This is a genomic window from Citrobacter sp. Ce006 (assembly GCF_030336535.1).
Lineage (GTDB): Bacteria > Pseudomonadota > Gammaproteobacteria > Enterobacterales > Enterobacteriaceae > Citrobacter > Citrobacter europaeus.
Genome location: NZ_JAOWDO010000074.1, coordinates 57672 through 240324 on the forward strand (window position 1 = coordinate 57672; position 182653 = coordinate 240324).

General features: G+C 52.3%; 166 protein-coding genes, 2 tRNA genes and 1 other RNA gene (1 of these 169 running past the window's edge). 75 read left to right on the top strand and 94 right to left on the bottom strand.

From position 1 onward, the window contains the following. The 4 genes from OGV94_RS23820 to OGV94_RS23835 all read right to left on the bottom strand — a co-directional run. Nucleotides 1–836, bottom strand: partial view of a bifunctional metallophosphatase/5'-nucleotidase gene (locus OGV94_RS23820; RefSeq protein WP_199994834.1) — the 5' portion only. Its footprint begins 778 nt before the window's first position; 836 of the gene's 1614 nt are visible here — the first part of the coding sequence; its start codon is at nucleotides 834–836; its stop codon lies off the left edge, out of view. Between the two features lie 21 nt (nucleotides 837–857). Next, complete coding sequence (locus OGV94_RS23825) at nucleotides 858–1739, bottom strand: nucleoside-specific channel-forming protein Tsx (RefSeq protein WP_043015938.1); 882 nt, start codon at nucleotides 1737–1739, stop codon at nucleotides 858–860. 70 nt (nucleotides 1740–1809) lie between these two features. Next, complete coding sequence (locus OGV94_RS23830; RefSeq protein WP_286524572.1) at nucleotides 1810–3372, bottom strand: bifunctional metallophosphatase/5'-nucleotidase; 1563 nt, start codon at nucleotides 3370–3372, stop codon at nucleotides 1810–1812. A gap of 184 nt (nucleotides 3373–3556) precedes the next feature. Continuing rightward, a complete protein-coding gene (locus OGV94_RS23835) occupies nucleotides 3557–5113 on the bottom strand; it encodes a bifunctional metallophosphatase/5'-nucleotidase (protein WP_047412049.1) in 1557 nt (518 codons plus the stop codon). Nucleotides 5114–5244: 131 nt separating this feature from the next. Here OGV94_RS23835 and OGV94_RS23840 point away from each other — a divergent pair, with 131 nt between their 5' ends. Further along, complete coding sequence (locus OGV94_RS23840) at nucleotides 5245–6360, top strand: cytoplasmic protein (RefSeq protein ID WP_199994833.1); 1116 nt, start codon at nucleotides 5245–5247, stop codon at nucleotides 6358–6360. 160 nt (nucleotides 6361–6520) lie between these two features. Here OGV94_RS23840 and OGV94_RS23845 read toward each other — a convergent pair whose 3' ends face one another. The 3 genes from OGV94_RS23845 to OGV94_RS23855 all read right to left on the bottom strand — a co-directional run bounded on the left by OGV94_RS23845 (nucleotide 6521) and on the right by OGV94_RS23855 (nucleotide 8807). Next, on the bottom strand, nucleotides 6521–6718 hold the full coding sequence (locus tag OGV94_RS23845; RefSeq protein ID WP_100194214.1) for a hypothetical protein: 198 nt from the start codon (nucleotides 6716–6718) through the stop codon (nucleotides 6521–6523). Nucleotides 6719–7144: 426 nt separating this feature from the next. Beyond that, nucleotides 7145–7220: transfer RNA gene (locus OGV94_RS23850), tRNA-Asn, on the bottom strand. 99 nt (nucleotides 7221–7319) lie between these two features. After that, on the bottom strand, nucleotides 7320–8807 hold the full coding sequence (locus tag OGV94_RS23855) for an EmmdR/YeeO family multidrug/toxin efflux MATE transporter (protein WP_226791866.1): 1488 nt from the start codon (nucleotides 8805–8807) through the stop codon (nucleotides 7320–7322). Nucleotides 8808–8967: 160 nt separating this feature from the next. Between OGV94_RS23855 and OGV94_RS23860 the strand changes: the two genes are divergently transcribed. Then, nucleotides 8968–9043: transfer RNA gene (locus OGV94_RS23860), tRNA-Asn, on the top strand. 97 nt (nucleotides 9044–9140) lie between these two features. Here the strand turns inward: OGV94_RS23860 and fhuE are convergent. Further along, on the bottom strand, nucleotides 9141–11327 hold the full coding sequence (gene fhuE, locus OGV94_RS23865; RefSeq protein ID WP_286524579.1) for a ferric-rhodotorulic acid/ferric-coprogen receptor FhuE: 2187 nt from the start codon (nucleotides 11325–11327) through the stop codon (nucleotides 9141–9143). Nucleotides 11328–11675: 348 nt separating this feature from the next. Between fhuE and hinT the strand changes: the two genes are divergently transcribed. The 8 genes from hinT (at nucleotide 11676) to OGV94_RS23905 (ending at nucleotide 18460) form a co-directional block, all read left to right on the top strand. Next, the gene (gene hinT / locus OGV94_RS23870) at nucleotides 11676–12035 is read left to right on the top strand and encodes a purine nucleoside phosphoramidase (RefSeq protein ID WP_016156204.1); all 360 of its coding nucleotides are present in this window, start codon (nucleotides 11676–11678) and stop codon (nucleotides 12033–12035) included. 2 nt (nucleotides 12036–12037) lie between these two features. After that, nucleotides 12038–12412: a YcfL family putative periplasmic lipoprotein gene (locus OGV94_RS23875; protein WP_043015973.1), complete on the top strand. Its 375-nt coding sequence runs from the start codon at nucleotides 12038–12040 to the stop codon at nucleotides 12410–12412. A 13-nt stretch (nucleotides 12413–12425) separates the two neighbouring features. Next, a complete protein-coding gene (gene lpoB / locus OGV94_RS23880; RefSeq protein WP_047412030.1) occupies nucleotides 12426–13067 on the top strand; it encodes a penicillin-binding protein activator LpoB in 642 nt (213 codons plus the stop codon). Continuing rightward, a complete protein-coding gene (thiK, locus tag OGV94_RS23885; RefSeq protein WP_100194257.1) occupies nucleotides 13048–13872 on the top strand; it encodes a thiamine kinase in 825 nt (274 codons plus the stop codon). Before lpoB ends, thiK begins: the two co-directional genes overlap by 20 nt. A 10-nt stretch (nucleotides 13873–13882) precedes the next feature. Beyond that, nucleotides 13883–14908, top strand: a complete 1026-nt coding sequence (gene nagZ / locus OGV94_RS23890; RefSeq protein WP_043015976.1) for a beta-N-acetylhexosaminidase — start codon at nucleotides 13883–13885, stop codon at nucleotides 14906–14908. A gap of 21 nt (nucleotides 14909–14929) precedes the next feature. Further along, the gene (gene ycfP / locus OGV94_RS23895; RefSeq protein ID WP_047412021.1) at nucleotides 14930–15472 is read left to right on the top strand and encodes an alpha/beta hydrolase YcfP; all 543 of its coding nucleotides are present in this window, start codon (nucleotides 14930–14932) and stop codon (nucleotides 15470–15472) included. Between the two features lie 976 nt (nucleotides 15473–16448). Further along, a complete protein-coding gene (gene ndh, locus OGV94_RS23900; protein ID WP_047412019.1) occupies nucleotides 16449–17753 on the top strand; it encodes an NADH-quinone dehydrogenase in 1305 nt (434 codons plus the stop codon). Between the two features lie 167 nt (nucleotides 17754–17920). Then, nucleotides 17921–18460 carry a glycine zipper 2TM domain-containing protein gene (locus OGV94_RS23905; RefSeq protein WP_003030814.1) on the top strand — a complete coding sequence of 180 codons (540 nt, stop codon included), beginning with the start codon at nucleotides 17921–17923 and terminating at the stop codon, nucleotides 18458–18460. Nucleotides 18461–18517: 57 nt separating this feature from the next. Here the strand turns inward: OGV94_RS23905 and OGV94_RS23910 are convergent, their stop codons facing one another. Beyond that, complete coding sequence (locus tag OGV94_RS23910) at nucleotides 18518–20698, bottom strand: TonB-dependent siderophore receptor (protein WP_047412016.1); 2181 nt, start codon at nucleotides 20696–20698, stop codon at nucleotides 18518–18520. Between the two features lie 254 nt (nucleotides 20699–20952). Further along, nucleotides 20953–21588, bottom strand: a complete 636-nt coding sequence (gene comR / locus OGV94_RS23915; RefSeq protein ID WP_087051051.1) for a TetR family copper-responsive transcriptional repressor ComR — start codon at nucleotides 21586–21588, stop codon at nucleotides 20953–20955. 244 nt (nucleotides 21589–21832) lie between these two features. Here comR and bhsA point away from each other — a divergent pair, with 244 nt between their 5' ends. Next, the gene (gene bhsA / locus OGV94_RS23920) at nucleotides 21833–22090 is read left to right on the top strand and encodes a multiple stress resistance protein BhsA (RefSeq protein WP_043017889.1); all 258 of its coding nucleotides are present in this window, start codon (nucleotides 21833–21835) and stop codon (nucleotides 22088–22090) included. A gap of 86 nt (nucleotides 22091–22176) precedes the next feature. On the opposite strand, the gene ldtC is transcribed toward bhsA, so the two are convergent. The 3 genes from ldtC to OGV94_RS23935 form a co-directional block, all read right to left on the bottom strand. Continuing rightward, nucleotides 22177–23142 carry a L,D-transpeptidase LdtC gene (ldtC, locus tag OGV94_RS23925; protein ID WP_043015981.1) on the bottom strand — a complete coding sequence of 322 codons (966 nt, stop codon included), beginning with the start codon at nucleotides 23140–23142 and terminating at the stop codon, nucleotides 22177–22179. Between the two features lie 146 nt (nucleotides 23143–23288). Further along, entirely contained in the window at nucleotides 23289–26735 is a 3447-nt protein-coding gene (gene mfd / locus OGV94_RS23930; protein WP_047412009.1) for a transcription-repair coupling factor, read from the bottom strand. A gap of 118 nt (nucleotides 26736–26853) precedes the next feature. After that, nucleotides 26854–27918, bottom strand: coding sequence for an acyltransferase family protein (locus OGV94_RS23935; RefSeq protein WP_047412006.1), 1065 nt, complete (start codon nucleotides 27916–27918; stop codon nucleotides 26854–26856). Between the two features lie 261 nt (nucleotides 27919–28179). Here OGV94_RS23935 and lolC point away from each other — a divergent pair, with 261 nt between their 5' ends. From lolC to cobB, 5 genes are all read left to right on the top strand, one after another. Then, nucleotides 28180–29379: a lipoprotein-releasing ABC transporter permease subunit LolC gene (lolC, locus tag OGV94_RS23940; protein ID WP_003030806.1), complete on the top strand. Its 1200-nt coding sequence runs from the start codon at nucleotides 28180–28182 to the stop codon at nucleotides 29377–29379. Then, on the top strand, nucleotides 29372–30073 hold the full coding sequence (lolD, locus tag OGV94_RS23945) for a lipoprotein-releasing ABC transporter ATP-binding protein LolD (protein ID WP_003832278.1): 702 nt from the start codon (nucleotides 29372–29374) through the stop codon (nucleotides 30071–30073). Before lolC ends, lolD begins: the two co-directional genes overlap by 8 nt. Then, entirely contained in the window at nucleotides 30073–31317 is a 1245-nt protein-coding gene (gene lolE / locus OGV94_RS23950) for a lipoprotein-releasing ABC transporter permease subunit LolE (RefSeq protein WP_199994831.1), read from the top strand. The genes lolD and lolE overlap by 1 nt, the downstream gene beginning before the upstream one ends. Nucleotides 31318–31406: 89 nt before the next feature. Continuing rightward, nucleotides 31407–32318, top strand: coding sequence for an N-acetylglucosamine kinase (nagK, locus tag OGV94_RS23955; protein ID WP_043015985.1), 912 nt, complete (start codon nucleotides 31407–31409; stop codon nucleotides 32316–32318). A gap of 15 nt (nucleotides 32319–32333) precedes the next feature. After that, nucleotides 32334–33155: a Sir2 family NAD+-dependent deacetylase gene (gene cobB / locus OGV94_RS23960; protein WP_003832281.1), complete on the top strand. Its 822-nt coding sequence runs from the start codon at nucleotides 32334–32336 to the stop codon at nucleotides 33153–33155. 21 nt (nucleotides 33156–33176) lie between these two features. Here the strand turns inward: cobB and OGV94_RS23965 are convergent, their stop codons facing one another. The 5 genes from OGV94_RS23965 to potA form a co-directional block, all read right to left on the bottom strand. Beyond that, a complete protein-coding gene (locus tag OGV94_RS23965; protein ID WP_047412000.1) occupies nucleotides 33177–33683 on the bottom strand; it encodes a methyltransferase family protein in 507 nt (168 codons plus the stop codon). A gap of 135 nt (nucleotides 33684–33818) precedes the next feature. Beyond that, on the bottom strand, nucleotides 33819–34865 hold the full coding sequence (potD, locus tag OGV94_RS23970; protein WP_250672238.1) for a spermidine/putrescine ABC transporter substrate-binding protein PotD: 1047 nt from the start codon (nucleotides 34863–34865) through the stop codon (nucleotides 33819–33821). 27 nt (nucleotides 34866–34892) lie between these two features. Further along, nucleotides 34893–35672, bottom strand: coding sequence for a spermidine/putrescine ABC transporter permease PotC (gene potC, locus OGV94_RS23975; protein WP_003030794.1), 780 nt, complete (start codon nucleotides 35670–35672; stop codon nucleotides 34893–34895). Beyond that, nucleotides 35669–36526 (bottom strand): spermidine/putrescine ABC transporter permease PotB, encoded by an 858-nt coding sequence (potB, locus tag OGV94_RS23980; RefSeq protein WP_043015988.1) that lies wholly within the window; start codon nucleotides 36524–36526, stop codon nucleotides 35669–35671. The genes potC and potB overlap by 4 nt, the downstream gene beginning before the upstream one ends. Then, a complete protein-coding gene (gene potA, locus OGV94_RS23985; RefSeq protein ID WP_043015989.1) occupies nucleotides 36510–37646 on the bottom strand; it encodes a spermidine/putrescine ABC transporter ATP-binding protein PotA in 1137 nt (378 codons plus the stop codon). The genes potB and potA overlap by 17 nt, the downstream gene beginning before the upstream one ends. Nucleotides 37647–37896: 250 nt before the next feature. Here potA and pepT point away from each other — a divergent pair, with 250 nt between their 5' ends. Beyond that, nucleotides 37897–39123, top strand: coding sequence for a peptidase T (gene pepT / locus OGV94_RS23990; RefSeq protein WP_043015990.1), 1227 nt, complete (start codon nucleotides 37897–37899; stop codon nucleotides 39121–39123). A 102-nt stretch (nucleotides 39124–39225) separates the two neighbouring features. On the opposite strand, the gene roxA is transcribed toward pepT, so the two are convergent. The 8 genes from roxA to rluE all read right to left on the bottom strand — a co-directional run bounded on the left by roxA (nucleotide 39226) and on the right by rluE (nucleotide 47079). Further along, nucleotides 39226–40347 carry a [50S ribosomal protein L16]-arginine 3-hydroxylase gene (roxA, locus tag OGV94_RS23995; RefSeq protein ID WP_003030786.1) on the bottom strand — a complete coding sequence of 374 codons (1122 nt, stop codon included), beginning with the start codon at nucleotides 40345–40347 and terminating at the stop codon, nucleotides 39226–39228. 92 nt (nucleotides 40348–40439) lie between these two features. Next, the gene (phoQ, locus tag OGV94_RS24000; RefSeq protein ID WP_043015991.1) at nucleotides 40440–41903 is read right to left on the bottom strand and encodes a two-component system sensor histidine kinase PhoQ; all 1464 of its coding nucleotides are present in this window, start codon (nucleotides 41901–41903) and stop codon (nucleotides 40440–40442) included. Further along, nucleotides 41903–42574, bottom strand: a complete 672-nt coding sequence (gene phoP / locus OGV94_RS24005; RefSeq protein ID WP_003846709.1) for a two-component system response regulator PhoP — start codon at nucleotides 42572–42574, stop codon at nucleotides 41903–41905. Before phoP ends, phoQ begins: the two co-directional genes overlap by 1 nt. Nucleotides 42575–42770: 196 nt before the next feature. Next, on the bottom strand, nucleotides 42771–44141 hold the full coding sequence (purB, locus tag OGV94_RS24010) for an adenylosuccinate lyase (RefSeq protein WP_016153410.1): 1371 nt from the start codon (nucleotides 44139–44141) through the stop codon (nucleotides 42771–42773). Nucleotides 44142–44144: 3 nt separating this feature from the next. After that, on the bottom strand, nucleotides 44145–44786 hold the full coding sequence (gene hflD / locus OGV94_RS24015; protein WP_286524582.1) for a high frequency lysogenization protein HflD: 642 nt from the start codon (nucleotides 44784–44786) through the stop codon (nucleotides 44145–44147). 34 nt (nucleotides 44787–44820) lie between these two features. Further along, on the bottom strand, nucleotides 44821–45927 hold the full coding sequence (gene mnmA, locus OGV94_RS24020; RefSeq protein WP_003832402.1) for a tRNA 2-thiouridine(34) synthase MnmA: 1107 nt from the start codon (nucleotides 45925–45927) through the stop codon (nucleotides 44821–44823). A 53-nt stretch (nucleotides 45928–45980) separates the two neighbouring features. After that, entirely contained in the window at nucleotides 45981–46442 is a 462-nt protein-coding gene (locus tag OGV94_RS24025; RefSeq protein ID WP_043015993.1) for an NUDIX hydrolase, read from the bottom strand. A gap of 13 nt (nucleotides 46443–46455) precedes the next feature. Then, complete coding sequence (rluE, locus tag OGV94_RS24030; protein ID WP_043015994.1) at nucleotides 46456–47079, bottom strand: 23S rRNA pseudouridine(2457) synthase RluE; 624 nt, start codon at nucleotides 47077–47079, stop codon at nucleotides 46456–46458. Nucleotides 47080–47281: 202 nt separating this feature from the next. On the opposite strand from rluE, the gene icd reads away from it, so the two are divergent. After that, nucleotides 47282–48532 carry an NADP-dependent isocitrate dehydrogenase gene (gene icd / locus OGV94_RS24035; protein ID WP_003030769.1) on the top strand — a complete coding sequence of 417 codons (1251 nt, stop codon included), beginning with the start codon at nucleotides 47282–47284 and terminating at the stop codon, nucleotides 48530–48532. Between the two features lie 50 nt (nucleotides 48533–48582). On the opposite strand, the gene OGV94_RS24040 is transcribed toward icd, so the two are convergent. Continuing rightward, nucleotides 48583–49956 (bottom strand): MFS transporter, encoded by a 1374-nt coding sequence (locus tag OGV94_RS24040; protein WP_213732962.1) that lies wholly within the window; start codon nucleotides 49954–49956, stop codon nucleotides 48583–48585. Nucleotides 49957–50130: 174 nt separating this feature from the next. Between OGV94_RS24040 and kdgR the strand changes: the two genes are divergently transcribed. Further along, nucleotides 50131–50922: a DNA-binding transcriptional regulator KdgR gene (gene kdgR, locus OGV94_RS24045; protein ID WP_003833778.1), complete on the top strand. Its 792-nt coding sequence runs from the start codon at nucleotides 50131–50133 to the stop codon at nucleotides 50920–50922. Nucleotides 50923–51034: 112 nt separating this feature from the next. Here the strand turns inward: kdgR and OGV94_RS24050 are convergent, their stop codons facing one another. Continuing rightward, the gene (locus tag OGV94_RS24050; protein WP_003034975.1) at nucleotides 51035–51274 is read right to left on the bottom strand and encodes a YobH family protein; all 240 of its coding nucleotides are present in this window, start codon (nucleotides 51272–51274) and stop codon (nucleotides 51035–51037) included. A gap of 164 nt (nucleotides 51275–51438) precedes the next feature. Between OGV94_RS24050 and mgrB the strand changes: the two genes are divergently transcribed. The 6 genes from mgrB to rlmA all read left to right on the top strand — a co-directional run bounded on the left by mgrB (nucleotide 51439) and on the right by rlmA (nucleotide 55780). After that, entirely contained in the window at nucleotides 51439–51582 is a 144-nt protein-coding gene (gene mgrB, locus OGV94_RS24055; RefSeq protein ID WP_003034977.1) for a PhoP/PhoQ regulatory lipoprotein MgrB, read from the top strand. A gap of 74 nt (nucleotides 51583–51656) precedes the next feature. Continuing rightward, entirely contained in the window at nucleotides 51657–51941 is a 285-nt protein-coding gene (locus tag OGV94_RS24060; protein WP_043016039.1) for a YebO family protein, read from the top strand. A gap of 635 nt (nucleotides 51942–52576) precedes the next feature. Next, the gene (locus OGV94_RS24065; RefSeq protein WP_075146299.1) at nucleotides 52577–52720 is read left to right on the top strand and encodes a DUF2627 domain-containing protein; all 144 of its coding nucleotides are present in this window, start codon (nucleotides 52577–52579) and stop codon (nucleotides 52718–52720) included. Between the two features lie 12 nt (nucleotides 52721–52732). Further along, the gene (gene cspE, locus OGV94_RS24070; RefSeq protein ID WP_001062678.1) at nucleotides 52733–52942 is read left to right on the top strand and encodes a transcription antiterminator/RNA stability regulator CspE; all 210 of its coding nucleotides are present in this window, start codon (nucleotides 52733–52735) and stop codon (nucleotides 52940–52942) included. Nucleotides 52943–53161: 219 nt separating this feature from the next. Further along, nucleotides 53162–54907, top strand: coding sequence for a peptidoglycan DD-transpeptidase FtsI2/PBP3(PARA) (gene ftsI2 / locus OGV94_RS24075; RefSeq protein ID WP_213732963.1), 1746 nt, complete (start codon nucleotides 53162–53164; stop codon nucleotides 54905–54907). A gap of 63 nt (nucleotides 54908–54970) precedes the next feature. Further along, nucleotides 54971–55780 carry a 23S rRNA (guanine(745)-N(1))-methyltransferase gene (gene rlmA / locus OGV94_RS24080; protein ID WP_047410564.1) on the top strand — a complete coding sequence of 270 codons (810 nt, stop codon included), beginning with the start codon at nucleotides 54971–54973 and terminating at the stop codon, nucleotides 55778–55780. Here rlmA and mntP read toward each other — a convergent pair. The 5 genes from mntP to manX form a co-directional block, all read right to left on the bottom strand. Continuing rightward, nucleotides 55777–56343: a manganese efflux pump MntP gene (mntP, locus tag OGV94_RS24085; protein WP_043016042.1), complete on the bottom strand. Its 567-nt coding sequence runs from the start codon at nucleotides 56341–56343 to the stop codon at nucleotides 55777–55779. The two genes, rlmA and mntP, sit on opposite strands and share 4 nt — an antisense overlap. 432 nt (nucleotides 56344–56775) lie before the next feature. Next, the gene (locus tag OGV94_RS24090) at nucleotides 56776–57234 is read right to left on the bottom strand and encodes a DUF986 family protein (protein WP_047410567.1); all 459 of its coding nucleotides are present in this window, start codon (nucleotides 57232–57234) and stop codon (nucleotides 56776–56778) included. A gap of 60 nt (nucleotides 57235–57294) precedes the next feature. Then, a complete protein-coding gene (locus OGV94_RS24095; protein WP_003833769.1) occupies nucleotides 57295–58146 on the bottom strand; it encodes a PTS mannose transporter subunit IID in 852 nt (283 codons plus the stop codon). Between the two features lie 12 nt (nucleotides 58147–58158). Next, nucleotides 58159–58959 (bottom strand): PTS mannose/fructose/sorbose transporter subunit IIC, encoded by an 801-nt coding sequence (locus OGV94_RS24100; protein ID WP_003021004.1) that lies wholly within the window; start codon nucleotides 58957–58959, stop codon nucleotides 58159–58161. 58 nt (nucleotides 58960–59017) lie between these two features. Next, nucleotides 59018–59980: a PTS mannose transporter subunit IIAB gene (manX, locus tag OGV94_RS24105; protein WP_172862940.1), complete on the bottom strand. Its 963-nt coding sequence runs from the start codon at nucleotides 59978–59980 to the stop codon at nucleotides 59018–59020. Nucleotides 59981–60293: 313 nt separating this feature from the next. On the opposite strand from manX, the gene OGV94_RS25255 reads away from it, so the two are divergent. Further along, nucleotides 60294–60452: a protein YoaL gene (locus OGV94_RS25255; protein WP_370766360.1), complete on the top strand. Its 159-nt coding sequence runs from the start codon at nucleotides 60294–60296 to the stop codon at nucleotides 60450–60452. Continuing rightward, nucleotides 60440–61999 carry a CNNM family cation transport protein YoaE gene (gene yoaE, locus OGV94_RS24110; RefSeq protein ID WP_043016044.1) on the top strand — a complete coding sequence of 520 codons (1560 nt, stop codon included), beginning with the start codon at nucleotides 60440–60442 and terminating at the stop codon, nucleotides 61997–61999. Before OGV94_RS25255 ends, yoaE begins: the two co-directional genes overlap by 13 nt. 6 nt (nucleotides 62000–62005) lie before the next feature. On the opposite strand, the gene pdeD is transcribed toward yoaE, so the two are convergent. The 4 genes from pdeD to pabB form a co-directional block, all read right to left on the bottom strand. Then, on the bottom strand, nucleotides 62006–63607 hold the full coding sequence (gene pdeD, locus OGV94_RS24115; protein WP_043016045.1) for a cyclic di-3',5'-guanosine monophosphate phosphodiesterase PdeD: 1602 nt from the start codon (nucleotides 63605–63607) through the stop codon (nucleotides 62006–62008). A 130-nt stretch (nucleotides 63608–63737) separates the two neighbouring features. Next, nucleotides 63738–65102 carry an L-serine ammonia-lyase gene (gene sdaA, locus OGV94_RS24120; protein ID WP_043016046.1) on the bottom strand — a complete coding sequence of 455 codons (1365 nt, stop codon included), beginning with the start codon at nucleotides 65100–65102 and terminating at the stop codon, nucleotides 63738–63740. A 183-nt stretch (nucleotides 65103–65285) separates the two neighbouring features. Continuing rightward, nucleotides 65286–65864 (bottom strand): CoA pyrophosphatase, encoded by a 579-nt coding sequence (locus OGV94_RS24125; RefSeq protein ID WP_005122183.1) that lies wholly within the window; start codon nucleotides 65862–65864, stop codon nucleotides 65286–65288. A 3-nt stretch (nucleotides 65865–65867) separates the two neighbouring features. Next, nucleotides 65868–67229, bottom strand: a complete 1362-nt coding sequence (pabB, locus tag OGV94_RS24130) for an aminodeoxychorismate synthase component 1 (protein WP_075146296.1) — start codon at nucleotides 67227–67229, stop codon at nucleotides 65868–65870. Between the two features lie 83 nt (nucleotides 67230–67312). On the opposite strand from pabB, the gene OGV94_RS24135 reads away from it, so the two are divergent. Continuing rightward, nucleotides 67313–67492 (top strand): YoaH family protein, encoded by a 180-nt coding sequence (locus tag OGV94_RS24135; protein ID WP_003020986.1) that lies wholly within the window; start codon nucleotides 67313–67315, stop codon nucleotides 67490–67492. A gap of 6 nt (nucleotides 67493–67498) precedes the next feature. Here the strand turns inward: OGV94_RS24135 and OGV94_RS24140 are convergent, their stop codons facing one another. After that, nucleotides 67499–67843 (bottom strand): RidA family protein, encoded by a 345-nt coding sequence (locus OGV94_RS24140; RefSeq protein WP_267449348.1) that lies wholly within the window; start codon nucleotides 67841–67843, stop codon nucleotides 67499–67501. 140 nt (nucleotides 67844–67983) lie between these two features. Between OGV94_RS24140 and yoaA the strand changes: the two genes are divergently transcribed. From yoaA to rnd, 5 genes are all read left to right on the top strand, one after another. After that, complete coding sequence (gene yoaA, locus OGV94_RS24145; RefSeq protein ID WP_181633884.1) at nucleotides 67984–69894, top strand: DNA repair helicase YoaA; 1911 nt, start codon at nucleotides 67984–67986, stop codon at nucleotides 69892–69894. Nucleotides 69895–69953: 59 nt separating this feature from the next. Then, nucleotides 69954–70649 (top strand): tRNA (adenosine(37)-N6)-threonylcarbamoyltransferase complex dimerization subunit type 1 TsaB, encoded by a 696-nt coding sequence (gene tsaB / locus OGV94_RS24150; protein WP_100194265.1) that lies wholly within the window; start codon nucleotides 69954–69956, stop codon nucleotides 70647–70649. A gap of 94 nt (nucleotides 70650–70743) precedes the next feature. Continuing rightward, complete coding sequence (locus tag OGV94_RS24155; protein WP_043016050.1) at nucleotides 70744–71328, top strand: Slp family lipoprotein; 585 nt, start codon at nucleotides 70744–70746, stop codon at nucleotides 71326–71328. 204 nt (nucleotides 71329–71532) lie between these two features. Further along, nucleotides 71533–73218 carry a long-chain-fatty-acid--CoA ligase FadD gene (fadD, locus tag OGV94_RS24160; RefSeq protein WP_123915245.1) on the top strand — a complete coding sequence of 562 codons (1686 nt, stop codon included), beginning with the start codon at nucleotides 71533–71535 and terminating at the stop codon, nucleotides 73216–73218. An 84-nt stretch (nucleotides 73219–73302) separates the two neighbouring features. Beyond that, nucleotides 73303–74418 (top strand): ribonuclease D, encoded by a 1116-nt coding sequence (gene rnd / locus OGV94_RS24165; protein ID WP_047410574.1) that lies wholly within the window; start codon nucleotides 73303–73305, stop codon nucleotides 74416–74418. Nucleotides 74419–74466: 48 nt separating this feature from the next. On the opposite strand, the gene OGV94_RS24170 is transcribed toward rnd, so the two are convergent. From OGV94_RS24170 to OGV94_RS24185, 4 genes are all read right to left on the bottom strand, one after another. After that, a complete protein-coding gene (locus OGV94_RS24170; protein ID WP_100194267.1) occupies nucleotides 74467–75432 on the bottom strand; it encodes a PDR/VanB family oxidoreductase in 966 nt (321 codons plus the stop codon). Nucleotides 75433–75503: 71 nt separating this feature from the next. After that, nucleotides 75504–76628 (bottom strand): carnitine monooxygenase, oxygenase subunit YeaW, encoded by a 1125-nt coding sequence (gene yeaW / locus OGV94_RS24175; protein WP_043016054.1) that lies wholly within the window; start codon nucleotides 76626–76628, stop codon nucleotides 75504–75506. 45 nt (nucleotides 76629–76673) lie between these two features. Further along, on the bottom strand, nucleotides 76674–78275 hold the full coding sequence (locus tag OGV94_RS24180; protein ID WP_043016055.1) for a BCCT family transporter: 1602 nt from the start codon (nucleotides 78273–78275) through the stop codon (nucleotides 76674–76676). 251 nt (nucleotides 78276–78526) lie between these two features. Continuing rightward, nucleotides 78527–79609, bottom strand: coding sequence for a tartrate dehydrogenase (locus OGV94_RS24185; protein WP_043016056.1), 1083 nt, complete (start codon nucleotides 79607–79609; stop codon nucleotides 78527–78529). Between the two features lie 103 nt (nucleotides 79610–79712). Here OGV94_RS24185 and OGV94_RS24190 point away from each other — a divergent pair, with 103 nt between their 5' ends. Continuing rightward, a complete protein-coding gene (locus OGV94_RS24190) occupies nucleotides 79713–80630 on the top strand; it encodes a LysR family transcriptional regulator (RefSeq protein ID WP_043016057.1) in 918 nt (305 codons plus the stop codon). A gap of 86 nt (nucleotides 80631–80716) precedes the next feature. Here the strand turns inward: OGV94_RS24190 and minE are convergent, their stop codons facing one another. From minE to minC, 3 genes are read right to left on the bottom strand one after another with little or no spacing between them, the layout of a single operon-like run. Next, nucleotides 80717–80983: a cell division topological specificity factor MinE gene (gene minE / locus OGV94_RS24195; protein WP_001185666.1), complete on the bottom strand. Its 267-nt coding sequence runs from the start codon at nucleotides 80981–80983 to the stop codon at nucleotides 80717–80719. Nucleotides 80984–80986: 3 nt separating this feature from the next. Continuing rightward, nucleotides 80987–81799 carry a septum site-determining protein MinD gene (gene minD / locus OGV94_RS24200; protein ID WP_003020956.1) on the bottom strand — a complete coding sequence of 271 codons (813 nt, stop codon included), beginning with the start codon at nucleotides 81797–81799 and terminating at the stop codon, nucleotides 80987–80989. A 23-nt stretch (nucleotides 81800–81822) separates the two neighbouring features. After that, a complete protein-coding gene (gene minC / locus OGV94_RS24205) occupies nucleotides 81823–82530 on the bottom strand; it encodes a septum site-determining protein MinC (protein ID WP_043016058.1) in 708 nt (235 codons plus the stop codon). Between the two features lie 126 nt (nucleotides 82531–82656). Here minC and OGV94_RS24210 point away from each other — a divergent pair, with 126 nt between their 5' ends. The 3 genes from OGV94_RS24210 (at nucleotide 82657) to ycgN (ending at nucleotide 84218) form a co-directional block, all read left to right on the top strand. Further along, on the top strand, nucleotides 82657–82950 hold the full coding sequence (locus OGV94_RS24210) for a YcgL domain-containing protein (RefSeq protein ID WP_043016059.1): 294 nt from the start codon (nucleotides 82657–82659) through the stop codon (nucleotides 82948–82950). Nucleotides 82951–83019: 69 nt separating this feature from the next. Then, nucleotides 83020–83679, top strand: a complete 660-nt coding sequence (locus tag OGV94_RS24215) for a fumarylacetoacetate hydrolase family protein (RefSeq protein ID WP_043016060.1) — start codon at nucleotides 83020–83022, stop codon at nucleotides 83677–83679. Nucleotides 83680–83771: 92 nt separating this feature from the next. Next, on the top strand, nucleotides 83772–84218 hold the full coding sequence (gene ycgN / locus OGV94_RS24220) for a cysteine cluster protein YcgN (RefSeq protein WP_003020944.1): 447 nt from the start codon (nucleotides 83772–83774) through the stop codon (nucleotides 84216–84218). A gap of 29 nt (nucleotides 84219–84247) precedes the next feature. Here the strand turns inward: ycgN and OGV94_RS24225 are convergent, their stop codons facing one another. The 3 genes from OGV94_RS24225 to nhaB form a co-directional block, all read right to left on the bottom strand. Further along, on the bottom strand, nucleotides 84248–84589 hold the full coding sequence (locus OGV94_RS24225) for a TehB family protein (protein ID WP_016153372.1): 342 nt from the start codon (nucleotides 84587–84589) through the stop codon (nucleotides 84248–84250). A 110-nt stretch (nucleotides 84590–84699) separates the two neighbouring features. Next, nucleotides 84700–85230 (bottom strand): disulfide bond formation protein DsbB, encoded by a 531-nt coding sequence (gene dsbB, locus OGV94_RS24230; protein ID WP_043016061.1) that lies wholly within the window; start codon nucleotides 85228–85230, stop codon nucleotides 84700–84702. A gap of 141 nt (nucleotides 85231–85371) precedes the next feature. Next, the gene (gene nhaB, locus OGV94_RS24235; RefSeq protein WP_043016062.1) at nucleotides 85372–86916 is read right to left on the bottom strand and encodes a Na(+)/H(+) antiporter NhaB; all 1545 of its coding nucleotides are present in this window, start codon (nucleotides 86914–86916) and stop codon (nucleotides 85372–85374) included. Nucleotides 86917–87152: 236 nt separating this feature from the next. On the opposite strand from nhaB, the gene fadR reads away from it, so the two are divergent. Next, nucleotides 87153–87872 (top strand): fatty acid metabolism transcriptional regulator FadR, encoded by a 720-nt coding sequence (gene fadR, locus OGV94_RS24240; protein WP_043016063.1) that lies wholly within the window; start codon nucleotides 87153–87155, stop codon nucleotides 87870–87872. Nucleotides 87873–87903: 31 nt separating this feature from the next. Here the strand turns inward: fadR and OGV94_RS24245 are convergent, their stop codons facing one another. Then, the gene (locus tag OGV94_RS24245; protein WP_043016064.1) at nucleotides 87904–89436 is read right to left on the bottom strand and encodes a SpoVR family protein; all 1533 of its coding nucleotides are present in this window, start codon (nucleotides 89434–89436) and stop codon (nucleotides 87904–87906) included. A 322-nt stretch (nucleotides 89437–89758) separates the two neighbouring features. Between OGV94_RS24245 and OGV94_RS24250 the strand changes: the two genes are divergently transcribed. Further along, entirely contained in the window at nucleotides 89759–91057 is a 1299-nt protein-coding gene (locus OGV94_RS24250) for a D-amino acid dehydrogenase (RefSeq protein ID WP_043016065.1), read from the top strand. A 12-nt stretch (nucleotides 91058–91069) separates the two neighbouring features. After that, nucleotides 91070–92140, top strand: a complete 1071-nt coding sequence (gene dadX / locus OGV94_RS24255; RefSeq protein ID WP_199994781.1) for a catabolic alanine racemase DadX — start codon at nucleotides 91070–91072, stop codon at nucleotides 92138–92140. A gap of 93 nt (nucleotides 92141–92233) precedes the next feature. Here dadX and OGV94_RS24260 read toward each other — a convergent pair whose 3' ends face one another. Together OGV94_RS24260 and ldcA are read right to left on the bottom strand one after the other, a co-directional pair. After that, complete coding sequence (locus tag OGV94_RS24260) at nucleotides 92234–93967, bottom strand: potassium/proton antiporter (RefSeq protein WP_047410620.1); 1734 nt, start codon at nucleotides 93965–93967, stop codon at nucleotides 92234–92236. Nucleotides 93968–94064: 97 nt separating this feature from the next. Beyond that, entirely contained in the window at nucleotides 94065–94979 is a 915-nt protein-coding gene (gene ldcA, locus OGV94_RS24265) for a muramoyltetrapeptide carboxypeptidase (protein ID WP_087050933.1), read from the bottom strand. Nucleotides 94980–95077: 98 nt separating this feature from the next. Here ldcA and emtA point away from each other — a divergent pair, with 98 nt between their 5' ends. Beyond that, nucleotides 95078–95689 carry a membrane-bound lytic murein transglycosylase EmtA gene (gene emtA, locus OGV94_RS24270; protein WP_016153365.1) on the top strand — a complete coding sequence of 204 codons (612 nt, stop codon included), beginning with the start codon at nucleotides 95078–95080 and terminating at the stop codon, nucleotides 95687–95689. Between the two features lie 11 nt (nucleotides 95690–95700). Here emtA and ycgR read toward each other — a convergent pair whose 3' ends face one another. Then, nucleotides 95701–96435 carry a flagellar brake protein YcgR gene (gene ycgR, locus OGV94_RS24275; protein WP_286524600.1) on the bottom strand — a complete coding sequence of 245 codons (735 nt, stop codon included), beginning with the start codon at nucleotides 96433–96435 and terminating at the stop codon, nucleotides 95701–95703. A 201-nt stretch (nucleotides 96436–96636) separates the two neighbouring features. On the opposite strand from ycgR, the gene OGV94_RS24280 reads away from it, so the two are divergent. Beyond that, nucleotides 96637–96891 (top strand): GlsB/YeaQ/YmgE family stress response membrane protein, encoded by a 255-nt coding sequence (locus OGV94_RS24280; protein WP_003020908.1) that lies wholly within the window; start codon nucleotides 96637–96639, stop codon nucleotides 96889–96891. Nucleotides 96892–97453: 562 nt separating this feature from the next. On the opposite strand, the gene OGV94_RS24285 is transcribed toward OGV94_RS24280, so the two are convergent. The 17 genes from OGV94_RS24285 to OGV94_RS24365 form a co-directional block, all read right to left on the bottom strand. Further along, complete coding sequence (locus OGV94_RS24285; protein ID WP_047410626.1) at nucleotides 97454–99424, bottom strand: TonB-dependent receptor plug domain-containing protein; 1971 nt, start codon at nucleotides 99422–99424, stop codon at nucleotides 97454–97456. A 22-nt stretch (nucleotides 99425–99446) separates the two neighbouring features. Continuing rightward, nucleotides 99447–100304, bottom strand: coding sequence for a ModD protein (gene modD, locus OGV94_RS24290; protein WP_286518105.1), 858 nt, complete (start codon nucleotides 100302–100304; stop codon nucleotides 99447–99449). Next, nucleotides 100301–101113: a class I SAM-dependent methyltransferase gene (locus OGV94_RS24295; protein WP_286524602.1), complete on the bottom strand. Its 813-nt coding sequence runs from the start codon at nucleotides 101111–101113 to the stop codon at nucleotides 100301–100303. The genes modD and OGV94_RS24295 overlap by 4 nt, the downstream gene beginning before the upstream one ends. Before the next feature lie 9 nt (nucleotides 101114–101122). Further along, complete coding sequence (locus tag OGV94_RS24300; RefSeq protein WP_087052774.1) at nucleotides 101123–101884, bottom strand: ABC transporter ATP-binding protein; 762 nt, start codon at nucleotides 101882–101884, stop codon at nucleotides 101123–101125. Next, nucleotides 101881–102840, bottom strand: a complete 960-nt coding sequence (locus tag OGV94_RS24305) for a FecCD family ABC transporter permease (protein ID WP_370867277.1) — start codon at nucleotides 102838–102840, stop codon at nucleotides 101881–101883. The genes OGV94_RS24300 and OGV94_RS24305 overlap by 4 nt, the downstream gene beginning before the upstream one ends. A 26-nt stretch (nucleotides 102841–102866) precedes the next feature. Next, nucleotides 102867–103889, bottom strand: a complete 1023-nt coding sequence (locus OGV94_RS24310) for an ABC transporter substrate-binding protein (RefSeq protein WP_286524609.1) — start codon at nucleotides 103887–103889, stop codon at nucleotides 102867–102869. A 208-nt stretch (nucleotides 103890–104097) separates the two neighbouring features. Continuing rightward, nucleotides 104098–105816: an alpha,alpha-trehalase gene (locus OGV94_RS24315; protein WP_286524612.1), complete on the bottom strand. Its 1719-nt coding sequence runs from the start codon at nucleotides 105814–105816 to the stop codon at nucleotides 104098–104100. A 172-nt stretch (nucleotides 105817–105988) separates the two neighbouring features. Further along, entirely contained in the window at nucleotides 105989–107419 is a 1431-nt protein-coding gene (gene dhaM / locus OGV94_RS24320) for a dihydroxyacetone kinase phosphoryl donor subunit DhaM (RefSeq protein WP_200007157.1), read from the bottom strand. A gap of 10 nt (nucleotides 107420–107429) precedes the next feature. Next, entirely contained in the window at nucleotides 107430–108062 is a 633-nt protein-coding gene (dhaL, locus tag OGV94_RS24325; RefSeq protein WP_043016078.1) for a dihydroxyacetone kinase subunit DhaL, read from the bottom strand. Nucleotides 108063–108073: 11 nt separating this feature from the next. Then, the gene (gene dhaK, locus OGV94_RS24330) at nucleotides 108074–109144 is read right to left on the bottom strand and encodes a dihydroxyacetone kinase subunit DhaK (protein ID WP_047410647.1); all 1071 of its coding nucleotides are present in this window, start codon (nucleotides 109142–109144) and stop codon (nucleotides 108074–108076) included. Between the two features lie 327 nt (nucleotides 109145–109471). After that, entirely contained in the window at nucleotides 109472–110746 is a 1275-nt protein-coding gene (locus tag OGV94_RS24335) for a Glu/Leu/Phe/Val family dehydrogenase (RefSeq protein ID WP_043016080.1), read from the bottom strand. Between the two features lie 322 nt (nucleotides 110747–111068). Further along, on the bottom strand, nucleotides 111069–112037 hold the full coding sequence (locus tag OGV94_RS24340; protein WP_047410671.1) for a Csu type fimbrial protein: 969 nt from the start codon (nucleotides 112035–112037) through the stop codon (nucleotides 111069–111071). 13 nt (nucleotides 112038–112050) lie between these two features. Then, nucleotides 112051–114336, bottom strand: a complete 2286-nt coding sequence (locus tag OGV94_RS24345; protein ID WP_047410675.1) for a fimbria/pilus outer membrane usher protein — start codon at nucleotides 114334–114336, stop codon at nucleotides 112051–112053. Between the two features lie 55 nt (nucleotides 114337–114391). Then, on the bottom strand, nucleotides 114392–115114 hold the full coding sequence (locus OGV94_RS24350) for a fimbrial biogenesis chaperone (protein ID WP_087052781.1): 723 nt from the start codon (nucleotides 115112–115114) through the stop codon (nucleotides 114392–114394). A 14-nt stretch (nucleotides 115115–115128) separates the two neighbouring features. Further along, nucleotides 115129–115659, bottom strand: a complete 531-nt coding sequence (locus OGV94_RS24355; RefSeq protein WP_003833507.1) for a Csu type fimbrial protein — start codon at nucleotides 115657–115659, stop codon at nucleotides 115129–115131. 319 nt (nucleotides 115660–115978) lie between these two features. Beyond that, nucleotides 115979–116710 carry a MerR family transcriptional regulator gene (locus OGV94_RS24360; protein WP_286524617.1) on the bottom strand — a complete coding sequence of 244 codons (732 nt, stop codon included), beginning with the start codon at nucleotides 116708–116710 and terminating at the stop codon, nucleotides 115979–115981. Between the two features lie 221 nt (nucleotides 116711–116931). Next, nucleotides 116932–118143: a diguanylate phosphodiesterase gene (locus tag OGV94_RS24365; RefSeq protein WP_286524620.1), complete on the bottom strand. Its 1212-nt coding sequence runs from the start codon at nucleotides 118141–118143 to the stop codon at nucleotides 116932–116934. Nucleotides 118144–118458: 315 nt separating this feature from the next. Between OGV94_RS24365 and ycgZ the strand changes: the two genes are divergently transcribed. The 5 genes from ycgZ (at nucleotide 118459) to OGV94_RS24390 (ending at nucleotide 120240) form a co-directional block, all read left to right on the top strand. Beyond that, a complete protein-coding gene (gene ycgZ, locus OGV94_RS24370; RefSeq protein WP_043016086.1) occupies nucleotides 118459–118695 on the top strand; it encodes a regulatory protein YcgZ in 237 nt (78 codons plus the stop codon). 44 nt (nucleotides 118696–118739) lie between these two features. Beyond that, entirely contained in the window at nucleotides 118740–119012 is a 273-nt protein-coding gene (locus tag OGV94_RS24375; RefSeq protein WP_043016087.1) for a hypothetical protein, read from the top strand. A gap of 34 nt (nucleotides 119013–119046) precedes the next feature. After that, nucleotides 119047–119313, top strand: coding sequence for a biofilm development regulator YmgB/AriR family protein (locus OGV94_RS24380; RefSeq protein ID WP_043016088.1), 267 nt, complete (start codon nucleotides 119047–119049; stop codon nucleotides 119311–119313). A 130-nt stretch (nucleotides 119314–119443) separates the two neighbouring features. Further along, nucleotides 119444–119659: a hypothetical protein gene (locus tag OGV94_RS24385; RefSeq protein WP_043016089.1), complete on the top strand. Its 216-nt coding sequence runs from the start codon at nucleotides 119444–119446 to the stop codon at nucleotides 119657–119659. A 29-nt stretch (nucleotides 119660–119688) separates the two neighbouring features. Continuing rightward, the gene (locus OGV94_RS24390) at nucleotides 119689–120240 is read left to right on the top strand and encodes a helix-turn-helix domain-containing protein (protein WP_100194279.1); all 552 of its coding nucleotides are present in this window, start codon (nucleotides 119689–119691) and stop codon (nucleotides 120238–120240) included. 37 nt (nucleotides 120241–120277) lie between these two features. Here OGV94_RS24390 and OGV94_RS24395 read toward each other — a convergent pair whose 3' ends face one another. Continuing rightward, nucleotides 120278–121045 carry an SDR family oxidoreductase gene (locus OGV94_RS24395; RefSeq protein ID WP_286524624.1) on the bottom strand — a complete coding sequence of 256 codons (768 nt, stop codon included), beginning with the start codon at nucleotides 121043–121045 and terminating at the stop codon, nucleotides 120278–120280. Nucleotides 121046–121192: 147 nt separating this feature from the next. Here OGV94_RS24395 and OGV94_RS24400 point away from each other — a divergent pair, with 147 nt between their 5' ends. Then, entirely contained in the window at nucleotides 121193–122086 is an 894-nt protein-coding gene (locus OGV94_RS24400) for a LysR family transcriptional regulator (protein WP_286524626.1), read from the top strand. A gap of 34 nt (nucleotides 122087–122120) precedes the next feature. On the opposite strand, the gene OGV94_RS24405 is transcribed toward OGV94_RS24400, so the two are convergent. From OGV94_RS24405 to OGV94_RS24425, 5 genes are all read right to left on the bottom strand, one after another. Then, nucleotides 122121–123110, bottom strand: a complete 990-nt coding sequence (locus tag OGV94_RS24405; RefSeq protein WP_286524628.1) for an aldo/keto reductase — start codon at nucleotides 123108–123110, stop codon at nucleotides 122121–122123. Nucleotides 123111–123136: 26 nt separating this feature from the next. Continuing rightward, nucleotides 123137–123988 carry an aldo/keto reductase gene (locus OGV94_RS24410; protein WP_100194282.1) on the bottom strand — a complete coding sequence of 284 codons (852 nt, stop codon included), beginning with the start codon at nucleotides 123986–123988 and terminating at the stop codon, nucleotides 123137–123139. A gap of 278 nt (nucleotides 123989–124266) precedes the next feature. After that, nucleotides 124267–124773 carry an SRPBCC family protein gene (locus OGV94_RS24415; protein ID WP_043016095.1) on the bottom strand — a complete coding sequence of 169 codons (507 nt, stop codon included), beginning with the start codon at nucleotides 124771–124773 and terminating at the stop codon, nucleotides 124267–124269. Nucleotides 124774–124906: 133 nt separating this feature from the next. After that, a complete protein-coding gene (locus tag OGV94_RS24420; protein WP_043016096.1) occupies nucleotides 124907–125815 on the bottom strand; it encodes a LysR family transcriptional regulator in 909 nt (302 codons plus the stop codon). 226 nt (nucleotides 125816–126041) lie between these two features. Beyond that, a complete protein-coding gene (locus OGV94_RS24425; protein WP_286524632.1) occupies nucleotides 126042–126926 on the bottom strand; it encodes a LysR family transcriptional regulator in 885 nt (294 codons plus the stop codon). A gap of 264 nt (nucleotides 126927–127190) precedes the next feature. Between OGV94_RS24425 and OGV94_RS24430 the strand changes: the two genes are divergently transcribed. Together OGV94_RS24430 and OGV94_RS24435 are read left to right on the top strand one after the other, a co-directional pair. Then, the gene (locus OGV94_RS24430; protein ID WP_155762300.1) at nucleotides 127191–128249 is read left to right on the top strand and encodes an alpha/beta hydrolase; all 1059 of its coding nucleotides are present in this window, start codon (nucleotides 127191–127193) and stop codon (nucleotides 128247–128249) included. Between the two features lie 141 nt (nucleotides 128250–128390). Beyond that, nucleotides 128391–129518, top strand: a complete 1128-nt coding sequence (locus OGV94_RS24435) for an MFS transporter (protein WP_043017892.1) — start codon at nucleotides 128391–128393, stop codon at nucleotides 129516–129518. On the opposite strand, the gene OGV94_RS24440 is transcribed toward OGV94_RS24435, so the two are convergent. Next, nucleotides 129515–130015, bottom strand: a complete 501-nt coding sequence (locus tag OGV94_RS24440) for an Lrp/AsnC family transcriptional regulator (RefSeq protein ID WP_087050470.1) — start codon at nucleotides 130013–130015, stop codon at nucleotides 129515–129517. The genes OGV94_RS24435 and OGV94_RS24440 overlap by 4 nt on opposite strands. Nucleotides 130016–130099: 84 nt before the next feature. Here OGV94_RS24440 and OGV94_RS24445 point away from each other — a divergent pair, with 84 nt between their 5' ends. After that, nucleotides 130100–131272 (top strand): MFS transporter, encoded by a 1173-nt coding sequence (locus tag OGV94_RS24445; protein WP_043016100.1) that lies wholly within the window; start codon nucleotides 130100–130102, stop codon nucleotides 131270–131272. Nucleotides 131273–131345: 73 nt separating this feature from the next. Here the strand turns inward: OGV94_RS24445 and OGV94_RS24450 are convergent, their stop codons facing one another. The 5 genes from OGV94_RS24450 to OGV94_RS24470 form a co-directional block, all read right to left on the bottom strand. Continuing rightward, nucleotides 131346–132410, bottom strand: a complete 1065-nt coding sequence (locus OGV94_RS24450; protein WP_199994772.1) for an alpha/beta hydrolase — start codon at nucleotides 132408–132410, stop codon at nucleotides 131346–131348. A gap of 78 nt (nucleotides 132411–132488) precedes the next feature. Next, nucleotides 132489–133250, bottom strand: coding sequence for a carboxymuconolactone decarboxylase family protein (locus OGV94_RS24455; RefSeq protein WP_286524636.1), 762 nt, complete (start codon nucleotides 133248–133250; stop codon nucleotides 132489–132491). Continuing rightward, nucleotides 133228–133704, bottom strand: coding sequence for a (R)-mandelonitrile lyase (locus OGV94_RS24460; protein WP_286524638.1), 477 nt, complete (start codon nucleotides 133702–133704; stop codon nucleotides 133228–133230). Before OGV94_RS24460 ends, OGV94_RS24455 begins: the two co-directional genes overlap by 23 nt. 64 nt (nucleotides 133705–133768) lie before the next feature. Next, on the bottom strand, nucleotides 133769–135226 hold the full coding sequence (locus OGV94_RS24465) for a heavy metal sensor histidine kinase (protein ID WP_286524640.1): 1458 nt from the start codon (nucleotides 135224–135226) through the stop codon (nucleotides 133769–133771). Between the two features lie 15 nt (nucleotides 135227–135241). Continuing rightward, the gene (locus OGV94_RS24470) at nucleotides 135242–135922 is read right to left on the bottom strand and encodes a heavy metal response regulator transcription factor (RefSeq protein ID WP_286524643.1); all 681 of its coding nucleotides are present in this window, start codon (nucleotides 135920–135922) and stop codon (nucleotides 135242–135244) included. Between the two features lie 218 nt (nucleotides 135923–136140). Here OGV94_RS24470 and OGV94_RS24475 point away from each other — a divergent pair, with 218 nt between their 5' ends. Further along, a complete protein-coding gene (locus tag OGV94_RS24475; RefSeq protein WP_087053408.1) occupies nucleotides 136141–137190 on the top strand; it encodes an alpha/beta hydrolase in 1050 nt (349 codons plus the stop codon). Nucleotides 137191–137445: 255 nt separating this feature from the next. Here the strand turns inward: OGV94_RS24475 and ychF are convergent, their stop codons facing one another. Together ychF and pth are read right to left on the bottom strand one after the other, a co-directional pair. Beyond that, nucleotides 137446–138540: a redox-regulated ATPase YchF gene (gene ychF, locus OGV94_RS24480; RefSeq protein WP_043016108.1), complete on the bottom strand. Its 1095-nt coding sequence runs from the start codon at nucleotides 138538–138540 to the stop codon at nucleotides 137446–137448. Nucleotides 138541–138655: 115 nt separating this feature from the next. Further along, entirely contained in the window at nucleotides 138656–139240 is a 585-nt protein-coding gene (gene pth / locus OGV94_RS24485; protein WP_003020814.1) for an aminoacyl-tRNA hydrolase, read from the bottom strand. A 274-nt stretch (nucleotides 139241–139514) separates the two neighbouring features. Between pth and ychH the strand changes: the two genes are divergently transcribed. Continuing rightward, a complete protein-coding gene (ychH, locus tag OGV94_RS24490; RefSeq protein WP_003833480.1) occupies nucleotides 139515–139796 on the top strand; it encodes a stress-induced protein YchH in 282 nt (93 codons plus the stop codon). A 108-nt stretch (nucleotides 139797–139904) separates the two neighbouring features. Here ychH and lysC read toward each other — a convergent pair whose 3' ends face one another. Beyond that, entirely contained in the window at nucleotides 139905–141266 is a 1362-nt protein-coding gene (lysC, locus tag OGV94_RS24495) for a lysine-sensitive aspartokinase 3 (protein WP_087053407.1), read from the bottom strand. Nucleotides 141267–141872: 606 nt separating this feature from the next. Between lysC and OGV94_RS24500 the strand changes: the two genes are divergently transcribed. Together OGV94_RS24500 and OGV94_RS24505 are read left to right on the top strand one after the other, a co-directional pair. Then, nucleotides 141873–143258, top strand: a complete 1386-nt coding sequence (locus OGV94_RS24500) for a diaminobutyrate--2-oxoglutarate transaminase (protein WP_286524646.1) — start codon at nucleotides 141873–141875, stop codon at nucleotides 143256–143258. Between the two features lie 15 nt (nucleotides 143259–143273). Further along, entirely contained in the window at nucleotides 143274–144737 is a 1464-nt protein-coding gene (locus OGV94_RS24505) for a pyridoxal phosphate-dependent decarboxylase family protein (RefSeq protein ID WP_286524648.1), read from the top strand. A 97-nt stretch (nucleotides 144738–144834) separates the two neighbouring features. Here OGV94_RS24505 and dauA read toward each other — a convergent pair whose 3' ends face one another. The 4 genes from dauA to lolB all read right to left on the bottom strand — a co-directional run bounded on the left by dauA (nucleotide 144835) and on the right by lolB (nucleotide 149327). After that, a complete protein-coding gene (gene dauA / locus OGV94_RS24510; protein WP_072033928.1) occupies nucleotides 144835–146517 on the bottom strand; it encodes a C4-dicarboxylic acid transporter DauA in 1683 nt (560 codons plus the stop codon). A 124-nt stretch (nucleotides 146518–146641) separates the two neighbouring features. After that, nucleotides 146642–147589: a ribose-phosphate diphosphokinase gene (gene prs, locus OGV94_RS24515; protein ID WP_001518537.1), complete on the bottom strand. Its 948-nt coding sequence runs from the start codon at nucleotides 147587–147589 to the stop codon at nucleotides 146642–146644. A gap of 266 nt (nucleotides 147590–147855) precedes the next feature. Then, the gene (ispE, locus tag OGV94_RS24520) at nucleotides 147856–148707 is read right to left on the bottom strand and encodes a 4-(cytidine 5'-diphospho)-2-C-methyl-D-erythritol kinase (protein ID WP_286524650.1); all 852 of its coding nucleotides are present in this window, start codon (nucleotides 148705–148707) and stop codon (nucleotides 147856–147858) included. Beyond that, the gene (gene lolB, locus OGV94_RS24525; RefSeq protein ID WP_286524652.1) at nucleotides 148704–149327 is read right to left on the bottom strand and encodes a lipoprotein insertase outer membrane protein LolB; all 624 of its coding nucleotides are present in this window, start codon (nucleotides 149325–149327) and stop codon (nucleotides 148704–148706) included. Before lolB ends, ispE begins: the two co-directional genes overlap by 4 nt. A gap of 211 nt (nucleotides 149328–149538) precedes the next feature. Between lolB and hemA the strand changes: the two genes are divergently transcribed. The 6 genes from hemA to kdsA are packed head-to-tail and all read left to right on the top strand — an operon-like array spanning nucleotide 149539 to nucleotide 154843. Then, entirely contained in the window at nucleotides 149539–150795 is a 1257-nt protein-coding gene (gene hemA / locus OGV94_RS24530) for a glutamyl-tRNA reductase (RefSeq protein ID WP_003833420.1), read from the top strand. Nucleotides 150796–150836: 41 nt separating this feature from the next. Then, complete coding sequence (gene prfA, locus OGV94_RS24535) at nucleotides 150837–151919, top strand: peptide chain release factor 1 (RefSeq protein ID WP_003020786.1); 1083 nt, start codon at nucleotides 150837–150839, stop codon at nucleotides 151917–151919. Further along, nucleotides 151919–152752: a peptide chain release factor N(5)-glutamine methyltransferase gene (prmC, locus tag OGV94_RS24540; protein ID WP_087050477.1), complete on the top strand. Its 834-nt coding sequence runs from the start codon at nucleotides 151919–151921 to the stop codon at nucleotides 152750–152752. Before prfA ends, prmC begins: the two co-directional genes overlap by 1 nt. Then, a complete protein-coding gene (gene sirB2, locus OGV94_RS24545) occupies nucleotides 152749–153141 on the top strand; it encodes an invasion regulator SirB2 (RefSeq protein ID WP_043016117.1) in 393 nt (130 codons plus the stop codon). The genes prmC and sirB2 overlap by 4 nt, the downstream gene beginning before the upstream one ends. 2 nt (nucleotides 153142–153143) lie before the next feature. Beyond that, on the top strand, nucleotides 153144–153953 hold the full coding sequence (sirB1, locus tag OGV94_RS24550) for an invasion regulator SirB1 (RefSeq protein ID WP_003020775.1): 810 nt from the start codon (nucleotides 153144–153146) through the stop codon (nucleotides 153951–153953). A gap of 35 nt (nucleotides 153954–153988) precedes the next feature. Further along, the gene (kdsA, locus tag OGV94_RS24555) at nucleotides 153989–154843 is read left to right on the top strand and encodes a 3-deoxy-8-phosphooctulonate synthase (protein ID WP_003020772.1); all 855 of its coding nucleotides are present in this window, start codon (nucleotides 153989–153991) and stop codon (nucleotides 154841–154843) included. A gap of 115 nt (nucleotides 154844–154958) precedes the next feature. Here the strand turns inward: kdsA and chaA are convergent, their stop codons facing one another. Beyond that, nucleotides 154959–156059: a sodium-potassium/proton antiporter ChaA gene (gene chaA / locus OGV94_RS24560; protein WP_003020769.1), complete on the bottom strand. Its 1101-nt coding sequence runs from the start codon at nucleotides 156057–156059 to the stop codon at nucleotides 154959–154961. Nucleotides 156060–156335: 276 nt separating this feature from the next. Between chaA and chaB the strand changes: the two genes are divergently transcribed. Both chaB and OGV94_RS24570 read left to right on the top strand, forming a co-directional pair. Further along, the gene (gene chaB / locus OGV94_RS24565; protein WP_043016118.1) at nucleotides 156336–156566 is read left to right on the top strand and encodes a putative cation transport regulator ChaB; all 231 of its coding nucleotides are present in this window, start codon (nucleotides 156336–156338) and stop codon (nucleotides 156564–156566) included. Between the two features lie 196 nt (nucleotides 156567–156762). After that, nucleotides 156763–157458, top strand: a complete 696-nt coding sequence (locus tag OGV94_RS24570) for a gamma-glutamylcyclotransferase (RefSeq protein WP_016156738.1) — start codon at nucleotides 156763–156765, stop codon at nucleotides 157456–157458. A gap of 54 nt (nucleotides 157459–157512) precedes the next feature. Here the strand turns inward: OGV94_RS24570 and OGV94_RS24575 are convergent, their stop codons facing one another. Then, nucleotides 157513–157758, bottom strand: a complete 246-nt coding sequence (locus tag OGV94_RS24575) for a DUF1883 domain-containing protein (RefSeq protein ID WP_003020763.1) — start codon at nucleotides 157756–157758, stop codon at nucleotides 157513–157515. Nucleotides 157759–158020: 262 nt separating this feature from the next. Then, complete coding sequence (locus OGV94_RS24580; protein WP_043016119.1) at nucleotides 158021–158374, bottom strand: DsrE/DsrF/TusD sulfur relay family protein; 354 nt, start codon at nucleotides 158372–158374, stop codon at nucleotides 158021–158023. Between the two features lie 73 nt (nucleotides 158375–158447). Between OGV94_RS24580 and nasR the strand changes: the two genes are divergently transcribed. From nasR to OGV94_RS24615, 7 genes are all read left to right on the top strand, one after another. After that, a complete protein-coding gene (gene nasR / locus OGV94_RS24585) occupies nucleotides 158448–159629 on the top strand; it encodes a nitrate regulatory protein NasR (RefSeq protein WP_080625297.1) in 1182 nt (393 codons plus the stop codon). 222 nt (nucleotides 159630–159851) lie between these two features. Further along, nucleotides 159852–161135 carry a CmpA/NrtA family ABC transporter substrate-binding protein gene (locus tag OGV94_RS24590; protein ID WP_080625296.1) on the top strand — a complete coding sequence of 428 codons (1284 nt, stop codon included), beginning with the start codon at nucleotides 159852–159854 and terminating at the stop codon, nucleotides 161133–161135. After that, a complete protein-coding gene (gene ntrB / locus OGV94_RS24595) occupies nucleotides 161113–161988 on the top strand; it encodes a nitrate ABC transporter permease (protein WP_286524658.1) in 876 nt (291 codons plus the stop codon). The genes OGV94_RS24590 and ntrB overlap by 23 nt, the downstream gene beginning before the upstream one ends. A gap of 9 nt (nucleotides 161989–161997) precedes the next feature. Further along, nucleotides 161998–162786, top strand: a complete 789-nt coding sequence (locus tag OGV94_RS24600) for an ABC transporter ATP-binding protein (RefSeq protein ID WP_286524661.1) — start codon at nucleotides 161998–162000, stop codon at nucleotides 162784–162786. 10 nt (nucleotides 162787–162796) lie between these two features. Continuing rightward, nucleotides 162797–166861 carry a nitrite reductase large subunit NirB gene (gene nirB, locus OGV94_RS24605; protein ID WP_286524663.1) on the top strand — a complete coding sequence of 1355 codons (4065 nt, stop codon included), beginning with the start codon at nucleotides 162797–162799 and terminating at the stop codon, nucleotides 166859–166861. Next, nucleotides 166858–169458 (top strand): nitrate reductase, encoded by a 2601-nt coding sequence (locus OGV94_RS24610; protein WP_286524664.1) that lies wholly within the window; start codon nucleotides 166858–166860, stop codon nucleotides 169456–169458. Before nirB ends, OGV94_RS24610 begins: the two co-directional genes overlap by 4 nt. An 84-nt stretch (nucleotides 169459–169542) precedes the next feature. Continuing rightward, nucleotides 169543–170946 carry a YchO/YchP family invasin gene (locus OGV94_RS24615; protein ID WP_087050676.1) on the top strand — a complete coding sequence of 468 codons (1404 nt, stop codon included), beginning with the start codon at nucleotides 169543–169545 and terminating at the stop codon, nucleotides 170944–170946. Nucleotides 170947–170967: 21 nt separating this feature from the next. On the opposite strand, the gene narL is transcribed toward OGV94_RS24615, so the two are convergent. Together narL and narX are read right to left on the bottom strand one after the other, a co-directional pair. After that, entirely contained in the window at nucleotides 170968–171618 is a 651-nt protein-coding gene (narL, locus tag OGV94_RS24620; protein ID WP_003020756.1) for a two-component system response regulator NarL, read from the bottom strand. Continuing rightward, on the bottom strand, nucleotides 171611–173407 hold the full coding sequence (narX, locus tag OGV94_RS24625; RefSeq protein ID WP_043016124.1) for a nitrate/nitrite two-component system sensor histidine kinase NarX: 1797 nt from the start codon (nucleotides 173405–173407) through the stop codon (nucleotides 171611–171613). Before narX ends, narL begins: the two co-directional genes overlap by 8 nt. A 340-nt stretch (nucleotides 173408–173747) precedes the next feature. Between narX and OGV94_RS24630 the strand changes: the two genes are divergently transcribed. From OGV94_RS24630 to narI, 5 genes are all read left to right on the top strand, one after another. Further along, nucleotides 173748–175139, top strand: coding sequence for a NarK family nitrate/nitrite MFS transporter (locus OGV94_RS24630; protein ID WP_003833390.1), 1392 nt, complete (start codon nucleotides 173748–173750; stop codon nucleotides 175137–175139). 515 nt (nucleotides 175140–175654) lie between these two features. Next, nucleotides 175655–179398 carry a nitrate reductase subunit alpha gene (locus OGV94_RS24635; RefSeq protein ID WP_047410758.1) on the top strand — a complete coding sequence of 1248 codons (3744 nt, stop codon included), beginning with the start codon at nucleotides 175655–175657 and terminating at the stop codon, nucleotides 179396–179398. Continuing rightward, the gene (gene narH / locus OGV94_RS24640; RefSeq protein ID WP_003833388.1) at nucleotides 179395–180933 is read left to right on the top strand and encodes a nitrate reductase subunit beta; all 1539 of its coding nucleotides are present in this window, start codon (nucleotides 179395–179397) and stop codon (nucleotides 180931–180933) included. Before OGV94_RS24635 ends, narH begins: the two co-directional genes overlap by 4 nt. Then, nucleotides 180930–181640: a nitrate reductase molybdenum cofactor assembly chaperone gene (gene narJ, locus OGV94_RS24645; protein WP_286518680.1), complete on the top strand. Its 711-nt coding sequence runs from the start codon at nucleotides 180930–180932 to the stop codon at nucleotides 181638–181640. Before narH ends, narJ begins: the two co-directional genes overlap by 4 nt. After that, complete coding sequence (gene narI, locus OGV94_RS24650) at nucleotides 181640–182317, top strand: respiratory nitrate reductase subunit gamma (RefSeq protein WP_003833386.1); 678 nt, start codon at nucleotides 181640–181642, stop codon at nucleotides 182315–182317. The genes narJ and narI overlap by 1 nt, the downstream gene beginning before the upstream one ends. A 186-nt stretch (nucleotides 182318–182503) precedes the next feature. On the opposite strand, the gene OGV94_RS24655 is transcribed toward narI, so the two are convergent. Then, a non-coding RNA gene (locus tag OGV94_RS24655) (RtT sRNA) lies at nucleotides 182504–182634 on the bottom strand. Between the last annotated feature and the right edge of the window lie 19 nt (nucleotides 182635–182653).

Below are 182653 nucleotides of genomic sequence, written 5' to 3' on the forward strand. Positions count from 1 at the left end.
TTGATAGGTTCCGGTGTTCCAACATGAGCGTGTCCGGTGATGAGAATATCAAGCCCTTTAACCTGACTAGCGGTCTGAATATCTTTATCCAGTGCACGTCTAACGTCCGTACTACCGATACTGGACTGACGAGCCGGAACGCCTTCGTGAACGAGCGCAACGGTGACGTCAACTTTACCCCGCAACTCATCCAGATAATGCTGCAGATATTTCACCTCATCGCGAGCTTCGATTCCCTGGTTCTTGAGGGCAGCTGCTGATTTATCAAAGCGGTTTCTTTTATCATTATCGAGCCCCTGGATCGAGAGTTCTGAAATGGTGTCATTGAATGCATACACACCGTGCAACCCAATAACGCCAATTTTCACGCCATCCTTTTCCAGGATGGTATACGGTTTGTTCCAGAATGGTATCTCGCTGTCCTTGTGGAATACATTCCCCAACAGAACAGGGAATTTTGCTTTGCTCAACTGCCGCAAGAGATTATCCCAACCATGGTCGAATTCATGATTACCTATTGATACTGCATCAAAGGGCATAGTATTCATGATGTCAATGATGGCCTGACCCTTAGTCAGACTGCTGATATACGGCCCGGTAAAATAGTCACCGGCGTCAAAATAAAATGTGGCTTTATTTTTGGATTTTTCCTGCTTGACTAAGGTGCTTATATTAGCGAATCCACCAATTTCACGTTTACCGTCTGCTACATAGGGGACTTTATAAGTATCAACATGAGCATGGAGATCATTGGTATAAATAATGGTGACATCTTTGGCGCAGGCCCAAAATGGCAATGTCAACAGAATACCTGCTGTAATCGTTTTTACCTTCATAGCTAATTCCTTGCAGATTGTTTAAAAAGCGTAACCAACAGTTAAATAGTATGCCCACCCCGTTGAGTCTATAGAGGTGATGTCTCCGTCGCTGTTAAATGCTTTACTACCTTCTTCAAATTGTCCACCATGATAGAAATAACGCAGAGTGGCGCCAAAGTTCCAGTGAGGATAAACCAGGCTGAGTACATTTGTGGAAACTATCGAGCTATTTGTTCGGGAGTAAAATTGCTGCTCGCCACCTGATTTTTCTTTTAGGTCTGAACCAAAGTCAAAGTTGGTAAAGCCGACGTAATTTAGGTTTCCACCAAATAATGTGGTGATAGGAATGACATATTTTACTTTAAAGCGATAACCATCCCATTCGTTTTCGTTGGCTGCATTGTAATTGTTTCCTTGATATTTGGCATAGATATTTGCAGATAACGTCATCGGTAGTCCCGTTTCAATATCTGTCCCTATCCCCATATACCATGTGCTCTGACGTTGTCCCTCATTGGTTCCTGCATCATAGATATAGTTGTGGGCAAAATACCATTCTTTAAATGGACCAAAACTTAGGTCGACCCCTGTTAGTTTGTCGATGCTAAAGCGCGGTTCTATCTCCATAAAAAATGGAGAACCGTTGTCCCAAATGCCGATATCATTATCATTGCCTATACCAAAAAACTTAGGTAAGTCAGCATAGCCATAGAAATCAAACCAATCCACATGTGCCCATGCACGATACTCGGGATATAAGTCGGCTCTTTTTAGTGGCCCAAAACGAGTGGAGTTGCTCCCAACTATATTAATACTTTGATGCCACCAGTCTGATACGTATTCATTATTCGCTGAGGCTGCCATTGTTAGCGTAGGGAAAAGCATAAATGCGCCGGATAATATTTGTGTTATTTTTTGCATACGTAGGGGTACCTTCCGCAGAGATTTGTTAATAAAGATGGTTCATGTAATGGAAAATATATTCGTGAACCTATTTTGCCGTGCTTACATCGACTACTCTCATTTCAAGTTCGGGTTTCAAAGGATTATGAGTCTTGACATAATCAATGATTGACTCAGCAGAGGTAGTACTATTGATAGTTTTGATATTGGTTCCTTTTAAGAACGCTTCAAATCCATCTCCACCCGTCGCGCAAAATGAGTGTGTAACAACCCGATATGTTTTGGTTGGATCCACAGGTTCATTATTAATAGTGAAACTTATGATTCGCTCACCCAAAGGTTTTTTACTGTCATACTCAACATGAATGCTTTTTGACACTTGCAAAACCCCATTAGTAAGATTAGTTGCGTGGATCATTAAATTGATGAGATCCTTTCCGGTGAGATCCATTTCAACAAGTTCGTTATTAAATGGGAAGGTAGTAATTACATCACCATATCGTAAATTTCCTTGTGGTAAATCAGCACGCAATCCTCCACTATTCTGTAATCCCACGACGGCGTCCGGCGCCTTGGCCATCATGGCGTCAATAACTAAATTACCCACCGGTGATGATTCACCATAAGAGCGGGTGAAGGGGGCGGTTGTTGACCCAATGATTTGATCGGTGATATTTTTCAGCTTAGCATTCCATTCATCAATCTTGGCTTGAACTATAGGGTCTGGTTTATATTCGTCTGCAAATACAGTGATTAATTTACCGTCATAGCCGTCAATTTTTTTAGTCTGCGGGTTAAAATCCAATACTAATTTACCGATATCAGTACCATACGCATCTGTGGAAACAATGAGCGTGTCATTGACTTTAATTGGCTCAGGTGTGCCCACATGAGCATGTCCTGTAATTAACACATCAATACCCTCAAATTTCTTTGCGGTATCGATATCGGCTTGCAACATTCTGGCCACGTCTTTATTGCCATAACTTGATTGACGCGCTGGCGTACCTTCATGGATAAGTAGCACAGTGATATCTACTTTACCTTTTAATGCATCAAGCCCTTTTTGAATATAAGGTGCTTCATCACGGGCCTCTGAACCCGCATAAGCCTTAGCGGCAACGGTGTCATAAAACGCAAATTTTTGATTTATACCAATTACGCCAATTTTTATGCCATCTTTTTCGATAATCGTCCAGGGTTTGTTCCAGACGGGTTTGTCACTGTTAGTATAAAAAACGTTACCCAGCAAAACCGGAAATTTTGCTTTTGATAACTGCTTAACCATATTATCAACGCCATGGTCAAATTCGTGGTTCCCCACGGATACAGCATCAAACGGCATGGTATTCATGATGTCGATAATTGCTTCACCTTTTGTTAAGGTGCTTATATAGGGGCCGGTGAAATAATCTCCGGCGTCGAAGAAAAATACATCTTTATTTTTTTTCTTCGCATCATTAACGATGGTGGCTATATTCGCAAAACCTCCTACCAGACGTTCTTTATCGACGGCCGGAATTTTCCCTGGAGATACATGAGCATGTAAATCGTTAGTGTAATAGATCGTCAAATCCTTTGCGTTAACTGATGCGGCTAACGTTGCGGACAGGCACAATGTAATAAAATTAAGCTTTGTTCTTATCTTCATAGCCAAACCCTTTCAGCTTTATGAGTAATTATTATATTTCAATTAAGATCTCATGCAGATGTTTGCATGTTTTTATTACTTTACAGTAATGCTTCCATATTCGGCTTTAAAGATAAGAAATAGCCAATAAAGCCGAATATTTTCAACTAATGACACCGATTAGAACTTATTAAGGCAATAATACTTATTTTTTCACGTCAGCAACGCGCATACCGTTAAGTTGTTCATCGGTGATGGTGTTACCTGTTTTAAAGTAATCGATCACTGCGTTGTAAACGTAATACCCACCTGTTGTGTTACGCGCTTTACCCTCGGTAAATGTGGTGAAGCCGTCACCACCATCAGCAAGGAAGTTTTGGGTAGCAATGTGATAAACCGTCGCATCTTCAATTGCCTTACCATTAAGTGTAAGTTCCAGGACCCGTTGTCCTACGGGTTTACTGCTGTCGTATTTCATTTCCAGGCCTTTTGATACCTGCAACACGCCATTACTTAAACTTGCGCCATGTTCCATCAGACTACGTAATTGTTTACCGGTAAGATCCATCGTGACCAGTTCGTTAGGGAATGGGAATGTACTAATGACACCGCCCATCGTAATCGCGCCAGACGGGATCTCACTGCGGATACCGCCAGAGTTGGTTAAGGCCAACTGTGCGTTTTTACCCGCAGCGGCCAGCAAAGCATCCGCAGCCAGGTTGCCCAGCGAAGCTGATTCACCATATGCACGTGTTAATTCAACCGGCGACTGCGCCACCGTCTGTCCTACCACTTCGTCAAGTTTCTTATTCCAGCGGTCAATCACCTGCTTTGTTTGCGGATCGGGCTTCCACTCATCTGCGTAAATGGTTTTAAGTTCGAAATTTTTCATCGTAAAACTATGTGGCTTATCTTTGTAGTCCAGTACCAGTTTCCCTACATCGATACCACCGCTGTCTGTCGAGAGGATCAGCGTATTGCCTACTTTAATGGGTTCCGGCGTACCGACATGCGCATGTCCGGTAATCAGAATATCCAGACCTTTCACCTGGCTTGCCGTCTGAATATCCTTATCCAGCGCACGGCGTACATCGGTACTTCCTATACTGGACTGACGGGCAGGCGTGCCTTCATGAACCAGTAATACGGTCAAATCCACTTTATCCTTAAGTTCATCAATATAACGCTGTAACCATTTAATCTCATCCCGTGCTTCAATACCTTCGCGCATTGCAGCAGAAACGGTATCATTGAAGGCAAATACGCCGTGCAAACCTATAACGCCAATTTTCACGCCATCTTTTTCAATAATGGTGTATGGCTTATCCCAAAACGCTTTATCACTGTTCTGATAAAAAATATTGCCCTGCACAATAGGGAAGTTCGCCTGGCTTAGCTGGAGTAACGTATTATCCCAGCCATCATCAAATTCATGATTGCCCATGGTGACAGCATCAAACGGCATGGTATTCATAATATCAATGATCGCCTTGCCCTTCGTTAAGCTGCTGATATAAGGACCGGTAAAATAGTCACCTGCATCAAAAAACCATGTGGCTTTGTTTTTGCTTTTCTCTTTTTTTACCAAAGTGGTGATATTCGCCCAGCCGCCGATATCACGCTTACCATCAGCAATCCACGGCACTTTATAAGGTTCCACATGTGCATGGAGATCGTTGGTATAAATAATGGTGACATCTTTGGCACAGGCCCAGAATGGTAATGTCAACAAAATACCCGCAGCAATCACTTTTAATTTCATAAACTGTTCCTCTATTCACATTTATTCGGGGTATTTTACATTCCGAAAGACATTGATATGTGCGTCTGTTCACACAATTAAATCGAGGTTATAGTTCAAAATCAGCGACCTTTGGAAATCGTTGGTGGCTCATGTCGACTTTATTTACAATTAATACCTGCAAGACGTTTGGGTGTCGCAATTTAGGGTTAGCTACATCTGAAGATTACAGCTGGCCGAACTATAGGTTGGGTTATCCGGCATTGCACTGTCGGGCATGTGGGAGTTATCCCCCACTATTTGAAGCACAACAATTTAATGAATGGGTGACTGTTTACTTAAGCGCATACGCCTCTGAAAGTGGCCATTTTTGTCCCGTATGTTATGGCAAGAAAACTATTTGTTATGGTTATAATCCGCAAAGAACACAGCGCGTTCAGTGCTGCGCCTGCAAAAAAGTCTGGACACCTAAGCGGCAATTACGAAGAGAAGTAATATCACCAGAACGGATTGAAACGGTTCCTTTAATTGTACCGTTTCAGGGGGCGGAAGCAGATCAGAAACTCTATGTCCTGCTCAGTTTCGATGCTATCCGAGGTAATATTCTTCATCTATCTACTAATTTTACTCAGCACCCGGTCGGGGAAACCTTACGTTATCTCTGGAGAGGCAATATCGAACCTGATTTGGATCGCAGTGATATCGTAAAACACGTTGATATGCGTGAGATGCAGTTTTTACAACGCAGTCAGTTCGATGAGATTCAGTATGGAAGTGCGGTACTCAAATGTAACGCCAATGGTTCTATTCTGCGTCCGGTTATATCAGCTCATGGACATTTTCGGCTGTTGAAGACCCTCTTTCCTGAGATAAAGACACATGTTATTTCTCACGAATGTTTTCTTCGCGGAGCGGTTATTACTGTTTGGGCAGAACTGTTTCGCCAACAACAAGCTGAGCTTTGGTTTATAGAGGAGGATATAAGTGACAGTGATACAAATACTCCCTGGTATTTTCAGGGCAAAACGCGGCATGGCTGGTGGCAAAGTCAGTGGTCGCTTTGGATACAGGAAAAAAACCGTAAGATGGTTTGCCCATTAACCGGCGGGGATGGCAAAAATGCCAGGACAATTTCTTTAACGGCCAGTCGGCGCTATATTCGCTGGCTATACAAACAAACTAATTTTACTCGCAGTACCCAATTATCCGCAGGAAGCGTAACGCAAATACTAATTTCCCTCGCGCATGAATATAACGGTAAACTATAATAGTGGCTCCTGATGATGAGTCTCGGGTAAATCTTCCCGGTCATGATGTTATGACCTCCTTTTTTGATTGATATCATAAAGGGTTCATGTAGGTACATGAACCCTTGAAATATATGTAATTTTATCGATTACTCGTGCTTTTTAAAAATACATCTCTTTATTAATTTACAGTAATTGAGGCTGTAGTGATTAATGAAGACAGTTCTGTTTCGGCAAATAATCTTGCACGGTAACCCTCTCCAGGGTATTGAGGTGCACCATCAGAATCACTCATGTCGAATTCAAAAATGACATTACCGAGGATGTCAATTTTGAAAAAACGACGACCGTACCACGGTATATCTTCATCGCTACCCATATAGATGTAACCATTGTGAATTCTTAACAGAATAGCATTTATCGATCGATTCGTGAGTAATGATATCTGTGTGTTATTGATGTGGATAATTCTATTTATTAGTGGAATGGATAAGAGGAGCTAGCGGGAGAGGGCGTAATCCATTAGCAAAACGGCTACCAGGTTTCAGTGGGGAACGCAGATAATCTCGTGCGCCACATTATCTGTGGCTGGATGAATACGGATACTCGTCTGGCGCAATTCGGGATTCTTGTTGATTACGCGATAGTTGAGATACTGAAGGCGTGCACCCAACTGGGCGACTGTAGTCCATGAAAATCAGGAAGATTTTTCACGCTAACTTATTGAAACCTGATGATATCAGTATTCATAAGTAAGTCTGAAAGCAAAAAGCCTGCTTAGTTTCCTAAGCAGGCTTCTTAAATTTGGCTCCTCTGACTGGACTCGAACCAGTGACATACGGATTAACAGTCCGCCGTTCTACCGACTGAACTACAGAGGAATCGTGTGAACGAGGCGAATATTAGCGATGCCACTCAGCGTTGTCAAAGCCTGAATCGCTAAATTCGATCGTTTGCCGAAATATTCCTCATTTCGCCGATTATTCAGGCGCAACAGGTTGTTTTATGCACTTTTCCCGTTCGGGACGCGGGTATTTCCACAGCCAACGGCCTGTGACCATACGCCAGTAAAATAACGCCGCGCGCACAGCCCAATCGAAGAACATCCCTAACCAGACACCGACTACGCCCCATCCTAAAACGATCCCCAGGGTGTAGCCCACTACGACGCGACAGCCCCACATGCCCAACATTGATACCCACATAGCGAAACGTGCATCGCGAGCACCTTTAAAGCCAGCCGGTAATACCCAGGAAGCCGCCCATATCGGCATAAATGCCGCATTGAGCCAAATCAGAATGACAATGACCTCTTTTACATCCTGATCCTGGGTATAAAACGCGGCCATCACGCCAGCAAAAGGGGCGGTTAGCCAGGCGATGGCGGTTAAGCCAATTGTCGACAGCCAGAAAACATGGCGTAACTGGATTTCAGCCTGGGCAATCTGGCCATTTCCCAAACGCCTGCCGGTAATGATTGTCGACGCGGAACCTAAAGCATTCCCCGGGAGGTTGATGAGCGCAGCGATAGAAAATGCAATGAAGTTTCCGGCAATTACGCTGGTGCCCATGCCTGAAACAAACATCTGCGTTAACAGTTTACCGCCATTAAACAGTACCGACTCGATGCTTGCCGGAATACCGATCCCCATAACCTCCCAGATGATGGCGAGATTGAGGGGTTTAAAATAGCTTTTGAAGGGAATACGTAGCGCCGGATTAAAACCAATCATCAGTACCCAAATAATGGCGATTGCACCGATGTAGCGTGAGATGGTTAGCCCGAGTCCGGCCCCCACAAATCCCAGCCCTTGCCAGGAAAAGATCCCGTAGATCAGGATGCTGCTGATGATGATATTCAGAATGTTCATGCCGCCGTTGATCAACAGCGGTATTTTTGTATTTCCGGCTCCGCGTAGTGCACCGCTACCGATCAACGCAATAGCTGCCGCCGGGTAGCTGAGCACAGTTAGCTCCAGATAGGTAAGCGCCAAAGCCTTAACGTCTGGCGTTGCTTCACCTGCGACAACGTCAATAATCTGTTGACCAAAATAGTGAATGACCGCGGCCAGCACGGTAGCAAAAATCGTCATGATCACCAGCGATTGTCTGGCCGCGGCTCTGGCCCGTCGACGATCCCGTTTTCCCAGACTAAATGCTACAACCACCGTGGTACCCAGATCGATGGCGGCGAAAAATGCCATGATGACCATGTTGAAACTATCGGCGAGGCCGACCCCAGCCATTGCTTCTTTTCCCAACCAGCTCACCAGGAAGGTACTCAGGACCCCCATCAACAGCACACAGGTGTTTTCCAGAAAAATAGGGACAGCAAGCGGGGTGATTTCGCGCCAAAAGAGAACCTTATAACTCTTGCGTTTGGCATACCAGGGCGTACGGGAAGCGACCTGGCGTAAGGCAGCGGAGACGTTCAAAGTGGACCTTAAAGAAGAAAGTTGAAACCTCATTTCAAATGATGAGGGAGAATCCAAAAAGCTGCAAAGTTTTTTCCATTTAAAATGTCTGTAAATGCAACAAACTGTCGAGAGAAGCATCAATTGATACGCATTCGTGGAAATGGGGTTTGACAAAAAAATTTTCGCCGCTAAGATAAGCCTCCACAACGATTCCTCTGTAGTTCAGTCGGTAGAACGGCGGACTGTTAATCCGTATGTCACTGGTTCGAGTCCAGTCAGAGGAGCCATATTTAAGAAGCCCGCTTAAGGAAACTTAAGCGGGCTTTTTGTTTTTCAGTCCAGTTCATCCACCTGATGGGCAGGTGGAGCGTGATGTGTTTAGATTCAGAACTGATAGCTGGCGGTAACGCTGACGTTGCGCGGCTCACCATAGACAATAGAACCGTCGACATTGGTGTCGTAGGTTTTATCGAACAGGTTATTGAGGTTACCCTGCACAGAGAAGTTTTTTGTTACCTGATAGCGGGTGAACAAATCTACCAGGGCATAGCTTCCTTGTTCCGCGCGGAGTATGCCATAAGGCGTGACCGTATCGCTGTAAACGCGATTCTGCCAGTTAACTCCTCCGCCGACGGTCAGTTCCGGCATAGCCGGCAGGCGATAACGGGTGAACAGTTTGACCGTGGTACGCGGCAGGTTTGGGTTCACCGCATTGCCTTCGTTGTCTTCAGCAACATAGCGTGTCGCGCCAAACGTCATCTGCCAGTTATCGGTGATCGCACCGTTAACTTCGAATTCGACCCCTTTGCTGACTGTACCATCCATTGCTTTATAGGCCGTGTCGCCATTGCTACCGGCGATTGGCGCACCGGTTGATTGCGCCACGTTATCCTGTTCAATGCGGAACACCGCGAGGGTGGTGGTTAAACGGCTATTCATCCAGTCGGACTTCAGGCCAAGCTCATAGTTGTTGCCGGTAATCGGGGAGAGATATTTGCCGGAACTGTCGCGCTTGTTCTGCGGTTGGAAGATTGAGGTATAGCTGGCGTAGGTAGACCAGTTATCGTCAATATCATATACCAGGCCCGCATATGGCGTGGTGTGGTTTTGCTCCATGCTGTAGGTCAGGGTGTCGATACGCCAGTTGGTATAACGCGCGCCGACGATCAAATGCAGTGGGTCGGCCAGCGAAATACGCGTTGCGGCGTAGAGCGATTTCATGTGCGTGGTATCGTCCTGAGCCAATGACTGCGGGTTCCAGTTGGTTTCCGGGAAGTTACCATCGAAGGTATAGAAACTGCCGATTTCATTGGGGACGACGTTCGCCCACGAGCTTTCATAACGGTTATTCTGTTTACTGTAGCTGCCGCCAAGCATCAGATTATGCTGACGACCAAACAGGTCGTAACCGCCGTCGGCGAACAGATCGACGGCATCCACTTTACGTTTACCGCTGTTCCAGCCGGTTCCACCGACGTAGTCATAGCCCGGGCCATAACTGCCATACGGGCCAACCAGGGTGCCGTCGGCCTTGTTGACATAGGCATCAACGTACATCATTTTACTGTCGAACTTGACCTCGGAGTGGGTGGCGTTCATGGTCGCCTGCCAGGTATCGGCAAAACGTTGTTTGACGGTGACAAACACTTTATTGAAGTCTTTATCGTTGTACGCCCAGTCCGGCGCAGTGCTGCGCGAGCGGTCGTAGCTGTTTTTACTGCCATCGGTATTCCAGCGCGGCAATCCACCCCAGGTTGGGCTGTTGATATCAATGCGCTGATATTCATAACCTGCAGACAGACTGGTGGTGTCGCCCAGATCGGCATCGACAATCCCGGAGAAGAACATTTTTTCGCTGTTGTAGCGATCAAGCCAGGAATCGTTATTCTGGTAGCCCGCCACGATGCGACCGCGCACGTTGCCGTCTGCAGTCAGCGGGCTTTGCAGATCGGTCACATAGCGTTGTTTATTCCAACTGCCATATTCCGCAGAAACATTACCGGTGAACTCGCGGCTGGTGGCATGCTTTCGGATCATGTTAATGGAGGCGGAGGGGTTACCTGTTCCCGTCATCAGTCCGTTTGCGCCACGGACCACTTCGACACGCTCGAAGAGGGCCGTGTCGGAAAGAGCGTCACCGAGATTCCAGCGGGATTCGAAATAGGTCGGGATCCCATCCACCATGTAGTTATCAATCTGAAATCCGCGAGAGTAGTAGCTGCTGCGATCTGAATCTGCCTGGCTTTTACTTATCCCCAACGTGTTATCCATCACATCGCCCAGCGTTTGCAACTGCTGATCTTCCATGCGCTGTTGGCTGACGATGCTGACCGATTGCGGAATATCGCGCTGCGTCATCTGCATTTTGGTGCCAGCGGTCGTCGATTTAACGCTGTAATCCTGCTCTTCGCTGGATGCGGCTGGAGCAGAACCCTCCACGATCACGGTTTCTTCAGAAGGGGCTGCGAGGCTGGTGGAGGGCAATAGCGCTAACGTGATGCAGGCTGCCAGTAAAGAAGGGGCAACCCCCGGCTGGCGTTGAACATTCCCGTTGAGTGTTGTGAAAGACATCGAAAAGTCCTTGATAATTATTAATATTAAGTTCGAATCACCGGTAGTGTGATGAACCCTTTGGTTGTAAATTATTAAGTGCGCATGTAAATACAAATGCGAAATATACGCATTAACATTCAATGTGTAAACAGATGCTACGCGATAAATGAAATATTGTTTCAGTACTATGCTTAAGCGATAGCGATGGGAAATGGTTATAAGAACAGCAGCGGCAAAGGATTTTGCTTAAATAATCGAGGGTTAAAGTTGAAAGAGCGTGAGTAACTCGCTCATACTCTATACTCGCAGAGTTACCCGGCGTAGCATGGCATAACGCTTGGGCTGTTAATGAAAAAGGAAAACGTCGTGGCAGAAGAAACTATATTCAGCAAAATTATCCGTCGTGAAATTCCGTCGGATATCGTGTACCAGGATGAACTGGTCACCGCGTTTCGTGATATTTCCCCTCAGGCACCTACGCATATTCTGATCATTCCAAACGTCCTGATCCCGACCGTTAACGATGTGACGGCGGAACACGAGCAGGCGCTGGGGCGCATGATCACCGTTGCGGCGAAAATCGCCGAGCAGGAAGGTATTGCTGCAGATGGGTACCGTTTAATCATGAATACCAATCGTCATGGCGGTCAGGAGGTGTATCACATTCATATGCACCTGTTGGGTGGCCGTGCGCTCGGTCCAATGCTTGCGCATAAAGGTCTGTAAGCATGACCAGAGGATGCATTGCACTTTCACTGAGCTTGCTGCTACTGGCTGGCTGTCGGACACATCCTGAAATTCCGGTAAGTGATGAACAGTCGCTGGTGATGGAATCAACGATTCTGGCGGCGGGCATTACAGCAGAACAGCCGACGTTAACCACGTCTGATATTCAGGCCTCGGCATCCTCTCGACTCTATAACGAAAGACAAGAACCCGTTACCGTTCATTATCGGTTTTACTGGTATGACGCCAGAGGGCTGGAAATGCACCCTCTGGAAGCGCCACGCAGCATGACTATCCCGGCTCATTCGTCGGTGATGCTGTACGGCAGCGCCAATTTTCTGGGGGCGCACAAGGTTAGACTTTATCTTTATTTGTAAGGGGTGAATCTTGATGATCAAAATGAATCGCTACGCACTGATTGCCGCGCTGGCGATGTTTCTTTCTGGCTGTGTGGTGCAACGTGAACCCGCACCGGTAGAGGAAGTGAAGCCGGTGCCAGAACAACCCGCGCAGCCGCAACAGCCGGTACCGGTTGTACCAACGGTGCCAACCATACCGCAGCAGCCGGGTCCGATTGAGCATGAGGACCAAACGGCGCAGCCGACGCCACGTCAACGCCACTATGACTGGAACGGGGCTATGCAGCCGATGGTCGGCAAAATGCTGCAGGCTGACGGCGTCAAAGCGGGAGGCGTTCTGCTGGTTGATAGCGTCAATAACCGCACCAACGGCTCGTTGAATAGCGGTGAAGCCACCGAGACCTTGCGTAACGCGCTGGCGAATAACGGTAAGTTTACTCTGGTTTCTGCCCAGCAACTGGCTGTCGCCAAGCAGCAGTTAGGTTTGTCGCCGAACGATAGCCTGGGAACGCGCAGCAAAGCGATTGGGATCGCCCGCAACGTTGGCGCACAGTATGTGCTCTATTCCAGCGCTTCCGGCAACGTCAATTCGCCTGCGCTGCAAATGCAATTAATGCTGGTACAAACTGGCGAGATAATCTGGTCAGGTAAAGGTGCCGTTCAGCAACAATAACCGATTGACGCGCGACGAAGTCTTGTCGCGCTATTTCCCACAGTATCATCCCGTCGCAGCCAGCCAGAGCGGCCTGAGCGGCGGGAGCTGCATCATCGAACATCATACTCACCGCTTAGTGCTGCGTCGTCATCACGACCCTGATTCGCCGGAATCGCATTTCTTACGCCATTATCATGCGTTAAAACATCTGCCAGAAAGTCTTGCGCCGCGCCCTCGCTTTTATACGCGTGGGTGGATGGCGGTCGACTTTTTACACGGCCAGGTAGAATCCAGATTACCGGACGCCGACGAACTCGCTGGCTTATTGTATCATCTGCACCAGCAACCCCGATTGGGCTGGCGAATCAGTCTGCTGCCGTTACTTGAGCAGTACTGGCAGTGTGGCGATCCGGCGCGTCGTACGCCATGTTGGTTACGTGCGCTGAAGCGGCTACGGAAACGCGGTGAGCCTCGACCTTTGCGTCTGGGGCCGCTGCATATGGATGTCCACGGTGACAACATCGTACGTACATCCTCAGGGCTGCGGCTGATTGACTGGGAATATGCTGGTGACGGTGATATCGCCCTGGAGCTGGCGGCGGTATGGGTCAGTGATGAATCCCAGCACCAGCGGCTGGTTAACGCCTACGCTCAGCGATCGCACATTGAGCAAAACGCGCTGTGGCGACAGGTCAGACGATGGCGGCCCTGGGTAATGATGCTAAAGGCGGGGTGGTTTGAGTATCGCTGGCGACAAACCGGCGATCGACAATTTATCAGGCTGGCCGATGAAATCTGGCGGCAGCTAACAATGAAAGGATAAGGAGAGCAGTGTGGGCCCAGTAATGTTGGATGTCGAAGGGTATGAGCTGGACGCTGAAGAGCGTGAGATTCTGGCGCATCCGCTGGTAGGTGGGTTGATTCTCTTTACCCGAAATTATCATGACCCGGAACAGTTACGTGAGTTAGTGCGCCAGATCCGCGCGTCATCGCGCAATCATCTGGTCGTGGCGGTAGATCAGGAAGGCGGACGCGTACAGCGTTTTCGTGAAGGATTTACGCGTTTGCCAGCGGCCCAATCCTTTGCCGCGCTGCACGGTCTGGAAGAGGGCGGCAAACTGGCTCAGGACGCCGGATGGTTAATGGCCAGCGAAATGATCGCCATGGACATCGATATCAGCTTTGCGCCGGTACTGGATGTGGGGCATATCAGCGCGGCAATTGGCGAGCGCTCTTACCATGCCGATCCGCTGAAAGCGCTGGCTATGGCGACCCGCTTCATTGACGGTATGCACGCTGCTGGCATGAAAACCACCGGTAAACATTTCCCCGGACATGGGGCGGTGACGGCGGATTCACACAAAGAAACGCCAACCGATCCACGCTCAGAAGCTGACATTCGGGCGAAAGATATGTCCGTGTTCCAGACGTTGATTACTGAAAACAAACTCGATGCCATTATGCCTGCGCACGTCATCTACAGTGACGTGGATCCACGTCCGGCGAGCGGCTCGCCGCACTGGCTGAAAACGGTATTACGTCAGGAGCTTGGCTTCGATGGCGTCATTTTCTCCGACGATTTGTCGATGGAAGGGGCGGCGATTATGGGAAGCTATGCGGAGCGCGGTCAGGCATCGCTGGATGCCGGTTGCGATATGATCCTGGTCTGCAATAATCGTAAGGGAGCGGTCAGTGTGTTAGATAATCTGTCGCCGATCAATGCAGAACGTGTTACACGTTTGTATCATAAAGGTTCATTTTCACGTCAGGAACTGATGGACTCTGCACGCTGGAAGACGGTAAGCGCCCAGCTCAACCAGCTTCATGAGCGCTGGCAGGAAGAGAAAGCAGGTCATTAACGCAAGTTTGGCGAGGATGCGATGATTATCTATTTACACGGTTTTGACTCTAACAGCCCGGGCAACCATGAAAAGGTGTTGCAACTGCAGTTCATCGACCCGGATGTCAGGCTGATTAGCTATAGTACGCGGCATCCTAAACATGATATGCAGCATCTGCTGAAAGAAGTGGACAAAATGCTGCAGCTTAATGTGGACGACCGTCCGCTGATTTGTGGCGTGGGGCTCGGGGGATATTGGGCTGAACGCATTGGTTTTCTGTGTGATATTCGTCAGGTCGTGTTTAATCCTAACCTGTTCCCGTATGAGAACATGGAAGGAAAAATTGACCGGCCTGAAGAGTATGCCGATATCGCGACAAAATGCGTGACCAATTTCCGCGAAAAGAATCGCGATCGCTGCCTGGTGATTCTGTCACGTCATGATGAAGCGCTCAATAGCCAGCGTGCGTCAGAAGAGCTGCATCATTATTACGAGATAGTCTGGGATGAAGAACAGACGCACAAGTTTAAGAATATCTCGCCGCATTTGCAGCGAATCAAAGCGTTCAAGACGTTAGGTTAATCCTTATTGAGCTTTTAAAAAACAGCCGCCAGGCTAATGCTCGTCAGTTACGAACGTATGGTGAACATGTGATTCCGGCTGAGGGTTCCGTTCACCTCAGCGGTGTCATTTCTCTGAAGCGCAGATACCTGTGAACGTGCAAGGGAGGCTCACCGCCGCCTCCCTTGCAACCCAGGCTCCCGGCGGGAAAATCGTCGCTGCGCGAGTTATTCGTCTTATGCCGTCTGCCTGTTGGGTCGGGGCCGAGCCTGCGTCCCTGCAGGCCGTCCCCTCTGTCCGCATCCCTGCGGACAGCCCCGGTCAGCCGTCAACGCCTCATCGATTTTCAGCCGGACCGGGGTCATAGCTTCAACGCACTGACTTCCAGTTAAATCTTTTTTGCTGTTCAAATATATTCAAATAAAATTGCAGGAGGTCAGGTGTGGCTGGTCCGGCTGAAAATTGCCGACGTGTTTCCGTAAGGCCGGGAGAGCCAGCATGGATGCTGGCTCAGGGCGCGCTTTGCAAGGACGCTTCCTCGCGCCCGGCCCGGTAGCCTGGAGGAATAAGCGGAGGGTATTGCGCAGCAACAATTTTCCTGCCGGGAGCCGGGATTGTAAAGGGCGTGGCGGAGAACGCCCTTTACACGTTCACAGGAATCGGTGCTTCAGAGAAATGATGAGCATGAGGTGAACGGAACTTTTCCTCCGAGATAGCATGTTCTTTACCTCGGTCAGCACAGGTTGAAGCTTTCTGAAACTGAGGCGCTAACTGACTGGCATTACAGCCATCGGGCTGGTTTTTTTGTTCTTAAAGTTCCGGTTGTCTATCTTTTCAGCATCAAAACTTGATACATATCAATTTTGGTATGACCAATGCACCGTTCGTGTTATTCTCACTCTCGAAGAACATTTTCATTATCGTAACTTGTTGTTAATTAAAGGCTATGTTCATAACTTTTAATTAACAATTGGTTAATAAATTTGAGGGGGTCACGTTGACTACACCATTGAAAAGGATCGTGATTGTCGGCGGCGGTGCTGGCGGACTGGAAATGGCGACACAACTGGGTAAAAAGCTGGGACGCAAGAAAAAGGCCAAAATCACGCTGGTGGACAGAAACCACAGCCACTTATGGAAACCGTTGCTGCATGAAGTGGCGACAGGTTCCCTGGACGAAGGTGTGGATGCGCTGAGCTATCTGGCGCATGCCCGTAACCACGGTTTCCAGTTCCAGTTGGGGTCGGTGGTGGATATCGATCGTGACGCGAAAACCATTACTCTCGCCGAGCTGCGCGATGAGAAGGGCGATCTACTGGTTCCTGAGCGTAAAGTCCCGTATGACACGCTGGTGATGGCGTTGGGCAGTACTTCCAACGATTTCAACACCCCAGGCGTCAAAGAAAACTGCATTTTCCTGGATAACCCACATCAGGCGCGTCGTTTCCACCAGGAGATGCTGAATCTGTTCCTGAAGTATTCCGCGAATCTGGGCGCTAACGGCAAAGTGAATATTGCTATTGTGGGCGGCGGTGCGACGGGGGTTGAACTCTCCGCCGAGCTGCATAATGCGGTAAAACAGCTGCACAGCTATGGTTACAAAGGGCTGACCAACGACGCTCTGAACGTTACTCTGGTCGAAGCTGGTGAGCGTATTCTGCCTGCGCTGCCGCCGCGTATTTCCAGCGCAGCACATAATGAATTAACCAAACTGGGCGTACGCGTACTGACCCAGACGATGGTTACCAGCGCAGATCAAGGCGGACTGCACACCAAAGATGGCGAATACATTAAAGCCGATCTGATGGTGTGGGCGGCAGGTATCAAAGCGCCAGACTTTATGAAAGACATTGGCGGTCTGGAAACGAACCGTATTAACCAACTGGTGGTTGAACCCACTCTGCAGACCACGCGCGATCCTGATGTCTACGCGATTGGTGACTGCGCCTCCTGCGCTCGCCCGGAAGGGGGTTTTGTGCCGCCGCGCGCTCAGGCTGCGCACCAGATGGCAAGCTGCGCAATGAGCAACATACTGGCGCAGATGAACGGCAAGCCACTGAAAGCGTATCAGTACAAAGATCACGGCTCTCTGGTCTCGCTCTCTAACTTCTCTACCGTGGGTAGCCTGATGGGTAACCTGACCCGTGGTTCGATGATGGTGGAAGGGCGTATTGCGCGCTTTGTGTACATCTCACTGTATCGCATGCACCAGATAGCTCTGCATGGCTACTTCAAGACCGGTCTGATGATGCTGGTCGGCAGCATTAACCGGGTGATTCGCCCGCGTCTGAAACTGCATTAATATCGACTTGTGGCGCCGGATGATTTATGCATCCTGCGCCTTCCTTCAGAGTTCTCCGAATCATCCTGCGTTCGTGCCTCCTCCTGCTATTTTCATCCGTAATCTGATTGGCATTCCTTACCTTCTGTTGCAAAGTTGTTGCTAATAGCAAAAAAGGAGGAACTCCCGTGAATAAATCAATGTTGGCGGGTATAGGGATTGGCGTAGCTGCTGCGCTGGGTGTTGCAGCGGTGGCCAGTCTGAACGTTTTCGAGCGTGGCCCACAGTATGCGCAAGTTGTCTCTGCAACACCGATTAAAGAGTCGGTGAAAACACCGCGTCAGGAGTGCCGGAACGTGACGGTCACGCACCGTAAGCCGGTACAGGATGAAAACCGTATCGCAGGTTCCGTGCTGGGTGCTGTTGCGGGTGGTGTTATTGGCCATCAGTTTGGCGGCGGACGAGGTAAAGATATTGCCACCGTGGCCGGTGCTTTAGGCGGCGGCTATGCAGGTAACCAGATTCAGGGTTCGATGCAGGAAAATGATACTTACACCACTACGCAGCAGCGTTGTAAAACGGTGTATGACAAATCTGAAAAAATGCTGGGCTACGACGTGACGTACAAAATTGGCGATCAGCAGGGGAAAATCCGCATGGATAAGGACCCCGGCGCGCAAATTCCGTTAGACAATAACGGACAGTTGGTACTGAATAACAAAGCGTAAAATAGCATTATCCTGAACATTAGCCCCCCATTCGCTCAGGCTGGGGGGCTTTTTTTATCAGAAGGTTAAGGCATAGTTCAGACCAAAGGTGCGGCCCCGGCCCTTGTATTCATACAGTGAGGGGCTACCGTAGGTTGGGCTGTACAGCAGTGGCGCACGTTGTCCCCACAGCGTGGTGTACTCTTCATTCAGCAGGTTTTCCACGCTGAAGGTCAGCTTACCCAACGGGAGCTGATAGCTGCCGATAAAGTCCATGGTGTTATAGCCATCCAGCTTGTTACCGCTGGCATCGGTCAGATCAAATGTTTGCTGGCTCTGTATGCGTAATGCCCACGGTTCAGGCGCCCAGCCGACCCATGCGGTTGCTTTGGACGGAGAGGCCAGAGTGACATCCCATTTCTGCCATTTACCGTTCTGTTTCACTTCCGATTTAATGACATTAAAGTTGCCGCCCAGACTCCAGTCCGTATCCGCAATGAAATAATCCACCGCACCTTCCAGACCATAAATCCGGCGATCGTCGGGCTGAACGTTAATGGTCATATCACTGCGATTGATAACGATCGATTTATCCGAAGTTGAGTAATAAGCGGCCAGTTGCGTGCGCAGACTATCGCCGGTGTAACGCCATCCCAGTTCGTACGAGTTAACTTTAATCCCTTCCAGGCGTGAATCCGCCACGTTGACGCTGCGCTGAAGCTGATAATGATCGCCAACCAGCGAATAGGTGCCGTTCCCGTAATATTTCCCTGGATCCGGAAGCTCCACGCCCTGAGAGAAGTTAAACCACGTTTGCTGACGGTCGGTCAGGTGGGCGAGGATACCGGCGTTGAACAGGAAATTATCGTAATCGGTTTTGCCGCCCGGAATGGTATCGGCAGAGTTCGCAAGCCCGGTCGCGATTCCCTGCTGTTGAGCATAGCCCACGAAATCATCAACCCTGTTTTCGGTCCATTGATAGCGTACGCCGCCGCTGAGGGTAAAGATGTCGTTAATGTCATAGCTGTTTTGCAGGAAAGGCGCGAAGTTGGTGATGCTATAACCGGGATAACGCCCGGTGGTATAAGCGGTGCGGTTATCCATGCCGCCGGAGGGCAAGGACCAGGCCAGATCGAAGAATTTCTGATTAGAATCGAAGGTCTCGTGATCGGCATCGATACCCCACGTCAGCTCCCAGTTATCCATCAACTGGCTGTTGAGGGTAATTTTGGCACCAAACTGGTCTGTATCCTGCTGTGATGCGGAGAAGCTGGTAACCTTACCTTTGCTGAGCGTCGGGAAAGGATAGAATTTCAGGGATTCGTCGCGGTAATAGATTTGGCTGACCAGGTTCTGGCCGAAAAAATCCGCATCTGAATATTGCAGGCTGATCAGATGACGTTCGGTGCCGGGAATACGATCGGAATTCAGTCCGCTGCTGGTATACGCTTTACCGTTTCCGGTCACGGCTGACATATTCTCGCCGAGATCCAGCCCGTAATCGTCATCCCCCTGGCTCTTATAATATTGCGTAACCAGTTGCAACTGACGGTTGTCGTCAAGTTCAATCGTTCCGGTGCCCATCACGTCCAGACGATCGGAGTGCTGCAGGCCGGTTTGGGTGTTATCCAGCATCAGAGCATCGTGATTACCGTCATACCAGCCACCAAACCGTTGATACGCGACGGACATGCGCCCGGAAGCACGATCGGTTCCTCCGCTCACCGCCGCGGCAACGCGTTCATCATGATCGTTACTGTTGTTGAAGCCGCTTTTACTCCCCAATTCGAGTTCTACTTCACGCTCCGGCTGACCTTTTTTGGTGACGATGTTGATTAATCCGCCGGTACTACCGCCACCATAAAGTGAGGTTGCGCCAGAGATGACTTCAATATGCGCAATGTTAAATGGGTCAATGGAGTCAAGCTGACGACTGTCGGTTCGCGAGGAGTTCAGACGAACGCCGTCAATGAGTACGACGATGGCGCGACCGCGCATATTCATGCCGTAGTTTGTGCGTCCCTGGCTACTGACATCGATTCCTGGGATTAACTGAGCAAGAACATCCTTGAACTCTTTACCACCCTGAACCTGTTGTTCAATCTCGCTTCCTTCAATAACCCAGGTCGTTTGTGCCATTTCTGCCACGGTACGTTGGCTACGGTTGGCGCTGACGATGAGGTTATCTTCCTCAGCCGCAATGGCCGGGAGGGTTAAAGATAACAGGAGAGGATTGAGCACCCAGAGACGCTTATGCATTTGTATTCCTTTTAAAAAAGAGTCGATCTGTTTTGATTATGGCGGTAAAGAAACCGATGGTTACATTGTGAAACAGGCGTTAAAACAAATGCGAATATTGCTGATAATAATTGTTGTTATCAATATGTTTTACAAAAAATGATCAGATAAGATGATGAAAACAATGGAAAATGTAGGGGTAATGCGCGGAGTTTTAACCGGGGGCTGTATCAGCTCCCGGTCATGTCAATACAGCGGGGAAAAGCGGGAAAGGCTTAGGCTTTGATGAGCTCGGGCCAAAGCCGCAGGGTTGTATGTGCTATCTGCATCAGTTTTTCAAATGTTGCACCTTCACGGGCGCTGATCGACATACCCTGTAAAATACAGTTCAGGTATTCGGCCAGTTTTTGCACGTCGCAATGGGCCGGGATTTCGCCTCGCTGCTGGCGCTGGTGAAGAAACTGGGTAAGCGTCTGTTCTTGCATTGCATGGCGGGATTTCACCGTGTGCGCAATATCGCGGGAAGAGGCTGCCAGCGTCGCAGAAGTATTAATCATGAAACATCCCGCCGGGGTGTCCTTGCTGGTGAAACAGGTCGCTATGGCGGTGAAATAGTCTTCCAGCGCGGACTCCAGACTTTTTTCTTCGCAAAACAACTGGGCTTCGTGTTTCGCCGCAAAGCGGGTGATGTAGCGGTCCAGCACGGCACGAAACAACCCTTCTTTATTGGTGAACTCTGCATACAGCGTGGGCGCTTTTGCGCCGGTAGCTTCCACGAGATCGGCGAGCGAGGTCGCTTCATATCCGTGCTGCCAGAAGAGTGTCATGGCCTTATCAAGCGCGGCTTCCCTGTCGAACACTTTTGGTCGGCCACGGCTTTTTTTAGCACAACCTGTCGTTTCAGTTGTCATGGCGCCGATGTACCTTTGTTAGGTTTATTGAATAACCATTATAAAAATATTCGACTGCACACTCCAGTGGATTAACGATAAAAATAATATATATCTATTAGTATGAAAAATAAGGAATTTGTATTTTATTTAACGATCATTATAAAAAAAATATTGACGTGTGACCTGGATCACATCTATGATTTACCTATCGATCGTTAAGTAAATCTTTTCGACACACATTCATCTGCTAAAGGTCACTATCATGAAAAACGTAAAAACTCTGTTTGTTGCTGCTGTTCTTAGCTCACTGTCATTTGCAAGCTTTGCCGCCGTTGAAGTTCAGGCCACACCTGCTGGTCAAGAGAAAGTCGGTACTATTTCTGCGAATGCGGGGACTAACTTAGGTTCTCTGGAAGATCAGCTGGCGCAGAAAGCGGATGAGATGGGAGCGAAGTCTTTCCGTATAACTTCCGTTACCGGTCCTAACACCCTTCACGGGACTGCAGTTATCTACAAATAAGATTTAACCCATCGCAATGCCACTGCGAGTTAAATAAAAAACCCCCGCGGAATAAAATCCAGCGGGGGTTTTTTTATGCGCAGAGTTTACATCGGTTGTTGGGCAACGTCGTGATGACGGGTCACATCGACCGGCATTCCTGAGCGAATTTCCATTGCATGTTCCATGACCGCAGGATCCGTTTGCGCCGCATTTTTAAACGTCTGCATGGATGCGTTCAGCACGATCGGCAGCAACTGCGGGTCGTCATTGATTTTTTCGGACAGCGGCTGGTGTACTTCCACCAGGCGCGCGCCGTTAGGTTCAACAGATGCTTTGATCGGCGTATTGATAATATTGACCCTGGTTCCTGGCTTCACCTGACGGAACAGGGTTTCGATATCACCGTCGCGTAGACGAATACAGCCGGAACTGACGCGCATTCCAATGCCAAAATCAGCATTGGTTCCGTGCAGCAGGTACACACCGCCGTATGCCGCTAAACGAATCGCATGATGGCCCATCGGGTTATCCGGGCCTGCAGGTACAACGGCAGGTAGGTCGATCCCGTTTGCTTTATATCGCGCGCGGATATTTGCCGTAGGCGTCCAGGTGGGGTTGGCGCGTTTATCTGAAATGGTGGTTACCATTGTTGGCGTTAATGTGTCACCACCTAACTGGCCAATACCAATAGGATACACGGTCACCGAATTGGTCCCCGGCTGGTAATAATAAAGACGCAGTTCGGCGAGGTTGATAACAATGCCTTCGCGCGGCGCATCCGGTAGCAGAGTTTGTAACGGGATAGTCAGCACGCTGCCCGGGCGTGGTACGTAAGGGTCAACGCCAGGGTTGGCCTGCAGCAGCGCCAGAAAGCCGACATTGTACTTTTTCGCAATCGCTTCCAGAGAACCGCCATTGTCTTCAACAACGTGAACGGCATTCTGACCCACCACGCGGCTTCCCGGTGGCGGCAGCGGCCAGGTGTTTGCCTGAGCCGGAAGTGCTAACGCGAAGGTCGCGGCAAGCGTAAAAAACGCTAACCAGCGAGAGAGTCGTTTATTGTTTAACATCACCATAAATCCATTGTTTTTACGTGGTTTTTATTATGTAAAAGTAAACAAGAATTATGGCGGTTTGCTGTGTCGGGAAGTGCAGGGAAGTGCAAAGAGTTTGTAAATTCATCAGGCCGGGTGAGGGGGCTCACCCGGCCTGTTCACTATGCTACGGCGTTTTCTTCAAGCTGGCGCATAAACTGGCGTACCCAGTCAATTCGGGTTTTACGCTCGCTCAGATCCTGCATAAATTTCAGCCGGGTTGGACCGTCGAGGCGGAAGTGCTGCGGCTGTTTTTGCAGTAACCCAATCAGCCAGACCGGGTTAACGTGGTTTTTCTCGGCAAATTCAATAGTACCGCCTTTTTCATTACCTTCGAGCTTTCTGATCCCCAGTTTCTGCGCCTGCTGGCGTAAACGGGCGATATCCAGCAACGTACGAGCCGGGTCGGGCAGCAGGCCGAAACGGTCAATCAGCTCGACCTTAATTTCTTCCAGCTCGTTTTCACCTTTGGCACTGGCAATCCGCTTATAGAACGACAGTCGGGTGTTAACATCCGGGATATAGTCATCTGGCAGTAGTGACGGCATGCGTAGTTCGACTTCGGTTTGCTGGCTGGTGAGATCTTCCAGCGAAGGCTCACGTCCCTCTTTGAGCGCATCGACGGCATTTTCCAGCAGCTCCATATACAGCGAGAAGCCGATGCTTTCCATGGAACCACTCTGATCTTCACCCAGCAATTCCCCGGCGCCGCGAATTTCGAGGTCGTGGGTCGCCAGCGCAAAACCTGCGCCCAAATCTTCCAGCGAGGCGATGGCCTCCAGGCGTTTTTGTGCGTCGGTGGTCATCGCTTTTGGATGCGGCGTCAGCAGCCAGGCGTATGCCTGATGGTGTGAGCGCCCCACACGACCGCGCAACTGGTGCAATTGCGCCAAACCGAAGTGATCGGCTCGTTCGATGATGATGGTGTTAGCGGTGGGAATGTCGATCCCGGTTTCGATAATGGTGGTACACACCAGCACGTTAAAACGCTGATGGTGGAAATCGTTCATCACGCGTTCCAGTTCGCGCTCGCGCATTTGTCCGTGGCCGATACCAATCCGCGCTTCAGGCACCAGTTCCGCTAGTCTGTCAGCAGTTTTCTGGATATTTTCGACATCGTTAAACAGATAATAAACTTGTCCCCCGCGCAGAACTTCACGCAGGATTGCCTCGCGCACGACCAGGTTGTCATATTCGCGCACGAAGGTTTTGACTGCCAGACGACGGGCAGGCGGTGTGGCGATGATCGACAGATCGCGCATGCCGCTCATTGCCATATTAAGCGTACGCGGAATTGGCGTTGCCGTCAGGGTCAGAATATCGACATCTGCGCGCATCGCCTTGATGCGTTCTTTGTGGCGAACGCCGAAACGATGCTCTTCATCGACAATCAGCAGACCCAGATCTTTTAACTTCACATCCGCTTGCAGCAGTTTGTGCGTGCCAATGAGAATATCGATTTTACCTTCGGCAACCTGCTCCAGAATCTGCGCTTGCTCTTTGGCGCTACGGAAACGGGACAACATCTCGATGCGTACCGGCCAGTTGGCAAAGCGATCGCGGAAGTTGTCGAAGTGCTGCTGCGCGAGCAGGGTGGTCGGCACCAGCACGGCAACCTGCTTGTGGTTCTCTACGGCAAGAAAGGCAGCGCGCATCGCGACTTCGGTTTTACCAAAGCCGACGTCACCACATACCAGGCGGTCCATGGCCAGCGGTTGGCACATATCGCTGAGTACCGCGTTGATCGCCTGCGCCTGGTCAGGCGTGGTTTCAAACGGGAAGCTGTCGCAAAACAGCTGGTACTGCTCACGGTCATGCTTAAAGGCGAAGCCTTCTTTCGCCGCGCGCTGGGCATAAATATCCAGCAGCTCTGCTGCGACATCGCGTACCTTCTCAGCGGCTTTCTGTCGGGCGCGGGACCAGGCATCACCGCCAAGTTTATGCAGCGGCGCATTCTCTTCTGCACCGCCGGCATAGCGGCTGATCAGATGCAGTGACGACACCGGCACGTACAGTTTGGCGTCGTTGGCATAGGTGAGCATCAGATATTCACCGGTGATACCGCCCGCTTCCAGCGTGGTCATCCCGGCATAACGACCCACGCCGTGCTCCAGATGCACCACCGGTTGACCGGGATGCAGCTCTGCGAGGTTACGAATTAACGTATCCGGGTTGATGGTGCGACGAGAATCCTGGCGGCGGCGCGCCACGCGTTCCCCAAGCAGATCGCTTTCACAAATCAGCGCCAGATTGCGTTTGCTATCGATGAAGCCGTGCTCAGCTGCGCCAATCATCAGATAACGACCGTTATCTACGGCTTCATCGAGTCGCAATATCCGCTTCGGCGCCACTTTAATGCGAGCGAGCAGCTCGCCTAACGCTTCCCGGCGACCTTCACTTTCCACTGAGAAAATCACCGGACCGGTGAAGCCCTCAAGGAATTTACGTAACGCATCTAGCGGCGATTTTTGCTGCGCCTGAACGGCGATGTCCGGCAGCTTCTGGAACCCGAGGTTGGTATTCGCAGCTTTGTTCGCCAGACTCTCGGTTTTCAGTTGAACGCGCGGCCAACGTTTAAGTTCAGAAAACAGCTCATCAACCCGCAGCCACAGGGATTCCGGCGGCAGAAGCGGGCGCATTGGATCAACGCCGCGATTTTCAAAGCGTGACAGAGTATCGGCCTGGAAGCGTTCTGCGCTGGTCTCGATATCACCGGTATTCACCAATAACGTATTGGCGGGGAAGTAGCTGAATAGCGGCGGCAGCGTTTCGCTGAAAAACAGCGGTTGCCAGTATTCAATACCCGCAGGTAACGTGCCTTTACTGACCTGCTGGTAAATATGCTCGGCGTCGCGTTTCACCTCAAAGGTGTCCCGCCACTGGCTACGGAACAGCTCAATGGCCGTTTTGTCAGTCGGGAATTCGTGTGCGGGTAGCAAATTAATGGCATCGACTTCTTCCAGCGTGCGCTGGGTGTCGGTATCAAACAGACGCAGACTGTCGATTTCGTCATCAAAGAAATCCAGGCGATAAGGCAACTCGCTACCCATCGGGAACAGATCCAACAACGCGCCACGCGTGGCGTATTCACCATGTTCCATGACCTGATCAACATGGCGATAGCCAGCGCTGTCCAGCTGTTCGCGCAGGGCGTCGCGCGAAAGCCTCTGACCTTTTTTCATGACCAGCGCATGGCCGTGCAGATAGCTGTGCGGACAAACACGCTGCATCAGGGTATTTACCGGAACGATCAGCACGCCGCGCTGCATGGCAGGCAGCTGATACAGCGTGGAGAGACGCGAGGAGATTATCTCCTGATGAGGAGAAAAGCTGTCGTAGGGAAGCGTTTCCCAGTCGGCCAGGTTCATTACCATCTGGTCGGTAAACTGACGAATTTCATCATGCAGACGTAAAGCATTTTGCATGTCCGGCGCGATCAGTACCACTGGGCCGGCGTGATGTTCGGCGATTTCGGCAACCAGCGTTGCGCAGGCCGCGCCGGTAAGCTCACCCAACTGGCGCTGATCGCCTGCTTTCGCTGGGAGCGTGTAACGATGTTGTTCAGGCATTCGGTTGTCAGGATCTCGTTTAGATATACATCTGATAAGCAATGTTCTTTATTATCCGTGATCGTTTCTCATAAGCAAATTGATTCGCCCCCGAATGGGGGCAAAAAGCGTGTTGGGGTTAGCGCGAGGCGGTAGATAAAGAGGGTGGGGAAAAGAGCAGATCGGCCACGGTTTTCTGTGAGATTTTACGCACCAACAGGCCAAACAGGGTGCACAGCAGCAGGCAGGCGAACGGATACACCAGCAGCAGGGCCAGCTCCGTGTATGCAGGCCAGACGGCATGATTAATTTTGGGGATTAGCGTTAAGCTGAACAGTTCAACCAGAATACGGTGAGTGGTGTAGATGGCGATGGTATTGGCGCCAATCACGCTTAGCGGACTGGATGCGCGCATGCCAAAGCGGCGTTCAAATTGATAAAACAGCTTCATGATTAGCACAATGGAAAGAAGAGAAAGCAGTAGTGACACATTTGCCAGCCACGCGATGACGGCGGCGATTGCGCTAACCAGAAAAATGATTGCATGGCGGCGCAGGGGCACCTCCTTGATCCACACCAACAGCGTTGCGCCAAACCACGCGCCGAGGCTATACCAGGGCAAATTGCGAATCACGCTGTTCATTCCCCACCACGGCGTTGGGACAAAATTGATAGCCACGCTCAGCACCACAAATAACGCCAACAGCGGCACCGCCCAACGGCTGAAAATTTTACACAGTACAAAATAGACAATCAGTGCATACAGATACCACAGGCTGGTGCTGGCGGTCAGCATCCCGTGGGCGAAACCCGCGATCGAACCGGCATAGGCAGCGTTGGCTGCATGGCTCAGATCGCGCTGTGGGGCCAACCAGTTATTGAGAGTCACTAACGCCAGCCATTGCATTACCCCCCAGATCACCAGCACCCAGGCAATACTCCAGATCCGTTTATCCACGCAGGTTGTCCATGGGACGCTATCGATGTAGCGACGGATTAGATACCCCGAAATAAAGAAAAACACCGGCATGCGAAACGGCGCCAGGTACAAATTGAGGTAAATCCAGCATTTGCTCAGCATCTCTGAAAGCGGATGCTGAAAGGTGATGAGGTGCGGGTAAAACGTGATTACCGAGTGGTAAATCACCACCAGACAAATACATAACCCTTTGATCTGATTAATCCATAGTTCTTTTTTACTCATTGAGACGGCGTATCCATATTGATTGCTGTAGCCTGCCATCCTGCGCAACCCGCTGCGCGCTGTAATGCGTAACTGTCTGCTTTTTGTTTTTTTAAGATAAAGATCAGGGACCCGGACTGAAGGGCGGAGGGACAACTTTAGCGGATTGATTTATTTATACTTTTAGGAATAGTGCTGACGAACACTTACGGTTCAGTCATTTACCCATTCCGCTTTCGCTTATATACTCGTGACTTTGCTAACAGCAACCAGACGGATTTCATGTACCAACCTGTCGCTCTATTCATCGGCCTGCGTTATATGCGTGGGCGTGCAGCAGATCGCTTCGGTCGCTTCGTTTCCTGGCTCTCCACCATTGGCATTACTCTCGGGGTAATGGCGCTGGTCACGGTGTTGTCGGTGATGAACGGTTTTGAGCGCGAGCTGCAAAACAATATTCTTGGCCTGATGCCTCAGGCCGTTCTCTCGTCTGAACAGGGTTCGCTCAACCCGCAGCAACTGCCAGAAAAAGCGGTGGTGTTGAACGGCGTCAACCGCGTTGCGCCTATAACTACGGGAGATGTGGTGCTGCAAAGTGCGCGTAGCGTGGCGGTCGGTGTGATGCTGGGTATCGATCCGGCGCAAAAAGATCCGTTAACGCCGTATCTGGTCAATGTGAAGCAAACAGATCTGCAGCCAGGTAAGTATAATGTCATCCTCGGAGAGCAGCTTGCCGGACAGTTGGGCGTTAATCGTGGCGATCAAATTCGCGTGATGGTGCCCTCGGCCAGTCAGTTTACGCCGATGGGGCGTCTGCCGAGCCAGCGTCTGTTTACGGTAATTGGCACCTTCGCCGCCAACAGCGAAGTCGACGGCTACCAGATGCTAACCAACATTCAGGATGCCTCACGGCTGATGCGCTATCCGGTGGGTAATATTACCGGCTGGCGTCTGTGGCTGAACGAGCCGCTGAAGGTTGACACGCTGAGCCAGCAAACGCTGCCGCAAGGTACTAAATGGCAGGACTGGCGCGAGCGCAAAGGGGAATTGTTCCAGGCCGTGCGCATGGAAAAGAACATGATGGGGCTGCTGCTTAGCCTGATCGTGGCGGTGGCGGCTTTTAATATTATTACCTCACTGGGTCTGATGGTAATGGAGAAGCAAGGGGAAGTGGCGATTCTACAAACGCAGGGGCTGACGCCGCGGCAGATAATGATGGTGTTTATGGTTCAGGGGGCCAGTGCCGGGATTATTGGCGCGCTGTTGGGCGCTGTGCTGGGCGCATTGCTTGCCAGCCAACTGAACAACCTGATGCCCATTATCGGCGTGCTTCTGGATGGCGCTGCGCTGCCGGTCGCCATCGAGCCGCTGCAGGTTATCGTTATTGCGCTGGTGGCGATGGCCATCGCGTTGCTGTCTACGCTTTATCCTTCCTGGCGCGCTGCCGCCACTCAACCCGCTGAGGCTTTACGTTATGAATAAGATCCTGTTGCAATGCGACAACCTGTGCAAACGCTATCAGGAAGGCACTGTGCAGACCGATGTACTGCACGATGTCAGTTTTTGCGTCGGCGAAGGTGAGATGATGGCGATTGTCGGCAGCTCCGGCTCCGGTAAGAGTACGCTGCTGCATCTGTTGGGCGGGCTGGATACGCCGACTTCCGGCGACGTCATTTTTAGCGGTCAGCCAATGAGCAAGCTCTCGTCGGCGGCGAAAGCGGAACTGCGCAATCAGAAGCTGGGCTTTATTTACCAGTTCCACCATTTGCTGCCGGACTTTACCGCGCTGGAAAACGTGGCGATGCCGCTGTTGATCGGCAAGAAAAAACCGGCTGAAATCACCGAGCGCGCGCGGGATATGTTGAAAGCGGTAGGGCTGGACCATCGTGCCAGCCATCGCCCATCCGAACTGTCTGGCGGGGAACGCCAGCGCGTGGCCATCGCCCGTGCGTTGGTAAATAACCCGCGCCTGGTTCTGGCAGATGAACCAACGGGTAACCTTGATGCGCGTAACGCGGACAGCATTTTCGAACTTCTGGGTGAGCTGAACCGCTCTCAGGGTACGGCATTCCTGGTGGTGACGCACGATCTGCAGTTGGCGAAGCGGATGAGCCGTCAGCTTGAGATGCGCGATGGTCGCCTGACGGCTGAACTGAGCCTGATGGGAGCTGAGTAATGGCTTCGCCTTTATCATTATTGATTGGTCTGCGCTTTAGTCGTGGTCGGCGGCGTGGCGGTATGGTTTCGTTGATTTCCGTGATATCCACCGTTGGTATCGCGTTGGGCGTGGCGGTGTTGATCGTCGGTTTAAGCGCTATGAACGGATTTGAACGTGAGCTTAACAACCGTATTCTGGCCGTAGTCCCTCACGGAGAGATTGAAGCCGTAAATCAGCCGTGGAATAACTGGCAGGAAGCGCTCGACAAGGTACAAAAAGTGCCGGGTATTGTCGCTGTGGCACCTTATATCAACTTTACCGGACTGGTGGAGAGTGGGGCGAACCTACGCGCGGTGCAGGTGAAGGGCGTTGACCCAAAACAGGAACAGCGTTTAAGCGCGCTGCCATCCTTCGTGCAAAACCACGCCTGGGATAATTTCAAAGCCGGTGAGCAACAAATCATCATTGGTAAAGGTATTGCCGATGCGCTGAAGGTGAAGCAGGGCGACTGGGTGTCGATTATGATCCCTAACGCCAGTGCGGATCATAAGTTACAGCAGCCTAAACGCGTGCGTTTGCACGTTACGGGGATCCTGCAACTGAGCGGTCAACTCGATCACAGCTTTGCCATGATCCCAATGGAAGATGCGCAGCAATACCTGGACATGGGAACCAGTGTTTCCGGGATCGCGCTGAAAGTTAACGACGTGTTTAACGCCAATAAACTGGTGCGAGACGCAGGTGAAGTCACCAATAACTATGTTTATATTAAGAGCTGGATCGGTACTTACGGTTATATGTATCGTGATATCCAGATGATCCGCGCCATTATGTATCTGGCGATGGTGCTGGTGATTGGCGTGGCCTGTTTTAATATCGTTTCCACGTTAGTGATGGCGGTAAAAGACAAAAGCGGCGATATTGCGGTATTAAGAACCCTCGGGGCGAAAGATGGGTTGATCCGTGCCATTTTTGTCTGGTACGGCCTGCTGGCGGGGCTTTTCGGTAGCCTGATAGGCGTCGTTATTGGGGTGATTGTCTCGTTGCAACTGACGCCGATAATAAACGGGATTGAAGCGCTTATCGGGCATCAGTTCCTGTCCGGTGATATCTATTTCATTGACTTCCTGCCATCGGAATTACACTGGCTGGATGTGATTTACGTGCTGGTGACAGCACTCGTGCTGAGTCTTTTGGCAAGTTGGTATCCGGCGCGTCGCGCCAGCAATATTGATCCTGCGAGAGTACTTAGCGGCCAATAACAACAATAATACACTAAAGCATTCATGCTGCATCAAGGCGTAGCCAACGCAGAGGCATCTTGAAGGATGACGTGTATCAAGGAGCGGTGATGTATTACGGATTTGACATCGGCGGGACCAAAATTGCGCTGGGCGTGTTTGATAAGCAACGTCGTCTGCAATGGGAGACTCGCGTGCCTACACCTCGTGACAGCTACGATGCTTTCCTTGATGCGGTCTGCAATCTGGTAACGGAAGCGGACCAGCGATTTGGTGTCAAAGGTTCGGTTGGCATTGGCATTCCTGGCATGCCGGAAACGGAAGACGGCACGCTATACGCGGCCAACGTTCCTGCCGCCAGTGGTAAACCGCTCCGCGCCGATCTCAGCGCTCGCCTTGACCGCGATGTGCGTCTGGACAACGATGCGAACTGTTTTGCCCTCTCCGAAGCCTGGGATGACGAGTTTACCCAATATCCGCTCGTGATGGGGTTGATCCTCGGCACGGGCGTCGGCGGCGGTCTGGTGCTTAACGGGAAATCCATTACCGGACGCAGCTATATCACCGGCGAGTTTGGTCATATTCGTTTGCCAGTCGATGCGCTGACGCTGATGGGCTTTGATTTCCCGCTGCGCCGCTGTGGATGCGGTCAACTGGGATGCATCGAAAGCTATCTTTCCGGCGGTGGATTTGCGTGGTTGTACCAGCATTACTACCATCAACCGCTGGATGCCCGTGAAATTATCGCACTGTGGGAGCAGGGTGATGAACAAGCGCGTGCCCACGTTGAACGCTATCTGGATTTGCTGGCGGTGTGTCTTGGCAATATCCTGACTATCGTCGATCCCGATTTGGTGGTGATTGGCGGAGGCTTGTCGAATTTTACCGCTATTACGACGCAACTGGCGGACCGACTGCCACGTCATCTGCTGCCGGTTGCCCGGGTGCCGCGTATTGAGCAGGCACGGCACGGTGATGCGGGCGGGATGCGCGGGGCCGCTTTCCTACATCTTACCGATTAATACAAAGAGGTTGTTATGCTGTCGCGTCGGGGTCATCGGTTAAGCCGCTTTCGTAAAAATAAACGCCATTTGCGCGATCGCCTGCGTCAACGAATCTTTTTCAGAGACAGAGTGGTGCCTGAATTGATGGAAAAACCAAGAGTGCTGGTACTGACGGGGGCGGGAATCTCCGCTGAGTCAGGAATCCGAACATTCCGCGCGGCGGATGGTCTCTGGGAAGAACATCGGGTCGAGGACGTTGCGACTCCGGAAGGATTTAGTCGAAACCCGGAACTGGTTCAGTCGTTTTATAACGCCCGTCGCCATCAGTTGCAGCAGCCAGAAATCCAGCCTAATGCGGCGCATATCGCGCTGGCAAAACTCGAAGCCGAGCTGGGCGACCGTTTTTTACTGGTGACGCAGAACATTGATAACCTGCATGAACGTGCAGGCAGCCAGAACGTTATCCATATGCACGGCGAACTGCTGAAGGTTCGCTGTTCGCAAAGCGGGCAGATCCTGGAGTGGACGGGTGATGTGACCCCGGAAGATAAATGTCATTGCTGCCAGTTTCCTGCGCCGCTAAGACCGCACGTGGTGTGGTTTGGTGAAATGCCGCTGGGCATGGATGAAATTTATATGGCGCTGGCAATGGCGGATGTGTTTATTGCCATTGGCACATCGGGCCATGTTTATCCGGCTGCGGGTTTTGTGCATGAGGCAAGACTGCACGGGGCGCATACGGTAGAGCTCAATCTCGAGCCGAGCCAGGTGGGAAGCGAATTTGAAGAGAAGTATTACGGTCCGGCAAGCCAGGTGGTGCCTGAGTTTGTTGAGAAGTTATTGAAAGGACTGTAACGGCTATCCGGGCAATATTGCTTAAGTTTGTACAAGCTGGCGGTCCTCACGCAGGGCCGCCATAATCAAAAATCCTGCGATGTAAAAACAACAGATCAGCGCTAACGCGCTCAGCCACACGGGCAGCCGGGTAATGTAGACGAGGCTGCACGAGATAATCACCAGAATAATTCCGGTATACATGGGGTGCGCAATCCAGGCAAAAATACCGCGCGTAACCCGTTTGGCGCTGGGTAAATAGTAGCCTGTCCACGTGTGGCTTTCACCTAAATCCCATTTTCCTTTGATGACCAGCGCGTTACCGACGATCGCCAGAATGAGACATCCCCACTCCACCGGGCCAATCTGATGATTGAAAAACAGGCTGTAGCCAAAAACCAGGATCGGTATTAAAAAAGTGAGTCGTAGCAGGCGGGTTGCGGTGATGGGCAGCAAAGGACGAGCGTTTACCGGCTGTTTACGAGGGAGGATCACCAGCGTAAATACGATCAGATTAGCCAATTCAAGTATCAGCCAGAGCGTTGCCATTGGAAGCCTCAGAAGCCGACCTGGAATACTGTAAGCATAGCCAGAAACTGGAGAGCGGGAGTCAGTCGAAAGACGTAAAAGTCGGGTTGGCAGGTAGCAACCCGGCGCAGCGAGGCCTGCCGGGTTGCACGAGTATTAGCGTCCTGCTTTCAGCTTCTGATAATACTCTTCATAGATAGCGCTGGCGGAACCCACATCGTTCTGCCATTCCCCTTTGTTGATGGTTTCTGCGTCAGGGTAGAGCGTTTTATCATTCGCGACTTCAGGACTTAACAGCTTACGCGCTGCCAGGTTTGGCGTCGGATAACCAATAGTTTCCGCAACTTCTTTCGCCACGTCCGGGCGCAGCAGGAAGTTAATCAGCTTCAGCGCACCTTCTTTGTTTTTGGCGTTAGCCGGTATAGAAAGGCTGTCCATCCAGAAAATGCCACCTTCTTTTGGCCATACCACTTCCAGTGGAGTACCCGCCTGGCGCGCCACATACGCGGAGCCGTTCCACACCATTCCCAGATTAACTTCGCCTTCCATATACGGGTTGGCCGGGTTGTCAGAGTTAAACGCCGCGACGTTAGGCATCAGCTTCTTCAACTCGTTATAGGCGGCTTCAATCTCTTTAGGGGCGGTGGTATTGCCGGAATATCCCAGTTTGCGCAGCGCCATCTGGAACACTTCACGCGCATCATCCGTTAACAACAGGCTGCCTTTGTACTCCGGTTTCCACAGATCGGCCCAACTGGTTACGGTTTTCGGGTCGATGGCATCGCTGTTAACGCCAATGGCCGTCGCACCCCAGATATACGGGATGGAGTAGTCATTGTTCGGGTCAAACGGCTTATTGAGCATTTCCGGGTCGAGGTTGTGGAAGTTGGTTAACGTCGACTTGTCGATCTTCTGGATCATGCCTTCTTTGCGCATTTTGTCGACATAATAGGTGGACGGTACCACCAGATCGTATGCGCCGTCTTTATAGGTTTTGAGCTTGGCGTACATGGTTTCATTCGACTCGTAGGTCGAATAGATAACCTTAATGCCGGTCTCTTTGGTGAACTGCTCCAGCAGCCCTGGCGGGACATACTCGGTCCAGTTATAGAAATAGAGCGTGTTGTTGTCATTCGCGTGAGCGGCGCTCATGCCCAGTGCCAGAGCACCCGCCGCGAGCAGGTGGCGTGACCATTTTTTCATCATTTAACGTCCCCTGAATTAAGGGCCTTAGCGGCCCTTGGTTTTATCACGTGCAATAAGCTGGCTGGCGATCACCATAACCAGCGACAGAACCAACAAAATGGTCGCCAGCGCGTTCACCTCTGGTGATACGCCGACCTTAACCATCGAGTAGATTTTTAATGGCAGAATTTCATAACCCGGCCCGGTAACGAAGGACGAAACGACGACATCATCCATCGACAACGTAAAGCTCAGTAGCCAGCCTGCAGCTACGGCAGGCATAGCCAGTGGTAGTATGATCTTGCGCAGAATAGTCACTTCACTGGCGCCGAGATCTTTGGCCGCCTCAAGCATGCGTACATCAAAACCTTTCAGGCGTGAGTAAACCGTCACCACCACAAAAGGCAGACAAAAAGTGATATGCGAGAACAGCAGCGACCAGAAACCGAGCTGAATACCGATCAGCATAAACAGCACCAGTAAAGAAATCGCCATCACGATATCCGGCGACATCATCACCACGAACAGCATGCCGCTGACAAACGGTTTGCCACGAAAGCGGTAGCGGTACAGTGCGACCGCTGTAAGTGAGCCGATCAGCGTGGCGAACGTGGCGGAGAGCACCGCCATCGTCAGCGAGTGCTGCGCCGCCTGCAGCAGACTGTCGTTATTCATCAGCAGGCCGTACCATTTGGTGGTGAAACCCTGCCAGTTGATACCAAAGCGCGAGCTGTTAAAGGAGTTCACAATCAAGATAATGATTGGAATATACAGATACGCGTAGATAGCGGTCATAAAACCGCCGCGAAGCAGTCGACCGATCATTCGAGTTCCACCTTCTTGTTCAGCAAGCGGGAGGCGCGCCAGTAGATCAGCAGCATCAGACCCATCACGATGGTCAGGGTAATACTGGTGGCGGCACCGAACGGCCAGTCGCGGATGTTCAGGAACTGAACTTTAATCACGTTGCCAATCAGCAAGTTTTTTGCTCCGCCCATTAGGTCGGAAACGTAAAACAGGCCCATTGCGGGCAGCATAACCAGCAGGCATCCGGCGATAATCCCCGGCATCGTCAACGGAATAATGATGCGGGTAAAAGTCTGAAGTTTACTGGCGCCTAAATCGCGTGCGGCTTCCAGCAGCGGTTTATCGAGCTTTTCAATGCTGGAATAGAGCGGCATCACCATAAACGGCAGCAGAATGTACACCAGCCCGATAATCACTGCGCTGGGGGTAAACATGATGCGAATGGGAGTATCAATAACGCCAAGCCACAACAGAAACTCGTTGAGATAGCCTTTGGTGCTGAGAAAAATTTTGAGTCCGTAGATGCGAATAAGCGAGTTGGTCCAGAACGGAACAATCAGCAGGAACAGCAGCAATGGGCGCACTTTTTCCGGCAGTTTCACCAAAAACCAGGCAAACGGATAACCGAGAACCAGACAGGCGAACGTGGCAATCAGCGCCATATTGAGGGAGTGAACCAGCACCTCAAAATAGAGCGGATCGAGCAGGCGCGTATAGTTTTCCAGCGTAAAGACCATTTTGACGAAATTGGCGTCGTCGCGGGTCAAAAAGCTGGTGCCGATGATCATCAGGTTGGGCAGAAAGACAAATAACACAAGCCAACCGACAATGGTGACAATCACCACACTCTGGAATTTACTTGTGTTCTTCATCAGCCAGTACGACCTCCCAGCTTTCTACCCAGTTAATCGCCATTTTCTGGTCGAGAGAGTGGTCAAAGTCAGGGTCGTCTTCGTTGAAGAATTCACTGACCATCACCATCTTGCCATTTTCCAGTTCCACAACCGACTCCAGCGTCATGCCTTTGTAGTTGCGTTCACGCACGTAGCCGATCAAGCCTTCGATATGATTATCATCGTTGATTTCATCAACGCGCAAGTCTTCTGGTCGTAACAGAACGTGCAGCTTCTGCCCGGGAATCACCGCAAAGTTAACATAAATATTGCACTCGCGGCCTTCAACGTTAGCACGAACACGCTGTTCGTCCAGACGTTCTATCACCGTGGCGTTAAACATATTGATCTCGCCGATAAATCCGGCGACGAACAGATTTTTCGGCTCTTCGTAGATTTCGCGCGGCGTACCGTCCTGCTCAATCTTACCATCGCGCATCACCACGATGCGATCTGACATGGTCAGCGCTTCTTCCTGATCGTGTGTGACAAAGACAAAAGTGATACCCAGCTTACGCTGCAGCGCTTTCAGTTCGTTCTGCATCTGCTTACGCAGTTTGTAGTCCAGCGCAGAGAGGGATTCATCTAACAGGAGTAAGCGGGGTTTGTTGACCACAGCTCGGGCTATCGCTACGCGCTGCTGCTGTCCACCGGAGAGTTGATGCGGTTTTCGCTGGGCGAACTCTTCCAGTTGCACCATGCGTAGAGCTTCGGTAACGCGGGGAGAAATGTCGGCTGCGGGCGTTTTTTGCATGCGTAAGCCAAAAGCCACATTCTCAAACACGGTCATGTGGGGAAATAAGGCATAGCTTTGGAAGACGGTGTTCACGTAGCGGTTTTCCGCAGGAACGTGAGTGATGTCCTGGTTGTCCAACATAATATGACCGGAATCAACTGTTTCCAGGCCGGCTATCAGGCGAAGAACGGTTGTTTTACCGCAGCCAGAGGGGCCGAGCAGCGTGAGAAACTCGCCATTATTGATGGTCAAATCCAGGCTGGAAATCACCTCTTTGCCATCGAAACTTTTGCGAATTCCCGCTAATTGCACCAGTGGAGAAAGCGAACGCGGTTGTTTATTCAATTTTTTACTCTGTCCCATGTAAACGCAACGGATGGCTGACCGATGCGGGGTTTGTGGTTAACCACCTTGATGACTCTTAATGAGGGCCGTTATTCTACGGCAAACCATGGTAATCGCCAATCCTTGTTGCTAATTACTGACTTAGCCCTATAGTCAGAGGGGATGTCAGGGCGAAATATTCTCATTTGCGGGGATAAAAGTGACCTGACGCAATATTTGTCTTTTGTTGCTTATTGATAATGTTGTCACAAAAAGTGAGGGTGACTGCATGGATAAACTACTTGAGCGTTTTTTACACTACGTGTCGCTGGACACCCAATCAAAATCGGGCGTGCGGCAGGTACCCAGCACCGAAGGACAGTGGAAGTTATTACAACTGCTCAAACAACAGCTCGAAGAGATGGGGCTGGTTAATATTTCACTGAGCGAAAAGGGGACGCTGATGGCGACGCTGCCCGCTAACGTTGCTGGCAATATTCCCGCGATCGGCTTTATTTCCCATGTGGATACCTCACCGGATTTCAGCGGTAAAAACGTTAATCCGCAAATCGTTGAAAACTATCGCGGCGGCGATATTGCGTTAGGCATTGGTGATGAAGTTTTGTCGCCGGTGATGTTTCCGGTACTGCATCAACTTCTGGGCCAGACGCTGATCACCACAGACGGTAAAACCCTGCTGGGCGCAGATGATAAAGCAGGCGTGGCGGAAATCATGACCGCGTTGGCTGTGCTTATCCAAAAAGATATTCCGCACGGTGATATCCGCGTGGCCTTTACGCCAGACGAAGAGGTCGGCAAAGGGGCGAAGCATTTTGACGTTGCGGCATTCGATGCGCAGTGGGCCTACACCGTTGATGGCGGTGGCGTAGGGGAGCTGGAGTTTGAAAACTTCAACGCCGCGTCGGTTAATATAAAAATTGTCGGCAACAATGTGCATCCCGGTACCGCAAAAGGGGTGATGGTGAATGCGCTGTCGCTGGCGGCGCGTATTCATGCGGAAGTTCCGGCAGACGAAAGCCCGGAGACGACGGAAGGCTACGAAGGCTTCTATCACCTGGCGAGCATGAAAGGGACGGTTGATCGGGCGGATATGCACTACATCATCCGTGATTTTGACCGCAAGCAGTTTGAAGCGCGTAAACGCAAGATCATGGATATTGCCAAAAAGGTCGGCAAAGGGTTACACCCGGACTGCTATATCGAACTGGTGATTGAAGACAGCTACTACAATATGCGCGAAAAAGTGATTGAGCATCCACACGTTCTGGATATCGCCCAAAAGGCGATGCGCGATTGCGATATTGAACCGGTGCTGAAACCCATTCGTGGCGGCACTGACGGCGCGCAGCTGTCGTTCATGGGTTTACCGTGTCCGAATCTGTTCACCGGCGGCTACAACTATCATGGTAAGCATGAGTTTGTAACCCTGGAAGGAATGGAAAAGGCGGTGCAGGTGATTGTGCGTATTGCGCAGCTCACCGCGAAGCAGCAGTAAATTTCTCGGTAGATGCCGGATGGCGCTTGGCCATCCGGCACGGAATATTTCATTCGGGTAGGCCTGATAAGACGCGTAGCGTCGCATCAGGCACTGTCCGCATTATCCTTCGAAGAACCAGTACCCGCTGTTGACCAGCGCGGCAAGCATGGCAAGGAAAGACGGATCTTCCAGCGCATCCTCAAAATTCTCAGCTGTCAGCACAATATGGCTGGCCAGCGCTTCCAGGGCAGGACGATGCGGCGAATCAATTTTCTCACCGTTGGCGTAGACGTCGTCGCCAATACGCAATACGCGCAACCCACCCAGACGCACTAATACATCCCCTTGCTTCAGGGCATCGTAAATTTCGTCTGGCTGATAGGGTGGCTCCGGCGGAGCAATATCCAGCTCATGACGAGACTGAGAGATAAACTCGCCAAACCACTGCTGGAAATGTTCCGGCTGATTAATCAGACCGAGCATCATTTCGCGCAGCTTGTCCATCTCCTGCGGCAGAACGTCAGCCGGGTGATCGCGCGGCGGCAGGTCAGGATCGCTGTAATACGTGCTGCCCAATTCACGTTGCAAAACGTAATCGGCGAATCCGCTGATCAGCTCGCGAGTGTTTGGCGCGCGAAAACCGACCGAATAGTTCATCGCATTTTCCAGCGCATAGCCTTCGTGCGGGAATCCTGGTGGAATATACAGGATATCGCCGGGTTCCAGCTCTTCATCAATGATGGCTTCAAACGGGTCGACCTGCAGCAGGTCCGGATGAGGGCAGTGCTGCTTCAACTGCAGTTTTTCGCCCACGCGCCAGCGACGACGTCCGGTTCCCTGAATGATAAACACATCGTACTGATCCAAATGTGGGCCAACGCCGCCGCCGGGTACGGAGAAGGAGATCATCAGATCGTCGATGCGCCAGTCCGGCAGTTCGCGAAACGGGCGCATCAGCGCGGCGGTTGGCTCATGCCAGTGATTGACCGCCTGCACCAACAATGACCAGTTGTTCTCGCCGAGATGATCATAGCTTTCGAACGGACCGTGGCTCACCTGCCATTTACCGTCCTGGTGGCTGACGAGTCGGCTGTCGACTTCGCTTTCCATCGCCAGTCCAGCCAGTTCGTCAGGAGAGAGTGGATCAATAAAGTTGTTAAACCCGCGTTTTAAGACCACCGGGCGTTTCTGCCAGTGACGTTCAAGAAAATCGGGCCAGTTAAGTGTGAGTTGGTATTCCATAATGAGCATCCCGCAGGCTGGTATCTGCAACCGATTATAACGGATACTTAACCTCAAGCGTGAAGTCAGTACATATTTATTACATGCGACGATTACTCGTCTTTCTGACCTGGCTGCTGACGGCCAAAAATAACTTCCATACGCGCGCCACCCAGCAGGCTGTCGCCTGCAATAATCTGTCCGTCATACTGCTCGGTGATTTCTCTCGCCACCGCCAGGCCGACGCCTTGTCCGGGACGTAGCGTATCTACGCGTTGTCCACGGTCAAACACCACTTCCCGTTTGCTTTGCGGAATACCGGGGCCATCATCTTCAACCAGAATATGCAGTTGATCCTCAGACAGTTGCGCTGAAATCTCGACAAACTCCAGACAGTATTTACAGGCGTTATCCAGCACGTTACCCATTACTTCGACAAAGTCGTTCTGCTCGCCCACAAAACTGATTTCGGGTGAGATATCGAGATTAATGTTAACGCCTTTACGCTGATACACTTTATTCAGTGCCGAGGTGAGTTTATCCAGTAACGGCGCGACCGGATGCAGTTCGCGGCTGAGCAGGGCGCTGCTGCCACGCATACTGGCGCGATGCAGGTAATAGCCTATCTGTTGCGAAATACGGCTGATTTGTTCCAGCATAATGGGTTCTGCATCGCTCACGTTCATTTTTTCATTACGCATTGAGCGGAGCGTACTTTGCAAAACTGCCAGCGGTGTTTTCAGGCTGTGGGTGAGGTCCGTTAATGTGGTGCGGTATTTGTCGTAGCGCTCGCGTTCGCTTTTTAAAAGCCGATTAAGATTGCGGACCAGGCTGGTCAGTTCGCGCGTCGTGGCGGGGTTTAGCATCTCACGATGATGTTCCTCAAGTTCACGGACTTCACGCGCCAGCGATTCAATAGGTCGTAGGCTCCACCAGGCGGCCACCCATAACAGCGGAATGACCAGCAACAGATTGGCGACCAGCACATAAATAAACCAGCTCCAGACCATATACGAGCGTTTTAGCTCAATAGGAATGGTGTCGACAACCACAATAGTCAGTTGCGGCATTCTGGCGGTGGCGGGATAGACGTTCACTGCTACCGAGTGGGTCATTTCGGCATCGTCGTCATCTTCTCTGACTTCTTTTAACTGCTGCTGAGCAGAGTGATCTTCGCCCAGTAAGGTGCTGGTGGCGTCTACATTGGCTTCAATTTCATGAAAGCCGTTCGTTTTTAGCCAGTCCGGTTGGATACTTTGCGTCAGCCAGGGAACATTGCGCTGCGCCCACAACAACTCACCACTTTCGTTATAGATCAGTGACATTGTTGGGCTTTGCATATCGAGATTCTCAGGCAGCTCGATGTTTATCTTGCCGTTCTCCCACTTTGCCAGGGTATAGAACAGATTACTTTCTCCCCGTAGCAGACGGAATGTTGTCTTATCAAAGCTGACGCTATAGCCCACAAGGGCAACCATGCCGTAGGCCAGCGAAAGCACCAACACCACGCCTGCGGTTGCCAGTAAAAAGCGCAACCGCAGCGATAATGGAAAAAAATGACGCAATAATTTATTCATTAGCGCAGTTCAAAAAGATATCCCTGGCCACGCACGGTGGTGATGACATCATCCGGGTATTGCGCCTGAATTTTTTTACGCAAACGGCCCATCAAAACATCAATGGTGTGACTTTCACGCAGCTCGGCATCCGGATAAAGCTGCAGCATGAGCGAATCTTTACTCACCACTTTGCCATTATTACGGATGAGCGTTTCCATAATGGTGTATTCAAACGCCGTGAGCTTGATAACTTCATCATTGACGGATAACTCGCGGCGAGAGAGGTCCACCTGAAAAGGCGGAAGGGAGATAATTTGCGATGCCAGACCGCTGTTGCGACGCATCAGTGCCTGCATGCGCGCAGCCACTTCTTCAATGTGAAACGGTTTGGTGACGTAATCATCAGCGCCGGCGCTGAGTACTTCCACCTTGTCCTGCCAGCCTTCACGCGCGGTTAACACCAGAATCGGCAGCGAAACTTCATTACTGCGCCAGCGGCGGATCAAGGATAAACCGTCTTCATCGGGGAGTCCTAAATCAACGATCGCGATATCCGGCAAATGTTCATTCAGATAATAGTCCGCTTCCTTCGCATCTTCTGCATCATCCACCTGATGCCCTAAATCCTGTAACTGAACCTTGAGGTGGTGGCGTAATAAAGCATTATCCTCGACGACCAATACGCGCATCATCTTTTCTCCCTAAAATAACGGTATGAATAGTTTAACGCTGATTATGTGGCTGTGGGGATAAACATTTAATAAACCGCGGGAAGGGATAATGTTCCGGGCGATAAAAAGCCGGAGGCGCTGACGCTTTTCCGGCTTGCATACGACATAAACTGATGGCCGGAACAGGCGCAATTGCCCTCCGGCGTATTACAGATTACTTAAGTTCATCAACCATTGTGACGGCGCGACCAATGTAATTGGCTGGCGTCATTGCTTTCAGGCGCGTTTTCTCGTCTTCCGGCAAAGCCAGACCGTCGATAAACTGCTTCATACCTTCGGCGTCAACGCGTTTACCGCGGGTCAGTTCTTTCAGTTTCTCGTATGGTTTTTCAATACCATAGCGACGCATCACGGTCTGGATTGGCTCAGCCAGAACTTCCCAGTTATGGTCCAGTTCATCCAGCAGATGATCGCGGTTCACTTCCAGTTTGCTCACACCCTTCAGCGTGGACTGATAGGCGATCAGCGCATAGCCAATACCGACGCCCAGGTTGCGCAAAACGGTAGAGTCCGTCAGGTCACGCTGCCAGCGGGAAACCGGCAGTTTGCTCGCCAGATGCTGCAGTACCGCGTTAGACAGCCCCAGATTTCCTTCGGAGTTTTCGAAATCGATTGGGTTCACCTTGTGCGGCATAGTGGAGGAACCAATTTCACCCGCGATGGTTTTCTGTTTGAAATGGTTCAGCGCCACGTAACCCCAGACATCGCGGTCGAAGTCGATCAGGATGGTGTTGAAACGGGCGATGCAATCAAACAGCTCGGCAATGTAGTCGTGCGGCTCGATCTGAGTCGTGTATGGGTTCCACTGGATACCCAGCGAGGTGACAAACTCCTCGCTGAACTGATGCCAGTCTACTTCCGGGTAAGCGGCAATGTGGGCGTTATAGTTACCCACGGCACCGTTGATTTTACCAAGAATTTCAACCTGGTTGAGCTGGCGATACTGGCGCTCCATACGGTAAGCCACGTTAGCCATTTCTTTGCCCAGCGTTGACGGGGTGGCTGGCTGACCATGGGTACGGGAGAGCAGGGGAATATCGCGATATTGTACGGACAGATCTTTCACCGCGTCGATAAGCTTACGCCAGTACGGCAGAACCACTTCGTCACGGGCAGTTTTCAGCATCAGCGCGTGAGACAGGTTGTTGATGTCTTCTGAGGTACACGCGAAGTGGATGAACTCGGAAACGGCGTGCAGTTCCGGGATATCCGCCACTTTCTCTTTCAGGAAATACTCAACTGCCTTCACGTCATGGTTAGTCGTACGCTCAATGGTTTTGATGCGCGCTGCATCTTCTTCATTGAAGTTAGCGACGATCGCATCAAGGAAACCGATTGCGTCGGCAGCAAAAGCAGGAACTTCCTTGATCGCTGCGTGCGCGGCCAGTTTTTGCAGCCAGCGTACTTCAACCTGTACACGGAATTTCAGCAAACCGTATTCGCTGAAAATCCCGCGCAGCGCGCTGACTTTATCGCCGTAGCGTCCATCGACAGGGGAAACGGCGGTCAGTGAGGATAATTCCATAGATCACAACTCCGGGGTTAAATGAGCAAGAATTTTTTTTGCCTGAGTCGTCAGGCGATTACGAGAAAACATGAGTTGCAGACGGCCTCCACCAACCTGATGCCAGAGCACGGCAGCACGGATGCCAGCCAGCAGCGAAGCGCGTACTTTAGCCTGAACCTGTGGGCTCTGAAGGATTGCCGGGGAGCCCGTAACCTGAATACGCGGGCCGAGTGGGCTGATGACGTCAACATAAATGCCTGCCATCGCACTCATCAACGTTTCAGACTGCAAGTCAAAATGGTCCAGCTGGCGCTGCAAACCGTTGATACGGTCTCCCAGCGTGTCCATAGCGCCTTTAGCGGCTGACAGCTTACGCTCCAGCACCATCAGGCTTAACGTGTAGCGGGTGAGTTCCGCGTTCAGCCCCTGACGACTACTGGCATTGAGCACGCCGAGCATCGTTTCCAGACCTAAACGCAGGTTGGCCTCGCTACCGCCAAACACGCCCAGCGTAGAGCTGGGATTCATGTCGATGACACTGTTCAGTGAAACGTGTAATGCATCGGCATCACAATGCCCCTGGTGCGCCAGTTCTTGTACCAGGCGTGCCGACTGGCAAATACCTGCCAGGGCGAGGGTGATGTCATAATAATTCTTTGCCACGTTCACTGCTTCCTTGTATCAGATGTGTAAGTAATTATACCGGCAGAGGCAATCGTTGTTCGATAATGCCGCCGCCGAGGCACACTTCACCATTGTAAAAGACAGCCGACTGACCCGGCGTTACCGCCGCGACTGGCTCGTCGAAAATGACTTCAATACGCTCAGCATCCAGCGCTTTAACGGTGCACGGAATATCGGTCTGACGATAGCGGGTTTTCACCGTGCAGCGCATTGTTCCGGTGAACGGTTCGCGATCAACCCAATGCAGCTGTTGTGCCACCAGGCCGACGGACATCAGGCGCGGGTGTTCATGACCCTGAGCAACCACCAGAATGTTGTTCTCAACGTCTTTATCCACCACATACCACGGATCTTCCGTACCTTCTTTCGTCCCACCAATGCCCAGACCTTTACGCTGACCCAGAGTGTGGTACATCAACCCCTGATGCTGGCCAATTTCTTCGCCATCAACGGTGATAATCTTGCCTGGCTGAGCCGGCAGGTAACGGCCGAGAAACTCGCGGAACTTACGTTCGCCGATGAAGCAGATACCGGTGGAGTCTTTTTTCTTGGCCGTAATCAGACCGAGGTCTTCGGCAATTTTACGCACCTGTGGTTTTTCCAGTTCACCTACCGGGAACAGGCTTTGCGCGATTTGCTCATGGCCGAGCGTGTAGAGGAAATAGCTCTGGTCCTTGTTGCCATCCAGCCCACGCAGCAGGCGGCTTTTGCCGTCGACGTCGGCGCGGCGCACGTAGTGACCGGTGGCGATGTAATCGGCACCTAAATCTTCGGCGGCAAACTCGAGGAAGGCTTTAAACTTGATCTCTTTATTGCACAGAATATCCGGGTTCGGCGTACGGCCCGCTTTGTACTCTTCAAGGAACAGTTCAAAGACGTTGTCCCAGTATTCTGCGGCAAAGTTGACGGTATGCAGTTCAATGCCGAGTTTGTCACAGACCGCCTGCGCATCCGCAAGATCGGCAGCCGCTGTGCAATATTCCTCGCCATCGTCCTCTTCCCAGTTCTTCATGAACAGGCCTTCTACCTGATAACCCTGTTGTTGCAACAGCCAGGCAGAAACGGAGGAATCGACACCGCCGGACATGCCGACGATCACTTTTTTTGGGCTTTCAGACATAGGAATACTCACGACATTGAACTTCAAGGCGGCATATTCTAGCACGCAGCCCTTTACTTGACACCCTCTGTAAACGGCCAGTTAAATTCGCCAATCATCGCCAGTGGATAGCGCTGTCCGCTCTGATAACAGAGAATGCTCTCGGCAACCAGCGGCGAGCGCAGGTTTGGTGCTGAAAGAATCTCTTCCGCGCTGACCCAGCGACAGCAATCTATATCGCTGTCATGAGGTTCAGTAGCGCACATATTGGCAAGCTCGATAGAAAACAGAAAACGTAAAAAGGGCGTTTTGTCTGGCGCAATCCATTGATGCATTCGAATGAAATGTTGTGGCTGTGCTTTGATACCTGTCTCTTCCCACAGCTCGCGAGCGGCGGCTTGCACTAAAGTTTCATCCGCTTCCAGGTGCCCGGCAGGTTGATTCCACAGGGCTTTGCCATTGATTGTTTCCTCAACGACTAAAAATTTGTCTTCTGCATGCACAATGCAGGCGACCGTAACGTGTGGTTTGAACATACCGGTTCCTTATTCAGTTAGTTGCATCCCGCCACTCGCCATTGGCGAGATTGTCCAGCGTGTAATCTCCCATGGCATAGCGGATAAGGCGCAGCGTAGGAAATCCAACATGTGCTGTCATACGACGTACCTGGCGATTGCGGCCTTCATATAAAGTCACTTTCAGCCAACGGGTGGGGATATTTTTCCTCTCCCGAATAGGCGGGTTTCTCGGCCATAGCCATGTGGGTTCTTCTACCACCTCAATGCCAGCAGGCAGCGTGGGGCCATCATTGAGCGTAACGCCAGTGCGCAGGGCTTCCAGCGCTTCGGGCGTAGGTTCTCCCTCAACCTGAACGTAATAAATCTTCCCCGTGCGCTTGCCGGGTTGCGTTAACCGCGCCTGCAGCGCGCCGTCATTGGTCAGCACCAAAAGACCTTCACTGTCTCGATCGAGTCGACCAGCGGCATAGATTCCTGGTACGGGAATAAAATCTTTTAACGTGCTTCTGCCTGCCTCGTCAGTAAATTGTGGCAAAACATCGTAGGGTTTATTGAACAAAACCACGCGTTTTGGCTGGTTTTCTTTACGCTGCTTAGTGACTTGTCGTGAGCTGAATCGCTCAACCCGGTGATTTCTAAAAGAAGTTTTTTGCATGGTATTTTCAGATTATATCAATTGCCGCATTATAGCCTAAGAACGAGTGTCTTTCATGGCGGCGAACAATAGGGTAGTATTGACACGCTCATTACAAATCATTAACAAAAAGTTGCTCTAACGCATCCGTGTAGCAGGACGCAAACGCACATGCAGCGTGATGACAGACGAGCAGAACCAGAAGCGCTCGAAGGAGAGGTGAATGGAAAGCAAAGTAGTTGTTCCGGCGGAAGGTAAGAAGATCACCCTGCAAAACGGCAAACTCAACGTTCCTGAAAATCCGATTATCCCGTTCATTGAAGGCGACGGTATCGGCGTTGATGTAACCCCACCGATGATCAAAGTTGTCGATGCTGCTGTCGAGAAAGCCTATAAAGGCGAGCGTAAAATCTCCTGGATGGAAATCTACACCGGCGAGAAATCCACTCAGGTTTATGGCCAGGATGTCTGGCTGCCTGCTGAAACCTTAGATCTGATTCGTGAATATCGTGTTGCCATCAAAGGCCCCCTGACCACACCAGTTGGCGGCGGTATTCGCTCTCTGAACGTTGCCCTGCGTCAGGAACTTGACCTGTATGTCTGCCTGCGCCCGGTGCGTTATTACCAGGGTACGCCTAGCCCGGTTAAACATCCTGAACTGACCGACATGGTCATCTTTCGTGAAAACTCCGAAGATATCTACGCGGGTATCGAGTGGAAAGCGGACTCTGCCGATGCCGAGAAAGTGATTAAATTCCTGCGCGAAGAGATGGGCGTGAAGAAAATCCGCTTCCCGGAACACTGCGGTATCGGTATTAAACCGTGTTCTGAAGAAGGGACTAAACGTCTGGTTCGTGCAGCGATCGAATACGCCATCGCTAACGATCGTGATTCTGTTACCCTGGTACACAAAGGTAACATTATGAAGTTCACCGAAGGCGCGTTCAAGGACTGGGGTTACCAGTTAGCGCGTGAAGAATTCGGTGGTGAACTGATCGACGGCGGTCCATGGGTGAAAATCAAGAACCCGAAAACCGGTAAAGAGATCGTGGTGAAGGACGTTATCGCCGATGCGTTCCTGCAACAGATCCTGCTGCGTCCGGCTGAATATGACGTGATTGCCTGTATGAACCTGAACGGCGACTACATCTCCGATGCGCTGGCCGCACAGGTTGGTGGTATTGGTATCGCACCGGGTGCGAACATCGGTGACGAATGCGCACTGTTCGAAGCAACCCACGGTACTGCACCGAAGTATGCAGGCCAGGATAAAGTGAACCCAGGTTCCATCATTCTGTCCGCTGAAATGATGCTGCGCCACATGGGTTGGGTGGAAGCGGCTGACCTGATCGTTAAAGGTATGGAAGGCGCGATTAACGCGAAAACCGTAACCTATGACTTCGAACGTCTGATGGACGGCGCTAAGCTGCTGAAATGTTCAGAGTTTGGTGACGCGATCATCGAAAACATGTAATCCAGATCCTGGGTTGTATGAGAACGGGAACCGAGTGGTTCCCGTTTTTTTTATGCCTTAACTCGCGGTTGCGTAATACGTAAGCCGCTCACGATTGCTGCCAGCGAGGCCAGAATGCCAGCGGTTATCAGCGAGACGTGCGTGCCACTGTCGCCAAACTGGTTTAGCATCAGCGCGACCAGTGCGGCTCCGGTACTCTGACCCAGCAAGCGCGCCGTCCCCAGCATACCGCTCGCACCACCGCTGCGTTCACGCGGCGCGGAGGTGATAATGGTGTGGTTATTCGGTGACTGAAACAAGCCAAAACCCGCGCCGCACAGTATCATCGGCCAGATGATATTAACATCCGAGGGAGAAGCGGGTAGCAGCACCAGCGAAAACAGCCCGCTTGCCATTACCGCCATGCCCAACGCGCCCAACAGTCCGGCGTGAACGCGTTCAATCAGATATCCCGCCAGCGGAGCCATCACCATGGTTGCCAGTGGCCATGGCGTCAGTAGCAGCCCCGTTTCAACCTCGCTGCGGCCAAGTACCGTTTGCATAAAGAAGGGCAGGGAAACCAATGCCAGCATTTGTGCGCTGAAGGAACATATCGAGGTACAGATCGAGAGTGAAAACAATGGAATGCGTAGCAGGTCGACCGGCAATAACGGAACCGGCAGCGCAAGCTGACGGCGGATGAAGAAATAACCCACCACGATAAGCGCCACAAGCTCGGTACCAATCAGTTTTAGCGACTGCCCTTGTGCAAACCCGCTGAGCGCGGTAATTAGTAAGCCAAACGTCAAGGCATTCATGACCGCACTTGGCAGATCAAAGCGTGGTTTATTACCGCGGGACGCATTGGGTGGCAAAAAACGCATAGCCAGAAGCAGGGCTATTATTCCCAGCGGGACGTTGATCAGAAACAGCCATTTCCACGAGCCAACAGAGAGAATTGCTGCGGCAATGGTCGGACCCGCAGCCGAAGAGACCGCGACAATAAAGGAGTTGATCCCCATTCCTCGCCCAAGCTGACGCTGAGGATAAATGAGTCGGATCAATGCCGTATTGACGCTCATCAGCGCCGCGCCGCCAAAACCCTGAGCGACGCGCGCCAGCGTCAGCATGTGCAGCGAATCTGACAAAGCACAGAATAGCGATGCCAGCAGGAACACGACCAGGCCGCACTTATAAATGCGCCGGTAACCGAACATATCACCTAAAAAAGAGAACGACAGGAGCGAAACCACGATCGCGATTTGATAGGCGTTCACGATCCAGATTGAGCTGGCTGGTGAGGCCTGAAGATCGGCTGCGATAGTTGGCAGGGCCACGTTCGCGATTGCGCCGTCGAGCACTGCCATAGAGATGCCAATCACAATGGTTAAAATTGCTCCATATCGCTGGGGCAATGGCAGACCATCGGTCTGAGTTTTTTCCATAGGAAGTCAATATTGTCGGAATTTATGATGAGAATAATAATTTTAGCATTGATATTCAGGCGTTAGGTCGCAGATTTGTAACTAAGTAAGCAAAGAGCGATTGCGAGGGGGGATACGTGAAATTATAATAAAAACCGGTTCTGATTTTTATAAAACACTCGAAAGGGGTGATAAATGGCAATCGCAGATCTGGATAAGCAACCCGATTCTGTATCTTCCGTGCTGAAAGTTTTTGGCATTCTGCAGGCGCTGGGTGAAGAGCGCGAAATTGGTATTACCGAATTGTCGCAACGCGTCATGATGTCGAAAAGCACCGTTTATCGCTTTTTGCAGACCATGAAAACGCTGGGTTATGTGGCACAAGAAGGTGAGTCTGAGAAATACTCGCTGACCCTGAAATTATTCGAGTTGGGCGCGCGCGCGTTGCAAAACGTCGATCTTATCCGTAGTGCTGATATCCAGATGCGCGAACTTTCGCGTCTGACTAAAGAAACAGTACACCTCGGTGCGCTGGATGAAGACAGCATTGTCTACATCCACAAAATCGACTCCATGTACAATCTGCGCATGTATTCCCGCGTTGGTCGTCGTAATCCGCTGTACAGTACGGCTATCGGTAAAGTTCTGCTGGCATGGCGTGACCGCGATGAAGTGAAGCAGATTCTGGATGGCATTGAGTACAAACGTAGTACCGATCGTACTATTACGAATACTGATGAATTGCTGGTATTGCTGGATAAAGTGCGTGAGCAGGGCTACGGCGAAGATAACGAAGAACAGGAAGAAGGCCTGCGCTGCATCGGCGTACCGGTGTTTGACCGTTTCGGCGTGGTGATTGCGGGTCTGAGTATTTCATTCCCAACGCTGCGTTTCTCAGAAGAGCGTTTACACGAGTATGTGGCGATGCTGCATACGGCGGCGCGTAAGATTTCAGAACAAATGGGCTATAACGACTATCCGTTCTAATCTGACGTAATCGCGAATGCTAAAAACCCCAGGTATTTTGTACCCGGGGTTTTTTGTGAACAGTCATAACGTTACCAGGCGTAAATAACGTATCGAATGTATTGCTGCGATATTAACCGTTATCGATTATGACCGTGCTTTTCCTGAGCAGGGGACAATCCGACAGGCCAATGATACCACTATTGGTGTGGACGTATTGTGCGGTGCTGGTTCCGCGGGCGGTCAGATATTGGCATTGCAGGCCCAGACCGGCAGCATTCTCTTTACTTCCAATTAAAATTCCATAGCCGCTCAGTAATAAACCGATCCAAACCAGAGCTAACAACACAATAGCGCGGATAATCAGACGCATTACAACCTCTTATCTTTTCTCGTTATTCTTAGATTAGCCTGTACACGGGATGAAACAAGTCAATCATTCCTAAAAAGATTGAATGCCGATACAGTTAACGCTGGGTTTAGGTAACGCATGATAATTTATAGACATAAGATGTAGGGTTGAAGAGTGGAGCTGGAGTGAAAAAAATTCGCTGGGTAGTGCTGATTGTTGTTGTGCTGGTATGCATACTGATGTGGGCGCAGGTGTTCAACATCATGTGCGATCAGGACGTACAATTTTTCAGTGGTATTTGTGCCATCAATAAATTTATTCCCTGGTAAGCGCATTTTCGCAACAGTTGATTACCTTCTTGTGCGGCAGTGGTAAACTACACTGTCTACATTGAGGTGGTGAAATGAACGAAGTTTTGAATTCTGGCGCGTTAAGTTTTGCGTCTTTAGCGGTATCGGTGGTGGTTCTGATTGTCGGGCTTGTTCTTTGGTTTTTCATCAATCGGGCAAGTTCGCGTACTAACGAGCAGATTGAGCTGCTTGAGGCATTGTTAGATCAGCAAAAAAGACAGAATGCTTTACTCCGTCGCCTTTGCGAAGCTAATGAACCCGAGAAAGCTGCAGAACCTACAGCAGAGCCCGCCAGGGATGAAGACGATGACATCATTCGCCTGGTAGCTGAGCGGTAAAAAAGTCTGGCAGGATGAGGTACTGCTGATGTAGTTCTCAGTTGCTTCATCCTGTCATCAGTGCGTCAGACTATTTTCTTCTACCCTCGTCCTGCAATTAGCGGTCGGACCGGTATGTATTCTCAGTATTTTCAGATGCTCCGACTAATTAATATCTTATCCCCGGTCTGATATAAATATAATCTCCCATACGTTAAAAATATGATTATGTCATTTTTGTGATAACGATCGTCTTATTAACAGCGAAACGTTTCTCTTACTTTTTTTGTGCCTTGTCATCATTCTTTCATTATTTTGGTGCAAAACCAGAAGGCGGATCTCATTTTTACGCTTGTGACATTTTATGCATTACTAAGCATAAAAAATGATATCTGGCAGAACCCGCAACAGATAACCTGGAACAACCGAAGCTATTGAGCTATGGTAGAAATGTCCCAGCGTTGGCGCAAGCCAGGCGGGGGAAGAGGGGAAGCGCGTGAATATATCTCTTCTCGAGATGGCGCATAACTGTGCAGTTGCTGTTTGATGAACGACGGGATTTGTGCGACCGATCGAGACACGTTTAAAAATGGCTTGCCATTATTTACGTTGTATGTGATAACACGTTTTGGGTTAAACGAGGTACAGTTCTGTTTATGTGTGGCATTTTCAGTATAGAAGTCCTGAGTAAACACGTTGACGTTGAATACCGCTTCTCTGCCGAACCTTATATTAGTGCCTCAAGCAGTAATGTCTCAGTTTTATCTATGTTATGCCCGCGGGCGAAGAAAATACTCTAAGGAATTTTGCAAATGGCAAAGATTAAAGGTCAAGTTAAGTGGTTCAACGAGTCTAAAGGTTTTGGCTTCATTACTCCGGCTGATGGCAGCAAAGACGTGTTTGTACACTTCTCCGCTATCCAGGGTAACGGCTTCAAAACTCTGGCTGAAGGCCAGAACGTTGAGTTCGAAATTCAGGACGGCCAGAAAGGTCCGGCTGCTGTTAACGTAACAGCTATCTGATCGATACCACTGATTTGAAGCGCTCAGGCGCAACCAATTCAGATATAAAGCCTCGCTTATGCGGGGCTTTTTAATTCAAATTACGTCAAAATATTACTGAATGACCATCCATTAGCGCTTTGTTGCAAAGGCGTGATGTTCGTAGCATAGTTTTCCCCGCTTTCTTTCGGCATTTCCCGTTAAATCAGTCACCTGAAAAACTATCATGCGGGAGTCCAGGTGAAAAAGAAAAACGACATAGATGCGCGCAATTTTACTCCCGTCCGTTTTGCCCTGCTTTGCGTGGCAATATTATTGAGTCTTGGATTGCTGCTGGGTCGGGTTGCGTGGCTGCAAATTGTCACGCCGACGAATCTGGTCAAACAGGAAGACATGCGTTCCTTACGCGAGGTGTCCATCGCTTCGCCGCGCGGAATGATTACCGACAGAGAAGGGCGACCGCTGGCGGTTAGCGTTCCGGTTAACGCCGTCTGGGCCGATCCGAAGACGATCGTTAGCAAAGGGGGTGTTGGCTATAACGAACGCTGGCAAGCGTTAGCAAAGACGCTGCATATTTCGCTCACCACGCTGGCTGAACGCGTTAACAGCAATCCGGCCGGGCGGTTTATCTACCTGGCGCGTCAAATCTCTCCTCAGCAGGCTGAATGGGTCGATAAACTGGATCTACCAGGGATCAATCTGCGTGAAGAGTCCCGCCGCTTTTATCCCGCCGGACATGTTGCAGCTAATCTGATTGGTTTCACCAACATTGACGGGCAGGGTATTGAAGGGCTGGAGAAAAGCTTCAATAGCCAACTGATGGGCAAACCCGGCTCCCGCCTGGTACGGAAAGACAAATTTGGCCATGTCATCGAAAATATCACCGAAGTGATGCCGGTACCGGCGCATGAATTACAGCTCAGCATTGATGAGCGTTTGCAGACGGTTACTGAAGACGCGCTGGATAATGCCGTAACGTGGAATAAGGCGGAATCCGGGGCCGCTGTTCTGGTCAATATTGCCACCGGCGAAATACTTTCCATGGCAAGCTTTCCCGACTTCAATCCCAATAACCGTGATGGTGCGGTCCTGGATGATTTTCGTAACCGTGCAATTAGCGACACCTTTGAACCCGGCTCAACCGTTAAGCCTCTGGTGATCATGACCGCTCTACAGCAGGGGATTGTGCAACCGGACAGCGTGATTGATACCCATCCTTTTAACGTTGATGGACATCGCATCCGCGACGTCGGGTTTTACCCGGAGTTATCCCTGACCGGAATTTTGCAGAAATCCAGCGATACCGGCGTATCACACCTTTCGCTGGCAATGCCGGTACAGAAACTCCTCGATACCTATAAAAGCTTTGGCTTTGGCGATCCAACCGGACTGGGGTTAACCGGGGAAAGTAGCGGTTTAATGCCTCAACGCCGCTACTGGAGCGATCTGGACCGGGCAACTTTCGCATTTGGTTATGGGTTAATGGTGACGCCGCTCCAGCTGGCGCATGTCTATGCCACCATCGGCAGCTTCGGTATTTACCGCCCGCTTTCTATTACGCGTATCGATCCGCCGGTAATAGGTACACGGGTGATGCCGGAGGCGCTGGTTCACCAGGTTGAACATATGATGGAAAGCGTCGCGCTACCTGGTGGCGGGGGAACCAAGGCTGCAGTCAGAGATTATCGCGTAGCGGTTAAGACCGGAACGGCAAAGAAAATTGGCGATGATGGCAAATATGTCGATAAATACGTGGCCTATACGGCGGGCGTCGCGCCAGCGAGCGACCCGAAATTCGCGCTGGTCGTGGTGATTAATAACCCGCAAAACGGTGCATATTATGGGGGGGCAGTCTCCGCGCCTGTATTCAGCCAGATTATGGGCGATGTCCTGCGTCTGGAAAACATCAAACCGGACGGCATGCCAGCCGACTCCGATCATCTGCTGGTGATGCACGGCAGTAGCGTATCCTCGCCGTCGATGTAAGTTATTTTCCAGGGGCGCGATTCGCGTTACACTTGCGCCCTTAAATCATCAGCCGGAGTTGTCATGTCCTTTTCCTGTCCTCTTTGCCACCAGCCTCTTACACAAGTGAATAACAGTTTTGTCTGCCCGGAGCGGCATCAGTTTGACGTGGCGAAAGAAGGGTATGTCAACTTACTGCCGGTTCAGCATAAGCGATCGCGCGATCCGGGTGACAGCGCTGAGATGATGCAGGCGCGACGGGCATTTCTTGATGCCGGACACTATCAGCCGCTGCGTGATGCTATTGTGGATGCGCTCACACAGAGGCAGATTACAGAAGATGCGGCGATCCTGGATATTGGTTGTGGGGAAGGGTATTACACCCATGCGTTTGCTGATGCGCTGGCGGGCTGTAAAACTTTTGGTCTTGATGTCGCCAAAGTAGCAATTAAAGCCGCGGCCCGACGCTATCCGCAGGTGACCTTTTGCGTTGCCTCCAGCCATCGTCTGCCGTTTGCAGATGAGTCGATGGATGCCATCATCAGGATCTACGCGCCCTGTAAAGCGCAAGAGTTGGCCCGCGTGGTAAAACCAGGTGGATGGGTAATCACCGCCACGCCGGGTCCGCGTCATTTGATGGAGCTGAAAGGGCTGATTTATGATGAGGTGCGGTTGCATGCGCCACACGCAGAGCAACTGGACGGTTTTGTGCTGCAACAGAGTATTGCGCTGGGGTATCAGATGCAGCTTCAGGGCAGCGAGGCCGTTGCGTTATTGCAAATGACGCCCTTCGCCTGGCGGGCAAAGCCGGAAGTGTGGGAAACGCTAGCGGGGAAAACGAAGTTTGACTGCCAGACTGACTTTAGTATTCATATCTGGCAGCGCCTGAATTAACCGTGGAAGTGTGCCCAGAGGATCTGGGCGCCGATACCAATCAGTACCACCCCGCCTAAAATTTCAGCCCGCTTGCCCAGCATCGGGCCTATAAAACGACCGATCATCATGCCAAGCGTGGACATAATCAACGTGGCGCAGCCGATGGCCAGCGCAGTGGCAATAATGTTGACCTGCAGAAAAGCCAGACCCACCCCGACGGCCATCGCGTCGAGACTGGTCGCAATGGCAGTGGTGACCAGCAGCCAGAAACCGTGACGGCGCTGCGGCTCTTCATCTTCATCATCGTTGTCACGAAAGCCTTCGATTATCATTCGCCCGCCTAAAAAGATCAGCAGAATGAAGGCGATCCAGTGGTTCCACTCCAGCACGAATTTGCTGGCCAGCATCCCCATGCCCCAGCCAATCAGCGGCGTAAGCGTTTCAACTGCGCCGAATATAAGGCCAGTCCGCAGTGCTTCAGAAAATTTAGGTTTATGCAGGGTGGCGCCTTTGCCAATTGATGCGGCGAAAGCATCCATCGACATGCCGAAAGCAAGAAGAACGGTAGCGGTGAGATTCATAACAGCGTCCTGACCGGGGTATCCATAAAACACATCACTGCCCCCAGTAACCATGCATACAGGCTGGAATCACTGTGAATACAGCGCCATTCAGATATGCAATGCAGTTGATGTGCCTATGGTCTCGCCTGACGGAACCTGTAAGTTCAGTCCGTACGCGCCACGTTTTTCAACGAGTATGTTGACACGTACATTTCCGGAGTCTGGAAATCGGCTACTCCCCAACGACGGGCGCAACCTTAACATATATTGAGAATATAAAACAAGAAATGGAGAAATAATATTTGACTTCTAATTGAAAACGATTTTCATTTAGATTTATTGATCAATAAAACGTTAAAACAAATAACATTATGAGCGGTGAAATATAGCCTTGGCTATGTCTGTTTTTAAGTTGATATATAAAAACATAGTTCAGGCTATATTTGTAACTTACTGATTTGAAATTAAAAGTTTATATATTCTCTCGAGATCGTCTATATTTCGTACGCGAATCAGCAATCGTCTATGTTCTAATTGCATCACTAATACACCGTCTTCAGATAAATTCATCTCTTTAATGCGGTTATATTCAATCCAGACGTTGGCGAAGAAAAAACCTTTCTGCTTGAAGATGATTTTGGGTGTACGGATCCAGAACAGATACAACCCCATCAATACCAGAGCACATAATAACCATGTGGTAAATTGCGCGCCATGGCTGGTGACGTTGTTGTAGATAAGAATAGCTACCAAGCCAAGGAAGATAACGCTGTCGACTCTGCTACGGGGAAGCAGGGCGACAGTCAGCAGAGTGGGGCCATTACGGCGGGGCATGATGAACTGATCGTAAATGGCATACGCCAGCAGCGAAAAGATAAATAGAACCAGTACCAGGTCCGTGATAGTCATGAATCCTCAACCCTCTAAATAGAAAAACCGGGGGCAAGCCCCCGGCGATGTACAACAGTCTTACAGGCCGAGCAGTCCAACAGCGTAGCCCGCGATACCGATGACGAAGAAGCCAACGATGATCCACAGCGGGTTCACTTTCTTACGCAGCAGCCACATACAGGCGAATGTCAGTAGCAGAGGAACCAGACCCGGCATCAGCTGGTCAAGGATAGTCTGCACGGTGGTGACGCGAGTCTGACCATCCTGGCCGGTAATAGTGGAAACCACCAGCGGGATGTTTACGTGCGTCCACTTGTTAACCAATGCCCCCATGACAAACAGGCCGAGGATTGACGCCCCCTCAGTCAGTTTCTGCAGGAAGCCGCCGCCCATATCTTTTACGATATCGACACCTTTACGGTAGCCATATGCCACACCGTAATAACGGGTTGCCAGACGTACCAGGTTAAACAGGATGAAGAACAGCAAAGGCCCAAGCAGACTGCCGCTCATCGCGATCCCTGCGCCGAGTGCGGCGAATACCGGACGAACGGTACCCCAGAAGATCGGGTCACCCACGCCTGCCAGCGGCCCCATCAGACCAACTTTGATACCGTTGATGGCACCATCGTCAATCTCTGCGCCGTTTGCACGCTGTTCTTCCATCGCCAGCGTAACGCCCAGTACTGGAGCGGCTACGTACGGATGGGTGTTAAAGAATTCCAGGTGACGCTTAATAGCCTGCTTACGTGCGTCGTTGTTTTCCGGGTACAAGCGGCGGATAGCCGGCACCATGGAGAAACAGAAACCCAGCGCCTGCATACGTTCGAAGTTCCATGAACCCTGAAACAGGTTAGAACGAATGAACACGCCACGAATGTCACTCGGAGTGAGTTTTTTCTCGGTGGTAGTTTTAGTCATATCAACCATTTCGCTCACCTGCTAGTCCAGTTCGTTATCGAGATCGTTATTGCCAGCCGCAGCAGCAGGTGCACCGGCTACACGGTTATATTTCGGGCTCAGCTGAATGTAGAGGATCGCCATTACTGCGCCAATCACACCCAGAGCAACCAGGTTGAAGTTAGTAAATGCCGCGGTGACGAAGCCAAGGTAGAAGAATGGCATCAGGTAGCCTGCGCGCATCATGTTGATGACCATCGCATAGCCGACCACGACGATCATACCGCCTGCGATGTTCAGACCACCGGTCACAACTTCCGGAATGGCGTTAAGCATGCTTTGAACTTCACTGGTACCAACAGAAATCGCCACGATTACCGCCGGAATAGCGATACGCATAGCCTGCAGGAACAGAGAGGACACGTGCAGCCAGGAGAGCGCCGTCAGGTTACCGTTTTCCGCCGCCTTATCCGCCGCGTGCTGGAATGCTACGGTGATAGTACGAACGATGATGGTCAGTACCTGGCCTGCTGCTGCCAGCGGGATAGCCAGCGCGATACCGGCACCGATACTTTGGTGACCCGCGATAACCAGAACGGTAGAGATAATTGAGGCCAGTGCGGCATCAGGCGCAACCGCAGCACCGATGTTCATCCAGCCCAGGGCGATCATTTCCAGGGTACCACCGATGATGATACCGGTTTTCATATCCCCGAGAACGGCGCCAATCAGCGTACAGGCCACCAACGGACGGTGGAACTGAAATTCATCGAGTACCGACTCCATACCCGCGATACATGCGACGATGAACACCAGCACAATCTGAAGAGTGGTAATCTCCATTGTACTTCTCCTATTGCTATACAGACTTAAGTGTGAAAACTAAGTAAATGCCAGGGAGTTATTTCGCCTTGGCAATCAAATCCATCATTTTCAGTTTCTGATCGGTAGAAACTTTACGCGCTTCGAGCTCAATACCGCGTTCATTGAGTTTCTTGAAGGCTTCGATGTCTTTTTCATCGACAGAAATTGCGTTGTTTACCTGCGTTTTACCCTGACGGAAAGCCATACCGCCAATGTTTACAGAGGTAATTTTCACACCACCTTCAACGATACGTTCTACGTCGGTAGGGTTGGTGAACAACAGCATCACACGCTCACCTGCATATTTCGGGTTGTTATAGACGCGGATCATTTTCGCGACATCAACCACATGCGCCGTCACACCCGGAGGTGCTACCTGAGTCAGCAGCGTTTTACGCACGGTATCGGCGGCAACTTCATCACTGACGACGATAATGCGTGTTACGTTGGTTTCTTTGGTCCAGCGAGTTGCCACCTGACCATGGATTAATCGGTCATCAATACGCGCCAGGCCGATCTGCATATAATCGTTCGGACCCATCGGTTTCGCGGGGGCTGCTGCTTTAGGTGCTACGACTGGGGCAGGAGCGGCTTTTTCCACCGGTTTCGCTTTCAGCGCTTTCACGCCTTCGCTACCGGTTTCAACGGCCAGTGCCACTAATTCATCGAAGCTCGGGTTGTCATCACGCGCCATGAAGGTTTCAACCAGCATGGGAATGTTCACACCGGCGATAACTTCGTAATGCTCTTTATCGACGACAATGCGGCTCGCAGCGTTAAACGGGCTGCCTCCCCATGTGTCAACGAGAAACAGCACGCCTTTACTGGTATCGAGTTTTGCTAACTGAGCGTTGTACTTTTCAATCAGCGTTTCGGCATTTTCGCCTGGAACGAAATCGATCCAGCCGACGTTTTCCTGCTCGCCTAACAGCATTTCTGCCGTCTTAAGTAACTGCTCTGCAGCCCAACCATGTGTGCCTATTACAATAGCAATGGTCACTTGCTACCTCCTTTATTATCGTTAACACATCAACGTGAAGATGTATTTGAATCGTCGTCCGCAATCGAATCGATTCAGATAAGGGTTACAAAGAAAAACCTATGATTTTCGTGAATTATTTTAGATATCGAAAAAAATATTTTATGTGATGAAGATCCGTAATTTAACTTCCGATGAAAAGAAATTTCGAAGGGTAAAATATCTCCGAAACAACTTATTGCAAAGGAAGTTAAATCTTTGCTAAAAACCGGTTGTCTCTGTTATGTTTAGCATCTGTTTAATTACTCAGGAGTATAGGGCAGTAGCCCACCATATGGATCGTCACCGACGTCATTTCACCTTCAGGCCGTATCAAGCCTGTCAGATTGGCACTTTTTGCCACAAATTTTCTCTGCATATCGCTTTAACGCCTGAGATCCTCAGCGCGCAGTTTGGTCATTCCTTAAGCAGGAGCTTGTCATGGAATTATTAATGGACCCGCAGATTTGGGTGGGTTTGCTCACGCTTGTCGTTCTCGAAATTGTTCTGGGTATTGATAACCTGGTCTTCATTGCGATCCTGGCTGATAAGCTGCCGCCGAAACAGCGAGATAAAGCGCGTTTAATCGGTTTGTCACTGGCACTGATTATGCGTCTGGGCTTGTTGTCCGTGATTTCGTGGATGGTGACGCTGACAAAGCCGCTGTTTACGGTAATGGACTATGCGTTCTCGGGGCGCGATCTGATTATGCTGCTGGGGGGTATCTTCCTCTTGTTCAAGGCTACGACAGAGCTGCATGAGCGGCTGGAAAACCGTGAACATGATACTGGGCAGACGAAAGGGTATGCGAGCTTTTGGGTTGTCGTCACGCAGATTGTCATCCTCGATGCCGTGTTCTCGCTGGATGCGGTGATTACGGCGGTCGGTATGGTCAACCATCTGCCAGTGATGATGGCGGCAGTAGTGATTGCCATGGCCGTGATGCTGTTGGCCTCTAAGCCGCTGACCCGATTTGTGAACCAACACCCGACGGTGGTGGTGCTGTGTTTGAGCTTCCTGTTGATGATCGGTCTGAGCCTGGTTGCTGAAGGGTTTGGCTTCCACATTCCGAAAGGTTATCTGTATGCGGCGATTGGTTTCTCGATCATCATTGAGCTGTTTAACCAGATTGCCCGTCGTAACTTTATTCGTCACCAGTCAACGCTGCCATTGCGTGCGCGTACTGCCGATGCCATCCTGCGTCTGATGGGCGGTAAACGCCAGGCCAGCGCGCAGATGGAATCCGACAACCCGGTGCCGGTTCCCGTTCCGGAAGGCGCATTTGTGGAAGAAGAACGCTATATGATCAACGGCGTCCTCTCTCTGGCGTCGCGTTCATTACGTGGCATTATGACGCCGCGGGGTGAAATTAGCTGGGTTGATGCCGACCTGAGCGTGGCGGAAATACGCGAGCAGTTGCTTTCTTCACCTCACAGCCTGTTCCCGGTATGTCGCGGTGAACTGGACGAAATCATCGGTATTGTGCGTGCTAAAGAGCTGCTGGTGGCGCTGGAAGACGGTGTAGATGTGGCGGCGATTGCCTCTGCGTCTCCGGCTATCGTTGTCCCGGAAACGCTGGATCCAATCAATCTGTTAGGCGTTCTGCGCCGTGCCCGCGGCAGCTTTGTCATCGTCACTAACGAGTTTGGCGTAGTACAGGGTCTGGTCACGCCGCTGGACGTATTAGAAGCCATCGCCGGTGAATTCCCGGACGCCGATGAAACCCCTGAAATTATTGCTGATGCAGGTGGTTGGTTGGTGAAAGGCGGTACCGATCTGCATGCGTTGCAGCAGGCGCTGGACGTAGATACGTTAGTGAATGAAGATGAAGACATCGCCACGGTGGCAGGTTTAGTCATTGCGGCTAACGGCCATATTCCACGCGTAGGTGATGTTATCGACGTTCCGCCGTTAAGCATTACGATTGTCGAAGCGAATGACTATCGTGTGGATTTGGTTCGCATTGTTAAAGAACAACCCGCTCACGACGAAGACGAGTAATCGGGTTTAGCGAAACGGCATGACGGGCATACTGTGCCGCCCGTTATGCCGGGTGGGCGGCGGCGTGCTGCCCGCCAGCCATTTTGGAAAATCGCGCAGCGGCATCGGCTTCGCATACAAAAAACCTTGCAATAAATGTACGCCGTGTCGGCGCAAATGCTGTGCCTGCGCCTGTGTCTCAACGCCTTCCGCCACCAGTTCAATATTCAGTTTTTTACCCAACGCGATAATGATGTCTGTGACGGTTGAATTCACGGCGTCTGTTCCAATCGCAGAAGTAAATGATTTATCAATCTTCAGCACATCCGGGCGGAGCTTTTCCAGCCAGGAGAGCGAGCTGTTGCCGGTGCCGAAATCATCAATTGCCAGCTTTACGCCCAGCCGATTTAACTCGCGCACGACCCGATAATCCACATCCAGTAACGCATCGCGTTCGGTGAGTTCGATAACCAACTGCTGAATAGGGTGCTGGCTGAACCAGTACTGGTTGAGATCTTTTAGCAGCGTACCGTTACGAAAATGGCTGGCGGCAACATTAATTCCAATATGAAACTGGCTGCTCATCGGGAAAACGTGCCGCTGCTGAATGGTTTCTGCGATGACATGACGGGTAAGTGGCACTATCAGGTTGTGTTCCTCAGCGATGGGAATAAATACTTCGGGAGAGATCCAACCCTGGCGAGGGTTATTCCAGCGTAAAAGGATTTCCACGCCCATGCATTGCTGGGTTTGCGCGTTGAGCAGCGGCTGGCAAAACAGCTCAAATTCCCGTGCCGCAAGGGCCAGATTGATCTCCCAGGAGAAGCTCATTCTGCTGGCAGTTGCCAGCCATGCCAGGTAGCCGACTAATAAACTCAGGATCACTGCCAGCGGAAGCTGTGTTGGCAGATGTTTAATCGCCAGTTCGCTGGCGCCAGGACCGGTGACGCTGATGGTAAAGGGAAAATGCTGCGATGAGAGCTGGTAGCGTTTTTCATTATTCAGTTCAGGGAGCGTATCGACAACACCTTGTCCGTATAGCAAATGGCGATTACCGACGGTTAAGCTGGCATTGGTGATTTGCGGCGGCTGGGGTTCAAGCAGCATCGACGACAATAAATCAATATTAACGATTTCCAGTACGCCATCTTCGCCATCGGCAGAGGATGGATACCATTGCGTCAGAATCGGACTGCCTTTAATCAGCGAATGGTCGGTAGACAGCAGTAGTTGCGGTTCCCGGCTGGGTAATTCAGGCTCCAGTTGACGAACAGGCACATTGCGATAACCAAAAATGCTGGAGCAATAAAGGATCCCGCTTTGAATCAGGCTGATAGAGCGTACCGTTTGTAGCCTGGCAGCATGTTTGCTCAGGGGTAAACGTGCAACTGAACAGGGGAGACCAATCAACGGCAACAGCATATCGCGTCCGGTCTGTAGGGGTAAAAGTATGTCATCCAACTCTTCAACGGCGTGGTTGGCAAAGGTGACGGTATTGTGATGATTTAAATTACGCTCCGAAATAAATCGGACAGCTAATGTGAGGATGAGCGTCAGTAGTGCACATAATGTGCAGACGATTAAGCGATTCCGGCGATAGTTTTTGATGATCCGTTGTGCTGTTTGCATGCGGGCCGCCCGATAAGCCGTTGGTCACAGTAGCCAACAGCAACAGAGCAAGTGTAGTGGGGAAAATTACGGCAGACGAGGGTGAGAGGGCAAATTCGCCCATCCGTCGCAGATGGGCGAAAATTAAGTATTAGTCACACTGAACTTTGATTGCCAGGCCACCGCGTGACGTTTCGCGGTATTTGGCATTCATGTCTTTACCTGTTTCGTACATGGTCTCAATGACTTTATCCAGCGAGACGCGCGGAGCGCTGGTACGGCGCATTGCCATACGCGCAGCGTTGATGGCCTTCACTGAAGCAATGGCATTACGCTCAATGCACGGAACCTGTACCTGGCCGGCAACCGGATCGCAGGTTAAGCCGAGGTTATGTTCCATACCGATTTCGGCAGCAACACACACTTGCTCAGGGCTCGCGCCTAACAGTTCAGCCAGACCAGCGGCAGCCATGGAGCAGGCTACGCCCACTTCACCCTGACAACCGACTTCTGCACCGGAGATAGACGCATTCATTTTGTACAACGCGCCAATCGCGCCGGCAGCCAGGAAATAACGGGTGTAGATATCCGGGCTGACGGACTCGATGAAATGATCGTAATAGGCCAGTACCGCAGGCACGATTCCGCAGGCACCGTTGGTTGGCGCAGTCACTACGCGACCACCCGCGGCGTTTTCTTCGTTTACGGCCAGCGCGAACATGTTCACCCAGTCGATCACGTTCATCGGATCGTTGGACAGCTTATCACTGGAAACCAGCATACGACGCAAAGCTGAAGCACGACGAGGAACGCGCAGTGGACCCGGCAGTACGCCTTCGGTGTTCATACCGCGATCGATACAGGCCTGCATGGTCTGCCAGACGTTGCCAAAGTACTCTTCGATCTCTTTTTTACTGTGCAGAGCAAGTTCGTTCTGCATCGCCATACCAGAGAGAGACAGGCCGGTGGTGTTACAGTATTCCAGCATTTCAGTGGCGGATTTGAACGGATAAGGCACGCTGACCTCGCCCGCGGCATCCTGACCAAAATGTTCTTCATCAACGATGAATCCACCGCCGATGGAGTAGTAAGTTTTGCTGTAAATGACGGTTTCGCCATTGTACGCATGGATCTGCATCCCGTTTTCATGCAGCGGCAGGTTGCCATTGTGAAAACGCATCCCGTCATTCTGCGGGAAATCCACTTCGTGCTGCCCCTGCGCAAGCAGCAGGCGTCCACGCGTTTCTACGTCGCGGATAAATCCGGGGATGCTGTCAATATCCACGGTAGCAGGTTCATTGCCTGCCAGACCCATAATAATGGCGATATCGGTGTGGTGACCTTTACCCGTGAGCGACAATGAACCATACACGTCGACGGCGACACGAGTAACGCTGTCCAGTAATCCTTTTTCGACCAGGTCATCGACGAACTGTTTACCCGCCTTCATAGGCCCTACGGTATGGGAAGATGAGGGACCAATCCCCACCTTAAACATGTCGAATAGACTAATCACGATAATACTCCTACAGGGCGACTGGGGTTTCCAGTAACGATGTTATAACTGCGCATAGTGTAAGAGGGAACGCGGCGATCGGCTTAACTATTCACATGAATTAAACTAATAGATAACCGCGGTTTTACTAATGTTGTGACCTGAGTTTCAAGTTGTCTATGGAGCGCGTAAAGATAAGTATAGTCAGGGCTTGACGCCAATTTGCAGCGCCAGCTCACGAATTATTCCGGCGGTCATTCCCCAGACGAAATATTGCTCATACCAGGAAAGCCATACACGATGTGAATCGCCGCGGCGGTAGATATCCAACGGGTGATAACGACCTAAATGCAGGGCCTGCGCCAGCGGCATTTCGAACACGGCGGAAACTTCGTCTTCACTTGCGCGATACGGCAAATTTGGCGGGATAATACCTACCACCGGTGTGACCTGGAAGCCGGTCACGCTGTCGACCGGTGGCAGAACGCCAATCACCTCAACGCAAGAAGGGGGGATCGCCACTTCTTCCTGCGCTTCGCGAAGGGCGGCGGCAATCAACGAGGCGTCGCTGCTATCCACCGCGCCGCCGGGAAAGGCGACCTGTCCGGCGTGCTTGCGCAGATGAACGGATCGCTGGGTTAACAGCAACCCAGGCTGCGCACGACGTACGACAGGGATCAGTACGGCGGCCTGGCGCTGGTTTAACGCGGCATGGTTGACCTGCGGGCGCAGGAGTTGGAAGCGCGATAAAAAATCATCAAGCGTCAGGCTGCTGTATTCCACGTCTCAGTTCTCCAGTTGGTGCAAAATACGATTCACTTTATCAAACGTTTCCTGATACTCCGCGTCTTCCTGACTGTCCGCCACAATGCCACCGCCAGCGGAACAATAAATTTGTCCGTCTGTGGCCGTCAGCGTGCGAATGGTGATGCTGGTATCCATATTGCCGCAAAAGCTCAGATAACCAATGCTGCCGCACCAGGCGTTGCGTCTTTGCGGCTCCAGTTCGTCAATAATTTCCATCGCCCGCACTTTCGGCGCACCGGTAATAGAGCCGCCAGGGAAGGCGGCGCGCAGCAGGTCGGTGGCGTGTAATGACTCTGGCAGACGCGCAGTAATGGTGCTGACCAAATGATGAACAGCAGGGAACGGTTCGACCACAAACAGCTCAGGAACCTGTACCGAACCCGGTTCAGCAACGCGGCCAATATCATTACGCATCAAATCGACGATCATCAGGTTCTCCGCACGATCTTTCGGCGAGTTCGCCAGCCTCCGGGCCTGCTCTCGATCGGCATCGGTATCTTCAAGCCTCGGTAGCGTGCCTTTAATCGGACGCGTCTGGATGTGCTGGTTTTCCAGCAGAATAAATCGTTCCGGCGAAAGGCTGAGGATTACGCCTTCCTCAAGACGAATAAACGCGCTAAACGGGGCGCGGTTGGCGCGATTGAGTCTGACAAATGCCTGCCACTCATCGCCCTGATAATGCGCCTGAAAACGTTGGGCAAGGTTGACCTGATAGCAGTCGCCGCTGTGCAGGTAGCGCTGTACCTGGCGGAATTTTACGCCGTACTGGGCACGGCTCATATTGGACTGCCACGCCGAGGTTAATGTAAATGGCTCACCTATTGATGATTGTTGCGCGTTGAGCCATTGCAGCCGCGCTTCAACATCGGTATGGCTGAGCAGGGATACGGTCTGCAACTGATGATCGACAATCAGCGCCCAGTCGTAAATGCCTATCGCCATATCCGCAAGTGCAATATCGCGCCCGGCAATAGCGGGCAGAGATTCAAAGCGTCGGCCAAGATCGTAGCCAAACAGGCCTAACGCGCCGCCCTGAAACGGCAGGTCCGGGTGATAATCAGGGGTGATCTTGCGAGCGCTAAGAACTGACTGCAATACCGTCATCGGATCATCAAGCGTGCGTACGGTGGCGTTTCCGTCATCCACAACGGTCTCTTCAGCCTGCGTAACCAACGTGGCGACTGGGTCAGCCACCAGAATATCAAAGCGGCTATGCGGATGGTCGGCGTGACCAGAATGTAACAGCATCGCCCAGGGCAGATGGCTTAAGGTCGAAAAATAGCGTTCAGCGGCGTCCTGACGCCAGGGTAATGTGATTACTGCGGGAGATAACGTCTTCATCAGTCCTGACTCGTTGCTACGCTACTGGCTAACTGCGCGGTAGCATGAAATAATTAGCGCAGACAATTTAGCAGGAGTTAACAATGTTTGCAGGTTTACCTTCACTCAGTCATGAGCAGCAGCAAAAAGCGGTAGAGCGTATTCAGGAGCTGATGTCGCAGGGGATGAGCAGCGGACAAGCCATTGCTCTGGTTGCTGAAGAGTTACGCGCCAGCCATACCGGCGAGCGGATTGTGGCGCGTTTTGAAGACGAAGACGAGTAACGCCGCTTATACCGCAGCGATAATCTTGATCTCAACTTTATATTTCGGGTTCATTAACCCGGCCTGAACGGTACAACGTACCGGCGCGTGACCCGCAACAACCCACGCGTCCCAGGCTTTGTTCATGGCGGTAAAATCGTTTTTGTCCGCCAGGAACAGGGTGGCATCAAGAATACGTGACTTGTTGCTGCCCTGTTTTTCCAGCACCGCATCAATTTGCGCCAGCGTATTTGCCGTTTGCTCAAAGGCGTCTGCATCCAGATTTTCCGGCACGCCGGTGTAATACAGCGTGTTGTTGTGGATTACCACGTCGGACCAACGCGCTTCGGCATCAATGCGCACAATCGTCATAAATCATTCCTCATTTACGGGTTTTCAAATAGCTTTGGGTTGCGCCAAGACTGCCATAATGTTGTGCCCACGTCACCTCTTCAACTGGCGAAAGAGCCGCGGGCCTGACATAATCCCTGTTCAAATGAACAGGGGGCAGTGTGACGGACGATTTTGCAGCAGACGGTCAGTTGGCTAAAGCGATACCCGGTTTTAAACCGCGTGAACCACAGCGGCAGATGGCTTTCGCGGTCAGTCATGCTATCGAAAAATCACAGCCGCTTGTTGTAGAAGCCGGAACCGGAACGGGTAAAACCTACGCTTATCTTGCCCCTGCGCTGCGTGCCGGAAAGAAGGTGATTGTCTCCACGGGCTCGAAGGCGTTACAGGATCAGCTTTACAGCCGGGATTTACCCACCGTGGCGAAAGCGCTGGAGTTCACCGGTAAACTGGCGCTGCTGAAAGGGCGTTCAAATTATCTGTGCCTTGAGCGTCTCGAACAACAGGCGCTGGCGGGCGGCGACCTGCCGGTGCAAACTTTGAGCGACGTCATCCTTCTGCGCTCATGGTCAAATCAAACCCTTGATGGCGACATCAGCACCTGCGTTAGCGTGGCCGAAGACTCTCAGGCCTGGCCGCTGGTGACCAGCACTAACGACAATTGTCTTGGCAGCGACTGCCCGCTGTATAAAGAGTGCTTTGTCGTTAAAGCGCGCAAAAAAGCAATGGATGCAGATGTGGTTGTGGTAAACCACCATCTGTTTCTCGCTGACATGGTGGTGAAGGAGAGTGGGTTTGGCGAACTGATCCCTGAAGCGGAGGTGATGATCTTCGATGAAGCTCACCAGTTACCGGATATTGCCAGCCAGTACTTTGGTCAATCGCTCTCCAGTCGCCAACTGCTGGATCTGGCGAAAGATATCACCATTGCCTATCGCACCGAGCTGAAAGACACTCAGCAACTGCAAAAATGCGCCGACCGCCTGGCGCAAAGCGCTCAGGACTTCCGCCTACAGCTTGGCGAGCCGGGCTATCGCGGAAACCTGCGGGAACTGTTGGCTGACCAGCGTGTACAACGCGCGCTTTTGTTGCTCGATGACACGCTGGAGCTGTGTTACGACGTGGCGAAACTGTCCCTCGGACGTTCGGCCTTGCTGGATGCCGCGTTTGAACGCGCCACGCTTTACCGCGCTCGTCTGAAGCGCCTGAAAGAGATCAACCAGCCGGGCTTCAGCTACTGGTATGAATGCACCTCCCGCCATTTCACCCTTGCGCTGACGCCGCTCACGGTGGCGGATAAATTTAAAGAAGTGATGGAACAAAAGCCGGGCTGCTGGATTTTTACCTCCGCGACGCTGTCGGTAAACGATGATCTTCACCACTTCACCGCGCGGCTGGGTATTGAAGATGCCGAGTCGATGCTGCTGCCAAGTCCATTTGATTACACCCGCCAGGCGCTGCTGTGCGTGCCGCGTAATCTCCCGCAAACCAATCAGCCGGGGGCTGCGCGTCAGTTGGCATCCATGCTGCGTCCCATTATCGAAGCGAATAACGGTCGCTGCTTTATGCTGTGTACCTCACACGCGATGATGCGCGATCTGGCTGAACAATTCCGCGCCACCATGACGCTCCCTGTACTGCTGCAGGGCGAAACCAGCAAAGGACAACTGCTACAGCAATTTGTCAGCGCAGGTAATGCGTTACTGGTTGCCACCAGCAGCTTCTGGGAAGGCGTGGACGTGCGCGGCGATACGCTGTCGCTGGTAATTATCGATAAACTACCGTTCACCTCGCCGGACGACCCGCTGTTAAAAGCACGGATGGAGGACTGTCGTTTGCGCGGCGGCGATCCGTTTGAAGACGTTCAGTTGCCGGATGCGGTCATCACCCTGAAACAGGGGGTAGGCCGTTTGATTCGTGACGCCGACGATCGTGGAGTGCTTGTGATTTGCGACAATCGTCTGGTGATGCGGCCTTACGGCGCCACCTTCCTGGCGAGCCTTCCTCCTGCGCCGCGTACGCGTGACATTGCTCGCGCTGTTCGCTTTCTTGCCATACCAACGACTGAGTAATTTGTAACGGAGTGTGGTAAGATGCGCGCCAAATTTATTTGACCTGATCACAAACACCCATGCGAATTCTGGCTATCGATACCGCCACAGAGGCGTGCTCTGTTGCCCTGTGGAATGACGGTACTGTCAAGGCTCATTTCGAGCTTTGCCCACGAGAACACACCCAACGAATTTTACCGATGGTCCAGGAAATCCTGGCCGCTGGCGATCTCACGTTAACCGATATCGACGCCCTGGCGTTTGGTCGCGGTCCCGGCAGTTTCACCGGCGTACGTATTGGGATTGGCATTGCTCAGGGGCTGGCGTTAGGCGCGAATTTACCCATGATCGGCGTCTCCACCCTGGCGACAATGGCGCAGGGAGCCTGGCGTAAGTCGGGTTCGACCCGCGTACTGGCTGCAATTGACGCGCGAATGGGCGAAGTCTACTGGGCTGAATACCAGCGTGATGACAACGGAAACTGGCGCGGAGAAGAAACCGAAGCGGTGTTAACCCCCGAGCAGGTGCATGAGCGTTTACTGCACCTGTCTGGCGAGTGGGTAACGGTCGGCACGGGCTGGCCTGCGTGGCCTGAACTTGGCAAAGATAGCGGTCTGATGCTCCGCGATGGCGACGTTTTGCTTCCAGCGGCTGAAGATATGCTGCCTGTTGCCACGCAAATGCTGGCTGCCGGTAACACCGTGGCGGTTGAACATGCTGAACCGGTTTATTTACGTAACACCGTCGCGTGGAAGAAACTTCCCGGTAAAGAATGAATCTTAGTAGTACATCCCCGGTTAATTCGCGCAGGCGTCAGTACGCAACATGGTGAACAGGCCGGGGCAGAAGCTAAGAAAAGGGAGTCGCAATATGGCGGTGCAAAAGCAGTTCTTGAAAGGTGTGTTGGCGGGAGCATTAGCGTTAATGCTTAGCGGCTGCGTCACCATCCCGGACGCAATTAAAGGTTCGAGCCCAACGCCGCAGCAGGATCTGGTGCGGGTAATGAATGCGCCGCAGCTGTATGTCGGTCAGGAGGCGCGTTTCGGCGGCAAAGTGGTGGATATTCAGAACCAGCAGGGGAAATCTCGTCTGGAAATAGCCACCGTTCCTCTTGATAGCGGGGCGCGACCCGTGCTGGGCGAAGCCTCCCGCGGGCGGATATATGCTGATGTAAATGGCTTCCTCGACCCGGTGGACTTTCGCGGGCAACTGGTTACCGTCGTCGGTCCAATTAGCGGTACGGTGGACGGAAAAATCGGTAATACGCCGTATAAATTCATGCTGATGCAGGTAACCGGTTATAAACGCTGGCATATTACTCAGCAAATTGTTATGCCGCCTCAGCCTATCGACCCCTGGTTCTACGGTGCGCGTGGCTGGCCTTACGGTGGCTACGGCGGATGGGGATGGTACAATCCCGGCCCGGCACAGGTTCAGACCATAGTAACTGAGTAACTCTTTGTATTATTGGTAAAAGAAACAGCGGCTCGTCCGCTGTTTCTGCATTAACGTGGATATAAGAAAAATAAATAGTGACGTGCTTCGCAACCTTGTCGTTGTGTAATAAACAAACTGGTACGCTGAGTTAATATTATGTTAACAGTTTGTTTATTACCTGGGGTTGTGATGACGACGAATACGCATTTTAGAGGTGATGTATTGAAAAAGGTTTGGCTTAACCGTTATCCCGCTGGTGTTCCTGCGGAGATCAATCCTGACCGTTATCAATCCCTGGTGGAACTCTTTGAACACTCAGTAAGACGGTATGCCGATCAGCCCGCGTTTGTAAACATGGGGGAGGTGATGACCTTCCGCAAGCTTGAAGAGCGGAGCCGGGCATTTGCGGCTTATTTACAACAAGGCCTGGGGCTGAAAAAGGGCGATCGCGTCGCGCTGATGATGCCGAACCTGCTGCAATATCCGGTCGCACTGTTTGGGATTTTACGTGCCGGCATGATCGTCGTGAACGTTAACCCGCTTTACACGCCTCGCGAGCTGGAACATCAGCTTAATGACAGCGGCGCGTCGGCGATTGTCATCGTGTCCAACTTTGCCCACACGTTGGAAAAAGTGGTCGACAAAACGTCGGTACAACACGTGATCCTGACGCGTATGGGCGATCAGCTGTCGACCGCAAAAGGGACGCTGGTCAACTTTGTCGTCAAGTATATCAAACGGCTGGTGCCGAAATATAACCTGCCGGATGCCATCTCGTTTCGCAGTGCGCTGCAAAACGGTTATCGCATGCAGTATGTGAAACCCGAAGTGGTGTCGGAAGATCTGGCGTTCCTGCAATATACCGGCGGGACAACCGGCGTGGCGAAAGGCGCGATGCTCACGCACCGCAACATGCTGGCTAACCTGGAGCAGGTTAACGCCACATACGGCCCGTTGCTGCATCCGGGCAAAGAACTGGTGGTAACGGCTCTACCGCTGTATCACATTTTTGCGCTGACGATGAATTGCCTGCTGTTTATTGAGCTGGGTGGTCAAAACCTGCTGATTACTAACCCGCGTGATATCCCAGGACTGGTCAAAGAGCTGGCGAAGTATCCGTTTACCGCGATGACCGGCGTCAATACGCTGTTTAACGCGCTGCTGAATAACAAAGAGTTTCAGCAACTGGATTTCTCGTCACTGCACCTTTCAGCAGGCGGCGGCATGCCGGTTCAACAAGCGGTAGCTGAACGTTGGGTGAAGCTGACGGGGCAGTATCTGCTGGAAGGCTATGGTCTGACGGAGTGCGCCCCGCTGGTGAGCGTCAACCCTCACGATATCGACTACCATAGCGGCAGTATCGGGTTACCGGTTCCTTCCACCGAGGTCAAACTGGTGGATGACGACGACAACGAAGTGCCGCCAGGAGAACCGGGCGAACTGTGCGTGAAAGGTCCGCAGGTGATGCTGGGCTACTGGCAGCGACCAGACGCCACTGACGAAATCGTCAAAGATGGCTGGCTGCACACTGGCGATATTGCGGTGATGGATGACGAAGGCTTCCTGCGTATTGTCGATCGTAAGAAAGATATGATCCTGGTCTCCGGCTTTAACGTTTATCCGAACGAAATTGAAGACGTGGTTATGCAACATCCTGGCGTGCAGGAAGTAGCTGCAGTTGGCGTTCCGTCCGGCAGCAGCGGTGAAGCGGTGAAAATTTTCGTGGTGAAGAAAGACGCCTCGTTAACCGATGAAGCGCTGGTTACTTTCTGTCGTCGTCACCTGACGGGCTATAAAGTACCGAAGCTGGTTGAGTTTCGCGATGAGTTGCCGAAATCTAACGTCGGTAAAATTTTGCGACGAGAATTACGTGACGAAGCGCGCGCCAAAGTGGACAATAAAGGCTGAGCGTTAAGTCAGCCAGCAGAAAACGCCGGGTAATCCGGCGTTTTTTTTGGCGTAAACCTAAGAGAGCACGATTTGAATTATCAAATGATCACCACGGACGACGCGTTGGCCACGCTGTGCGAAGCCGTCCGTGAATTTCCGGCGATAGCCCTGGATACCGAATTTGTTCGCACACGTACCTATTATCCGCAGTTGGGGCTGATCCAGCTGTTTGATGGCAAACACGTTGCTCTGATTGATCCGCAGGGGATCACCGACTGGTCGCCGTTGCGCGATATTCTGCGTGATACCGCCATCACCAAATTCCTGCATGCGGGCAGTGAAGACCTGGAAGTGTTCCTCAACGCTTTTGGCGAACTTCCGCAGCCGTTAATTGATACACAAATTCTGGCCGCTTTTTGCGGTCGTCCGCTGTCGTGGGGCTTTGCCGCGATGGTGGAAGAGTTTACGGGCGTGGCGCTCGACAAAAGCGAGTCGCGTACCGACTGGCTGGCCAGACCGCTGACCGAACGTCAGTGCGAATATGCGGCGGCTGACGTCTGGTATCTGTTACCGATCACCTCAAAGCTGATGGCTGAAACTGAAACCAGCGGTTGGCTGCCAGCCGCGCTGGACGAATGCCGCTTGATGCAACAGCGTCGCCAGGAGATTCTGGCACCTGAAGATGCCTGGCGCGACATCACCAACGCCTGGCAACTGCGTACCCGTCAGTTAGCCTGCCTGCAACTGCTTGCCGACTGGCGGCTGCGTAAAGCGCGCGAGCGCGATCTGGCGGTAAACTTCGTGGTGCGTGAAGAACATCTGTGGGCGGTGGCACGTTATATGCCGGGCAGCCTGGGTGAACTGGATAGCCTGGGTCTTTCCGGAAGCGAAATTCGCTTCCACGGAAAAACGCTGATCTCGCTGGTAGAAAAGGCCCAGGCTTTACCTGAAGAGTCGTTGCCGCAGCCGCTACTGAATTTGATGGATATGCCTGGATATCGCAAGGCGTTCAAAGCCATCAAGGCGCTGGTTGCCGAAGTGAGTGCGGAACAAAATCTTAGCATCGAACTGTTGGCTTCCCGCCGTCAGATCAACCAGTTGCTCAACTGGCACTGGAAATTAAAGCCGCAGCAGACCCTGCCGGAGCTGGTTTCCGGCTGGCGTGGCGAACTGATGTCCGATCGTCTCAACGCGCTACTGCAGGAATATCCGCAGTAAGTCACCAGACTCGCCGGGTCGCGCCATTGCTGACCCGGCCTGCGAACGCTACAAATCAAGTACCAGGCGCTTACCTTTGGCGCGAGAGCAGCAAATGAGCATGCTCTGCTGGCTGGCTTTTTCGTCGTCGCTAAAGTATTGATCGCGGTGATCCGCTTCCCCTTCAAGAATCGTTGTTTCGCAGGTGCCGCACACGCCTTCCCGGCACAGACACTCAACGCGTGCAGCTTTGTTATTTTCGATAACCTGCAAAATGGTCATCTCTTCCGGAACCACAAACTCGCGCCCGGAACGCGCCAGCACCAGGGTGAAGGCGTCGCCGCTTTTATCTTCCAGCGCAAATTGTTCGAAATGTAGCGTATTGCTATCCAGCCCATGGCGGGAAGCCGCTTCTCTGACGGCATCGTTGAGCACCGCTGGGCCACAGGTATAAATATGCGTGCCGGGTTCAACATCGGCCAGCAGGCGTGCTAAATCAAGGCGGGTGCCTGCGCTTGAGAGGTGCAGATGAATGCGATCGGCGCTGGGGTACTGCAGGAGTTCGTCATGAAATGCGCAGTTGTCCAGGCTGGGAGAGCAATAATGTAGCTGCCATTCTGCCTGAGAGTGTTCCAGCTCCGGGATCTGCGATAAAAACGGTGTGATGCCGATACCTCCGGCAATCAACAGATGTTGTTGTGCCTGAGGGGCGAGGGCGAACAGATTGTTTGGCGTGGAGATCGTGAGCGTGTCGCCGGGTTTCACCTTTTGATGCAGATATCGTGAGCCGCCTTTGGACGCCTCTTCCAGTCGTACGGCGATTTGCCAGGTGCTGGTATCGAAGGGTGAACTCATCAGCGAGTACGCATTGCTATATAGGTTCTCGCCATCGCGCATCTGCACGATGATATGGCTGCCACCCTGAAACGCAGGCAACGGCTGGCCTGAGGTTGCCATTAGGGTGAAGCGTTTTACCTGCGCGGTAATGGTCTCAATCCGACTGACCCGGACTTCTTGCATTTGATAATCAGACATTGCGGCACTCCCTAAAAAATCTGTCCGGCGCGGTTCAACGACGCGCCGGTGTCTGTCGTTACAGCCCCTGGTTATTCCTGAAACACCTGCGCGACCAGATTATGGAAATGGGCAATGCCATGCTCGGAGATGCCGCTGCCGCTGGTGTCCGCCATAATGCGGCCCTGACCACGATACCCGCGCGATTTCAGCCCCTTTTGCACGCTTTCAACCAGACGTAAATCTTCAGGACGAAAGACGTTGCGATACCATTCGATCAGTTGTTTCTGCTCTTCGGTCAGCTCTTCGTTGGTGAAGTAAATGTCATAGTTTTGCAGCGTGGTTTCCGCATCCACCGGGAATTCGTAGATAACGGTCATCATGCCTTTGATTGGCGTGACGTTGAGCATGGTGCATGGCCACAGCCAGAAACCGTGGAAGGCGGCATCAACACCTTCTTCGAACTTAAATGACTGCTCTGACGGTTTGGCGAAACCGTGTTGCAGCGTCCAGTTGCCGTGCATGGTGTGCCAGTAACGGTCAACCTGAACCGAGTCGGAAAAACCTGGGTGGGCCGGGCCGCAGTGGTAGCACTCCAGATAGTTGTCGACAATATTCTTCCAGTTTGCCGGGGTACGGGTCGTAAAGCGCGCCGCCAGTTTCAGATCATGCACGTCAGGGCAGGCTTCGATAACTTTGTCTGCAAGACCTGGGAGTTGTTCTTCTACGCTGCCTGCGTTCGGATCCATGTTGATAAACACGAATCCGGCATACTCTTCCAGACGTACAGGGGTAAGGTGCGCTTTTTCGCTGTCGAAGTTGGCGACATTTTCGCAGTTACGCGCATGCGCCAGATTGCCGTCAAGTTTGAACGCCCATGCGTGGTAAGGGCAAGTAATTACATTTTTCGCTTTCCCTTCGCCGCTCAACAGCTGATGACCGCGATGCGGACAAACGTTGTAGAACGCGCGCAGCACGTTATCGCGACCCCGTACCAGCACGATGTTCTCGCCAATCACTTCACGGGTAACATAATCATTGGGCTTTGCCAGCTCGCTACTGTGGGCGACGCAAATCCAGCTTTTAGCAAACACTTTCTCTTGTTCGTGCTCGAAGGCCTGATGGTCGGTATAAAACCGGGCAGGGATAGTCCAGGCGTCCTGCGGGTTGGCACAGAAATTTTGCGGCAGAATAAACTCAGGGCTTAGATTGCTCATTGGAATACCTTTTAATTTGTGAGTAAGAGGGTTTTATACTGGCGCTTAATTGTCGCCTTTGAGTAATGTCCCGGCCGGTGGCGCAACGGGGGCGTTAACTGGCGTTTCGGGAAGATGACTTTCAATTTGATGCGCAGGAACGTGGGCATAGTCCTGCCGTACCCAGCGAAGAAAACCGCCGACTTTCACCAACAGAATGGCGAGGAAGGGAAGTGCGGTCAGAACCACCGTGGTCTTCATGGTTTCCAGGGATGCGCCGGTGAATAAAATCGATAAGGGGATCAGGGTGATGACCACGCACCAGAACAGTCGTAAGCTACGCTGCGGATCTTCCCCTTCTTGCAGGTTACGCGTGCTGGTGGCGGCCATGGTATAGGCGACGGCATCCATGTGCGAGGCAAGGAAAATAATCATGATCGCCAGATACGCCACCAGGAATAGTTTCCCGGCTGGCAACGACATCAACACTTGCTGTACGGCCGTTTCACCGCCCAGTGTCGCCATAACCTGCGGTACGTCGATCACACCGTTCACAAACTGGTGGATTGAGTAGCTTTCCATCACGCCGAAGAAGAACCAGCAGCCAACGGTACTACCGAGGATTAACGCCCAGATAACCTCTTTGATTTTGCGACCACGGGATACGCGAGTGACAAACATTGCCACGCCTGGGGTGTAGGAGATCCACCACAGCCAGTAGAACACCGTCCAGTTGCGGGTGAACTCACCGTTGCCAAGTGGATCGGTGAACAGGCTCATCTGCAAAAAGTTTTGTGTCGTCAGACCAATGGCGTTGATGATGTTATTGGTGATAAATTCGGTCGGGCCGACGATCAGCACCAGCAGCGGCAGTAAGAATGCCCCCCAGCCGACCATTTTGCTCAGACGTTGCAAACCGTTATTGATGCCAATCCAGGAGCTCATGCAGAAAATGCCGCCAGAGAACAGGATCACAAACGCCTGCATGGTGAAGTTATCCGGCAAACCCGTGAGGGCAGATAAACCGCGGGTAAAGGTGGCGGCGGTGACAACCAGAGAGATGGTTAACGCGCCAACTGTTGCGATCAGGAACATCAAATCAACCAGGCGACCCCACACGCCCTGCGGATGGACGCCGGTGATAGCGGCAATAATTCCGGACAGGCTCAGCCCTTTGTTTTTACGCACATGAAAGTGGTAGGCCATTGTTAGTGAGGCCAGGGTATAAGTCGCCCAGGCGCTGATCCCCCAATGGAAAAAGGAGTAGGGTAAGCTATATTCCAGCGCTTTTTGCGAATGCGGCGCGATATTCAGACCCGGAGTCTGGTAATAATAGGCCCACTCAGCAACACCCCAATAGAGTGTTGAGGAGCCTAATCCGGCACATATAAACATAAACAGCCAGGACAGCGTGCTGTATTCCGCTTTCCCTTCACCCAGACGAATGTTGCCGTATTTGCTGGTAGCCAGCCAGACGACCAGACCCATCGCCATCAGAACGAGGATCTGCACGGCGGAACCCAGCATCCGGGTAACGCCGTTAAAAAGGGTATTTGCGACTTGTGCAGACTGCTGAGGGAAGAGACTAAGCGTGGCGGCGATGAAAAGAATAGCCACCAGGCTGATGGCTATCAGCGGCATGTCTTTTTTCTTTACGTTGCTCAACATGGGATCTCCTGGGCACAGTTGCCCGCGTATGGCATTAGCCTGTCGTTGTTATCATGCTGTAGGGAATCAGTGATTTTGTATTTAACAATTTTATTATTTGTTTTTTACATGAATTAAACAATTGCCCGATGCGTGAAGCAATAAAACACGGAACGGAAATAATAAAAGGTGAATTGGCGCAGGTTATTGGCGGCATAAAACGCATAAAAAAGCCGCGTCAGTGACGCGGCTCATATTTCGTGGTTTGACCTCTAACGCAGTGCCTGAGCGATGGCTTCACCAACCTGTTGGGTGGTGGCGTTGCCTTTCATATCTGGCGTTTTCGGGCCGCTGGCAATGACCTGCTCAATTGCCGCCAGAATACCGTCGTGGGCGGCTTTATAGTTGGCATCACCGTTGCCAAGGAAGTCGAGCATCATGGCGCCAGCCCAGATAGTCGCAATAGGGTTGGCGATATTCTTGCCGTAGATATCGGGGGCCGAACCATGTACCGGCTCGAACAGCGACGGGAAGGTGCGCTCCGGATTTAAGTTGGCAGAAGGCGCAATGCCAATCGTTCCGGTACAGGCCGGGCCAAGATCGGAGAGGATGTCGCCAAACAGGTTGGAGGCAACCACGACGTCAAAACGCTCCGGCTGCATCACAAAGCGGGCGCACAATATATCGATATGCTGTTTATCCCAGCGGATCTCGGGATAGTTAGCCGCCATTGCTTCCACGCGTTCGTCCCAGTAAGGCATGCTGATGGCCAGGCCGTTCGATTTGGTTGCTGAGGTCAGGGTTTTGCGTGGGCGGTTTTGCGCCAACTCGAAAGCGTAACGCAAGATACGATCCACGCCACGACGGGTGAAGACCGATTCCTGGATAACCACTTCGTGTTCGGTACCTTCGCTCACGCGTCCGCCGAGGGCAGAGTATTCTCCCTCGGTGTTTTCGCGTACGACGTAGAAATCAATGTCGCCTGGCTGCTTGCCAGCCAGTGGGCAAGGGACGCCCGGAAACAGGCGCACCGGGCGCAGGTTGACGTACTGGTCGAATTCGCGACGAAACTTAAGCAGCGAACCCCATAATGAGATGTGGTCAGGCACGGTGTCCGGCCAGCCAACCGCGCCAAAATAGATAGCATCAAAGGATTGCAGCTGCTCATGCCAGTCATCCGGCATCATCTTGCCGTGATGGGCGTAGTATTCGCAGCTGGCCCATTCCATTTGCTCAAAGCTGAGCGACAACCCCCAACGCTCGGCGGCTGCCTGCAACACATGAATGCCCTCAGGCAGAACTTCTTTACCAATGCCATCTCCGGGGATAGCGGCGATACGCCAGGTTTTCTTCATAGCAGCTCTCACTTGTACGCCATCAAAATTGACTTTCCCCTTATCCTATAATTGACTGATTAATAGTTAATCCCCCTAACTGGTGAAACATAAAACACAGATCATGAATAATCTGCCGCTGCTAAATGATTTACGCGTCTTTATGCTGGTTGCCCGTCGTGCAGGATTTGCCGCCGTTGCCGAAGAGCTGGGCGTCTCACCGGCTTTTATCAGTAAGCGCGTTGCCCTGCTGGAGCAAACGCTGAATGTAGTGCTGCTGCACCGGACAACGCGGCGCGTAACCATCACGGAAGAGGGGGAGCGGATCTACGAATGGGCGCAGCGGATCCTGCAGGATGTCGATCAGATGATGGATGAGCTATCAGATGCCAGGCAGATCCCGCAGGGGATGCTACGTATTATTAGTAGCTTTGGTTTTGGCCGCCGGGTGGTGGCTCCGGCGCTGTCTGCGCTGGCAAAAGAGTATCCGCAATTAGAACTGCGGTTCGATGTTGAAGACCGCCTGGTGGATATGGTGAATGAGGGCGTCGATCTTGATATTCGTATCGGGGATGATATCGCGCCGAACCTGATTGCCCGCAAGCTGGCGACTAACTACCGTATTCTGTGCGCCTCGCCGGAATTTGTGAGGCAGCATGGGACGCCGAAGCAACTCAACGATCTCTCCACTTTTCCTTGTCTGGTCATCAAAGAGCGCGACCATCCGTTTGGTATCTGGCAAATGCGCAATAAAGAGGGCGCGCATTCGATTAAAGTTACGGGGCCTTTGTCGTCTAATCATGGCGAAGTGGTACATCAGTGGTGCCTTGATGGGCAGGGAATAGCTCTGCGGTCATGGTGGGACGTTTGCGACAACATTGCCAGCGGCAACCTGATACACATATTGCCCGAGTATTATCAACCAGCAAATATTTGGGCGGTTTATGTTTCCCGGCTGGCGACGTCGGCAAAAATCCGTATTACGGTTGAGTATTTGCGCCGCTATTTTACCGAAAACTATCCAAAGTTTACTTTGGAATAAAGGTGCAGCAGCCTGGCAAGAAACAGAAAATAAAAAAGGCAGAATAATCTGCCTTTTTTGTAACGATGACTCTCTGAGCAAAGCCGTTATTTAGATTCTTCGGCTTCAGGTAATGTCACGTTAAGTTCGAGGATAGAAATATCGCCGTCTTTTTGCTCAAGCTGTACGGTGACCATTTCAGGATCAATTTGTACATACTTGCAGATAACCTCGAGAATATCTTTCCTCAACTGCGGTAAATAATGTGGCTCGGCGTCACTACGACGGCGTTCCGCAACAATAATCTGCAGTCGCTCTTTAGCGATGTTCGCTGTGCTCTTTTTCCGCGAGAGAAAAAAATCCAGTAATGCCATAACTTATCCTCCGAACAGGCGTTTGAGGAAACCTTTCTTCTCTTCTTCAATGAAGCGGAAAGGACGTTCTTCTCCCAACAGACGGTCTACGGTATCAGCATAGGCTTTACCGGCATCGGCATTGATGTCGAGAATAACCGGCTCACCCTGGTTAGACGCGCGCAGGACTGACTGATCTTCAGGAATCACGCCAACCAGCTTGATTCGCAGAATTTCCAGTACGTCTTCCATGCTCAGCATGTCACCTTTATTTACGCGGCCAGGGTTGTAGCGCGTCAGCAACAAATGCTCTTTAATCGGATCTTCACCGTTTTCCGCACGACGAGATTTCGACGCCAGAATACCCAGAATACGGTCAGAGTCACGTACAGAGGAAACTTCCGGGTTAGTGGTGATAATCGCTTCATCGGCAAAATACAGGGCCATCAGCGCACCGGTTTCAATACCTGCCGGGGAGTCGCAGACGATGAAGTCGAATTCCATCGTTTTCAGGTCGTCCAGAACTTTCGCGACGCCTTCACGCGTCAGCGCGTCTTTATCGCGAGTCTGTGAGGCCGGAAGAATAAAGAGATTTTCGGTACGCTTATCTTTGATTAACGCCTGATTTAACGACGCATCGCCCTGAATAACGTTGACGAAGTCATAAACGACGCGGCGTTCACAACCCATAATCAGATCAAGGTTACGCAGGCCGATATCAAAATCAATAACGACAGTTTTCTTTCCCTTCTGGGCCAAACCTGTAGCGATGGCCGCGCTGGAGGTGGTTTTGCCAACGCCCCCTTTACCCGAAGTAACAACAATAATGCGTGCCATAGAAATTCCTTGTTAAAAAGGGATCAATTCAACGGTTGAACTGTCAAAGCGTTCTCTGCTAATTGCAGACGGGCCGCTTTGCCATAAAATTCTGCTGGGATTTTATCACTCAGCCAATAAACACCTGCGATAGACACCAGTTCTGCCGTCAGATGGGTACAAAAAATTTGCGCTTCCCGATCGCCGCTTGCGCCTGCCAGCGCACGGCCTCTCATCATGCCATAAACATGAATATTACCATCAGCGATAAGCTCTGCGCCTGCACTGACGTGGCTTGTAACAATCAGATCACATTGTGGAGCATAAATGCGCTGACCGGAACGAACCGGCACATTTATTAATCGTGTTTTTGTGATGGGAGTAACGTTTTGCGGCGGAGCAACGGGAGCCGGGGTCTCAACAGGCGCAGAACGAATAGCTTTTTCTTTACCTTCAGTCAGTAAAGGAAGGCCCATTTCGTCGATTTCAGCCTTGAGTCTGGCGTCTTTGCATCCGCTAACGCCAATAATGCGCAATCCGGTAGACGTAACAACTTTCTGCAGCGCTGACCAGTTGACCGGGCTTTCAAGACCACTCACGTTAACCACCACGGGAGCGTGTTTTAAAAAAGCCGGCGCCTGCGCGATTTTGTCTTCCAACGCCTGACGAATAACCTCGGGTTCTGCTTCATGTAAATGAACCACTGATAAGGTGAAGCTACTGCCTTTAAGCTCGATTGGCGTGTTTGACATCCTGGCCTTACTCAATTTGCTATTTATCATCCCCAGCGCGGGGTGATATTCCGAAGACTATAAGGCATGTTATAGTCAGTATTATATTGAGGCAAGCCACCATTCCGTGAATTCAGAGTAAAAGATATGTTTTGTGTGATCTACCGAAGCAGCAAACGTGACCAGACCTATTTATATGTCGAAAAAAAAGACGATTTCTCACGCGTTCCTGAAGAACTGATGAAAGGATTTGGTCAGCCGACGCTGGCAATGATGTTACCGCTTGATGGTCGAAAAAAATTGGTTAATGCCGATCTTGAAAAAGTAAAACAGGCCCTGGCCGAGCAGGGCTATTATTTACAAATACCACCGCCGCCAGAAGATTTACTTAAACAGCATCTGGCTGCGACAAAACAAAATACACCAGACGCTAAACGTTAAACTGCATCCGCCAGCAGCACGTTCCATCGATGCAGTACCTGAAATCTATGACTACGTTAGGGGAAAGTAATGTATCAACATCACAACTGGCATGGTGCTCTGCTGGATTATCCGGTGAGTAAGGTGGTTTGCGTAGGAAGTAACTATGCCAACCATATTAAAGAGATGGGCGGAACCCCCCCCGAAGAGCCGGTGCTGTTTATTAAACCGGAAACCGCACTGTGCGATTTACGCCAGCCGCTGGTGATCCCATCTGATATGGGGTCGGTTCACCATGAAGTTGAGCTGGCTGTGCTGATTGGCGCGACCCTGCGACAGGCGACGGAAGATCATGTGCGCAAAGCCATCGCGGGTTATGGCGTCGCACTGGATCTGACCCTGCGCGATATCCAGGGCAAAATGAAGAAAGCGGGGCAGCCATGGGAAAAAGCGAAGGGTTTTGATAACTCTTGCCCGCTGTCAGGATTTATTCCCGTAGCGGAATTTAACGGCGATCCACAGGATACGATGCTCGGGTTGACGGTCAACGGTGAACAGCGTCAGCACGGCTCCACGGCGGATATGATCCATCAAATCGTTCCTTTGATTGCCTATATGAGTCGTTTCTTTACCCTCAAAGCGGGTGATGTTGTGCTGACGGGCACGCCAGCAGGCGTGGGGCCATTAAGCAGCGGTGATGAACTGGCGATCAGTTTTAACGGTCAAACGCTGACGACCCGCGTACTGTAATCTCTGCTTGCCGCCTTTTCGGGCGGCAAAACTTGCATCAGCGTGCCAGACTGGTTATAAGGTGCAGCTTTAATGCAATAGCGGAAACCCTGATGAGCGACATACCTTTCTGGCAAAGTAAAACCCTTGATGAAATGACCGATGCCGAGTGGGAGTCATTATGTGACGGATGTGGTCAATGCTGCCTGCATAAGCTGATGGATGAAGACACCGACGAAATCTACTTTACCAACGTCGCGTGTAAGCAACTCAATATCAAAACCTGTCAGTGCCGTAATTACGAACGTCGATTCGAGTACGAGCCTGACTGCATCAAACTGACGCGCGATAATTTGCCGACTTTTGAATGGTTGCCAATGACCTGCGCGTATCGTCTGCTCGCGGAAGGTAAAGGGCTGCCGGAGTGGCATCCGTTGCTGACGGGGTCTAAAGCGGCGATGCACGGTGAACGTATCTCAGTTCGTCATATTGCGGTGAAAGAATCGGAAGTACGTGACTGGCAGGATCATATCCTGAACAAACCTTCATGGGCGGACTGAGCCGCCCATCGATTAGCAGGCGTTAAGGTTTAAGACTTTTTCGCCTGATACATCTCATCGGAGTGGTTGTCATCTTCCACCCAGAAGTTAATGTTGAATTGTGCGTCGTCGCTTAATTCAACACGATGCCAGTACTGCGGTGGGCTGGTCGCGAACTGACCGGCATTAATCACTACCTTCACTTCGGGCTCTTTTGCGTCTTCATTGGCAAAGCCATAATACGTTACCGTACCTTCCATTACACAGAGCTGACCAAACACGCCTGCTGCGGTGTTATGGTGAGAAAGAAGTGCTGCCGGGACGTTGTCTTTGGTAAAGAAGGGAGTAGAGCGTTTCACTTTCCAGTTTGCCGGGATGCGTAAATGGGACATAAGACATCTCCTTCGTGTGGCATCTATAAGATGTATTTAATATACATCTTATAGATGCCAGCAGGCAATGGATTTAAGGCAAAAAAAACGCTCCCGAAGGAGCGTCTCTGTTAGCGACCGAAGAGGTCACGTTTTTTCGGTTTAAACGGCTGTGCTATGAATACCAGCACGGCGACCACCAGGTAAGCGGCGAAGATCCCCAACAGCCACTGTGGCATTTCCAGGGTTAAAAAAGACCACTGGCGTTCAGCACAGTCACCGGATGCTAAAAACACCTGCGGCAGCCATTTGTCCAGCGGCAGCCAGCTCGGGAAGCGGGCTGCAAAATCACAGGTCATGAACGGTGATGGGTGCAACTGAATCATGGTGTGCTCATACGCTAACTGAAGCCCACGCCAGGCACTGTAAATCCAGATTATCATCGCCACATAGCGCAGCGGTGTCTTTGGCGCGATAGCCCCCACCAGCCCCGCACCCATCACGCCGAATAATGCGCTACGTTCGTAAATACACAACACGCAAGGTTTTAGCAGCATGACGTGCTGGAACCACAGCGCAACGAGTTCCAGCGCAAAGGCGGTTAACGCCAACAATAACCATGCTCCACGACCTCGGGAGCATTGGTTTAAAAATCGCAACATAATAATTTCCCTGCAACATGCGTAGAGACCGCAGTTTAAACCAATTCAATTTATGCGCCACTAGCGGGAATTGAAAATTTGCGTAATCGGATAATTATCATGCAAAAAGTCAAACCGGGCAGTGATTTGCCCGGTTAATTGTTATGAAAGTGTAGCTAACCAGCCCGTTTGAGTCATCCACTCGGTCACCGGTACCAGCGTGAACTCGACGCAAAGCAGACCAACGAGCGTCAGGACGAGAGTATACGGCAGAGCCATCCACACCATGCGGCCATAAGAGAGGCGAATCAATGGTGCCAGCGCGGAGGTCAGCAGGAACAGGAATGCCGCCTGACCGTTTGGTGTAGCCACGGAAGGCAGGTTGGTCCCGGTATTAATCGCTACCGCTAACAGTTCGTACTGGTTGAGGCTGATGGTCCCTTGTTCCAGCGCTGCTTTGGCTTCGTTAATATAGATGGTGCCGACAAAAACGTTATCAGAGATTGAAGACAGCAGGCCGTTAAAGAGATAGAACAGCGTCAACTGAGCATGCTCAGAGGACTGCAATACGAACTGAATGATAGGCGAGAAGAGCTGTTGATCGATAATAACCGCAACAATAGAGAAGAACACGGTCAGCAGGGCGGTGAACGGCAGCGACTCGGTAAACGCTTTGCCAATAGCATGTTCGTCTGTAACGCCGGTCAACGACGTTGCCAGAATGATGACGGACAGGCCAATTAATCCAACCTCTGCCAGATGCAGGGCCAGAGCAACCACCAGCCAGACGCCGATAATAGCCTGAACAATCAGTTTGATTTTATCCTGACGAGTACGTTGCTGACGGCTTTGATCGTCAAATTGTTGCAGGACATCGCGGACGGTCTCCGGCAGCGTTTCGCCATAGCCAAACCAGCGTAATTTCTCGACCAGCACACAGGTTAACAGGCCGCAAATCAGCACCGGTACGGTGACCGGCGACATGCGCAGGAAGAAGTCACCAAAATGCCAGCCCGCCGCTTTGGCGATAATCAGGTTTTGCGGTTCGCCGACCATCGTCATTACGCCGCCTAACGCCGTACCGACGCCCGCGTGCATCATCAGGCTACGCAGAAAACCACGAAACTGCTCCAGTACGACCTTATTGTGCTGATCGATATGGCTGTCATCGAGCATGTTGTTGTCTTCCGCGCGGGAAGAGGCGACGCGATGGTAAATACCATAGAAACCGACCGCGACGCTGATCACCACGGCAACGACGGTCAGCGCATCAAGAAACGCAGAAAGGAAGGCGGCAGCAACGCAAAAAGCCAGCGACAGCAGCGTTTTGGAGCGAATCGTAAGCAGCAGGCGGGTGAAAATAAACAGCAGCAGTTGTTTCATAAAATAGATGCCAGCCACCATAAACATCAGCAGCAATAACACCTCAAGGTTAGCGGCAACCTCTTCACGCACATGCGTGGCGCTGGTCATACCGATGATGACTGCTTCGATAGCTAACAGCCCACCTGGTAGCAGCGGATAACATTTTAACGCCATCGCCAGCGTAAAGATGAACTCGGCCACCAACAGCCAGCCCGCAATAAAAGGATTAATAAAAAATATAATCGGGTTAACGACTAAGAAGACGAGCAGTGCAAGTTTGTACCAGTCAGGTGATTGACCTAAAAAATTGCGCCACATAGCGCGACCCCATGATAGCTCCATGGTGATTTCCCTACCTTTAAAAATGAAATCATATTTTTATGTTTGACCGCAAAGCTTAGCGGGAGGAGGGAGTACAGGCAAGCTATTCACGCGACGGGCAAGGCTGGCTGCGCTTTAGCGTTATCTGGAAAATGAAGCCTTGATCTACTTTTTCTTCATTGCGTCAGCTATCAGCTATGTAACCCGTCTGGTATGATAACTGTAACTATGTTTTGCTGTGTAATGGAATTATTACTATGGTCATTAAGGCGCAAAGCCCGGCTGGGTTCGCGGAAGAGTACATCATTGAAAGTATCTGGAATAACCGCTTCCCACCTGGCACTATTTTGCCTGCTGAACGTGAACTCTCTGAACTGATCGGAGTGACACGTACCACGTTACGCGAGGTATTACAGCGTCTGGCGCGTGACGGTTGGTTGACCATTCAACACGGCAAACCGACGAAGGTGAATAACTTCTGGGAAACCTCCGGGCTGAATATCCTTGAAACGCTGGCGCGTCTCGATCACGAGAGCGTTCCGCAGCTTATCGATAATCTGCTGTCCGTGCGTACCAACATCTCGACGATCTTTATTCGTACCGCGTTTCGCCAGCATCCTGATAAAGCGCAGGAGGTTCTGGCGACGGCAAATCAGGTGGCCGACCATGCTGATGCGTTCGCCGATCTGGACTATAACATTTTCCGCGGTCTGGCATTTGCCTCCGGTAATCCGATTTACGGTTTGATCCTTAATGGTATGAAAGGATTATATACCCGCATTGGCCGCCATTATTTTGCCAATCCGGAAGCGCGCGCGCTGGCGCTGAGCTTCTACCATAAGCTGTCAGAACTGTGCGAGCATGGCGCTCATGAGCAGGTTTATGAAACGGTGCGTCGCTATGGTCACGACAGCGGCGAGATTTGGCATCGTATGCAGAAGAACCTGCCGGGCGATTTAGCTATTCAGGGACGCTAATTAAAAACCCCTCATTCGAGGGGTTTTGTTTTTACAGACCGTTCATCCTCGGCGGGCAACGCTCCAGCAACTCCACGCTGCCATCTTCATTCTGCTGCTCCAGCATCACGTCAAAACCCCATAGGCGGTGCACATGCTTAAGCACCTCTTTGCGTCCTTTATCCAGCGGAGCGCGGTTATGCGGAATATAGCGCAAGGTGAGCGAGCGATCGCCGCGCAGATCGACGTTCCAGATTTGAATATTCGGCTCCAGGTTGCTCAGGTTATATTGCGACGACAGCCTGTTGCGGATTTCGCGATATCCTTCCTCATTGTGGATCGCTGAAATCTCCAGATAATTATGACGATCGTCATCCAGTACGGTAAACAAGCGGAAATCACGCATAACCTTCGGTGACAGGAACTGGCTAATGAAGCTCTCATCTTTGAAATCACGCATCGCGAAGTGCAGAGTTTCCAGCCAGTCTGAGCCCGCTATATCCGGGAACCAGTATTTGTCCTCTTCGGTCGGCGACTGACAAATACGTTTGATATCCTGGAACATCGCAAAACCCAGGGCATACGGGTTTATCCCGCTATACCACGGGCTGTTGTACGGCGGCTGGAACACCACGTTGGTATGGCTATGCAAAAACTCCAGCATAAACCGTTCGGTGACTTTACCTTCATCATAAAGGTGGTTCAGGATGGTGTAATGCCAGAAAGTAGCCCAACCTTCGTTCATCACCTGCGTCTGTTTCTGCGGGTAAAAATACTGGCTGACCTTACGCACAATACGCAGGACTTCGCGTTGCCAGGATTCCAGCAGTGGGGCGTTCTTTTCCATGAAGTACAGCAGGTTCTCCTGTGGCTCAGAAGGATAACGCCGGGCTTGTGAAACGGTTTTCTCTTCTTCTTTCTTCGGCAGCGTGCGCCATAACATATTCACCTGACTTTGCAGATACTCTTCACGACTTTTCTGCCGGGCTTTCTCTTCCTGTAGCGAGATTTTTTGTGGACGCTTGTAGCGGTCCACGCCGTAGTTCATCAGCGCGTGACAGGAGTCGAGAAGCTTTTCGACTTCATCCACGCCATAACGCTCTTCACACTGGGTAATATAGTTTCGCGCGAAGATCAGGTAATCGACAATGGAACTGGCATCCGTCCAGCTACGGAACAGGTAGTTGTTTTTGAAGAAGGAGTTATGTCCGTAGCAGGCATGCGCCATCACCAGCGCCTGCATGGTGATGGTGTTCTCCTCCATCAGATACGCGATACACGGATTGGAGTTGATAACGATCTCATAGGCCAACCCCTGCTGACCATGCTTATACAAGCGCTCGGTTTCGATAAACTTTTTACCAAACGACCAGTGTGGATAGTTGATTGGCATCCCGACGCTGGAGTAAGCGTCCATCATCTGTTCGGAGGTGATTACCTCGATTTGGTGCGGGTAGGTATCCAGTTTGTAGAGTTTCGCCACGCGGTCTATTTCCGCCAGATAGACATCCAGCAGATCAAACGTCCAGTCGGGTCCATCGCTTAACCGTGTGCTGTCCTTGTTCATGGAATCAATCGTAGCCATTCGCGCACCCTCATTGTTGGCGGCACTCTCTGTCTGGAGTACCTCATTTCAAGCATAGATCATGGTGTTAAAAAACGTGCTGCGGCTGAAATTTTTTCTTTGCGATTTCTCGTTAGCGAGGCGTCGAAAAACGGTATGGTCGCAAAATTTTATGCTGGATAAAAATAACGCACAGCAGGAGATGCCAAAGCAGAGAGTTCCCCGCTGTCACCGCTATATGTGAGATAAGTCACCATAAAAAAGCCATATGTTGAATAATATTTTCAACTGAGTTATCAAGATGTAATTAGATGATTGTTCTTTTACTGTTAACGGAGTGGCTATGCGAGTTGTCATACTGGGAAGTGGTGTCGTTGGCGTGACCAGCGCCTGGTATTTAAGTCAGGCTGGACACGATGTCACCGTCATTGATCGTGAGCCCGGTCCGGCACTGGAAACCAGTGCGGCGAACGCGGGGCAAATCTCTCCAGGTTATGCAGCACCATGGGCGGCGCCAGGTGTACCGCTGAAGGCAATTAAATGGATGTTTCAGCGCCATGCTCCGCTGGCCGTGCGCCTCGACGGGACCCAGTTCCAGTTGAAATGGATGTGGCAAATGCTGCGCAACTGCGACACCAGCCATTACATGGAAAACAAAGGACGCATGGTGCGTCTGGCGGAATACAGCCGTGATTGCCTGAAAGCGCTGCGCGCTTCTACCGGTATTGAGTACGAAGGGCGCCAGGGCGGAACCCTGCAACTTTTCCGTACCGCTCAACAGTATGAGAACGCCACCCGCGACATCGCCGTGCTCGAAGACGCTGGCGTACCCTATCAGTTGCTGGAAGCAAGTCGCCTGGCTGAAGTCGAGCCGGCGCTGGCGGAAGTGGCGCACAAGCTGACCGGCGGTCTGCGTTTACCGAATGATGAAACGGGTGACTGTCAGCTGTTTACCCAGCGTCTGGCGCTGATGGCTGAGCAGGCTGGCGTTAAGTTTCGTTTTAATACGCCGGTCGATAAGCTGCTGAGCGATGGTGAGCAGATTTACGGCGTTCAGTGCGGCGAAGAGATAGTCAAAGCAGATGCCTATGTAATGGCGTTTGGCTCGTACTCTACGGCGATGCTGAAAGGCATCGTTGATATTCCGGTCTATCCGCTCAAAGGCTATTCGTTGACCATTCCGGTGGCGCAAGATGACGGCGCGCCGGTTTCTACTATCCTTGATGAGACTTACAAAATCGCCATTACCCGCTTTGATAACCGTATTCGTGTGGGCGGCATGGCGGAAATTGTCGGCTTCAATACGGAATTGCTACAACCTCGTCGTGAAACGCTGGAGATGGTTGTACGCGATCTCTTCCCGCGCGGTGGTCATGTGGAACAGGCAACTTTCTGGACCGGGCTTCGTCCGATGACTCCGGACGGTACACCGGTGGTTGGGCGAACCCGCTTTAAGAATCTACTACTCAACACCGGCCACGGTACGCTGGGCTGGACTATGGCCTGCGGCTCGGGTCAGTTGCTGAGCGACATTCTTTCTGGCCGCACACCAGCCATTCCTTACGACGATCTGAGCGTGGCGCGCTACAGCCCGGGGTTTACTCCATCTCGCCCACGGCATTTACATGGCGCACATAACTGATAAGGACGTGAGATGACTCGCCCGATACTGGCCAGCATTGACCTGCAGGCGTTGAAACAAAACCTGAGCATCACCCGCCAGGCCGCGCCGGACGCTCGCGTCTGGTCGGTGGTGAAAGCCAATGCGTACGGACACGGCATTGAACGCGTCTGGAATGCGCTGGGCACAACCGACGGTTTTGCCATGCTCAATCTTGAAGAAGCGATAACCCTGCGCGAGCGCGGATGGAAAGGCCCGATACTCATGCTGGAGGGTTTTTTCCACGCCGAAGATTTAACGGTGTATGACAAATATCGTCTGACCACCTGTGTACACAGTAACTGGCAGCTAAAAGCGTTGCAGAATGCGCGCCTCAACGCGCCGCTGGATGTTTACCTGAAGGTGAACAGCGGCATGAACCGGCTGGGTTTCTTACCGGACAGAGTTTCTACGGTCTGGCAACAGCTGCGGGCGATGCCCAACGTTGGTGAAATGACGCTGATGTCACACTTTGCCGATGCAGAGCACCCGGAAGGTATCCGGGAGGCCATGGCGCGTATTGCGCAGGCGACAGAAGGGCTGGAGTGCAGACGCTCGCTGTCCAATTCGGCCGCCACGTTGTGGCACCCTGAAGCACATTATGACTGGGTTCGTCCGGGTATTATCTTGTATGGCGCATCGCCGTCGGGACAATGGCAGGACATCGCCAATACCGGCCTCAAACCGGTGATGACTCTGAGCAGCGAGATAATCGGCATACAAACGCTGAAAGCCGGAGACCGGGTGGGTTATGGAGGACGCTACACCGCCATCGGTGAGCAGCGTATTGGCATTGTAGCGACCGGCTATGCAGACGGTTATCCGCGCCATGCGCCAAGCGGGACACCGGTGCTGGTGGATGGCGTACGTACCACTACGGTGGGAACAGTCTCAATGGATATGCTGGCGGTAGACCTGACGCCGTGTCCGCAGGCGGGGATAGGGACGCCGGTAGAGCTGTGGGGCAAAGAGATTAAAATTGACGATGTAGCCAGCGCCGCGGGTACGGTAGGTTACGAATTGATGTGTTCTCTGGCGCTGCGCGTGCCGGTGGTGACGGTGTAACTTTTGTAGGACTGCCTGATAGCGATGCGCTTATCAGGCCTCATTTTGTAGGCCGGGTACGGCGCAGCCGCTACCCGGCAAAAAATATCCGCGTTACTCATCCTCATCTTCAGCAACGCGAACACCGACCTTCAGTACCGCATTATCTTCTTTCTCGGCAACCGTCCAGATCATGCCAGCGAATTCAACCTGGTCACCGACGACCGGCGCGGCGCCAAGCAGATGCTGGACAATATCCCCCAGCGTTTGCTGCTTATCACGATACTCTGTGCCATCATCCAGGCCATAAATCAGCGCCACATCGGCATATTTTGCGCTGGCTTCAAGAATAAAGTCACCGAAGAAGCGCTGGTCCAACGACACCGGCGGGGACTGGCTGAACAGCTTGCCGAGAGCAGGGAGATCGCGCTCGCGGCCAATAACACACAATACATCGCCTTCGCGCAGGCGCGTACTGCCGGAGGGGTGAAATAGCACGTTGTCACGAAACAGGGCGGCAATTCGCGTTTCTTCCGGCATATGCAGGTCGCGCAGCGCGGCGCCCACACACCACTTATCCGCGCTGAGCTGATAAACAAACTGCTCCCAGGGATTATCCGGATGAATATCCAGACCAATGCGCGACACGGGCCAGCCGACGGGAGGGACCACCACTTTGGCTTTTTTAGCGGCCCACGAAAGCGACGTACCCTGAAACAGCAGCGAGATCAGAACCACGAAGAATGCGACGTTAAAGAACAGGCGCGCGTTTTCCAGACCTGCCATCATTGGGAAGACGGCGAGGATGATCGGAACTGCGCCGCGCAGACCCACCCAACTGATGAAAATGCGCTCGCGCAGATTGAAGCCTCGAAATGGCAGCAGTCCGGCGAACACCGAAAGCGGGCGGGCAATAAATATCATCCACGCAGACAAAATTAACGCAGGGATTGCGATAGGCAGCAGGTCAGACGGTGTAACCAGCAGTCCGAGCACCAGGAACATGGCGATTTGCGCCAGCCAGGCCAGACCGTCGAAGTTTTGCAAAATACCAAACCGGTTGCGGATGGGGCGATTACCCAGCAGGAAACCACACAGATAAACGGCCAGAATACCGCTGCCTTCCAGCGCAGTGGTCAGGGCAAAGATCAGGATCCCTCCGCTTAACGCCAGTAGCGGATAAAGCCCGGCAGGCAGCGAAATACGGTTAATCATTTGCTGGAGCAGATAGCCGCCGCCGAGTCCCAGCATGATGCCTAAGCCAAACTGCTGGATAATATGCACCGCAAACATCCAGCTTAAACCGGTCTCGTGATTTTGGATCATGGCGATAAGCGTGATGGTCAAAAAAACCGCCATCGGATCATTACTACCGGATTCAATTTCCAGCGTAGAGCCAACACGTTCGTTAAGACCCTTACCGCCAAGCAGGGAAAAGACCGCCGCGGCGTCGGTTGAACCCACAATCGCGCCAATCAGCAGCCCTTCGATAAGATCCAGATGGAACAGCCACGCGGCCATCATGCCAGTGAGTCCGGAGGTAATCAGCACCCCGACGGTTGCCAACGATAGCGCCGGGCCTAAAGCGACGCGAAAAGAGCTGGCCTGGGTGCGCATCCCGCCGTCGAGGAGGATAACCGCCAGCGCCAGGTTACTCACCATGTAGGCAAAAGGGTAATTATCGAAAGGAATACCGCCCACGCCGTCGACGCCCGCTAACATACCGATAGCGAGAAATATCACCAGAATAGGGATACCAAGACGTGATGAAAATGAACTGAGTAAGATACTGCAGGTGACGAGAACGGAACCCAAAATAAAAAGGCTGATAATTGCTGCGGCATCCAACGTTCGGTTACTCCTGAATTACGCTGTTTCGTATTAATAAACCCTAACATATTAACGACAGAAACAGCGTTTTACTTAGCCCTCTTAACCGCTTTTTTTACGATTTTAATACCGGATGCCCACTAATAGTGAGCTGAGTGCCGTTTTTATCGTTTTTCAGCATCGCTCTGGCTCCCAAAGGCAGGGTGACAGTGCGTTGTTCATGGCCAAAATCAAGGCCGTCGATCAACGGAACCGCCAGCCTGGCGCGCAGAAAATCACAAACTGAATCAAGATTGTAACCTGCGTCGTAATCATTAGGCGCGCTGCCGCTAAAACTGCCGAGGATAATGGCGTTTTGCTGGGCCAGTATTCCCGCGTGATACAGTTGCAGCAGCATGCGCTCAATGCGAAACGGATGCTCGTTAATATCTTCCAGCACCAAAACGCCGTTTTTGATAGCCGGCATCCACGGCGTACCCATCAGCGAAATAAGCATCGCCAGGTTTCCGCCCCATAGCGTCCCTTCTGTCGCACACGCCGGGCCGTTACCCTGCCATTCGAGGGTGAATTGGGCATTGCGCAGAGCCTGCCAGAAATGGTGCTCGGTGAATGCGTTCATCTCCTCGGCGCCGAAGTTAGCCGCCAGCATCGGGCCGCTGAAGCTAATCACATTCCCCTGCGCCAGCAGACCACACTGGATCGCCGTAAAATCGCTGTGCCCGCACAGCAGCAGCGGGTTGTGTTGCTGGCGGTCCGCCAGCGCCTGCCAGTCAATATCTTCCAGTAAACGGCTCGCGCCATAGCCGCCGCGTACCGCCATCACAATGGTATCGGGCGTTTTCAGATTTACCAGCGAGTTCACATCAGCCAGACGCTCTGCTTCTGTACCCGCAAAACGCTGGCTGCGGCGCGCAATAACCGCTGAATTGTCGACCTGATGACCGGCCTCAGTAAGACGCGCAAGCCCGCGTAAGGCGGCCTGCTGGTTGATACAGTAGCCCGACGGGGCAATTAAGTGAAACCGGGACATGGCATTTCCTTGCTACAACTAAAACCAAATGTATATCATGCCGCGTAGGTATGTCGTTGTCACCTCAGCGACAGGTTCCGGCTATAAGGATAGATGACGTGAAATTGAGATGGTTTGCTTTTTTGGTTGTATTACTTGCGGGCTGTAGTTCAAAACAGGATTACAAAAATCCGCCGTGGAATGCTGAAGTTCCGGTTAAACGCGCAATGCAATGGATGCCGATTAGCGAAAAAGCCGGTGCGGCCTGGGGTGTCAGTCCACAATTGATTACCGCCATCATCGCTATTGAATCAGGCGGTAACCCGAATGCGGTCAGTAAGTCTAATGCGATCGGCCTGATGCAGTTAAAAGCCTCTACTTCAGGACGCGATGTTTATCGTCGTATGGGATGGAGCGGAGAACCGTCGACCAGCGAATTGAAAAATCCTGAGCGCAATATCTCGATGGGGGCCGCCTACCTGAGCATTCTGGAGACCGGGCCGCTGGCCGGGATCGAAGATCCGCAGGTGATGCAATATGCGCTGGTGGTATCGTACGCCAACGGCGCGGGGGCACTGCTGCGAACGTTCTCTTCCGACAGGAAGAAAGCCATCAATAAGATCAACGATCTCAGTCCGGATGAATTTATTGAACATGTTGCGGACAATCATCCGGCGCCGCAGGCTCCGCGCTATATCTGGAAGCTTCAGCAGGCGCTGGATGTAATGTAATTCAGGTGATGTTAATCGCGCACTTTGTTCGATTTTTCCCGGGCTTCGCGCTCAAGGGAAAAAATAATCCGCTGTAAGTTCCGCTCCACCGCCGGGCCGACGTTGAGAAAACGAAAGCTCAGGCGGGGAGTGGTAATGGTTTCGTTTTTACTGTCGATAACTTTGCGTTCGCTAATGGAAATAAGCTGAGCGTCAACGTTATACACCCCCCATTGCTCCATGTTCAGTTCAACCTGCGAGAAGCGCATGCCTTCTTCCAGCCCCTCTGGTTTCGGCGTTTCTAACAGCCCGCCCATACCGCCAAGCGACAAATCGAATAAGCGAAAACAGAGTGTGCTGTTGTCCGGCATTTTTACCGTACAACGATAGGGAGGATGCAGCGGAGCGCCGATGCGGAAATATTCCCGACGCTGGACGAACCACAGGGAAGGCGGTAACGATGAGATAAATGCGGGTAGTCGCTGGTATTCGCCTTTTTTCAGCTGTGGCAGGGTGAACTCCACTTTGGCTCCCTGCGTTTCGGCGATAATTGTTATCTGGCTGGCACGCTGCACGGCCTGGTTTTCGTATTCCTGACTGCCAAAATCCATGATCAGTTCGTCTGGGTTGACCGCCAATATTTTGCTGATGAACTGGCCACCCGCCCAGGAGATACGCAGCGGAACCTGCTGCGAATTTAAGTCCCGGAGTACGCCTAACACCGCTAACGGATTTTGCTTCAGGAACTGCTCATTGTAGTTACTCACACCTAATGACTCCTGGATGCCTAGTTTATCGTTGGATTATCGGCATCAATCAACGGAACTTAATACAAATGGATGAAATTTTTTACCAACGCCAATGAATTAAGTCTGCGTGAAAACAGCATATAGCGATGGTTTGCCTATACTTTAAAGGCTGGCGCAGGAATGTCTTGCGCGTGCGTTCACTGGAAAGAGGGCCTGAAAATGGGAATTATTGCCTGGATTATTTTTGGTCTGATTGCGGGGGTTATCGCCAAACTGATTATGCCGGGGCGCGATGGCGGTGGATTTATCCTGACCTGTATTCTGGGTGTTGTCGGTGCTGTGGTCGGTGGATGGCTGGCAACGATGTTTGGTATCGGCGGCGATGTCAGCGGGTTTAATCTCCACAGCTTCCTGGTGGCCGTGGTCGGCGCGATTGTCGTGCTGGGTGTCTTCCGGCTTGTACGACGAGATTAATCGAACGGCCCCCGAGCGGTAATGCCGTTCAGTTAAGCATGTAAGGTGAACATGTGATTCTTGCTCAGGGTTCCGTTCACCTCAACGGTGTCATTTCTCTGAACCGCAGACACCCGTGAACGTGCAAGGGAGGCTCGCCGCCACTTCCCTTGCATCCCAGGCTCCCGGCGGGAAAATCGTCGCTGCGCGATTATTCGCCCCATCCTTGGGGCTCACCCCTTGGGGGCCAGCGCAAGCGCTGTTCAAAATTGCTCCTGGCAATTTTGTCATTCGTCTTAGGCCGTCCCCTCTGTCCGCATCCCTGCGGACAGACCCGGTCAGCCGTCAACGACTCATCGATTTTCCCGCCGGGAGCCGGGATTGTAAAGGGCGTGGCGAAGAACGCCCTTTACACGTTCACAGAAATCGGCGTTTCAGAGAAACTATGGATATGAGGTGAACGGAACCCTTTATCTGAGAGTGCATATTCATAACTTCTACCCACACAGGCGATACTTTCTGAAACTAAGGCGTTAACTGAACAGCATTACTCCGAGAGGGGCCTTTTCTCTGCATCGCTATATCAGAATTGATACTCAATCCCCGCCCAGTAATTGCGGCCTTCTTCAATAAATCCTTCACTATAAACGTACTGCGTATCGAACAGATTATTGACCGAAGCGTTAACGCTAAACCCGTGACCGATGGCGTAGTCAGCGCGTAAATGGGTAATGGCGAAACCCGCGGCTTTCTGCGAGCCGTCGCTATTGCTATAGCTCGACGAGCGGGCTTCTTCAGAAAGCGTAATGCTCAGCGGATCCCACGGTTTCAGCGTCATCCAGGCGGTCAGGGTTTGCGTCGGCAAATCGGTTATTTTGCCGATGTCGCTGCGTTTGACGTCTGCATGGATAAGGCCATAGCTCAGCCCGACGTCCAGCATATCAAAGACCTTACCTTTAACACCGGCATCAAGGCCGGTGTAATCCACCCGACCACTGTTCTGATTCTGGATGGTGTCGGCATCAATGTTGTGCGACAGAATCGCGTCGCTGATGCGGTTGTAATAGACGCTGGCTTCAAATCCCCAGTTCTGGCTAAGTGAACCATTCCAGGTCAGGTCTACGCTGCGGGCGCGTTCCGGTTTCAGCTGCGGATTGACCAGCGCCACCTGGTTATAAGCCGGTTTTGAGGTCGTGTAGCGCTCTTTCAACGTTGGGAAGCGCGTTCTGTCAGAGTAGGACAGCGCCAGTGTGTCTGAATTTTCAAAGTGGTATTTGGTCATCACCTGCCAGTTAAAGGCCGACTGATTGTTGTCATCGTAGTGAGTGACGCTGCCGTTTTTCTCGTGTTTCATGCCTTCCAGACTGTCGCGCCAGTCATAGCTTATTCCCGCCACCACATCGACATTGTCCGCGGCTGCCCACTGGTATTCACTGGCAACAGACCAGGTACGGTCTTCGTAACGGTCGTAAGCCGCATTCGGCGCCCCTTTCTCGCGGTGAACATCATCCTTCCAGTTTACGGCGAAAGAGAGCAGATCGTTTTCACGCATATCCGCAGCGAGCTGCAGGCCAGCCCCATCGCTGTAGTCCGAATAATGGCTATAGCTGCCTTTCTTATTTTTCAGATCGGCAAGCGAGTTATACATCATCAGCGTATTTTCAAAAGTATCGCGATACAGACGGCTTTTCAGGGTAAAACGGTCGCCCAGATGGGTAGTTCCCTGATAGTAATAGCTCTCTTTATCGTACTGCGGCCATTGCCAGTAGCGTGATTTCTGACTGCTGGTTCCGGCGTACGGTGGGTTATCTTTTTCACCGTCCTGATTAATATAGGTCAGCACATACTCATCATCGCCGCGAGGGGTAAAGCCCAGCTTCACGATGCCGCGTTTATCATCGGCGGAGGAGTTGGCAATCTTGCCGTGACTGCCCGCAACCGGATTGTCCACGCCGTGCGGTAAGCCAAGGAAATCCTGCTTCAGCTGGCTGCCGCTGAGCTGGATGTAACCCAGATCGTTACTGGCGCCAAATGAAGCGTGCATATCGTGGGCGTTGTCTTTGCTACGACTCCAGCCCTGACGATAACCAATGCTGCCTTCAATTGGTTTGGTGGGCTTTTTGGTGGTGATATTAATGGCGCCGCCCATCTGGTTAGGCCCTTGTAGCAGAGACGAGTAGCCTTTGGAGACTTCAACCGAAGCGATATCGGATGTCAGGAAACGGCCTAAATCGAGGTTGCCGTCATAGGGGATGTACACCGGCACACCGTCAAAAAAGACGGGAACCTGACGGCTGTCAAACCCGCGCACCTTTACCTGCTGCTCATTACGGTTGCCTGATTTTTGCAGCACTACGCCGGGGACGACGCTCAGCGCCTGCGCCACGTTTTGTTTATCCAGCTGTTGGATCGTTTCCTGGCCGAGAACCGTAGTGGTTGCCGCGGAGGCCGGGCTTGACCAGACGGTCATGGTTTCGCTTTCCTGCCCAGCAAAAGCACTATGCGCGAAAGCAAACGACAGGGCTGTGTAAAGACAACTTTTGTTGAAATTCATTCTTTTAGTCCATTTATAAATGTTATATGCCACGTGTGTCCGGGCTCAGGCTAACTTTGATATCCGCAGGCGGAGCGTAGTAAGGCGCGGAAGTGATGAAAAGTCTGATGCCACAGTCGAGATAACTCGCCAGCGAGGCGAGGGTAATGCCGCCAGTCAGCGCCAGCGTGCAATGGGGGGCCAGAGAAGGGGCCAGACGGGCAATTTCTGTTGCCTGCTCAGGGGTAAATTTGTCGAGTTGCAGAACATCGGGGGCGGCACGTAGCGCGGCTAATGCTTCAGCTGGCGTATCCGCTTCGACGACGATCTTTTTTTCTGGCGCATGGCTGCGTAAGCGCGCAATCGCGCCTGTCCAGTCGTTTGAATTGGTAAGAAAACGGCGGTGATTAGCGAACAACAGTACCGTCTCGGCGCATCCTCCGCGATGGATAATGCCCCCGGCGGCGAGTATTGCCTGAGTCGCCAACAAACGCGTGCCGGGAATGGCTTTGCGGGTGCAGGCAATCTGCCCATCAGGATAGCGTTGGCGTAGTTGGCTCAACATGCTCTCAAGATAGCCCGAAACCCCGCAGCTCCACTCCAGGACATTTTGTACCGCTTTCCAACCCTGGTGCAGCGCCGCCGCATTTCCGTGCGCGCGAATCAATTGCTGTCCGGCGCTGACCTGTTCACCATCGGCCACCCCGTCGCTGACGGTTAAACCTAATGAGGTGAGCATTTGTCTGGCAACGGCGGTGCCGCTAACGCATCCGCCCTGGCGATGGTAAAACGCCATTACGCCAGGTTGCGCGCCGATACCCAGCGCGCGGGTGGTCAGATCCCCGCCCTGAATATCTTCCAGCAGCAGCGCGTCGGTTTGCGCCTGCGAAAAGTAGATCATCTCAGCGCCTCCCGCGGAACGCTGTCCCACCAGATAAGCGCCCAGTCACGACTGGCGGGGGCAATCGCGCGAGGATCCTGCCGCTGATACCAGGTTTCCAGACGTTCGATCTCGTCGGCGCTGAGCTCCCCCATACTCCAGCGCACGTTTTCGAGAAAACGTGTCCAGGTGCTGTTGTCCTGCTGGCAGTTGGGTCCGCGGATAAAATCAACGTGCGCGTGGATCCCCATCTGATACAGGACATTAAGCGCATAGATATAGTTGGGAAGCTCAATCACTTCGCGGCCCAGCGCACGTTGAATGGTGGGAGAAACGAAAGATGAACTGACGAGATGAGTGGTATAAACCCGCAGCCGGGCCTGATTATTCAGTTTGGTCATCGCCTGGCGCATATCGGCAACCAGCGTGGAGCGCGAGGCGACGGCGATATCGCACTGGGGTAAATCATCCCAGTGCTCTTCCCAGGCCCGCTGCACCCACTGTACGTGATGGGCATTCATTTGTACGGCGCGGCGGGCAGCTACGCTCAGCATTCCCTGACTGTAATCTACGCCGTAAATTATTGGCATCTTTTTAGCCAGCGCCAGCGAGACCGTACCGGGCCCGCAGCCCATATCAAACAGCGACTCTGCGCCTTTCAGGTCGATCTTCCCCAACAGCAGCAGCAGATAGCTGTCGGTTAATGAGGCGCAATTCTCCGCCATTTTTTCCGCACGTTTATCCCAGTGCTCCGGCTTTTTCTCGGTTCTGTTCGCCAGTTGTAACTGTTTACGGTAAAGATCGGCAAAATCAATGTCGTCAATGAGCATTCCTATCCCTTAATTATGTGAGCCAAAGAGGTGGTGAGCAATTTGTGACGGTGTAACGCGATACAATTCAGCCAGACGATCGGCGGCGAGCTGGTATTCAGGACGTCCCTGCGACACTTCACCGTCTGGCTCGACGCGTACCACGCTGTCGGCAATTGCCCGGGCATGCAGCGGGTGATGGGTCGACATCAGCAGGGCCATACCCGAATTTTTCAGCGTCACCAACGTGTCGAGCAGGCGGATTTGATGCCCAAAATCCAGACTGGAAGCAGGTTCATCCAGCAATAAAAGGCGCGGACGTTGCGCCAACGCGCGGGCAATTAACACCAACTGCCGCTCTCCGCCGCTCAGTGTGTTCCAGCGTCGAGACGCCAGGTGAGAGATCCCCAGCATCGCCAGCTGTTGATGGGCAATTTCATGTTCTTTAGCCCCGGGAACCGCAAATGCCGCCAGTTGCGGGGCCAGTCCCATCATCACCATGTCCAGCGCGCTAAAGGCAAATGCGCCGTCATGCGCCTGAGGAACCCAGGCGATGGCCGCGGCGCGTTGCCGATCGTTGAGATGATTCACCGCGATGCCATCAAGAAGAATGTCACCGTGAAGCGGCGGAAGAACCCCGAGAATGGTGCGCATCAGGGTCGTTTTTCCACTGCCGTTGGCGCCAATCAGACAACAGACGGAGCCGGGCGAAACCTGAAATGAGACATCGCGTAACACGGGCTGTTGACTGTGGTACCCCAGCGACGCGTGGCGCACGATTAATAGCGTCATGACCGGTTTCCCCGCAGCAAAAGCAGCAAAAAGAACGGCGCCCCAATAAATGCAGTCAGGATCCCCAGCGGAATTTCCGTGCTGCTCAGCGTACGGGCGAGGGTATCGGTAAGCAGCAGCAAAATGGCGCCGATCCCCATGGACACGGGGAGCAACTGCTGATGGTTATTGCCACTGATGAGTCTGCCAATGTGCGGCACAACCAGTCCAATCCAGCCGATGATGCCCGCGATGGCGACGGTACAGGCGGTAATTAACGTTGCGCAGACGATCAGTCCCAGTCGCAATCGGGAGACGTTGATCCCAAGCGATCGTGCTTCATCATCCGACAGGGTGAGCAGGTTCATGCGCCAGCGCAGCAGCAATAGCGGGACCAGTCCTGCGAAGATCAGCGGTGCCGAGAACCACAGATCGTGCGAAGTGATCGTCGATAAACCGCCAAGCAGCCAGAAGGTGATAGACGGGAGTTGGGTATACGGGTCGGCCAGCGTTTTGATGAGTGAAATCCCCGCGCCACATACCGTACCCAGCGCAATCCCGACCAGAACCAGCGTTAAAACCGGGTCGTGGCGCTTGACTCGCCGGGTAATCAACCAGACACCGGCGACCACGAATAAACCGCCCGTGAACGCATACAGTTGAATAAACAGGATCGGTAATCCGAACAGGATTGCCGTACAGGCACCTAAACCGGCACCCGCCGCCACGCCGAGGATATCCGGCGAGACTAGCGGGTTGCGGAACATGCCCTGATAGGTGGTTCCTGCGCCTGCCAGCGCCGCGCCAAGCAGCAATGCAGCCAGAATGCGCGGCAGACGGATTTGCCAGAAGACGATTTTGTCCTGCATCGGGACGCTATCTGTACCGGCAATAAGATTCACGACCTGCTGTGCATCCAGGCGATAAGCACCAGAGACCGCGGCGACGCTCGCGCAAAGCACCACCGCAGCAATCATCAGAAAACCGAGGGTAGATGTTTTCATCAGACAGCCACCAGACGTTGATACTGTGCATCGCTTAGCGTGGTATGCCAGAAGAGTTCGCTGTAGCGCTGCATATCGGCTTTAAAGCTCGCGTTAACCTGAGGATCAAGCCAGGCGTGCAGGCGGCGTAATCCCAGTAAACGGTTGATGCCAGGAGGCGCATCCAGCCAGCCAAACGGTAGACCGCTGAGAAACAGAATGCGTTGGTTGGCAACCGCTTTAACCCCTTGCCAGACCTGATCTTCCCTCAGGTACTGCGCCGTCACCGCATCCTGCACCAGAATAATATCGGGCTGCCAGCTCAGCAGATTTTCCATTGAAACCTGCGTGAGTCCCTGTCGCCCAGGGATTTGCGCCACATTGTGTAAGCCCAGCAGTTCTGACGCTTCGGTATGCAGTGAACCTTGTAACCCTGTCTCAAGCCCTCTGGCGCCGCGCGCAGCATAAAAACGCAGCTTTGCTCCGGAAGAGTGGGAAAACGCGAGTGCTTCATCAATAAACCGACGAGCCAGTCTGGCCTGAGCTCTGGCCCGCGAGTCGACTCCCAGTGCTTCACCGGCGGCGAGTAACTGTTCCGGGGTACGTCGCAGTTCACCGTTAATCAACAGCCAGGGAATTTGCGTTTGCGCGCTCACCTGTCTGGCCTGAGAAAGCCAGGTTTCATCGGCATTGCCGCAGTCAACAACCAGGTCGGGTTTAAGCGCCAGTAACGCTTCAAGTGAGAGGGTACTGGCGCGCCCTGCCAGCCTGCCCAGTTTCGGCAATGCCCGAATATCATCGTGGAACGGGATGGCGGTCTGGCGAGATAAATCAAAGGAGGAAAGCCCTACTAGTTTTTCCGGCGCAACGGCCAGCAGCAGCATGTCGGCGGGCGCCCCCGCGCTGACCACGCGTTGGGTTATATTCGGCCCTGGCGTGCCTCCAACGGCAACGGTTAGCGGCGTTTGCGCCAATGCGGGAAGATGGCGTAGCAGCAGTGCAGATGCCACAAGCTGGGCAAACATCCGTCTTGTCAGTGCCATTATCGGTATCCTAAAGGTTACAAATTCGCTATATATTTACATATACAGCGAATAAAAACATGTTCAGAATCAAATTCTCACGGATGAAAACCCCGGATACCCCATAAGGGCTAGGGGGCATAGAGACAGCTTAAATGGCGGAAAATAAGACAGAAAAAATCCGCGGCATAGCGCGGATTCAGGGCGTAAAACGGCTCAGGTAATGACCTTAAGGCGTCGGTTGAGTCTGTTTTTTAGGTTTGGCTGGGGGAGTACTGGCACTTGCTGGGGTTGGTCGTGATGCGGGTACGCTGTCACAGGGTTTATCTTTGGCGCAAATCAGGTCGAGCATTTTCAGCGTTACGCCATTGGTCCAGCCGAAACCATCCTGCAACGGATATTCACCGCCACCACCGCCTGTGCCTGTGGTGCTCACGTCATACTTCTCAACCAGCTTTTTCTCGCGATCGTAGGTGTGCTGAACATTGGTGAGGAATCGCCAGGTTACGTCCATGGCGACGTTATCCTGACCGTAATTCTGTAACCCGGATGCTGCGACCCACTGGAGCGGGGCCCAGCCGTTGGGTGCATCCCACTGCTGGCCGCTTTTCACCGATGTAGTAGCCAGACCGCCAGGTTGCAACAGGTGCGCCTGGGTTGCCGTGGCGACTTTACCGGCGCGATCTTTAGCCGCCGCATTAACATACAGCGGGAACAGGGCGGCGGCAGTCAGTTGGTTGCGTACTTTGTGGCTCTTCAGATCGTAATCGGCATACCAGCCTTCTTTGTCGTTCCACAGGTGTTTTTCGATCCCTTTTTGTCGGGCATTGGCCAAATCTTCATATTGAGCAGCTTTGGCGTCATCACCGGCGGCTTTGCTGGCGAGGGCGATCATCTTTTCCATTTTGAACATCAGCGCATTGAGATCGACCGGAACGATGCTGGTGGTGCGCAGAGTGCCAAGCTGACTGGGGTTATCCATCCAGCGGGAACTAAAGTCCCAACCAGACGCGGCGGCAGAGCGCAGATCGCGGTAGATTTCGGTGGAAGGTCGGTTCGGGTTGCTTTTGGCAGTGGCGATATCTTCCACCCAGGACTCTGGCCTAGGCGTATCGCGGTCATCCCAGTAGCGGTTCAAAATGGTGCCGTCATCCAGTTTAACCACGCGCTTATTTTGCTGACCGGGCTGGAGCGTTTCGACGCCTTCCATCCAGTAGCTGTACTCTTTGAGCATCTGCGGGAGGTATTTTTTCAACGCGTCATTCCCGTCGTGCTGCGCCAGCAGTTCAACCATAAAGGCAAAGAACGGCGGCTGAGAACGGCTCAGATAATAGGTACGGTTACCGTTAGGAATATGTCCCCAGGAATCAATCTCGTAAGCGAAGTTTGCCACCATGTCGGAGACCTTATCCCAGTGATTGCTCTCGGCAAGCCCCAGCATGGTGAAATAGCTGTCCCAATAATAGATTTCGCGAAAACGCCCGCCCGGCACCACATACGGCTCCGGGAGCGGCAACAGCGAGTCCCATTTTTCTGCGTCGGTTGTCGAACGAGTGAGTACCGGCCACAGTCCGTCAATATGTTCGCGTAATGATTGCCCTGCCGGGGGGACGTATTTCTCGCCTTCTTTCGGCAAGGTGAAATTTACTTGCACAAAATGGCGTAGGTCGAATCCGGACTGATTTTTCTGCATCCGGTAATCGGCAAGGATCATTAATGGATCGCTGTTGGGCACCGCGTCTGCAAAGGTTTTCTGGTCAGGAAACAGTTTGGCCGTTTGTACATCGTTAAACAGAGGGCCAAGCAGAATATCAGGCGGTTGAGGCGTAGCGGCTGGCGCGTCCTCGGCGTTGGCGGCAAAAGAGGAAAGGGCAAAAAAGGTGCTTGCGAGCGTCAGTTTTATCGCAACAGAGAGCAGGCCAGGATGGCGAGTTGCTGGCGTTATCATCGGTTAATCTCCTTAGCGGTGTGCCGAAGTAGCGGCATTTACCATGAGAAAACCTTAGTTCAGGATCGGCCGTTGCGCGTGATCGGCTCCCCATTTTGCGAATAAACAGACATTTCCCGACGCGATTAGAAACGATGCACACCCTTTATCGGGAAAGGGCGTGCAAATGGCCTCAGCCCGCGAGGATTATCCGCTTCGCCACGCCGTCAAGGGTCAGAGTGTCACCCATCTTGATGCTATCGACAACATCACCCTGCTGGCACAGCCAGCACAGACCCATTGCGCGGGCGATAATCGCCGGGTGGGACGCCTCGCTGCCGTCCCGCAGACAGACGCCTTTGATGGCCTTCGGATCCAGTTGCAGCACCGTAGACGGATAAATGACATCAGCGACCAGAATAGTGGGGCGGATGAACGCGGGAATTTGCTCGGTCTCTCCCGTCAAATGCTGAAGAGAACGAGATAATAAATCTTCAATATCGATGTACCGCGCCTGCAGGTAGGGATCGTCGAGCTGTAAATACTGCTGGCTGAGTTCGCTTAACACCTGATGCCATGCCCAGGCGGCGCTGCACTGCTTTTCACTCATTACGCCGCAGGCCATATCAAACAGTTCAGGATCGTCTAACAACGTGTGATGACCGGAGAAAATCGCGGCGATATCGGCGGAATATTTCTCTTCGGCAAGTGCGGTTAACGCATTTAAGTCATTCAGCGTGCTTTGAATGGCGGCCCGTAATTGCTGCTGCTCAGTCTGCAATGATGCTGCAGGCTGCAGGCTTACCTGTGGTGAGTACGGCGTGTAACAAAATGCCGTCCCCGTTGCCAGTGAGGGGACGTGAGTCGCTACGTTATCAGCATGTACGGGCTCAAGCGATTCACCGAAATTCTCAGCCGCCAGCTGTTTAAATGCGGCCAACGCATCCTCAGCCTGTTCACCCTTGGCAATCAGGCGCAGCGTGTCGTTACAACGCACCTGCAGCAGAGCTATTTGGTTCAGGCTATCTGGGACCACGCACTTGCCATTTTTCTCCAGCCACATGTCGGCGTTAAAGCCAGACAGTGTGGAAACCAGCCGTGAAGCGGGACGAACGTGGATGCCGTTGGGGTTTTTCACCACAATGGCAACTGAATGAGCATTTGCATCCGGCGCAAATTCAGCCGATGTCGGTTTTGCGGTGGATGACGAAGGTAAACCCAGTTGCTCACATTTGGCGTCAAGGGCGTTCATGGCGTCACGGATGACCCGCTCGACGTCAGCGCCCGCGGCGGCGCTAACCGTCGCGGCTAACGTGCCTTCAACCAGCGGCGCGGCACACAGCCGCACTCTGGCGGCAATGTTAGGGTCGAGCAGTTCCAGTGCGGTTTCCGCACTCAGTAACGCACTACCGATATCCATCATCACCAGCACGTGATCCGTATCGGCCACGGACTCGATGGCTTCCATCACCTTAATCGGATCGGTGCCAATCGGATTTTCAGGATCGTCAATGCCTGCGGCAATGGCGATTTTGCAACCATCACCCATTAACATCTGCCGGGCCAGCGCGCCGACGCCTTCGCCCAGTTGGGCGCTGTGAGAAACAATAACCAGGTTTACCATCGCTTTATCCTTACTCTCTGGACGCCTGAGCCAGCATTTGCATCATAAACATTACGGACGTTGCGCCAGGATCCTGATGCCCAATGCTGCGCTCACCAAGATAGCTGGCACGGCCTTTACGGGCCTGCATGGTGATGGTGCTTTGCGCTGCGGCTTCCGCTTGCTGGCTTGCCGCTTCCAGCGCCGCCTGTACGCTCAGTTTCTGTTCGCAGGACTGGCGTAAAGATTCCACAACCGGCAGCCAGACATCGCACATGGTTTTGTCGCCAGGTTCAGCCTTCCCACGGCTAACCACACCTTCTGCGCCATCACGAATCATTTGATACAGCTCTTCAAGCGTCAGGCTTTGATGAGCCTGAGTCACCTGGGCGGCGCGGATAAAAAAGGTGCCAAACAGCGGGCCACTGGCTCCGCCGACGCTTGAGAGCAGCACCATACCGGTGTTTTTCAAAATAAAACCGATGTCTTTATCGGCGATGGACGGCAGCTTTTCGACTACTTTGCTAAATCCGCGGTGCATGTTCAGACCGTGGTCGGCATCGCCGATCTCCCGGTCAAGTCCGGTGAGAAAATCACTTTCGGTGGTGAAGATCTCACCGCAACGATAGAGCCAGTTAACAATTTGCGTTCTGTTGAGGGACATCATGAATCTCCTTATTTACCCCAGTTGAGAGCAGGGGTGTGAACCGGCGCATCCCATAAGCTCAGCGTTTCGTCATCCACCTGTAACAGGGTGATTGAGAAGCCGGTCATATCCAAAGAGGTACAGTAAGAGCCGATCAGGTTGCGCTCAATGATGATGCCTGCATCCTGGCAACGGCTTTCGAGGCGGTTATACACGCCGAACAGTTCTGACAGCGGCGTCGCGCCGAGATTATTAACCAGCGCAATGACGCGATCGCCGCTTTGCAACGCTCGTTTGCTTTCTTTACCTTCCTGCCACGCGCCCTGGACGTTGTCCCAGTGGCGCAGCGTACGGCTGTAGTTGCCGTTTTCAAGTAGAGTATCGAACATTTCATCAACGGTCTGATCGAGAGAGGAGAAGGCGCGGCGGTCTATGCCTGGTTCCCCGTGGATACCTACGCCAAACTCCATTTCGTTATCCTGCAACGTGAACGAAGGTTGTCCGGCGGCCGGAACGGTACAGGCGCCAATGGCTATGCCAATGGAGTGGCCCTGGTTGTTCAGCTTACGACCCAGCGCCGCACAGGCTTCCAGTGAGTCACCGCGTTCGGCGGCCGCGCCGACCAGTTTTTCGATCAATACGGTATTGGCCACACCACGTCGCCCAGCGGTATACAGACTGTCTTTCACCGCTACGTCGTCATCTACCACCATGGTGGTGACTTTGACACCGCTTTCGTGCAGCAGCTCGGTAGCGGTTTCGAAATTAAGAATGTCGCCGGTGTAATTTTTGATTATCAGCAGCACGCCTTCGCCGCCATCAATTTGCATAGCGCATTCGAACATTTTATCCGGCGTGGGTGAGGTAAAAATCTCACCCGGACAGGCGCCAGAGAGCATGCCCTGACCAATGAAGCCGCAATGCATAGGCTCGTGTCCGCTGCCGCCGCCGGAAAGTAGCGCCACTTTGCCCATCACCGGCGCATCTGCACGGGTGACATACACGGGGTCCTGATGCAGTGCCAGGGAGGGGTAAGCTTTCGCCAGTCCGGCGAGTTGTTCATTCAGTACGTCTTCAACACGGTTGATCAATTTTTTCATTATTTATGCTCCGCAGACAGTCCTGGATGGCTGCCAGCTTCGGGCAGGCATCTGATGTAGGGTATCGGTTTGTACAACGTCACGGCGACCGCTCGCTGCCGATAAGGTAATTTTGCACATGGGTTTGTAAAAGAAAATTGTTGCGCGGAGCGTTTCATTACGAAACGTCACCACCAACTATTGTTCCATATTGAAACGTGATGATGCGAAAATCAGCGAAAATGAGATGTTGGGCAGTGTTAGGTGGAAGAACAGTTACACGCCAGATTTTGCTGAAAAAAAACCACCTGCGAGGCAGGTGGTTTATGCACAGGAAAAGATCCAGCCTTAGCCCGGATAAATTCCGCGATCTTTTCGTGCCAGCAGAATGCGTTCACAGGCAACAATGTAGGCAGCGGTACGCAGGGAGCAGGATTTCTCTGCTGCTTTTTCCCACACATGCACCATCGCATCGGTCATGATTTTGTCCATGCGATTGTTGATCTCTTCTTCGCTCCAGAAGAAGCTTGCCATGTCCTGAACCCATTCGAAATAGCTGACGGTTACGCCGCCGGCGTTACAAACAACGTCAGGAACAACGACGATACCGCGGCTGGCCAGAACGTCGTCGGCGTCCGGATAGGTCGGTCCATTGGCACCTTCGAGTACCAGTTTACAGGTCAGCGTTTCCGCGCGGTGACGGGTGATCTGGCCTTCGAGTGCGGCCGGGATCAGAATATCCATCTCCAGGCTCCAGAAGGCTTCGCTGGCGATGGTCTCAGCGCCCGGGAAACCGGCAATCTGCTTGTGCTCTAACTGCCAGGCAGACAACGCGGCCATATCAATACCCGTTGAGTTAAACAGCGTTGCGGTGTGATCCTGAATCGCGACTACACGCGCACCCGCTGCGGCGAACAGGCGGGCGGCTTCGCTGCCGACGTTACCAAAACCTTGTACCGCCACGCGAGCGCCTTCAACTTCAATGTTCGCACGACGAGCGACTTCCAGACCGCTGACGAAAACGCCGCGACCGGTGGCTTTATCACGGCCTAACGAGCCGCCGAGGTGAATAGGTTTACCGGTGACCACGCTGGTCACGGTGGTGCCGTGGTTCATGGAGTAGGTATCCATCATCCAGGCCATGACCTTTCCGTTAGTACCTACATCCGGCGCAGGAATGTCTTTCTGCGGCCCAATGATAATACCAATTTCACTGGTATAACGGCGGGTTAAACGCTCCAGTTCCCCTTCGGACAGCGAGAACGGATCGACGCGCACGCCACCTTTAGCGCCGCCGTACGGCAGGTTTAACGCCGCGCATTTGATGGTCATCCATGCGGACAGGGCCATCACTTCATTAAGATCAACATCAGGATGATAACGCACACCGCCTTTGCCCGGACCGCGGGAGAGGTTATGTTGCACGCGATACCCTTCAAAATGACGGATAGAGCCGTCATCCATCTGCACCGGGATATCGACAATCAGCGCGCGTTTTGGGTGGCGCAGGGTATCCACCCAATGGGAAAGTTCGCCCAGGTAAGGGGCCACACGCTCGATTTGTTGCAGGTAGGTATTCCAGGCAGATGTGCTGCTATCTGAAGCGTAAGATAACTTATCCATGATAAACCTTAGTTATAAAAGTAATATGTTCTTAATTTGGCCGTGGTATACAGTGAATCTCACCATATAAACTTAAATTTAACATTTTTTTCATGGAACAGCCTGCCTGGCCAACACGACTTATCGGCATGAATAGTGTGGGCTTTGGTTTGAGTGTGAATAGTTATTCTTCTGTTGTGGCGATATCGCGGTTATTTTGCGTTTTGTATGACTTAATATGCGTGAATTGTAAAAATTGTAATTTGTCAGATTTATGACGCACCTCTAAAAGTAAATAATATGATAATAAAATGTGTTTGCTTTATTGCTATTAAGCTGCGCGTCAGTAGGTCACTGCGATGGTGACAGTATCGGCATAGTTGTCTGGTGTGTAGTTCGCGCTGGGAACGGTGGCATAAACCGGGTAGGTTGTGGTTGTCCCCGTACCGTTGCCCGCGACGGTATTGAGTGATGTATTGCCCCAGATCGTGCCGGACGGTCCCGGAGTCGAACTAAGTTGATAGGGGACTTTATCCGTATTTGACCCCGTGCCCGCCATCACGCCGCTGCCTGCCGTATTGCCGTTGGAGGGCTGAAGGCCGATGGTGTAAGGCGTGTTATTGGAACATGCTACGCCCACGGTATTTGACGCCGTAAGGTTACGCCCGGTCGCTCTGGTTGGTGCAAAGCTAATATCGGTTGCAGAGGTGATATTGCACTGCTTGCTGACAGTCGCCGATACGGTGAAAGGAAGCCTGGCGGCAACGGTATCGCCACAGGTGGTCGGCGGGAAAAGTAATCCGGGATTGAGGGTGACGAGGGCTGTCGCCGTCGTATAGCTATCCTGATAGCTTCCGGGGACGGCTGAAGTTTGTGGCGTGACGATCTGCGCTGATACCGTCAGTGAACCCGTTACCGGCGTCAGATTCAGCAGGCTAAGCTGTACCATGGGAAAAGTTGTTCCCGACTGATACTGGCTCCCCCATACCCTGGTGCGCCCGGCATCCTGGTATAGCTGGTATGCCAGTGTTCTGGCAGGCGTACCGCTTAACGACATATTTCGCGGGGTAACCTGGCCACTGACAGCTGAGGCGCCAATATTAAAACAGAGATTGATCCCAGCCAGCGTGTCGCCAAGTTCTTTGGCGCAGGTGTAATTGAACGTCATTGATGACGTTGCGCCTGTCGCAGACAACGGATTGACTGAACCCAAATTTATGGGCTGCACGTTGCTCACCGAGCAGGTTACCGCATGACCGATCGCCGGGAAAAAGAGAACGGCAGCGATGAGTAACAGATGTCTTAACCTCATGAGCGCACTCCTGTTAGTATGATCGGCAAACCAGTGGGCCTATTTGCACAATCCCTTTTGCTGACGCGGGATAGTCAAATTGCACGCGACAACTGCCGGTGTCCGTATCAACGCGCAGCGTATTGTGCTGCTCCAGCGTGTCGAACCAGGTCATCCCATCAAAACCAACGACAGACGACTGGCCCGTAGTGCTGACGGCGTATGCCATGCTGCCTTCGGGAATTGGTTTACCCTGATTGTCGACGAGGATGACCTGCGCAGCGCGTACGGGAGTGATGCCAAAGCTAACCAGAGTACCGGAACGATCGGCAGGCGTTGCGTTCGTCTCAACGCGTGCAATCCGCATATTGGCGGGGAGATCCATTGGGTCAATACTAATCAGGTTTTTTTGATAACTGTTGAGGGGCGTGACCAGCAGTAGCCCCTGGTCGTCGCTGCGACCAATCAGGTTATTTTGCAATTTGACCGGAACATCAGGTACACCGTCAGTTGATACGACGGCAAAACCATTATTGATTTCTCTTGCTGCAAACAAGCCGCCTCCCATGGCCACCAGCGATCCGGTTGCGCCTGCATAACCATAATGGTTATCGGGTAAACGGCTAAATCCTGCGTACGCTTTACCATAACGCCCCAGATATCCCACTTCGCCCTGGCCACTTTGCCGGGAAGCCTGCTGACTGGCGGCCAGATTCCAGCCCCACCCACCGTCGGCAGGAGGCGTCAGGCTGGCGTTGAGCTGGTAGCCGGTTTCATCGTTGGTACGTTGTAGGGTGCTGCTGGCGCTCAGATTGTTGTCGGTAGCGATCGTCACCATCAAATAGAGACTGCGATCGCGGTTATCGTCAATGTTCTGATTGAATCCGGCATTCAGTGAGATGTTGTCTGTAACAGATTTAAACCAGCTGGCGTTGGCGTAGCGCACCGCATTTTCATGTGGATAACGAAACTGCAGGTAGCTCAGGCTGACATTACCGGCAGCTTCGAATGAATAGCCAATGACTGTGTTGCTGTTAAGCGTCGGTGGCGGCTCACCGTAATGGGTGGCGACATCGCGATAATCGCCGGAAGTTGCCGTGGTACTGGTACTGAAATTAAACCGTTCACCGGACCAACGGTAACCAAAACTGTACAAAAACCCGTTCTTTCCTGAGTCGGTACTTGCGGCAAGTGAGGTCGAAAACGTGCCGCTGCGGGTTCCCGGGATCCAGTCGTTACTGAAGCCCGCGTTAATCAGTCCATCGCTGGTTTCCGTATGAGTCCCGGCGGTGAACGTATTGCTAAACCCGCGGCGCCACGTAGCGCTCAATACCGGTGCGCTGGCATAATCAAAAGAGGAGTAACCATAATTTTCGCGTACCGTGCCCAATTCAGCCGACCAGGCAGTTAATCCTTCCCGCAGGAGTTGCTGATCGTTGTAGAACGAGAAATTTTGTACGCTCGTTCTGCCCAGTGCGTCCGTCATCATTACCTGACCCGTACCCGCGCCGCTGATGTTAGGCATGGTGTTAATCTGAAAACTACCTGCGGGGACTTCTCCGTTGTAGTACCTGACGCCGTCCACGTACAGCTCAACGTTTGACGGCAACGTCGCGGATCCCAGATATGCAGGGAGCGGGGTGGTTGGCTTATAGGGCTGCAAACCAAAATCGGTTCCTATCTGAATACCGCCGATACGCGTCGGTCGGGACCAGATGAGTGAACTTGTCAGGGTATCGCCAACGGTGAGCGCCAACATCGAATCAGGAAATGACGTACGCCAACTGGTGTCGAGGCGCTCAAAGCTGTTATCGGCATATTCCTCGGTGGAGTACTGCGTCAACTGGGTGGTGCTGAGCACGCCGGCAGCATTGAAGGCGCGAAGTTCACTGAAAGTGTTGATTGCACTTTCATCCCCCTGTTGGGTATAGATATCATAATTGAGGAGCGCCCCGCGTGATGTTGTCGCCGTTGGCGAGGTTTCAGTGGGCGAGTTAAGCTGCGTGGTCGCAAGATCGAGTGAACTGAGTGGCACAGTAAGCGAGAGCGTTTGCAATTGAACGTTGTAGTCAATGGTTAGCTGGGGGATATCATTCAGGCAGACGGCGTTAGTGGCATCTGGAGCAAAGCGGAACCCCATTTTACGCAGGGTATCTGCTCCCGCATAAAGCTTTCCATTATCGTAGCCAAAATGTACCAGCCCAACGGGATTTCCATTTAAGGTGACGTCGAGATACAAATCGACCCCCGTAATCTGCGAAGTGCTATTAATAACACTATTTTCGTTCTGGTTATTATTCAGCGTTTGTGCGCAAACCATTCCCGAAATTAATACTCCATTGAGAAAGCAATATTTCACCAGAAGCCAGGATCTGTTACAGATCTTGTACTGTTTTTTGGCCATTGATTGTGACTTCAACTTTCCCGCCATAATGATTATTACTGGCCGACGGGGAGACTATCCAGCGCATTGTTGAGCCGGGTAAAACGTAGCCTAATAGTCCGGGTGTTATGACTTTTTTAGCACCGTCAGGGCTTATAAATGTTGCAGCGGATAATTGCGCATGCCCATTTCCCTGATTGCTGACTTCAATAAATTTTTTGCCATTCAGTTGTTGTAATTTCCATTGCAGTTTTGCCTGCGTTTGTGCCGCTGATGTCGGTTGAATGAAAACGGGAACGGAATAATGCAGCACAAACTGAAGCTTATTTTTTTCTACTTTTGCAGGCGGCAACTCATCTATCGACAAACGATAAGCGTCTTCGGCATGCGCCGAGGGAGGGCTTGTGCGAATAACACGAATCAACTGACGTTCTCCAGGGGCTAATGCCAGCATCGGCGGGCTAATGACCAGCCCCTGAGAGGGAGAAAGTTTGTCGTCATAAGCGCTCTGGCTCCAGCGAAAAACCCGAACCTGGGCGTTGAGCACATTTTCACCTGCGTTACTCAGCCAGATACCATCGGCATTTTGCGTTGCTTGCAACGTTAATGTAACCGGGGCTATTTGCAGCCCGCTGGCGGCGGCGGGGTTAACGCTCGCCACCATCCCTAACAGGCATGCGCAGGCACACTGCTGAACAGGCAGTTTTACTTTCATGTGGCTTCCTGAAGTTAGTAGTTAACGTTAACCGTTACCGTGTCGGCATAGTCGTCAGGAGTGAAGTTGGCGCTCGGTGCGGTGGCATAAACAGTATAGGTTTGCGCCAGACCGGTCCCCGTCGCCGCTACGCCATTTCCAGGCGCGGTGTCGGTGGCGGTATTTCCCCACACCGGACCTGTTGCTGACGTGCGATTTAGCTGATAGGGCACTTTGTCGGTATTGGTGGCAGCGTTAGCCACAGAGGACATGGCGCCTGAGCCCGTCGTCGTCCCTCCATTGGCAGCCGACGGTGCCAGGCCGATAAAATAGGGCGTGGTTTTTGAGCAATTAATTGAAATAGTGTTGCTTGCACTGGTATTTGTCGCCGTGGTATTCACCGGACCAAGCGTGATATTTGAAGCCGAACCAGCAGTTACGGTACAGGCCTTCTGAATCGTCATCAGCACCTGAAATGTTCCGTTAACGGTTGCTGCATTTGCCACTGATATAATGGAAAAGGCGCAGCAACAAAGAATTAAGCGTTTGTCTAAGACTAGAGCCATATCCTTTACCTTTTTCAAATAACCACATTTATTACTTTAGAAAAACAATAATGTGGCACAAGAAGACATAATTTAACCCTAGAATAAGTATTAGGCGTACGCCAGTTGATCTAATGAATTTTACTTAGGAAAAAGGTGATGGCGTCTACAAAAAAATAATACCAACGGGTGAGTATGTTATTTGGTTTTTATGCTATGCCGGGTGTTTAGTCAAAAGGCCTGGGGGCAGCATATTCAGTGGATGGTACTCAAATGACCACCCAAGATATGAGAATCGTAGGTTTTATCTTCCTTAATTCAGTACCGTATTACCTGTTGGTTATGGGCTGTGGAAAACGACCTTATAACCTTGCTCATTCCAGTGTTGTAGCAGCTCATTTTGTCTGCGGGTTGGCGTAATACCGGTCCAGACAAAAAGCGTCTGCCCTGGGAAAAGTTCTGGTCTTGGCGATTCAATGGGTTCAGCAAAAACGGCAATATGCCAGCCAGATTGCGATAAGCGCCAGGCTTCGAGCCACAGACGGGTTCTGTCTTCAACATCCCAGGCCATCAGGATGGCATCTTTCCCTGACTTGCGCCGCGTTTCAGACAGCAGTGTGGCAACATATTCAATCAACGCGCCATCAAGCATACTGTTCATAATGCGGGATGTATTATGATCAAGCATTAACCGTTGACGTACGGGAAGATAAACGTGATCAATCAGTGCATCTACGGGATGGACGCGACCAAGTGCGATAATTTTGGCTCGCAGCTTCGGTGGATGCGCCATGCGAAGCATGCTCATCATCTCTTCTTGCAATTGATTCCAGTCATCGTCAGTTTGACGGGTACTGGTTTCCAGTAATGCTTTTACTTTGCCAACGGGTGTGCCACTGTTAATCCAACGTTTTATTTCTTCAATACGTTGAATATCTTCTTCATCAAAGAGACGGTGGCCACCTTCGCTGCGTTGAGGTTTGAGTAAACCGTAACGTCGTTGCCATGCCCGGAGGGTGACAGGATTTATCCCGCAACGTTCTGCGACATCTCCAATGCTGTAATAAGCCATAGTTCCCCCAGACACTCCTGATTCTCCGTCACCGATATGCGGTTCCTGTTACTTTGTACAAGATGCATCAAATTGTACAAAACATACAGAGAATTCTAGCAAAATTAAGATTTACTTTACTATCACGCAGGGTGAAATGCTGAATTTTTAAGTTCAGCATGAGAGAGGGGATGAGAATTATTGTTTACTAACAATGTCTTAGGCGTTATGATGCTGAGAAATCATTTTTTCTCTGGCCATGCAACAGACGGCGTACCATTCAGGCTGGCTTGTGCAAAAAGGTTACCCTGGAAGATTTCAATACCTGCGGACTCAAGCCACATCCACTCTTCAGGTTTTTCAACGCCGACTGCGGAAATCATGATTTCCAGCGAAGTGCAGCATTTGATAATTGCCTGAATGATGGCCTGTCTTGGTCCACTTTTATGCACATCCGTGATGAGCTCGCGGCTTATCTTTATTCGGTCGGGTTGAAAACGAGACAGAAGCTGAAGCCCGGCAAAACCTGCCCCAAAATGATCTATCGCTACACAGATCCCCGCAGCCTTGAGTGACTTCACTGCCTGCGCGAACGTATCAAAACGAGAAATAACTTCGCTTTCGGTAAACTCTACAATGATTTGTTCAGGCACCAGTCCGTGTGCCGCGATTTCGTTTATCAGAAAGCTGACTGCATCGGGTTTATTTACCAGGGTCATGGGGAGCAGATTGACTGAAAGCATTTTGTCGTTAAGTCCCAGCGCGCTTGCCATTGCAAAAGCAATCTTTTTGCTCTGCAGATCCGCGGTATACAGTTCCTCAGGATTTAAGTTGTCAAAATAAGTTGCGGGTGTTTCACCGTCTTTACCACGAATAAGTGCTTCAAGGGCAATGACGCGTTGCGACATAGGATCGATAATGGGTTGAAAAGCAAAGCTGAAATCGATATCGGACGGGAGTGTGCTTTCATCCAGGAGAGTACAAGAGTCGTCGGCAATAAAACTCCAGTAATCAGGCGCAGGTATTTCAAAATAGCTCGATTTTTCCGTCGCAAGGACAAATGTGCGGAAAAACTGTAATGCCCTGTCATCATACGTGAGCTGAAATTTAGATGTTCCCTTGTTAAGTACCGCTTGCAGGACGTCATTGCGTTCATGTTTTTGTAAATCAAATAACTCCATCCCCACCTTTCCGAATCTTCTTGCAGGCGCATAATCACACATCAGCTCAACGATATTGTGGTGCCGTGGATCGTTACATATACAACGATAAATCTCCTTTACCTGCTCCTCAGGGCCTTCAAGCAGTTGGAAAAAGTGGCGACCGTTAAAGAGTAAAATCCCCGTAACATCAGATCGCCTGTTTTTGAGATTTGCGGCTGTCACCATATCCTCAAGCGCTCTGAGGGGGGCGTCATCACGTAGATGGCTACGGTAAATAATGGTCGTGAGCATGGATAGTCCGGGATCATGGGGGGAAGAGGTATGGACAGTATCAGACAAACCAGCTTATGTCCTGATTTTAATACATTATCCTAACTTTATATTTACAAACAAAGACCCTAAACGGATCAAATTCATTCGTTAAACGATGTGTGTTGTACAATTGAATTTGATTTCATGTAGAATGAAACTTATACAACTCATTGATTACATTGACTTAGCACTTATTGCTAAAAATTAACGAGCTGCGTTGTACACATTTTTGGTACAACTTTGCTACTGTTATAAAACTTAATATTCACCAGCATTTTGTTACAGGAGCATGACATGCAGCAGCATACCGTTCGCACTGATTCTGCAAGCGCGATTTCTCGTTACTTTGCAAAGGCGCATCTGCCAACCCAACAGGAAACATTGGGAGAAATCGTCACTGAGATACTCAAAGATGGGCGAAATCTGAACCGCAAATCACTTTGCACCAAGCTTCTGAGCCGTCTTGAAAAAGCATCAGGGGAGAACGAACAGAAACATTACAATGCGTTAATTGGCTTGCTTTTTGAATAAAAGGAAGTCTGACATACAGAATCGGAGTAAATACTGACGTCGTTATGAATAAAACTGACAGTGAACGCTTGAAACATGAAATTACAGGTTTGGCTGTGCTAGAAATTTTGCGAATGCATACAGACGTTTCGTTAGCTGCAGTGATTAAGCAACTGCGACTTATGCAGGCCAGTGAAATGGATAGCGCACGCAAGCAATTAATTGACAGCGTTATCAATGATTTCACAAACATTAATCCGGGAAAGATAAGCAGAAAACCGGATAAAACCAGAGATGAGAGTGCTTTCAGTGCCAGCAAAAACCCTAAATTACATTAAAGATAATCTTCCAGACTATACAAGCGAGGTTACCATGCTTCATGAAATTAATGTCCACAGTGTAATGACGGATAAAGCTTTATCAAGTTACTTCCATAATGCAGGTGAGCTATTAGCAGATGAGTCTGTGGTATTGGGGCAGGCGGTAACAAATGTAATTCTGGCTGGTGATAATGTTAATAATAAAAATATCATTTTAAGCCTGATTGGTTCTCTGGAGTCAACAGTTGACGTTGTCCAGGCAGATGTTATCAGAAAAACCCTGGAAATAGTGTTGCGTTACACAGCTGACGATGTCTAATAAGTTTCATATTAATATAATATGTACAGTACCTTTGTTATATGCTTAAAGCATTCATGCTGAGCATTTTTTTGATTAAGACTATACATAGCACCCTCTCATTTTTATGACTACATTTTATGGGGTTGATATGGCCAATTCTATTCCGGAAAGCTTTATTTTTTGCTGTGCGTTGTATAAAGATATAGAGCGTAAGGTAATGTTAAAACAAGGTTATATCAATAATGATGTTCTTGTTCAGGCTTTTAGTATTCAGTTGAAGAATGAGAAGAATGCGATTTTAACCGATCTCTATACACAGATTTTGGCTCATCTTCAACCCGACAAAGTAGTACAACACGGTTAGGTTTATTGTGATTTTTCATTGAGGCCATAATGATGAACATCGTTCAGGAACAAGTTGGAAACGCAGAGTTATGGCTTGATGATATTTTTATCAGACAAGGGTTAAAGAATATTCTTGCCGATATAGTTTTCGAAGATGACCAGACGCGTCTTGTTTTCTTCACCGCCAATCACTTTGATGCGGTAAAAAAGCAAAAATATGATCTGAATACGCATCGTTTGGTACTGTTGATTGATGGTCATCAGTATCATTATCTCAATGATATTTCACTTTACAGACTTCCAGTGGATATTGGCGTTGGCTCAATTAAACAATTTATTATTGATATCACTCGTGCTGGTGGTGAGCACGAGAATCAATCGGAAGCATGTATCTCTTTGACCGCACGAGATAAATTTATTTTAACGCAGTTAGGAGAAGGTCGAACTATTTTTGAGATATCCGCCTTGTTAAATCTACATTTAAAAACGATTTACCAGGCCAGGCAGAATCTGATCAAGAAACTTGGCTGTTCTGGGCTGATTGATTTTCAGGGAATACTGCGAGCGCAAGTATTCCGCAACTGGCTGGAACATGCCTGAGCATCGATAATCTTAACAAGCTGAGCGGTATTTTCTTTTACCTGTACAGGTTCAGCTCGTTAATAATGCACTCAGGTTCTTCACTGAGAGGCATATTGTCTATGTCCAAAACACCATCATTTATTTGTGGATCATCAGCCCGCAGGCCTGCAAACAGTGGGGTAAGATCCTGTTGTGCTTCACCTCGTTCAGCCATCAGCTCGAACGTTTTATTTTTTGCCTCGTCGTGGGTCAGGGCACTGACCAGAACCTCGGCGATTTGCTCGCGGGATATCACACCATCTTCCGGTGTTCCCGTATGGCGACGATCCCCCTGAAGCATAACGATTCGGTGTTCATCATCATTGTTGTAATCAAACCAGCCGGGCCGGACGATGGTATAGGGATGACCGCTGGCCCTGACCAGACGCTCGGCACGTCTTTTCCAGTCATGAACCTCAGTGCGTTGATTCCAGGTGCTGAGCCGTTCAGTCACGCCAATCGTGGTCATCAGGCCGATACGAACAGGCGTATCCTTAAATATGCGTAAAATATTACGTACTCCGCCGTAGTCTATCGCTCTGGCACCTATACGCCCCTGGCCATCGGAACCGAGCGTAAAGATGATGGCATCAATATCTTTCGGTAATTCGGTGAGTGTTTCAGGCATTGAAACATCGCCGTAAAAAATATCTGTTCCCCGAGGAAGCGATTTCACTTTGCGCTTATTTCGGATCAGCGCTAAAGGCTGATGGCCCATTTTGATAGCGGTATTGACGACATGAAGGCCAATACTTCCTGTCGCCCCAGCAACGAGAATTCTCATGATAAACCTTCTGATAATTCGGACTTATTTTCGATACAGTCAGAATATCAATTATCATTATGGTCAGTAATAGGGCTAAAATGATTGTGTCTATGAACACCCTTCATGAGTGTGCGATGAAGGGAATGCGCCATAAGGAAATCGCCGATGCTGAAAGAAAACTTCAATGAACTGCAAATCTTTCTTGTGGTGGCAAGGGAGCGAAGTTTTACCAAAGCAGCGGGTAAACTGGGCGTTTCTCAGTCTGCACTCAGCCACGCGATGAAGGCCCTGGAGGAAAGGCTGAATATCCGCCTTCTGACCCGTACGACACGAAGCGTTGCCCCTACGGAAGCCGGTGAGAGAATCATTGCCTGCCTTGAACCGCGTATTGCCGATCTTGAGCAGGAGCTGGAATCACTGGTTCAACTGAACGGCACCGCCTCCGGCAATATCCGTTTATCTGCCGGGGAGCATGCCGCGCGAAGTCTGGTATGGCCGAAGCTAAAACCCTTCCTCAGGGAATACCCGGAAATCAATCTCGAACTGGTGGTGGATAACGGCTTTGTCGATATTGTTGAGGGGCGTTTTGATGCCGGGATCCGCTTGGGCGAAAGTGTGGATAAGGACATGATTGCGGTAAGGATTGGCCCTGACATGAGAATGGCTGTGGTAGGAGCGCCGTCTTATTTCGCTGCAAATCCTGCACCTGAAACGCCGCACGAGCTACAACATCACCGGTGTATCAATATGCGCCTGCCGACAGCCGGTGGGCTTTACCACTGGGAGTTTGAGAAGGATGGAAAACCGTTACGTGTCAGAGTAGAAGGGCAGGTAACCTTTAATCTGCAAGCGGAAAGGATTGATGCGGCGTTATCCGGTTTTGGCATCGCCTGTATACCGGAAGACAGGGTGCAGGATGATATAAAGTCAGGAGAGCTTATTCAGATTCTGCAGGATTGGTGTCCGTCTTTCCCCGGATATTACCTCTACTACCCGAGCCGTAAGCAGCATCCGCCCGCTTTTGCGCTGATGATCGATGCGCTTCGCTACCAGGAATAACGGGTCCGACAATCTCAGCGGACCCGTTCGGGTATTAACGGCCTACGCGAGCCTGATGCTCAGGAGAGTAACGTTCGCCGACGATTTTAATCGTTTCAAGCGCCTGGGTTATCTGTCGCGAGTCATCCTGAGAAAGGATGATGTCGGCGGCCCCCATGTTTTCCTCCAGCCGGTGCAGCTTCGTGGTACCAGGGATAGGAACAATCCACGGCTTTTGTGCCAGCAGCCATGCCAGCGCGACTTGCGCAGACGTCACACCTTTCTCTGCCGCCAGTTCACCCAGCAATGAGACCAGCTTTTCATTGGCTTCAATCGCCTGCTCGGCGAAACGCGGCACTGTGCTGCGGTAATCATCCTTGCCAAAAGTGGTTCCTGGCTTAATCGATCCCGTCAGGAAGCCTTTGCCTAATGGGCTGAAGGGCACAAAACCAATACCCAGTTCCTCCAGTAACGGCAGGATCTCCTGCTCAGGCTCGCGCCACCACATGGAGTATTCACTTTGCAGCGCCGTGACCGGTTGTACGGCATGCGCGCGGCGAATAGTTTGTGCACCCGCTTCGGACAGACCAAAATGTTTGACTTTGCCTTCAGCAATCAGGTCTTTCACAGTACCCGCAACGTCTTCAATCGGCACATTCGGATCGACACGGTGTTGATACAGCAGATCAATAACATCAGTCTTAAGACGACGCAGTGATCCTTCCACCGCTTCACGGATATGCTCCGGACGGCTGTTTAAAATCTGCTGCTTGTTGTCGTCGCCAAAAGTAAAACCAAACTTAGTGGCCATGACCACGCGGTCACGAAATGGTTTTAAGGCAACGCCTACCACCTCTTCATTAAGAAAGGGGCCATACACTTCAGCGGTATCGAAGAAGGTGACGCCACGTTTAACCGCAGCGCGAATAAGCTCGATAGCCTGACGCGTATTGGTCGCCGGGCCATAGCCGTGGCTTAAGCCCATGCAGCCGAGCCCAAGTGCGGAGACTTCGAGTCGGGATTGACCCAGATAACGTTTTTGCATTGAATGAATACCTCTTTTATCGCGACTTAAACATCCAGTTTGCGGCCCGCCAGCCATTCAACTCTTGCAGGATCTCGATGAGAAAAGAACGCACTCGTTGCAGTGTCGATAGCGGTAATCTGCAGCATATCTTCAGCGCTGAGTTCAAAATCGAGAATATTGATGTTCTCTTCCATACGTTCTTTGCGCACTGTTTTTGCCAGTGAAATGATGCCTCGCTGGAAGATCCACCGCAGCACAACCTGGCCTACGCTTTTGCCGTACTTCTGGCCAATTGCCGTCAACACCGGGTGCTGGAACAGGCCGTTTTTACCTTCTGCAAACGGTGCCCAGGCTTCCGGCTGAATGTCGCGGCTTTGATTCCATGGAACCGCATGCAACTGTTGGTTGAAGGGGTTAACTTCAATCTGGTTCACCGCAGGGGCCACTTTGTTGAAGGCGATAAGATCGGCCAGTCGGTCAGGATGGAAATTGCTAACGCCAATGGCGCGGATTTTGCCAGCCTGCTGCAGTTCTTCCATCGCACGCCATGCCCCATGGACATCGCCGTAAGGCTGGTGAATCAGATACAGGTCAACGTAATCAAGCTGCAGTCGGTTCAGAGAGCGTTCGAACTGGGCTTTCGCGCCTTCATAATTAGTATCCTGAAGCCACAGTTTGGTGGTGACAAACAGTTCATCACGGGCGATGCCGGTCTGTTTCAGCGCGTTCCCGACCTGGGTTTCATTCTGGTAAGACGCGGCGGTATCGATCAGACGGTATCCAGTATCGATGGCATCAATAACGGCTCTTTCGCATTCAGCGGCATCCGTCATCTGAAAGACACCGAAGCCCAGCAGGGGCATTTCAATCCCGTTGTTCAGTTTTACAGTTTGCACGACGTTATCCTTCAGTTGTTGTGTTGGAAAAGCATAACGCAAACTGATTTATTCGATTAGATGGGGTAATTAGCTAGGGTTTATTAGGTGGGCTCATTAATTTGGAGGGGCTCAAGGTCGGCTTTGTGCCAGGAGGGGACATTACAGATATGGCCGCGCGGTGTCACTTGCGGGGGTTACATGATTTACCTGTAATCAAGTGCAATAGCAAACGGGCAAATATTCTTGAGGCTGCGGGGAAGTGCAGCCTCAGTGATATGACTGTGGAAAGCGGTTTATTATTTCTTTGCTGCTCGAATCAGGCCGTCAAGCCATTCCTGATGACCATTAAGCATTGGGTTCGGGCGGGTATTTGCCAGATCTTTTGCCGGGACTCCGTTCTGTGTTTCCTGCGTTAGGATACGGACCCTGTGACCGGAAAGATCCTCCAGTAGCCACGCATGATGGACATCGAGTCGTTGAGCGGTATCTTTTTCACCGGCCCATCCGTGCCATGCCAGACGAGCAGGTTTACCTTCAGCAGGTGGAACAAACTCCACAACCTGAGCTTCAACTGGGAAACCAAACGTGCTGAAGTAGAAGCGAACCCCATTTTCCAATTCTGGACCTTTGTTGTCATAAAAGCGCACATCGGCGGAATTTTTATAGTATTCCGGCCATAGCAATGGCTGACTCAGGAGCGGCCAGACATCATTGACGTTCAGACCTGAGATGATCATTTCATTAGAAACAAAGTTATCGGTAAAACCCGGAACAAAGCCTTCTGGCCAGTTAATCGCGTTCATAAATTTCTCCAATTGCTATAGTTGAGTGCACTGCGTGTGTCATTACGGCAGTAACGTGATGACAGTGATTATTGGTGCAATGGAGTTATAAGGCGAATTGTCATTACTTATATTCTTAATAAGATAAATTATATCAGGACGCGGGATGTTGGCTTACTTCTGCGCATAAAGCACGAATCCACTGATGACTTGGGTCACGATGGGTTCGCTCATGCCAGGCCATGCTCTTGGTAAAGCCGGGTACTTTCAGGGGCAAAGGGAGAATGATGAGATCGTTGTTAGTCAGGACCATGCGGTGAGGTACAACTGCAATCATATCAGTCACTTGTAATATATCAGGTATCACCTGAAAACTATTAACTGACATGCCTACTCGTCGTGTCAGACTGAGCTTAGCCAGTGCTTCATCTGTAACACCGGTGAAGTTACCTTCTGAAGACACCAGAATATGTTCCTGTTTGCAAAATTGTTCGAGCGTCATTTCTGAACTCGCTGCCAGAGGATGATGACGTCGTGCTACGCAGACATAATCTTCTTCATAGAGCGCTCTTCCATGCAGGTCTTCGGGGGTTGTTTGCGGTGTTATCAAAGCCAGATCAACTTCACCCCGAGATAACTGCTGATACATTCGCTCATTGTCCACGGGCCGCACGGCGATTTTAATATACGGTGCACGTTGTTTTAGCTCAGCCATCAACGGAACGACAACAGCCTTAAGTGCATAGTCCGTTGCGACGATGGTATAAGTCAGTTCCACCGTCACGGGATCAAATTTCTTTGGTTTCAGCAGGATAGCGATATCGGTGAGGATTTGTTTTACCGGCGTAGAAAGTTCGTTGGCCCGCATTGTGGGGACCATACCGTGGCTGGTGCGAACAAAGAGTGGATCGTCAAAGTAATCACGCAAGCGAATAAGCATACCACTGACGGCAGGCTGCGTCAGTGAGAGGCGCTGTGCAGCCCGAGTCACGCTTCCCTCATCCAGTAATGCATCAAGGGCCTTAAGAAGGTTAAGGTCGAGGGTTCTGATATCATTTTTCATAATGAACTAGCCTGACAGATATTAAAATTTTAATTCAGGCTAAATGCTCGGGAAAAGGTTGTCTAGAAGGTTTGCGAGTGTTTTCCTTTTGGGGGAACTTCCATTTCTGGATGGTAGGCCTTGTACGGATAAGTCCGCTCTTCAGCTCAAAGCAGACCTTGGAATTGAAAGCAGAGGGACTACCTGACACAATTTTGCACAGTGAAGAGTCGGGCGTTGTTAACGTTCAGATTTTCAATGTATCAATGACCATCCGCAGGGCGGGAGAGACGTTGCGATGGGGATAATAGAGAAACAATCCTTCCATTCGCAGGCTGTAACGCTGCAACACCCTGATAAGCTTACCGCTTTCTAAATCATGCGCGACCAGTTCAACAGGAACATAGGCCAATCCGAGGCCCAGTCGGGCGGCCTCTGCTTCCATATAGCTGTCGGATAAGGCCCATTGCCCTTCGGGTTGATGAGTGATTTTTTTATCATCCTGAGTGAGTTCCCACTGGTATACGCTGCCGTCGGCAAACTGATAGGCGATACAGGGATGCGTCTTTAAATCTGTCGGGGTTTGCGGAAAAGCGTAGCGACGAAAATGTTCCGGAGTCCCCACAATCGCCATCTCCATATCGGGCGTGATGCGCACCGCGACCATGCCCTGGCCGACTTCAGGCCCCAGACGGACACCAGCATCGAATCGCTCTTCGATGATATCGATGAACCGGCTCTCATTCATCAGTTCCAGTCTGATATCAGGATAGCGCTGTTTAAATACCGCCAGCTTTGGCAGCAGGCATTTATCAATGGCGTGCTGGCTGGCATTGATACGTACCGTACCGGAGGGCGTCTCTCGATAGTGCGCCAGCGTGGCAAGCCCACGATCTAACGTATCAAATCCAGATGCCGTCTTCTGGTAGAGCTGCTCGCCTGCTTGCGTCAGCGATAGTTTACGCGTGGTACGCACCAGCAGCTGGACGCCCAGCCTTTCTTCAAGCTCGCGAACAGAACGGCTGACTCCTGACTGAGCAAGCCCCAGCCGCTGAGCCGCTGCGGTAAAGCTGCCTTCTCGCACCACCTGCATAAACAGGTACAGCTCGTTGTAGTTCTCCCTTTTCGCCATTGAAAAATCCCCCCGGAATGACAGCAAATTCAGTATTGATTTATCACAATATGGTATCAATCTTAGCAGTAATCGCCCCCTAATCAGCACTAATTCTGCTCACTATAATGACCCCATCAAAGCAAAGCACCGCAGCGTTGTCCGTCGGAAACCTGTATCTCTCTGTTGTTTTTTATGGGGATTTTTATGAAAGCCTTCACCCTAACGCTAAAAACCGCGATGCCGGCCATGCTGTTATTCGCATCATTAAGTGGAGTCACGACAATGAGTTATGCTGATTCAACCAATCCTAATGCCCCTGTGTCCATGACAGATAAATGGGATAAAACGTTCGCCGAGAGCCAGAAAGTCGAACATCGTAAAGTCTCGTTCCCGAACCGATATGGCATCACCTTAGTGGGCGATCTTTACCTGCCTAAAGACCGTGGCGATCGCAAGCTGGCGGCGATTGCGGTCAGTGGGCCATTTGGCGCGGTGAAAGAGCAATCCAGCGGCCTGTATGCGCAGACGCTGGCGGAACAAGGATTTGTTACCCTGGCATTCGATCCCTCTTACACGGGGGAAAGCGGCGGCTATCCGCGAAACGTCGCCTCACCGGATATCAACACTGAAGATTTCAGCGCGGCGGTGGATTTCTTAGGGCTGCAAAAAGAGGTGGATCGCAACCGTATCGGGCTGCTCGGTATTTGTGGCTGGGGCGGCATGGCGCTGAACGATGCCGCGATGGATACCCGCGTTAAAGCGGTGGCTACCAGCGTGATGTACGACATGAGCCGGGCGATGGGCCATGGTGTGGGGGATGGCAAAGACCGTTATTCCACCGCCGACCGTCGTGCTGTTCTGCAATATCTGAATGAACAGCGCTGGAAGGATGCGCAGAGCGGCACGTTCGCACACGGTGCTCATGATATTAACGTCGACAGCAACGGCAAGGCCAGCGCGGGCGAGCGCGTTCTGCCAGAAACGCTGCCGGCAAATCCGCATCCGATACTGAAAGAGTTCTTCGATTACTATCGCATGCCGCGCGGCTTCCACGAGCGTTCCGTTAACTCGACCGGGGCGTGGACGGCAACGATGCCACTGTCGTTTATGAATATGCCGCTGCTGAGCTACGCCAGTGAAATCACCATCCCAACGCTTATTGTGACCGGTGAGAAAGCGCATTCACGCTATTTTGCTGAAGATGCTTTCAAGGCGATTGGCAGTAAAGACAAAGAACTGGTAGTGGTGCCAGGGGCAAATCATGTGGACCTCTACGATAACGTGGCCGGAAAAATACCTTTCGCGAAGTTCGAACAATTTTTCCAGACCAAACTGAAATAAACCCTCTCCTGAATTGATGCAAAGCCACCGGCCTCTGGCGGGTGGCTTTTATCCTGATCTTCGTGAAATTTCACTATGTCGACGCTAAACCAAACACCATCACCTCATCATCAGCGCGCATACTGGGGCGGTATTTTTGCCATGACCCTGTGCGTGTTTGTGCTGATTGCTTCTGAATTTATGCCCGTCAGCCTGCTCACGCCGATTGCCCGCGATTTAGGCGTGACGGAGGGGCTGGCAGGCCAGGGGATTGCCATCTCCGGCGCACTGGCGGTTCTGACCAGCCTGACGCTTTCAACGCTAGCAGGAAAGATGAATCGTAAATTCCTGCTGCTGGGAATGACGGTTCTGATGGCCGTATCGGGGCTTATTATTGCGCTGGCTTCCAGTTATCTGATGTATATGATCGGTCGCGCGATGATCGGTATGGCGATTGGCGGATTCTGGTCGATGTCTGCGGCAACGGCGATTCGTCTGGTGCCGCAGCAACAGGTCACGCGTGCGCTGGCGATTTTCAATGCCGGTAATGCGCTGGCGACGGTCGTGGCCGCGCCGCTGGGAAGCTATCTGGGTGCCACGGTCGGATGGCGAGGCGCTTTCTTGTGCCTGGTGCCCATCGCGGTGGTCGCCTTTATCTGGCAGTGCATCAGCCTGCCCAGTATGGATGCGAATAAAAGCCGCACGTCACCTGGCGATGTATTCCGCATACTTAGCCGCCGCGTGGTTGCGGTTGGCATGCTGGCCTGCGGCCTGTTTTTCATGGGCCAGTTTACGCTATTTACCTATGTGCGCCCGTTCCTGGAGACCGTGACGCGGGTTGATTCCTCAGGCTTGTCGTTGATTTTGCTGATTATCGGCGTAGCCGGTTTTATCGGCACGCTGGTTGTTTCGACATTCCTCAACAGAAAATTCTATCCCACGCTGATGGTCATACCCGGACTGATGGCCGTCATTGCCATCGGCCTGATGCTGACCGGGCATCTGGTCTGGACGGTTTCGTTGCTGTTAGGGCTCTGGGGCATGCTGGCCACCGCTGCGCCAACCGGATGGTGGACATGGATTGCGCGTACGTTGCCTGATAACGCAGAAGCCGGAGGCGGGCTCATGGTCGCGGTGATTCAGCTCTCCATCGCCCTTGGATCAACGGCAGGAGGCATCGTGTTTGACCACCTCGGTTGGCAGAGCACGTTTGCCATGAGTAGCGTGCTGCTCCTTTGCGCGGGCGTACTGACCTTTTTTACCGCACGCCAGAAGGCCGGTGCGCGTTAATCCGGCGAGGGCCCGCGCTCCAGAAAAGTGGAAAGCGCAATATAGCTGCGTACGGAACGTACGCCCTCAAGGCTCTGAATCTCCATCAGGAAATTTTCCAGCGATTCGGTATCGGCGGCGCGTACTTTGATAAAGACGCAGCCGTCGCCGGCAACGGTATGCAATTCTTCCACCTCCTTGCGGCTGGTGAACTGCAAAAGGGCGCGCGTCGCCTGATAGCTACTGGTGTCGATAACCAGAAACGTTAACAGCGTCCGTCCCAGCTTGCAGCCATCCAGGACCGCCACGGTACCCTTGATCACCCCATCGCGCTTCAGTCGTTTTACGCGATCGTGAACCGCCGGGGCTGATAAGTTCACAATCTCACTCAATTCCGTGTAGCTGCGTCCTGCATCCTCTGCCAGGGCACTTAATATTTTTCGGTCAATGGCATCCAATTCCGCCGGTTTATGTCTTGTCTGCCGAATACCATCTTTTTCTTTATCAAATGCGCTCATAGGGCTTCTCAATCTGAATGAAAATATGAATATACTTAATTCTACCTAATATTATTAAGCCATAAAACGAATAATGGAGTTGCAATGCCTATCGCACTTTTCGCCCTCGCCGTGGGCGCATTTGGTATCGGCCTGACGGAATTTGTCATCGCCGGGATCCTGCCACAAATCGCAGCAGAATTTAGCGTCAGTATCCCGAAGGCGGGAATGATGGCGACGTCATACGCGCTGGGCGTATTTATTGGTGCACCGCTGTTAACGATTATTGGCGCGAGGATCCCCCGCAAGGCCATGCTGATTACGCTGGCGGGTATTTTTACGGTCGGTAATATCATTACGGCCATCGCGCCGACGATGGCGATAGCAATTGTCGGTCGTATTATTACCTCTTTTAATCACGGTGCCTTTTTTGGTATCGGCTCGATTATTGCCGCATCGCTGGTGGCACCCGGACGCCAGGCAAGCGCCATTGCCTTTATGTTTTCGGGGCTGACGTTAGCCAATCTGCTTGGCGTTCCGGTGGGTACGTGGCTTGCGCAAACCTTTAGCTGGCGGCTGGTATTCTGGATCATTGCTGGTATCGGGGTGCTGACGATGGCAAGCATAGCCGTGCTGGTTCCGCATATTGCGAAAGGCAAAGCTATTGCTTTACGCAACGAACTGAGAGCCTTTGTTGACCCGCAGGTGCTGCTGGTCATGGGGATCACGATTTTCGGTCCGGCCGCCTTTTTCACCTCGATTACCTATATTGCGCCAATGATGGTGCAGGAGGCCGGTTTCTCCTCAGGCGGCGTGGCAGGGTTAATGGTGCTGTTTGGTCTGGGACTTGCTGTCGGTAACTGGATTGGTGGACGCTTCGCTGACCGCTCTCTGTTTGGCACGCTGTTCGTTACCCTCGCGGCTCAGGGATTGGTGCTGCTGGTCTTCTGGGCGGGTGTTGAAAGCCAGTGGGTTGCCGGCATCTCAGTCTTCCTGATGGCGGCCTTCGGCTTCGCGACGGTCTCACCGATTCAGAAACTGGTTATGGAGCGCGCCAGCCATGCGGGAGCCCCGACAATGGCGGCCTCGGTCAATATCGGCATGTTTAATCTGGGAAATGCGCTGGGGGCATGGGCCGGTGGGGTAACCATTGCTGCGGGTTTTGGACTGGCTTCTCCGAACTGGGCGGGCGCAATTCTGTCCTTCATTGCGTTGGGCCTCGCTGTTCTTGCATGGCAAAGTGCGCGTAAAGGTTATATTTTGCCGGTACTTGAATAAATTACACAAGGCGATGAGCGCCCACTATGTGTTGGGCGCTCTTTTAAATGATTTAGGTGATTTTCTAAAACGGCTACTGCAAATTTTTCTCTTTCAAGAATTTACTCACCAAATCAGCAATCTGCACATTATTTAAATCAGAGAACGGGAAGTGGGTATTCCCTTTGATTCCCACTTCTGGCAGATGCGTCACAGTGACATCCCCGCCATGCTTGTTCACCACATCACGCCATTCGCGAGCCATCGCCAGACGTACGCGCCAGCTGTCCTGCGCGGGCATGGCGACAGGTTTATCCGGTATGTTATCGCCGTAAATAATCAGAATCGGGATTTTGGTCAGAGCCATAAACTGCTCCATCGGCACCGGCTCACCCTTCAGCGTGTCGAACGCGCTTGGCATAGGGGCTGGGAGTTCTTTTTCCGGGAAGACAAAGCTGCTGCCGGGCTCAAAGGCGACAATGGCTTTGACCTTGTTGTTTTTCATCGCCGTGTACCAGCCTGGTCCACCGCCCTGAGAGTGGGTGAAGAGGATAGCGGGGCCGGATTTATCCACGACGGCGGACATCGCATCAGAGATGACATTGATATCAAACGGCCCGGTGTTCGGGGTCATCTGACGGAAATACTGATTCAGTGCTTCTTTGTCGTGAGAGAACTGAACGTCCTTAAAATACTCTGGCCACACGCCAACGCGGAACTGGTTGAACCACATTTGTTCATCCGGTTTAGGCGTAACCGTACCTTCTACCGTCGTGCGCCCGGCGCTGCCACGGCGTGGCTGATCGACAAGATAGGTTGAGAACCCGCGACGCAGGAATATGTTCTGGAAACCTTCACGACCATCCGGGGTACTTTCCCAGGTACGGGAGAACTGACCTGCGCCGTGCAGCATGACAATAGGGTATTTATGCGGATTCTCCGGGATCTGGTAGAACACAGACGCATGATCGCCATGCCAGGTTTGGCCAGCTGAATCCAGCGGCTTTTTCGCATCAAATGTTCCTGGGGCGGTAATGATGGTGCCACCAGCAGAAAAGCTTCCTTGTTCCTGAATGACCAGCGGCTCGGCATAGACCGACTGAGCCACCAGGCCACCCGCCATTACGCAGATGGCCAGCGTTTTTAAGATTGTCTTCAAGATTACATCCTCTGTTATGTTTGCCGTTCAATCATATCTGAGTTGTCAGCGGTAATTATTTAGCACCACTGATTGCCCTTAATTGCCATCGAGCGCCTGTTGCAGCGCCTTTTCTGCTCGCGTTGCTGCATCATTTTCGCCATGTTCACGCAGAACCTGTGCGAGCTGGCGCAGCTGCGCTGCCGTCAGGCCGACCCGCATGCTTGCTCGGGTATGCGATAGCAGCTGGGCTTCAACGCCTGGCGTGGCCGCTAATGCACCCACCGTTGCCAGCTCGCGGCTTTGCCAGTCGAGGTTATCGCGGGCGAAAATGTCACCGAAAAGATGCGTTTGCAGGAACTGGTTAATCACTGGGGCAAAATCAAACAGCGGACCCTGGACGGGAGCGCCTGAGATTTTCGTCTGGTTTGCGGTACCGACACGGCGAAGCTCATCCCCGACAGGGATGGTGGCGACCGGTTCTTGGCCCTCAGCATCTTTGATGCCACGTTGTTTACGTGCTTCGACGACCTTCATCAGTTCACTAAGTGCATTCAGGCTACGGGGGAAGCCCGTATAGGCATAAAGCTGGACGAGAATCTCTTTGGTTTTGTTTATCGTGAGTCCTGCGTCTAGACCCTGATTCAAGGCTGCATTCAGCTTATCCATCTGGCTGCTGGCCATCGATGCGGCAATCAGCGGGATGGCCTGTTGGCGGGCTGACAGCGTATCTGAAACCGTTTGTTCGTGGTTCATTTCTGAGGCTCCTTTATTGACGGGCGCAGCATGTGCCGCGAGACCAAAACCAAAGATCAGCAGTACCGCTGCCGCTAATGCCTTAATGGGCGTGGTATTGTTCATCTGTCACTAACTCCTTCCAGTTAACGCTTTTGCCATCCACAATCCCGGTTATCGCCAGATGCGTCATCGCGCTGCCGGGGGCCGCCCCGTGCCAGTGTTTGACGCCCGCCGGGCAAGAGACAACGTCACCGGCGCGGATAACCTGCACCGGCTGGCCTTCTTGTTGGGTGAGCCCCACACCCGAGGTTACAATCAGCCGCTGACCTGCCGGATGCGTATGCCAGGCGGAACGAGCGCCGGGTTCAAACGTGACATAAGCCCCGGAAACAGGGATGTTGTTATCCGGTCTGAAGAGAGGATCAACCCGGGCGCGACCGGTAAAGTTCTCGGCGGGCCCATATACCGCGTTCTGACTTCCTGCGGGGGTGATATGGACAGCGGGATTTTGCTCCGCTGCCCAGGATGAAAATGTAATCGGCAGTAACAGCCCGAGGTAACGTAAATGTCTGATCATGCAAAGCGTCCTTATCAATGAAGAGGGGATTGCCTGCGATGATTTTATCGAGAGGGTGATGACGTCAGGCTGACGCCCCCCTGACAATTCTGTCAGTTAACCCGGGTCCCGGCTCAGTGCCGGATTGAGCATTGCCCGCCGCTTTATTCGCTTGTATCGCAAAGGTGAGGCCAAATGTATTGATGCCACCTTCACTACGGGCAAAGACATCTCCCTTGTGCATAATGGCGACGGCACGCACGATCGACAGGCCCAGTCCATGGTGGGTATCACTCCTCGCCCGGGAGGTGTCAACGCGATAGAACCGCTCGAAAAGCCGGTGTAAGTGCTCTGGTGCTATCGGATCGCCCAGGTTTGACACTTCAACACAGGCTTGATGACCGGTTTCGCTTAACCGCACCGTAACCGTGCTATTGGACGGCGAATGCCTTGCGCTGTTTTCCAGTAAATTAGCCAATGAGCGATGGAACAGACGTCGGTCGATGTGCGCGATCACGTCGCCCTGAACATCCAGAGAGAGCTGTTTTTCAGCAAAAGAAGGTTCAACGTACTCCGCTGTTTTCAGGGTTTCTTTTCGCAGCGACACTTGGGTCAACTGGGACGCATGTTCACCCGCGTGGGCATGGGACAGGAACAGCATGTCGTTAACGATAGACGCCATGCGTTCCAGTTCTTCCAGATTGGAGCCCAATAATTCTTCCAGTTCATCATGCGAGCGTCGGCGCGAGAGCCCCAGTTGCGTCTGGCCGATCAGATTCGTAAGCGGAGTCCGGAGTTCATGCGCAACATCGGCATTAAAGCTGTCGAGCTGTCGCCAGGCGACCTCTTGCCGTTCCAGCACGCCATTAAAAGATGATGCTAACTGCTGTAATTCGTCAGGTAATGCTTCGGTATTCAGGCGCTGGCCATGGTCTCCCGGTGCAAGATGCCGGGCCTGTTTACTGAGCGCCCCAACGGGACGAAGACCGATCCTTGAAACGATGTATCCCAGTAAAGCGACAATCACGACGCCCAGCGCGGTAATGATTAACAGCGTCCGGGTGAAGGCATTCAGTGTGCCCATATACGGCGTGGAGTCGATGGCAACGATATAGCGCAGCTCAGGCCTTTCACCGTTGGCGGGGATCGTTTTCACTAACAGAAACAGCGAGCAGGCACCTTCCGATGCGCCGGGCACTTTATTAAAGCCTTCCTGTAAAGAAGACCACTCAACACCCACCGGTGGTGTTCCCCCCATGCTAAAGCGTGGGTTATCGCTCACTATCCAGTAGCGAACGCGTTCACCTTCAGAATTGGTTAACACGGTGAATTTATTGGCAAGCAGTGACCAGCCGTCAGCCGAGGTTCGTGCGGTGATCCACGGACTCATTAATGATTCCCGGAACAGCAGTTCGTTGTGCATCTGCTTTTGCAAAGAGTCATGCAAAGAGCTTCTGAGCAGGATGCCGATAACGGACACAATCAGCAGCGCGGATAAGGCAAACATCAGCGCCAGGTGAACGGAGATGGAACGCTCAGGCAAGCATATCCCCTTCATTTATTCGGACCGGACTTCGAGGACATAACCCATGCCACGAACGGTATGCAGCAGTTTGACATCGAACGGGGCATCCACTTTGGCTCGCAGGCGTTTAATGGCCACTTCAACCACGTTGGCATCGCTATCAAAGTTCATATCCCATATCTGCTCAGCAATCATCATCTTTGACAGGATCTCTCCCTGATGTCGGGCCAGAAGGCTCAACAGGGAAAACTCTTTCGCGGTCAGTTCCAGCCGTGTTCCGGCGCGAAATACCCGACGAGCCAGCAGGTAGAGCTGCAGATCGTGAATTTGCAACTGGGTGATGTCTGCGCCATCCGTAGAACGACGACGCACCAGGGCCTGAATACGCGCCACCAGCTCAATAAGCGAAAAGGGCTTGGGCAGATAATCATCCGCGCCAAGACGCAGCCCTTTAACACGTTCATCGACAGATCCGCGAGCCGAAAGCATCAGCACCGGCGTCTGTTTGGCTGCTCGCACACCCTCAAGTACCCGGTAACCATCCATCCCCGGCAGCATCACATCCAGTATTATCGCGTCGTAGTCGAACTCCAGCGCATAATGAAGACCTTCAGCGCCGTCTGCAGAGACATCTACCGTAAATCCGGACTCGCTCAACGCACGGTTAAGGTATGTTGACGTTTTTTCTTCATCTTCGACTAACAACAGGCGCATAACGGGACTTCCTCTTAGCTTTTCATCGGTGCTTCAATACCTGAACAACCCTGTTACTGAGACCATTTTGCCTTCTGATTGCCAACATAAAGCTGACGGTTACCTGACAAAAATGTTATTTCCGCGTCAGGATGCTGACAGCGCTCGCACCCTAATCTGAGCCTGCAAATTTAATCCGCGAGCCTGAATAACCAGGCCGACACTCATCGGGAGAGACCATGAAATTCACGCTTATCAGTGCAATGCTACTCACGGCTATGGCCGGAGTGACCTCAGCCAATGCGGCTGATTACAAAAAAAATCCATTCACGCTGGCCTATGACGGCGCCATCACTGAGAACGTCAAAGGCAAGGTCAACATTCACCCCGTGAAATACGATCTGCATGGCATCCAGATTGCTGCGAATGTCTATACCCCTGCTAACTACGATCCCGCCAAAAAATATCCTGCCGTGGTGGTGGCACATCCTAATGGCGGCGTAAAAGAGCAGGTCGCCGGGTTGTATGCCCAGCGTCTCGCCGAACAGGGCTACATCACGATTACCGCCGACGCGGCTTATCAGGGTGCTAGCGGTGGGATGCCTCGCAGCGTGGATAAACCCGCTAATCGCATTGAGGATATCCACGGTATGGCTGATTACATCAGCCAGTACCCTGGCGTAGATACCGCCCGCCTTGGTCTGCTGGGTATTTGCGGAGGCGGCGGGTATTCACTGATAGCCGCCGAAACTGACAAGCGGTTCAAATCGATAGCGACCATCAGTATGTTTAATTCAGGCCTGGTGCGACGTAACGGTATGCAGGATTCACAGCTGGATACTATCCAGCAGCGTCTTCAGCAGGCTTCTGACGCACGCGCTCAGGAAGCTGCCGGAGGCGAAGTGCTTTACTCCGGCGATGCCAATCTGACTGATGAACAGATTGCTAAATTACCCTTTGCCTTATATCGCCAGGGCTACGAGTATTACTGGAAAACTCACGCCCACCCGAACTCTACGTTTAAATACACCACCAGCAGTCTGCTGGATTTGATGAGTTTTGACGTCACGGACCATATCAATCTCATCAATCAACCGCTGCTGATGATTGCCGGTACAAAAGCGGATACGCTCTATATGACTGAAGATGCGTTCGCGAAAGCCACCGGTACGAAGGACAAAGAACTCTTATTGATCGATGGCGCTACTCACATCGAGACTTATTGGGTTCCTGAGTACGTTGACCAGGCGATGCAAAAGTTAGATGTCTTTTTTGATAAAAATATTTAATCCGTATCTGTCGATACCCCGAGGGGTATCGACTTATTCAGTATTTATTGTTCAGCTTAACGAAACTGGGCAGAAAGATAATTACGCACATTAAATAGCCGCTATGAATTAAATTCATAAAACAATTGGGCATGTGATGGCTATGTTTACCTGAATAAGTCTGTGAAATGAAAAATCCACGCAATTGCGTGGATTTTATAGTTTTTAGTGATTCTTATGAGATGTATTGAGATCTCATGAGACAACAAATTTAATTTAGACGTTGAACAGGAAGTTCATCACGTCGCCATCTTTAACGATGTAGTCTTTACCTTCTGCACGCATCTTACCGGCTTCTTTCGCGCCTTGCTCACCCTTGTAGGTGATGAAGTCTTCAAACGCGATGGTTTGCGCACGGATAAAGCCTTTCTCGAAGTCGGTGTGGATCTTACCGGCAGCCTGCGGAGCGGTCGCACCGACAGGGATGGTCCACGCGCGGACTTCTTTCACGCCAGCGGTGAAGTAGGTCTGCAGGTTCAGCAGCTCGTAACCAGCGCGGATAACGCGGTTCAGGCCCGGCTCTTCCAGACCCATTTCAGCCATGAATTCTTCACGGTCAGCATCATCGAGTTCTGCGATGTCAGCTTCAACGGCAGCGCAAACGGCAACAACAACAGACCCTTCTGCCGCCGCGATTTCGCGCACTTTATCGAGGTATGGGTTGTTTTCAAAACCATCTTCGTTGACGTTGGCGATATACATCGTTGGCTTCAGCGTCAGGAAGCTCAGGTATTTGATGGCTGCTTTGTCTTCTTCGGTCAGCGTTTTCAAAGCGCGCAACATGCCGGCGTTTTCCAGCTGTGGCAGGCATTTTTCCAGCGCAGCCAGTTCCGCTTTAGCGTCTTTATCGCCGCCCTTGGCCTTCTTCTGTACGCGATGGATAGCGCGCTCACAGGTATCCAGGTCAGACAGTGCCAGTTCGGTATTGATAACTTCAATGTCGTCAGCCGGATCCACTTTGTTATTAACGTGGATGATGTTGTCGTTTTCAAAGCAGCGAACCACATGGCCGATAGCTTCGGTTTCACGGATGTTGGTCAGGAACTGGTTACCCAGGCCTTCACCTTTGGATGCGCCTTTTACCAGACCGGCAATGTCGACGAATTCCATCGTGGTTGGCAGGATACGCTGCGGTTTGACGATTTCGGCCAGCTGATCCAGACGCGGATCGGGCATCGGGACAACACCCGTGTTCGGCTCGATAGTACAGAACGGGAAGTTTGCCGCTTCAATACCCGCTTTTGTGAGCGCGTTGAACAGGGTAGATTTGCCTACGTTTGGCAAACCGACGATACCGCATTTGAATCCCATGTTTAAATCACCTTAATCTTTTGATATTCAATCTGTTATAGAAAACAGATTGTAGAAAAGTAAATAACTTTGCCTATTATACACAGCACGCGAGAAAAATGCCGCACATCGCTGCTTATTGCGCTTTAAAGGTGTGTAACCGGCTCGTTGCCTTGGTTAGGCCATCTTTGAATAAAATCTCGGTACAACGTGCCGCTTCGTCAATCGCTTCATCAATTAACTTCTGTTCTGAAACAGGCGGTTTGCCTAAAACAAATCCGACAACTTTGTTTTTATCGCCCGGATGCCCAATTCCGACGCGTAAACGATGAAAGTTAGGGTTATTGCCCAACTTACTGATGATGTCTTTCAGGCCATTGTGTCCGCCATGACCGCCGCCAAGCTTAAATTTGGCCACACCAGGCGGCAGGTCTAACTCGTCGTGTGCGACCAAAATTTCATCGGGATTAATTCGATAAAAACTGGCCATTGCGCCGACAGCCTTGCCGCTCAGATTCATAAATGTGGTCGGCACCAGCAAACGAACATCTTCCCCTTCGAGCGTTACTCTGGAGGTATAGCCGAAGAATTTCGGCTCATCGCGCAGGGGAGCGCGTAATCTCTCTGCCAGAAGATCGACATACCATGCGCCTGCGTTGTGTCGCGTTGCCGCATACTCTGCGCCGGGGTTCGCCAGGCCGACAATCAATTTAATCGCCACGTGTTTTGTCCTGAGTGTTTCCATAAACGACGTGTAGTTTACTGTCTGAGGCTGCTGTTGACAAAAAACTGCGTGCTACTCGCCAAAAGCTGAATAATTGCACAAATGGACTATTAGAAATTGAGTGTGTTCAGTAGCTTATTTGTAAAGTTTTGTTGCGTGAGTGTTTGTAATTGTGATCGCTCCCGCACTTGCGAACGGCAGTGTTGTCTATACTTTACACATAAGGATTAGGGGTATTCCCTGTAACAACCCAAAGTTCCGGAGGTGACACATGAAACGCAAAAACGCTTCGTTACTCGGTAACGTGCTCATGGCTTTAGGGTTGGTGGTGATGGTAGGTGGTGTCGGTTACTCTATTTTAAACCAACTGCCGCAATTTAATCTGCCACAGTTTTTCGCACATGGTGCCGTGCTCAGTATTTTTGTTGGTGGTGTTCTCTGGTTGGCAGGTGCCAGAGTGGGTGGGCATGAACAAATCAGTGACCGTTACTGGTGGGTGCGCCATTATGACAAACGCTGCCGTCGCGGTGATACCAATCATCGTCATAACTAAATAAGTGCTGCGTTAAGAACACAAAGTCCTGGTCGAAAAACCAGGGCTCTGTTTGTTCATTACACTTGCATTAAACGCTCTTCTGTTCACTACCGAATATAAGAAACGTTATTCGAATAATCGATAATGTAGCGCCTTAACCGCGCTATCCGCAGCTTCAGCCGGTAACAGAATGCTCAGGTTATCGTTTGACGCACCGTGGCAAATCATTCGCACCGTATGCTCTTCGAGCCAGGCAAAAACGTCTTTGCAAACCCCCGCAGCCTGGGTCAGTTGATTCCCCACCAAAGTGACTAATGCCAGTCCGGTTTCCACTTCCACACGACAGTGGGAGGACAATGCGGTAAACAATGCCGTGGTCAGCACATGGTCTTCACCTGAGGTTGCATGAGTGGCGTCCAGCGCCAACGCAATACTATTCTCTGAGGTTGTAACCAAATCCACCGTGACCGCGTGGCGAGCTAAAATGGTGAAGGACTGTGCCAGGAAAGAACAGAACGGCTGTGTCTCCAGACGATGTAATCGCAACAACGTCTGTTTACGGCGCACGGCAAGCGCACGGTAGCGCGGTGGATTATCGGTGGTATTGTGTACCAGCGTACCTCCGGCGGCAGTATCCTTACTGGAGCCTACAAAGACCGGAATGCTTTTACGCATTGCCGGGAGCAGCGTAGCCGGGTGGAGGACCTTCGCCCCGTAGGCGGCCATATCGCTGGCCTCGGAAAATGAGATGTGGTCGATGCGTTTGGCCCGCGGCGCAATGCGCGGATCGGTGGTGTAGATCCCTGCGACGTCGGTCCAGATGTCCACGCGTGTGGCGTGAAGCGCCTCACCGAGAAGCGTTGCCGTGTAATCACTACCGCCGCGTCCAAGCGTTGTGGTATGCCCAGCGGCATCACGGCCAATAAACCCCTGAGTCACCATAATCGCTTGCTCAAGACGAGGGCGCAAGTGTGTCTCCACCTGGTGGTGCAGGGTGCTAAGTTCGGGTTCCGCGCAGCCGAAGTTCGAATTGGTACGCATTACGCTGCGGGCGTCAAACCACCCGGCCTCAGCATGCCGTTCACGTAACACTTCAGTAAACAGCAAAGAGGACATCAGCTCGCCGTGACTAACCAAATCATCGCTTAGCGCATCGGACGGTGAAACCGTCGCCGTTTGCGCAAGATGACGAATATTGTTGAGAAGATTATCGATTTCCGTGCTGATAACGGACGGCTGCTTCAGGCGGGAAATAATGTTGTATTGGATGGCGCGTAAGGTCTCAAGCTTATCTAATTGTTGATGCGTTTCCAGACCTTCAGAAAGCTCGACCAGTAAGTTTGTGACGCCTGCGGAAGCAGACAGTACGACTAAACGGACATCGTGATCAGCAAGGACAATGCTGGCGCTTCGGTTCATCGCATCAAAATCAGCGACGCTGGTGCCGCCAAATTTGGCAACGACGGATGGTGGATAAATGCGAGTCATAACAATCTCATATCAGGGCGCCATAAAAGTATGGCTAGAAAATTTTCATTCTCGGCATAAGGGAACGACGTTCACCTTACGAAATGTCCGCCCGCGAACATTTCTGCTGACAACCCAGGGAATACCTGTTGTCGATAACGCGTGTCGCCTGTACGCGTTATCGGGTGCTGCGCATTAATTATCTACATAGCCTGTAAATAAGCGCGCCATACTAAGTGATTTATATTTAGGGATCGACTTTTTTATTCGATTTATCGATAAATAAGTGAAAAATCATGTCGTAACAAGAAAACGCTTACATTATTAATGGTAAAAACGTGTAAAAAAATAATAAAAACATGAAAATTCCATGGTTTTTATTACAACACAGGCGTTGCAACTGGGTACGGTTTTGTAAAATAAATAGCTATATTACTTTATGATTTCGTAATGTTGAATGAGTGTTACGTTTTGAATTTTAAGGTAAAAATGCTTATTTAAGCGACGGGAAAATAAATGATTGAGTCCTGTGCTAAAACAACATATATTAGCCGCGCTTTTTTACAGGTAATCCTTATAACCATTTATTCAATCAGGCGTTAATCTACACCTGGTTGTAGGAGTGATATGATGACGGATAAAGTCCGTATTGATACTTTAAGTGCTAATTCATTACCACAGAGCAATGATACCTTTTTAGCAAGACAGGCTGAGTTTGAATCTAATGTCCGCAGCTATCCGCGTAAACTGCCATTGGCAATTGCCAAAGCACAGGGCGTCTGGATTACTGATGTAGAAAATAATCAATATCTTGATTGTCTGGCAGGCGCCGGAACTCTGGCGCTTGGTCATAACCATCCTGAAGTGCTGCAAAGCATTCAAAGTGTCATCACAAGCGGCTTACCGTTACATACGCTTGACCTTACCACGCCGTTAAAAGATGAATTCTCATCTTATTTACTTTCTTTATTACCGGGCCAGGGCAAAGAGTATTGCCTGCAGTTCACCGGGCCGTCCGGTGCTGATGCCGTTGAAGCGACGCTGAAGCTGGCGAAGAAAGTCACCGGCCGTTCCAGCATCATTAGCTTCTCTGGTGGCTACCACGGGATGACGCACGGTGCGCTGTCCGTGACCGGCAACCTGTCGCCGAAAGAAGCGGTCAGTAACATGATGGCGGAAGTGCAGTTTATGCCGTATCCGCATCAGTACCGCTGCCCGCTGGGTATTGGCGGTGAGGCTGGCGTGAAAGCATTAACCTACTACTTTGAAAACCTGATCAACGACGTTGAAAGCGGCGTGCGTAAACCGGCAGCCGTGATCCTCGAAGCGGTGCAGGGCGAAGGCGGCGTAAACCCGGCGCCGGTCGAGTGGTTGCAGCGCATTCGTAAAGTGACGCAGGAACACGGCATTCTGCTGATTATCGATGAAGTTCAGGCTGGCTTTGCGCGTACCGGTAAACTGTTCGCCTTCGAGCACGCTGGTATTGAGCCAGACATCATCGTGATGTCCAAAGCGGTTGGCGGCGGTCTGCCGTTGGCGGTGCTGGGTATTAAGAAGCAGTTCGACGCGTGGTCTCCGGGCCACCACACTGGCACCTTCCGCGGTAACCAGCTGGCGATGGCGACCGGTCTGACAACGCTGAAGATCCTCAAAGACGATAAGATTGCCGATAAAGTTGCCGCCCAGGGCGAGTGGCTGAAAGGCAAACTGGCTGACCTGCAGAAACGCTACCCGGTTATCGGCCAGGTGCGTGGCCTCGGTCTGATGATCGGTCTGGAAATCGTGAAGCCGGGCGAAGCGCAGGATCACATGGGCTGCTACCCGGCCGATGGCGAACTGGCCGCGCTGCTGCAGAAAAAATGCTTCGAAAACGGCCTGATTCTGGAGCGCGGTGGTCGCAATGGCTGCGTCCTGCGTCTGCTGCCGTCTCTGCTGATCACCAACGCTGAGCTGGAAATTTTCCTCGATAAATTCGAAAACGCCCTGCTGGGCGCTGGCGTGAAGCCGGTTTAAACGGAGTTGGATCGAATGTCAGACGTAAACCCGATTCTGTCCGGCTCGGCGCAAAGTATCGCTGCCTATCAGGACGCTATCGAGCAGAGTACGCAAGCCGTCGTTGAATGGTTGAAGCAGCCTGAGATGTATCAGGGCAAAACCGTTGAACAGCTGCGGGAACGTATCAACCTGAACTTTACGTCTCAGGGCCTGGGCAACCAGGCCGCTATTGAGCGTGCGGTTGAATACTTTCTGAAAGATAGCCTGTTGGTTCACCATGCGCAGTGCGTCGCGCACCTGCACTGCCCAAGCCTGGTGATTAGCCAGGCGGCGGAAGTGCTGATCAACGCCACCAACCAGAGCATGGACTCCTGGGACCAGAGCCCGTCGGCCACCATCATTGAGATCAAACTGATCGAATGGCTGCGTGAGCAGGTAGGCTACGGCGCAGGCGACGCGGGCGTATTCACCAGCGGCGGCACCCAGAGCAACCTGATGGGTCTGATGCTGGCGCGTGATGCCTTCTTCGCACGCCAGGGGCACTCCATTCAGCAGAATGGTCTGACCGGCGATCTGAGCAAAATCAAAGTGTTCTGCTCTGAAAGTGCGCATTTTTCCGTACAGAAGAACATGGCGCTGATGGGGCTGGGCTACCGTTCCGTCACCCAGGTGAAGACCGATGCCTTCTCACGTATGGATCTGGCAGACCTGAAAGACAAGCTGGCCCACGCGAAAGCCAACGGCGAGCAGGTGATGGCGATTGTTGCCACGGCCGGAACGACCGATGCGGGCGCAATTGATCCGTTAGCGGATATCGCGGCGCTGGCGGCAGAAAACCAGATCTGGATGCACGTGGATGCGGCATGGGGCGGGGCGCTACTGCTTTCTGAGAAGTATCGTCACTTCCTGAATGGCCTGGAGCTGGCGGATTCCGTCACCCTGGACTTCCACAAGCAGTTCTTCCAGACCATCAGCTGCGGCGCGTTCCTGTTAAAAGACGCGCGTCACTATGAGCTGATGCGCTATCAGGCGGCATACCTGAACTCTGATTTCGATGAAGAGGCTGGCGTGCCAAACCTGGTGTCGAAGTCGCTGCAGACCACGCGTCGTTTCGACGCGCTGAAGCTGTGGATGGGCCTCGAAGCGCTGGGCAAAAAGCAGTATGCCGAAATCATTGATAACGGCGTAACACTGGCGCGTGATGTGGCTGAGTTTGTGAAAACCCAGCCGCATCTGGAACTGGTGATGGAGCCGCAGCTGGCAAGCGTACTGTTCCGCTTCCGCCCGCAAAGTGACGACATGGCCTTCGTTGCGCTGCTGAACCAGCGTATTGGTGACGTTCTGCTGGCTTCCGGTAGCGCCAACGTCGGCGTGACCGAAGCAGATGGCGTCACCTGCCTGAAGCTGACGCTGCTGAATCCTACCGTGTGTCTGGAGGACGTTAAAGTTCTGCTGGCAAGCGTGAAGGCAACGGCTGAGCAACTGCTGAAAGCCTAAGCAATAAGCTTGTTATAAAAATGGCTCCCACATGTGGGAGCCATTTTTTTTTCTGTCATTTGTCGCCCCGGCGGCGCTTCGCCTGGCCGGGCTACGGTTAGATGATGTCTGCCAGCGCGGCGTCTTTATTCGGGAAGAAAGTCAGGCGCCCGGCAATCGGCTGAATGCCTGCGCGCGCCATGGTACGTAGCGGCTGGAATTCCAGATTACTGATGCGTAATTCACAACCTTCCGGCAGCCGTTTGACAAAACGCTGGAAAGCATCCAGACCACCGGCATCCAGTACCGGGACCGCGTCCCACTTCAGGACCACGATGCGTTTACCTGCAATACGTGACTCGAGGTCGGTAAATAATCCTTCCGCAGCGGCAAAGAATAGTGGGCCAATGACGCGCAATACCAGCACATCGTCCGGTACGTCAACGTTGACCGGCGCCAGACGCGTCATGCGTGCAATACGACGCATAAACAGCAGAGAGGCGAGAACGATACCGACGCTGATAGCGATAACCATGTCGAACAGCACCGTCAGCGACATACACATCAGCATGACGATGATGTCGTCTTTCGGCGCATGACGCAGCAGATCCACCACTTTATGCGCTTCACTCATGTTCCATGCCACCATCAGCAGCAGAGCGGCCATGGCGGAAAGCGGCAACCAGGAAAGTAGCGGCGCAAGCACCAGCAGGGCAAGGATCACCAGAATCGCGTGGATAACCGCAGAGATTGGTGAGGTCGCCCCGGCGCGGACGTTTGCCGCAGAACGGGCAATTGCCGCTGTGGCGGTGATACCACCGAAGAACGGCGCGACGATGTTACCCAGTCCCTGACCAATCAGCTCGCTGTTAGCTTTATGTTTGGTGCCGGTCATCCCATCGAGTACGACGGCGCACAGCAGAGATTCGATCGCCCCGAGCATCGCCATCGAGAAGGCCGCCGGTAACAGCGCCTGTAACGAACTCCAGCTCAGGGTAAAGTTTGACTCCGGCATATTCCACGGTAATACCAACTGCGGTAGCAGCTGTGGGATACCATTGCCCTGTGAGCCATCAGCCAGAATGTAGTGGAACTGAGAGCCGATGGTGGCAACATGCCCGCCGGTGAGGTTCACGATCCCCATTACCGCACAGCCTGCCAGCAGTGCAGGAAGGTGACCCGGCAGTCGAATCCCTAGACGCGGCCAGAAAATCAGGATCCCCAGCGTCACTACGCCAATAGCGGCATCGCCAACGTTGATGGTCGGCAGGGCCATAAACAGCGCGCCGACCTTCTGCAGGTAGTGCTCCGGGACATGAGCCATCTGCAGGCCAAGAAAATCCTTAATCTGCATGGTACCGATGGTGATACCAATACCCGAGGTAAAACCTAACGTAACGGACACCGGGATATATTCGATCAGGCGACCAAAGCGGGCGAGGCCGAAAAGGATCAGGAATATCCCGGACATCAGCGTGGCAACCAGCAGGCCTGCCAGCCCAAACTGTTGCGACACCGGATACAGAATCACCACGAAGGCGGCGGTTGGACCTGATACGCTAAAGCGCGATCCCCCGGTAAGGGCGATGACAATCCCAGCGACGGCTGAGGTATACAGGCCGTACTGCGGCGCAACGCCACTGCCTATTGCCAGGGCCATCGCCAGCGGAATGGCAATGATCCCAACGGTAATCCCGGCGATCAGGTCGCGGGTAAAGCGAGAAGCGGTATATTTTTCTTTCCAACAAGCGTCGATGAGGGCGCGGAAAGGCATCACATGTGAGGAAAATAATCTGTTCACAATAATGTTTCATCCATGAGCGCATCATCTATCTAAAAAACGATAGTTGAAGTTGGCATAAATCATACAAATAAATAAAAAGGATAAAAAAACCCGCCGCAGCGGGTTTTTGAGCCGGGCTCGATTAATGCTCGAACATGGCAGAGATGGATTCTTCGTTGCTGATACGACGAATCGCTTCGGCCAGCATACCCGACAGGGTCAATGTACGCACGTTTGGCAGTGCTTTGATTTCGTCAGTCAGTGGAATAGTGTCACAGACAACGACTTCGTCAATCACTGAGTTGCGCAGGTTGTTTGCCGCATTACCTGAGAAGATCGGGTGGGTTGCGTAAGCAAATACGCGTTTTGCACCACGTTCTTTCAGTGCTTCTGCTGCTTTACACAGCGTACCGCCGGTATCGATCATGTCATCAACCAGCACGCAGTCACGACCTGCTACGTCACCAATAATGTGCATCACCTGAGAAACGTTTGCACGCGGGCGACGTTTGTCGATGATAGCCATGTCGGTATCGTTCAGCAGTTTAGCGATAGCGCGGGCACGCACGACGCCACCGATATCCGGAGAAACCACAATCGGGTTATCCAGGTTCAGCTGCAGCATGTCTTCTAACAGGATCGGGCTACCGAATACGTTATCAACCGGTACGTCGAAGAAGCCCTGGATCTGTTCAGCATGCAGGTCAACGGTGAGGACGCGGTCAACGCCAACGCTGGACAGGAAATCAGCGACGACTTTAGCGGTAATCGGTACACGAGCGGAACGTACGCGACGATCCTGACGTGCATAGCCGAAGTAAGGAATAACGGCGGTGATACGGCCTGCGGAAGCACGGCGCAGCGCATCAACCATAACGACCAATTCCATCAGGTTGTCGTTAGTAGGGGCACAAGTGGACTGGATGATGAAAATATCACCACCGCGTACATTTTCATTAATTTGTACGCTGACTTCGCCGTCGCTAAAGCGACCTACAGCGGCGTCGCCGAGTGAAGTGTACAGGCGGTTGGCAATACGTTGTGCTAGTTCCGGGGTGGCGTTACCAGCAAAAAGCTTCATATCAGGCACGAGAAGAACCTCAGGCATGCGTCCATTGGTGGAAAGAATCTGCCGAAAACTGTGCGGGCCAGGCAGTATCCTCTCCATGCGGTGTATTAAAGAGCGCGATGCAACGTCTGGAACAGGGTGACGTTGTCACCGCAACTCAGCTTGCCCGGCTTACTCGTGATCCTTCGTGTTTCATGTGCGTTGGCATCAATTTCTCGCACCAGTCACATACTTTTGTATGCTCCTGGCGATTTGTCATCTCGCCATCTTCCTGAAACCCGAATGATTTAGAGTAACGCTCTATGCAATGGGGAGAGGTTGACACCTTTCGCCACAAAGCCTTTGAGCCATTCCGGGGCTTGCTCAAGCACCTGGCGAGCACGAGACTCAGTGTCAAATTCAGCAAAGACACAAGCCCCTGTACCAGTCAGGCGCGACGGCGCGTATTCTAACAGCCAGGAAAGCGCCGCATCAACCTCGCGAAAACGTTTTCTTGCGATAACCTCGCAATCATTGCCGAATTCACATTTTAGTAACGTTTTTATTGACCTTTTTGGCGTGTTACGCGGGAGGTCGGGATCTTTAAAAATCACCGGTGTCGGAATACTGACTCCCGGGTGTGCAACCAGATACCATTTTTCCTCTGGCTCGACCGGTGTCAGAATTTCTCCTACGCCTTCGGCAAAGGCCGCATGGCCACGCACGAACACGGGAACGTCTGCCCCCAGCGTTAAGCCGAGTGCCGCCAGTTCATCAACCGAGAGTCCGCATTGCCAGAGATGATTCAGCGCCACCAGAACGGTCGCCGCATTAGACGAGCCTCCGCCAAGACCGCCGCCCATCGGCAGGCGTTTTTCGATACTGATGTCGGCGCCGCTCCCTTGAGGAAGACGATTGCTTTCAGATGCCACCTTCATCAGCAAACGTGCCGCACGGACGATCAGGTTGTCTTCATGCGCAACGCCTTCCACCGGGGTTAACAGGCGAATTTCGCCGTCGCCGCGCGGCGCAATATCTATCGTGTCGCCATAATCAAGAAACTGAAATAACGTCTGCAGCGTGTGGTAACCGTCCGCACGCTGCCCGGTGATGTATAAAAACAGATTCAGTTTTGCCGGAGAGGGCCAATGGGTCATCATTTCACAATCCAGTTATCCATCTTCAGCTTAATACGCTGGGAGCCGTCGGACAGTTCCATGTTTGCCGGCATCGCGGGCTGGGTTTTGCTGTCGTAGGCGCTATAGACCACTTTCCAGCTTTTACCGTCTTTGCTGTAGTTCACCTCACTCAGACGATATTGGTTATCGAGCTTGTAATCGGTGGCGTCACCTGGCAGACCAAGGATCCACTGGCGCAGGCTGTTCAATGGAATAGGCATGCCGGTCAGTTTGCCAATCATCTCTTCGGCGTCGTCGGCGGTGTAATGCTTGCCTTTGTTATCGACAAGTTCGACGCTGCCCGGCTGCGCATTGAGTTCCAGTTCAGTGCTGCCCAGCGGGTTGGTCAGCAGGAGACGATAGCGATCCTGTCCGGTTTGTTGCCAGAAAAAGCGGGCATACACTTTCTGTTGATCGGAGATATAGGCAAACGCACCGCGCGTCTGATATTGGTTCAGGGCGCGTACTTCCTGCTGGTGCTGGCGCCACTGTGGCGAGTCGGGGCTTTTGCCGGGACCTTTCGGCGCGTTGATCGTACAAGCGGTAAGAACCAGGGCCGCCAGCGGCAGCAGGCGAATCAGGCGAAAATCGGGCAGGGTCATAATGATGACAAATCCTTGAGATACGTTGCAGTTATAATTCTTAATGCTAGCGCCGCCATCAGGCATCGTCTACGTTCAAGTTATCTTAAATCGCTTAAATTTGTGCACTAAGCCATTACTCCAAAAGGGGTCAGTCTCTTTTATTGACCGCACGCATCCTGTATGATGCACCCAGTCTAACCTTATCAACGCTGGTACTATTCCCGCACACATGACCCTTTTAGCGCTTGGTATTAACCATAAAACGGCACCTGTATCGCTGCGAGAACGCGTAACGTTTTCGCCGGATACGCTCGATCAGGCGCTGGACAGCCTGCTCGCGCAGCCAATGGTGCAGGGCGGGGTGGTGTTGTCGACGTGTAACCGCACGGAGCTGTATCTCAGCGTTGAAGAGCAGGATAACCTGCAAGAAGCGCTGGTTCGCTGGCTGTGCGAATACCACAACCTCAATGAAGAAGACCTGCGCAACAGCTTGTACTGGCACCAGGACAACGACGCCGTTAGTCATTTGATGCGTGTTGCCAGCGGTCTGGATTCACTGGTGCTCGGTGAACCACAAATTCTGGGGCAGGTGAAAAAAGCGTTTGCGGATTCGCAAAAAGGCCACCTGAACGCCAGTGCGCTGGAACGCATGTTCCAGAAATCATTCTCTGTCGCTAAACGTGTACGTACAGAAACTGACATCGGCGCCAGCGCCGTGTCGGTGGCGTTTGCCGCCTGTACCCTGGCGCGGCAGATATTTGAATCGCTCTCCACGGTAACCGTGCTGTTAGTGGGCGCAGGCGAAACTATCGAATTGGTGGCGCGACACCTGCGTGAGCACAAAGTGAAGAAGATGATCATCGCCAACCGTACGCGTGAGCGTGCGCAGGTGCTGGCGGATGAAGTCGGCGCTGAGGTGATTTCACTGAGTGATATCGACGCGCGTTTGCAGGATGCTGATATTATTATCAGTTCTACCGCCAGCCCGTTGCCGATTATCGGCAAAGGAATGGTAGAACGCGCGCTTAAAAATCGTCGTAATCAACCTATGCTGCTGGTGGATATCGCCGTACCGCGTGACGTTGAGCCGGAAGTGGGTAAATTGTCTAACGCCTATCTGTACAGCGTAGACGACCTGCAAAGCATCATTTCGCATAACCTGGCCCAGCGCAAAGCGGCGGCCGTGGAAGCCGAAACGATTGTGGAGCAGGAAGCCAGCGAGTTTATGGCCTGGTTACGTGCCCAGGGCGCAAGCGACACTATCCGCGAGTATCGCAGTCAATCAGAACAAATTCGTGATGAACTGACCGCCAAAGCGTTGGCTGCTCTTCAACAGGGTGGTGATGCGCAAGCCATTATGCAGGATCTGGCCTGGAAACTGACCAACCGCCTGATCCATGCACCAACCAAATCACTTCAACAGGCTGCCCGTGACGGGGATAGTGAACGCCTGAATATTCTGCGCGACAGCCTCGGGCTGGAGTAGCAGCACACCAATCTTATTTTTTACAGGGTGCATTTACGCCTATGAAGCCTTCTATCGTTGCCAAACTGGAAGCCCTGCATGAACGCCATGAAGAAGTTCAGGCGCTGCTCGGTGATGCGGGTACTATCGCAGACCAGGACCGCTTTCGTGCACTGTCGCGTGAATATGCGCAATTAAGCGATGTATCTCGCTGTTTTACGGACTGGCAACAGGTTCAGGAAGATATCGAAACGGCTCAGATGATGCTCGACGATCCTGAAATGCGTGAAATGGCGCAGGATGAACTGCGTGAAGCAAAAGAGAAATGCGAGCAGTTGGAGCAACATCTGCAGGTTCTGCTGTTACCTAAAGATCCCGATGACGAACGTAACGCCTTCCTCGAAGTTCGTGCGGGAACTGGTGGTGATGAAGCCGCACTGTTTGCCGGCGATCTGTTCCGCATGTATAGCCGTTATGCTGAGTCCCGTCGCTGGCGGGTTGAGATCATGAGCGCCAGCGAAGGCGAACATGGCGGGTTTAAAGAGGTCATTGCCAAGATTAGCGGTGAAGGCGTTTACGGGCGACTGAAATTTGAGTCCGGCGGCCATCGCGTTCAGCGCGTACCTGCGACGGAATCACAGGGCCGTATTCACACCTCTGCCTGTACGGTCGCAGTTATGCCGGAATTACCGGATGCCGAACTGCCGGACATCAACCCGGCCGATCTGCGTATTGATACCTTCCGCTCATCAGGAGCAGGCGGTCAGCACGTTAACACCACCGACTCCGCAATCCGTATTACCCACTTACCGACCGGTATCGTAGTGGAATGCCAGGACGAACGTTCGCAGCACAAGAACAAAGCGAAAGCGATGTCGGTGCTGGGGGCGCGAATTCGTGCCGCCGAAGTGGCAAGACGTCAACAGGCGGAAGCCTCTGAACGACGCAATCTGTTGGGTAGCGGCGACCGTAGCGATCGTAACCGTACCTATAACTTCCCGCAGGGTCGCGTGACCGATCACCGCATTAACCTGACGCTCTACCGTCTGGATGAAGCGATGGAAGGTAAACTGGATATGCTCATTGAGCCGATTGTCCAGGAATACCAGGCCGACCAACTGGCGGCGTTGTCCGAGCAGGATTAATGGATTATCAGCACTGGCTGCGTGAAGCGATAAGCCAATTACAGGCAAGCGAAAGCCCGCGCCGTGACGCCGAGATTTTACTCGAGTCTGTTACCGGTAAGGGTCGCACCTTTATTCTGGCTTTCGGCGAAACGGTGTTAACCGAGGCGCAGCGTCAGCAACTCGACACATTACTGGAACGCCGTCAGCGGGGTGAGCCGGTGGCACATCTTACCGGCGTGCGCGAGTTTTGGTCGCTGCCGCTGTTTGTGTCTGCGGCGACGCTTATCCCTCGTCCGGATACCGAGTGTCTGGTGGAGCAGGCGCTGGCTCGCCTGCCGGCCTCAGCGTGTCGTATTCTCGATTTGGGAACCGGCACGGGCGCCATTGCGCTGGCGCTGGCAAGCGAGCGTCCGGATTGTGCGGTGACGGCGGTCGATCGTATGCCGGATGCCGTGGCGCTGGCCATTCGCAACAAACAGCATCTGGGCATCGACAATGTTTGCGTGCTGCAAAGCAACTGGTTCAGTGCATTGCAGGGACAGCGGTTTGATATGATTGTCAGCAATCCGCCGTATATCGACGAGCAGGATCCTCACCTGGCGCAAGGCGACGTTCGCTTTGAACCGCTGTCGGCACTGGTGGCAGGCGATCAGGGACTGGCGGATATCGTACACATCATTGACCAGTCTCAGCATGTGTTAACGCCCGGGGGCTATCTGATGCTGGAGCATGGCTGGCAGCAGGGACAGGCAGTCCGCGACGCCTTTACTCGGGCGGGTTATCAGGCGGTTGAAACCTGCCGTGACTATGGCGGCAACGAGCGAATTACGCTTGGACGCATCCCATCATGAATACTTTCAGTGTGTTACTCAACGTCCATCTCATCAGCATTGCGCTTTCTGTTGGTCTGCTGACGCTGCGTTTTTGGTGGCGTTACACCGACTCGCGTCTTGCCTGCGCGCGCTGGACGCGCGTTGTGCCGCCGGTTGTGGATACCGTTTTATTACTCAGCGGCGTGGCGTTAATGGTTAAAGCGCACATCCTGCCATTCACTGAGCACGGGACATGGCTGACTGAAAAGCTGTTTGGGGTTATCATTTACATCGTTTTGGGTTTTATTGCGCTCGATTATCGTCGGGCGCGCAGTCAGCAGGCGCGATTAATCGCATTTCCGCTGGCGCTGGTGGTGCTGTACATCATCATTAAACTCGCCACCACAAAAATACCGTTACTGGGGTAAGCATGAGGTCGTTAGCTGATTTCGAATTTAATAAAGCGCCATTGTGTGATGGGATGATCCTGGCGTCGGAGTCTATCCGTCTGGATTTTCCAACACAAACTGTCTATGACGAACTGGAACGTCTGGTCAGTCTGGCGCAAGAAGAAATTAGCCAGCTCCTGTCTCAGGATGAGCAACTGGAAAAACTGCTGGCACTTTTTTATGGCGAATGGGGGTTTACGGATACCCACGGCGTCTATCGTCTTTCTGATGCATTATGGCTTGATCAGGTACTGAAAAATCGTCAGGGCAGCGCCGTGTCGTTGGGGGCGATCTTATTGTGGATTGCCAACCGGCTGGAACTGCCGCTGGTGCCGGTGATTTTCCCGACACAACTTATCCTGCGTATCGAATCGCTCGATGGCGAAATGTGGCTAATCAATCCGTTCAATGGCGAAACGTTGAATGAGCACACGCTGGAAGTATGGCTGAAGGGGAATATCAGCCCGGTCGCGGAGTTGTTTAACGAAGACCTGGATGAGGCGGATAATGCAGAAGTCATCCGCAAGCTGCTCGACACGCTGAAATCATCGCTGATGGAAGAGCGGCAAATGGAGCTGGCGCTGCGTGCCAGCGAAGCACTATTACAGTTTAATCCCGAAGATCCGTATGAAATACGCGATCGCGGATTGATATACGCGCAGCTCGAGTGTGAACATGTTGCGCTGACCGACTTAAGTTATTTCGTTGAACAGTGTCCGGAAGACCCGATCAGCGAAATGATTCGTGCGCAGATTAATACTATTTCGCACAAGCAAATTGTATTGCATTGATTAATGACACTTTACCTACCGTTTAAGGCGATCCTATGAAACAAAAAGTGGTTAGCATTGGCGACATCAACGTGGCAAATGACCTGCCGTTCGTGCTGTTTGGCGGAATGAACGTGCTGGAATCCCGCGATCTGGCGATGCGCATTTGTGAGCACTACGTAACCGTTACTCAAAAGCTGGGTATCCCTTACGTGTTCAAAGCCTCCTTTGATAAAGCCAACCGTTCTTCCATCCACTCTTACCGTGGACCGGGCCTTGAAGAAGGGATGAAAATCTTCCAGGAACTGAAGCAGACTTTTGGCGTAAAAGTGATCACCGACGTTCACGAAGCCAGCCAGGCACAGCCTGTTGCTGACGTGGTGGATGTGATTCAGCTGCCGGCATTCCTCGCTCGTCAAACCGATCTGGTGGAAGCGATGGCGAAAACCGGTGCCGTTATCAACGTGAAGAAACCGCAGTTCGTAAGCCCGGGCCAGATGGGTAATATCGTGGATAAATTCCATGAGGGCGGTAACGATAAAGTTATTCTGTGCGACCGTGGCGCGAACTTTGGTTATGACAATCTGGTTGTGGACATGCTTGGCTTCAGCGTGATGAAGAAAGTCTCCGGCAACTCACCGGTGATTTTTGACGTCACCCATGCGCTGCAGTGCCGCGACCCGTTTGGCGCAGCAAGCGGTGGTCGTCGCGCGCAGGTTACCGAACTGGCGCGTGCCGGTATGGCGGTAGGCCTGGCAGGTCTGTTTATTGAAGCGCATCCGGATCCAGCCAATGCGAAATGCGATGGCCCATCCGCACTGCCGCTGGCGAAGCTGGAACAGTTCCTGACGCAGATTAAAGCGATTGATGACCTGGTGAAAAGCTTCGACGAGCTGGATACCGAGAACTAAGTCTGGTTTGACCGCCCGATAGCGCCAACGCTTATCGGGCCGACAAAACCGTAAGAAATGAAGTGAAACATACTCCAGGCCGGATAAGACGCATTGCGTCGTATCCGGCTTTTTTTCAGGCAAATATCGTCATCAGATAGGCGATAAACAGCGCCAGATGCGCCGCGCCGTTAAGCACGTTGGTGCGTCCGGTAGAGAAAGAGATATGGCACAGTACCAGCGATGAAACCATCACAATCATCTCTGGCGCGCCCAGCGCAAAGACCAAATCATTCCCGGTTGCCCATGCGATCAGCGTTACGACCGGAACGGTCAGTGAAATGGTGGCTAACACCGAACCGAAGAACAAATTCATCGCCCGCTGAACCTGATTACTCAGAACCGCTTTCAGCGCGCCCAGACCCTCAGGAGAGAGGATCAGCAATGCGACCAGGAAACCGGTAAATGCCACAGGAGCATTCAGTTCAGTCAGCAATGTCTCCAGCGGGCTGGCGTTCATCTTGGTCACGGCGATTACAGCGATCAGATGAATGATAAGCCAGGCGGCGTGCCACATATTGCTGTGGGCTGACGGTTTACCGTGATGCGGGTCATCGTCGTCACCCTCGTCTTCATGCTCGTAAATGAACAGGCTCTGGTGGGTTTTAGTTTGTATCAGCAAAAACACGCCGTACATCGCCGCAGAAATTAATGCCACCAGCAGCGCCTGCGCGGTAGTGAAATTCGCTCCCGGTAAAGCCATTGGGAACACCAGTACAATAATGGCCAGCGGGAACAGGGCGATTAAATACTGCTTAATACCAAACAGGTTCATATACTGAGTGGCAAATTTACGGCCACCTAACAGTAAAGAAAAACCGACCAGACCGCCGGTTACGATCATTATGATTGAATATAGCGTATCGCGCATGAGCGTAGGCGCAGCATCGCCAGTCGCCATTAATGCGGAGATTAAGCTGACTTCAAGAATAACAACGGACAGGCTGAGGATCAGCGACCCGTAGGGTTCGCCAAGTCGATGCGCTAATACATCCGCATGACGGACAACGCTAAATGCGCTGCTTAATATACCAATAAGGGCCAGCGCATTGATACCGATGACCACTGGTAGTGACTGACTGCTCCCCCAGAAGAACAGTACTACCAGCGCCAAAATCGGGAAGACGAGAGAGGTCTCCTTGTGGCGGGTTTTTACCGCCTCATGTACTTGTGTCATTGAACTAATTTCTCCATCTCTGCAGGTATTTATAATTATAAAAAGTATTAAAGAATGTAAAAAATAACAGAAAACCTGGTTTTGTAGGTGACATTTTACGAAATTTTACTACATCGCTTATTTTTCCTCTCAAAGCGGTCAAAAACAAATTTCTTGTTTATAGACTGTTTAATTAACAGAGGGTTAGATGAAGAAAGTTTCTAAAAATGTCTTTTGTTGGCGTATCGCCGCATTGTTAACCACACTTAAGGTTTAGCCTAAAAAGAGGAGTTCACAATGCCGTATAAATCTAAAAGCGATCTGCCTGACAGCGTGCAGCATGTTCTGCCAGCCCATGCTCAGGACATCTACAAAGAAGCTTTCAACAGCGCCTGGGAACAGTATAAAGATAAATCTGACCGTCGTGATGATGCCACCCGCGAAGAGACGGCGCACAAGGTGGCGTGGGCCGCGGTCAAAAATGATTATCAAAAAGGTGATGATGATAAATGGCATAAAAAGACGTAACAGTATCAATTATAATGCCTTTATGAACTAGCCAGCATCAGGCGTTAGCGAATCGTGCTACGCCGCGCCGTTGCTGGCTTGCAAGCGAGCGGTGAATTGCCTATTGTCCAGCTATTGGTTTCAAAATGAGCAGTAAAAAAGCCCGGAAGGCGTCAAAAAAGTTGTCGCAGGGAAGCTGCAGTGGCGGAGGTGTAAGGTGTTAACGCGTGATTTTTTATTGAATGCCGACTGTAAGACGGCATTTGGTGCTATTGAAGAATCACTACTCTGGTCAGCGGAACAACGTGCAGCCTCACTGGCCGCCACGCTCGCTTGCCGACCAGATGATGGACCGGTGTGGATCTTTGGTTATGGATCGTTGATGTGGAACCCGGCCTTAGAGTTTGAAGAGTCCTGTACCGGGACGTTAGTCGGCTGGCACCGTGCTTTCTGTCTGCGCCTGACGGCGGGGCGAGGAACGGCGTGTCAGCCAGGACGTATGCTGGCCCTGAAAGAAGGGGGACGCACCACCGGTGTGGCCTACCGCTTGCCGGACGCATCCCTGGAACAAGAGCTTTCGCTGCTGTGGAAGCGAGAAATGATCACCGGCTGTTATCTGCCGACCTGGTGTCAGTTGGCGCTGGATGATGGCAGGACGGTGAACGCGCTGGTCTTTATTATGGATCCGCGTCACCCGCTGTTTGAGTCAGACACGCGTGCGCAGGTGATCGCGCCGCTGATTGCCGCCGCCAGTGGACCTTTAGGCACTAACGCCCAGTATCTGTTCTCGCTGGAACAAGAGCTGGTTAAGTTAGGGATGCAGGATGATTGTCTTAACGATTTGGTGATCACGGTCAAACGATTGTTGGGAGAGAACCTGCCAGAAGGCGTTATGCGACCAGGGTTTGCCTGACTCCAGCCTGGAACTGTATGCCCGAAAGCCAGACGCTCTTCGGGCATTTAACGCTTAGGCTGCAATATAACTTATCGAATGCTCGAGCGACTGGCTGTGGCTGTCGATCAGCACATTCCAGATGCCGGTATAGGGCACGGTCAACCATGCGTTATCACGATCCTGCACGCTTAAAATATCGGACTGCGTGTCTTTGACGTGATTTTTCTCGCTCATCAGATGGATATGACAGCGCTCAGAACAGCGCACTACCACCGTATCGCCACCAAATAACTTTAAACTCGCCTTCACTAATGCCATTTTTCACCCCGTTCTTGAAAACAACGTACTTTCTGTCGAAAGTGCTGCGTGATGTTGTTCACATTTCACTCATGGCATAACACCAAAGGGTGAGCCACAGGATGCTGATTTTGATCAAAAAATGGCATAACGATTAAACAAAAGTGACAAAATCCCTCAAAAGGGTTGAAAGGGCGTGCTAACGTTCAACGAAACCGCGCCCATCTACGATTAAATCCGGAAATTATCGACACTTTCAGTGTGCTGGCCTGAAAGCGGTGTATCAGAAGGTCAGCACTTTATCTGCAGCCAGAGTCCATTGAGCCAGTTCAACCAGCGTGCCGACGGCTACTCCGTCGATTAACGGCAGCTCCGTTATACCTCGGCCATCGGTGCAGGTTTTGCACAGTTTTACCGGCACATTTTGCGCCGTCAGAATCTCCAGCATTTGCTGAATATTGTATCCTTCCGCTGGTTTCTGTCCTCGTAATCCCGCGGTTACCGCGTCCGACATTAAAAACAGGCGCAGGTCGAGATCCGATTCTTGTTCGCGCAGGGCGATAGCCAGTCGCAGGCTGTTAAATAAGGATTCACTTCCATAGGCCGCACCGTTCGCGACGATCACTATCTTTTGCATTATTACTCCTGTTGTCAGGGGGGCATGGATATTGCTTGTCCTCAGGGATAACCCGTTATCGGTGAGGGCAGAGATGATGACAAATGCACAAAATTCCGGCGCGACGCAATGGTTTCGCCATGCCCGCCAGCTTGAGAACACCCAGCTTCGCCAACTGGCGCAGTCCGGTAAGCTGGTGATACGCATCAGCCATCTGGTGCATATGCTACAGTGCGAACGCGGTGCATCCAATATCTGGTTGTGTTCTCAAGGTACGCTTTATGATCGGGAGGTCCGTGCCAGTCGGGCGCTGGTGGATGAGGAGTGTCGGCAACTGCATATCCTTTTCCAGCACATTATGCCGGTGGCGGGCAGTGCGTTGTGTCACCGCATTGCTGGCACCGTCTGGTGTCTCGATCAGCTAACGACGCTGCGTGAGTCTGTCAGCGGACAGATTGTCGATGCGCAGCAGGCGATGGAGCAATATAGCCGGATGTTACGCCATCTGCTGGGTATTGTACCGCAGCTTAACGACAGCATCGATTATCCCCATGTCGCAGGTGGACTGGTGGCGCTGTACAGTTTTATGCAGGGTAAAGAACTGGTGGGGCAAGAGCGGGCATTAGGGGCCATTGGCTTTACCCAGGGCGAGTTTAATCCTCCGATGCGCCAGGAGCTGGTGGACAGAATCGACGGGCAGCAGCCGTGCTTCGACACCTTTATCTCCCTGGCTTCACCTGTGCTGGTGCAGCATTTTCGTCAGCAGTGCGAGGCATCGGGCGAGATCGAACAACTGCGACGCCAGGCCTGTACGCGACAACCCCAACTCGATAACGGTGAAAGCGCGCTACGCTGGTTTACCCTACAGACGCAGCGCCTTGAACAATTACGCCATCTTGAAGAGATGCTGATTACCGAATTGCTGAACGCCGTGGCGCGGCGGCTGGCAGAAGAAACCTCCGCCTTGCCGCTCGACAACTGGCTTGATGACCGTGCTGAGGAACCCCTTTCGTTACGTCGGGATAAACAATTATTGTGGGTTGTTCGCCAGCAGGCTCGCCAACTGGAACAGATGAGCGCCCAGTTGGCCTCATTGCAGGACGCCTTAGAGGAGCGCAAGGTGATTGATAAAGCAAAAAGCATCCTGATGAATCACCAGCAGGTCAGCGAAGAACAGGCGTGGCAGCTATTGCGAAAAATGGCGATGGATAAAAACCAACGGATGGTGGATATCGCCCGGGCACTGCTTACCGTCAAATCCCTGATGCAGGGATAGCGGCTGCACAACGGGCGGGCAGCGGCTGCCATATTTGGGTGCACCATGACGTCTGCTACGCGTTGAACCCGCTAAAACCGTCAGTGTAATTCTGGCATCTGAATTGCATTCACTCATACAGACAATTTAGCAGCAGGCCAACGGCGGTCTGACTGTTTTGAGGATAAAGGCGTCCTGCAATGCTTTGGCATTGTTGGACGCCTTTTTTTATGGGGAGCATGTATGGGTGACAGAACAGTTTCGTTAACGCGGCGGCGGTTTTTGCAGGCAAGTGCCGTGATGGGGGCTAGTTCCCTGATTCCAGGACTGATGTCCTCGGTCTGGGCGGCAGGCTCTGATACGCCGGAGATCACTACCGTTCGGGTCGGTTTTATTCCGTTAACCGACTGCGCGCCGCTGGTTATCGCCGCGTTGAAAGGTTTTGATAAAAAATACGGCATTACGCTGGTGCCGACCAAAGAGGCAAGCTGGGCCGCAGTGCGTGACAAACTGGTCTCTGGAGAGCTGGATGCGGCGCATGTTCTGTACGGCCTGTTGTATGGACTGGAACTGGGGATTGCCAGTAAAGCGCAGCCAATGGCCAATCTGATGACGCTCAATCAGAACGGGCAGGCGATCACGCTCTCCGCAACGCTGCTGGAGCAGGGGATTACCGATGCGTCTGCGCTGAAGAAACTGATCGTCTCGCAGGCGCCTGGAACCTACACCTTCGCGCATACCTTTCCCACCGGCACACATGCCATGTGGCTCTATTACTGGCTGGCCAGCGCTGACATCAATCCTTTCACCGATGTTCGCACCGTCGTGGTACCGCCTCCGCAAATGGTGATGAACATGCGCATTGGCAATATGAGCGGATTCTGCGTCGGCGAGCCGTGGAATGCGCGGGCGATCAACGACCGCATCGGTTTTACCGCGGCGACGTCTCAGGAAATCTGGCCCGACCATCCGGAAAAAGTACTCGGTACGCGCCGGGAGTGGGTAGAAAAATATCCACATACTGCCCGGGCGCTGGTTAGCGCGCTGCTTGAAGCGTCGCGCTGGATAGATGCCAGTGACGCCAACAAACGCGAAACAGCACAAATTCTGGCGCGCCGGGCCTGGCTCAATACCAAAGAAAGCTATCTGACGGGAAGAATGCTGGGTGATTACGACAACGGGGCAGGTCGTCGCTGGCAGGATCCGCATGCCATACGCTTTTTTCGCGACGGCGAGGTGAGTTTTCCATGGCATTCCGATGGCATGTGGTTTCTGACTCAGTTCCGCCGTTGGGGATTGTTAAAGCAACAACCGGATTATGCAGCCATTGCCGCGCGCATCAACCGGACCGATATCTGGCGCGATGCGGCAGCTGCGGTTGGTGGGATAACACCGCCTGAGCAATTGTTACGTACCAGTACGCTGATGGACGGTTCCGTATGGGATGGCCGCAATCCAGAAGCCTATGCCAACAGTTTTACCCTCCACCGTACAGGAGCCTTAGATGAAACAAAATACGCAGCTTAAATCCCCTGAATCGGCAGTTGGTGAAGTCATAACGCTATCAACGATGAAGGTCAGAAAGCGCAAAATGCCGTGGTCGTTATGGTTAAACGCATGGCTCAGGCGAGCCGTACCCGCTCTGCTGGGGATTGCCTTGCTGGTGGTGTGCTGGCAACTGGCCGCTATCAACAGCAAAGGATTTCCTACACCGCTGAGCACTCTGGATTCAGCCCTGACGCTGTTTGCCGATCCGTTCTATAACGGCGGGCCGAATGATATGGGGATCGGCTGGAACGTGCTGGCGTCGTTGCAACGGGTTGCGATCGGTTTCGGATTAGCGGCGCTGGTGGGGATCCCGCTGGGATTTCTGATTGGGCGTTATACCTTCTTCTCGCACATGTTTTCGCCGCTGATTGCGCTGTTGCGCCCGGTCAGCCCGCTGGCCTGGCTGCCGATTGGACTGCTGTTGTTTCAAAAAGCGGAACCCGCATCGAGCTGGACCATCTTTATCTGTTCTATATGGCCGATGGTGATCAACACCGCCGAAGGGGTGCGGAGAATTCCTGACGATTATCTCAACGTTGCTCGCGTACTGCAGCTCTCAGAGTGGACGGTGATGCGACGGATACTTTTCCCCGCCGTGCTGCCGGCGATCCTCACTGGCATACGCCTGTCTATCGGCATCGCCTGGTTGGTGATTGTGGCAGCCGAAATGCTCACCGGCGGGTTGGGGATTGGTTTTTGGATCTGGAATGAGTGGAACAACCTTAACGTCGAAAACATTCTCATCGCTATCGTCATCATCGGCGTTGTAGGCCTGCTGCTTGAGCAGGGGCTAATGCTGGTGGCACGTCGGTTTAGCTGGCAGGAAAAATAAGGAGACAACATGAAACCCATTATTCAGATCCAGGCGGTCAGCCAGCGTTTCTCGACCGCCAGCGGTGAGTTCCTCGCGCTCCACAATGTCTCTTTTGATATCCATGAAGGGGAGACCGTCAGTTTGATTGGACACTCCGGTTGCGGCAAGTCGACGCTTTTGAATCTGATTGCCGGCATTACGCTGCCTACGGAAGGAGGCCTGATTTGTGATAATCGCGAAATTGCCGGGCCTGGGCCTGAGCGGGCGGTCGTTTTCCAGAATCATTCGCTGCTGCCGTGGCTGACCTGCTTCGACAATGTAGCCCTGGCCGTCGATCAGGTTTTCCGCCACACCATGAGCAAAGCCGAACGACGCGAGTGGATCGAGCACAACCTGCATCGCGTCCAGATGGGCCACGCGATGCATAAACACCCCGGTGAAGTCTCTGGTGGGATGAAGCAGCGCGTGGGTATTGCCCGGGCGCTGGCGATGAAACCCAAAGTCCTGCTCATGGATGAACCGTTTGGCGCACTGGATGCGCTCACCAGGGCGCATCTGCAGGATACGGTGATGCACATTCAACAGTCGCTGAACACCACCATTGTGCTGATCACTCACGACGTTGATGAAGCCGCGCTGCTTTCCGACCGGGTTCTGATGATGACCAACGGGCCGGCGGCGACGGTAGGCGAGATCCTGACGGTTGATTTGCCGCGCCCACGCAATCGGGTCCAGCTCGCCGATGACAGCCGATACCATCAACTACGACAACGCATTCTCCATTTTCTGTATGAGAAACAGCCGAAGGCGGCGTAAGGAGGGTGATATGACGCGACTGGTCATTGTAGGTCATGGCATGGCGGCAACTCGCCTGATTGAGGCGCTTATTACGTACAGGGATTGCAACATTGCCATCACAGTTATCGGTGAAGAGCCGCAGCTTGCTTACAACCGGATCCAACTTTCACCGGTACTGGGGGGAGAAAAGGCCTTTGCGCAAACCTTACTTCACCCGGCGCAGTGGTATCTCGACCACGGCGTGACGGTGCTAAACGGTGAAACCGTGCTGACTGTTGATGCCGCCAGCCACAGCCTGACCACGACAAAACGGCTTATGTTCTGGGATGAGCTGGTATTTGCCACCGGGTCGTATCCGTTTATTCCGCCCATTCCCGGCGGTAAACAGCCACATGTTCATGCTTTTCGCTCGATGCAGGATGTTGAGGCGATTCTCCAGCGGTCTGGTCCAAAGGTGGTGCTGGGCGGTGGCGTTCTTGGCATAGAGGCGGCGGCAGCATTACACCTTAATGGTGACAACGTCACGTTAATTCATCGCACGGGTAGGCTGATGGAACAACAGCTTGATCAACTGGCCAGCGACCTGTTGCAGGCTCAACTGACGAGTCGTGGCATTCGCTGTGAACTTGGTTCAGGCATCACCAGTATCGAAGCCGACAGCGTCACGTTGCTGGATGGCCAGCGGATTGCGGCGAATGGCGTGGTGATTGCCACGGGGGTAAAACCCAATATCCGCCTGGCGCAGGCGTGCGGCGTAGTTTGTCAGCAGGGGATCGTGGTGGATGATCAACTTCGCACCTCAACGCCCAACATTAGCGCTGTCGGGGAATGCTGCGAGATTAACGGCCAGACGTGGGGGCTGGTCGCGCCGTGTCTGAAGCAGGCAGAGGTGTTGGCTGCGCGACTGGCGGGTTTTACCGGTGCCGGATTTGGCTGGCAGTCGAGCGGAACGCGTCTCAAGGTGACGGGCATTGATCTGTTTAGTGCAGGTGTAACAGACGCGACGGCGACGGATGCCATCCTGAGTACATACGATCCGCTTAGCGGGCACTACCGCCGCTTGCTGACGCGTGACGGAAAACTCCATGGCGTGCTGCTGATGGGCGATTGCCGCAGCGCCGCGCCGTTAACCGATTTGCTGGCCCAGGGGGCGACAGCACAATCAGACTGGCTCTTCGACCGCTTTGATACGCAGCCATCGGCTGCAGGACAGATGACGATGACAAAACCGACGCTGGCTGTTGTGGGACACGGTATGGTTGGCCACCATTTTCTCGAGCAATGCGTAAGCCGTAATCTGCATTTGCATTATCACATCGTGGTGTTTGGCGAGGAACGTTATGCCGCCTATGACCGGGTGCATCTGTCTGAGTATTTCGCCGGGCGCAGCGCGCAATCACTTTCGCTTGTCGCAGATGATTTCTTTGCCCGCAATGGCATCGAGCTACGTTTGGGGCAATGCGTGACCGGGATCGATCGTGAAACGCGCGTCATCCGTAACACCGACGGACATGAAACCCACTGGGATGCGCTGGTGCTTGCCACCGGATCGTATCCGTTTGTCCCTCCCGTGAAAGGTGGGGATTCTCCATCCTGCTTTGTTTATCGTACGTTGGACGATCTGGATGCCATTGCAGCGAAAGCGAAAAGTGCGCGCCGCGGGGTGGTTATCGGCGGAGGCCTGCTTGGTCTGGAGGCGGCGAACGCGCTGCGTCAGCTTGGGCTGGAAACGCATGTCGTTGAATTTGCGGCTAATCTGATGGCGGTACAACTGGATAACGCCGGTGCCGCGATGCTGCGAGAAAAGATAGAAGCGCTGGGCGTTGGCGTCCACACCGCGAAATCGACCACGGAAATTGAAAGCACTTCTGACGGGCTGGTACTGCACTTTGCCGATGGCGAAAAGCTGGAAACTGAAATGGTGGTCTTTTCTGCGGGGATTCGTCCGCAGGATGCGCTGGCGCGTCGTAGCGGATTAAATATTGGCGAACGCGGTGGGATTTGTATCGATAACCACTGTCGCACGTCAGATGACGCCATTTTTGCAATCGGCGAATGTGCGCTGTGGGAAGGGCGAGTCTTTGGCCTTGTCGCGCCGGGGTATCAAATGGCGCGGGTGGTCGCCGCACAGCTGGCCGGAGACGATGTCAGCTTTAGCGGCACGGATATGAGTACCAAACTCAAGCTGCTGGGCGTCGATGTCGCTTCTTTTGGCGATGCGCATGCCCGTACGCCGGGCGCGAAAAGTTACCAATGGACGCATGGTCCCGAGCAGATCTACAAAAAAATCGTCGTCAGCGCGGAGGGCAAAACGCTGTTGGGTGGAGTGTTGGTTGGCGATGCTGGCGATTACGCCACGCTACTGCAAATGATGCTCAATGGGATGCCGCTTCCCGGTCAGCCGGAATCGCTGATCCTGCCCTCGCTGGCGGGCGGTGCGTCGAAAGCGCTTGGGGTTGCGGCATTGCCCGATACTGCGCAAATCTGCTCTTGTCATAACGTCAGTAAGGCCGATATATGTCAGGCGGTGAGCGCTGGCGCGACGGACATGGGCGCCATCAAGCAGTGCACGAAGGCTGCGACTGGATGTGGCGGATGCAGCGCGCTGGTTAAACAAGTGATGGAGCACCAACTTGCGGCCCAGGGCGTTGAGGTTAAAAAGGATATCTGTGAACACTTTCCCTGGTCGCGCCAGGAGATTTATCACCTGGTACGGGTGAACCATATTCATACTTTCGAACAGTTGATTAGCCGTTACGGTCATGGTCACGGCTGCGAAATCTGCAAACCTCTGGTGGGGTCAGTGCTGGCGTCCTGCTGGAATGAGTATCTGCTTAAACCTGCGCACTTACCGTTGCAGGACACTAACGATCGCTATTTTGCCAATATTCAAAAAGACGGTTCCTATTCCGTGGTTCCACGTATGCCTGCGGGAGAGGTCACACCAGACGGCCTGATCGCTATAGGCCAGATTGCGAAACGTTTCCAGCTGTACAGCAAAATTACCGGCGGGCAGCGGGTGGATCTTTTTGGTGCGCGTCTGGAGCAGTTACCAGATATCTGGCGCGAGCTGGTGGCGGCGGGGTTTGAAACAGGGCATGCGTACGGGAAGTCGTTGCGTACGGTGAAGTCCTGCGTGGGCTCAACCTGGTGTCGCTACGGCGTACAGGACTCAACGGCAATGGCGGTGATACTTGAAAATCGCTACAAAGGGCTGCGCGCGCCACACAAAATTAAAATGGCGGTTTCCGGTTGTACCCGGGAATGCGCCGAGGCGCAGGGCAAAGATGTCGGCGTCATTGCGACGGATAAAGGCTGGAATCTCTATCTGTGCGGCAACGGAGGAATGAAACCGCGCCATGCCTGTCTGTTTGCCAGTGATTTGGATGATGTCGCGCTGATGAGTACCATCGACCGTTTCCTGATGTTCTACATTCGCACCGCCGATCGTCTGCAACGTACCAGCACCTGGATGGATAACCTGGAAGGCGGTATTGAATATTTACGTGAGGTGATCCTTGACGACAGTTTAGGTATTGCCAGCGAACTGGAACAAGAGATGGCGCGGGTTGTGGAAAGTTATCAGTGTGAATGGCAAACCACGCTCAGCAGCCCGCAGCGCCTGGCGCTGTTTCGTTCTTACATCAATAGTGATGAGCCGGATGAGACGATTGCACGCGCGCCTTTGCGCGGGCAGCCGCAGTTGGCGGCATCTGCATCCAGAGGTCGGGAGTTATTACCGACAAAACCCTGGCAGGAGATATGCGCCCTTGATGCGATCCCTGAGCAGGCGGGTATTGGTGCACGCCTGGGAGACGTACAAATCGCGTTATTTCGCTTTGGGCAGACGATTTATGCCCTTGATAACCTTGAACCCGGTAGTTCTGCTCAGGTGTTATCACGCGGTATTCTGGGGGACGTGCAGGGTGAGCCGATTGTTATCTCGCCGCTGTATAAACAACGTATTCGTCTGCGCGATGGCCGCCAGTATGACAGCGGAGAACAGGCGGTACGCGCCTGGCCGGTGAAAGTGGAGGCTGGAAAAGTGTGGGTGGGAACTCAGGCGCTGATCCTGCGGGCGGAGGCATCATGAGTGAGACTCGTACAACGTGCCCGTACTGTGGCGTTGGCTGCGGCGTAATTGCGCAGGTGGACAACAATGGTGTCACCGTCAGAGGCGACCCCGAACATCCGGCAAACTTTGGCCGCTTGTGCGTCAAAGGCGCGGCGCTGGCTGAAACCACAGGACTCAGCGGCAGGTTGTTGCAGCCAATGGTGGATGGCGCAACGGCAAGCTGGTCGCAGGCGCTGGATACCGCCGGTGAACGCCTGCGCGCTATCATTGCTCAGCATGGTCCGCATGCCGTGGCCTTTTATGCCTCCGGGCAACTGCTGACGGAGGATTACTATGCGGCGAATAAGCTGATGAAAGGTTTCATTGGCGCGGCCAACATTGATACCAATTCGCGGCTTTGTATGTCGTCTGCGGTGACCGGGTACAAGCGGGCGTTGGGGGCGGATGTGGTGCCCTGCAGCTATGAGGATATCGAATGCAGCGATTTGGTGGTGTTGGTGGGATCGAATGCGGCATGGACGCATCCGGTGCTGTATCAGCGTCTGGTACAGGCGCGTAGTGCCAATCCGTCGATGAAGGTTGTGGTTATCGATCCTCGTCGCACCGCCACCTGTGATATCGCCGATCTGCATCTTTCCCTGCTGCCCGGTAGCGATGCCGGACTGTTTGTTGGCTTACTGAACCGGATTGTGGCTGAGGGTGATGCGCGGGGTGAATTTGATGACGCTGCAGAAACGTTTGCTATCGCCCGCGACTGGAATCTGGAGCGTGTCGCGCAATTTTGCGGGCTGGATGTTGCTGATGTTGTCACCTTCTATGACTGGTTTACGCGCGCGTCAACAGCCATCACGCTTTACACCATGGGCATTAACCAGTCCGCCAGCGGTAGCGACAAATGCAATGCGATTATCAATGTACATCTGGCCAGCGGTAAATTTGGACGGGAGGGGTGCGGCCCATTTTCGCTGACCGGACAACCCAATGCGATGGGCGGACGGGAGGTTGGCGGGCTGGCGACCCAACTGGCGGCGCATATGAATTTTGAACCTCAGGATCTTGCCCGCCTGGCCCGTTTCTGGGGCACCGAAAGGCTGGCGCAGACGCCAGGGTTGATGGCGGTAGATCTGTTTGAGGCGATCGGTAAAGGCGATGTCAAAGCGGTATGGATCATGGGGACTAACCCGGCGGTGTCACTACCGGACAGCCATGCAGTGTGCCAGGCGCTGGCCGCCTGTCCACTGGTGATTGTCTCCGAAGTCGTGGCTGACACGGACACCAGCCGCTATGCGCATATCCGGTTTCCGGCGCAGGCCTGGGGGGAGAAAAACGGTACGGTGACCAACTCAGAACGTCGGATCTCGCGCCAGCGTGCATTTTTACCTGCGCCGGGTGAGACACGGCCAGACTGGTGGATTGTCGCGCAAATGGCGAAACAGTTGGGATTTGCCCATGCGTTTGGCTGGCAAAGCGCCTGGGAGGTATTTTGTGAACATGCGGCGCTTTCTGGTTATGAAAACAGAGGTGAACGTGCATTTGATATTGGCGCGTTAGCTGAGCTGACGCACCAACAGTGGGATGAGATGACGCCGGTTCGCTGGCCGGTGAGCACAGGCTCATCAACGCTTAATCTTTGGCAGGGGTGGCGTGGTAACCAACGTTTACGCCTGGTCGCTGTTGCGCCGCAGGGGATGAAAACCACCTGCGATGCTCTCTATCCATTGGTGTTAAATAGTGGTCGCATTCGCGATCAGTGGCACACCATGACGCGCACGGGGACAATTTCACGCCTGATGCAGCATATCAATGAGCCGCTTGTAGAAATTGCACCTGAAGATGCTGGTCGCTTCAAACTTAATGAAGGTGCGCTATGCCGGGTGAATTCCCCGCGCGGCGTGATGGTCGGTAGAGTAACCATCCACCCTGGACAGAGGTCGGGGTGTGTCTTCACCTCAATGCATTGGAATAACCGTTTTGCCCGTCAGGGGCGAGTAAATGCATTGGTTTCCCCGGTTTGCGATCCTGACTCTGGACAGCCGGAAAGCAAACAGACTGCGGTGCGCATTATGGCGTGGCAGCCCCGGTGGCAGGGAGAGCTGTTTTGCCGCTCTACGCTGACGTTGCCGGGATTCGTCCACTGGTGGCGTAAAAGTGCTGACAATGCGTTGCGCTATACCCTTGCGGGTGACAGCGATATTTTCGTCTGGCTACAACAATATTGTGTGGCGCAGGGCTGGCAACTTCAACTGGCGCAATGGGAACGGGGGCTGAATCTGCTGGCCTGGCATGATGGCAACCTGATGCTCGGGTTCTGGTCAGCAGCAACGCCGCCGCAGATTGATGATGCGGCGATCCTCTGCGCATTCATGCAAAAGCCGGAAAATGCTCAGGCTCGTCATGCGCTGTTGGGCGGGAAACCCGGAGGAATTCCGGCTGATAAGGGAGTGACTATTTGCAGTTGTTTTAACGTAGGAGAAAAAGCCATTACCCAGGCTATCGCTAACGGTTGTGATACGGTTCAGGCACTGGGACAGGCATTACGTTGTGGAAGCAATTGCGGCTCATGTATTCCGGAACTGAAGGTATTACTGGCACAAAAAATCACACTCAATGATTAAGGATATTCCTGAAAATTTGAGAAAAGGCTGCAAAGGGGAGCACGGGCAGGTAGGATTTAAGCTGTGATCCCCAAATTCAATGATATTAAAGCCAGTAACGATTTGAGCCGTATTTTGAGTTGTAGATTTTCTCTTCTCCTACTCTTGCCTTTGGCAGGCGGTACTGCCAGCGCGCAGTCGTCTTTTATTCACCAGGCTGAAAACCCTTTCGACAACAATAGCGATGGCTTGCCCGATCTCGGTATGGCGCCTGAATCGCGGGCAGGTGAAAAGCACTTTGCCGAAATGGTTAAAGCGTTTGGTGAAGCCAGCATGATCGATAACGGGCTTGATACCGGTGAACAGGCGAAGCAGTTCGCCTTTGGCCAGGTGCGTGACACGGTCAGCGAACAGGTGAATCAGCAGTTGGAATCCTGGCTCTCTGTGCGGGGAAACGCCAGCGTCGGGTTGCAGGTTGATAACGAAGGCAGTTTTACCGGAAGCCGGGGAAGTTGGTTTATTCCGTGGCAGGACAATCAACGATTTCTGACCTGGAGCCAGTTGGGTTTGACGCAACAGGATGAAGGCTTAGTCAGTAATGCGGGGATTGGGCAGCGTTGGGTGCGTGACGGTTGGTTAGTGGGTTATAACACCTTTTATGACAACCTGCTGGATGAAAATCTGCCCCGGGGCGGCCTCGGCGCAGAGGCGTGGGGTGAATATTTGCGCTTATCCGCAAACTATTATCAACCGTTGTCCTCCTGGCAGGAGCGTTCAATAACCCAGCAACAAAGGATGGCCCGCGGCTACGATCTGACCGCGCAAATGCGTATGCCGTTTTATCAACACCTCAATACCAGCGTCAGCGTGGAACAGTATTTTGGCGACCAGGTGGATCTGTTTCATTCGGGAACCGGATATCACAATCCGGTGGCGGTGAACCTCGGACTGAGCTATACGCCGGTGCCGTTGATCACAGTGACAGCACAACACAAACAGGGTGAAAGCGGCATCAGCCAGAATAACCTCGGCTTCACGCTTAATTACCGTTTTGGCGTGCCGCTAAAAAAACAGCTGATGGTCAGCGAGGTGGCAAACAGCCGTTCGCTGCGCGGCAGTCGCTATGATGCTCCGCAGCGTAACAATTTGCCGACGCTGGAATATCGCCAGCGTAAAACGCTGTCGGTATTGTTGGCCACGCCGCCCTGGGATCTCAAACCGGGAGAGACGGTGGCGCTGACGCTGCAGGTCCGTAGTCTGCATGGGATCCGCCATCTGGCGTGGCAGGGCGATACTCAGGCGTTGAGCTTAACGGCTGGCAGCAATAGCCGAAGCGCGCAGGGCTGGACGATTATTATGCCGAAGTGGGACAACAGAGAAGGTGCGATGAACCGCTGGCGGTTGTCTGTGGTGGTAGAAGATGAGCAGGGCCAGCGTGTCTCTTCCAATGAGATCACGCTATCACTGACCGAACCGTTTTTTACGGTTTCGGAAAATGATCCTCGTTAACAATGACGCATGAATGCGTTATCAGAAAATGCGTTCCTGGTGCACCCATACCGCGGCTTCAACGCGTGATTTGAGCTTCATTTTCTTCAGCATATGCTTCACGTGAACTTTTACCGTGCTTTCGGTGATGTCCAGTCGGCGGGCGATCATCTTGTTAGGCAAACCCTGGGCGATGAGCTTAAGAATATCGCGTTCGCGCGGGGTCAGTTGGGTGACATCACGGTCGGACGTTGCGCGATTTGCGCGCAGGCTGGCGGCCAGAACCGGGGTCAGGGCTTCGCTCAGCACCATTTCACCAGCGGCAGCCTGTTGCAATGCTTTCAGTAAATCTTCCGGCTCCATATCTTTCAGTAGATAACCGTCGGCGCCACGCTTCAGTGCGGTAACCACGTCTTCTTCATGATTGGATACGCTAAACACAACGATACGACCCGACAGGGATTTCTCACGCAGTTTGTCGAGCGTTTCCAGACCGTTCATGCCAGGCATGTTCAAATCAAGAAGGATCAGATCGGGATCAAGGGATTCTGCCAGCTCGATACCCTGCTCACCATTGCTGGCTTCGCCGACAACGGTGATATCGGGCGCCATGCTGACAAGCTGTTTCACACCGGTTCGCAGCATCGGATGATCGTCGATCAACAGGATGGTTGCCGGTTCCAGATTACTCATGGGTATCTCCTTGGACTTCTGTGAAGTTTGTTTCGGGAATAAAAGTGACAGCAACTTCAGTACCGCCTGTCTCGCGACGGCGTACACGGCAATCGCCGCGTAAGCTTTGCGCACGGTCGCGCATGATTATCATGCCATAATGGTTACTGCGTTCGGCGTTTTCCGGTACGCCGCAGCCGTTATCTTGCACTGTCAGTTTGACCTGCTTGCCATTTTGCACCACCGTCACGACCACTTCGTCGGCCTGAGAGTGTTTGAGGGCGTTGCTCAGGGCTTCGCGCGCAATTTGTAGCAGGTGTATAGCCTGATGTGAAGGTACCAGGCGCGGCGGCAGCTGATAATCCAGCTTCACCGTAAATCCAAAACGGGCGCTGTATTCCTGACAGCTGGCTTCCAGCGCCGGTCGCAATCCCGGTTCCGTCAGTTGTAAACGGAAAGTGGTTAACAGCTCACGCAATTGCGCCCACGAAGCATTCAGCTCGTTACGAATCTGACTGAGCAGCTCGCGGCAGTTGTCAGAAAGCGCATCGCCCTGCATCTGCAAACAGCTAACCTGCATCTTCATACAGGAGAGCGATTGTGCAATAGAATCATGAAGTTCGCGCGCAATGGTGGCACGCTCTTCCATCACGATCAACTGCTGTTGACGCTCCTGATGCCTGTCGAGCGCAAGCGTGGCGGTCAGTTGCTCCACCAGGGTATCAACCAGTTGCTGCTGATCGTGGCTGAGATGGCGTCCCTTCGGCAAAGTAGCGAGCAGGATACCATACTGGGTATGCGCATCGGTCAGTCGCCATTTCAACGTGATACCGCCGTCAATGGCGGGCAGCGTGCCGCGCGGACACAAATGGCAGCCTTTCTCATCACAGCTGGCATTGGACTGGCAGGTAAATTCCTGATGATTGTCTTCATCTTCCAGGTCATAAACCCGAAGTTCAATATCATGCAGCAGGGTCAAATTTTGCAGGCCGTTCAGTACCGGCGAGAGGCGTTCGCACAACGGTACCTGAGAGTGCAGGCGGCGGTTGGCTTGCCACAGGAAAGAGAGGATCTGGTTTTTGTGCTCCAGGCCCGCCGTTTTCTCCTGTACCCGCTGTTCCAGCACCGCGTAACTTTCGGCCAGTTCCTTCGACATATTATTTAGCGCCGAGCCCAGCGCCGCCATCTCATTGCGCCCGCTGATATTCGCGCGTTGGGTAAAATCACGCTGGCTGACTGCTCGCGCCATCGCCAGCAGCTGTTTCCACGGCTCTAACAGGCGCACGCGCAGCCAGATAATGGTGAAAACCAGCAGTAATGCCATAAATACGGCCATCAGGCGATGCAGCAGGACGACGCGTTCAATGCGTAATTCGGTAGTATGGTCAAAGGCAGTGACCAGCTTATCCAGCCCGTCCACAAAGCGCGTCACATCTTGCGCTACCGCATCAGGCGTTTGCGCATGCGCAAGCCCCGGCGCCAGTTCGGTATGCCAGTAATCCTGTAATGCTTTTAACTGCGCCTGTTGTCCATCACGCTGCGCAGCGCGCGTCAATTCCGGGCTAAACGCCGTTTGCTCCATTTCATCCAGCAGCGATTGATCGCTCGCGTCAAGCGGTACGGCTGCCAGCAGGCGATAGCTCTGCATACGCAGCGAACCCGCTTTGTTGATCGCATGAGCGCTACCTTGAACACCCTGAACCAGCCAGCCAGAGACAGCCATACCCGCCACGCCGATGGCAGTAGACAATAAAACAATCAGCGCCACCTGGTTGACCAGCGTGAGCGGGGAGAGACAACGTTTAAACATGGTGACTAGTTCCTTCGGGTTTTCGCAGTTCAGAAAACCTTATTGAATGACGATTCTGCTGCAGGCAGTGGCGTTATTCTCGGCGATACACTGGAGTATACCCATACCTCAAACGAGCTACCTCTTAATTGCCAGTAGAGGGAGAGTTCCAGGACGAGGGGGAGTAGGGGACGACAGAAGCGTGAAAAACCACATCTTTTTTACCGAAGTTATGTACTCATTAAGGGTAATGATAAATTTTAGGCATGAATAATGACACCTTTTCCTTTGATTTATATCAACTTACCTCCAGCTGTAAACCCTAATGTTGCAGGCATCGAAACAAGTATCAGAGGTGTCTATGAGTCACTCATCTGCCCCGGAAAGGGCATCTGGAGCTGTAATTACCGAATGGCGGCCGGAAGATCCCGCCTTCTGGCAGCAGCGTGGTCAACGAATCGCCAGTCGTAACCTGTGGATTTCCGTCCCTTGCTTGCTGCTGGCGTTTTGCGTGTGGATGTTATTTAGCGCCGTGGCGGTGAACTTACCGAAAGTCGGATTTGATTTCACCACTGAACAGCTGTTCATGCTGACGGCATTACCTTCGGTATCCGGCGCGCTGCTGCGTGTTCCGTACTCCTTTATGGTTCCCCTGTTTGGTGGACGTCGCTGGACGGCGTTTAGCACCGGTATCCTGATCATTCCTTGCGTATGGTTAGGTTTTGCGGTGCAGGATACCTCCACGCCGTTTAGTACCTTTATTATTATCTCCCTGTTGTGCGGCTTCGCTGGTGCGAACTTTGCGTCCAGCATGGCAAACATCAGCTTCTTCTTTCCAAAACAGAAACAGGGTGGTGCGCTGGGTCTGAACGGTGGTCTGGGCAACATGGGCGTCAGCGTGATGCAGTTGGTTGCGCCGCTGGTGGTTTCACTGTCAATCTTTGCCGCATTTGGTAGCCACGGGGTTGAACAACCGGATGGTACGCAGCTGTATCTGGCAAACGCCGCATGGATTTGGGTACCGTTCCTTGCGGTGTTAACGCTGGCTGCATGGTTTGGTATGAATGAACTGGCAACCTCAAAAGCGTCGCTGAAAGAGCAATTGCCGGTGCTGAAACGTGGGCATCTGTGGATTATGAGCCTGCTGTATCTGGCAACCTTCGGTTCATTCATCGGTTTCTCTGCCGGTTTTGCCATGTTGTCAAAAACGCAGTTCCCTGAGGTGCAGATCCTGCATTACGCCTTCTTTGGACCGTTGATTGGCGCGCTGGCTCGTTCAGCGGGCGGGGCTATCTCTGACCGTCTGGGGGGAACCCGCGTTACGCTGGTGAACTTCGTACTGATGGCTATTTTCAGTGCCTTGCTGTTCCTGACGTTGCCATCTAACGGTGTCGGCGGCAACTTTATCGCCTTCTTTGCGGTGTTCCTGGCGTTGTTCCTGACGGCTGGTCTGGGAAGTGGTTCAACCTTCCAGATGATCTCCGTTATCTTCCGTAAGCTGACGATGGACAGAGTGAAAGCTGAAGGGGGTTCTGAAGAGAAAGCAATGCGTGAGGCGGCAACCGACACTGCGGCGGCGCTGGGCTTTATCTCAGCTATTGGTGCGATCGGCGGCTTCTTTATCCCGAAAGCATTTGGTACGTCCCTGGCATTAACCGGATCTCCGGTCGATGCGATGAAAGTATTTCTGATTTTCTATGTCGCTTGTGTGGTTATCACCTGGGCGGTATACGGACGTCATTCTAAAAAGTAAAAAAGCGGTATACACAAAATCATTCGAACTGCATCAAGGCGGCTAGTGAGAAATCCCCAGGAGCTTACTGAAGTAAGTGACTGGGGAGAACGAGCGCAGCCAACGCAGAAGCAGTCTGAAGGATGAAGTGTAGGTTGATTATCCATTGCGCGGTGTTAGACCGCGCTTTTTTTTGTCTGTAATTAGTTACAACATACTTATGTATTGTGACATAAAAACAGCCTGTGAGAGCGGCGATCGCAATATGCTAAGCAGGGGGGATACCCCTTAATACCCACTTATAAAGAATTTAACATTTGTATGATAAGTGATTTTAATAAAATCATTTAAATTCAATATGTTGACTGATTTATTAATATCCCACTAAGGGGGTATGTGAAAATCGACCCTCTGTTTTCATCCCTGCCTGCCTTGATCGTTATCAATTCTCACGCCCTTTCAGAGCGTTACCTTCGCACTCAATCAAGCAATGTCGATTTATCAGAGAGCCGTCAGGCTCCTACAGGAGAAAACCGATGAGTAAATTCCTGGACCGGTTTCGCTACTTCAAGCAGAAGGGCGAAACCTTTGCCGATGGGCATGGCCAGCTTCTCAATACCAACAGGGACTGGGAGGACGGATACCGCCAGCGTTGGCAGCATGACAAAGTCGTACGTTCAACCCACGGGGTAAACTGCACAGGCTCATGCAGCTGGAAAATCTATGTGAAAAATGGTCTGGTGACCTGGGAAACCCAGCAAACTGACTACCCACGCACGCGTCCAGATATGCCTAACCACGAGCCTCGCGGCTGTCCACGTGGTGCAAGCTATTCCTGGTATCTCTACAGCGCTAACCGTCTGAAATACCCACTGATGCGCAAACGTCTGATGAAGATGTGGCGTGAAGCCAAAAAGCTGCACAGCGATCCGGTAGATGCATGGGCATCCATTATCGAAGACGCCGATAAAGCAAAAAGCTTCAAACAAGCGCGTGGTCGTGGTGGGTTTGTTCGCTCTTCATGGCAGGAAGTGAATGAACTGATTGCCGCATCTAACGTATACACCATCAAAACCTATGGTCCTGACCGTGTCGCAGGCTTCTCACCGATCCCGGCGATGTCGATGGTTTCTTATGCTTCCGGCGCACGCTATATGTCGCTGATTGGCGGTACCTGCCTGAGCTTTTATGACTGGTACTGTGACCTGCCGCCGGCTTCCCCACAGACCTGGGGCGAGCAGACTGACGTACCGGAATCTGCTGACTGGTATAACTCCAGCTATATTCTTGCATGGGGCTCTAACGTCCCGCAGACCCGTACTCCGGATGCACACTTCTTTACCGAAGTTCGCTACAAAGGGACCAAAACGGTAGCAATTACCCCGGACTACGCAGAAATCGCCAAACTCTGCGACCTGTGGCTGGCACCGAAGCAGGGAACCGATGCGGCAATGGCAATGGCGATGGGCCACGTCATGCTGCGCGAGTTCCACCTCGATAACCCGAGCCAGTACTTCACCGACTACGTTCGTCGTTATACCGACATGCCAATGCTGGTGATGCTCGAAGAGCGCGACGGCTACTATGCTGCTGGTCGTATGCTGCGTGCAGCGGATCTGGTTGACTCCCTGGGCCAGGAAAATAATCCGGAATGGAAAACCGTCGCTATCAACAGCAACGGCGATATGGTTGCGCCAAACGGTTCAATTGGTTTCCGTTGGGGTGAAAAAGGCAAATGGAACCTCGAGCAGCGCGACGGCACGTCTGGTGATGAAACCGAACTGCAGCTCAGTCTGCTGGGTAGCCAGGATGATATCGCCGAAGTGGGCTTCCCGTACTTTGGCGGCGAAGGCACCGAGCACTTCAGCAAAGTAGAACTGGAAAACATTCTGCTGCATAAATTGCCGGTTAAGCGCCTGCAACTCGCCGATGGCTCTACCGCGCTGGTGACCACCGTTTACGATCTGACTATGGCCAACTACGGCCTGGAACGTGGTCTGAACGATGAAAACTGCGCAACCAGCTACGATGACGTGAAAGCGTACACACCGGCCTGGGCAGAAAAAATCACTGGCGTATCACGCTCTCAGATCGTACGCATCGCCCGCGAATTTGCGGATAACGCCGATAAAACGCACGGTCGTTCGATGATTATCGTCGGTGCGGGTCTGAACCACTGGTATCACCTCGATATGAACTATCGTGGCCTGATCAATATGCTGGTGTTCTGCGGCTGTATCGGCCAGAGCGGCGGCGGTTGGGCCCACTATGTCGGCCAGGAAAAACTGCGCCCGCAAACCGGCTGGCAACCGCTGGCGTTTGCGCTTGACTGGCAGCGTCCGCCTCGTCATATGAACAGCACCTCCTACTTCTATAACCACTCCAGCCAATGGCGCTATGAGACGGTTACTGCGCAGGAACTGCTGTCCCCGATGGCAGACAAATCCCGCTACAGCGGTCATTTGATTGACTTTAACGTTCGCGCTGAACGTATGGGCTGGTTGCCATCTGCGCCGCAGTTAGGGACTAACCCGCTGCGTATCGCCGAAGAAGCGCAGAAAGCAGGCATGACGCCGGTGGACTACACCGTTAAATCCCTGAAAGATGGTTCTATTCGCTTTGCGGCAGAGCAGCCGGAAAACGGTAAAAACCATCCGCGTAACCTGTTTATCTGGCGTTCTAACCTGCTCGGTTCTTCCGGTAAAGGCCACGAGTACATGCTGAAGTATCTGCTGGGTACTGAACATGGTATTCAGGGCAAAGATCTCGGCCAGCAGAGCGGCGTGAAGCCGGAAGAAGTGGAATGGCAGGATAACGGACTGGACGGCAAACTGGATCTGGTCGTTACGCTGGACTTCCGCCTGTCGAGTACTTGTCTGTATTCCGATATCGTGCTGCCGACCGCAACCTGGTATGAAAAAGACGATATGAATACCTCGGATATGCATCCGTTTATTCATCCTCTGTCTGCAGCCGTTGACCCGGCCTGGGAATCGAAGAGCGACTGGGAAATCTATAAAGCTATCGCCAAAAAGTTCTCTGAAGTTTGCGTGGGCCACCTCGGTAAAGAAACCGATGTCGTCACGCTGCCAATTCAGCACGACTCCGCTGCCGAACTGGCGCAGCCGTTAGACGTGAAGGACTGGAAAAAAGGTGAATGTGACCTGATTCCTGGTGTTACCGCGCCGCATATCATGACCGTTGAACGTGATTATCCGGCTACCTACGAGCGTTTCACCTCCATCGGCCCGCTGATGGAAAAAATCGGTAATGGCGGTAAAGGGATTGCCTGGAACACCCAGAGCGAAATGGATCTGCTGCGTAAGCTCAACTACACCAAGGCTGAAGGTCCGGCGAAAGGCCAGCCGATGCTGGATACAGCGATTGATGCCGCAGAGATGATCCTCACCCTGGCGCCGGAAACTAACGGTCAGGTAGCCGTTAAAGCCTGGGCGGCGCTGAGTGAATTTACCGGCCGTGACCATACGCATCTGGCGCTGAATAAAGAAGACGAAAAAATTCGTTTCCGCGATATTCAGGCGCAGCCGCGCAAAATTATCTCCAGCCCGACCTGGTCAGGCCTGGAAGATGAACATGTGTCTTATAACGCCGGTTATACCAACGTTCATGAGCTGATCCCATGGCGTACGCTGTCTGGTCGGCAGCAGTTGTATCAGGATCATCAGTGGATGCGTGACTTCGGTGAAAGCCTGCTGGTTTATCGTCCACCAATCGACACCCGTTCCGTGAAAGCGGTAATCGGCGAGAAATCTAACGGTAACCCGGAAAAAGCGCTCAACTTCCTGACGCCGCACCAGAAATGGGGTATCCACTCCACCTACAGCGATAACCTGTTGATGCTGACGCTGTCACGCGGTGGCCCGATTGTATGGATGAGCGAAGTCGATGCGAAAGATCTGGGTATTGAAGATAACGACTGGATCGAAGTCTTCAACAGCAACGGCGCACTGACGGCGCGTGCAGTTGTCAGCCAGCGTGTGCCGGCCGGGATGACCATGATGTACCACGCGCAGGAACGTATCGTTAACCTGCCGGGTTCAGAAATCACCCAGCAGCGCGGTGGGATCCACAACTCGGTGACCCGTATTACGCCGAAACCGACCCATATGATCGGCGGCTATGCGCAACTGGCCTACGGCTTTAACTACTACGGTACCGTCGGTTCAAACCGCGATGAGTTCGTAGTTGTACGTAAGATGAAGAACATTAACTGGTTGGATGGCGAAGGCAATGACCAGGTACAGGAGAGCGTAAAATGAAAATTCGTTCACAAGTCGGCATGGTGCTGAATCTCGATAAGTGCATCGGCTGCCACACCTGTTCAGTGACCTGTAAAAACGTCTGGACCAGCCGTGAAGGTATGGAGTACGCCTGGTTCAACAACGTCGAAAGTAAGCCCGGCGTTGGCTTTCCGAATGACTGGGAAAACCAGGAAAAATGGAAGGGCGGTTGGATCCGTAAAATTAATGGCAAACTGCAGCCGCGCATGGGTAACAAAGCGCTGCTGCTGGGTAAAATCTTTGCTAACCCGCATCTGCCGGGTATGGATGATTACTACGAGCCGTTTGATTTTGACTACCAGACGTTGCACAACGCCCCGGCAGACAGTAAGGCGCAGCCGATTGCTCGTCCACGCTCGCTGATCACCGGTCAGCGGATGGATAAAATCACCAGCGGTCCAAACTGGGAAGAAATTCTGGGCGGCGAGTTCGAAAAACGCGCCAAAGACCAGAACTTCGAAAACATGCAGAAGGCGATGTACGGTCAGTTTGAAAACACCTTCATGATGTACCTGCCGCGTCTGTGTGAGCACTGCCTTAACCCGGCGTGCGTGGCGACCTGTCCAAGCGGCGCTATCTACAAGCGTGAAGAAGATGGCATCGTGCTGATCGACCAGGATAAGTGCCGCGGCTGGCGTATGTGTATCACCGGCTGCCCGTACAAGAAGATCTACTTCAACTGGAAGAGCGGGAAGTCTGAGAAGTGCATCTTCTGCTACCCGCGTATCGAAGCCGGTCAACCGACCGTGTGCTCCGAAACCTGCGTCGGTCGTATCCGTTACCTCGGCGTACTGCTGTATGACGCGGATGCGATCGAGAGTGCGGCAAGCACCGAGCACGAGAAAGATCTGTACCAGCGTCAACTGGACGTGTTCCTCGATCCGAACGATCCGGCTGTTATTGAACAGGCGCTGAAGGATGGCATTCCGCTGAGCGTCATTGATGCCGCACAGCAGTCTCCGGTTTACAAAATGGCGATGGACTGGAAGCTGGCGCTGCCGCTGCATCCGGAATATCGCACGCTGCCGATGGTTTGGTACGTGCCGCCATTGTCACCGATTCAGTCTGCCGCCGATGCGGGTGAGCTTGGCAGCAACGGTATTCTGCCGGACGTTGACAGTCTGCGTATCCCGGTTCAGTACCTGGCGAATCTTCTGACCGCAGGCGACACTCAGCCGGTACTGTTAGCGCTGAAACGTATGCTGGCGATGCGTCACTACAAACGCGCGGAAACCGTTGACGGTAAAGTTGATACTCGTGCGCTGGAAGAGGTGGGTTTAAGCGAAGCGCAGGCACAGGAAATGTATCGTTACCTGGCGATTGCCAACTACGAAGATCGTTTCGTGGTACCGAGCAGCCATCGCGAACTGGCGCGTGACGCGTTCCCGGAGAAAAGCGGTTGTGGCTTTACCTTCGGCGACGGTTGCCATGGTTCTGATACTAAATTCAATCTGTTCAACAGCCGCCGCATTGACGCTGTTGATGTGACCAGCAAAACGGAGCCGCACCAATGATTGAACTCGTCATTGTTTCGCGTCTGCTCGAGTACCCGGATGCTGCCCTGTGGCAGCATCAGCAGGAACTTTTCGATGCACTCGCGTCATCTGAGAACCTGGATAAAGAGGATGCCCAGACCCTGGGCGTTTTCCTGCGCGATCTGACCGCGCAGGACATGCTGGATGTACAGGCCGCCTACAGCGAACTGTTTGACCGTGGCCGCGCCACATCGCTGCTGCTGTTTGAACATGTTCACGGTGAGTCCCGCGACCGCGGTCAGGCGATGGTTGATCTGATGGCGCAGTATGAGCAGCACGGTTTGCAGCTAGACAGCCGCGAACTTCCCGATCATCTGCCGCTGTATCTGGAATACCTTGCGCAGTTGCCGAAAAACGAAGCGTTAGGTGGTTTGCAGGATATCGCGCCGATTCTGGCTTTGCTCAGCGCTCGTTTGCAACAGCGTGAAAGCCGTTATGCGGTGCTGTTCGATCTGCTGTTAAAACTGGCGAATACCGTTATCGACAGCGACAAAGTGGCTGAAAAAATTGCGGATGAAGCACGTGATGATACCCCACAAGCGCTGGATGCGGTCTGGGAAGAAGAGCAGGTAAAATTCTTCGCCGATCAGGGGTGTGGCGAGTCGGAAATCTCCGCTCACCAGCGTCGTTTTGCCGGGGCCGTTGCGCCGCAGTATCTGAATATCACCACCGGAGGACAGCAATAATGCACTTCCTGAATACGTTCTTCTTTGACATCTATCCGTACATTGCGGGTTCTGTCTTTCTGATCGGCAGTTGGCTGCGTTATGACTATGGGCAATATACCTGGCGTGCGGCCTCCAGCCAGATGCTGGATCGCAAAGGGATGAACCTGGCGTCAAACCTGTTCCATATCGGGATCCTGGGGATTTTTGCCGGGCACTTCCTTGGCATGCTGACGCCACACTGGATGTATGAAGCGTGGTTGCCGCTTGAAGTGAAACAAAAGATGGCAATGTTCGCGGGCGGTGCCAGTGGTTTGATGTGTCTGATTGGTGGCGTACTGCTGCTAAAACGTCGTCTGTTCAGCCCACGCGTGCGGGCGACCACCACCGGAGCGGATATTCTGATCCTCTCGCTGCTGGTGATTCAGTGTGCGCTGGGCCTGCTGACCATTCCGTTCTCCGCCCAGCATATGGACGGTAGCGAGATGATGAAGCTGGTGAACTGGGCGCAGACAGTGGTGACTTTCCAGGGCGGAGCGTCTCAATATCTGGATGGTGTTGCGTTCATTTTCCGTATGCACCTGGTGCTGGGTATGACGCTGTTCCTGTTGTTCCCGTTCTCGCGTCTGGTACACATCTGGAGCGTTCCGGTCGAATATCTGACACGCAAATACCAGATTGTTCGCGCGCGTCACTAATCGGTTATCTGTTCAAGACAAAACCCTGCTCCGGCGGGGTTTTTTTATGCCTGTTTGCCGGATGGCGACGTAAACACCTTATCCGGCCTACACAGGTGTCAGTGAGCTTTGTAGGTTTGATAAGCGCAGCGCATCAGGCAAATTAGGGCATTGCAGATGAATGAGGTGTGTTGCTTTATGAAGTGATGGTGGTGGGGGAAGGATTACTCAGCGCAGCGCGCTTCGCACTTCGGGTCGTTGCCTTTGGCAACGCTTTCTCGCTACGCTCGAATCGAACCTTAGTCGAAGTTTCTCATCCTTCCCGCATGGGCAGAATATAGGGCATTGCAGATGAAT

Excerpts from the sequence above, each read along its gene's own strand:
- OGV94_RS24360 (WP_286524617.1), bottom strand. The coding sequence starts at position 116,710 with ATGGCTTATTACAGCATTGGAGATGTCGCAGAACGTTGCGGGATAAAT.
- purB (WP_016153410.1), bottom strand. The coding sequence starts at position 44,141 with ATGGAATTATCCTCACTGACCGCCGTTTCCCCTGTCGATGGACGCTAC.
- ychF (WP_043016108.1), bottom strand. The coding sequence starts at position 138,540 with ATGGGATTCAAATGCGGTATCGTCGGTTTGCCAAACGTAGGCAAATCT.
- OGV94_RS23910 (WP_047412016.1), bottom strand. The coding sequence starts at position 20,698 with ATGCATAAGCGTCTCTGGGTGCTCAATCCTCTCCTGTTATCTTTAACC.
- OGV94_RS24225 (WP_016153372.1), bottom strand. The coding sequence starts at position 84,589 with ATGTCCCATTTACGCATCCCGGCAAACTGGAAAGTGAAACGCTCTACT.
- ycgZ (WP_043016086.1), top strand. The coding sequence starts at position 118,459 with ATGCAGCAGCATACCGTTCGCACTGATTCTGCAAGCGCGATTTCTCGT.
- OGV94_RS23845 (WP_100194214.1), bottom strand. The coding sequence starts at position 6,718 with ATGGGTAGCGATGAAGATATACCGTGGTACGGTCGTCGTTTTTTCAAA.
- dsbB (WP_043016061.1), bottom strand. The coding sequence starts at position 85,230 with ATGTTGCGATTTTTAAACCAATGCTCCCGAGGTCGTGGAGCATGGTTA.
- OGV94_RS24435 (WP_043017892.1), top strand. The coding sequence starts at position 128,391 with ATGACCCTGTGCGTGTTTGTGCTGATTGCTTCTGAATTTATGCCCGTC.
- OGV94_RS24295 (WP_286524602.1), bottom strand. The coding sequence starts at position 101,113 with ATGCTCATTGACGACATTGATTTTGCCGATCTTTACCGTAAACAGTTA.
- lolE (WP_199994831.1), top strand. The coding sequence starts at position 30,073 with ATGGCTTCGCCTTTATCATTATTGATTGGTCTGCGCTTTAGTCGTGGT.
- OGV94_RS23835 (WP_047412049.1), bottom strand. The coding sequence starts at position 5,113 with ATGAAATTAAAAGTGATTGCTGCGGGTATTTTGTTGACATTACCATTC.
- phoP (WP_003846709.1), bottom strand. The coding sequence starts at position 42,574 with ATGCGCGTATTGGTCGTCGAGGATAATGCTTTATTACGCCACCACCTC.
- potB (WP_043015988.1), bottom strand. The coding sequence starts at position 36,526 with ATGAAGAACACAAGTAAATTCCAGAGTGTGGTGATTGTCACCATTGTC.
- OGV94_RS24040 (WP_213732962.1), bottom strand. The coding sequence starts at position 49,956 with ATGGAAAAAACTCAGACCGATGGTCTGCCATTGCCCCAGCGATATGGA.
- OGV94_RS24340 (WP_047410671.1), bottom strand. The coding sequence starts at position 112,037 with ATGAGGTTAAGACATCTGTTACTCATCGCTGCCGTTCTCTTTTTCCCG.
- lolD (WP_003832278.1), top strand. The coding sequence starts at position 29,372 with ATGAATAAGATCCTGTTGCAATGCGACAACCTGTGCAAACGCTATCAG.
- OGV94_RS24630 (WP_003833390.1), top strand. The coding sequence starts at position 173,748 with ATGAGTCACTCATCTGCCCCGGAAAGGGCATCTGGAGCTGTAATTACC.
- OGV94_RS24425 (WP_286524632.1), bottom strand. The coding sequence starts at position 126,926 with ATGGCGAAAAGGGAGAACTACAACGAGCTGTACCTGTTTATGCAGGTG.
- OGV94_RS23855 (WP_226791866.1), bottom strand. The coding sequence starts at position 8,807 with ATGAGGTTTCAACTTTCTTCTTTAAGGTCCACTTTGAACGTCTCCGCT.
- OGV94_RS24280 (WP_003020908.1), top strand. The coding sequence starts at position 96,637 with ATGGGAATTATTGCCTGGATTATTTTTGGTCTGATTGCGGGGGTTATC.
- OGV94_RS24375 (WP_043016087.1), top strand. The coding sequence starts at position 118,740 with ATGAATAAAACTGACAGTGAACGCTTGAAACATGAAATTACAGGTTTG.
- ldcA (WP_087050933.1), bottom strand. The coding sequence starts at position 94,979 with ATGTCCCGGTTTCACTTAATTGCCCCGTCGGGCTACTGTATCAACCAG.
- kdsA (WP_003020772.1), top strand. The coding sequence starts at position 153,989 with ATGAAACAAAAAGTGGTTAGCATTGGCGACATCAACGTGGCAAATGAC.
- OGV94_RS24300 (WP_087052774.1), bottom strand. The coding sequence starts at position 101,884 with ATGACGCTATTAATCGTGCGCCACGCGTCGCTGGGGTACCACAGTCAA.
- OGV94_RS24050 (WP_003034975.1), bottom strand. The coding sequence starts at position 51,274 with ATGCGTCTGATTATCCGCGCTATTGTGTTGTTAGCTCTGGTTTGGATC.
- ispE (WP_286524650.1), bottom strand. The coding sequence starts at position 148,707 with ATGATGACCCATTGGCCCTCTCCGGCAAAACTGAATCTGTTTTTATAC.
- OGV94_RS24245 (WP_043016064.1), bottom strand. The coding sequence starts at position 89,436 with ATGGCTACGATTGATTCCATGAACAAGGACAGCACACGGTTAAGCGAT.
- OGV94_RS24445 (WP_043016100.1), top strand. The coding sequence starts at position 130,100 with ATGCCTATCGCACTTTTCGCCCTCGCCGTGGGCGCATTTGGTATCGGC.
- pdeD (WP_043016045.1), bottom strand. The coding sequence starts at position 63,607 with ATGCAAACAGCACAACGGATCATCAAAAACTATCGCCGGAATCGCTTA.
- minD (WP_003020956.1), bottom strand. The coding sequence starts at position 81,799 with ATGGCACGCATTATTGTTGTTACTTCGGGTAAAGGGGGCGTTGGCAAA.
- narH (WP_003833388.1), top strand. The coding sequence starts at position 179,395 with ATGAAAATTCGTTCACAAGTCGGCATGGTGCTGAATCTCGATAAGTGC.
- OGV94_RS24420 (WP_043016096.1), bottom strand. The coding sequence starts at position 125,815 with ATGAAAAATGATATCAGAACCCTCGACCTTAACCTTCTTAAGGCCCTT.
- OGV94_RS23825 (WP_043015938.1), bottom strand. The coding sequence starts at position 1,739 with ATGCAAAAAATAACACAAATATTATCCGGCGCATTTATGCTTTTCCCT.
- narL (WP_003020756.1), bottom strand. The coding sequence starts at position 171,618 with ATGAGTAATCTGGAACCGGCAACCATCCTGTTGATCGACGATCATCCG.
- pabB (WP_075146296.1), bottom strand. The coding sequence starts at position 67,229 with ATGAAGACGTTATCTCCCGCAGTAATCACATTACCCTGGCGTCAGGAC.
- roxA (WP_003030786.1), bottom strand. The coding sequence starts at position 40,347 with ATGGAATACCAACTCACACTTAACTGGCCCGATTTTCTTGAACGTCAC.
- OGV94_RS24190 (WP_043016057.1), top strand. The coding sequence starts at position 79,713 with ATGAATAATCTGCCGCTGCTAAATGATTTACGCGTCTTTATGCTGGTT.
- lpoB (WP_047412030.1), top strand. The coding sequence starts at position 12,426 with ATGATCAAAATGAATCGCTACGCACTGATTGCCGCGCTGGCGATGTTT.
- OGV94_RS23935 (WP_047412006.1), bottom strand. The coding sequence starts at position 27,918 with ATGAGTAAAAAAGAACTATGGATTAATCAGATCAAAGGGTTATGTATT.
- OGV94_RS24590 (WP_080625296.1), top strand. The coding sequence starts at position 159,852 with ATGGGTGACAGAACAGTTTCGTTAACGCGGCGGCGGTTTTTGCAGGCA.
- OGV94_RS24415 (WP_043016095.1), bottom strand. The coding sequence starts at position 124,773 with ATGAACGCGATTAACTGGCCAGAAGGCTTTGTTCCGGGTTTTACCGAT.
- narJ (WP_286518680.1), top strand. The coding sequence starts at position 180,930 with ATGATTGAACTCGTCATTGTTTCGCGTCTGCTCGAGTACCCGGATGCT.
- OGV94_RS24335 (WP_043016080.1), bottom strand. The coding sequence starts at position 110,746 with ATGGATAAGTTATCTTACGCTTCAGATAGCAGCACATCTGCCTGGAAT.
- dadX (WP_199994781.1), top strand. The coding sequence starts at position 91,070 with ATGACTCGCCCGATACTGGCCAGCATTGACCTGCAGGCGTTGAAACAA.
- lolC (WP_003030806.1), top strand. The coding sequence starts at position 28,180 with ATGTACCAACCTGTCGCTCTATTCATCGGCCTGCGTTATATGCGTGGG.
- ntrB (WP_286524658.1), top strand. The coding sequence starts at position 161,113 with ATGAAACAAAATACGCAGCTTAAATCCCCTGAATCGGCAGTTGGTGAA.
- OGV94_RS24345 (WP_047410675.1), bottom strand. The coding sequence starts at position 114,336 with ATGGTTTGCGCACAAACGCTGAATAATAACCAGAACGAAAATAGTGTT.
- OGV94_RS24065 (WP_075146299.1), top strand. The coding sequence starts at position 52,577 with ATGTGTGGCATTTTCAGTATAGAAGTCCTGAGTAAACACGTTGACGTT.
- minE (WP_001185666.1), bottom strand. The coding sequence starts at position 80,983 with ATGGCATTACTGGATTTTTTTCTCTCGCGGAAAAAGAGCACAGCGAAC.
- rlmA (WP_047410564.1), top strand. The coding sequence starts at position 54,971 with ATGTCCTTTTCCTGTCCTCTTTGCCACCAGCCTCTTACACAAGTGAAT.
- OGV94_RS24285 (WP_047410626.1), bottom strand. The coding sequence starts at position 99,424 with ATGAATTTCAACAAAAGTTGTCTTTACACAGCCCTGTCGTTTGCTTTC.
- ychH (WP_003833480.1), top strand. The coding sequence starts at position 139,515 with ATGAAACGCAAAAACGCTTCGTTACTCGGTAACGTGCTCATGGCTTTA.
- modD (WP_286518105.1), bottom strand. The coding sequence starts at position 100,304 with ATGATCTACTTTTCGCAGGCGCAAACCGACGCGCTGCTGCTGGAAGAT.
- OGV94_RS24210 (WP_043016059.1), top strand. The coding sequence starts at position 82,657 with ATGTTTTGTGTGATCTACCGAAGCAGCAAACGTGACCAGACCTATTTA.
- chaB (WP_043016118.1), top strand. The coding sequence starts at position 156,336 with ATGCCGTATAAATCTAAAAGCGATCTGCCTGACAGCGTGCAGCATGTT.
- cspE (WP_001062678.1), top strand. The coding sequence starts at position 52,733 with ATGGCAAAGATTAAAGGTCAAGTTAAGTGGTTCAACGAGTCTAAAGGT.
- dhaM (WP_200007157.1), bottom strand. The coding sequence starts at position 107,419 with ATGGTAAACCTGGTTATTGTTTCTCACAGCGCCCAACTGGGCGAAGGC.
- nagK (WP_043015985.1), top strand. The coding sequence starts at position 31,407 with ATGTATTACGGATTTGACATCGGCGGGACCAAAATTGCGCTGGGCGTG.
- OGV94_RS24355 (WP_003833507.1), bottom strand. The coding sequence starts at position 115,659 with ATGGCTCTAGTCTTAGACAAACGCTTAATTCTTTGTTGCTGCGCCTTT.
- OGV94_RS24440 (WP_087050470.1), bottom strand. The coding sequence starts at position 130,015 with ATGAGCGCATTTGATAAAGAAAAAGATGGTATTCGGCAGACAAGACAT.
- nirB (WP_286524663.1), top strand. The coding sequence starts at position 162,797 with ATGACGCGACTGGTCATTGTAGGTCATGGCATGGCGGCAACTCGCCTG.
- OGV94_RS24100 (WP_003021004.1), bottom strand. The coding sequence starts at position 58,959 with ATGGAGATTACCACTCTTCAGATTGTGCTGGTGTTCATCGTCGCATGT.
- OGV94_RS23965 (WP_047412000.1), bottom strand. The coding sequence starts at position 33,683 with ATGGCAACGCTCTGGCTGATACTTGAATTGGCTAATCTGATCGTATTT.
- OGV94_RS24610 (WP_286524664.1), top strand. The coding sequence starts at position 166,858 with ATGAGTGAGACTCGTACAACGTGCCCGTACTGTGGCGTTGGCTGCGGC.
- OGV94_RS24095 (WP_003833769.1), bottom strand. The coding sequence starts at position 58,146 with ATGGTTGATATGACTAAAACTACCACCGAGAAAAAACTCACTCCGAGT.
- OGV94_RS24505 (WP_286524648.1), top strand. The coding sequence starts at position 143,274 with ATGTCAGACGTAAACCCGATTCTGTCCGGCTCGGCGCAAAGTATCGCT.
- lolB (WP_286524652.1), bottom strand. The coding sequence starts at position 149,327 with ATGACCCTGCCCGATTTTCGCCTGATTCGCCTGCTGCCGCTGGCGGCC.
- OGV94_RS24395 (WP_286524624.1), bottom strand. The coding sequence starts at position 121,045 with ATGAGAATTCTCGTTGCTGGGGCGACAGGAAGTATTGGCCTTCATGTC.
- OGV94_RS24305 (WP_370867277.1), bottom strand. The coding sequence starts at position 102,840 with ATGATTGCTGCGGTGGTGCTTTGCGCGAGCGTCGCCGCGGTCTCTGGT.
- hemA (WP_003833420.1), top strand. The coding sequence starts at position 149,539 with ATGACCCTTTTAGCGCTTGGTATTAACCATAAAACGGCACCTGTATCG.
- OGV94_RS24390 (WP_100194279.1), top strand. The coding sequence starts at position 119,689 with ATGATGAACATCGTTCAGGAACAAGTTGGAAACGCAGAGTTATGGCTT.
- chaA (WP_003020769.1), bottom strand. The coding sequence starts at position 156,059 with ATGACACAAGTACATGAGGCGGTAAAAACCCGCCACAAGGAGACCTCT.
- OGV94_RS24315 (WP_286524612.1), bottom strand. The coding sequence starts at position 105,816 with ATGATAACGCCAGCAACTCGCCATCCTGGCCTGCTCTCTGTTGCGATA.
- comR (WP_087051051.1), bottom strand. The coding sequence starts at position 21,588 with ATGACAACTGAAACGACAGGTTGTGCTAAAAAAAGCCGTGGCCGACCA.
- potD (WP_250672238.1), bottom strand. The coding sequence starts at position 34,865 with ATGAAAAAATGGTCACGCCACCTGCTCGCGGCGGGTGCTCTGGCACTG.
- OGV94_RS24500 (WP_286524646.1), top strand. The coding sequence starts at position 141,873 with ATGATGACGGATAAAGTCCGTATTGATACTTTAAGTGCTAATTCATTA.
- mfd (WP_047412009.1), bottom strand. The coding sequence starts at position 26,735 with ATGCCTGAACAACATCGTTACACGCTCCCAGCGAAAGCAGGCGATCAG.
- ycfP (WP_047412021.1), top strand. The coding sequence starts at position 14,930 with ATGATTATCTATTTACACGGTTTTGACTCTAACAGCCCGGGCAACCAT.
- tsaB (WP_100194265.1), top strand. The coding sequence starts at position 69,954 with ATGCGAATTCTGGCTATCGATACCGCCACAGAGGCGTGCTCTGTTGCC.
- OGV94_RS24400 (WP_286524626.1), top strand. The coding sequence starts at position 121,193 with ATGCTGAAAGAAAACTTCAATGAACTGCAAATCTTTCTTGTGGTGGCA.
- OGV94_RS24430 (WP_155762300.1), top strand. The coding sequence starts at position 127,191 with ATGAGTTATGCTGATTCAACCAATCCTAATGCCCCTGTGTCCATGACA.
- dhaL (WP_043016078.1), bottom strand. The coding sequence starts at position 108,062 with ATGTCCCTCAACAGAACGCAAATTGTTAACTGGCTCTATCGTTGCGGT.
- OGV94_RS24025 (WP_043015993.1), bottom strand. The coding sequence starts at position 46,442 with ATGTTCAAACCACACGTTACGGTCGCCTGCATTGTGCATGCAGAAGAC.
- yeaW (WP_043016054.1), bottom strand. The coding sequence starts at position 76,628 with ATGAGCAATCTAAGCCCTGAGTTTATTCTGCCGCAAAATTTCTGTGCC.
- OGV94_RS24350 (WP_087052781.1), bottom strand. The coding sequence starts at position 115,114 with ATGAAAGTAAAACTGCCTGTTCAGCAGTGTGCCTGCGCATGCCTGTTA.
- kdgR (WP_003833778.1), top strand. The coding sequence starts at position 50,131 with ATGGCAATCGCAGATCTGGATAAGCAACCCGATTCTGTATCTTCCGTG.
- OGV94_RS24380 (WP_043016088.1), top strand. The coding sequence starts at position 119,047 with ATGCTTCATGAAATTAATGTCCACAGTGTAATGACGGATAAAGCTTTA.
- OGV94_RS24385 (WP_043016089.1), top strand. The coding sequence starts at position 119,444 with ATGGCCAATTCTATTCCGGAAAGCTTTATTTTTTGCTGTGCGTTGTAT.
- OGV94_RS24250 (WP_043016065.1), top strand. The coding sequence starts at position 89,759 with ATGCGAGTTGTCATACTGGGAAGTGGTGTCGTTGGCGTGACCAGCGCC.
- yoaE (WP_043016044.1), top strand. The coding sequence starts at position 60,440 with ATGGAATTATTAATGGACCCGCAGATTTGGGTGGGTTTGCTCACGCTT.
- icd (WP_003030769.1), top strand. The coding sequence starts at position 47,282 with ATGGAAAGCAAAGTAGTTGTTCCGGCGGAAGGTAAGAAGATCACCCTG.
- bhsA (WP_043017889.1), top strand. The coding sequence starts at position 21,833 with ATGAAAAACGTAAAAACTCTGTTTGTTGCTGCTGTTCTTAGCTCACTG.
- mntP (WP_043016042.1), bottom strand. The coding sequence starts at position 56,343 with ATGAATCTCACCGCTACCGTTCTTCTTGCTTTCGGCATGTCGATGGAT.
- OGV94_RS25255 (WP_370766360.1), top strand. The coding sequence starts at position 60,294 with ATGGATCGTCACCGACGTCATTTCACCTTCAGGCCGTATCAAGCCTGT.
- prmC (WP_087050477.1), top strand. The coding sequence starts at position 151,919 with ATGGATTATCAGCACTGGCTGCGTGAAGCGATAAGCCAATTACAGGCA.
- ldtC (WP_043015981.1), bottom strand. The coding sequence starts at position 23,142 with ATGTTAAACAATAAACGACTCTCTCGCTGGTTAGCGTTTTTTACGCTT.
- OGV94_RS24140 (WP_267449348.1), bottom strand. The coding sequence starts at position 67,843 with ATGACGATTGTGCGCATTGATGCCGAAGCGCGTTGGTCCGACGTGGTA.
- phoQ (WP_043015991.1), bottom strand. The coding sequence starts at position 41,903 with ATGAATAAATTATTGCGTCATTTTTTTCCATTATCGCTGCGGTTGCGC.
- OGV94_RS24185 (WP_043016056.1), bottom strand. The coding sequence starts at position 79,609 with ATGAAGAAAACCTGGCGTATCGCCGCTATCCCCGGAGATGGCATTGGT.
- OGV94_RS24060 (WP_043016039.1), top strand. The coding sequence starts at position 51,657 with ATGAACGAAGTTTTGAATTCTGGCGCGTTAAGTTTTGCGTCTTTAGCG.
- OGV94_RS24310 (WP_286524609.1), bottom strand. The coding sequence starts at position 103,889 with ATGGCACTGACAAGACGGATGTTTGCCCAGCTTGTGGCATCTGCACTG.
- prfA (WP_003020786.1), top strand. The coding sequence starts at position 150,837 with ATGAAGCCTTCTATCGTTGCCAAACTGGAAGCCCTGCATGAACGCCAT.
- sirB1 (WP_003020775.1), top strand. The coding sequence starts at position 153,144 with ATGAGGTCGTTAGCTGATTTCGAATTTAATAAAGCGCCATTGTGTGAT.
- ycgN (WP_003020944.1), top strand. The coding sequence starts at position 83,772 with ATGAGCGACATACCTTTCTGGCAAAGTAAAACCCTTGATGAAATGACC.
- narI (WP_003833386.1), top strand. The coding sequence starts at position 181,640 with ATGCACTTCCTGAATACGTTCTTCTTTGACATCTATCCGTACATTGCG.
- dhaK (WP_047410647.1), bottom strand. The coding sequence starts at position 109,144 with ATGAAAAAATTGATCAACCGTGTTGAAGACGTACTGAATGAACAACTC.
- OGV94_RS24155 (WP_043016050.1), top strand. The coding sequence starts at position 70,744 with ATGGCGGTGCAAAAGCAGTTCTTGAAAGGTGTGTTGGCGGGAGCATTA.
- rnd (WP_047410574.1), top strand. The coding sequence starts at position 73,303 with ATGATCACCACGGACGACGCGTTGGCCACGCTGTGCGAAGCCGTCCGT.
- OGV94_RS24635 (WP_047410758.1), top strand. The coding sequence starts at position 175,655 with ATGAGTAAATTCCTGGACCGGTTTCGCTACTTCAAGCAGAAGGGCGAA.
- fhuE (WP_286524579.1), bottom strand. The coding sequence starts at position 11,327 with ATGTCTTTCACAACACTCAACGGGAATGTTCAACGCCAGCCGGGGGTT.
- OGV94_RS23830 (WP_286524572.1), bottom strand. The coding sequence starts at position 3,372 with ATGAAGATAAGAACAAAGCTTAATTTTATTACATTGTGCCTGTCCGCA.
- rluE (WP_043015994.1), bottom strand. The coding sequence starts at position 47,079 with ATGCAAAAAACTTCTTTTAGAAATCACCGGGTTGAGCGATTCAGCTCA.
- OGV94_RS24365 (WP_286524620.1), bottom strand. The coding sequence starts at position 118,143 with ATGCTCACGACCATTATTTACCGTAGCCATCTACGTGATGACGCCCCC.
- mnmA (WP_003832402.1), bottom strand. The coding sequence starts at position 45,927 with ATGTCTGAAAGCCCAAAAAAAGTGATCGTCGGCATGTCCGGCGGTGTC.
- OGV94_RS24580 (WP_043016119.1), bottom strand. The coding sequence starts at position 158,374 with ATGCAAAAGATAGTGATCGTCGCGAACGGTGCGGCCTATGGAAGTGAA.
- sirB2 (WP_043016117.1), top strand. The coding sequence starts at position 152,749 with ATGAATACTTTCAGTGTGTTACTCAACGTCCATCTCATCAGCATTGCG.
- OGV94_RS24575 (WP_003020763.1), bottom strand. The coding sequence starts at position 157,758 with ATGGCATTAGTGAAGGCGAGTTTAAAGTTATTTGGTGGCGATACGGTG.
- fadR (WP_043016063.1), top strand. The coding sequence starts at position 87,153 with ATGGTCATTAAGGCGCAAAGCCCGGCTGGGTTCGCGGAAGAGTACATC.
- nasR (WP_080625297.1), top strand. The coding sequence starts at position 158,448 with ATGATGACAAATGCACAAAATTCCGGCGCGACGCAATGGTTTCGCCAT.
- OGV94_RS24090 (WP_047410567.1), bottom strand. The coding sequence starts at position 57,234 with ATGACTATCACGGACCTGGTACTGGTTCTATTTATCTTTTCGCTGCTG.
- lysC (WP_087053407.1), bottom strand. The coding sequence starts at position 141,266 with ATGACTCGCATTTATCCACCATCCGTCGTTGCCAAATTTGGCGGCACC.
- OGV94_RS23840 (WP_199994833.1), top strand. The coding sequence starts at position 5,245 with ATGTCGACTTTATTTACAATTAATACCTGCAAGACGTTTGGGTGTCGC.
- OGV94_RS24455 (WP_286524636.1), bottom strand. The coding sequence starts at position 133,250 with ATGAACAATACCACGCCCATTAAGGCATTAGCGGCAGCGGTACTGCTG.
- narX (WP_043016124.1), bottom strand. The coding sequence starts at position 173,407 with ATGTTTAAACGTTGTCTCTCCCCGCTCACGCTGGTCAACCAGGTGGCG.
- OGV94_RS24460 (WP_286524638.1), bottom strand. The coding sequence starts at position 133,704 with ATGATCAGACATTTACGTTACCTCGGGCTGTTACTGCCGATTACATTT.
- OGV94_RS24215 (WP_043016060.1), top strand. The coding sequence starts at position 83,020 with ATGTATCAACATCACAACTGGCATGGTGCTCTGCTGGATTATCCGGTG.
- potC (WP_003030794.1), bottom strand. The coding sequence starts at position 35,672 with ATGATCGGTCGACTGCTTCGCGGCGGTTTTATGACCGCTATCTACGCG.
- OGV94_RS24180 (WP_043016055.1), bottom strand. The coding sequence starts at position 78,275 with ATGTTGAGCAACGTAAAGAAAAAAGACATGCCGCTGATAGCCATCAGC.
- OGV94_RS24405 (WP_286524628.1), bottom strand. The coding sequence starts at position 123,110 with ATGCAAAAACGTTATCTGGGTCAATCCCGACTCGAAGTCTCCGCACTT.
- cobB (WP_003832281.1), top strand. The coding sequence starts at position 32,334 with ATGCTGTCGCGTCGGGGTCATCGGTTAAGCCGCTTTCGTAAAAATAAA.
- OGV94_RS24475 (WP_087053408.1), top strand. The coding sequence starts at position 136,141 with ATGAAATTCACGCTTATCAGTGCAATGCTACTCACGGCTATGGCCGGA.
- OGV94_RS23875 (WP_043015973.1), top strand. The coding sequence starts at position 12,038 with ATGACCAGAGGATGCATTGCACTTTCACTGAGCTTGCTGCTACTGGCT.
- potA (WP_043015989.1), bottom strand. The coding sequence starts at position 37,646 with ATGGGACAGAGTAAAAAATTGAATAAACAACCGCGTTCGCTTTCTCCA.
- nhaB (WP_043016062.1), bottom strand. The coding sequence starts at position 86,916 with ATGGAGCTATCATGGGGTCGCGCTATGTGGCGCAATTTTTTAGGTCAA.
- OGV94_RS24600 (WP_286524661.1), top strand. The coding sequence starts at position 161,998 with ATGAAACCCATTATTCAGATCCAGGCGGTCAGCCAGCGTTTCTCGACC.
- pepT (WP_043015990.1), top strand. The coding sequence starts at position 37,897 with ATGGATAAACTACTTGAGCGTTTTTTACACTACGTGTCGCTGGACACC.
- OGV94_RS24170 (WP_100194267.1), bottom strand. The coding sequence starts at position 75,432 with ATGTCTGATTATCAAATGCAAGAAGTCCGGGTCAGTCGGATTGAGACC.
- OGV94_RS24135 (WP_003020986.1), top strand. The coding sequence starts at position 67,313 with ATGTTTGCAGGTTTACCTTCACTCAGTCATGAGCAGCAGCAAAAAGCG.
- minC (WP_043016058.1), bottom strand. The coding sequence starts at position 82,530 with ATGTCAAACACGCCAATCGAGCTTAAAGGCAGTAGCTTCACCTTATCA.
- OGV94_RS24470 (WP_286524643.1), bottom strand. The coding sequence starts at position 135,922 with ATGCGCCTGTTGTTAGTCGAAGATGAAGAAAAAACGTCAACATACCTT.